The 230,686-nt window shown below is 45.1% G+C and carries 217 protein-coding genes, 11 tRNA genes and 2 pseudogenes (2 of these 230 running past the window's edge); 96 read left to right on the plus strand and 134 right to left on the minus strand.

The window, feature by feature from the left end:
- The 9 genes from CVU71_02055 to CVU71_02095 all read left to right on the plus strand — a co-directional run.
- Window positions 1–288, plus strand: partial view of a hypothetical protein gene (locus CVU71_02055; GenBank protein PKN20593.1) — the 3' portion only. Its footprint begins 141 nt before the window's first position; only the last 288 of its 429 coding nucleotides appear in the window; the start codon falls outside the window, past its left edge; the stop codon is at window positions 286–288.
- A gap of 25 nt (window positions 289–313) precedes the next feature.
- Window positions 314–1,189, plus strand: coding sequence for a 4-hydroxy-tetrahydrodipicolinate synthase (locus tag CVU71_02060; protein PKN20594.1), 876 nt, complete (start codon window positions 314–316; stop codon window positions 1,187–1,189).
- Window positions 1,190–1,226: 37 nt separating this feature from the next.
- Window positions 1,227–2,039, plus strand: a complete 813-nt coding sequence (locus CVU71_02065) for a 4-hydroxy-tetrahydrodipicolinate reductase (protein PKN20595.1) — start codon at window positions 1,227–1,229, stop codon at window positions 2,037–2,039.
- Between the two features lie 66 nt (window positions 2,040–2,105).
- Complete coding sequence (gene folK, locus CVU71_02070; protein PKN21042.1) at window positions 2,106–2,579, plus strand: 2-amino-4-hydroxy-6-hydroxymethyldihydropteridine diphosphokinase; 474 nt, start codon at window positions 2,106–2,108, stop codon at window positions 2,577–2,579.
- A gap of 14 nt (window positions 2,580–2,593) precedes the next feature.
- On the plus strand, window positions 2,594–2,851 hold the full coding sequence (locus tag CVU71_02075; GenBank protein PKN20596.1) for a hypothetical protein: 258 nt from the start codon (window positions 2,594–2,596) through the stop codon (window positions 2,849–2,851).
- A gap of 23 nt (window positions 2,852–2,874) precedes the next feature.
- Window positions 2,875–3,522: a fructose-6-phosphate aldolase gene (gene fsa / locus CVU71_02080; GenBank protein PKN20597.1), complete on the plus strand. Its 648-nt coding sequence runs from the start codon at window positions 2,875–2,877 to the stop codon at window positions 3,520–3,522.
- Between the two features lie 70 nt (window positions 3,523–3,592).
- A complete protein-coding gene (gene pgsA, locus CVU71_02085; GenBank protein ID PKN21043.1) occupies window positions 3,593–4,135 on the plus strand; it encodes a CDP-diacylglycerol--glycerol-3-phosphate 3-phosphatidyltransferase in 543 nt (180 codons plus the stop codon).
- A gap of 135 nt (window positions 4,136–4,270) precedes the next feature.
- A tRNA-Gly gene (locus CVU71_02090) sits at window positions 4,271–4,345 on the plus strand.
- Between the two features lie 9 nt (window positions 4,346–4,354).
- Window positions 4,355–4,430 (plus strand) — tRNA-Cys (locus tag CVU71_02095).
- 398 nt (window positions 4,431–4,828) lie between these two features.
- On the opposite strand, the gene CVU71_02100 is transcribed toward CVU71_02095, so the two are convergent.
- A complete protein-coding gene (locus CVU71_02100) occupies window positions 4,829–6,127 on the minus strand; it encodes a hypothetical protein (protein ID PKN20598.1) in 1,299 nt (432 codons plus the stop codon).
- Window positions 6,128–6,396: 269 nt separating this feature from the next.
- On the opposite strand from CVU71_02100, the gene CVU71_02105 reads away from it, so the two are divergent.
- From CVU71_02105 to CVU71_02140, 8 genes are all read left to right on the plus strand, one after another.
- Window positions 6,397–8,259: a hypothetical protein gene (locus CVU71_02105; protein ID PKN20599.1), complete on the plus strand. Its 1,863-nt coding sequence runs from the start codon at window positions 6,397–6,399 to the stop codon at window positions 8,257–8,259.
- Between the two features lie 2 nt (window positions 8,260–8,261).
- Window positions 8,262–8,801: a hypothetical protein gene (locus tag CVU71_02110; GenBank protein ID PKN20600.1), complete on the plus strand. Its 540-nt coding sequence runs from the start codon at window positions 8,262–8,264 to the stop codon at window positions 8,799–8,801.
- A 15-nt stretch (window positions 8,802–8,816) separates the two neighbouring features.
- Window positions 8,817–9,305, plus strand: coding sequence for a hypothetical protein (locus CVU71_02115; GenBank protein PKN20601.1), 489 nt, complete (start codon window positions 8,817–8,819; stop codon window positions 9,303–9,305).
- A gap of 7 nt (window positions 9,306–9,312) precedes the next feature.
- On the plus strand, window positions 9,313–10,938 hold the full coding sequence (locus tag CVU71_02120) for a type IV pilus secretin PilQ (protein PKN20602.1): 1,626 nt from the start codon (window positions 9,313–9,315) through the stop codon (window positions 10,936–10,938).
- 15 nt (window positions 10,939–10,953) lie between these two features.
- Window positions 10,954–12,492: a hypothetical protein gene (locus tag CVU71_02125; GenBank protein ID PKN20603.1), complete on the plus strand. Its 1,539-nt coding sequence runs from the start codon at window positions 10,954–10,956 to the stop codon at window positions 12,490–12,492.
- Between the two features lie 27 nt (window positions 12,493–12,519).
- Window positions 12,520–14,232, plus strand: coding sequence for a general secretion pathway protein GspE (locus CVU71_02130; protein PKN20604.1), 1,713 nt, complete (start codon window positions 12,520–12,522; stop codon window positions 14,230–14,232).
- 11 nt (window positions 14,233–14,243) lie between these two features.
- Window positions 14,244–15,464: a type II secretion system F family protein gene (locus tag CVU71_02135; protein PKN20605.1), complete on the plus strand. Its 1,221-nt coding sequence runs from the start codon at window positions 14,244–14,246 to the stop codon at window positions 15,462–15,464.
- A gap of 127 nt (window positions 15,465–15,591) precedes the next feature.
- Window positions 15,592–16,992, plus strand: coding sequence for a sigma-54-dependent Fis family transcriptional regulator (locus tag CVU71_02140; GenBank protein PKN20606.1), 1,401 nt, complete (start codon window positions 15,592–15,594; stop codon window positions 16,990–16,992).
- Window positions 16,993–17,090: 98 nt separating this feature from the next.
- Here the strand turns inward: CVU71_02140 and CVU71_02145 are convergent, their stop codons facing one another.
- Window positions 17,091–17,495 (minus strand): hypothetical protein, encoded by a 405-nt coding sequence (locus tag CVU71_02145; GenBank protein PKN20607.1) that lies wholly within the window; start codon window positions 17,493–17,495, stop codon window positions 17,091–17,093.
- A gap of 515 nt (window positions 17,496–18,010) precedes the next feature.
- Between CVU71_02145 and CVU71_02150 the strand changes: the two genes are divergently transcribed.
- Window positions 18,011–18,400, plus strand: a complete 390-nt coding sequence (locus CVU71_02150; GenBank protein PKN20608.1) for a prepilin-type cleavage/methylation domain-containing protein — start codon at window positions 18,011–18,013, stop codon at window positions 18,398–18,400.
- Window positions 18,401–18,492: 92 nt separating this feature from the next.
- Here CVU71_02150 and CVU71_02155 read toward each other — a convergent pair whose 3' ends face one another.
- Window positions 18,493–20,592, minus strand: coding sequence for a hypothetical protein (locus CVU71_02155; protein ID PKN20609.1), 2,100 nt, complete (start codon window positions 20,590–20,592; stop codon window positions 18,493–18,495).
- 259 nt (window positions 20,593–20,851) lie between these two features.
- Between CVU71_02155 and CVU71_02160 the strand changes: the two genes are divergently transcribed.
- Entirely contained in the window at window positions 20,852–21,988 is a 1,137-nt protein-coding gene (locus CVU71_02160) for a TetR family transcriptional regulator (protein PKN20610.1), read from the plus strand.
- Between the two features lie 214 nt (window positions 21,989–22,202).
- Here the strand turns inward: CVU71_02160 and CVU71_02165 are convergent, their stop codons facing one another.
- The 20 genes from CVU71_02165 to CVU71_02260 form a co-directional block, all read right to left on the minus strand.
- Window positions 22,203–23,177 (minus strand): glycosyltransferase family 1 protein, encoded by a 975-nt coding sequence (locus CVU71_02165; protein ID PKN21044.1) that lies wholly within the window; start codon window positions 23,175–23,177, stop codon window positions 22,203–22,205.
- 38 nt (window positions 23,178–23,215) lie between these two features.
- Window positions 23,216–24,082: a hypothetical protein gene (locus CVU71_02170; GenBank protein ID PKN20611.1), complete on the minus strand. Its 867-nt coding sequence runs from the start codon at window positions 24,080–24,082 to the stop codon at window positions 23,216–23,218.
- An 87-nt stretch (window positions 24,083–24,169) separates the two neighbouring features.
- Complete coding sequence (locus CVU71_02175; protein PKN20612.1) at window positions 24,170–25,156, minus strand: class I SAM-dependent methyltransferase; 987 nt, start codon at window positions 25,154–25,156, stop codon at window positions 24,170–24,172.
- Between the two features lie 10 nt (window positions 25,157–25,166).
- Window positions 25,167–26,411, minus strand: coding sequence for a hypothetical protein (locus CVU71_02180; GenBank protein PKN20613.1), 1,245 nt, complete (start codon window positions 26,409–26,411; stop codon window positions 25,167–25,169).
- Window positions 26,412–26,467: 56 nt separating this feature from the next.
- A complete protein-coding gene (locus tag CVU71_02185; GenBank protein ID PKN20614.1) occupies window positions 26,468–27,490 on the minus strand; it encodes a glycosyl transferase in 1,023 nt (340 codons plus the stop codon).
- Between the two features lie 87 nt (window positions 27,491–27,577).
- Window positions 27,578–28,345: a glycosyltransferase gene (locus tag CVU71_02190; GenBank protein ID PKN20615.1), complete on the minus strand. Its 768-nt coding sequence runs from the start codon at window positions 28,343–28,345 to the stop codon at window positions 27,578–27,580.
- Between the two features lie 45 nt (window positions 28,346–28,390).
- Window positions 28,391–29,353: a hypothetical protein gene (locus CVU71_02195; GenBank protein PKN20616.1), complete on the minus strand. Its 963-nt coding sequence runs from the start codon at window positions 29,351–29,353 to the stop codon at window positions 28,391–28,393.
- A gap of 21 nt (window positions 29,354–29,374) precedes the next feature.
- Window positions 29,375–30,493, minus strand: a complete 1,119-nt coding sequence (locus tag CVU71_02200; GenBank protein ID PKN20617.1) for a hypothetical protein — start codon at window positions 30,491–30,493, stop codon at window positions 29,375–29,377.
- Window positions 30,490–31,626: a hypothetical protein gene (locus tag CVU71_02205; protein PKN20618.1), complete on the minus strand. Its 1,137-nt coding sequence runs from the start codon at window positions 31,624–31,626 to the stop codon at window positions 30,490–30,492. Before CVU71_02205 ends, CVU71_02200 begins: the two co-directional genes overlap by 4 nt.
- Before the next feature lie 2 nt (window positions 31,627–31,628).
- On the minus strand, window positions 31,629–32,483 hold the full coding sequence (locus tag CVU71_02210; protein PKN20619.1) for a hypothetical protein: 855 nt from the start codon (window positions 32,481–32,483) through the stop codon (window positions 31,629–31,631).
- Entirely contained in the window at window positions 32,473–33,405 is a 933-nt protein-coding gene (locus CVU71_02215; GenBank protein ID PKN20620.1) for a hemolytic protein HlpA-like protein, read from the minus strand. Before CVU71_02215 ends, CVU71_02210 begins: the two co-directional genes overlap by 11 nt.
- 37 nt (window positions 33,406–33,442) lie before the next feature.
- The gene (locus CVU71_02220) at window positions 33,443–34,123 is read right to left on the minus strand and encodes a hypothetical protein (protein PKN20621.1); all 681 of its coding nucleotides are present in this window, start codon (window positions 34,121–34,123) and stop codon (window positions 33,443–33,445) included.
- Window positions 34,124–34,222: 99 nt separating this feature from the next.
- Entirely contained in the window at window positions 34,223–34,903 is a 681-nt protein-coding gene (locus CVU71_02225) for an FkbM family methyltransferase (protein PKN20622.1), read from the minus strand.
- Window positions 34,900–36,195: an ABC transporter ATP-binding protein gene (locus CVU71_02230; protein PKN20623.1), complete on the minus strand. Its 1,296-nt coding sequence runs from the start codon at window positions 36,193–36,195 to the stop codon at window positions 34,900–34,902. Before CVU71_02230 ends, CVU71_02225 begins: the two co-directional genes overlap by 4 nt.
- A 10-nt stretch (window positions 36,196–36,205) precedes the next feature.
- A complete protein-coding gene (locus CVU71_02235; GenBank protein PKN20624.1) occupies window positions 36,206–37,027 on the minus strand; it encodes a phosphate ABC transporter permease in 822 nt (273 codons plus the stop codon).
- A gap of 38 nt (window positions 37,028–37,065) precedes the next feature.
- Window positions 37,066–37,881 (minus strand): SAM-dependent methyltransferase, encoded by an 816-nt coding sequence (locus tag CVU71_02240; protein ID PKN20625.1) that lies wholly within the window; start codon window positions 37,879–37,881, stop codon window positions 37,066–37,068.
- 17 nt (window positions 37,882–37,898) lie between these two features.
- On the minus strand, window positions 37,899–39,062 hold the full coding sequence (locus tag CVU71_02245; GenBank protein PKN20626.1) for an aminotransferase DegT: 1,164 nt from the start codon (window positions 39,060–39,062) through the stop codon (window positions 37,899–37,901).
- Entirely contained in the window at window positions 39,059–39,484 is a 426-nt protein-coding gene (locus tag CVU71_02250; protein PKN20627.1) for a hypothetical protein, read from the minus strand. The genes CVU71_02245 and CVU71_02250 overlap by 4 nt, the downstream gene beginning before the upstream one ends.
- A gap of 164 nt (window positions 39,485–39,648) precedes the next feature.
- On the minus strand, window positions 39,649–40,200 hold the full coding sequence (locus CVU71_02255) for a transcriptional regulator (GenBank protein ID PKN20628.1): 552 nt from the start codon (window positions 40,198–40,200) through the stop codon (window positions 39,649–39,651).
- Between the two features lie 249 nt (window positions 40,201–40,449).
- Complete coding sequence (locus CVU71_02260; GenBank protein ID PKN20629.1) at window positions 40,450–41,337, minus strand: glycosyl transferase; 888 nt, start codon at window positions 41,335–41,337, stop codon at window positions 40,450–40,452.
- Between the two features lie 260 nt (window positions 41,338–41,597).
- On the opposite strand from CVU71_02260, the gene CVU71_02265 reads away from it, so the two are divergent.
- On the plus strand, window positions 41,598–42,947 hold the full coding sequence (locus CVU71_02265; GenBank protein PKN20630.1) for a nucleotide sugar dehydrogenase: 1,350 nt from the start codon (window positions 41,598–41,600) through the stop codon (window positions 42,945–42,947).
- Window positions 42,948–42,988: 41 nt separating this feature from the next.
- Here CVU71_02265 and CVU71_02270 read toward each other — a convergent pair whose 3' ends face one another.
- Genes CVU71_02270 through CVU71_02290 form a run of 5 tightly spaced genes read right to left on the minus strand, consistent with a single transcriptional unit; the run spans window position 42,989 to window position 47,852 of the window.
- A complete protein-coding gene (locus CVU71_02270; protein ID PKN20631.1) occupies window positions 42,989–45,139 on the minus strand; it encodes a hypothetical protein in 2,151 nt (716 codons plus the stop codon).
- Window positions 45,140–45,172: 33 nt separating this feature from the next.
- Complete coding sequence (locus CVU71_02275) at window positions 45,173–46,135, minus strand: hypothetical protein (GenBank protein ID PKN20632.1); 963 nt, start codon at window positions 46,133–46,135, stop codon at window positions 45,173–45,175.
- 13 nt (window positions 46,136–46,148) lie between these two features.
- A complete protein-coding gene (locus tag CVU71_02280) occupies window positions 46,149–46,751 on the minus strand; it encodes a hypothetical protein (GenBank protein ID PKN20633.1) in 603 nt (200 codons plus the stop codon).
- Complete coding sequence (locus CVU71_02285; protein PKN20634.1) at window positions 46,747–47,142, minus strand: hypothetical protein; 396 nt, start codon at window positions 47,140–47,142, stop codon at window positions 46,747–46,749. Before CVU71_02285 ends, CVU71_02280 begins: the two co-directional genes overlap by 5 nt.
- Entirely contained in the window at window positions 47,139–47,852 is a 714-nt protein-coding gene (locus CVU71_02290) for a hypothetical protein (protein ID PKN20635.1), read from the minus strand. The genes CVU71_02285 and CVU71_02290 overlap by 4 nt, the downstream gene beginning before the upstream one ends.
- Window positions 47,853–47,999: 147 nt before the next feature.
- Between CVU71_02290 and CVU71_02295 the strand changes: the two genes are divergently transcribed.
- From CVU71_02295 to CVU71_02360, 14 genes are all read left to right on the plus strand, one after another.
- Window positions 48,000–48,509, plus strand: a complete 510-nt coding sequence (locus CVU71_02295; protein PKN20636.1) for a type II secretion system protein — start codon at window positions 48,000–48,002, stop codon at window positions 48,507–48,509.
- Window positions 48,506–48,955, plus strand: coding sequence for a hypothetical protein (locus tag CVU71_02300; protein PKN20637.1), 450 nt, complete (start codon window positions 48,506–48,508; stop codon window positions 48,953–48,955). Before CVU71_02295 ends, CVU71_02300 begins: the two co-directional genes overlap by 4 nt.
- A 10-nt stretch (window positions 48,956–48,965) precedes the next feature.
- The gene (locus CVU71_02305) at window positions 48,966–49,466 is read left to right on the plus strand and encodes a hypothetical protein (protein PKN20638.1); all 501 of its coding nucleotides are present in this window, start codon (window positions 48,966–48,968) and stop codon (window positions 49,464–49,466) included.
- Window positions 49,467–49,468: 2 nt separating this feature from the next.
- Window positions 49,469–50,779, plus strand: coding sequence for a hypothetical protein (locus tag CVU71_02310; GenBank protein PKN20639.1), 1,311 nt, complete (start codon window positions 49,469–49,471; stop codon window positions 50,777–50,779).
- A 48-nt stretch (window positions 50,780–50,827) separates the two neighbouring features.
- Window positions 50,828–51,727, plus strand: coding sequence for a hypothetical protein (locus tag CVU71_02315; GenBank protein PKN20640.1), 900 nt, complete (start codon window positions 50,828–50,830; stop codon window positions 51,725–51,727).
- A 245-nt stretch (window positions 51,728–51,972) separates the two neighbouring features.
- The gene (locus tag CVU71_02320) at window positions 51,973–53,472 is read left to right on the plus strand and encodes a leucyl aminopeptidase (GenBank protein ID PKN20641.1); all 1,500 of its coding nucleotides are present in this window, start codon (window positions 51,973–51,975) and stop codon (window positions 53,470–53,472) included.
- 2 nt (window positions 53,473–53,474) lie between these two features.
- Window positions 53,475–54,464, plus strand: coding sequence for a peptide ABC transporter ATP-binding protein (locus CVU71_02325; protein ID PKN20642.1), 990 nt, complete (start codon window positions 53,475–53,477; stop codon window positions 54,462–54,464).
- Window positions 54,465–54,481: 17 nt separating this feature from the next.
- Window positions 54,482–55,447 carry a hypothetical protein gene (locus tag CVU71_02330; protein PKN20643.1) on the plus strand — a complete coding sequence of 322 codons (966 nt, stop codon included), beginning with the start codon at window positions 54,482–54,484 and terminating at the stop codon, window positions 55,445–55,447.
- A 5-nt stretch (window positions 55,448–55,452) separates the two neighbouring features.
- Window positions 55,453–56,073 (plus strand): alpha/beta hydrolase, encoded by a 621-nt coding sequence (locus CVU71_02335; protein PKN20644.1) that lies wholly within the window; start codon window positions 55,453–55,455, stop codon window positions 56,071–56,073.
- A 227-nt stretch (window positions 56,074–56,300) separates the two neighbouring features.
- A complete protein-coding gene (locus CVU71_02340; protein ID PKN20645.1) occupies window positions 56,301–56,501 on the plus strand; it encodes a cold-shock protein in 201 nt (66 codons plus the stop codon).
- A gap of 155 nt (window positions 56,502–56,656) precedes the next feature.
- Window positions 56,657–57,568: a tRNA (adenosine(37)-N6)-dimethylallyltransferase MiaA gene (locus CVU71_02345; protein PKN20646.1), complete on the plus strand. Its 912-nt coding sequence runs from the start codon at window positions 56,657–56,659 to the stop codon at window positions 57,566–57,568.
- On the plus strand, window positions 57,565–58,926 hold the full coding sequence (locus CVU71_02350) for a hypothetical protein (GenBank protein ID PKN20647.1): 1,362 nt from the start codon (window positions 57,565–57,567) through the stop codon (window positions 58,924–58,926). Before CVU71_02345 ends, CVU71_02350 begins: the two co-directional genes overlap by 4 nt.
- A gap of 71 nt (window positions 58,927–58,997) precedes the next feature.
- Window positions 58,998–60,107, plus strand: a complete 1,110-nt coding sequence (locus CVU71_02355; GenBank protein ID PKN20648.1) for a hypothetical protein — start codon at window positions 58,998–59,000, stop codon at window positions 60,105–60,107.
- The gene (locus CVU71_02360) at window positions 60,107–61,009 is read left to right on the plus strand and encodes a hypothetical protein (GenBank protein ID PKN20649.1); all 903 of its coding nucleotides are present in this window, start codon (window positions 60,107–60,109) and stop codon (window positions 61,007–61,009) included. The genes CVU71_02355 and CVU71_02360 overlap by 1 nt, the downstream gene beginning before the upstream one ends.
- Before the next feature lie 2 nt (window positions 61,010–61,011).
- Here CVU71_02360 and panB read toward each other — a convergent pair whose 3' ends face one another.
- Window positions 61,012–61,830: a 3-methyl-2-oxobutanoate hydroxymethyltransferase gene (gene panB, locus CVU71_02365; protein ID PKN20650.1), complete on the minus strand. Its 819-nt coding sequence runs from the start codon at window positions 61,828–61,830 to the stop codon at window positions 61,012–61,014.
- Window positions 61,814–62,719: a DUF2520 domain-containing protein gene (locus tag CVU71_02370; protein PKN20651.1), complete on the minus strand. Its 906-nt coding sequence runs from the start codon at window positions 62,717–62,719 to the stop codon at window positions 61,814–61,816. Before CVU71_02370 ends, panB begins: the two co-directional genes overlap by 17 nt.
- Window positions 62,720–62,941: 222 nt before the next feature.
- On the opposite strand from CVU71_02370, the gene CVU71_02375 reads away from it, so the two are divergent.
- From CVU71_02375 to CVU71_02410, 8 genes are all read left to right on the plus strand, one after another.
- A complete protein-coding gene (locus tag CVU71_02375) occupies window positions 62,942–63,586 on the plus strand; it encodes a hypothetical protein (GenBank protein ID PKN20652.1) in 645 nt (214 codons plus the stop codon).
- On the plus strand, window positions 63,586–64,965 hold the full coding sequence (gene tilS / locus CVU71_02380; protein ID PKN20653.1) for a tRNA lysidine(34) synthetase TilS: 1,380 nt from the start codon (window positions 63,586–63,588) through the stop codon (window positions 64,963–64,965). The genes CVU71_02375 and tilS overlap by 1 nt, the downstream gene beginning before the upstream one ends.
- Before the next feature lie 89 nt (window positions 64,966–65,054).
- Window positions 65,055–66,869, plus strand: coding sequence for a cell division protein FtsH (locus tag CVU71_02385; GenBank protein PKN20654.1), 1,815 nt, complete (start codon window positions 65,055–65,057; stop codon window positions 66,867–66,869).
- Window positions 66,870–67,006: 137 nt separating this feature from the next.
- Complete coding sequence (folP, locus tag CVU71_02390; protein PKN20655.1) at window positions 67,007–68,197, plus strand: dihydropteroate synthase; 1,191 nt, start codon at window positions 67,007–67,009, stop codon at window positions 68,195–68,197.
- A 9-nt stretch (window positions 68,198–68,206) separates the two neighbouring features.
- A complete protein-coding gene (gene acpS, locus CVU71_02395; protein PKN20656.1) occupies window positions 68,207–68,584 on the plus strand; it encodes a 4'-phosphopantetheinyl transferase in 378 nt (125 codons plus the stop codon).
- A gap of 30 nt (window positions 68,585–68,614) precedes the next feature.
- Window positions 68,615–69,100, plus strand: coding sequence for a tRNA (adenosine(37)-N6)-threonylcarbamoyltransferase complex ATPase subunit type 1 TsaE (locus tag CVU71_02400; GenBank protein PKN20657.1), 486 nt, complete (start codon window positions 68,615–68,617; stop codon window positions 69,098–69,100).
- 2 nt (window positions 69,101–69,102) lie between these two features.
- A complete protein-coding gene (locus CVU71_02405) occupies window positions 69,103–70,323 on the plus strand; it encodes an aspartate kinase (GenBank protein PKN20658.1) in 1,221 nt (406 codons plus the stop codon).
- A gap of 2 nt (window positions 70,324–70,325) precedes the next feature.
- Window positions 70,326–70,889, plus strand: a complete 564-nt coding sequence (locus tag CVU71_02410) for a hypothetical protein (protein PKN20659.1) — start codon at window positions 70,326–70,328, stop codon at window positions 70,887–70,889.
- A gap of 3 nt (window positions 70,890–70,892) precedes the next feature.
- On the opposite strand, the gene CVU71_02415 is transcribed toward CVU71_02410, so the two are convergent.
- A complete protein-coding gene (locus CVU71_02415) occupies window positions 70,893–71,516 on the minus strand; it encodes a lytic transglycosylase (GenBank protein PKN20660.1) in 624 nt (207 codons plus the stop codon).
- 212 nt (window positions 71,517–71,728) lie between these two features.
- Between CVU71_02415 and CVU71_02420 the strand changes: the two genes are divergently transcribed.
- Both CVU71_02420 and CVU71_02425 read left to right on the plus strand, forming a co-directional pair.
- Window positions 71,729–71,805 (plus strand) — tRNA-Pro (locus tag CVU71_02420).
- A 654-nt stretch (window positions 71,806–72,459) separates the two neighbouring features.
- Window positions 72,460–74,217, plus strand: a complete 1,758-nt coding sequence (locus CVU71_02425) for a sodium-independent anion transporter (protein PKN20661.1) — start codon at window positions 72,460–72,462, stop codon at window positions 74,215–74,217.
- An 88-nt stretch (window positions 74,218–74,305) separates the two neighbouring features.
- Here CVU71_02425 and CVU71_02430 read toward each other — a convergent pair whose 3' ends face one another.
- Window positions 74,306–75,901 (minus strand): hypothetical protein, encoded by a 1,596-nt coding sequence (locus tag CVU71_02430; GenBank protein PKN20662.1) that lies wholly within the window; start codon window positions 75,899–75,901, stop codon window positions 74,306–74,308.
- A gap of 41 nt (window positions 75,902–75,942) precedes the next feature.
- The gene (locus tag CVU71_02435; protein PKN20663.1) at window positions 75,943–76,389 is read right to left on the minus strand and encodes a hypothetical protein; all 447 of its coding nucleotides are present in this window, start codon (window positions 76,387–76,389) and stop codon (window positions 75,943–75,945) included.
- A gap of 530 nt (window positions 76,390–76,919) precedes the next feature.
- On the opposite strand from CVU71_02435, the gene CVU71_02440 reads away from it, so the two are divergent.
- The 12 genes from CVU71_02440 to CVU71_02495 all read left to right on the plus strand — a co-directional run bounded on the left by CVU71_02440 (window position 76,920) and on the right by CVU71_02495 (window position 89,589).
- Window positions 76,920–77,004, plus strand: a tRNA-Leu gene (locus CVU71_02440).
- Between the two features lie 43 nt (window positions 77,005–77,047).
- Window positions 77,048–78,370, plus strand: coding sequence for a trigger factor (gene tig / locus CVU71_02445; protein PKN20664.1), 1,323 nt, complete (start codon window positions 77,048–77,050; stop codon window positions 78,368–78,370).
- Entirely contained in the window at window positions 78,370–78,987 is a 618-nt protein-coding gene (gene clpP / locus CVU71_02450) for an ATP-dependent Clp endopeptidase, proteolytic subunit ClpP (protein PKN20665.1), read from the plus strand. Before tig ends, clpP begins: the two co-directional genes overlap by 1 nt.
- Window positions 78,988–79,019: 32 nt before the next feature.
- The gene (locus tag CVU71_02455; GenBank protein ID PKN21045.1) at window positions 79,020–80,243 is read left to right on the plus strand and encodes an ATP-dependent Clp protease ATP-binding subunit ClpX; all 1,224 of its coding nucleotides are present in this window, start codon (window positions 79,020–79,022) and stop codon (window positions 80,241–80,243) included.
- A 24-nt stretch (window positions 80,244–80,267) separates the two neighbouring features.
- Window positions 80,268–82,676, plus strand: coding sequence for an endopeptidase La (locus CVU71_02460; GenBank protein ID PKN20666.1), 2,409 nt, complete (start codon window positions 80,268–80,270; stop codon window positions 82,674–82,676).
- 75 nt (window positions 82,677–82,751) lie between these two features.
- Window positions 82,752–82,827: transfer RNA gene (locus CVU71_02465), tRNA-Val, on the plus strand.
- 27 nt (window positions 82,828–82,854) lie between these two features.
- A tRNA-Asp gene (locus CVU71_02470) sits at window positions 82,855–82,931 on the plus strand.
- Between the two features lie 135 nt (window positions 82,932–83,066).
- Window positions 83,067–83,939: a radical SAM protein gene (locus CVU71_02475; protein ID PKN20667.1), complete on the plus strand. Its 873-nt coding sequence runs from the start codon at window positions 83,067–83,069 to the stop codon at window positions 83,937–83,939.
- A 23-nt stretch (window positions 83,940–83,962) separates the two neighbouring features.
- Window positions 83,963–84,787, plus strand: coding sequence for an HlyC/CorC family transporter (locus tag CVU71_02480; GenBank protein PKN20668.1), 825 nt, complete (start codon window positions 83,963–83,965; stop codon window positions 84,785–84,787).
- Window positions 84,777–86,345 carry an apolipoprotein N-acyltransferase gene (lnt, locus tag CVU71_02485; GenBank protein PKN20669.1) on the plus strand — a complete coding sequence of 523 codons (1,569 nt, stop codon included), beginning with the start codon at window positions 84,777–84,779 and terminating at the stop codon, window positions 86,343–86,345. The genes CVU71_02480 and lnt overlap by 11 nt, the downstream gene beginning before the upstream one ends.
- Before the next feature lie 44 nt (window positions 86,346–86,389).
- Window positions 86,390–87,475, plus strand: a complete 1,086-nt coding sequence (locus tag CVU71_02490) for a peptide chain release factor 2 (protein ID PKN20670.1) — start codon at window positions 86,390–86,392, stop codon at window positions 87,473–87,475.
- Between the two features lie 161 nt (window positions 87,476–87,636).
- Complete coding sequence (locus CVU71_02495; GenBank protein PKN20671.1) at window positions 87,637–89,589, plus strand: lytic transglycosylase; 1,953 nt, start codon at window positions 87,637–87,639, stop codon at window positions 89,587–89,589.
- A 14-nt stretch (window positions 89,590–89,603) separates the two neighbouring features.
- On the opposite strand, the gene ybeY is transcribed toward CVU71_02495, so the two are convergent.
- The 8 genes from ybeY to CVU71_02535 all read right to left on the minus strand — a co-directional run bounded on the left by ybeY (window position 89,604) and on the right by CVU71_02535 (window position 99,274).
- Window positions 89,604–90,056 (minus strand): rRNA maturation RNase YbeY, encoded by a 453-nt coding sequence (gene ybeY / locus CVU71_02500; GenBank protein PKN20672.1) that lies wholly within the window; start codon window positions 90,054–90,056, stop codon window positions 89,604–89,606.
- Complete coding sequence (locus CVU71_02505; GenBank protein PKN20673.1) at window positions 90,037–92,334, minus strand: hypothetical protein; 2,298 nt, start codon at window positions 92,332–92,334, stop codon at window positions 90,037–90,039. Before CVU71_02505 ends, ybeY begins: the two co-directional genes overlap by 20 nt.
- Before the next feature lie 7 nt (window positions 92,335–92,341).
- Window positions 92,342–93,334, minus strand: coding sequence for a phosphate starvation-inducible protein PhoH (locus tag CVU71_02510; protein ID PKN20674.1), 993 nt, complete (start codon window positions 93,332–93,334; stop codon window positions 92,342–92,344).
- 129 nt (window positions 93,335–93,463) lie between these two features.
- A complete protein-coding gene (locus tag CVU71_02515; GenBank protein PKN20675.1) occupies window positions 93,464–94,705 on the minus strand; it encodes a diaminopimelate aminotransferase in 1,242 nt (413 codons plus the stop codon).
- A 14-nt stretch (window positions 94,706–94,719) separates the two neighbouring features.
- Window positions 94,720–96,162: a hypothetical protein gene (locus CVU71_02520; GenBank protein ID PKN20676.1), complete on the minus strand. Its 1,443-nt coding sequence runs from the start codon at window positions 96,160–96,162 to the stop codon at window positions 94,720–94,722.
- The gene (locus CVU71_02525; protein ID PKN20677.1) at window positions 96,140–97,666 is read right to left on the minus strand and encodes an insulinase family protein; all 1,527 of its coding nucleotides are present in this window, start codon (window positions 97,664–97,666) and stop codon (window positions 96,140–96,142) included. The genes CVU71_02520 and CVU71_02525 overlap by 23 nt, the downstream gene beginning before the upstream one ends.
- Window positions 97,650–97,883, minus strand: a complete 234-nt coding sequence (locus tag CVU71_02530; GenBank protein PKN20678.1) for a hypothetical protein — start codon at window positions 97,881–97,883, stop codon at window positions 97,650–97,652. The genes CVU71_02525 and CVU71_02530 overlap by 17 nt, the downstream gene beginning before the upstream one ends.
- 23 nt (window positions 97,884–97,906) lie before the next feature.
- Window positions 97,907–99,274 carry a radical SAM protein gene (locus tag CVU71_02535; protein PKN20679.1) on the minus strand — a complete coding sequence of 456 codons (1,368 nt, stop codon included), beginning with the start codon at window positions 99,272–99,274 and terminating at the stop codon, window positions 97,907–97,909.
- 158 nt (window positions 99,275–99,432) lie between these two features.
- Here CVU71_02535 and CVU71_02540 point away from each other — a divergent pair, with 158 nt between their 5' ends.
- The 6 genes from CVU71_02540 to CVU71_02565 all read left to right on the plus strand — a co-directional run bounded on the left by CVU71_02540 (window position 99,433) and on the right by CVU71_02565 (window position 106,682).
- Window positions 99,433–99,882, plus strand: coding sequence for a D-tyrosyl-tRNA(Tyr) deacylase (locus CVU71_02540; protein PKN20680.1), 450 nt, complete (start codon window positions 99,433–99,435; stop codon window positions 99,880–99,882).
- 8 nt (window positions 99,883–99,890) lie between these two features.
- Window positions 99,891–100,346: a hypothetical protein gene (locus CVU71_02545; protein ID PKN20681.1), complete on the plus strand. Its 456-nt coding sequence runs from the start codon at window positions 99,891–99,893 to the stop codon at window positions 100,344–100,346.
- A 26-nt stretch (window positions 100,347–100,372) separates the two neighbouring features.
- Complete coding sequence (locus CVU71_02550) at window positions 100,373–101,833, plus strand: IMP dehydrogenase (protein ID PKN20682.1); 1,461 nt, start codon at window positions 100,373–100,375, stop codon at window positions 101,831–101,833.
- A 6-nt stretch (window positions 101,834–101,839) separates the two neighbouring features.
- The gene (locus CVU71_02555) at window positions 101,840–105,310 is read left to right on the plus strand and encodes a DNA polymerase III subunit alpha (protein PKN20683.1); all 3,471 of its coding nucleotides are present in this window, start codon (window positions 101,840–101,842) and stop codon (window positions 105,308–105,310) included.
- Between the two features lie 171 nt (window positions 105,311–105,481).
- Window positions 105,482–106,201, plus strand: coding sequence for a hypothetical protein (locus CVU71_02560; GenBank protein PKN20684.1), 720 nt, complete (start codon window positions 105,482–105,484; stop codon window positions 106,199–106,201).
- A 70-nt stretch (window positions 106,202–106,271) separates the two neighbouring features.
- Window positions 106,272–106,682 carry a thioesterase gene (locus tag CVU71_02565; GenBank protein PKN20685.1) on the plus strand — a complete coding sequence of 137 codons (411 nt, stop codon included), beginning with the start codon at window positions 106,272–106,274 and terminating at the stop codon, window positions 106,680–106,682.
- A gap of 217 nt (window positions 106,683–106,899) precedes the next feature.
- Here CVU71_02565 and CVU71_02570 read toward each other — a convergent pair whose 3' ends face one another.
- The 14 genes and pseudogenes from CVU71_02570 to CVU71_02635 form a co-directional block, all read right to left on the minus strand.
- Window positions 106,900–107,859, minus strand: coding sequence for an integrase (locus CVU71_02570; protein ID PKN20686.1), 960 nt, complete (start codon window positions 107,857–107,859; stop codon window positions 106,900–106,902).
- Between the two features lie 50 nt (window positions 107,860–107,909).
- Entirely contained in the window at window positions 107,910–108,491 is a 582-nt protein-coding gene (locus CVU71_02575) for an indolepyruvate oxidoreductase subunit beta (protein ID PKN20687.1), read from the minus strand.
- Between the two features lie 17 nt (window positions 108,492–108,508).
- Window positions 108,509–110,260: an indolepyruvate ferredoxin oxidoreductase subunit alpha gene (gene iorA, locus CVU71_02580; GenBank protein ID PKN20688.1), complete on the minus strand. Its 1,752-nt coding sequence runs from the start codon at window positions 110,258–110,260 to the stop codon at window positions 108,509–108,511.
- Window positions 110,261–110,327: 67 nt separating this feature from the next.
- Window positions 110,328–111,008, minus strand: coding sequence for a hypothetical protein (locus CVU71_02585; GenBank protein ID PKN20689.1), 681 nt, complete (start codon window positions 111,006–111,008; stop codon window positions 110,328–110,330).
- Between the two features lies 1 nt (window position 111,009).
- Window positions 111,010–111,429, minus strand: coding sequence for a thioesterase (locus CVU71_02590; GenBank protein PKN20690.1), 420 nt, complete (start codon window positions 111,427–111,429; stop codon window positions 111,010–111,012).
- Window positions 111,419–112,645, minus strand: a complete 1,227-nt coding sequence (locus CVU71_02595; GenBank protein PKN20691.1) for a cofactor-independent phosphoglycerate mutase — start codon at window positions 112,643–112,645, stop codon at window positions 111,419–111,421. Before CVU71_02595 ends, CVU71_02590 begins: the two co-directional genes overlap by 11 nt.
- A gap of 22 nt (window positions 112,646–112,667) precedes the next feature.
- Entirely contained in the window at window positions 112,668–113,975 is a 1,308-nt protein-coding gene (locus CVU71_02600; protein PKN20692.1) for a homoserine dehydrogenase, read from the minus strand.
- A 138-nt stretch (window positions 113,976–114,113) separates the two neighbouring features.
- Window positions 114,114–115,031, minus strand: a complete 918-nt coding sequence (locus CVU71_02605; GenBank protein ID PKN20693.1) for a hypothetical protein — start codon at window positions 115,029–115,031, stop codon at window positions 114,114–114,116.
- Between the two features lie 100 nt (window positions 115,032–115,131).
- On the minus strand, window positions 115,132–116,196 hold the full coding sequence (locus tag CVU71_02610; protein PKN20694.1) for a hypothetical protein: 1,065 nt from the start codon (window positions 116,194–116,196) through the stop codon (window positions 115,132–115,134).
- Window positions 116,197–116,408: 212 nt separating this feature from the next.
- Window positions 116,409–116,597: a hypothetical protein gene (locus CVU71_02615; protein ID PKN20695.1), complete on the minus strand. Its 189-nt coding sequence runs from the start codon at window positions 116,595–116,597 to the stop codon at window positions 116,409–116,411.
- Window positions 116,576–116,767, minus strand: a pseudogene (locus CVU71_02620) (hypothetical protein). The gene CVU71_02615 and the pseudogene CVU71_02620 overlap by 22 nt, the downstream one beginning before the upstream one ends.
- 29 nt (window positions 116,768–116,796) lie before the next feature.
- On the minus strand, window positions 116,797–117,156 hold the full coding sequence (locus tag CVU71_02625) for a hypothetical protein (GenBank protein ID PKN20696.1): 360 nt from the start codon (window positions 117,154–117,156) through the stop codon (window positions 116,797–116,799).
- Window positions 117,157–117,178: 22 nt separating this feature from the next.
- Window positions 117,179–117,628 (minus strand): hypothetical protein, encoded by a 450-nt coding sequence (locus tag CVU71_02630; GenBank protein PKN20697.1) that lies wholly within the window; start codon window positions 117,626–117,628, stop codon window positions 117,179–117,181.
- A 67-nt stretch (window positions 117,629–117,695) separates the two neighbouring features.
- On the minus strand, window positions 117,696–117,977 hold the full coding sequence (locus CVU71_02635) for a hypothetical protein (GenBank protein PKN20698.1): 282 nt from the start codon (window positions 117,975–117,977) through the stop codon (window positions 117,696–117,698).
- Between the two features lie 158 nt (window positions 117,978–118,135).
- On the opposite strand from CVU71_02635, the gene CVU71_02640 reads away from it, so the two are divergent.
- Window positions 118,136–118,981, plus strand: coding sequence for a hypothetical protein (locus CVU71_02640; GenBank protein ID PKN20699.1), 846 nt, complete (start codon window positions 118,136–118,138; stop codon window positions 118,979–118,981).
- Window positions 118,982–119,042: 61 nt separating this feature from the next.
- Here the strand turns inward: CVU71_02640 and CVU71_02645 are convergent, their stop codons facing one another.
- Window positions 119,043–121,508, minus strand: a complete 2,466-nt coding sequence (locus tag CVU71_02645; protein PKN20700.1) for a DNA helicase RecG — start codon at window positions 121,506–121,508, stop codon at window positions 119,043–119,045.
- A gap of 171 nt (window positions 121,509–121,679) precedes the next feature.
- Between CVU71_02645 and CVU71_02650 the strand changes: the two genes are divergently transcribed.
- Genes CVU71_02650 through CVU71_02665 form a run of 4 tightly spaced genes read left to right on the plus strand, consistent with a single transcriptional unit; the run spans window position 121,680 to window position 126,213 of the window.
- The gene (locus tag CVU71_02650; GenBank protein ID PKN20701.1) at window positions 121,680–122,747 is read left to right on the plus strand and encodes a phosphoribosylformylglycinamidine cyclo-ligase; all 1,068 of its coding nucleotides are present in this window, start codon (window positions 121,680–121,682) and stop codon (window positions 122,745–122,747) included.
- Between the two features lie 10 nt (window positions 122,748–122,757).
- On the plus strand, window positions 122,758–123,420 hold the full coding sequence (locus tag CVU71_02655) for a phosphoribosylglycinamide formyltransferase (protein PKN20702.1): 663 nt from the start codon (window positions 122,758–122,760) through the stop codon (window positions 123,418–123,420).
- Between the two features lie 44 nt (window positions 123,421–123,464).
- Complete coding sequence (locus CVU71_02660; protein PKN20703.1) at window positions 123,465–124,907, plus strand: hypothetical protein; 1,443 nt, start codon at window positions 123,465–123,467, stop codon at window positions 124,905–124,907.
- 4 nt (window positions 124,908–124,911) lie between these two features.
- Complete coding sequence (locus tag CVU71_02665) at window positions 124,912–126,213, plus strand: diphosphate--fructose-6-phosphate 1-phosphotransferase (GenBank protein PKN20704.1); 1,302 nt, start codon at window positions 124,912–124,914, stop codon at window positions 126,211–126,213.
- Between the two features lie 148 nt (window positions 126,214–126,361).
- Here CVU71_02665 and CVU71_02670 read toward each other — a convergent pair whose 3' ends face one another.
- The 3 genes from CVU71_02670 to CVU71_02680 form a co-directional block, all read right to left on the minus strand.
- Window positions 126,362–126,745 carry a hypothetical protein gene (locus CVU71_02670; GenBank protein PKN20705.1) on the minus strand — a complete coding sequence of 128 codons (384 nt, stop codon included), beginning with the start codon at window positions 126,743–126,745 and terminating at the stop codon, window positions 126,362–126,364.
- Window positions 126,746–126,852: 107 nt separating this feature from the next.
- Window positions 126,853–128,886: a hypothetical protein gene (locus CVU71_02675; protein ID PKN20706.1), complete on the minus strand. Its 2,034-nt coding sequence runs from the start codon at window positions 128,884–128,886 to the stop codon at window positions 126,853–126,855.
- 140 nt (window positions 128,887–129,026) lie between these two features.
- A complete protein-coding gene (locus tag CVU71_02680) occupies window positions 129,027–129,551 on the minus strand; it encodes a hypothetical protein (protein PKN20707.1) in 525 nt (174 codons plus the stop codon).
- A 115-nt stretch (window positions 129,552–129,666) separates the two neighbouring features.
- Between CVU71_02680 and CVU71_02685 the strand changes: the two genes are divergently transcribed.
- Both CVU71_02685 and rpmB read left to right on the plus strand, forming a co-directional pair.
- Window positions 129,667–129,858 (plus strand): hypothetical protein, encoded by a 192-nt coding sequence (locus CVU71_02685; protein ID PKN20708.1) that lies wholly within the window; start codon window positions 129,667–129,669, stop codon window positions 129,856–129,858.
- A gap of 48 nt (window positions 129,859–129,906) precedes the next feature.
- A complete protein-coding gene (rpmB, locus tag CVU71_02690; protein PKN20709.1) occupies window positions 129,907–130,104 on the plus strand; it encodes a 50S ribosomal protein L28 in 198 nt (65 codons plus the stop codon).
- Here the strand turns inward: rpmB and CVU71_02695 are convergent.
- Window positions 130,101–130,889: a hypothetical protein gene (locus CVU71_02695; protein PKN20710.1), complete on the minus strand. Its 789-nt coding sequence runs from the start codon at window positions 130,887–130,889 to the stop codon at window positions 130,101–130,103. The genes rpmB and CVU71_02695 overlap by 4 nt on opposite strands.
- On the minus strand, window positions 130,883–131,116 hold the full coding sequence (locus tag CVU71_02700; protein ID PKN20711.1) for a hypothetical protein: 234 nt from the start codon (window positions 131,114–131,116) through the stop codon (window positions 130,883–130,885). Before CVU71_02700 ends, CVU71_02695 begins: the two co-directional genes overlap by 7 nt.
- Before the next feature lie 168 nt (window positions 131,117–131,284).
- Between CVU71_02700 and recJ the strand changes: the two genes are divergently transcribed.
- A complete protein-coding gene (gene recJ / locus CVU71_02705; protein PKN20712.1) occupies window positions 131,285–133,060 on the plus strand; it encodes a single-stranded-DNA-specific exonuclease RecJ in 1,776 nt (591 codons plus the stop codon).
- A gap of 10 nt (window positions 133,061–133,070) precedes the next feature.
- Window positions 133,071–133,457 carry a hypothetical protein gene (locus CVU71_02710; protein ID PKN20713.1) on the plus strand — a complete coding sequence of 129 codons (387 nt, stop codon included), beginning with the start codon at window positions 133,071–133,073 and terminating at the stop codon, window positions 133,455–133,457.
- Here the strand turns inward: CVU71_02710 and CVU71_02715 are convergent.
- From CVU71_02715 to gltA, 8 genes are all read right to left on the minus strand, one after another.
- The gene (locus tag CVU71_02715) at window positions 133,414–134,715 is read right to left on the minus strand and encodes an AMP-binding protein (protein ID PKN20714.1); all 1,302 of its coding nucleotides are present in this window, start codon (window positions 134,713–134,715) and stop codon (window positions 133,414–133,416) included. The genes CVU71_02710 and CVU71_02715 overlap by 44 nt on opposite strands.
- Entirely contained in the window at window positions 134,678–135,478 is an 801-nt protein-coding gene (locus CVU71_02720) for an ABC transporter ATP-binding protein (GenBank protein ID PKN20715.1), read from the minus strand. Before CVU71_02720 ends, CVU71_02715 begins: the two co-directional genes overlap by 38 nt.
- An 89-nt stretch (window positions 135,479–135,567) precedes the next feature.
- The gene (locus CVU71_02725) at window positions 135,568–136,638 is read right to left on the minus strand and encodes a branched-chain amino acid ABC transporter permease (GenBank protein ID PKN20716.1); all 1,071 of its coding nucleotides are present in this window, start codon (window positions 136,636–136,638) and stop codon (window positions 135,568–135,570) included.
- Window positions 136,639–136,644: 6 nt separating this feature from the next.
- The gene (locus CVU71_02730) at window positions 136,645–137,523 is read right to left on the minus strand and encodes a branched-chain amino acid ABC transporter permease (GenBank protein PKN20717.1); all 879 of its coding nucleotides are present in this window, start codon (window positions 137,521–137,523) and stop codon (window positions 136,645–136,647) included.
- An 11-nt stretch (window positions 137,524–137,534) separates the two neighbouring features.
- Window positions 137,535–139,463 carry a long-chain fatty acid--CoA ligase gene (locus tag CVU71_02735; protein ID PKN20718.1) on the minus strand — a complete coding sequence of 643 codons (1,929 nt, stop codon included), beginning with the start codon at window positions 139,461–139,463 and terminating at the stop codon, window positions 137,535–137,537.
- A gap of 15 nt (window positions 139,464–139,478) precedes the next feature.
- Entirely contained in the window at window positions 139,479–140,309 is an 831-nt protein-coding gene (locus tag CVU71_02740; GenBank protein PKN20719.1) for an ABC transporter ATP-binding protein, read from the minus strand.
- A gap of 81 nt (window positions 140,310–140,390) precedes the next feature.
- Complete coding sequence (locus tag CVU71_02745) at window positions 140,391–141,623, minus strand: hypothetical protein (protein PKN20720.1); 1,233 nt, start codon at window positions 141,621–141,623, stop codon at window positions 140,391–140,393.
- A 255-nt stretch (window positions 141,624–141,878) separates the two neighbouring features.
- Window positions 141,879–143,165, minus strand: a complete 1,287-nt coding sequence (gltA, locus tag CVU71_02750; GenBank protein PKN20721.1) for a citrate (Si)-synthase — start codon at window positions 143,163–143,165, stop codon at window positions 141,879–141,881.
- 517 nt (window positions 143,166–143,682) lie between these two features.
- Between gltA and CVU71_02755 the strand changes: the two genes are divergently transcribed.
- The 7 genes from CVU71_02755 (at window position 143,683) to CVU71_02785 (ending at window position 150,485) form a co-directional block, all read left to right on the plus strand.
- Window positions 143,683–144,333, plus strand: coding sequence for a hemolysin D (locus CVU71_02755; GenBank protein ID PKN20722.1), 651 nt, complete (start codon window positions 143,683–143,685; stop codon window positions 144,331–144,333).
- A 94-nt stretch (window positions 144,334–144,427) separates the two neighbouring features.
- A complete protein-coding gene (locus tag CVU71_02760; GenBank protein ID PKN20723.1) occupies window positions 144,428–146,137 on the plus strand; it encodes a hypothetical protein in 1,710 nt (569 codons plus the stop codon).
- Between the two features lie 96 nt (window positions 146,138–146,233).
- A tRNA-Met gene (locus CVU71_02765) sits at window positions 146,234–146,310 on the plus strand.
- Between the two features lie 217 nt (window positions 146,311–146,527).
- Complete coding sequence (locus CVU71_02770; GenBank protein ID PKN20724.1) at window positions 146,528–147,505, plus strand: hydrolase; 978 nt, start codon at window positions 146,528–146,530, stop codon at window positions 147,503–147,505.
- Between the two features lie 17 nt (window positions 147,506–147,522).
- Complete coding sequence (locus CVU71_02775; GenBank protein PKN20725.1) at window positions 147,523–148,356, plus strand: hypothetical protein; 834 nt, start codon at window positions 147,523–147,525, stop codon at window positions 148,354–148,356.
- A 4-nt stretch (window positions 148,357–148,360) separates the two neighbouring features.
- Complete coding sequence (locus CVU71_02780; GenBank protein PKN20726.1) at window positions 148,361–149,035, plus strand: hypothetical protein; 675 nt, start codon at window positions 148,361–148,363, stop codon at window positions 149,033–149,035.
- 112 nt (window positions 149,036–149,147) lie between these two features.
- On the plus strand, window positions 149,148–150,485 hold the full coding sequence (locus CVU71_02785) for a phosphomannomutase (protein ID PKN20727.1): 1,338 nt from the start codon (window positions 149,148–149,150) through the stop codon (window positions 150,483–150,485).
- Window positions 150,486–150,551: 66 nt separating this feature from the next.
- Here CVU71_02785 and CVU71_02790 read toward each other — a convergent pair whose 3' ends face one another.
- On the minus strand, window positions 150,552–151,112 hold the full coding sequence (locus CVU71_02790; protein PKN20728.1) for a hypothetical protein: 561 nt from the start codon (window positions 151,110–151,112) through the stop codon (window positions 150,552–150,554).
- A 126-nt stretch (window positions 151,113–151,238) separates the two neighbouring features.
- Here CVU71_02790 and CVU71_02795 point away from each other — a divergent pair, with 126 nt between their 5' ends.
- The gene (locus CVU71_02795) at window positions 151,239–152,063 is read left to right on the plus strand and encodes a hypothetical protein (protein PKN20729.1); all 825 of its coding nucleotides are present in this window, start codon (window positions 151,239–151,241) and stop codon (window positions 152,061–152,063) included.
- A 36-nt stretch (window positions 152,064–152,099) separates the two neighbouring features.
- Here CVU71_02795 and CVU71_02800 read toward each other — a convergent pair whose 3' ends face one another.
- The gene (locus CVU71_02800; GenBank protein PKN20730.1) at window positions 152,100–152,522 is read right to left on the minus strand and encodes a PaaI family thioesterase; all 423 of its coding nucleotides are present in this window, start codon (window positions 152,520–152,522) and stop codon (window positions 152,100–152,102) included.
- 343 nt (window positions 152,523–152,865) lie between these two features.
- On the opposite strand from CVU71_02800, the gene CVU71_02805 reads away from it, so the two are divergent.
- The 5 genes from CVU71_02805 (at window position 152,866) to CVU71_02825 (ending at window position 157,614) form a co-directional block, all read left to right on the plus strand.
- On the plus strand, window positions 152,866–154,149 hold the full coding sequence (locus tag CVU71_02805) for a hypothetical protein (GenBank protein PKN20731.1): 1,284 nt from the start codon (window positions 152,866–152,868) through the stop codon (window positions 154,147–154,149).
- Window positions 154,146–155,312 (plus strand): efflux RND transporter periplasmic adaptor subunit, encoded by a 1,167-nt coding sequence (locus CVU71_02810; protein PKN20732.1) that lies wholly within the window; start codon window positions 154,146–154,148, stop codon window positions 155,310–155,312. The genes CVU71_02805 and CVU71_02810 overlap by 4 nt, the downstream gene beginning before the upstream one ends.
- A gap of 5 nt (window positions 155,313–155,317) precedes the next feature.
- Window positions 155,318–156,007 carry a macrolide ABC transporter ATP-binding protein gene (locus CVU71_02815; protein ID PKN20733.1) on the plus strand — a complete coding sequence of 230 codons (690 nt, stop codon included), beginning with the start codon at window positions 155,318–155,320 and terminating at the stop codon, window positions 156,005–156,007.
- Window positions 156,004–157,233: a multidrug ABC transporter substrate-binding protein gene (locus CVU71_02820; GenBank protein PKN20734.1), complete on the plus strand. Its 1,230-nt coding sequence runs from the start codon at window positions 156,004–156,006 to the stop codon at window positions 157,231–157,233. The genes CVU71_02815 and CVU71_02820 overlap by 4 nt, the downstream gene beginning before the upstream one ends.
- Window positions 157,234–157,404: 171 nt before the next feature.
- Complete coding sequence (locus CVU71_02825; protein PKN21046.1) at window positions 157,405–157,614, plus strand: acetyl-CoA carboxylase biotin carboxyl carrier protein subunit; 210 nt, start codon at window positions 157,405–157,407, stop codon at window positions 157,612–157,614.
- A gap of 88 nt (window positions 157,615–157,702) precedes the next feature.
- Here CVU71_02825 and CVU71_02830 read toward each other — a convergent pair whose 3' ends face one another.
- Window positions 157,703–159,307, minus strand: a complete 1,605-nt coding sequence (locus tag CVU71_02830) for an ABC transporter ATP-binding protein (GenBank protein PKN20735.1) — start codon at window positions 159,305–159,307, stop codon at window positions 157,703–157,705.
- Window positions 159,308–159,612: 305 nt separating this feature from the next.
- Between CVU71_02830 and CVU71_02835 the strand changes: the two genes are divergently transcribed.
- The gene (locus CVU71_02835) at window positions 159,613–160,467 is read left to right on the plus strand and encodes a hypothetical protein (GenBank protein PKN20736.1); all 855 of its coding nucleotides are present in this window, start codon (window positions 159,613–159,615) and stop codon (window positions 160,465–160,467) included.
- Between the two features lie 101 nt (window positions 160,468–160,568).
- On the opposite strand, the gene CVU71_02840 is transcribed toward CVU71_02835, so the two are convergent.
- Window positions 160,569–161,069 carry a flavin reductase gene (locus tag CVU71_02840; protein ID PKN20737.1) on the minus strand — a complete coding sequence of 167 codons (501 nt, stop codon included), beginning with the start codon at window positions 161,067–161,069 and terminating at the stop codon, window positions 160,569–160,571.
- A gap of 163 nt (window positions 161,070–161,232) precedes the next feature.
- Complete coding sequence (locus tag CVU71_02845; GenBank protein PKN20738.1) at window positions 161,233–163,323, minus strand: tail-specific protease; 2,091 nt, start codon at window positions 163,321–163,323, stop codon at window positions 161,233–161,235.
- Between the two features lie 240 nt (window positions 163,324–163,563).
- Here CVU71_02845 and aroF point away from each other — a divergent pair, with 240 nt between their 5' ends.
- Complete coding sequence (gene aroF, locus CVU71_02850) at window positions 163,564–164,574, plus strand: 3-deoxy-7-phosphoheptulonate synthase (protein PKN20739.1); 1,011 nt, start codon at window positions 163,564–163,566, stop codon at window positions 164,572–164,574.
- A 23-nt stretch (window positions 164,575–164,597) separates the two neighbouring features.
- Here aroF and CVU71_02855 read toward each other — a convergent pair whose 3' ends face one another.
- Window positions 164,598–165,584 carry a hypothetical protein gene (locus CVU71_02855; protein PKN20740.1) on the minus strand — a complete coding sequence of 329 codons (987 nt, stop codon included), beginning with the start codon at window positions 165,582–165,584 and terminating at the stop codon, window positions 164,598–164,600.
- A gap of 337 nt (window positions 165,585–165,921) precedes the next feature.
- Between CVU71_02855 and CVU71_02860 the strand changes: the two are divergent.
- The 3 genes and pseudogenes from CVU71_02860 to CVU71_02870 all read left to right on the plus strand — a co-directional run bounded on the left by CVU71_02860 (window position 165,922) and on the right by CVU71_02870 (window position 167,654).
- Window positions 165,922–166,047, plus strand: a pseudogene (locus CVU71_02860) (CopG family transcriptional regulator).
- Window positions 166,048–166,121: 74 nt separating this feature from the next.
- A complete protein-coding gene (locus CVU71_02865; GenBank protein PKN20741.1) occupies window positions 166,122–166,625 on the plus strand; it encodes a hypothetical protein in 504 nt (167 codons plus the stop codon).
- An 84-nt stretch (window positions 166,626–166,709) separates the two neighbouring features.
- Window positions 166,710–167,654, plus strand: coding sequence for a peptidase S11 (locus CVU71_02870; GenBank protein PKN20742.1), 945 nt, complete (start codon window positions 166,710–166,712; stop codon window positions 167,652–167,654).
- Window positions 167,655–167,706: 52 nt separating this feature from the next.
- On the opposite strand, the gene CVU71_02875 is transcribed toward CVU71_02870, so the two are convergent.
- Genes CVU71_02875 through CVU71_02890 form a run of 4 tightly spaced genes read right to left on the minus strand, consistent with a single transcriptional unit; the run spans window position 167,707 to window position 172,996 of the window.
- Window positions 167,707–168,933, minus strand: a complete 1,227-nt coding sequence (locus CVU71_02875; protein ID PKN20743.1) for a macrolide export ATP-binding/permease MacB — start codon at window positions 168,931–168,933, stop codon at window positions 167,707–167,709.
- On the minus strand, window positions 168,885–169,553 hold the full coding sequence (locus tag CVU71_02880; GenBank protein ID PKN21047.1) for a macrolide ABC transporter ATP-binding protein: 669 nt from the start codon (window positions 169,551–169,553) through the stop codon (window positions 168,885–168,887). Before CVU71_02880 ends, CVU71_02875 begins: the two co-directional genes overlap by 49 nt.
- Window positions 169,554–169,561: 8 nt before the next feature.
- Complete coding sequence (locus tag CVU71_02885; GenBank protein ID PKN20744.1) at window positions 169,562–171,325, minus strand: hypothetical protein; 1,764 nt, start codon at window positions 171,323–171,325, stop codon at window positions 169,562–169,564.
- Window positions 171,326–171,334: 9 nt separating this feature from the next.
- On the minus strand, window positions 171,335–172,996 hold the full coding sequence (locus CVU71_02890; protein PKN20745.1) for a hypothetical protein: 1,662 nt from the start codon (window positions 172,994–172,996) through the stop codon (window positions 171,335–171,337).
- A gap of 404 nt (window positions 172,997–173,400) precedes the next feature.
- Here CVU71_02890 and CVU71_02895 point away from each other — a divergent pair, with 404 nt between their 5' ends.
- Both CVU71_02895 and CVU71_02900 read left to right on the plus strand, forming a co-directional pair.
- Window positions 173,401–173,844: a hypothetical protein gene (locus tag CVU71_02895; protein PKN20746.1), complete on the plus strand. Its 444-nt coding sequence runs from the start codon at window positions 173,401–173,403 to the stop codon at window positions 173,842–173,844.
- Between the two features lie 51 nt (window positions 173,845–173,895).
- A complete protein-coding gene (locus CVU71_02900) occupies window positions 173,896–176,127 on the plus strand; it encodes an adenylate/guanylate cyclase domain-containing protein (protein PKN21048.1) in 2,232 nt (743 codons plus the stop codon).
- A gap of 25 nt (window positions 176,128–176,152) precedes the next feature.
- Here CVU71_02900 and CVU71_02905 read toward each other — a convergent pair whose 3' ends face one another.
- The 5 genes from CVU71_02905 to CVU71_02925 all read right to left on the minus strand — a co-directional run bounded on the left by CVU71_02905 (window position 176,153) and on the right by CVU71_02925 (window position 180,859).
- Window positions 176,153–177,253, minus strand: a complete 1,101-nt coding sequence (locus CVU71_02905; GenBank protein ID PKN20747.1) for a hypothetical protein — start codon at window positions 177,251–177,253, stop codon at window positions 176,153–176,155.
- Between the two features lie 3 nt (window positions 177,254–177,256).
- Entirely contained in the window at window positions 177,257–178,171 is a 915-nt protein-coding gene (locus CVU71_02910) for a hypothetical protein (protein ID PKN20748.1), read from the minus strand.
- Between the two features lie 61 nt (window positions 178,172–178,232).
- Window positions 178,233–178,892, minus strand: coding sequence for a flagellar motor protein MotB (locus CVU71_02915; GenBank protein PKN20749.1), 660 nt, complete (start codon window positions 178,890–178,892; stop codon window positions 178,233–178,235).
- Between the two features lie 12 nt (window positions 178,893–178,904).
- A complete protein-coding gene (locus tag CVU71_02920; protein ID PKN20750.1) occupies window positions 178,905–179,681 on the minus strand; it encodes a chemotaxis protein MotA in 777 nt (258 codons plus the stop codon).
- Window positions 179,678–180,859: a hypothetical protein gene (locus CVU71_02925; protein ID PKN20751.1), complete on the minus strand. Its 1,182-nt coding sequence runs from the start codon at window positions 180,857–180,859 to the stop codon at window positions 179,678–179,680. The genes CVU71_02920 and CVU71_02925 overlap by 4 nt, the downstream gene beginning before the upstream one ends.
- A gap of 328 nt (window positions 180,860–181,187) precedes the next feature.
- Between CVU71_02925 and CVU71_02930 the strand changes: the two genes are divergently transcribed.
- Together CVU71_02930 and CVU71_02935 are read left to right on the plus strand one after the other, a co-directional pair.
- Complete coding sequence (locus tag CVU71_02930; protein PKN20752.1) at window positions 181,188–182,150, plus strand: hypothetical protein; 963 nt, start codon at window positions 181,188–181,190, stop codon at window positions 182,148–182,150.
- Window positions 182,151–182,517: 367 nt separating this feature from the next.
- Window positions 182,518–183,495: a hypothetical protein gene (locus tag CVU71_02935; GenBank protein ID PKN20753.1), complete on the plus strand. Its 978-nt coding sequence runs from the start codon at window positions 182,518–182,520 to the stop codon at window positions 183,493–183,495.
- Window positions 183,496–183,713: 218 nt separating this feature from the next.
- Here CVU71_02935 and CVU71_02940 read toward each other — a convergent pair.
- The 5 genes from CVU71_02940 to CVU71_02960 all read right to left on the minus strand — a co-directional run bounded on the left by CVU71_02940 (window position 183,714) and on the right by CVU71_02960 (window position 185,878).
- Window positions 183,714–183,789, minus strand: a tRNA-Lys gene (locus CVU71_02940).
- Window positions 183,790–183,804: 15 nt separating this feature from the next.
- Window positions 183,805–183,881, minus strand: a tRNA-Arg gene (locus CVU71_02945).
- A 20-nt stretch (window positions 183,882–183,901) separates the two neighbouring features.
- Window positions 183,902–183,978, minus strand: a tRNA-His gene (locus tag CVU71_02950).
- An 11-nt stretch (window positions 183,979–183,989) separates the two neighbouring features.
- A tRNA-Arg gene (locus CVU71_02955) sits at window positions 183,990–184,066 on the minus strand.
- Window positions 184,067–184,150: 84 nt separating this feature from the next.
- Entirely contained in the window at window positions 184,151–185,878 is a 1,728-nt protein-coding gene (locus CVU71_02960) for a hypothetical protein (protein ID PKN20754.1), read from the minus strand.
- A 174-nt stretch (window positions 185,879–186,052) separates the two neighbouring features.
- Here CVU71_02960 and dprA point away from each other — a divergent pair, with 174 nt between their 5' ends.
- The 3 genes from dprA (at window position 186,053) to CVU71_02975 (ending at window position 191,023) form a co-directional block, all read left to right on the plus strand.
- Window positions 186,053–187,192: a DNA-protecting protein DprA gene (gene dprA / locus CVU71_02965; GenBank protein ID PKN20755.1), complete on the plus strand. Its 1,140-nt coding sequence runs from the start codon at window positions 186,053–186,055 to the stop codon at window positions 187,190–187,192.
- A 181-nt stretch (window positions 187,193–187,373) separates the two neighbouring features.
- Window positions 187,374–189,704, plus strand: coding sequence for a type I DNA topoisomerase (locus CVU71_02970; GenBank protein PKN20756.1), 2,331 nt, complete (start codon window positions 187,374–187,376; stop codon window positions 189,702–189,704).
- Window positions 189,701–191,023, plus strand: coding sequence for a methylenetetrahydrofolate--tRNA-(uracil(54)-C(5))-methyltransferase (FADH(2)-oxidizing) TrmFO (locus tag CVU71_02975; protein PKN20757.1), 1,323 nt, complete (start codon window positions 189,701–189,703; stop codon window positions 191,021–191,023). Before CVU71_02970 ends, CVU71_02975 begins: the two co-directional genes overlap by 4 nt.
- Before the next feature lie 46 nt (window positions 191,024–191,069).
- Here CVU71_02975 and CVU71_02980 read toward each other — a convergent pair whose 3' ends face one another.
- The 45 genes from CVU71_02980 to CVU71_03200 all read right to left on the minus strand — a co-directional run.
- Entirely contained in the window at window positions 191,070–191,834 is a 765-nt protein-coding gene (locus CVU71_02980) for a lytic transglycosylase (GenBank protein PKN20758.1), read from the minus strand.
- 63 nt (window positions 191,835–191,897) lie between these two features.
- Entirely contained in the window at window positions 191,898–193,379 is a 1,482-nt protein-coding gene (locus CVU71_02985) for a hypothetical protein (GenBank protein ID PKN20759.1), read from the minus strand.
- Between the two features lie 97 nt (window positions 193,380–193,476).
- Window positions 193,477–193,692: a hypothetical protein gene (locus tag CVU71_02990; protein PKN20760.1), complete on the minus strand. Its 216-nt coding sequence runs from the start codon at window positions 193,690–193,692 to the stop codon at window positions 193,477–193,479.
- Between the two features lie 120 nt (window positions 193,693–193,812).
- On the minus strand, window positions 193,813–193,989 hold the full coding sequence (gene csrA / locus CVU71_02995) for a carbon storage regulator (GenBank protein PKN20761.1): 177 nt from the start codon (window positions 193,987–193,989) through the stop codon (window positions 193,813–193,815).
- 22 nt (window positions 193,990–194,011) lie between these two features.
- Entirely contained in the window at window positions 194,012–196,474 is a 2,463-nt protein-coding gene (locus CVU71_03000; GenBank protein PKN20762.1) for a hypothetical protein, read from the minus strand.
- 21 nt (window positions 196,475–196,495) lie between these two features.
- Window positions 196,496–198,166 (minus strand): flagellar hook-associated protein FlgK, encoded by a 1,671-nt coding sequence (flgK, locus tag CVU71_03005; GenBank protein PKN20763.1) that lies wholly within the window; start codon window positions 198,164–198,166, stop codon window positions 196,496–196,498.
- 3 nt (window positions 198,167–198,169) lie between these two features.
- A complete protein-coding gene (locus tag CVU71_03010; GenBank protein PKN20764.1) occupies window positions 198,170–198,721 on the minus strand; it encodes a hypothetical protein in 552 nt (183 codons plus the stop codon).
- Between the two features lie 155 nt (window positions 198,722–198,876).
- Window positions 198,877–199,185 (minus strand): flagellar biosynthesis anti-sigma factor FlgM, encoded by a 309-nt coding sequence (gene flgM, locus CVU71_03015; protein PKN20765.1) that lies wholly within the window; start codon window positions 199,183–199,185, stop codon window positions 198,877–198,879.
- Between the two features lie 52 nt (window positions 199,186–199,237).
- The gene (locus tag CVU71_03020) at window positions 199,238–199,585 is read right to left on the minus strand and encodes a hypothetical protein (GenBank protein ID PKN20766.1); all 348 of its coding nucleotides are present in this window, start codon (window positions 199,583–199,585) and stop codon (window positions 199,238–199,240) included.
- 19 nt (window positions 199,586–199,604) lie between these two features.
- A complete protein-coding gene (gene flgI / locus CVU71_03025; protein PKN20767.1) occupies window positions 199,605–200,828 on the minus strand; it encodes a flagellar biosynthesis protein FlgA in 1,224 nt (407 codons plus the stop codon).
- Between the two features lie 27 nt (window positions 200,829–200,855).
- A complete protein-coding gene (locus CVU71_03030; GenBank protein ID PKN20768.1) occupies window positions 200,856–201,557 on the minus strand; it encodes a flagellar biosynthesis protein FlgH in 702 nt (233 codons plus the stop codon).
- Between the two features lie 14 nt (window positions 201,558–201,571).
- Window positions 201,572–202,294, minus strand: a complete 723-nt coding sequence (gene flgA / locus CVU71_03035; protein PKN20769.1) for a flagella basal body P-ring formation protein FlgA — start codon at window positions 202,292–202,294, stop codon at window positions 201,572–201,574.
- A gap of 3 nt (window positions 202,295–202,297) precedes the next feature.
- A complete protein-coding gene (gene flgG, locus CVU71_03040) occupies window positions 202,298–203,083 on the minus strand; it encodes a flagellar basal-body rod protein FlgG (GenBank protein ID PKN20770.1) in 786 nt (261 codons plus the stop codon).
- Window positions 203,084–203,095: 12 nt separating this feature from the next.
- Complete coding sequence (gene flgF, locus CVU71_03045; protein ID PKN20771.1) at window positions 203,096–203,908, minus strand: flagellar basal-body rod protein FlgF; 813 nt, start codon at window positions 203,906–203,908, stop codon at window positions 203,096–203,098.
- 153 nt (window positions 203,909–204,061) lie between these two features.
- Entirely contained in the window at window positions 204,062–204,361 is a 300-nt protein-coding gene (locus tag CVU71_03050) for a flagellar biosynthesis protein FlhB (GenBank protein PKN20772.1), read from the minus strand.
- A gap of 9 nt (window positions 204,362–204,370) precedes the next feature.
- Window positions 204,371–205,534: a hypothetical protein gene (locus tag CVU71_03055; protein PKN20773.1), complete on the minus strand. Its 1,164-nt coding sequence runs from the start codon at window positions 205,532–205,534 to the stop codon at window positions 204,371–204,373.
- A complete protein-coding gene (locus CVU71_03060; GenBank protein ID PKN20774.1) occupies window positions 205,534–205,998 on the minus strand; it encodes a hypothetical protein in 465 nt (154 codons plus the stop codon). Before CVU71_03060 ends, CVU71_03055 begins: the two co-directional genes overlap by 1 nt.
- Before the next feature lies 1 nt (window position 205,999).
- On the minus strand, window positions 206,000–206,311 hold the full coding sequence (locus CVU71_03065) for a hypothetical protein (protein ID PKN20775.1): 312 nt from the start codon (window positions 206,309–206,311) through the stop codon (window positions 206,000–206,002).
- A 94-nt stretch (window positions 206,312–206,405) separates the two neighbouring features.
- Entirely contained in the window at window positions 206,406–207,191 is a 786-nt protein-coding gene (locus CVU71_03070; protein PKN20776.1) for a hypothetical protein, read from the minus strand.
- A 57-nt stretch (window positions 207,192–207,248) separates the two neighbouring features.
- Window positions 207,249–207,887: a hypothetical protein gene (locus CVU71_03075; GenBank protein ID PKN20777.1), complete on the minus strand. Its 639-nt coding sequence runs from the start codon at window positions 207,885–207,887 to the stop codon at window positions 207,249–207,251.
- 15 nt (window positions 207,888–207,902) lie between these two features.
- On the minus strand, window positions 207,903–208,664 hold the full coding sequence (locus tag CVU71_03080) for a FliA/WhiG family RNA polymerase sigma factor (protein PKN20778.1): 762 nt from the start codon (window positions 208,662–208,664) through the stop codon (window positions 207,903–207,905).
- A complete protein-coding gene (locus tag CVU71_03085; GenBank protein PKN20779.1) occupies window positions 208,606–209,541 on the minus strand; it encodes a flagellar synthesis regulator FleN in 936 nt (311 codons plus the stop codon). The genes CVU71_03080 and CVU71_03085 overlap by 59 nt, the downstream gene beginning before the upstream one ends.
- Window positions 209,542–209,568: 27 nt before the next feature.
- A complete protein-coding gene (flhF, locus tag CVU71_03090; GenBank protein PKN20780.1) occupies window positions 209,569–210,729 on the minus strand; it encodes a flagellar biosynthesis protein FlhF in 1,161 nt (386 codons plus the stop codon).
- Between the two features lie 4 nt (window positions 210,730–210,733).
- Window positions 210,734–212,815 (minus strand): flagellar biosynthesis protein FlhA, encoded by a 2,082-nt coding sequence (gene flhA, locus CVU71_03095; GenBank protein ID PKN20781.1) that lies wholly within the window; start codon window positions 212,813–212,815, stop codon window positions 210,734–210,736.
- A gap of 6 nt (window positions 212,816–212,821) precedes the next feature.
- Window positions 212,822–213,895 carry a flagellar biosynthesis protein FlhB gene (gene flhB / locus CVU71_03100; GenBank protein ID PKN20782.1) on the minus strand — a complete coding sequence of 358 codons (1,074 nt, stop codon included), beginning with the start codon at window positions 213,893–213,895 and terminating at the stop codon, window positions 212,822–212,824.
- 170 nt (window positions 213,896–214,065) lie between these two features.
- Window positions 214,066–214,845, minus strand: coding sequence for a flagellar biosynthetic protein FliR (gene fliR / locus CVU71_03105; GenBank protein ID PKN20783.1), 780 nt, complete (start codon window positions 214,843–214,845; stop codon window positions 214,066–214,068).
- A gap of 50 nt (window positions 214,846–214,895) precedes the next feature.
- Window positions 214,896–215,165: a flagellar biosynthetic protein FliQ gene (fliQ, locus tag CVU71_03110; GenBank protein ID PKN20784.1), complete on the minus strand. Its 270-nt coding sequence runs from the start codon at window positions 215,163–215,165 to the stop codon at window positions 214,896–214,898.
- A gap of 118 nt (window positions 215,166–215,283) precedes the next feature.
- Window positions 215,284–216,057: a flagellar biosynthetic protein FliP gene (gene fliP / locus CVU71_03115; GenBank protein PKN20785.1), complete on the minus strand. Its 774-nt coding sequence runs from the start codon at window positions 216,055–216,057 to the stop codon at window positions 215,284–215,286.
- Entirely contained in the window at window positions 216,054–216,455 is a 402-nt protein-coding gene (gene fliO, locus CVU71_03120) for a flagellar biosynthetic protein FliO (protein PKN20786.1), read from the minus strand. Before fliO ends, fliP begins: the two co-directional genes overlap by 4 nt.
- 11 nt (window positions 216,456–216,466) lie before the next feature.
- Window positions 216,467–216,895, minus strand: a complete 429-nt coding sequence (gene fliN, locus CVU71_03125; protein ID PKN21049.1) for a flagellar motor switch protein FliN — start codon at window positions 216,893–216,895, stop codon at window positions 216,467–216,469.
- A 13-nt stretch (window positions 216,896–216,908) separates the two neighbouring features.
- Window positions 216,909–217,910 carry a flagellar motor switch protein FliM gene (gene fliM / locus CVU71_03130; protein PKN20787.1) on the minus strand — a complete coding sequence of 334 codons (1,002 nt, stop codon included), beginning with the start codon at window positions 217,908–217,910 and terminating at the stop codon, window positions 216,909–216,911.
- A gap of 66 nt (window positions 217,911–217,976) precedes the next feature.
- Window positions 217,977–218,516 (minus strand): flagellar basal body protein FliL, encoded by a 540-nt coding sequence (locus tag CVU71_03135; GenBank protein PKN20788.1) that lies wholly within the window; start codon window positions 218,514–218,516, stop codon window positions 217,977–217,979.
- 232 nt (window positions 218,517–218,748) lie between these two features.
- Window positions 218,749–220,320 carry a hypothetical protein gene (locus tag CVU71_03140; protein PKN20789.1) on the minus strand — a complete coding sequence of 524 codons (1,572 nt, stop codon included), beginning with the start codon at window positions 220,318–220,320 and terminating at the stop codon, window positions 218,749–218,751.
- Between the two features lie 26 nt (window positions 220,321–220,346).
- Window positions 220,347–221,054 (minus strand): flagellar hook capping protein, encoded by a 708-nt coding sequence (locus tag CVU71_03145; protein ID PKN20790.1) that lies wholly within the window; start codon window positions 221,052–221,054, stop codon window positions 220,347–220,349.
- Window positions 221,021–222,847, minus strand: coding sequence for a hypothetical protein (locus tag CVU71_03150; GenBank protein ID PKN20791.1), 1,827 nt, complete (start codon window positions 222,845–222,847; stop codon window positions 221,021–221,023). The genes CVU71_03145 and CVU71_03150 overlap by 34 nt, the downstream gene beginning before the upstream one ends.
- 265 nt (window positions 222,848–223,112) lie before the next feature.
- Window positions 223,113–223,751, minus strand: a complete 639-nt coding sequence (locus tag CVU71_03155) for a hypothetical protein (protein PKN20792.1) — start codon at window positions 223,749–223,751, stop codon at window positions 223,113–223,115.
- Window positions 223,748–224,188, minus strand: a complete 441-nt coding sequence (gene fliJ, locus CVU71_03160; protein PKN20793.1) for a flagellar export protein FliJ — start codon at window positions 224,186–224,188, stop codon at window positions 223,748–223,750. The genes CVU71_03155 and fliJ overlap by 4 nt, the downstream gene beginning before the upstream one ends.
- A gap of 5 nt (window positions 224,189–224,193) precedes the next feature.
- Window positions 224,194–225,519, minus strand: a complete 1,326-nt coding sequence (gene fliI / locus CVU71_03165; GenBank protein ID PKN20794.1) for a flagellar protein export ATPase FliI — start codon at window positions 225,517–225,519, stop codon at window positions 224,194–224,196.
- A 19-nt stretch (window positions 225,520–225,538) separates the two neighbouring features.
- On the minus strand, window positions 225,539–226,228 hold the full coding sequence (locus CVU71_03170; GenBank protein ID PKN20795.1) for a hypothetical protein: 690 nt from the start codon (window positions 226,226–226,228) through the stop codon (window positions 225,539–225,541).
- Entirely contained in the window at window positions 226,206–227,198 is a 993-nt protein-coding gene (fliG, locus tag CVU71_03175; GenBank protein PKN20796.1) for a flagellar motor switch protein FliG, read from the minus strand. Before fliG ends, CVU71_03170 begins: the two co-directional genes overlap by 23 nt.
- A 38-nt stretch (window positions 227,199–227,236) precedes the next feature.
- Window positions 227,237–228,775, minus strand: coding sequence for a flagellar M-ring protein FliF (fliF, locus tag CVU71_03180; GenBank protein ID PKN20797.1), 1,539 nt, complete (start codon window positions 228,773–228,775; stop codon window positions 227,237–227,239).
- Between the two features lie 29 nt (window positions 228,776–228,804).
- On the minus strand, window positions 228,805–229,110 hold the full coding sequence (locus CVU71_03185) for a flagellar hook-basal body complex protein FliE (GenBank protein PKN21050.1): 306 nt from the start codon (window positions 229,108–229,110) through the stop codon (window positions 228,805–228,807).
- Window positions 229,111–229,149: 39 nt separating this feature from the next.
- Window positions 229,150–229,575: a flagellar basal body rod protein FlgC gene (flgC, locus tag CVU71_03190; protein ID PKN20798.1), complete on the minus strand. Its 426-nt coding sequence runs from the start codon at window positions 229,573–229,575 to the stop codon at window positions 229,150–229,152.
- The gene (gene flgB / locus CVU71_03195) at window positions 229,576–229,956 is read right to left on the minus strand and encodes a flagellar basal body rod protein FlgB (protein PKN20799.1); all 381 of its coding nucleotides are present in this window, start codon (window positions 229,954–229,956) and stop codon (window positions 229,576–229,578) included.
- Window positions 229,957–230,004: 48 nt separating this feature from the next.
- A protein-coding gene (locus tag CVU71_03200) for a sigma-54-dependent Fis family transcriptional regulator (protein ID PKN20800.1) crosses the window boundary here: on the minus strand, window positions 230,005–230,686 show its end. It continues 728 nt past the right edge of the window; the window shows 682 of its 1,410 coding nt (coding positions 729–1,410); the start codon falls outside the window, past its right edge; it ends in the stop codon at window positions 230,005–230,007.

Below are 230,686 nucleotides of genomic sequence, written 5' to 3' on the forward strand. Positions count from 1 at the left end.
TCAGTTGATGGCAACGCCATAGTGCTAGCCTGGCAACTTAAAAATCAGACGGTGATCAGCTACATTAACGTAGAAAAAAGTCAACTGGGCAGTGCGGGAAATGTTTGCAAGGATTGTCCACGCACATTCGAGAGGATTGGCCAGGTGCCGGTTAAAAAAGAAAACGATGAATACAGATTTGTCGATTCTGCAGTGGAAAAAGGAAGAATTTACAGTTATCGTTTAAAACTGTGTGACGAGGCCGGTGTCTGCCGGGAATCGCAAACGGTGGAAGTCGATTATAAATAAACAAATATCCAGGAGGCATTATTTTATGTTTAGAGGAGCCATTACCGCTCTGGTGACGCCATTTAAAAACGGTCAGGTGGATGAAAAAGCATTGAGGGAGCTCATTGAATTTCAGATTGCCGGCGGCATCGATGGTCTGGTGCCCTGTGGGACAACAGGGGAATCGCCGACTCTGACCCATGATGAACATGACCGGGTAATTGAAATCACAATTGACGCCGTAAAGAAAAGGGTGCCGGTGATAGCCGGTACGGGATCCAACAGTACGGCGGAAGCGCTGCGCCTGACGAAACACGCCTATGAAGCAGGCGCGGACGGCGCGCTGATTGCCTGTCCCTATTATAACAAACCGACACAGGAAGGGATCTTTCAGCATTTTCAATTGATTGCGCAAAATGTGCCCATTCCGATTGTCCCTTACAACATTCCGGGAAGAACCGGCGTGAATATGTCGCCGGAATTAATTGCCCGTCTGGCGAAACTGAGCAATATTGTAGGGATTAAGGAAGCGTCCGGTTCGCTGAAACAGATGAATGACGTGATTGATCTGTGCGATCCGGCATTTGATGTTTTATCCGGCGATGACGGAATGACGCTTCCGCTGATGGCTATAGGCGGGAAGGGCATTATTTCCGTTGCATCCAATATTGTTCCCGCCGATATGGCCGCCTTGATCGATGCGGTGGAGGCCGGCAATCTGGCCGGCGCAAGGTCATTGCATCAAAAAATGAGTCCTTTATTCGATGTTCTGTTTATAGAGGTTAACCCGACGCCCGTGAAAGCCGCTCTGTCGCTGATGGGGAAGATCGAATACGAATATCGACTGCCGCTGTGTAAAATGGCCCCGGCAAATTACGATAAACTCAAAAAGGTTATGGAAAATTACGGCTTGATCTCATGATCGGGTCAAAACAATTATGATCTAAGGAGCAGGCGTTATGGTTAAGGTAATCGTCACGGGTGCGGGTGGAAAAATGGGGGGCAGGATTATCAGCCTTATCTCAGCAATGGAGGATATCCAGGTTGTTGGTGCCATTGAAGTGACGGGTCATCCTATTATCGGAAGAGACGTTGGTCATTCTCTGGGATTAGGAAGAACCGGCGCGCTGGTCAGCGATAAACTGGCTGATTGCATTGCTCAGGCCGATGTGGTGATAGATTTTACCAATCATGAAGCGTCTCTGAATTATCTGAGCATTGCCAGCGAAAAAAATTGCAGCATCGTGATCGGTTCGACGGGCTTTACGCCTGAAGAGATGAAAATCGTCGGTCGGCTTTCCGAAAAAACACGCTGCGTGTTGTCTCCGAACATGAGCGTCGGCGTGAATGTAATGTTAAAAGTACTGGAGTATTGTTCAGGCATTCTCAGCGATGATTATGATGTTGAGATCATCGAAGCGCATCACCATTTAAAAAAAGACGCGCCCAGCGGTACGGCGATGCAAATGGCTCAGGTGATAGCAGATAAACTGGGACGAGACATCAAGAAGGATGCGGTTTATACGCGGCGGGGGATGATCGGAGAACGGACAAAGAAGGAAATCGGCATCCAGACGATTCGGGCCGGCGATATTGTCGGAGAACATACAGTGATGTTCGGTGGAATCGGAGAGAGACTGGAATTTACGCATCGCGCTCAAAGCCGGGACAACTTTGCCAAAGGTGCGATTCGAGCGGCGCAGTGGATCGTGAGTCAGCAAAATGGTCTGTATGACATGCAGGATGTTTTAGGTTTAAAAAACATCAAATGATCGGGTGACGTGTTGGAAGGCATTCTTGCCTATATAGGGATTGGTTCCAATTTAAGCAATCCTTTGATGCAATGTCAGGAATCCGTTAATAAGTTGTCTTGCGTTTCAGGCATTACTTTGGAAAGGATTTCATCTTTTTATAAAACTGAACCCGTTATTTCCGATTCAAGCATCGGTGAATATAGTAATGAACTGGAAAACCAGAACTGGTTCATCAATGCAGTGACGGAAATCCGAACAACGCTTTTGCCACGCGATCTTTTGAAGGCATTGCAGAACATTGAAAAAGCGATGGGGCGTGTTAGAACTTTTGCGGGAGCCCCTCGGATCATTGATCTTGATCTTCTTCTATACGGTCAGGAGATCATTCGCGAAGACGATTTGATTATTCCGCATCCGGAAATGCATAAAAGGCTTTTTGTATTGGAACCTTTGTGTGAGATAGCGTCATACTTTATTCATCCTGTTTTCGGCGTTTCGATGCGGGGATTGAAAGACAGATTGGACGATCAGAAAATTGTTGAGCTTTACGATAGATAAAAAAGAAGGTTATGATGATTAAAGTATTGGTTGTTTTAATATTGCTTTATATAGGTTATAAGATCGTCATGATGTTTCGACGGGTAAAATCTCAGGAAGTAAAAGGTTACCGGATGGAAGATACGCGTCCCAAGGGAGAAGATCTGGTACAGGACCCGTTTTGCAGAACTTATGTGCCAAAGAGTCAAGCGTATCTCAAAGAAATTGAAGGCCGGCAGCAATATTTTTGCAGCCGGGAATGTTGTGAGAAATACCTTTCAGAGAAAAAATAATATATTGGAGATATGGGGGGATTATGAAATTTTTCATCGATACGGCAAATATTGCGGAAATTAAGGAAGGACTGGCGCTGGGTATGGTAGATGGTGTTACGACGAATCCATCGCTGGTTGCCAAGGAAAAAAGAGACTTTGATTCCGTCGTTAAGGAAATTCTGGAAATTGTGGAAGGACCGGTCAGTCTGGAAGTGATCAGCCTGGAGGCGAAAGGTATGTTTACCGAAGGCAAAAAGCTGGCGCGTCTCGGAGAGCAGGTCGTCATTAAAATACCGATGACCACTGAAGGCCTCAAAGCCACTAAGATGTTTGCCGCCGAAGGGATCGACGTCAATCAGACGCTGATTTTTTCGCCGCTCCAAGCCTTAATGGCGGCCAAAGCCGGTGCGGCATATGTCAGTCCGTTTGTGGGACGATTGGATGATATTGCTCACGACGGTATGGAACTGACGCAACAGATTCTGGATATTTATGACAACTATGAATATGACACTGAAGTGATTGTGGCCAGTATCCGGCATCCCAAACACGTTCTGGATGCCGCTTTAATGGGTGCAGATATTGCCACGATTCCGTTTAAAGTCATCGCGCAACTGGCGCAGCATCCTCTCACGGATAAGGGTATTGCACTGTTTTTGGAAGACTGGAAGAAAGTGCCGAAAAAATAACGGGCATCCATTCGTTCACGGATATTTAACGTCGATAAATTGGCTGATCCGAATGAAAAAAAAGCGTGATATATTCAATTTGCCCAATACCATTACTCTGGCGCGTATCAGCGTTGTCCCTTTTTTATTTTTTCTGCTGATGTCACCCGGCGCCTTATGGTCTTTGGTGCTGGCGTGTTTATTTGTATTGGCCGCCATTACGGATTTTCTGGACGGGTTTATTGCGCGTAAATACAATATGATCACCACGATGGGTAAATTTCTTGATCCGCTGGCGGACAAATTGATCGTCAATTCAGCAATGATTCTTATGATACCCATCGGACGGATTGATGCATGGATTGTCGTTATTATTATAATGCGGGATCTGATCGTGGATGGAATCCGCAGTATCGCTTCTTCGGAAGGAATTTATATCCAGGCCAGTGTTCTTGGAAAGCAAAAAACGCTGGCTCAAATCATTGCTGTGACAGCTTTGATGATTCATTATCCTTTTTTGGGATTAGATGCGCATCTGGTCGGTACCATCATTCTTTATGTCGCCTTTTTGCTGACCCTTTATTCGGGTGTGGATTATTTCATCAAATTCTATCAAGAAGCCGGCAAACAATGATTTGCTTCAGAAATTATAAACTTTACTCGATGCGAACGGGAGCATCATAAAAAAAATAATTAATTGTCACTGTTTGTTCATTTTTTTATTGACAAGATGAGGCTATTTGTTATATCCATCCGCGTTCTTAAGTGAGCGGGCGTAACTCAGTGGTAGAGTGCTACCTTGCCAAGGTAGACGTCGACGGTTCAAATCCGTTCGCCCGCTCCATTTTTTTATGGCGGCATAGCCAAGTGGCTAAGGCAGCGGTCTGCAAAACCGTTATTCTCCGGTTCAAATCCGGATGCCGCCTCCATAATTATTCAGGAGTTTTCTTATTTAAGAATGACTCCTTTTTTTACGCCTGATTGAAACAATCGAATTATACATTTCGGCATGAATTGCAAAAATAAGCTTCTTAAGGATGACGTTCCGGACGCTCGCCTGCGGGGGACATAGAAAAAGGAACTTATGGTAATTGTTGTCTGCAGCGTGAAGACTTATATGTGATTTGGTACGAAACAGGCAATCGCTATGTTTATAATATGGGAGAAACCGGCAAAGACTGCGAACGCATCAGGTAACCTGAATAATGAAGGAACGAACATGGACGCAATGACTCGTCTACACGATACAGGATAACCTGATACGGACGGAGATATCGAAGAAATTACTAATCGAATGATAAAAATTTAAAAACATTAAAGAAAAATATTAATGCATCGTTTCCTTGTAAATTTTCCATGCACCGTTAATCTTTCTAAGTTCCATCCGTTTGTTTCCTTTGCTCTTAAGCAGGTTGGAACTGTAATATTGCGTGAAAGCAGCGGTGGCTTGATTATTACCGCCTGATATGATCAGATTATCAACACGGATATTTATTCTTTTACTGCGCTCCCGCACAACAATTTTATGATTGATCCATTGATTCAGATTCATGCCCTGAGCGCGGAAATTTGAAGCGTAGCAAGCGCGAAATCCGGGCATGTTGCCGGATTCCCAATTTTCAGCCCATTTGGAGATCAACTTTCGGATAGCTTCTTTAGAGGATGATTCCATGTCGGAACGGGTGGCGAGTGGAATATCAGCCTTTCGAGCCAATACCGATGGCGTCGCATCATCAATGATAAACCACTTATTATTGATTTTCTGCAGAGCAAGTTTGTTAAATGTTCCTTCAAAAGAATTATCTTTATTGATTCCGGTTATCTGATCAAAGAGAATGACCGCCTCATTGTTTTGCTGCAAAATGGAGATATCCTTTGATCCCAGCATAAAATGTTGTTTTACATTTTTTATATTTGAGATTCTGGCAGTAAGTTGTTCCCTTTTTTTACCTTTAATCTGATGTTCCTTCAAATAAAGACTGTCTATGGCGTTTATATTACCTTCGATATAGCCTTTTGTCCATGTTGCGAGGATTTTTTCCAGTTCAACCCTGGCAGAAAGTGTTTGATTTTGGGGAACCCATTGAATTGCCTCCGCAATGATAACCGGCGTTTTATTTAATTGGATGAATTTGGCAAGTGCATGAATATCTTTGTCGTTTAGGACGACACATCCGCTGGATTGAAATGGCACAATAGGTTTGGTTGTGCCATGAATCCATATATTTGTTCCATTCTTACCTGACTTTATATCTGTGACAGTGGGATAATCCAGCGGAAAGGCTAATGTACCGTATGTTTCGGGTGGACCTGGATTGTTAAGAATTTTTGTCGCAAAAAAAATCCCAATGGGTGTTTTGGAATCGCCGGATACCTGTTTGCTGCCCTGATTTTTGCCTGTAGAACAGTTGACTTCAAACACCTTGGAAATTATGCCGTTTTTATTAAAAACATAAAGTTTCTGATATTTCTTATCGACGGCAATCACATAACCGGAAGAAACGGTAATGATTGAATCCGGTATCTTTTCAAGGTTCTGGATATTAGCTGATAAAACGTTGGAAGGTGAAAATAAGAAAAATGATAAAATGGTGAAAAAACCAGAAAAGAAAACTTTGAATAGCATGAATAAGTTTACCTTAAATATATTTTTTGTGCTTTTCTTCTAGCAAAATATGGTCCGTCCTTCAAGGTTTTTAATTTGTGAATAGTGGAAATTTAAATAATTGTAATAATTGTAAAAGTATTGTATTATATAGCGATTTAAAAATTATATAAATTTAGCAGTAAAAGCAACAATTATTGGAGAAAATCATGCTCCATGGTGGTTGCGTTTGCTAAAAGATATATAAGTAACCAGTCGGATTAAAAATACTTGCTTTGGCGGGGGAATTCTTGGCAAACACAAAAGATATTAACTCCACGGAAAAATTGTTAAATGTCATTCGCGGCGCTAAACAGCCTTTTCCTGAAAAAATGGGTGGAGTGGAAGATCTTTCTCCCAAACAAAAAAACTCGGACAAAATATCCGTTAACTTTCCCAGATTATTCACGGGTAAGCAACGTTTTCAAGTGGGTGTTGATATCGGGCAGAATGCCATCAATTTTGCCAAAATGACGAAAACGTCTGAAGGCAGATCCCTGCTCGTTGATCAGAAGATTGTGGAATTTGACCACCAGACTGCCGAAAAATCCGGTGAATTTAGTAGCTTGCTGAAATCATCCCTCACGGCTTTTGCCGGTTCTCTGGAAGACTGTGATGTCTGGACGATGATGGACGCCACGGAAGTGAATGTTTCTCATCTCAAAATACCGAATGTTCCCAAAAAACAACTGGCAAATGTTATCTATTGGGCGGCAAAAAAAGAAAATCCAATCGATGAAAAAGAAGTGATTTTTGACTATGAAATACAAGGTAAAATAAATGATCAAGGCATTCCCAAATATTCCGTGATGGTTTATACCGCACCCAGATCTGAAGTTGAGAAAGTTAAAAACACTTTTTCATCTATCGGTATTCAGCTTGCAGGAATTACCATCGCTCCTTTTGCTATTCAAAATATGTTCAGAACAGAATGGATAACTGCAGGAGAAAGTGCATTTGCCAGTATTTTCATCGGTGATGAATTTTCAAGAATTGACATCTATCGTAAAAGTAATCTGGTGATGACTCGGGGTATTAAGACCGGCATCAGCAGTATGAAGGAAGCAATTGATGAATATCTGGCCGGAACAGCGGCAAATCAGAGAATTAACAAAGAGCATATTCAGGAAATATTGAAGGATCTTTCTGCTGATCCTCAAAAGTGGTTAAAAGATGAAGTCAGCATCAATTGGGCTGAAACCGGAATGATGGAAATGATGTCTCCCGCACTGGAGAGATTGATCCGTCAGATCGAAAGAACACTGGAATATTATACGGCATCTATCGGTTTTGAAAGGGTGGAGAAAGTTTACATTTCATCAGTCATGAATGTTTTTTATTATCCCCTGTTAAATTACATCAGCGAACATCTGGGTACAAAGAGTGAATTTTTTGATCCTTTTCAGGGAATGAATGCTTCCGCACCCGGCGCGTCCTTGTCCCGGGTCAAGAAGGCGTCGCTGGTTCCGGTGATCGGGTTGGCATTGTCGGGCGGCAGACACACGCCAAATATCATTTTCACCTATGTGCAGAAGAAACAGGAAATTACGAGAAAGATGGTCAATCGCGGCATATTTGCGACTTTCGCGGCCGCTTTGTCCATTTGTGTTATCATTATGGTCTTTCAGGCGAATGAAATAAGGCGCCTTGGTATTCAGAAGGGAAAATTGGAAAAAGAGCTGTCGCTATTCAATCCTGTTCTAACCAAAGATCAAATTGAAATACTTGCCAAAGACATGAAAGTACGGCATCAGCTTAACCAGCGGTATTCACAAAGATACAAGGGAATGGCCCTTATCAGCGAATTGTCGTATTTGACACCGGAGAATATTAGATTGACCAGTGTCCGTATAGACATTCCTGCTGCTGGAGTGCAGATACCAAAAACGGCAACAATTCCAAAAGATACAGCACAAAAGGGAAAGAATGAAGCTGTCAGCATCCAGGGAGTTGTTTTGGGACCTCGCAGTGCAATGGATGTTATTTTAGCGCAATACGTTATGAAACTGGAAAATTCTCCCATGCTGCGCGGAGTTTCTTTGCAAAAAAGCAGTGTTGCAAATTTCAGGAAAAATGAAGTTGTTCAGTTCGTGATCAACGCGAAAATAGGTTAGTGATGATTAAAAAGCTCATTCAGAAAATTCCATCCAGTAGTTTAAGCTATGCATTGCTTTGCGGCGGGATTATTCTACTTGTCGTTTTACTGGGAATTATTCCTTTGTATCGATACAATTACAATCGTTTGCAGGACATTAAAAGAGTCCAGGGCCAGATTAATGAGCAGAAGGAATTAGCGCAGGTCTATCAGTTTATACGCAAAGATGCGGAGAAAAAAGAAGTCCGTCATTTGCCGAACCCAGCTAAAACAAAATTATCCAGACAGGACGTGGATAGCTTTCAGGATTCTTTTCGGTCTGAAGCGGTAAAATCAGGCATGAATACTATTTCTCTGATGCCGGATATAAAAACCATGACCAGTGGCTCACAAAGCATCCTCTACACCGCGATTCTGAAAGGAGGGTTTACCAATTTCCGGCGACTGTTAATCGGATTGGGGGCCTTACCTTACATTGAGCAGATTGATGAAATTAATATCAACCAAGGCGCTGATTCCATTCAATATGAATTAAGAATATGGATTGCCCTGGCTAATTAGCCGGATGCGGAGCAGATGAAGAAATTAAACAAAAGACAAATCATTATTCTGGGGGTTGCCGCATTGCTTGTTTTATTTGCTTTTTATGAGCTGTTAATCGCGAGGCCTTCAGCAAAGAAAGTCAAGACAGAAGCCGCGCCTGCTGAAACGGCTTCTATTGCCGATACATTCAGAAGCGATTTAACGATCAGTAAAATAAGCGGCGTTGACGCTTACATTGCCCAAAGAGCAGAGACGGAGTGGGGCAGAAATCCATTTATGGAGGCAAACTCTTACCGCGAATTTGTGGGGAAAGAGACCGGTGGCGGTGTGGGAGCAAAAATTATATACTCCGGTTATGTGGAAGCCGGCCAGAAAAAAATGGCAATCATCAATGGTTGGGAATATGAGGCGGGAGAAGCACTCGATGTTGAGGGGTACTTGTTGAAAAAAGTGACGCCTTCCCGTGTACTAATTATCAATCGCACCACAGGTGGTGAAACATATATTCAGCTACAGGAATAAAAAAGACATGGAGGTTATTTCTTTGACCTTAAACAAAAGCTATATAAAAATTAAACACATAGTTATAATCCTTTTCGTGCTGATATGTTTTATCGGTTGTTCTGGAGATCGTGAAAGCGCCAAGAAAGATCCTTTTTTTGAAAAATGGAATACACTTGCAGAAACTTCCAAGGGACATTCTCCGGAAGACAAGACTAAAAAAATTGATGTTCTGACGTCCCGAGATAAAAAAAGACCAACATCCGCGGTAATGGGAGATTTGACGCGAAAATTGCCGACCAAGCCTATTAATCTTACCATGCGCCAGGCGGATCTCAAAGCCGTCTTACGGGCAATGGCCAAAGCTGTTAATTATAACATTCTGGTTAAAAATGACTTAAAAGGCGAAGTCAATGTCGATTTCCGTTCTGTTCCCTGGGATCAGGCTTTTACAGGATTATTAAAAACATACGGTTTATCTTATGTGTGGGAAGGCAGCATCATCCGGGTCATGACCATTGAAGATATTGAACATGAATTAAAACAAAAAGTTCAACTGCGCGATATTCAATGGGTGGAACCTTTGATGGATCCGGTAGTCATCAAAATTGATTATGCGGATCCTAACAAACTACAGAAGACTTTACAGGGTTTTTTGACCAAGGATAAAGACGGTAAAACAAACGGATCTGTTACGCTCGATGAACATAGTAATTCTCTGGTTATTTCGGCGAATGCAAGAGATCTGGAACGTATGATTCCGATAATTGAAAAGCTTGATAAATCAACCCCTCAGATATTGATAAAGGCCAATATTATAGAAACATCGAAATCTGTTGCCCGTGATTTAGGGATTAAGTGGGGCGGATATCATAGTGGGAATGCTGGTGGAAATAACAGTTTGATTGTAACAGGTGGCAAAGGCGTTCCCACAGGTGTTGTAGGAGGCAAAGGATTTGGAGCGAATTTCCCGGCGGGCAGCGCGGGAACTGCAATCTTGAATGCCACAACCGGTCCCCTCGGTACTTTAGGTTTGATGTTCGGAGTCATTGGAGGAAATTTACTGGAAGTAGAATTGCAGGCTTTACAGAAAGACAGCAAGATTAACATGGTTTCCAGCCCCTCCATAACAACACTGGACAACCAGAAAGCCTTTACGGAAAACGGGAAAAAGGTGCCTTTTGTAACATTAACACCGAGTGCGACTGCGGGCGGCATTCCTACTCAGTCGGTGTCCTTTCAGGATGCTGTTATGAGACTTGAAATAACCCCTCATGTTATTGACGGTAAAAACCTGAAAATGCAGATCAAGGTTTCAAAAGATGAACTTGATTTCAGTCATTCCGCTGAAATGTATGGCAACCCCATTATTAACAAAAAACTCACGGAAACATCTCTTATTGTCAAAGATGGAGAAACCATTGTTATTTCCGGTTTGACAAAAGAATCAAATGATGCTGGAAATGCCGGATTGCCTGGACTCAAAGATATTCCTGTTTTAGGTTGGGCCTTTAAAGCCGACAGCCGATCGCAGGACATGGAAGAAGTCCTGATTTTTATTACGCCGCATATTCTGAAGGTTGCCGGTGCTGATGACGAATTCCCTGCCGCTCTTGAAAAAAACAATGAGTCCGGGAAAGCCGACGGCAAATAAAGGAGATACCTGAAAATGGAATATTTTAATCTTCTTCATTTTAAGAAAGAACCTTTTTCCAACTCGCCGGAACCGGAATTTCTTTTTGAGGCTCCGCAATATAATGCCTGTCTGCAAATGCTTGAGTTGGCCGTTCGTTTGAGGCGCGGCTTGAATATTGTGATCGGCGATGTGGGCACCGGGAAAACAACACTGTGTCGGAAACTGATTCAGAATCTATCGGCACCTGCGCCGTCGGATTCACCGGAAATCGATACATTTCTTTTATTAGACCCGGCGGTGGAAAATACGTTTGTGTTTGTCAAAACGGTTGCCGGCATCCTGGGAATTTCGGATATTTCCACCGAAGACAGCGAATGGCATTTGAAAGAGAAAATAAAAAAATTCCTTTTTGATAAAGGCGTTGATGAACAAAGAATTATTGTTCTGATCATTGATGAAGGGCAAAAGATTCCTGATGATTGTCTGGAGATATTACGCGAATTTTTAAACTATGAGACCAATAGCTGTAAGCTGCTGCAAATTATTATTTTCGCCCAGCCGGAATTGGAAAATAACCTTGCGGCCAGAGCAAACTTACTTGACCGTGTCAATTATCTCAATCACCTCAAACCGATGAGTTTCCGTCAAATGGAAAAGATGATTGAATACCGGATTTCAGTTGCGCGTCAGGAGATGGTAAAAAATCCGCTTTTTACCTTTACCGGGATGCTTGCCATCTATTTAGCTACGTCCGGTTATCCGCGAAAAGTTGTTTCACTTTGTCATCATGTCCTGCTCAAGATGATTATTCGCGGGAAAAATAAAGCCAACTGGTTTCTGGTGGGAAGCTGTATAGGCAGGATGACCGGACGGAAGATTTACAAGCGTGTTACATGGGCTGTCCTGAGTATCTTGATTCTGGCGGCACTGACTGTTCTTAGTGTATTTTATCTGAATGAATCGACAACAAATAAATATAATAATCAGATTAAGCGGGCCTCGTCCGGAACACTTATCCCGAAACAACCTTTATTGACTGCAGAACCCGCACGGGTTGGAAATGCCGATTTTCAAGTGCAAACATCCGCTCACCTTCTCGGCACGATAACCGGAAATAAAGAAATAACCTTATGGCGGGTACTTGATAATATTTACGGAGATACCGGCCAGGATATCTTGCAAAAGTTTGTTTTGGCGAATCCACAGATAAATAATTTAAATAAAATATCGAAGGTCACTGAGATTCAAGTTCCCTTGCTGCCCGAAAAATCCCTGCCAGTAAAAAGAGGCACGATCATTGTTGCTCTGGAAAGCAGCAAAGACCTTGGGTCTATTTACTATTCATTTATCGACAGAAGAGACAAGGGCAACACGCCCTCGGCACTGTTGCTTTCTTTTTCAAATAAGCGGCTGGGCAGACAATTCGCTATTGCTCTGAACAGAAGCTTTACGAGTGTTGAAGAGGCTCAGGAGGCTATTCGTCGACTGCCGTCAGAATTTGCCAAGTCCGCCCAGATATTATCGCAATGGGATGATGATACGATTCTTTTTAACCGCAAGTTTGCCCAGTAACTGATTCAGCAACGGAACGGAGATTGGATGAAGATCAAGAAACGTTTAGGTGAAATGCTGGTTGAAAACGGTCTGATCAATGAAGATCGTTTGCAGCAGGCTTTAATTGAGCAAAAGAAAGTCGGTTTAAAACTTGGTCAATATCTCATACGGCAGGGAATTGTCAACGAACAGCAAATTATCGACTTATTGAGTCGACAACTTAACATAGCCAAATATCATCCCGATCAATATCCGCTGGACCTGGCACTGGCCCGTTACATGCCTATCGATATTGCGCAGAAGTATCAGGTAGCACCTTTGAAAAAAAAAGGAAGGCTTTTGACTATCGCCAGTGTCGACCCTCTGGATATCAATGCGCTGGATTATATAGAAGTCCTGACCAACTCGGAAGTTGAACCCGTGGTCTGTTCTGAAAGAGAACTGAATCAACTGATCAGTTCCATGTATGGCGAACAGTCCGGCCTCGGCAGCATCATGGAAAATATTGAAATCGATTCCCCGGAGGAAGGACAGGAGGAAGTTGCCGCCGAAAAAGAAGAAGTACATGTGGCATCCCTGCAGGATATGGCAGGTGAAGCGCCGGTAGTTCGTCTCGCTAATTCTATTTTCGCCCAGGCTATCCGGGACGGCGCCAGCGACGTGCATATCAGTCCACAGCAGAATACCGTTCAAATGCGTTTTCGCATTGACGGCAGGCTGATTGAAGTTCCTTCACCCCCTAAAACATTGTTTCTGCCTATCATTGCCCGTATGAAAATACTGGCCAATATGGACATTACCATGTCTCGCGTACCTCAGGACGGCCGGTTCACGCTGAAAATGAGCAATAAAGAAATCAATGTGAGGGTTTCCTCAATTCCCACCATATACGGAGAAAATATTGTTTTGCGCCTGTTGGACATGAGCGGGGGGATATATACGCTGGATCGCCTGGGCATGATTTCTTCGGACCGGGAAAAGATAGAATTAATGAGCGTGAAACCGTATGGATTAATTCTAAGCACCGGTCCGACCGGAAGCGGAAAAAGTACAAGCCTTTATGCGATTCTTAATTCAATTAACAAACCGGATATCAACATCATGACACTGGAGGATCCCGTAGAATACCGGGTTAATAATGTCCGTCAGATTCAGCTAAACAGAAAAGCAGGAATGACCTTTGCCAGTGGCTTGCGTTCTATTCTCCGTCAGGACCCTGATGTGATCATGGTTGGTGAAATCCGTGATTCGGAAACAGCCGCCATTGCCGTTCAGGCGGCCCAAACGGGACATCGTGTTTTGAGCACCGTGCACACCAATGATGCCGCCGGAGCCATCACCCGTTTCATTGATATGGGGATTGAACCGTTTTTAATTTCATCCGTTTTGCTGGTTTCATTTGCGCAGAGATTGCTGAGGACAGTATGTCCCTATTGTAAAGAAGAATATCACCCTCCCCAAAATGCATTAACTGCTCTGGGTATTACTGCAGAACAAGCAAAAAATGCCAATTTTCAAAGGGGCAGGGGCTGCTATCAGTGCAAAAACACAGGTTATAAAGGCAGAACGGGACTTTTTGAAGTTTTGGTGAACAACGATATGCTCCAGGATATGATCCTGAAGAGGTATTCAAATCAGGTCATCACGAAAGCTGCAGTGGAGGCCGGTACGTTGAGGACACTCAGAGAAGATGCCGCCGTAAAGGTCATGAATGGAATCACCACGCTGGAAGAGGCGGCTTCGGCTGTTATGAGTTGAGGTAAAAACATATGGCTAATTATATTTATTCGGCCATCAATGAAAATGGTAAAACCGTTTCTGACTCGATAGAAGCGGAAACAGAGGAAATGGTTCATGCCATATTATCTTCCCGTAACTTGATTCCAACCAGAATCGTTATGGAAGACAAGAACAAAAAAAATATTTCATCACTGATATCATTTAATTTCGGCGGATCCGTTAAAACAAAAGATTTAATCCTTTTTACAAAGCAGTTCCGTTCCATGATGCAGGCAGGTGTGCCCATTATCAGATTAATGCAGGTTCTGGAAAACCAGACTCAGGACAAAACCCTCAAAAATGTCGTAACGGAGATAGGGCGCGATATCAAGGATGGTTTAACGCTCAATGCGGCGATGAAGAAACATCCCTCCATATTTTCACCACTTTATCTGAACATGATTAGCGCGGGAGAAATCAGTGGTTCCGTCCCCGAAATCCTGGGGCGTCTGATTGATATTATCGAACATGAGGCAAAAATTAAATCGGATATTAAATCTGCACTGCAATATCCGATCACTGTCTTGATCGCTCTGGGCATTGCATTTTTTGTCCTTCTGACTTTCGTAATTCCCAAGTTTGCGACCATATTTGCCAACGCGAAAATTGCTCTGCCCCTGCCCACAAAAATTGCCGTGTTTCTTTATCAGGGGCTGGCCAATTACTGGTATATCCTGATTATTGGTTTGGTTAGTACCATCGTCGGCCTGCGGCTTTACATCAAAACCGAAGCCGGACGCTATGCGCTTGATGTTTTTCTGCTGAAAACACCACTTTTCGGCCCTCTTTTTCAGAAAGCGGCAATGTCCCGGTTTGCCAGTATATTCGCTATCATGCAGGCCAGCGGTGTTCCCGTAATGAAAACCATGGAGGTTGTATCCGAAACAATCGGCAATTCGGCAATTTCCCATGAATTTAAACTTGTCTGCGACCGCATACAGGAAGGGCAGGGTATTTCCGGACCGCTCCGGCAGGCAAAATATTTCACACCAATGCTCGTGGACATGGTGGCTATTGGAGAAGAATCCGGTAATATTGAAGAAATGATGCGGCAGGTGTCGATCCATTATGATGATGAAGTCAGCTATGCTGTGAAAGGCCTTTCCGATGCCATTGGTCCGATTTTAATCGTCGGTTTGGCTGCGGTGGTCGGTTTCTTTGCACTGGCCATCTTTATGCCCATGTGGGATCTGACGAAGATGGTAAAATAAAAAATATTTCTCCTTTATGTGTAGGACTTTATTGAACATACGCAAAGAAAACTCTCCTTTCGGTGATGCCGGAGAGATGAGATGATATGGGGGAGAATTTATATCTATCGTGACTCACAATATAATTTTGCAGATAAAAAAATATTTCACAGATAATTCTCCTATCCATGTAAGTCTTCTTGTCATGGTGCCCTCAATATTTACGGGAATTGCCATACTAACCTTTATCGTTGCTCATTATACAAGTAATGCCTCTATAGAGAAACTTCTCCTTATCGGGAGCGCAGTCATTGTCTTCACCGCAGTGTCAGCCATAATTGTCACGTTTGCTATTTTACGTCCTGTTCGAAAATTCATAAAGGCAGCTGAGGGATATCCTGTGTTTCCCAAAGCAGCTGAATCAGAATCGAGGGCTCGTAAACGTGATGATATAAGTCATTTTGACTATGTGTTTCGTGAAATAACGAACATTCTAAGCAAAGTCGATGCCCGGGAGAGATTTCCCGATATTGTTGGCCAGAGCCGCGGCATTAGAGGGGTCCTTGGCCAGGTTGTCAAGGTGGCCATGACTGATACGACCGTGCTCATTCTCGGTGAAAGCGGTGTAGGCAAAGAACTAATTGCAGATGCTATCTTCAAAGAGAGCAACAGGAGGGGGAAAGCTTTTATCAAGCTGAATTGCGTGGCCATTCCAACCGGACTTCTGGAAAGCGAACTTTTCGGGCATGAAAAGGGCGCCTTTACCGGGGCAGTTGTGCGGAAGACAGGAAAGTTCGAACTGGCGAACGGCGGCACGCTTTTTCTCGATGAAATTGGTGATATGCCTTTAGAAACGCAGGCAAAACTGCTCCGTGTACTCCAGGAAAGGGAATTTCAACGTGTCGGGGGGACTCAAACGATAAAAGTGGATGTACATTTTATCGCGGCCTCGAATAAAAATCTTCGTCGAATGGTGGATTCCGGAAGCTTCAGGGAGGATCTTTTCTATCGTTTAAACGTTTTTCCAATTTACATTCCTCCTCTGCGCGAGCGGTTTGAGGACATTCCTTTGCTGGTCCGGCACATACTGGATCATATGCCGGGTGTTCCTGAAATAACTGTTGAAGCGATGCGGGAACTGATGACTTGGCACTGGCCGGGAAATGTACGTGAACTGAAGAATGTGATCGAGCGTGCTGCTGTCATGGCCGAAAACGGTCAGATTAAATCTGTCGGTTTGACTGGCATGAAGCAAGCGCTTCCAGAACAGAAAAATCCTTTCCCATTTATTTCGTCCCTGCCGCCGGAAAAAGAATCAAAAGAGATCAGCGATTCGAACGAAGGTCCGCAGTTAGAAGAGGGGTTTAGTCTTGATGACCAGCTTGCGGCGCATGAAAAAAGGATGATTATTCATGCCCTGAATCAGGCTGGCGGCATACAGTCACGTGCCGCCTGTCTTCTAGGCATAAATCAACGGAGTCTTTGGCACCGCATAAAAAAATATGAAATCAATGTGACCGTCATTAAAAACCACAAGCAGGAAAGATAAGAAACCATATAATATTAAAATCTCAACACAGGTGGAAATATGCTCAGGTACCCTCAGGTATTTTGCGATTATATCGGTCGGTAATTATATTTATTGCGTTATTCATCAGGTGCGAGAGTAATGGTTTTCTCAAAAGGAGCGCCCTCTGCAGGCATTTCAAATGCACTTGATCCTGTTACCCTTGCCCTCACTCCCGTGTTGCCAATAGCGGTGTACTCGACGGTGAAATCACCGAATTTGGTGTATCCGGAACTCTCTTTGTTGAGTATTTCACAAAGGCTGGCCATGCCGGGTGGGCTTCCTTTTGATAGAATTTCCTTGGTGTAAGCCATGGCGATATTACTGCGTGCTGATCCCAGAGCGCTTTCAATGGCTTTGACTTTGGCGTATTCTATGAGAGATACGTACCGGGGAATTGCAAAGGCCATCAGAATTCCCAGAATAACTAAAACAGAGATAACCTCTATTAAGGTGAAACCCTGTTCAGATTTATTATGCTTCATATTGCGTTTTTCCACTTCATACAGGATATGATGTAGGTTAAAGATTTATCCTTAAGCATAGTATGTGCCATTTAAAGTAATATTATTTATTATATTGAACGGATTCTGAAGATGACTCAACTGTTGTTAATTAGAATGTGTTATTTTGCTTTTATCCGGAAGATATTTTTGTTGGCCCATTGACAAAAATATGTAGTTATCTACAAATTATGTTGGTTATCGACATTGAACATGTTAAACATAAAGGTATTAAGCTCATGGTATATAGTAAATATATTTAATATTAGCTAATTAACTGATGTGATGAATAATACATCTGTTAATCTTTAATTGGCATACTAGATGCTTGATTAAAACTGAAAACGAGAGTATAAAATTGTGAATAGGAAGCAAAAAAATGAGATGAGGGGTTATCTGATGGGTTAGTTGCGGAATGATTATTAAAGCGCCGGTAATCAATCAGTCATGTTACTTAACAGATGAAGAAAAAAAATAAACATGCAAAGGAGTAAAAAATGAAAATTTTGAAAAACAGTCAGAAGGGTTTCACGTTAATTGAGATAATAGCTGTTCTGGTTATTTTGGGTATATTGGCTGCCGTAGCGGTTCCCAAATACATCGATCTGCAGACTGATGCAAAAAAAGCGGGAACGAAGGCCGCTTTAGGTGCAGCCGCAAGTAATGTCACTATGCTCTACGCCAAAAAACTTCTGGACGGTACTGCCGGAACGGGTGTTGCTAATTTGGTTTCATCTCTGGGAGGTGCAGCCTATACAAATCTTGGCGGTGACTACACTGCATCTTATGCGGCGAGTGGTACAACAGGTGTGACAATTACCGTATCTGGTGTATCCCCTGTGGAAGTGGCAGGTACTACGACAAAAACAGTAACACTCACAAATTAAATATTAATACCATAATTCACTTGAATTATAATGAATTCAACAAGGGGGAATCCAAAGGATTCCCCCTTGTTGTTAAAATCGTTGTGGAAGGATCAATACGATAACGATTCGTCAGTTTCTCTGATAATCTTCCTGATGCTTTTGTATAACAATTTTTGATCAATTGTATGGGCATATCTAAAGGGACGACGAGCTATCAGGGATAGATATTTTTCAAGACCTTCGTCTGCAGTAATTTTCAGTAGGTTATACACAGATGTAATAAGCAAGCCTTGTTGTTGTGTTTTATCATAAAGTTCAATCAATGCACAAATGGTTGTGATATCGTCGGGGTGAAGTGCATTATATTTTCCCCAAAATTCTATTGCAAACCGATAATGGCCCTTGAGTAAATAGGCTTCGCCGAGAATGGCCAAAGGCGGACCAAAATTGGGATTAATTAATAAAGTCTTGCGGGCAGTTTCAATGGCTTCTTCTACTTTACCCATTTTTAAAAAAATAAATGCCATATTACTCAGATAATATTCATTGTCCGGTTTCAATGACAATGCTCTTTGCTCCATCATCAATGCTTCTTTGACCTTTCCTGTATTTACCAATGCTATGGCAAAAATGTTGGCGTTATCAGCTTCGATATGATCTTTTCGCGCTTCCAGCAACTTTTGATACTGAATGACACGATCCTCTTGCCCCAAATTAAGATAGCCCCTTGCTAGATTCATATGGTAATTTCTTGGTTCAGTGGCGAAGTTGATATAATTCTCCAATGCTAATGCCAAAGAAAATTGATCCATAGCCGCAAGCCAGTTACCCTGTGATGCAAGGTAAGATCCCAGCCACCCGTGAGGGCGGCTCAGATTAGGTGATTTATTGATCGTGTCCGACCATAACAGCAGAGGATCTGTAAAAAGGGTATTACGCACGAAAACAGTATGTCCCTGGGCGGCAAGAAGAAATGTAAAGACGGCGACCAACAGAAACTGAATTGCTTTCTTATAAGAAAAATAATCAATAACGTGTAAAATAATAATCGCAACAGGGATAAAGAAAAACATTGAGGGGATATAATTGCGGTGTTCATAAATTAATTCAAGCGGGATGAAAGACCCTTCAAGGGTATGATTAAGAAAATAAAAAAAGATGCAAAAGGCAATCAACGGCCTTTTACGAGACAGGAATCCCGCAAGGATCAAAAGCATGGCAATCAAGGCGATTGCGGGTAGTGTACTCCAGGGTGTAAGTAAAGATTTGGATAGTTCAACATCATGAAGCAGAGTCAGACGGGAACTTATCGGATAAAAAAGGAGCGTGATATAAAAAATAATAATACGAGGTTCGGTCAGAAGCCTTTCCGTCAGAGTAAATGGCCTGTAACTAAAGGCTGCGCCGCTCAAGATGGATGAGATGTCCAAATACCAGAGGCCGATTCCTGCGGCAATCAGGATCATTGGAGCAAATATCTTCAAATTATTAATAAGATTATTTCGCGTAACGCCCTGGATCATCAGCAGGTCATACATCCAGATGCTAACCGGGATCATAACAGCGTTTTCTTTTGTGCCCATAGCCAGGACGCTTAAAAATGTGCAGAGGAAGAAATAAATTAAACGATTTGAGTATAGGTTTGAGGTTCTTCCTTTCAAATAGAAATACATGGCCATGATATAAAACAACCCCACCATGCTGGCCATGCGCTGAACGATGTAGGTCACGGCGGTTACCTGCACAGGGCTCGTCGCCCAGAGGAGAACAGCCAGAAGAGATATACTGTATGATATTGGTCCGTATCGCTCTTGCAGTTTTGGAAGATTAAGGGTCCGGTAAATAAACAGGAATAAAAAAACAGATGTCAGGTAGTGAATAATGAAGTTTACGATATGATACCCGGTAACATTAAGCCCGTTGATGTAATAATTTAAGGCAAAACTAAAATAAGAAAAAGGCCTGTCTATCCTATCACCTTCTATGCCATAAAAGGATTTTGAAATATCAGACCAGTCAAGAGTCTTCAAAAAAATATTCTTATTTTCAACAATATTAGGTATGTCGTCGAATTGAAAAACACCCTGAAAACTGTTCGCGTAAATGACAATCAAAAACAAGAAAAAGGTGATAAAGGCAAAAGAGTATTTCCTTCTCTCGGGGCAATGCCACTGGATATTAAGATCGAAACCATTGTCTTTATTTATCATTTTCAACCCTGCAAACGCCGTTATTATGTTTCATCATTTATCAGATTCACTATATATTGTAAAAGGGAATAAGATCATAGGCGTTTAAAATGCAATTATCCGGATTTACTTTATTTTATAGAAATGTTAATCAGCCCTCAGGTAGCAGCAAGTTGCGGCGAATTAACTCTCGTCCTGCAATCGGCGCGATTAATCACTAGTTGCCGTAACGGATAGCACAGGCATATGTACAAGATATTTATGAAAATACTGAAGGTCTATGAAAGATAATTCTACTCGTCGACTGCGCATTCTGTTCATTTCCCGTGCATTTCCGCCTGTGATTGGTGGTATTGAAAAACAAAATGCCGAGATACACAGGCATCTCAGCAAAATAGCAAATGTCACACTGGTTGCCAATCGTTATGGCAAACGTTTTCTGCCGCTTTTTATACCATACGCCATTGCCTATGCTTTGTGGAAAGCAACCGAAAACGATGTAATCCTGTTTGGAGACGGTATGCTCTCAATTGTTGCCTGGGTTTTACGCTTGGTGAAGCCTCGACCATTGACCTGCTGCATTTTGCATGGTCTTGATCTTACTTTTCCCAATCCCATTTATCAGCACTGCTGGGTGCGGCGGTTTTTGCCAATGGTAGATGTCCTGTTGCCGGTTAGCCACCAAACAGCCGAGGAAGCCATCAAGCGCGGCCTTAGTAAAGAAAGATGCAGGGTGATTTCCAATGGTGTCAACCCTGATGACTTCACAAAAGAATATGACCCTAAAGACATCCAACGCCTTCTCGGCTGCGATGTGAGTAATCGACACATCATCCTTACTGTAGGACGCCTGATCGAAAGAAAAGGTGTTTGCTGGTTCGTGGAAAACGTTCTGACGGAATTGGACGAAGATATTGTGTATGTAATTGCCGGTGATGGACCGATGCGGAGAAAGATAGAGAAAAATATTCTCAAGAAAGGACTGGCCTCACGCGTCTTTCTGCTGGGACGGGTCAGCGATGCCGATCTTCGAACACTTTACGCCGCCGCTGATATTTTCATACAGCCGAATATCAGGGTAGAAGGTGATATGGAGGGATTTGGACTGGTAGTGCTTGAAGCCGGCGCCTCCGGATTGCCCGTTATTGCTTCGCGTCTTGAGGGACTGACTGATGCCGTTTCCGACGGAGATAATGGTCAATTGTTGACACCGGAGAACGCCGATGAATACGTGATCCGGATTAATAAATTAATACATGATCAAGATGCCCTGCATGCTGCAAGTCAGCGCGCTATGGATTATGTCAGGCAGCATTTTCAATGGCAGGCAATTGCTGACAGGTACCTGAAGACGTTTTGTCAATTCCTTTCGAAATCCTGCGGTCAAATGACCCATGAACGTTCGAACAGATCATGAATCAGCCAACATTTCATATGTACAGCGCAGGCTTCATGGTGAACCAGAACCGCCATGAGAAAGCCGGCCAGAAAATCATAAGAGTGCTGAATGAAACCAAATACAAAAAAACCGCACACACGTATGGTTGTTGCTTGACAGCAGAACAGACAATGTTGTCTCTATATTTCAATAGTTATCTGAAGCGTATGGAAAAGAAATACTATGTCCTTTTTTATTTTGATAATGCTTTCTCAAATAGTTCCTGATATTCCGCAACCATTCTATCCAGTGTAAACATTTGTTCAACTTTCGCCCGATTATAATCCCCCATTTCACGACGCAACCTGGGATTTTCGGCGAGATAATGAATTTTATCAGCGAAAGCTACAACATTACCCAGAGGGCACAAAAAACCTCCCTTTTCTTCATCGATCAATTCCGGCAACGAAGAACAATCAGTGGCAATGACAGGGAGTCCGCAAGACATGGCTTCAGCGGCTGCCAGGCCAAAACCCTCCCGGACAGTCGGAAATAGCAGGATATCGGCATCTCGATACACGGCTGGCATTTTATGATAGGGAACTGCACCCAGACATTGGAGTTGAGGGTGATCAGGCAATTTTCCGGAAGATCGTAAACCCGCCGTGTAAACAATGTTAATGTTTCGGTTAAGCTTCTTTACGATAGGCATAATCCATTGCATGCCTTTTCTTCGTGTGAGATTCCCGCAAAATAGTACATTCAGTCTGTTTGTCCGTTTCTGGCGCTGTTTTTCAGGAGTAAAAAGTGTGTGGTCAACGCCATTATAAATAACCTTGATGCTCTCCGATAATGTCATCTCTTTCTGCACCAAATTTGCCGTAAAATGACTGACCGCTGTAATGATATCAGCCCTGATTACGGCCAACTTTGTAAATAACTTCAAATCTGTTTGGTAGTGAATGTTCTGTAATGTGCTGCTGTAATCCTTCATAAATCTATCCAGAACATAATTGTGAAAAGTCAAAATCAGCGGGACATTTTTTTGTGCATGAAAGATTGCATAATCTGGAGTGCTATGAATCAAACTGGATCGATTAAGTCGTCCCAATGTGAGCAATGATGGAGGGAACAATGTTCTGTATGGGTTATATGGAATAACGGTATATCCCGGTATATGGCTTTCCAGCAGCTTGTGCACAACATAGGCTCCATTTCCGGAAGCCATGGGGCTTATGATATTACTATGTTCAGTCACTGTTATTCCTATGCAGTCGAAACATTATGTTTTTGCATGGCATGCAGACTTGCCGTAATAGGAACTAATGATTGATAACGGATTGCGCGTACAACCGCCCGTGCTGAAAGAGTCAGCAGTCTTCCGAAATAAAGAAACGGTGTTTCCCAGCGATGAGTGGCAAGTTTACTTGCCAGAAGAATATGCATCCGCGCCAGATGATATTCATAAAAATAACCACCCTGGCGGCTTGATCCTGTCCCTTCATGGCGCACGATTGCCTGGCGGACAAAAGCTGTTTTCCAACCGATCTGCTTCAGTCGCCAGCAGAGTGCGATGTCTTCACCATACATGAAAAAATCTTCGTCAAAAAGTCCATCCTTAATAATCTGTCGATCAACCAGCAGACAGCATCCGGAGAGAAACGGAAATGTGCCGATGATGTGGTGTGAAAAAAGAAGGCCGCTGAGACGTTGATACCAATGGCATGTGATTTGTTTGACTCCCGTGTCAATGACAGGAGCAGCGAGTGCTGTCCTATCCTGCTTATTCATGAATTTAAGAAGTTGCGGAAGCATGCCAGCAGTAGCCTCGGCATCGTTATTGATTAGAAGGTAGTATTGATGCGGCTGGTTTTTCTCCAACCAGCGTAATGCATTATTAACCCCGGCCGAATAGCCCAGATTCATCGGATTCACAATTTGATAAATCGTAAAAGGTATTTCACGTTGATTGAAGTTATGAAGAGCCTCTTGCAACTGAATGTTTGCCTGATGGTTGCCGGAATTATCGACTATCATGACCGAATCAAGGCCCTGGTTGATTAGAGATGTTAAACATGCAATTGTTTTGATGCTTCCATAATAATCAAGAATGATGGCGCAAACAGTGGACATTATTTATATCCTATTGTCAAAATTAATTAGTATGCAAACAGAAGTTGATTATGTTTTTATGAGGGAATCAGGCTCTTAAAATGATGCTTATTTGTCATTTTGCAGCATCAAAACGCATTCTTCTCCCGAATCATTGTCAAAAGCTTGAACCATCCTTGCTATTAGCAGAAAGAGCTTAGGACCAAAGGAGTAGAGAATTTGAATAAAGGGATTGGGATTGTTGGTTCCGTAGATGATTTTGAGACTGCCCTGTGCAAAATGATGTGCACCTGCCGTCGTGGTCCATGAGGTGGGATTTTCGAACCCTGCCAGTTGCGCAATATGACGCAAACTTTCCTGACCATAAAGAAAGATATGCCTGGGCGGTTCCAAGCCGCGCCAGTTTGATTTGAAAATCCGGTGTCCATAGCTGCGGACATTTGGAGTTACAGCAATTAAAGTTCCTTGTGGTGAAAGGAGACGTCGGCATTCCGCAAGCAGCTTCACAGGTTCATGCAAATGTTCAATGACGTGATTCATCACAATGGCATCATATGATGCATCCGGTAGTCGGATATTTTCAAGGGGACCGAGATGTATTTTGATTCCTTTTTCTCTGGCGGCAGCGGCACTAATCGGATCCACTTCCTGACCCTCGACAGACCAGCCAAGTGCTGCCAGTTGGGTGAGCCGAGCGCCATTTCCGCAGCCGACCTCAAGTAATTTCCCCGGTTTGATGTTTTCCAGATACATCCTGCGGAAGGCTCTCCGTTCCCGATGGATGGGTGTAAGGAATAGCAATAATTTCAGTATGCCGATAATGGTTGCTGCAATGAATCGTATGATGAAGTTTTCTTTGGGGGAAATCCCGTCATGAGTGTAATATGAAGTATAAGCTTTATGAATATCCGATTCCAAAGGCATTGGGTCAAGCCACATTATTCCACACTCTGCGTTTGAGCACTTTTTAAGATTCCAGAAACCGGAGGTGGAAAATAACCGGTCTTGAAGCCCCTGATAAGTTGAGACACCGGGAGATCCACAAATCTTGCAGTCCGGACAGGGAATGGTATGAATTCCGTCGTTATTGTGCATGTCTTTTCACTTACGATTCGCGCATAAAAAGATATTGATAGAACTTTTCAAAATAGGGTTCAAAACGGTAATGAGTTTGATAGCAAACAAGAGCATTGGATTTATATTCATCAAGCCTGCTGGATATTTCTTCAATCGCCTCAGGCATATCCCGAACGGAGACGGCAAGACCTATTTTGTTATTAGCAACGAACTCCTGTAATGGCTTAAAATCAGATGTTATGACAGGCAGGCCTGCTTTTAAGTATTCCCCTATTTTATTTGAGGAAAAAAGTATTTCTGTTAAATTTTCATCCAGAGACTCATAAAAGGCCAGACCAATATCGCCGGACGATAAAACTTCAGTCAAATTGTCGTAACGGATATACTCTTTTGAAAAGAACACCGGCAGTCCAAATGCACGTTTCATCATATCCTGAAAATAGCCTGTTTCCGTGGACATTTTATTCCAGGTATGCATTACCAGCGAACAATCCAGATGCGAACATGCTTGCATGGCATCAATAATTTCAGCGCATTGAAACCATGAGGTAAAATTTCCAGAATAAACAACAATGATATGATGATCTGGAATTAAGAATTTATCGCGGAAATACCTGCTTTTTTTCGATATCGGATCACCCATTGCCGCAACGGGAAGAATTTCGGTCTTCTCCAGTGCAAAATTATTGATTTTGCAAAATGATTCGGCCCTGGCGGGACTTGGTAAAACAGCGCATTTTAATGCTTGGATCGATCGATATTCAAGTTCTTTAAGAATTAATTTGTTTCCATATACAATACTAGTCGGGCTCCAGTCGTGAAGTTCCATACTGTAATAAATCAGTTTATCTTTATCCGTCACATCATGAAGGCAGATCAGGCTGTAGCAATCGACAGGGCATACGTAGTCATATTGATCGAAGTTTGTGACACTCTTCAACCAGCGCGAAAACCGATAAACCTCTGGAAAAGCGACCATTAAACCTGTGCGGAATGAGCATCGTTTCAGTAAAGGATAAATAAGGTTTGAGGTATTTCTCATAATAAACCGGTACATCCTGAAGAAGAAGCCAAAGCCTTTATCTTCGAATATAAAGGTACGTGTGCCTGAATCAGAAAAAATAATGGGACATTCATCAAACGAATTTTTGCCAATATAGACATCCACAGAGATGCCTTTTTCAGCAAACATGCGGATGCTGTTGACAATCATTGAAGAAATGCCGAGAGGGTAACGGCACAAAATGAAGGCCACATTTCTTGTATGAGTCATCTCATTGCATCCTATTTGATATCTCCGGTAAGGTTGGATTTCATATCCAAAACTGATCAGATGTCGATTGCTCGCGTTTGCTTCGTGCTAATTTGTTCACTGTTTATCCAATCATCAATCTCTGTCATTTTTCGAAAACTTTCATTCTTATACAACTTCAAATCATAAATATTCCTTTTGTGAAAATACATAAAGTTAGCAGGGAGAAAATGCCATGTGCGTCTCCTCATGGCTATTTGCAGGATTGTGAAGCAAAATGTCTTTGCGATGCCGATAGTATTTCTTCTGAGCATTAATGAAAGAATTTTTGATTTATCTCTATGCTTTCTGTAATCGGTATACGAATCGCAAAACCCCTGATTGCCAATTCTCGTGATCAGGTACTCGAGAGTCATTCTGCTTGGCGGAATCATGTGATAAATAACTGATTTTGATGTGTAAGCAAATTTAACTCCCAGGTTTTTTATTTTTATATTAAGACCCGTCTCTCCATCACCGATCCAGGTTCCGGCGGTATTTTCAGGATTAAAGCCGCCTGCCTGAAAAAACAGGTTCCGGCGGATGGCCTGGTGACAGCTGTATACAATATCATTTTTTGATATAATCAGTTCCTCCGGCTTGTCCTTTTCCGTCAGACTCAAATAGCCATTCCATAGGCAACGGCGGACCCAGGGAGGTGGCTCTTTTTCAAACAATGGAAGAATAAGACCCGTTGCGCAACCGACTTCAGGAAATAAGTCGAATATTTTCACCAATTCATCGAGCAGCGCCGGATCAGCTATCATATCATCATCGGTGAAATAGAGGATATCACCGATTGCCTGCTTTGCCGCGCTGTTTCTTGCGTAATGAACACCCTGGCGCTCCTCAAAAAAATATTTGACGGATGCGCGTGAATTGCCGACATAGCGTTCCACTATTTTCCGAGTATTATCGGTGGAATTATTATCCGCCACGATGATTTCGTATTTGTTTTGCGGATAGTTCAATTCGAGGAAGCTGTCCATTGTTACTGACAGCATATGCGCACGATTATAAGTCGGAATGATGATCGATAAGAAAGGTTGCATTATTTCCATCTGTATTTTGCTATTCAGATTATTCCCGCTGATGGTCCTGCGTCCTGATGCTTGGTTGAATTTCAAAGAATTAAGTCAAAATTTATATTACCAAATCCAGTGAAGCAATCTTCCGAATGTTATTAAATAAAAAATATGCAGCTTTTTTTCAGGAGGCAACATCTTACGGTATTTTTTAATTAATTGTTTAAATCGTTTTTTCCCCGAACCATCCTTTACATCCTCAAACGTTTTTGTCCCTTCAATATATCGATAATTACCGAATATTTTATCAACATAGATGGGTTTTAAATACATTGCCGCTCTGAGTAAATAATCTAAATCCAGTGTGTAATGTTCGCTTGTGTCATACATACCTATCATGCTGTGCAGTGATTTATGATAAAAATATGCTGATGGATTAACAGGGAAGGGAAATCTGGATTCATCGGCGGTCAACAGTTGCGTTAATTCAAGGTATGCAGGTTTGTTTGTGTAAAGGAATTTGTCATGATCCCCCCATACATTGCAGTTGCCCACAAGCAGTGAAGGTTCCGAGAGCTCTTTGATGATATCAAAAGCTTCCTGCAAAGCTCCTGGCTCGTAAAAATCGTCAACGTTGAGGATCCCGATAATGTCACCGCCGGCCATCAGGATTCCTTTATTCATGGCCTCGGACTGCCCATTATCCTTTTCCGATATCCATCTGATGTGCTCATGTCGCTCCGCGTAACGCATGATGATATCCAGCGTGCCGTCAGAAGATCCACCATCGATGATGATGTGTTCCAGGTCTAAAAGCTTTTGTTCAACAACGTTCAGAATACATGATTCGATAAAGCGTATTCCGTTGAAGACAGGGGTTATGATAGACATCTTTCTAATCATATTGATTGAAACTTACGATTGTTATAAACTTTTTTATTTGCGCAGCAGGAAGACATTATTGTCTCCAGTTTTTATTGCGTCAAATAATCGAGTAACGACATGCATTATCTTCATGGCATGGATTAATTCAACAATTTTGAGAAATAATTTATCTTTCAGGCTGCGTGTGTCTTTTGATGACCAGAACTTACTGGGTTCTCCTGCTGAAGGATAGAAAAGTAAACTGCCTATTTGATAATATAACCATTTGGAACTTGTTATTGTGCTGTAACGTTCCAGCCTGAAGCCGGCCATTTCAGCAAGCCGCTTCATGGATTCGTATGAAAAAAGTTGTAAATGATAGGGGACATGCCAATTTATCCATTTTTTCCCAAATATTCTGCTTCCCCAACCTTCGGGATTGGGAGTACAGATAACGACGGTGCCGTTTTTTTTTAGTATTCGGGCAATGGCTGTCATAGATTCCATTGGTTGTGAAAAATGTTCAACAACCTGATCAAGGGTTATATAATCAAAATATCCTGTTTCATAATTATCGGGATTAAAAAGGCCGGCATGAAATTTACATCCAAATTTGTCCGCGACCCGTTGAACATTTTCGTCTGTTTCAACGCCAAATACTTCACAGTCTCGTTCCTTATGATATCCAAGCGTTTCACCATAACCACAACCAATATCTAAAATGCGTACATTACGGGGGACCCATCGATAAGCAAAACTGTTCTCGCCGTCAAGCCATGCGTGAAATCCTTTTCCCCTCTCTAACGGCGATATATTATCAGCATTGAAAGTTACTCGCGGATAGTAGGTGTTGTAAAGTGATGATAATTTATTATTAGAGAAATTTGCATTGAGGTGCTTATGTCCGCATTCCATACAAGAATACAAATCAAACGAACCAGGACACCCATAACGATCGTCGGACAAATTTTGATAAAATACCGTCGCTTTCGAGGAGCAGACAGGACAGATTGAAAAGCTTATCTTATTCGTCATTATTCCGATAGGATTTTTGGTTTACATCTTCAAAAGTTTTTTTGCGGCATTGGCAACCGTTACTGGAGTTACCTTCTGTATACAGGCAAAATCGCCTTTGGGACATATCCAGTTACAATGAAAACAATCCATCATTTCTGTTAAAATAATATGTTTATCAGAATCCCCCCAGGGAAAGAATCGTTTATAATGTGCACCGGAAACAATCCCTATTGTGGGTATCCCAGACGCAATGGCAATATGCAAGCCTGATGTATCCATACCGATCAAAAGATCGCACGATGAGATGTTCTTCGCTAATTCCCTTAAAGTTGTTTTTCCGACGAGATTAACAATTCCGGCTTCCCCGCATACTTTTCTGATTTCTAATTCTGCTTGATCGGTAAAATCTTTATCCGCCGCACTGCCTAATAGAACGTAAATGACTTTACCTCCTATCAGTTTTGTTAAAGTAAAATAATTTTTGGGATTCCAGCATTTAAATGAGAAAGACGCTCCGGGGAATAGACCAATAATTTTTGCATCCTGTTCCTTTGCCCAAATCAGAAAATTATTGTCCGAAGCCGATAACCAGAGTTGAGGCTGCAATTCCGCGACTGATGATATCCGACATCCCAACAATCGAAGAAAATCCAAAGTAGTTATAAGTTCATGTTTCCAGGGATCATCGCCGGAAACGTCAAGGTAATCTGATAGGATTCTTTTCGGCTGTAGATCTTTAGGAAACCCATTTCGCGGCGCATTAACATTACAGCCTGTTATCCCATATATTTTTTTTGCCCTGAGATCCTGGGCAATCTTTAAGTAAGGCACATGCTGTGATTTGACAGGATATATAACTATGTCGAAAGTATGGTGAAATATATTGAATAATTGGTTTGATTTTCGAATAATCTGCTCGCCGATATGCAGGCGTCGGATTATTGGATTCTTTATTTTCCCCCACCATGTTAAATCATCAATTGAAATACAACTGTCAACGAAAGGACAGAGTTCAATTAAATTTACTATGTGCGGCTGGACAGCAAATGTAATATGAGCGGTTGGATATAAATTCCTGATGTGCTGAAGCGCACCGGTAAACAGGAGAACATCTCCGATGTTGTCCGGCCTGAGGATGAGAATCCTTTTTCTACTCATTTGATGCGGAGCGCCTTGTTAATAACCGTAATGTAGTTATCCCAAACTTGATTCTGCAAAGAAAGAAGCCTATCCTTTTCAATGCTACCATCATTGATACCATTTTCTGTTGCTTCTTCAAGCATATCAGCATTAACATCTTTAACATAATATGTTGGAAGACCGATTTGTGAAACCATCAAGAGTCGAGTATCCGTACAGACAGCTATGGAAGGTATTCCTATGCCAGCCAATGCAATTGATGCATGCATTCGGTTGCAAATGGCAAACGCAGATTCCGATAAAAGAGTTAGATATTCCCGTGGCGACTTTGGAAAATAGACTGGAAGTTCTGAATTAATCTTTTTAGTAAGAGCAAACTCTTTCTCATCATGGCATAGAAAAGCCATCTTATGCCTTTTGGATAGTCGGGCAATGACTGTTTTTACAGTGTCTTCCCATTTCCGGTCATCGATTTCCTGATCCCACGCATAATGACCGCCGCCACTCATATAATTAATAAGGATGTAGCCGGACTGCTTTACATTTAAAATATTTCCTTTTCCCACTAAGAACGCGCTGCATGGAATTAAGGGAACTTCATAGCTCAGGGTTTTACATAACCTTTGAGAAAGATGATCACGAACCGTGGTTAATCGACAATAGCCGAGTATCGCCTTCAGATATTTATCGTCTCCAGGGGTGTCAATTATTAAAGGTTGTCTTTCCCAGGGATAGCAGGAGCCCGCAGCAAGGTTAAGAATTGGAATACTTTCATGCAGCCGGCCAGCAATATCTTTCCATAAGGGTGTGGCCCATTCATTATGACTGCAATTAGGCCAGAAAACAGGCGCACCACACTGAACAATTAAATCACAGCTATCAAAGCTGCTAAAACCAATCTTAGGAGCCATGAATTCAATGAACCTTCTGGCTAATCCTTTTCCCGGAATCTTCGGAATATGCGTAAGAGCGTCACGAAGATGAATGGGGTGCCAAAAAGGGTAAACGGAGAATGGATTATGTTTATTAACCGGGACGAACTCGATTTCATCTCCTTTAAAGACCTCCCGCAGGATGCGGCAGATGCCTTCACGTATGAAGTCATCACCAATATTGGTATCCAGTGTTGTAATCAGCCCTATTCTTTTCATAGTCAGATATTGGAATCTTTGGTCAAGGCGTAGATGGCAAGGTAAGGTTTTCTTAATTTTTTATAATCGTGTGATTCTTCCATGAATGCATCGGATAGTTTATTGAAGAACCTACCCATGAAAAATGACCGCTTGCCGGCACCGATAAGAAAAGCCATTCTCTTCTTGATATTATGTGCCGAATAGAATCTTTCTCCGATGTATGTCTTTTTTGCAATATTTAAACCAGTTGGCATAATAATCTGATTGTACAAAGATTCTTCATCATAAAATCGCTGAAAAAATGTTTTAATTTGGGGTGTGCCTTTGACGGCATAAACATCTCCCTCGAGATATTCATTAAATCTTGTTTTAAAGTAAGGAACCGAAAAAGCGAAAACACCGGAAGGGTTCAGCAGGCAAGGCACTACCCTTGATGCAAGGATATCGCCGCCATTTTCCGGGTGGATATGTTCGAATACAGAACAGGAAAAAATATAGTCAAAGGTTCCCAGGCGATAAACAGCGTCAAGACAGGTTATGTCTGCATTGATAGTATGCAGTCTGTTAAGACCGAGAACCGATGACTTCTGGCGAAAGTCCTCGAGTTCCGGCTCGTAGGAATTCAGATATGTTACATCCCATAAATCGGAATAACCGCCAAGCGAGAGTGATAGAAGCTGGGGCGAACCGATATCCAGAATTCTCAGTCTTTCATTCCTTCGTTTTAGAACGCCGCTCATGTCAAGAATGGCCGGGATTTCCTTGGTTCTTGTGTAATCAATGGGAATGAGAAGGGTGTAGAGAAATTTACGAAAATAATTTTTTGTAAGCTTATTTGCCGTAGCAATCAATATATCATAAGAATTATTTTCCACTTTTCAATCCGCGTATCCTTTTGAATAATCTTCGCTTTAAATGACTTTCTGCCGGTATGATCGACATGAATTCATTAAGATATCTCTGGTCTGCCAAGCAGTCCCGCATCATATATTCAGGATGATTTAACGGGAATATCATGTTGCCTTTTTCCAATGTTGCATAGGGATTATTCTTATCTGCCACGGTATGGGTGCCGTCTTTGGCGAAGCCGATGTTTGATATCAGATTTACCGAAGGAATCACCGATAAACCATGATGGATCATCTTTGCGAATCCCCATTGATAATCCCAGGTATCAATTTTACCGGAATAGACCTCATCATAGAGATTCAACCGATATTCTGTTTCTTTCCCGTTCTGGCAAAATGCCGGATAAAGTTTTTCCCGCTTTATTTCCGGCCAAAGTTTCATGTCAACATCATAGTGCTGCCAGGCCCGCCGCCAGGAGGCCCATCCCCAGATAGGACCGTAATTTGAAAAAAAGTAACTGTGACCGAACCTGCGCCACTCTGTTAAAACATTTAAACCGCAAATCTGCATGATCCGGGTATCGTGCCGGTAGTATTCGAGCAATTCCCGGCAATAGCTAAAAAAAGATTGATCCGGAAGACAATCGTCTTCCAGTATGATACCTTCTTCCACATGTTCAAAAAACCAGTTGATGGCTGAACTGACGGCCTTCCTGCAGCCAAGATTCTTCTCTTGAAACAGCATCAAGAGCTCACACGGCCAGTCAACCTCATCAATGATCTTTCGTGTTTGTTTACATAATTCCGCATCAGTTGAACTGTCGCTGCGAGGGCCGTCAGCGGCGACAAAAAGCCGCGCCGGTTTTGCCAAGCGGATGGCGTTAAAGACACGCTGCGTGGTGGTTGGGCGATTGAATATGAGAAAGAGAACCGGTGTTTTTAGACTCATAAAAGTTCCGACAGTTGCGAAGTTTTAAGTGAATATATTATTTTTCACAATGTACATAGATTGTCTGGAAATTCCTGACTTCCATGTCAAGATTCTTGTCAAATTCTCTTGGTCTTACGGTCTTAAATCCGGTTTTTCTTAGAATGGCGTCGATATTATCTTCATCAAACATGTAGTGGTGGTGGCCGTCCATATATGCCATGTAATTTACGTAATCTATCTTTGAATGGTAATGATAAGCCGGCTCATAACGGCAAAACAGGGAAGGATCAAAATCAGCAGGGTTATGATACGCTTCAAGATACAACCTGGCGTTTGGTATTGCTGCGCTGAATATTCCTCCCGGTTTCAAAATTCGCAGACATTCATTGAGCAGGTTTATTAGATCGGGATATCTGAAGTGTTCAAGTAGATGGCTGGAATATATCATCTCAACGCAATTGTCAGGGAAGGGGAGGGGTTGTAACAAATCCAGAGTCAGGTCGCACTGGCCGTTCATATCTACGTATGTCCAACCGACAATACCTCTATTCTGATCCGCACCAAGTTCAAGCTTGACAGGATTGTTGCTTTCCATGAGTGCGTCTATTTTACGGCGGTTTTTTTCAGCAATCTTCGCATTATTTTTTGCCATCGCATGCCATTGAAGGAGAAGATGTATCAGCTCTCTCAGACGGGGCGGGAGTATATCACCGACAATATTCTTAAAGATTGACATAAAATGTCCTGTTGACCGTCTCAAAATATTGGCACCGCATCAGTTATGGCAGATTCTCTATAAGAAAGAAAATAATGGTACCGTTCATTGTGTGAAGAATTATCGCCTTTGATACAGGATATCGGAATAGGATTTATCGATATTCAATATAGCAATGGGTTTATAAAGATTTCCAATTGCTGCTTCAATATCTTCTGCTTTTCGTACCTCAATCAGCATGAAATCAATCCGATGGTTAACAAAATCGATGCCTTTAAGCACTTGCGCCTCATATCCCTCTACATCCAAAGAAAGAAGGTCGACATGTCCGATATGATGCTCGTTTAGTACTTGACTCAGTGTTTTCGCAGGGACACTGACAATATACGTTTCTTCACCCGTAATGAGATGCTGTTTACCGTTTTGGATGTGCTTTCGTTCATCCTCCGCACTGTTGAGCCCTCCCTTCACAAGGCTCATCAAGTTACAATAGTTCATTTCAATGGTTTTCTCTTTATAATCAGAAGCAACCAGGGCGCAATTATCCACGATGCACTTGGGCCGGTTCTGCAGACATTTATCGGCCAATGCAGGGATGGCCTCAATCAGCAGGCCGCGCCATCCTCTGTATTTCTCAAAATACAGTGTGTTGCTGTATGTTATGCCATCATTAGCGCCAACTTCAATAAAAACACCTTGTCGAAAATTGATGTAAGGCAACAGTTTTAAATCAAGCTGGTTCAGTGCATATGATTTTTTTATGAAATGGGACAGCAACGCCCTCAGGGAATCCTTAATCATGGAACGTCCACCCTAATTGTCCATTGCCCCATCAGCAGCAGAGGAGCTGAAGCTCCGAAGCCTTCTCTGCCTGTTCCATAAAAGTCACCCGCCTCAATGTCGAGGTAGCCGACGGCATTACGCGGCCAATCAGCTTCTTCTCCACTCACCGTAACACGTGCACCTATCTGGTAATGACCCATTGCAAGAGGAATCCTCTTAACAAGGCAATGGAATTGACCTTTAGGTGGCACCGTCTCAAAGGTTTGTCCGACATAAGAGCTGTATAATACCGAGAGAGTTTCCTTATCACGGATCGAAAATCCGATATCAGCATCTCTCAACTGTTCCGAAGCTGGGGACTGGTAGCCAAAAACAAGGACTATATCCATTCCACTGCGGGCGGCGACCAGCTTATTACCGTGCACATCCTCAATATGAAAACTTGTCAATCTGATTATGCCATTTCCTGATCGATCCTTCCTCGCAGCCAACGGAATCTCTTCTATCACAGACGGGATTACCACCTCGAGATAGTATTGAATAGCCTTTGCGGTATTGCCCTGCATTGCGATGCGGCCATTATCCATGAGTATGGCTTTTCCACACAGATTTTCGATAGCCGCCATATTATGGCTTACCAACAACACTGTTCGTCCTTCCTTTGTTACATCTCCCATCTTGCCTAGACATTTTTTCTGAAACTGAGCATCCCCTACCGCCAGCACTTCATCTACTACTAATATCTCCGGTTCCAAATGTGCGGCAACTGCAAAAGCCAGACGCACATACATGCCGCTGGAGTATCGTTTGACCGGTGTGTCCAGATATTTCTCTACCTCGGCAAAGGCGACTATTTCGTCAAACTTGCGTTTTATTTCCTGCCGCGTCATACCAAGAATAGTGCCATTAAGATAAATGTTTTCCCGTCCCGTCAATTCCGGATGAAAGCCTGTCCCAACTTCCAGCAGACTTGCTACACGGCCATTGATCGTCACCCGTCCGGATGAAGGTTCGGTAATACGGCTCAAGACCTTTAACAGCGTACTTTTTCCGGCGCCGTTGCGCCCGATGATTCCCACGGCTTCTCCGCGACGGACCTCAAAACTCACATCATTCAGCGCCCAGACTTCTTCCGTTGTATCGCCCTGGATGATGGGTTTCCCCTTTACCAGATCTTTTGTTTTATCCCATACAATTCTGGCATTCTGCATAAGGACGTCGCGCAGAGCTGTGTAACCTCCCTGTTGTGATTGGTGGCCGATGATATATTTTTTGCCGAGATTTTCAGCTTTGATAATGACGTCGCTCATAAATCCTTATTCATATAATATCTGCGAAAGTTTTTTCCATCTTGCGGAAGCGGGATATGCCAAGCCAGAGGAAGAAAATAATGATAGCAAGGCTGAGCAGAAAACCGGGGAGGTAAATGGAGCTCTCACCACCCAGAATACACCAGCGGAAACCATCGATCACCCCTACCATGGGATTGAGACTGTAAATCAATCGCCATTGTTCCGGAACGACATTACTGCTGAATCCCACGGGAGAAACATAAAGACCGAACTGCACCACAAACGGGATAATGTAACGGAAATCACGGTATTTTACATTAAGTGCCGTAATCCATAAACCGGGACCAAGACTGGCCAGCAAAGCCAGGATGATGAAGAAAGGCAACAGAAGCATTTGCCAGCCGGGCATGAATTGATAATAGATCATCATTCCGATCAGCATCACGAAACTGATGAAAAAATCTACTAAGGCGGGAATCATTGTCGCCGCGGGCATGATCAGCCTGGGAAAGTAAATTTTGCTGATCAGATTCGTGTTGTTGATCAGGCTGTTTGAAGATTCACTCAGTGCGTTTGAGAAAAGGGACCAGGGGAGCATGGCGGCAAAGACCATCAAGGCATATGGCGCATTGCCGTCACTGGGAAGTTTGGCGATCTTGCTGAAAATGACGGTGAAGATAACCATCGTCAGAAAAGGTCTGAGAATCGCCCAGAGTATTCCAATAATGGTTTGTTTATAGCGTACGGATAGATCGCGCCATGCAAGAATCAGAAAAAGTTCCCGGTAACACCATAGATCGCTCCAATAGTTTTTTTCCGTGCGGCCTGCTTCTATAATAATTTTGCTCATGAATTTAGGCAATTATTCCTGATGATAATGATCGTATCCTACCTGGCCTTCAGGCAGAAACACACGCTCCATGTGTCTATGCCGATCGGTTTAGCTGTTTGCCATTCTTCCGCAGCTTGAACCGTAAACCCTGAAAGAGTTGCCCACAAGTCAATCTCCGGTTTGAAAAAATAGCGCATAGTGTGGGTTTCCTTTAATTCAAAGACAGTTTGACTGGCAAGATTTCGCACCAGCATATTGTAATTTACATCCACACGATTTTCATTAGGGTGAAGAACCGGCTCGGCCAGGCGGGTTATTTCGATCTTTCCATCCGCCATCCGTTTGATTCTGACCTCGGGACGTTCGGTTAATACCGCCGGGCCGTACCAGACATCAAAGATAAAAATGCCGCCAGGTTTCAAGTGATGCCGGGCTGTGTCAAATGCCGCCGTTACGTCTTCGTTAGCCGTCTGGTAACTCATGACGTGAAAAAGCGAGATTACTGCATCATAATGTTCACGGAGGCGGACTTTGCGAATGTCGCCGGCACTGAAACTCAGACGGCCGTCCGCCATATTCCTTTTGATTGCTGAAGATTGTGATTGACCCAGCATTTCCGGGCTGCGTTCGATCCCGTGAATTTTATATCCCCGTTCAGCCAGTGAGCAGGCATGTTTACCCGTGCCGGAACCCAGTTCGAGTATGGATTGGGCTGCCGGATGAAATTTTTGGATCAGGCCCGAAACATATTCTGCCTCCGTTTCATAGTTTTTATCCCGATAAAGCAGATCATAATATCCGGCATAGTCGGCGAATACCTCTGTGTTGGATGGAATCTTGTCATTTGATGTATTGTCCCGGCTTTCAGTCATGGGTGCAGGTCCTGATTTCATTGTATTTCGTTCAAAACGGCTTTTACCGAGTCACACACTTCGTCGATTTGCGCTTCCGTCAGCGTCAGTCCCGATGGCAGGTAGAGTCCCTGACGGGAGATGCGTTCGGTGACGGGGTAGTGTTCATTCCGGAAAAATCCCATATCGTGAAAAACGGGCTGCTCGTGCATACCCAAAAAGAAGGGACGGGTTTCCACGCCTTTTCCCCTGAGCTGTTTTGCGAATCGCACGGCATCCACTCCCGTGGTTTCATCGAGAACAATGCCGTACATCCAGTAAACTTGTCTGGCCCATGCTTCTTCCACGGGCAATTGAAGGACGGGGATACTCTGAAGTCGTTCCGTATATGCTTTTCCCATTCTGCGTTTTGTTGCAACGATTTCATCGATGCGTTCCAATTGGCCAAGTCCGATGGCGGCCTGCAGGTTGGTTATGCGGAAGTTGTGGCCAAGTTCTGTGTGAAGAAAACGCTGTTCCGGACGGAAGCAGAGATTACGCAGGCCTCTTGCCTTTTCGGCATGGGCGATGTCATTAGTAAGAACCATGCCGCCTTCACCGGTAGTGATGAGTTTATTGGCGTAAAAACTGAAGACGCTGATATCTCCGAAACCTCCGCACTTTTTCCATCGGGGGTGCGCGGTATTTCTTCCTGTCAGATACTCGGCGCCATGAACTTCGGCCGCATCTTCGATAATCTTCAGATTGTACTTTTTGGCGAGCGCCAGAATCGGGTCCATGTTCACGGGGTGGCCATAGATGTGAACCGGCATAATGGCCTTGAGCTTGCCATCCCCCCTGTTTATTTCTGACTCAATCTTTTCCCGTACTTCTTCCACGTCCATGCACCAGGTGCGTGGATCACAATCTACAAGGACAGGAATGCCACCGTTATAGAGAATTGCCTGTGCGCAGGAGATAATCGTGAAAGAGGGCATGATGACCTTGTCGCCTTTCTGCAGGTTGATACACCCTATTGCCGCCTGGAGGGCAGCTGTGCCGTTGCTCATGGCGATGCCGTATTTCATGCCGCAGTAGTCGGCCCACTTCTGCTCGAATTCCTCAATGAAGTGGCCCGCGGAGGAAATCCATCCGGTGCGGAGACACTCGTTGACGTATTCGATTTCTTTTTCGCCGACCAGCGGTTCGCTTACCGGAATCATGTGCAACTTTCTTCCAGAAATTGCGTTTTATCGTTATCTCCTGCATAGGGACCCTGCTTGACTTCAATCATGGACGTTTCCTCCATCATCTCCAGTGAATGGCCGCCTCCGCAAAGCAGGATTATATCGCCTGTTTTAAGAAATTTCGCATCAATGAACTCATGGTTGGATGAAAAGAGGTTTACCTTGACTTTTCCCCGCTTGATGAAGAGAACCTCCTGTGTATAGAGAACCTGACGCACAAGGAGATTATGAACATGAGCGGAGATCTTGTGACCTGCAGGGCGCGTCATGGCGGCAACCTGCTGGGAAAAGTTGGCAGGCGTGAAGAAATGGATTCCCGGTTCATCGTATTCGGCGCGGATTATAAGGGCGATAGGCTCTATCCCGTGGGTGATGGTTTCAACATCCTTATCGTTCATAATTGGTTATCTCCATACTTTTTTGTTTCCGGAATACAATTTTCACAATTGTCGGATCATGATTTGATGCATTCCAGATTCAGCTCCGCCCCGTGAGTTACATTAGTGACTGAAACTCTTGGTGCAAACCGGTGCTTTGCTGTGTCCTTTATTGCGTGAAACCGTTACTTCTTGTCCTGCCGCTCCCACACCAGAAAGTACGGCCGGTTTTCCAGCGCAGGCATAAACGCCTTGAACTCTGTGCCGGTTAAGACTAGTGAGCGGATTTTGCGTTTGATATAGCGTTCAGTTTTTCTGCTTAAATCGTTCAGGTGATATTGGTCGATATTTCCCACCAGCACTAAATCTACAATTCCGGTATCCTTGCCTTCGGCATAATCATCGATGATGTAGGCTTTCTCCAGATCTCCCAATCTTGTGAGGATGCTTTCAATAACCTGATCCAGTCCCATGACTTTGCTGACCATGGATCTCAGCTCAGGAAAAAGAGGATGATCGTTATTTGCAGTGTATAAAACGTTTCGTCCTTCTTTTTCCGAGGTGAGGAGCTTTGTTTTTGTAAGTTGGTTCAATTCTTCCCGGACTGCGTTGGACGATACATGAAGATCCTTTGAAAGCTCCCTGAGATAGGCTTTTGTGCCGGGATTGAAAAAAAAACGCACAAGCAGACTGATTCTGGTTTTTGAGGATATGAGTCCGGCAAAAAGGTCGGTCATATATGCTCCATTCTGAGTAGTTATCCTACTCATAACACATGCAGAATAATTGTCAATCATTATTTGAGGGGGGAAGGTTTTCCGTAAGGCATGGTTTGCATTGATGAATACTGCGGATAAAATGCCTGGGTATTTCAAGATCGCTGTCCGATAGGTTTGGGGCCCGGCATCATCAGCAGATGAGTCTCAGAGGCAAAAGGAGCCTGTAAGTAATGCGCAGTTGGATCGTGGCGTTCAGGGGAGGTTGAATCAATCTTCTCTGCTTTCGCTTCTGTCGTAACGCAGCTGGGCGATCTGCTCCGATACGAGTCCCACCATGAAAATCACCACGGACATTGTGATGAGCATGGCCGATGTGGGGCCATAGCGGCCTTCCAGAAAAAGGATTTTGAACAGGCCATAGCCCACACCAGTGAGGAAAATGATTGCGCTCACCGGAAGGAAAACCCGCATGGGAGAAAAGAGGGTGGCGATCTTGAGGATAATCAGAAAAAAGCGAGAGCCATCCTGAAGCAGTTTTATCTTACTCTTGCCGATGCAGCGGTTTGTTGTGATGGGCACATATAAAAGACTGTAACCAGACCGGAGGACTCCCATCGTGATGGTCGTCGGATAGGAAAAAGTATTTGGCAAAAGCGAAAGAAAATGGCGGGCAATATTTGTTTTAACAGCCCGGAACCCCGAGGTCAGGTCCTGTATTTTTCTTTTGCAGATATAAGACGCGAAAAGATTGTAGAATCCGTTCGCCAGGTTTCGATGCATGTAAGACTTGGAATCGCCGGTGCGCGCCCCGACCACCATATCGTACTTGTCGATATTTTTAAGCAGTTCAGGGATATCTTCCGGATTATGCTGGCCGTCGCCATCCATCATGACGAGGATGCCTCCCATTGCCTGTCTGATGCCTGTCTTAACGGCTGCGCCGTTGCCGATATTGTACGGATGAGAGATTACCCGGGCGCCGGCATTTTTTGCACGAATGGCCGTTTCATCCTTTGAACCATCATTGATGACGAGGATTTCATAAGGGCGGTTCAATCGGTCCATCGTCAGCCGGACACGTCCGATGACATCAGCGATGATCGCCGCTTCATCATAAACCGGTATCAATATGGTAATATCCAGATCAGTATTCATTCAACATCCTCGGTATTTGCAAAAATATATATCTTTTATAATCGGCAATATCAAGTGTTATGGTTTGCAATGACCAAGAAAAATCACTCTGCCAGCCAAGTACGGCAAGGCAGAAAAACAAAATACTTAACTGAATATGGAAACTCTGATATATTATTTGATCGAAGATGATCTTGTAAAAATGGATTATTCCAAGACCTATCGATTATGCACTCATTCTTTTTGGATAGCATTTCATAAAAAGGCGGGAGAGGATAAACATGTCGCTGATTGAAAAAATTATCGCCAGGGAAGCCAACCTTGGCGTAATAGGGCTTGGTTATGTTGGATTGCCGATCGTTATTGCGTTCTGCAGGGCAGGCTTCCCGGTTACAGGTTTCGATATCGATCCTGTAAAAGTGGGGATGCTGCGGCAGGGGAAAAGCTATATCAAACATATAGACTTATCCTCAATAATGCCGGACAATGCTTCCGCCGGTTCAACACAAACTTCGGATCAAAAGCCGAAGATATCTTTTGCCGCAACTTCAGACTTCTCATTGCTCGCCAACATGGACTGCATTATAATATGCGTTCCAACACCGCTCGATAAGCATCGCGAGCCGGATATGTCTTTTGTATTCAATACGACGCGCTCCATCGCCGGTTACCTGCGGAAAGGACAGCTGATTGCTCTGGAATCGACCACTTACCCGGGAACAACTGACGAGGACATAAAAGCGATTCTGGAAGAAACAGGATTAAAAGCGGGCATCGATTTTCACCTCGCTTTCTCTCCGGAAAGAGAAGACCCGAACAATAAGAATTATTCAACCGGTAACATCCCGAAAGTTGTCGGCGGTTATACGGCGCAATGTCTTAATGTTGCCGTTGCGCTTTATAATACGATAGTCGTGCGAACCATTCCGGTTTCATCGACAAAGGTGGCTGAAGCGGCAAAGCTTCTGGAAAATATCTACAGGTCGGTCAACATCGCACTGGTAAATGAATTGAAGATAATCTTCGATAAGATGGGCATTGATATCTGGGAAGTAATTGAAGCAGCCAGTACAAAGCCTTTCGGATTTCAGGCTTTCTATCCGGGGCCTGGGCTGGGCGGACATTGTATTCCGATCGATCCGTTCTACCTGACGTGGAAAGTTCGTGAATTTGATTTTACCACCCGGTTTATAGAGCTGGCAGGTGAAATTAATACCAGTATGCCATACTATGTTGTGGATAAATCGACCGCGTACCTGAACAGCAAAGGAAAATCAATGCAGGGCTCCCATATCCTCATCCTGGGAATGGCCTATAAAAAAGATATTGATGATCAGAGAGAATCGGCTTCACTAAAGATCGCCCGTCTTTTGAGGGAAAAAGGCGCTGCAATAGAATACAGCGATATGCACGTTCCTCATTGCCGGGGACACCGCCATTATCCCGATATCGATATGAGTTCCGTTGAACTTACTGAAGACCGCTTGAAAAGCGCCGACGTGGTGCTTCTGCTGACCGATCATTCAGCCTTTGATTATGAATTTATTGAAAAGCATGCCCAATGTATCATCGACACCCGCAATGCCTTCGCTAAGCGGGGTATCCAGAGCAAGAAAATCCGGAAAGCGTGAGATCCTGTTGTTTCAATCATTTTACTTGAAACAGCAAAAGTTCAGCGATCCACAAGTTGCCAGGAACTATTTACACTCACATTACCATCACCATCGGCATCTATATTTCCAGCACTCATGTAAGAAACAGAAGACAATGCCGCTGCTGTCGAACAAGAGTTGTTTGTATAAATATTAACGACAGACGCATCATTGTATCTGACCTGAAAATCGTTGCCGCTCCGTATTCTGGAACAGCTTCCATAATTTCCGCCTCGTACATAGAAGCTGCTGCTTCTGGAATTGCGAACATAGTATCGGTTGGGTAATACTTTAAAGCTTGCCTGGCAGGTGCTGCTTCCGCTGGTGTTTGAGACGTTTAATGTGAACGTCCTCTCTCCGGCATTGGTTTGAACTGCCGTGGTGCAGGAGCCGCCGGCAGGATTTGGGCTTCCGCATGTGCCGCCGGGCGAAGATGTCCAACTTGCGGTTGCCGCACTGCCGGAAACATTCCATGTCAAAGCCGCTGTGCCGTTATATGGTACTATATTCTGACCGGCCGTAAGCGTACATGAGGGAGGACCGGGAGTTTGTGTTATAGTGAAACTCTGGTCGCCGATCGAAATGGTGCCGGTCCTGAGTGCACTGGTTGTGTTTTGGGTAATGCTGTAATTCACTGTGCCGCTGCCGGTTTTTTTGACATTATCATCTGTAACCGTTATCCAGGACTTATTACTATGTGCTTTCCATTGGCAGGATGAGAGCGCCGTTGTCACACTGACGGTGCCGGTGCCGGCGCTATATGTATGGGAAGCATTTGCCGGGGCGATGGAGATGGTGGGGAAATAAATTGAAAAGTTAGTGATCGAAATGGTTTGTGTAACCGTACCGCTGCCTTCGGTAAAGCCGAAAAGAATGTTATTCAGCATATTACTGTAAGTTTCCGACAACGTAACGGTCCGGTTTATTTTAGGCGGATAGCTTGCATTGGAATACGGCGTATAAATGTCCTGAAAATATACGTATTCGCCGGCAGTGCAGGCGGTGAAAGGGGAATTGTTGATTTCGCAATCGACCCAGACTTTTATTTGATAGGTATATGCGGTTGGATTTCTGAGAACCTCAAGGCGGACCCGGTGCCATCCGGTATCTTCCATCCAATTGTATGTGCCGCCGTTTGCGGATCTTGATCGTTCATAATAACCGCCCAGTCCTGATCCATAGCCGCTTAAAGAAGAATTGTATGGATTTGAGGTAGATCCATCACCTGCGCCATGATACGTGTCGTCCATAGACGCCTGAGGGTAAGAGCTCCCGGCGTTGGATCCGGAATAACACATAAAAGTCGATGCAGGATTCTTCCCCCAGAGCATCAAAGCAATATGGTTGCTTGTATTTCCGCCGCTGCCGCTGGTGTCATAGCTGCCTGCATTATCATACCGGCCGCTGGAACAAATGTCGCAGTATCCCGACTCACCGTTGGGGCAAGCGACGCAGTATGTGCTGTTATAACAGACGTTGCGGGTATTGCTTGGATACAAGTCAAATTCGACGGCAAACTTGGGAGGTTGCAGCCCCAGCTTGTCGGTTGTGTTGCCCGGTCCGGCATAACCCAGCAGGGATCCCATCGAGAAGCCGTTACTTGGAATACCGCCGCGGTCGGAAATCGTATTGTTGCCGGCGTTCATAACGGCAAAGGCAAATCCGTCGCCACCGGGCCCTAAAACACCATTGCTCATAACAGCGTCGCTCCGCGTGCTGGTATCCGCCAGCGTTTTAAATTCAAAATAAGCACGGAACCCGATTCCAAAGGGGCATACGCCGTCTGCACATGGATTGCACACGTTTGACGACGAACTGGAACCGGCATACCAGATAGCTCCCGACGTTTCACTTTCCGAGTTGATCAAGGTGATGGTTCCGCTTGCTGAATCAACGGAAATAGCCGTGTCGGTATTTTCAACCGGTGGAAATTCTTGTGCAGTAGTTGGATCAGTCAATGGCGTGGATGTGGATGTGTTCTGAGCATCCGTATCCGTTCCTTTTGATTTCCCGCTGACGCCAAAATTTTTCTTATCCTTTACGAGTGAACCCGATTGGTTATATTTATAAGTAGGTGAAGATGACGTCATGATTTTTTGCGCTGCGAGAGAAAATGCAGGTAAATAAAGACTAAATAATAAAGCAATTAAGATGGATAATATTTTATTCATAAATTTCTCCTGGTTGCCGGCCGCCAGAGTTCATTATTCGCCGAAAGTTCCATTTGAGGTAAAACCAATAACCCTGCCCACATAGACGGGATTGATGTCTTTCTCGATACTTTGCAGGATATTCCATTTATTAGTGCTGTTAATGGATTGCATGTTGGTTAGTTTTACTGTTGTATTTGATGTGTCGATAATGCGTAAATCATACTGGTAAGAATATGAATTTTTATTCTTTATAATGAATATTGCACCTTTTCGCGGCGGAAATAACTTTGCCGCGTCAAGATCCGTATATTTAAGAATTAAAGTGCTGCCTTCCGCGGAAGGCAGCGGCGGCACGACGGTGTAGTTGGCGCATCCTATATAAAATTCATCTCCTTCTAAAATATTTTCCGCAAATTCGGTCGATTCTACAGTGAATGTAAACGGTGTGCCGTCAGCGTCTGCGTCAGGTATGCCATCAGAGTTGGCATCAATAAAAGTAATGCCGGTATATGACGTGGAAGTATTCGTTGACCACGCGGGATCTCTATTTTCATCTCTAATAATCAGATAACCTTTGGAAGGAAAGGTCAGCTCTTTGTCCGTATCAGCATCCGCAGGCGGAACACCGCCCGGCAGATGGAGTTTAAGGGTAGTTGAAGTTGAACCGGATTTATCGGAAGACGTTACATAAAACCAGTACGGATTGCTCTTAATTTTTATTTTTCCATCGCTTCCGGGTATGCTGATTTGCATATTATGAAGAGCAACCAGCTTCGCATTTTTCTGCTCCGCGGCATTATACTCGCTTGCCGCAATCCTTATGCCCGATTCGGAAAGATAAAACGCCCGTGACGCCCGCTGGGCGACAACCTGATTAAACATGGCGGTGGACGTCAGCGCATAAATGGCGGCACCGATCGTGGCAATAGCGATCATGACGATGATGATCACTAACAGGGTTGCGCCCTTTTGTCTGCTTTTTCCATTGACGTATTTTATTTTTAAAGCGTTCATTTTTTATCTCGGGTTACTGGATATTCGGTGCAGTAATAATACCGCTTCCCCGGGGATTAATGCTGCTATGGAAATACAAAGGTGCGCTGTCGGGAAAATCCAAGGCAATCTGAATTTTTATGGTTGCCAGACTGTTCAGTCCATCTGTTGTGGTCCAGGTGCAACTGGCCGTTTCGTTTTGCTTGCAATAGCTGAGGAATGTTTTCCCGTCATTGCCGGCGTTTAAGCCGGCAATCAGAACCTGTGCGCCGGATACCAGGGGAACCGTATCAGTTGCTTCCAGGGTTAAATTTGTGCCGGTTCTTTTTATCCTGTATTGACATCCCTCATCCAATAAGCAAGATGGTGAATTTCTGGGTGTGGTGAAATCAATTTGATCGGCGGAAGCAAGGGATATGTTGGTAATATTAGTTAATTCTGTATTGAGGCGTGTCATGGCCAACTGTGCTTTTTGTGAAGTCTGATTGGCATTTTGGGCAAAAAAATAACCCTGCACACCGTAAACGATCACGTTGCTTAAAACAAAAGCAACGATGCCCAGAATCATCAGCACTGCTATCAATTCGATTATGGTGAATCCCGGATTTTCTCTTAATCGTTTCACTTCACACCTAATTGGTAAATATGCTCTGTAAAATTTGTTGTCCGTCGGTCAAAGTAACAATAAGGACATTTTTCGTGACACCGGTGAGCGAAAAGGTACAGGAGGTATTGGCGGCATCAACAATACTTTTTCCATCAATCTGCAGATTATCAACATGAGATTCCTTGAAAGCGCATAAATCGACTGGGGTTTCTTCCGTGGCGCCATCCAGGGCCTGCCGGTATGCATGGGTCAGCAGTTCCATCTGCTCAATCAGTCGATGCTGTTTTTTTACGAGACCGGTGGAAATGGGGCTGTTTGTATAGGCGGTCCTCATATAAGTGATAAAAAGTGTTGCAGATATGGACACAATAATTATGATCACAATGACTTCAATGAGCGTGAATCCCATACTTCGCTTCATGGTATGTATCCCGTCAATGGCGTTATTTTTACGGCAACACTGGGAGAAGTGGCATTGAAAGGCTGGATGTTGATCTCCATGACACTCGTCAAAGGTGTTTTGGTTGTGACGTCAGTAAATGCCGAATAAGGAATCCCTCGATTGTCAAAATATATTGTGAAAGGCGACGTAATCTTTATTTTTTTCATATCAAGATTTATTCTCCTGTCGGAATCAATAAAATTATCGTCTTCCGGCAGTCGTATGGCATCTGCGATGTTTGTTCCTTTGAAGAGCCAATAACGGCTTCCATTACAGCTTATTCCACATATAACGGGAACGCCGGGAGCAGTGGGATTAGAATTCATGGCCATGGTTTGAGCATATCGCAGATGGGATTTTAAAGCATCCGCACCGGTATAGACTTCCGCATTATAATTGACGGAACGGCTGACGGCAATGGCCGACAAAATGCCGATTATTATCAGAACGGCAATAATCTCTATTATCGTAAAACCATATTTGTCTTTTAATATTTTCTGCAATCTTATACTCATTTTCATTGCACAGGCCGTTTTGATAAAATTCTGCGTGGAGTTGATTAACGTAATGCATGATAAAACGGTCGGTGTTGTTATTATCAAAGCAATAAATAATACTGGAAGAATCATCACTTCTTCTATACAGGTGTTAGCCGTAAAAAGACTGTATGTGAAGTAATCATATTCCATATACAAAATGATTATCTTTTGCGACTGGAGTATAGCTTTTTGTTTAAAAATATCAAGTGATATTTCCAGAAAGATCTTTAGGAAAAATGCAGTCAATATGATAAAATATTAAAGAAATGATCGGCAAACAAACTTTACGGACGATGATTGGCGAGGTCAGATCTTTATGAGGAATTACTTTGTGAAAAACCCGTGGCGGTCAAAAATATAATGAGCAGAGCATATCTCAAAATCATTAAAAAACAGGATGGATTCACGATCATTGAAGTTATTGCTGTTTTTGTAATCATCGGCATTCTGGCGGCTCTCTCTCTCTCAAGAATCGCATCCACACAGAGTTATACCGCTTTATCGGAAGTGGATATCCTGAAAATGCACCTTCGCTATGCGCAGCTTCGCGCTCTTAGCGATGATAAAACCTGGGGCATATCTTTTGCCGGGAATACCTATACTCTTTTGCGGGATGGAAGCGCCGCGCCATATAATTTACCGAATGAGGCTTCACCAACCCACACATTGCCCAACGAAGTAACTGTTTCCGGAGCTACCGTCACCTTTGATGAATGGGGCAGTCCGGGTGTCAGCGATATTGCGATCACCGTCTCACCAGGCGGAGGAGTGGTCACCATCATTAAGAATACAGGATTTATTCCATGAAAACGCAGGCGAAAGAAAAATCAACCGGCTTCACACTTATTGAAGTGATTATTACGCTTGTGGTTGCCGCTATTGTCGGCACAATGATGTTCACAACTCTGGGGTCATCCCTGACGAAAAGTTCGGATCCCTTCTTCCGCATGCAGACGTCTTTGGGTCTCCAGCGGGTTATGGAAAACTTCGTGACAGCTAACGAAAAATACTATGCCGGTGATCTGCCCGGGCTCCGGGCCGCAATTGCCGGGGTGTCGCCGGTACCGGTTAACGGAAATGAAGGAGCAACGCTAACCAACAGTTTTGGCACATATACCATTGTGGAAAACCGCTTTATCAAGTTTGTTTCAAACATGGAAGAAACTGCAGGCGCCAGTGATCCGCAAAATCTGCTTAAGGTGACCATTAAAAACAGCAATAACGAAACACTGACGTACATCTTTGCCGGGTAAAGGCTTGACGATGAAATACATTTTTAGAACAGAAAAAGGGTTCAGTCTGCTGGAAATGATTATTGTCATGATGATGATTGGCATTATGGCAGCTCTGGCCGCTTTGGGGTATGTTCAGGTCGTCAAAGGGATGGTCTTTACAAAAATGAATGCGGCTACCACTCAAAAAGGACAAATCGCCATAACGAAGCTGGTCAAGGAATTCGCTAATATCAGCATTAGTTCAATCAGCGCTGCCAGTGGGACATCCATCACTTTTCAAACGGTGAAGAACGGCGCATCCAGCCCCAGCACGACGGTAACGGTTTCAGGAAGTACAATCACCTTCGGCGGAGATGTTTTAACAGACCAGGTGAGCGGATTTACGCTTAATTATTATGATAATTATGATAGTACAGCTCAAACCACCTGGCAATCTTCACGGCGCATCATCGAAATCGCGATCAGGTTAACGGGGGCGGACGGCGTCGTTTCAGAATTCACGGCGCGGGTAAAACCGAGGAATTTATAGATATGAACAAGATAAGAGATGAAAAAATGCGTCAAAAAGGAGCGGTCTTGATCACGCTGATTGTAGCCATGGTGATTACAACCCTGGCCGGAAGCGCCATGCTCTATTATTCCACAACTTCCACCTATGGAGAGTTATTTACCAACCGGCAGGAGCGGGCCTATTATGTTGCAGAGTCCGGCATCAACTATGCTCTTCAAAAATACCTTGCCAATAATGCCAATCTTTATCCCGAGTCCGCGCCCTTAACAGGCATTCTAAGCAATGGTGATCAATTTAAAGCCACGAGTGCTATCGTATCCAAAGGCAGTCCGGCTGCGGACTGGCTGGTGATTAAATCGACGGGAACCGCAGGATCAGGATGGCTGACAACCCGGCAACTTGTAACTAAGGAAATGAAAAAGATATTGGCAACTCCCCCCGGATTGCCGCCCGTAACAACCGATTCCTCCGGTGTTCCCATCGGTTTCGATACGAATACCAATTCTGTACTGGATCCAACCTGGACCGAGGTTCCTAATCCGAACACTCAAGAGATTACATTAACCTCCGGAGGTGATCTTCTCTTTAAAGGGACAGAAGCAACCATTAATCTGAATCCAACGACTGTTAATCTTTGTGAAGCATGGGCAAGCAATGGCAATCTTTCCAGTTATTTTTTACAGGTGAAGCTTAAGAATTCCTCTAACCCTCAACATTTTTTAGTAGGGCTTTCTTTCCGGGTGCGGGATGCTACCCTCAGCAGTGACAGCTACGGTTTCTCTTTCTTTCGGTATGACATCTCTAATAATTGCAACCGAGATTGGTGTAAGAACACCTACGGCGTCCAGAGAAATTTAAATGCAAACAGCAAAGTTTATGCCGTCCTTTGGAAAAGAGTATCAAATCAGTACACGATCCTTGCTTATGCCGAAATGGTTTCTTCCTATGGTGTTGTAAGTAATGGTGACATATTAGATTGGTCAGCTCTGTTAATTCGGGTGAATGAAAGATCTGATGGTAAGAATTATATCAAAGCATACGTTAAGGCGCCAACCGTTCCGGCGACCGGAACAATCGATTGGAGTCTTTCCAACTTTAAACCGGTTGTATGGACCACAACTTGCACCCTGACTTCATGCACGCCAGTGACCCCGTTTACAGAGGTTGTCGACAGTACTTTTCTGTCATCCGGTTTTTGCAACGGCGCCACCCAGAATCGCCCAGAAATTGGTGTGCATGGTTTCTATGATGCGCAATGTAATAATTGCCAATTTTTTGATGATTTCGGCGTAGCAGTTATGGGAACAAGCGGCGGAAGCAGCCAATATTGATTGGTGTTATATTCTTCTATTACGTCAACCAGGAAATGACAGGCCAGTATGATGGGTAACTATCATGTCACATACTCAAAGCTTTTGGATATCAGCGAAAAGTCCGATATCATCGCGGAGGTAAAAATTATCGCATCGCTGATTGCGCCTCGCTTTGACTTCAGGCATTTCGATGCGGCGTATCAGAATGTCGAGCGGTTATTTGACGGGACGTATGAAGGCTATCGCCAATGCAATACTCAGTATCACGATTTCGGTCATACATTAATGGTTTTGCTGGCGATGGCTCGCCTGATGCACGGCGCATCTTTGCAGGAGATCCATTTTTCAGAGAAGGACATCAATCTGGGTTTAATCAGCGCCCTGATGCATGATACCGGCTATATTCAATCCGCCGATGATTTTGTGGGTACAGGCGCAAAACATACACTCATTCACATCAGACGAAGCATTCAATTTGTTCAGCATCACTATAAAGACAATGATTATTTTGCCGGGGATATGAACAATTTCCGCGATATCTTAAACTGTACGGGTGTTCAAACAATGGTTGCCGATGTATCATTCAAATCGGATAATATCGCCCTGCTGGGTAAGATGCTGGGGACAGCGGATTTACTGGGCCAAATGGCAGACCGTTTTTACCTGGAAAAGCTGGTGCTCCTCTATAATGAATTTAAAGAAGGCGGCGTGCCGGGCTTTGACAGTGAAATTGATCTTTTCCGGAAAACCGTCAGCTTTTATAAATGGATAAAGGCACGATTTGAAAGTGAGTTTGGCAACGTCAGCCGGTTTATGATTTCTCACTTCAAAGAACGCTGGAATATCGACGGTAATGTCTATGAAGAATCGATTAATAACAACATCAACTATCTTAAATTTGTTCTCAAAAGCTCTCAGAAAGACATTTATCACTCCCTGCGCCGTAATGTGATTTCCTATCAATAAAGCGATGAACCCATAAGAATAAACATTTAGACAGTTTTGTCATTCCCGCGAATAACCGGATAACCTGAAGGTTACACGAGGTCACGAGTGCGGAATCCAGTTATTTAGGTATGTTGCGGATTCCCGCGGTTACGGGAATGGCGGGTAGCGGCCTATTCGCCTGGCATCATAATTGACTTTTCTTATTGATATGTTATGAGTAAAAATCCCCAAAGGGGAAAGGTTTATCGTAAAAGGAGGTTCGTGTGAATATTACGGTTAAAAAAGGAAATATTGCCGATTCAAAAACGCAGGCCATCATATTGGCTCTTTGTGAAGATGAAAAGAAGTTATCCGGTGATGCTGCACATATCGATCAAAAGAGCGGGGGAATGCTTAGCGATATTTTGAAGAGCGGTGATTTCAGCGCCAAAACGTCTCAAATATCAGTTATTTATACCAGAAACTCAATCTCGGCCAAAAGAATCGCTCTGGTCGGTCTTGGCAGGAAGAGTGAATTAACCCTGGAAAAAATTCGCAATGCTTTTGCCAGGGTTATGCAGAATCTGCGGGGGTTGAATGTTAAAGAAGCCGCGACGGTTATGGATTGGAATCTTCTGCACGGACATAAAGAAAAAATTATTGCCGCGGTGGCGGAAGGGGCCATTCTGGGTCAGTATCAATACACGCCATATAAGACTGTCGGCCGTGATGAACTCAAAGATATGCGGTTGCTGGAAATTGTGGCGGCATCGAGGGATTATTCAGTGGTCCTGGATGAAGTCAAAAAAACGAACATCATTACCAATGCGGTTTATTTCGCCCGTGATCTCATTTCGGCGCCGGCCAATGAGATGACGCCTTCGATTATGGCTGAACATGCCATGAAAATTGCAAAAAGAAAAAATGTCTCATGCCGTGTGCTGGATAAAGGGAAAATGAAAGTATTGGGGATGAATGCTCTGCTGGGTGTGGCGGCAGGCAGCCACCAACCGCCAAAACTCATCATATTGGAATACACCGGCGGAAAAAAAGGCGATGCGCCGATTGTTCTTGTCGGTAAAGGTCTGACTTTCGACAGCGGCGGTATTTCCATAAAGCCTGCGGAAAAAATGGATGAAATGAAAACAGACATGTCCGGCGGCGCAGCGGTTATGGCAACAATCATGGCAGTGGCCGATCTCAAATTACCAATCAACATTGTAGGCATTGTGCCGGCAACGGAAAACATGTCCGGCGGCGGCGCCTTGAAACCGGGAGATATCTTAAGATCGTACTCCGGTCAGACAATTGAAGTTTTAAACACGGACGCCGAGGGACGTTTGATTCTGGCAGATGCCCTGTTCTATGCATCCAAGTATAAACCGGCGGCTATTATTGACATTGCTACCCTGACCGGCGGATGTGTTGTGGCGCTGGGTGAAGATGTGATCGGTATGCTCGGAACTGATGATCAGATCAAAAAAGAACTCAATCAGGCGGCGAAGATGACCGGTGAACTGGTCTGGGAACTGCCCCTCTGGGACAGCTATTCCGAATTGATTAATAGCGATATCGCCGATTATAAAAACAGCGCCGGGCGTCTGGCAAGCCCGATCACGGCAGCGGCATTCCTTAGCAAATTTGTCGGAGGCTGTCCCTGGGTGCATCTGGATATAGCGGGGCCTGCCTGGACAAGCAAGGATAAAGCCTATATTCCCAAAGGCGCGTCGGGCGTGACAGTCCGACTGCTTTGTGAATATTTGCAGAATATTGTAAAAAAATAGCTATGAATTCTCTTCTGGAAATTAAGAATTTAAAGACGGTATTTTCAACGGGCAGAGGCATCATCAAGGCTGTTGACGGTGTTTCGCTGACTTTGAATGCCGGTGAAACGCTGGGTATTGTGGGAGAATCCGGATGCGGCAAAACCATGCTGGCGCTTTCCCTGATGAGGTTGATTCCGGTCAACGGCAAAATAGCCGGAGGCCATGTGTTTTTCGATGGTCAGGACTTGTTGTTATTATCCGAAGAGGCAATGCGGGACAAACGGGGCAGGGACATTGCCATGATCTTTCAGGAACCGATGACATCACTCAATCCTGTCTTGCGCGTAGGCGAACAGATTGCGGAGGCGATCCGTCTGCACCAGCATGTTTCGAATGCGGAAGCGCTTGCCCTGAGCGAAAAGCTCTTGGGGGAAGTCGGCATTTCCGAACCCGAAAGAAGGGTAAAAGATTATCCTCATCAACTCAGCGGGGGCATGCGTCAACGTGTCATGATTGCCATGGCCATGTCGTGTCACCCCAAATTACTGCTGGCGGATGAACCGACAACGGCTCTGGATGTGACCATCCAGGCCCAGATTCTGAATTTGATTTCCGATCTGAAGGAGAAGAATAATATGGCTGTTGTTCTGATCACGCACGATCTGGGGATAGTCGCCGAAGCGGCGCAAAAGGTGGCGGTCATGTATGCAGGCAGGATTGTGGAGACTGCGGATGTTGAAAGATTATTTGCGCGTCCGCTTCATCCTTACACACGCGGGTTGATGGAGTCACGCCCCTCCGCATGTTCAGCTACGGAGACTTCAGGCGAAGCCTATTTAAAGACTATACCGGGAACTGTTCCCAGTTTATATGATCTTCCTCCCGGCTGCCATTTTTCCCCACGCTGCAACCTGGTTGAGGACGTATGCCGCGTTTCTGAGCCGGAGTTGCTGGAAATTGAAGAAGGTCATTTTGCCTCCTGCTTCATTGCTCAAAGAATCATAAAATAAGGAGTCCCATTATTCGCATGGCGTCTGTCTTGATAGATATTCAAAAACTTGAAAAAAAATTTATCCTGGGCGGCGGATTTCTGCAAAGCAGCCCCAGGATTATCCGGGCGGTGGACGGTGTCGATCTGAAAATCTTTGAGGGAGAAACGCTGGGACTCGTCGGAGAGTCCGGATGCGGCAAATCAACGCTGGCGCGTTTGTTAATAAGACTGGAAGAGCCGGATGCCGGCGGCGCATACTTTAAAGATCAGAATATCTTTGCGCTTTCTTCAAAAGATTTAAAAGCCTACCGTCGCCGCGTACAAATGATTTTTCAGGATCCGTATTCTTCGCTCAACCCCAGAAAGTCGGCAATCAGTATCATTCAGGAACCGCTAACGATTCATCGGATTGCCGACCGTGAGCAAAACAGGGAGACAGCCCGCAAACTAATGACCAAAGTCGGTCTGAACGAGGAGCAGGCCAAACGTTATCCGCATGAATTCAGTGGCGGGCAAAGGCAGCGTATCGGCATTGCTCGATCTCTGGCGCTTCAGCCTGCGCTGGTTATTGCCGATGAACCAGTATCCGCACTTGATGCATCTATTCAGGCACAAATATTAAATCTGCTCAAAGATTTGAAAGAAGATTTCGGATTGACCTACTTGTTTATTTCCCATGATCTCAATGTCATTCGCCATGTCTCTGATCGGATTGCGGTGATGTATATGGGACGCATTGCCGAGCTGGCGAACACAAAGGATCTTTATGAAGCACCACTTCATCCTTATACGCGAATGCTGCTGGCGGCCATGCCATCCTGTGATCCGCAAAAGAAAAAAAGGGAAATGATGATTCGCGGAGAAGCGGGGGAGGCGGATGGCAAGGGGTGTAATTTCAAAAATCGTTGCGCCTATAAAATAGCTGTTTGTGAAGACGTGACACCGCAACTTCAGCCGAATCGTGAAAGCTTGTGTGCGTGTCATCGTGCAGGGGAAATTTAACAGTCATGAGTCAGGAAGAAAAAGTATTCTGGAAAAACGGCAAACTTACCGGTGAAGGATTATGGCGTAAGCAAACGGGTTCTGCCGGCGTGGTGATTTGTCATCCGCATCCCCTGATGGGCGGGTCCATGCACAACAATGTTGTGGAGGCAGTCCGGGATGCATTTTCGTCCGGCAACTATTCCACATTGCGATTTAACTTCCGAGGTGTTGGAGGGAGCACCGGCCGTTATGATGACGGCAGGGGAGAACAAGAGGATATTTTATCGGCCTGTGAATTTTTGAAAAATCAAGGCATCGAAAAAATAATTCTGGCCGGCTATTCTTTCGGGGCATGGGTTTGCTGCCGTCTGTTAAAAGATAAAACCCCTGATATTTCTTCGGTCATCCTGATATCTCCTCCGCAAAAATATTTTGAATTTGACTGGCGTGATCTGGATAATACCGTGGAATTAATTATATCGGGAGACAGTGATCAATTCTGTGACCTGAAAGAATTAACGATCAGCGCTGCAAATATTCATGCCGGATTAGCAATTCTGGAGAACACCGATCACTTTTATGCCGGTAAAGAAGAACAATTGGCTGAACATTTGAAACGATATATTTATGAAAAAAAAGCTTGATTTTATTAAAAATGGTGTTATTCTTCGAGCCAATGTGAGAACGAAAAGGCACAGGGCAATAGTATAGATGGTTTTTGTTAGGAAATTAGTAGTGCAGAAATTGTTTTACACAAAGAGTTATTAACCGCAGAGAATTCTTAAATCAAGAAAAAGAATTCGTGCGGTTTTTTAGTTTCTGAGGGGCTCTAACCTGAAGAAACAAATTTTTGAAAGGGGGACTTTTAGCATTGGCAGAAGGAAAAGTGAAGTGGTTTAACGAGAAGAAGGGGTTTGGTTTTATTGAAAACGATGAGGGCGGAGATGTATTTGTTCATTATAGTGCCATTTCCGGAACCGGATTTAAGACTCTTTATGAGGGTCAGAGAATTCGTTTCGACGTTGAACAGGGTAACAAAGGACCCAGCGCAACAAATGTTCAACCACTATAATCATTCCTATTAATTAACATTAAGCAAAATGCCCCGTTTCACGGGGCATTTTTTTTACGTATCATGAAACGGTCCACCGCCGGCGGACGCAGGTCGCTGTGTTTGATGAAGTCGTGATTTCCATTCCGCGCGGGAGGATTTGAGACGCAATAGTCATGAAAAAAAATCTGATTGTCATACTGGGGCCGACTGCATCCGGAAAAACATCGCTTGCGGTCAGACTGGCTGCGGATCTCAAAGGCGAAGTTATTTCGGCGGATTCGCGTCAGGTTTATCGGGGAATGGATATCGGGACGGGAAAAGATCTATCCGAATTTCAGATTAATGGCGGAGTCATTCCTTATCATTTAATTGACATTCTTGAGCCGGAGATGGAGTTCAATGTATTTGAGTTTCAGAAACAATTTTATGACATCTTCAATACCCTGCAGATGAAAGACATTCTGCCTGTCCTGGTCGGAGGTACCGGTCTCTATCTGGAATCCGTCTTGACTGATTATGCAATGCCTCAAGCACAGCAGGATGATTGTTTAAGAGAAGAGCTTGCCGACAAATCAGTAGGTGAGCTTCAAAACATGCTTCTGGCTATGAAACCTGATTTGCATAACAGAACGGATCTGGAAGACAGGGATCGTCTCATTCGAAAAATTGAAATTGAAAAAGCCAGAAATAATTCGTCAGGTAAAAAACGGCAAATACCCGTTATTCATGCGGGAATATTCGGAATCCACTGGGAGAGGGATGTGCTCCGCCGGAGAATTGCGGAAAGGCTCAGACAAAGGATGGATGAGGGAATGATTGAAGAGGTGTCCCGATTGCATGAACAGGGACTGTCCTGGGAGCGGCTGGACAGCTTCGGCCTGGAGTACCGCTATATCGCAAGGTATCTGAAAGATGAAATAGCCAAGGATGAGATGATTGCTAAACTTCGGATCGCTATCGGGCAGTTCGCTAAAAGACAAATGACGTGGTTTCGGCGTATGGAAAAAAAAGGTGTGCCCATTGAGTGGATTCCAGCAAATGACTATCCTGCCCTTCATCGCCGTGTCATGGAAATACTGTCATGAAAAAAGCTTCCTTACTGAACGATTATCTGAACCGATATGCCACGGGATTTCCATGGAAACTGATGGCCGGGAATCTCGACAACATCGAACAGGTTGTTGTTATTCCTGCTTATGCGGAAAGAGACCTGATTTTTGCCACATTGGCTTCTATCGCCGCCAACGACGATGCTGCTCTGGAAAAAACCCTGATCCTGTGTGTCATTAACAATAAGGCAGCCGCGGCAGACGCCGATAAAGAAAATAATACGCAGACCATCGCAGGGCTTACCGCCTTAATGAATAAACATCCGTTTGAACCGCTCATGCTTGCCGATGATTTCCGCACGTTATTACAAATGATAGCAGACCGGCCGTTAAGACTGGGTTTCATGGATGCTTCTTCCCCCGGTTTGGAAATCCCTTCTCATGTCGGCGGCGTGGGGATGGCCCGTAAAATCGGTATGGATATGGCTTTGCGTCTGCTTATGAGTCCCGGCGGCGGACCGCGCTTGATTTTGAGTCTGGATGCAGACACACTTGTAAAGTCTGACTATCTATCGTCGGTTCGAAATATTTTTGCCACCTGCAAGGCTCAAACAGGCATTGTTGCCTATGCGCATCAAATGCCTGCCGACAAAATGGGACAGATGGCGATTTGTTGCTATGAAATCTTCCTGCGTTACTGGGTATTAGGCCTGCACTATGCCGGATCACCCTATGCCTTTCATTCAATAGGTTCAACGATTGTGACAACGGCCGATAGTTATCTTGCTGTGCGGGGAATGAATCGCCGTGAAGCGGGAGAGGATTTTTATTTTTTAAATAAACTGGCCAAAATAGGTCCGATCCGTCAAATCGGGGAAACAGTGGTTTATCCATCCGCGCGTGTCTCGCAACGGGTTCCCTTTGGCACGGGAGCGGCAGTTGGAAAAACTGTTTCCGGCGAAGAACAAGAACACCGTCTTTATGATCCGAGGATATTCATTGTTCTGAAAGAATGGATCGATTTGATGGGAAAATCTTTTAACAGTCCAACGGATCAGATTATTAAACGCGCGCGGGATATCGATCAGGGATTGGAATCTTTTTTAATTGCCCGCGGTTTCCTGTCGGTCTGGCCGAAGATACGCGGAAACTTAAAGGATAAAAAAACCTATGAAAGGCAGTTTCACAACTGGTTTGATGGTTTTGAAACATTAAAGATGATCAACTATCTGACAAAAGAATATTATCCACGTATCGGCCTGTTGCCGGCAGTAAAGAAAATTCTGGAACTGCATAACAAAGGGTGTCCCGCCGATACGTTTGATGGTAACATTTCAGATCAGGAAAATCTCATGCGGGTTCTGCTTTATCTCAGAGAGCGTAAGGAAATCTGAACCTGCTGGAAAAAAAGGATAATCTTCTTGACTAGCCGGGATGATTTCGCATATAGCTCAAATCTCAGTTTATGGCGGTTGACGATATCGGGAGGACATTCATGATTGAAAATATTTTCAGAAATGGTTTGACTGTTTTAATGGTCATGATGATAGCTGTAACATTTGGCTGTGGCAAAAAAGAAGAACCCGCTCCTGTGTCTCCGGATCAAAACGCAAATAAAGCGCAGCCTGCACCGCCTGTCAGTCAGGATAATGCATTGATAACACCGTCCATGATAACTCCGCAGCAAGTTGATCCCAAGGATATCGCCGTCAGTGTTGACGGCGTCATGTTAAAAAAGGATGTCCTGGCCAGAAGCGTCAAGGCAAAATTGAATCTCTATAAAGATAAAATTCCCGCTGACAAGCAGAAAGAAGCTCAGGAGGGGATTAAAAAGCAGATGGTAGAAGAGTTTGTCATACGAACACTCTTAACCAACGAAGCCAACAGTAAAAAAATTACAGCATCGGATAAGGAGATTCAGTCGGCCTTAAATCAGATCAAGGCGAATCTTCCACCCGATAAAAAAATCGAAGATTTTCTCAAAGAGAACCATTATTCCCGTGAAGACATTGCCTTGGAGATAAAAATCAGAAAGCTGATTGAAATGGAAGCCGGCAGGAAGGCAAAACCGACAGAAAAAGAAATCAATAAATTCTACAAGGATAATAAGGGGAAATTTACGACGCAGGATACGGTTCACGCACGTCATATATTGATTACAATTGACGCTAAAGATGACGAAAAAATAAAATCTGAAAAAAAAGCAAAGATAGAAAATTTGCGTAAGCAGATTGTGGAAGGCGCGGATTTTGCCGAAATCGCTAAAAACAACTCCGATTGTCCCAGTAAAGAAAATGGCGGCGATCTGGGCGAAATTAAAAAAGGTCAGACAGTCAAACCCTTTGAAGATGCCGCTTTTTCGCAGGAGAAAGATGCGATTGGTCCCGTCGTGACCACGGAATTCGGCCATCACATCATTCAGGTTCTGGGGCGTAATCCGGGAAAGACCGTCAAATTGGATGAAGTTAGGCCTAGTATAGCTCAATTTCTTGAACAGCAAAAGCAGGCGCAGGCATTTTCTCAGATGACGGCCAGGTTGAAGAAAAACGCGGTTATCATTTATTACGAGAAATAATGAGAACTAGGAAAGCAGGTCAGATTCGCGAAGGTTTCTGGCTTTTGGGCACCGAAGAATCCTGCGTCTATTTACTGGCGGGAAAAAAATCATCCGCTCTGATCAGCGCCGGATTGAGCTATATTCTGCCGGATGTATTTCGCCAGATCACGTCTTTCGGTATTGCCGAGAAAAGAATAGAACATCTAATCATACTGCACGCTCATTTCGATCATGTCGGTGTAGTCCCTTTTCTTAAAAGAAAATACCCGGATTTAAAAATTTATGCTTCGTCACGGGGATGGGAAGTTCTGGAGAAACCGAAAGCGATTTCGGTGATCAATGAATTTACGCTCAAAGTCTGTCGCAGGGTGCGTGGCAATGCAGACATTCTGTCAACATTTGACTGGCAATGGCGCGAAGATGTGAGCGGAGAAAAATTGAAACAAAACAGTTGTATTGATCTGGGTGGCAGACAACTTGAAATTCATGAGACGCCGGGGCACTCTTCCTGTTCGATTTCCGTCTATGTCCCTGAATTAAGATCTTTATTGCCGTCAGACGCCGTGGCTATCCCGTATCGGGACGAGTATGTCATTGCCGCCGGATCAAGCTTCGAGGCCTATCAAAAAAGTCTTGATGAACTGGCCGGACTTGATGTGGAAATCTTGTGCGCGGATCACTATGGATACATTACCGGAGCAGAAGCGGCACAGTATATCGGGCAAAGTAAGACAGGCGCATATCAAATGTTTGATAAGTTACGTTTGACGCTCAGCACCGAGGGCAGCGTCGAAAGAGCGGCAGCCCTGTTGGTTGATCGTCATTTTAAGCAAAGACCGGATTACTTTGTTCATCCGGATATTCTTCTTGGAACTTATACGCAAATGTTAAAACAGTTTGCCCGTTCTCAAGAGGAGTAATTTTATTTAAAACTGTGTTCAGCGTCCGGGAAAGCGCTTGTTTTCACATCCTGGATGTAGTGCTTGACGGCGTTTTTTATTTCAAGATTTAAATTAACATATTTTTTGACAAACTTCGGCGTCATCCTGTCATACATTCCGAGCATGTCATTGACCACCAGCACCTGTCCGTCACAGTGAACACCGGCACCTATGCCGATAGTAGGAATGGACAGAGCGGCCGTGATTTCCGCCGCCAGTTTTTCCGGTACGCATTCCAATACCACTGAAAATGCGCCTGCTTCTTCCAGAATTATTGCGTCCTGCAGGATTGCATCAGCCGCATCTTCCTTTTTGCCCTGGACTTTATAACCACCCAACTGGTGGACGGATTGCGGTGTTAGCCCCAAATGGGCCATGACGGGAATCCCGGCATAGGTCATTTTGTGGACAATTTCAGCGTGCTCCCGGCCGCCTTCCAGTTTGACCGCTTGAGCATCGGCTTCTTTTAAGAAGCGTCCGGCATTGGCCAGCGCCGTCGCTGGAGATACCTGATATGATAAAAATGGCATATCCGCGACAATCATGGCTTTGCGTGAACCCCTGGCGACCGCCTGTGTATGATGCAGCATATCTTCCATGGTTACGGGAAGCGTTGAGTCGTAACCCAGCACTACCATACCCAGAGAATCACCCACCAGGATGATGTCAATGTCACTTTCATCCAGAATGGCAGCCATCCCGTAATCATAGGCTGTCAGCATCGTTATTTTTTCTCTCTGTGCTTTCATTTTTTTGATATCAAGAATAGTTTTGCGGTTGATCTTAGTTTGTGTGCTCATTATTTGCTCCTTTCAACAGCTTTATCATTATTTTTGCCTGACGCGGACTCAATGTTCCTTTTTGACGTGCGAGTTCGACCGCAACCATTCCCAGATTGGAGTACAATGATGAGAAGCCGGGAAGATTACGGGCCATAGCTTCGATATGTTTTTGAACGGTTCCTGAATCGCCGCGGGCAATCGGCCCGGTAAGCGCATTTGAACAACCTTGTTTTTCAATATTTTTTAAACTGCCGTAAACCAGCGGCAGGTAGGCTCTGCGGGCATCTTTTTCAGAAATACCTATGGATAAGTAAATGGATTCAACGATGCTCATTAATGAAACCAGATAATTCGATGCAATGCAGGCCGCTGCGTGATAAAGAGGTTTTTGTTCAGGTGTTATATAGATGGGAATCCCCCCGAGGTCGCGGACAATATCCGACGAATTTTTTTTTACGCCGGCAGCTGCCGTTACACCGAAATAGCTGCCGGGAATATTTGAGATTGCACTATCGATGGAAGAAAAACTTTGCAGCGGATGAATGCTGGCAACCAGTGCCCCGGCCCTTGCGGCGGGTGCAAGAAGGTCAAGTCCCCCCGCACCGCTCAGATGAAAAATCTTTTTACTCTTCACGGAGTAACCATCGACAATTTCCGCACAGACAGACGCGATAAGATCATCGGGGGTTGTAATCAGAATGCAATCGGCCAGACCCGCAGCCTGGGACGGGTATCGGCAGCAAACAGCACCTGTTATGTAGGATTGTGCTCTTTTTAAATGAGCAGAGGAGGGATCGGCAATAGCCTTAATAGCGTGGCCGGCTTTTTTTAAAAGAAATCCGATGGCCGTTCCGACCATTCCGGTTCCGATAATGGCAAACTCAAAAGATTGTTCTTTTCTCATCATTTCTCTCCAATGATAAAAAAAAAGGTCTCCCGCAGCGTAAGGAAGACCCGAATTCGACAGTTTTTGTTGGCTCCCGTCTCAGTCTGTAACAAGTGATCCAAGCGGTTGATTATTTTCTAACATACCGCACCGGTGCAGTCAAATGATATTTCTGCAAATCTTATCAACAAAGAACCTTGTTTTTGCACGGTCTCTCGGCTATACAAAGTAAAGGAAAATAATATGACAAAAGTGGATCTAATGATATTTGATTTTGACGGTACGATCGCGGATACGGGTGCAGACCTTGTGTCATCCATTAATCACACCCTGACGTCCATGCGGCTTGAGCCGAAACCAGCCGAAGAAATCATCAGTTTTGTGGGCGACGGTATGAAAATGTTGATTGAAAGATCGCTCGGAGAAAAAGCAACGGATCGCCTGGAAGAGGCGATGAACATTTTCAGCGGTTATTACGAAAAGCATATGATGGACAAGACTGTTCTTTGCCCGCAGATAGAAAATGTCTTGAAATATTTTAGCCATAAAATGAAGGTGATCCTGACCAATAAACGCCGCCATTTAACCATAGCCCTTGCCCGGGGACTTCATATTGATCGTTATTTCATGGAGATTGTGGGCGCCGATTCCACACCATTTCAGAAACCGGATAAGCGCGTGGTAGAATATCTCCTCGAAAAATATAACGTAGCACCACGGAAAGCCCTGATTATCGGGGATGGGGCCAATGATATCGCGGTGGCTAAAAATGCGGGGATATTATCCTGTGCCTATTTAAACGGGCTGGGGAACAGACAGAAACTTCTTACAATGGAAGCCGATTTTTATTGTGAGAGGCTCATGGAAATCAATTCTTTGTTTCAATAATGATTGAAAAAATTGAACAAACCATAAATAAATATCGACTGCTGGAAAATGGCGACCGCGTCGTTGTCGCCTTATCCGGAGGCGCCGATTCCTGCGCGCTGTTATTCAGCTTACTCGCTATTTCTGAAACATGTTGTCTGAAAATAATTGTCGCTCATTTCAATCATGGGTTGCGGCATGACCAATCGAATGAAGATGAGGTATTTTGTAAGAATCTGGCGCGCAGATCCGGCCTGCTCTTTGTGTCGGAAAAAATGCGCCAGCCTGCTATTCCCAGAGGCCTGTCACCTGAAGATTATTTTCGTCAGGAAAGGTATCACTTTTTGGATAAAGTTGCCGCGGACAACGGGGCGAATAAAATTGCCCTTGGTCATCATCTGGAAGATCAGGCGGAGACAGTATTGCTCAACTTTCTGCGCGGCAGTGGATTAGACGGACTCAAAGGTATGCTCCCGATGAGGGAAAACAGGTACATTCGTCCGCTGATGGAAGTATCGCGACAGGAAATTATCAATTTCCTGAAAGTTGCCGGGATTGCATATCGCGAGGACAGTTCCAATAACAGCGCTGTTTATTTGCGAAACCGTATCCGCGGAGAGCTGATACCCTTTCTTAAAGAAAGATATAATCCACAAATTGAACGCAATCTGGTGAGAATGGCGGAGATTATTCGCCGGGATGATGATTTCATGTGCGGCTACGTCAACGCAATCCTGGCATCGTCTTCTATTCAAAAAAAGAAGGATGAAATGTCATTTTCGGCACAATATTTCAGAACGCTCCATGTATCTTTGGGTTACAGACTCATCAAAGCTCTCCTGGAATATCTGGCACCTGCGGGCAAAGGTTTTTCATCTTCTCATATTCAATCGCTTGTCGATCTGGCCGCAGGCAGTTCGGCGGGAAAGTCAGTTTCATTGCCCTATGGTCTTCATGCTCTAAAAGAATATGACCGTATCTTCATCAGGTCCAGCAGGATCGAAAAAGTACGGGATTACGCATATCCCTTAACAATACCGGCGACAGTTGATTTAAAAGAAAGAGGTATTATCTTATCCCTGAAATGGGGGGCTGCTGATGAAATTGATTTTAATAGCAGTCAGAAAACGTATCTCGATGGGGATAAGATTAAAGAACCACTGATTATTCGAAATCGCAGACGCGGTGACTGGTTCGAACCTCTGGGAACAAAAGGAACTCAAAAAATAAAAAAACTGCTCATTGACCGGAAAATACCGAGATCTGAACGTGACAGGATTGCGCTGATTGCTGATCAGGAATCAGTGATCTGGATTGAAAACATGCACTTGAATGAAAGAATTAAAGTATCATCTGAAACAAAAAAAATTTTAATTCTCGAAATTCGATCCTCCTCATGAAGGAGTAAGCCTGTATAAGAAAATATTTGAGTTAAATTGGATATTATTATAAAGATCAGGAAACATACTTAATTTTAAGGAGAAAGATATTGAATCAGTTTCAAAAAAATATAGCACTTGTGCTGACGGTGCTTCTGGTTTTTTTGCTCGTCTGGCAGTTGTTTAATCAGCAGAAGTCGAGCGCCAAAGACATTAATTACACCGAAATGTTATCCCACCTGAATAATGGCGAGATCATGGAAGTAACCATACAGGGGGATGCCATAACAGGTAAACTGGCTACTGGAAATACTTTTAAAGCATATGCTCCTAAAGATGATGAACTGATTGGCATGTTCAGGGCAAAAAACGTTAAAATTACAGCAAAACCGCTGGAAGAAAATCCCTGGTATATGATTTTCATTTCATGGTTTCCCATGCTTCTACTCATCGGGGTGTGGATATTCTTTATGCGTCAGATGCAGTCGGGCGGCGGTAAAGCGATGTCTTTCGGCAAGAGCAGAGCACGCCTGATTACCGATAAATCCAAGAAGGTAACGTTTGCCGATGTGGCAGGTATCAATGAAGCAAAAGCTGAACTCGAAGAAGTGATCGACTTTTTAAAAGATCCCAAAAAATACACCAAACTCGGTGGCCGTATTCCCAAGGGATTATTGCTGGTGGGACCTCCCGGAACAGGTAAAACGCTTCTGGCACGCGCGATTGCCGGCGAGGCTGATGTTCCTTTTCTGAGTATCAGCGGTTCTGATTTTGTGGAAATGTTCGTCGGAGTCGGCGCGTCCCGCGTGCGGGATTTGTTCAGTCAGGCCAAAAAGAACGCACCCTGCATTATCTTTATCGATGAAATTGACGCCGTCGGGCGTCACCGCGGCGCGGGTTTAGGCGGCGGCCATGATGAAAGAGAACAAACCCTTAATCAATTGCTGGTGGAAATGGATGGATTTGAGTCCAATGAAGGCGTGATTCTGGTTTCCGCAACCAACCGTCCGGATGTTCTGGATCCGGCGCTTTTGCGGCCGGGACGTTTTGATCGTCAGGTGGTTGTCCCTCTACCGGATGTGAAAGGCCGGGAGAAAATATTTGAAGTGCACGCGCGCAAGGCGCCTGTTGCGGAAGATGTCGATTTTGCCATTCTGGCGCGGGGAACACCCGGCACGTCAGGCGCCGATATTGAGAATCTCGTCAATGAGGCGGTTTTAAATGCCGCCAGATTGAATAAAGACAAAGTCAACATGGTCGACTTTGAATTCGCGAAAGATAAGGTCCTGATGGGTGCCGAAAGAAGGACCATGGTTATCAGTGACATGGAGAAACGCAACACGGCCTACCATGAAGCCGGTCACACCCTAGTTGCCCGTTTGATTCCAGGAACAGATCCGATCCACAAGGTGACGATCATTCCGCGAGGCAGAGCCCTGGGATTGACGCAGCAATTGCCGATTGATGAGAAACACACCTATCCCAGTCAATACCTGGAAAATAATATTGCCATATTGCTGGGCGGCCGCGCCGCTGAAGAGATTGTACTGAAAGATTACACCACAGGTGCCGGCAACGATATCGAAAGAGCCACCAATCTTGCACGGAAAATGGTGTGTGAATGGGGGATGAGCCCGATCATGGGACCGCTGAGCTATGGCAAGAAGGAAGAGCAAATCTTTTTAGGTCGTGAATTTGCCACACACAAGGATTACAGCGAGGATACAGCAAAGCATATCGATGAGGAAGTTGTATCCATTGTGAAGCGCAACTACGATAAAGCATTGTCGCTTTTGAACGAGCATATTGAAATTCTGCACAAAATATCCAGCGAGCTTCTGGAAAAAGAGGTTCTCAATAGCACGGAAATCGATGAAATCATCGGCAGCGCACTGCCTGCTCAACCAGTCGAAACGAATCAATAGATGAGGGTCTGTCTATCCGGATTCTAATATAAACTTCGATGACCGGCAAAGAATGTTCTTACCGCACATTATTTGCCGGTCATTTATAATGCAAACGGTTTTACTTTTTTCATCATCGATCTTTTAAGGTTTCTCTTTTGAAGATAGTTAAAATTAATAATTCTAATGAAGCTGTTGAAATATTCCGGAAAATCGGCGTAGACCCCTATGGAATCAGCGCGATGGCGCCCAAAACCCAACATGTTAATATCCTCTTGAAAGCGCAATCCTGCAAAGTAGCCAATATTCTGAAGCAGGAAATGCTGGCGCTGAACGGTGATGCCGCAGTCGCGCGTGGCAGTGTTGCCTGTTCAATTGACACAACAGATGTGCTGCTCATGGGAACTCTCAAACAGGTGAGTGCCCTGAGTAAAAAAATAGAAAAGCAGCCTTTCGGATTGGATGCCATCGCAAAGGATATTCTGAATCTTCTGGGAAATATTGAACAAGATCGATATATTTTAAAAACATCGCGACGAAAAATAGTTTTGGGCGAGAAAACATTGATCATGGGAATATTAAATATCACCCCGGATTCTTTTTCCGACGGCAACATTTACTTAGATCCACAAAAGGCCATTGGGCGCGCTCTGCAAATGGCGGATGAAGGCGCTGATATTATCGATATTGGTGGAGAATCTACAAGACCTGGATCAAAATCAGTCACTTTGCGCCAGGAGATTACCAGAGTTGTTCCCATTATTGAATTTTTATCACGGAAACTGAAGATTCCCATTTCAGTGGATACGACAAAGTCGCAAGTAGCGCAAAAAGCATTGGAAGCCGGAGCAGAAATCATTAATGATATCAGTTCGCTCGGCGATAATAAAATGGCCTCCGTCATCCGGAAGGCCTCTGCTGCATTGATCTTGATGCATATGAGGGGCACACCTGCAAACATGCAAACCGGAAATCTGGTCTATGAAGATTTAATGCATGAAATTAATTGTTTTCTGGAAGATAGATGCCGCAAAGCCGTTGCGGCGGGGATTGGCAGAAACCAGCTGGTGGTTGATCCGGGAATCGGATTTGGAAAAACTTACGAGGATAACTGCCGGATAATAAAAAGTTTAAGCGAACTGAAAATATTGGGTCTGCCATTGTTGATCGGACCATCACGCAAAGCTTTTATCGGCAAGATCACAGGTGGTGCGCCTGCAGAAAGAACCGATGGGACAGCCGCTGCCGTTTCAGCGGCTATTATGAACGGCTGCAATATTGTCCGGGTTCATGATGTGGCTGTTATAAAAAAAGTTGCCGCAATGACGGATGCAATCGTTCAAGCTTAGAGAGAACCTATGATATACGGAATCGGCATCGATTTGGTGGAAAACGACCGCATAAAAAGAATTATTCAAAAATGGGGCAATAAATTTTTATCACGGGTCTTTTCCGACAGGGAAATAGCTTATTGCGAACGTCATACCCAGGCGTCCATTCATTATGGAGCACGTTTTGCCGTAAAAGAATCATTTCTGAAAGCCATTGGTACAGGCCTCGGACGTGGCGTGAAATTGATGGAAATAGAGGTCGTCAATGAAGAGAGCGGAAAGCCGGAAATAAATTTGTCCGGTGGTGCACGGGAATATTTTGTAAAAGCCGGGATCGAAAAAATACATCTGAGTATTACCCATACAAATAAATATGCATCCGCGATGGTTTTACTGGAAAAATAATGATTTCATGATAAATATACAGATAATTTTATGAAAGAAAATACCGCTCTTGTTGAAATAGAATCCGAAAGCTCCAGGCAGACATATGCAATTGGTTTTGCCGTAGGGGCAAAGGCCGGGGAAGGGGATATCTTTGCATTATCGGGTGAACTGGGTGCGGGAAAGACATGCTTTACAGGCGGATTGGCCCGTGGCCTGGGTGTAAGCGAAGATTATACTATTACCAGTCCGACCTTTACCCTGATTAATGAGTATCCGGGGCGATGCAGGCTTTACCATTTTGATGTTTATCGATTGAATCAGATTGGCGAACTGGATGATCTGGGTTATGATGAATATGTATCGGGAAAAGGCGTAGTTGCTATTGAATGGGCGGAAAAAATTGCCGATGCTTTACCGACTGGTGCTATAGTAATTAACTTTACTTACATTGATGAAAACAAAAGAGTTATAAGTATCAGCGGACCTCAAAAAAGAGTTAGGGAAATAGTAAAAGATATCAAGACGGAGGTTTAAATATGGGGTTGATTGTTCAAAAATTTGGTGGGACATCGGTAGCAAATATTGAGAAGATAAAAAATGTGGCGGCCAAGGCTATTCGAGAAAAGAACGCCGGCCATGATGTTGTGGTTGTGCTCTCCGCGATGGCGGGAGAAACCAACAGACTGATCGATCTGGCGCATAGTGCGACTGATTCTCCGGATGAAAGAGAGTACGACTCCTTGATCTCAACAGGGGAGCAAGTAACGATCACCTTGCTGGCTATCGTACTGAATTCGATGGGATATCGTTCTCGATCCTTTCTCGGATTTCAGGTTAAAATATTAACGGATAATTCCTATAAAAAGGCAAGGATATCGCTGATCGATACGGATGTTATCGAGAATGAAATAAAGAAAGGCACCATTGTTGTCGTGGCTGGTTTTCAGGGAGTTGATGAGGATAATAACATTACAACACTGGGCCGTGGCGGTTCAGATACGAGCGCGGTGGCTCTGGCTGCGGCGCTTAAAGCGGAACGATGTGATATTTTCACGGATGTCGACGGTGTTTACACAACCGACCCCAACATCTGCGCAAAAGCCAGAAGGCTGGATAAAATATCCTACGATGAAATGCTGGAAATGGCCATGACAGGAGCGAAGGTTTTGCAGCCCCGATCTGTAGAAATGGCTAAAAAATATGATGTGCCCGTTTATGTAAAATCAACCTTTTCTGACGAAGGCGGAACACTTGTAACCAAGGAGGATAAAGAAATGGAGAAAGAAGTACTGTCAGGGATCACATACGACCGTGATCAGGCAAAAATAACTGTAATTCATATTCCGGATAAACCGGGGATAGCTGCAAATTTATTTACGGCTTTATCCGAACGAAATATCAGTGTCGATATGATTATTCAAAACGCCAGTGCTGAAGGCTTTACCGATATCACATTCACCGTGTCGAAAAAGGAAATGAAAGAAGCGCAGAAGATTGTTGAAGCAACAGCTAAAGACATTGGCGCTAAAAGTGTGACAGTGGACGATGACGTTGCAAAGATATCAATCATCGGTGTAGGTATGGTGAGTCATTCCGGTGTCGCGGCTAAAATGTTTAAGACCATGTCGGATGAAGCCATCAATATCATGATGATCAGTACATCGGAAATAAAAATATCCTGCATCATCCAGAGGAAATATACGGAATTGGCCGTTATGGCGCTTCATGATGCGTTTAATCTGGAAAAGAAAAAGTAAGAATGATGATGTTTGCGCATCAGGTAAAGGGAATAATCGCGGTATCTCTTGTTTTAGCGTTTATTCCCTTTATTAATTTTTTAACGCAAAATCAGCTGGACTTAGAAAGTCCGGCGCTATCCACCTCCGATTGCAAAAGTCTTACGATTGAAATCGCCGCCGAAAATGGAGAGTCCGGCATCTTTTTTGTTAAACCGGAAACTTCAGTCAATCAAATGTTTTCACAACTTGGAATTAAAAGAATCATCGCCGAAGACATTAAACTGAAAAACGGAATGAAAGTACGCCTTCTGAATGAAGAAGATCATCGGGGCATGGTCATTGAGAGACTAGAAGCAGCTAAAAGACTGGCATTGAGAATGCCTCTGGATATTAATTCGGCAGACATTGATGAATTAATATTGGTTCCCGGTGTTGGAGAAGCATTATCTGCAAACATCATAACATGGCGGGAGAAAATCGGACGGTTTGAAAAGTTAGAACAACTGATGGATATAAATGGGATCAAGGAAAAGAAATTTTTAAAATTGAAGCAATATTTCTATATTGATGCGCTGTCCCCATAGAATTTATGTTTTACTGTATGAATCATACAAAGAAAGTACGCGCCTTATATAATTTTGTGTTTCACGGTAAGGCGGTACGCCGTAATTGTACTTAGCCACAGCTCCTTCGCCCGCATTATAAGCGGCAAGTGCGAGCGTCAAGTTTCCTCGGTAAAGATTCAAAAGGTAACGCAGATAACGAGCGCCGCCTTCGATGTTATTGCCGGGATGAAAAACATCATCAACTTTCAGGGCTGAAGCGGTCTGCGGCATCAATTGCATGAGTCCTTTTGCACCGGCGCGTGAAACGGCATGATGATTAAAATTGGATTCCGCTTTGATGACGGCTTTAATCAAGGCGACATCCAGATTAAATTTACTGGCTGCCTGGGCAATAATAGTGTCATATTGACGAATATTACTGACTTTGGGGAAAAGAATTCTTTTTTCTTTAAGAATCATTACGTATTTGGCGTTAGTATTGGAAGGTACGTTCGTCAGATGAATTACGCCATCGTTGTCCTCGTATTTATAAATATCGGCGAAAGCCGGAACAACATAGGACAGCAGCAGAACCACTAAAACCAAAAAGACTGATGGCAGTGTTCCAAATAATTTTAAAAATGTTATGTTTGTCTTAGAGATCATGGTTTTATCATACGTTAATGAGAAATATAATTCAAGCAGAAATATTCCTATCGTTCATGCCGGAGTTCCATTTCAAGCATGACATTCTGATACTTTATCGAATTTCGATGAAAAAATCTTTGATAACTCTCGTGGTGGACAGATTTTTTGTTTGTTCTTGACATGATTTCGCGATGGTGGTAATGACCTCAGCACTTTAAAAGACAGTATGTCGGGGCGTGGCGCAGTCTGGTAGCGTATCTGAATGGGGTTCAGAGGGCCGGTGGTTCAAATCCACTCGCCCCGACCAATGAAAATAAAATGGATTAGCAGGTAACTGCTAATCCATTTTTTATATCCACAAAATCGCAGCAATATGTAAAATATGTTTATCAGATTGGAGGTATTCCACTGGATGTTGAGGGATGGATAGGATATTTATATGGTATTACAACTGAATTGAACAATATACGGGACAACCGGTTTTTAAATTATCCGAAAACTATAACTCAAGATACCTGATGGTACAGAAAGATGGCGCAGAAAGAAGAGAGCTGCAATGCATTTTCATCCATAAGCTGTAGTCAGCTCATTTAACAACTGCTTTTCTGGCAGTTTAGCATTACCATTAATACCCACCGATGTTCCTCTAATTACCTCCAGTGAAATGGTGTAACTTCATTCACATCATACGGGCATTGCAGCACTCTTCACCTTTAATCTACTGCTGCTTGCTGTTAATGTCAAGTAGTGTATCGAATATGGATTTCTAAGGTGCTTCGGATAGTTTGGGCGTATTTCATAATTGTCTTCGGGAGCCACGCACAATGGTTTTTCTGTCAATTGTTATTTGGATTGATTTGTAATCAACGAGAATGTATAAGAAAATCATCCATATGGTTAAGAAGATAGCCATATTACAAATTAAATTCGAAAAGAACGTAAATTTCCAGCAATCCATCTCATGAGGTGCGGTTTGACGACTCCAAATATTCCTGCAGCTGATCCTTTTACACAACATGTCCGGCCTGGCGGCATATCTCGCCTATTTCCAATTATCTCAACACTGCGAAGTTATCAACGCGACTGGGTGTTACCCGATATTGCTGCAGGACTGGTGCTTACCGCCATTCTGGTTCCTGTCGGAATGGGCTATGCCGCAGCCTCGGGCTTACCTGCCATTTACGGCCTGTATGCCACAATCGCTCCGCTGATCGTGTATGCCATCTTTGGACCAAGCCGTATCCTGGTTCTGGGGCCGGACTCTGCACTGGCTGCAATCATTGCGGCAACGATTCTGCCGCTGGCTGCAGGTAATGCTGATAAGGCGGTGGCCTTGGCCTCCATGCTTGCTGTTTTATCGGGGGTGTTATGTATCCTGGCGGGTTTGGCAAAGTTCGGTTTTATAACCGATCTTCTATCGAGGCCTATTCGAGACGGTTATCTAAACGGAATTGCGCTGACGGTATTGATTGGCCAGTTGCCGAAGATCTTCGGCTTTTCCGTAAGTGGAAGTAATTTTATAAAAGAAGCAAACAATCTTGTGCAAGGTATTTTGAATAGACAAATCAACTGGACGGCTTGTGTCATTGGTTTGTCCTGTCTCATTGTGATTCTCGGATGCAAGCGGTTGGTCCCGAGAATTCCGGGTGTGTTGATTGCTGTAGCCGGTGCAACGATCTCTGTTTCTTTGCTGGATTTGTCCGCCAGAGCGGGAATTGCCGTATGCGGTCCGTTGCCGCAAGGTATGCCTCAATTCACAATTCCAACTGTTTCGCTTTCCGAGTTAAGCACCTTATGTGCTGCCGCCGTTGCCATCGCACTCGTGTCTTTTGCCGATACGAGCGCACTTTCACGAACGTTTGCTCACCGGACAGGCTCTGAGGTTGACAGCAATCAGGAAATCATTGCTCTCGGTGCAGCCAATGTTGCAGCCGGATTGTTTCAGGGATTTCCCGTAAGCAGCAGCGCGTCGCGAACGCCAGTAGCTGAAGCCGCCGGCGCTAAGACCCAACTTACCGGTGTGGTCGGGGCAGTGTCTATAGCGCTCTTATTGATATATACCCCGGGGCTTTTACAGAACCTGCCTCAGGCCGCGCTCGGCGCTATTGTAATTGCCGCCTGCATCAATCTGGTTGAAATTCGAAGTGTCCTGCGTCTTTATCAACTGCGGCGCGATGAGTTTGTGTTATCCTTTGTTTGTTTTTTCGGTGTGGTGATACTGGGCGTTATTCAGGGTATCTTTATTGCCGTCGGTCTGGCACTGCTCGCCTTCATTTGGCGTGCATGGCAGCCTTATGATGCCGTGCTCGGTCACGTGGATGGCCTGAAAAGCTATCACGATATTTCCCGTCATCCTGAAGCCAAACGCATTGAGGGACTAGTGCTTTTCCGTTGGGATGCGCCGCTGTTTTTTGCCAACGCCGAAATATTCCGCAATCAGGTGCTGCGCGCGATAGCCAACGCCCCGACACAGACTAAATGGGTTGTCGTTGCAGCTGAACCGATTACGGACGTGGATATTACGGCTGCCGATGTGCTGGCCGATCTCGATCAAACGTTACATCAGGCCGGTATGGATTTATTTTTTGCAGAGATGAAAGGACCGGTGAAAGACAGTTTAAAACGTTATGGTCTGTTCAACAGGCTGGGCATCGAGAATTTCTTTCCTACTATTGATCAAGCTGTTGAGCGTTATTTGATCGTGCACAAAATCGAATAATATGAGTTAAATAGCCTGATAATATTGTTGAATATTCTGAGGAATTGATCACTGCAGACTCAAATACTTTTCAGAAATTTCAAAATAGTCAGTTTTCGAGCTGAAACCCCTTTTTGTTAAAGAGATTAAGGCATATATCGGCCACATTTTTATCATAAATGATGCCCCTGTTTTCCTGTATCTCATTCAAGGCTTTTGCTATTCCAAGAGCCGGTCTGTATGGTCTGGGGGATGCCATAGCCTCGACGACGTCGGCAATCGCTATGATTCTCGACTCTATGAGGATCTGGTCCCCGGAGAGACCTCGAGGATAACCTGAGCCGTTCATTCTTTCGTGATGCTCATAGACGATTTCGGCGACAGGGTATTTATATTCTATGTTTTTTAATATTTCATAACCGGCACTCGCATGCTGCTTCAGGATGTTAAATTCGTGTGCGCTAATTTTCCCGGGCCGGCTGAGAAACTCTGCAGGTACATATATTTTCCCGATATCGTGAAGCAAACCTGCCGTCTGGATAGCCTTGGTGTGATCTTCACTAAAATTCATTTCTTTAGAAATTGCTACAGCAAGTTTTGTTACTCTTGCCTGGTGACCTGCGGTATAGGGGTCTCTCACTTCAACGGTCATGGAGAGTGCGCCGGTAGTTTCATCTAAAACTCGTCGTAATGTAATCTCAGCGGTAATATCGATAACGGTTCCCTGGTAATAAATGAAATTGCCCCTTTCATCATAAATTGCCCGAAGGTTCATAGAAACCCATATCTTGCTTTTATCTTTTTTATAAAATTGCGTCTCAAATCCTTTAACGTATCCGTTTGGTTTTAGAAGTTTTATGAGCTCCAGGCGCCGGGACGTATCTACATATAGATTTTTGATATTTGACGTTAAAGAAATATATTCTTCCGGTGATGCATAGCCCAGCAAACCAGCCAACGCTGCATTGGCCATGATGCACTTCCCATCTATGGTTGTCTGGAATATGCCCTCTATGGCTCCCTCAACAATACTCCGGTATTTTGTTTCGCTTTCTTTTATTCCCTCCTCATTGACCTTGCGCTCTACAATCTCAAATAGCAGATCATCATTGGTCTTGATCAGATCACGCGTTCTTTCCCGAACCTCTTTTTCGAGTTGATCATGGGATTCCTGTAACGCCCTTTCTGCATCCTTCTTTTCTGTTATGTCATTTCCAATGCAAATAATTTCAACCACTCGTCCTTTTTCATCAAGAACCGCCCTGTTCGTCCATAGGATCCAGACTCTGCTCCCGTCTTTCTTTATGTTTTGATTTTCGCTTCTCATGTGTTTTCCGGTATTTTGACAGATCGATTTAATAAAAGCGGTGAGATCACGACCCGATGATTCAACTTCCGGGACGATAGTTCCAATTACATTTTTCCTGATTATTTCTTTGCTTGCATATCTGAAATATTTCCGGGCAAACTTATTCATGAATAAAATATTTCCAGCAGTGTCAATGCGAAGAATAATGCTGTTTGCAAACTCAACAAGTTCACGGTATTCATTTTTGCTTTTCTTCAATATTTCGACCGAATGCTTATAATGAACTTCAGATTTTTTAATCCGTTGGATTGATTTGTGCATCTGTTCAATTTTATTTAGCAGTTGCTCTTTTGTCATGGCTCCATTCCAGGCTCTGATCATAGAATAAAGTAGCATAAAGTGATTGATTAAAAAACATGTTTTGTAGAAAAGGACAATCAGGCAAGAGAGCCGGGGGGAGTACTGATCGTAAGAGTAAAACGATTCGTCCCATCGTGGAGCAGAATGTAACGCAAATCATCAATGCAGTCATGAGCAAGTTTCAGGCCCACTGCTTCAAAAGTTGTCGATGCAAAGGATTCTTCCTTACCAGGCATAAAATGTTTTTCCAGTAACCCCTGTGGACCATGGTGTTCAATGATAATGAGAAGAGTTGCGTTTTCCTGTCGGTAAGTTATCATAATCCTTGAAGGGTGTTTTTCCTGTTTGACCATTTTTAGACAATATCCAAAAACTTCTTCTAGAGCCAGTGCGGTCTTGAGTATTTCAGCCTTTGCTAAACCGCACTGATTGCCGATATTTTCCGTTATCTTTTGTATTAAGGTCAGCATTCGGATGTCTGGCATTACGGTTACACTGATGATGTCTTTGGGGTGGTGGTACATAGGCTATCCTTTCCGCTTGGCGGCAAATAAAGCATATCACAGCTCGTTAATATTACAGTACCATAAATCTTCAATTTGCAAACAGTCGCCCTTGCGTTTTGCTTCTTATTTACGGCCACATGCGCCATATTCAATATCATCTGGTTGTTTGTGGTCAAGTAAAAGATGACATAGCCCCTGTTGTACGTGCAATATTTATCAGATTCTTCTAAGTATCCTGAGTGTTACTTTCTTCGAGATTCGCAAATTTACAAGGCACCTTGAAATAAAATTTGCGATAAACAAGAGGAACTATTCAGCAACTAGTTGAATATATATGATTAATGTTAGAAAGAAGGGGCAGATATTTATATATTTCAGCTGGAGAATAAAAGTAAATAGATTTTAAGCAAGGGTCATCTTTTTCTTGCATTAAAGGGAATTATCATTTACAGGAAAAGCGTAATTTGATTGATTTTGTTGCAGTGCGCCGATGTTAATCCGCGTTGACATTTTAAATATTGAATATAAGATTCCAAAATCATCAAAAGGCGAGAGTGGCGGAATTGGCAGACGCACTGGACTTAGGATCCAGCGGGTAAAACCTTAGGAGTTCAAGTCTCCTCTCTCGCACCAGAATGAATGAGCATTATAATTAAAATATAAGGAGAAAAAAGTAGTGAGCGAGCTTTCCGTAAAACTAGAAGATATCAGTCAGGTTAAGAAAAAGATGTCATTTGAAGTGCCTTGGGCTTTTGTGAAAGATGAGCTGGAAAATGTTTATCGTGATATTGGGAAAAAGGCTAAGATTAAGGGTTTCCGTCCGGGTAAAATTCCGCGTAAGGTGCTTGAAAATTATTTTAAGGCCGATGCGGAAGGGGAGGCTATTACCAATATCGTCAACAAATACTATTGGCAGGAACTTGATAACCTCGGAATAGTAACGCTTTCTCGTCCGGAAATCGAGCAGGATGGATTGAAGGAAAATACGGATTTTTCATTCAGCGCTTCGTTTGAGACAGAACCCGATTTTGAACCGCAAGGCTATCAGGGGTTGGAATTAGAGAAACTTAATATCACCATATCGGAAGAAGACCTGGATAAGCGTCTTCAGGAAGTCCGTAAGATGTTTGCCACCATGCAGGATGTCACAGAGGACCGTCAGGCAGTGATGGGAGATTTCGTATTAATTGATTTTTCGGGGAAATTGGATGGCCAGGCGCTTCCCGAACTCCAATCTGAAAATTTCATGCTGGAGCTGGGCTCAAAGAGATTTATTCCTGGGTTTGAAGAGCAGCTTGTTGGAATGAAAAATGGCGAGTCTAAGGATGTTAATGTAACTTTTCCGGAAGATTATCATGAGAAAAAAATGGCTGGAAAAGATGTTACGTTCAACGTGACATTAAAAGGGCTCAAAGAACAAAAATTACCTGAAATAGATGAAAACTTTATAAAAAATTTCGACAAGTACAATACTCTGGAAGACTTAAAGAATGATGTTAAAAAATCAATGGAGGATCAGTGTAAGCGCCAGAGCGACGCGGAGTTAAGAGATAAGATAACAGAAGCCATTGTAAAAGCCAATGAGTTTGAAGCGCCGCCGTCATTGGTAGAGCGCCAGATTTTCTATATGATAAGTGACACGCAAAAAAGAATGAAATCTGCCGGGATGGATGAAAAAAACGCAATGGAATTGAGCTTCCGTATGCATGACCAATTTAAACAGGATGCGGAAAAAACGGTCAAATCTTTTCTGCTTCTCAAAAAGATAGCCGAAAAAGAAGCCATTTCGGTGTCTGATAATGATCTTGACAATCATTTCAGGGAATTAGCTGAAATACATCATACGGATTATGAAGTCGTTAAAAGCGCTTATGATAACGAAGAGAGAATGAATTCTCTGAAATCGGAAATTATTCAGAAAAAGGTATTTGACTTTATTGAGCAGCGGGCCAATATTAAAGCAGTCGAGAAAATCGGAATGGCGCAGGAGGCTGTTTAATGAATTTAATACCCATGGTGGTAGAACAGGATGGGCGAGGTGAAAGAGCATTCGACATCTATTCCCGTCTTTTAAAGGACAGAATCATATTTCTGGGAACTGCCATTGATGATAACGTGGCAAATGTGGTCGTCGCACAAATGCTTTATCTGGAAGCCGAGGATCCGGATAAAGAAATATTTTTCTACCTGAATTCTCCCGGTGGCAGCGTCAGCTCGGGCATGGCGATATATGATACGATGCAGTATATTAAACCTCAGATTAACACGGTATGCATGGGGCAATCGGCCAGTATGGCGGCAATACTTCTGGCGGCCGGTGAGAAAGGGAAAAGGTTTGCATTGCCGCATTCGCGAATATTAATCCATCAGCCTTTAGGTGGATTTCAGGGGCAAGCTACGGATATTGACATTCAGGCCAGGGAAATTTTAAGATTAAAAGACGAATTAAATAAAATTCTTTCTGAGTTAACAGGTCAGCCACTGGAGAAAATCATGAATGATACGGAGCGTGATTACTTCATGACCAGTCAGCAGGCTAAAGAATATGGTTTGATTGACGAAATAGTAGTTAGAAAACCGGCAATAACCGGAGTGAATAAAGGAGAAGTTAAGTGATCAAAAGAAGTAAAGATAATCGAGGGCAAGGTATGCTATTTTGTTCATTTTGCGGGAAAATGCAAAGCGAAGTACGCAAGTTAGTTGCCGGCCCGACTGCTTATATTTGTGATGAATGTATTGAATTGTGCCGATGTATTGTTGAAGAAGAAGAGAAAACGGTAGAAAAAGGCCCCAAAAATGTTTTGCCTGAACCGAAAGAAATCAAGAAATTCCTTGATTCCTATGTTATTGGGCAGGAAAAAACAAAGAAAATTCTATCTGTTGCAGTTTATAATCATTATAAAAGACTGTTCTCCAATGTCAGTTCAACAGATGGTGTTGAAATTCAGAAAAGCAATGTCCTTTTGGTAGGTCCTACCGGATCGGGAAAAACGTTACTTGCCAAGACATTAGCAAAGTTTCTTAATGTTCCCTTTACGATAGCGGATGCTACAACCTTGACCGAGGCAGGTTATGTAGGTGAGGATGTTGAAAATATTATCCTGAGTCTGCTGCAAAATGCGGATTACGATGTCGCGCGGGCCTCAAAAGGAATTGTTTATATTGATGAAATAGATAAAATAGCAAAAAAATCAGGCAATCCATCCATTACCCGTGATGTCTCCGGAGAAGGTGTTCAGCAGGCCTTGTTGAAAATTATGGAAGGAACGATGGCCAATATTCCGCCGAAAGGTGGCCGCAAGCATCCGCAACAGGAATTCATTCAGGTAGATACGACTAATATACTATTTATTTGCGGGGGTGCATTCAACGATCTGGAAACAATTATTTCCAAACGTATTGGAACTAACACTATGGGGTTTGGCGCGGAAATCAAAAGCAAGAAAGAAAAAAGAATAGGCGAGCTGCTGGTGGATGTTCGTTCTGAAGATCTGCTCAAGTTCGGTCTTATTCCCGAATTTATCGGACGCCTTCCCGTCATTTCCACGCTTGATGATCTGGACGAATCCGCTCTTGTTCGTATTTTAATGGAACCTAAAGATTCTATCATCAAACAATATAAGAAATTGTTCGAATTAGAAAACGTCAATCTGAAATTCACCGACGGTGCACTGAGGTGCGTTGCCAAATTGTCCATGGAAAGAAAATCCGGAGCACGCGGTTTACGTTCCATTTTAGAAAACACAATGCTCGAAGTGATGTATGATATTCCGTCACAACGGGATATAAAAGAATGTGTGATCAGCGAAGAAGTTGTTCTCAATAAGGAAAAACCTATTTTGATATACGACACAAAATCTGAATCCGCATAACAAATAATTATTTAGGAAAAATGAATGACCGAAGAACAAAGTTATAATAATCAAAATAAAACAAACATCATTCCACTTTTGCCTCTCCGGGATGTCGTTGTCTTTCCGCATATGATTGTGCCCTTATTTGTAGGTCGTGAGAAGTCCATCGCTGCGTTGGAATCCGCCATGAAATATGAAAAAGGGATTTTCATGGTAGCCCAGAAAAACGCGAAAAAAGATGATCCTGCTGAAGAAGACATTTACCGGGTTGGAACGATCGGCATTATTATTCAATTGCTGCGGCTGCCTGATGGAACGGTAAAAGTGCTGGTTGAAGGTAAAACACGCGGTACTATCCAGGAATATCTTAAGAATGATGATTTCTTTCTTGTAAAAGTCGCTGATATTGAAGATGTTGATGATGATCCCAATGATGTCAGAAAACAGGCACTGATGCGCAGCATCAAAGAATCCTTCGAACTCTATTTGAAACTGAGCAAAAAAGTACATGTGGAAATGATGGGAACAATTGCGGCAATTGAAGACCCGTCCAAGCTTGCTGATGTGGTAGTTACACATCTGAATGTGAAGCTGGAAGATAAACAGAAGATCATGGAAATCTATAACATCAGTGAACGGCTGGAAGCTATTTATTCACTGATGCTCTCTGAGATAGAGATTCTGCAGGTTGAAGAAAAAATTAAGCGCCGCGTCAAAAAGCAGATGGAGAAAACTCAGAAGGATTACTATCTGAATGAGCAAATGCGCGCCATTCAGAAAGAAATGGGCGAGAAAGATGATTTCAAGAATGAAATAGCGGATCTTGAAAAGCGTCTCAAGCAAAAGAAACTCTCCGAAGAAGCCACAAAAAAAGTACGCCAGGAAATTAAAAAACTTCAAATGATGTCGCCCATGTCGGCGGAAGCTACCGTTGTTCGAAATTACATCGATTGGCTGTTGGATATGCCATGGTCGGAAGTCACGGAGAATAAGTACACTTTGAAAGAATCGGAAAATATTCTTGATGAAGACCATTATGGCTTGAAAAAGGTTAAGGAACGGATTATTGAATATCTGGCTGTTCAATCCCTGGTTAAAAAAAATAAGGGACCGATTCTTTGTCTGGTTGGACCTCCCGGTGTTGGGAAAACGTCAATCGCCAAATCAGTGGCCCGGGCAACAAATCGAAAGTTTGTTCGCATCTCTCTGGGTGGTGTCCGCGATGAAGCGGAAATCCGTGGTCATCGCAGAACCTATATTGGCGCCATGCCGGGGAAGATCATCCAGTCTCTGAAAAAAGCGGGTTCGAATAATCCCGTCTTCTGTTTGGATGAAGTAGATAAGCTCAGTTCCGATTTTAGAGGCGATCCCTCTTCAGCGCTGCTTGAGGTGCTTGACCCAGAACAGAATGTTGCATTCAATGATAATTATCTGGATGTTGATTATAATTTATCCGATATTATGTTCATCACGACAGCCAACGTACTGCAAACGATACCGGCCCCGTTACAGGACAGAATGGAAGTAATCCGTATTGCCGGTTATACCGAACAGGAAAAACTTCAAATTGCAACAAAATTCCTGCTGACAAAGGAAACGGAAGCTAATGGTCTGGTTGCCGATAATATTGAATTTACGAAAGGCGCCGTGCTGCGCATTATCCGGGAATATACCAGGGAAGCAGGGGTGCGCAATCTGGAGCGGGAGATCGCATCAGTCTGCCGTAAAGTGGCCAAAGAAATAGTCAGTAACGGCGCCAGGAAAAAAATTATCATCGGCTCTAAAAGCATCCAGAAGTATTTAGGCGTTCCAAAATTCCGGCATGGTGAAACAGAAGAGAAGAATCAGATTGGATTGACAACCGGATTAGCCTGGACGGAAGTCGGCGGCGAATTGCTGGCGATTGAAGCATCTATCATGGAAGGAACGGGCCGAATGGTCATGACAGGTAAACTGGGCGACGTTATGCAGGAATCGGTTCAGGCAGCTCTGACCTATATCCGTGCTAGAGCCGAAAAATTTGGTTTGCCGAAAAACTTTTACAAGAAAATAGATATTCACGTCCATGTACCTGAGGGAGCGATTCCCAAAGACGGCCCGTCCGCGGGAATTGCAATGGCTACGTCCATTGCATCAGCCCTTATGAAGAAGAAGGTCCGTGCAGATATGGCAATGACGGGTGAAATAACGTTAAGAGGAAGGGTGTTGCCTATAGGTGGATTAAAAGAAAAGATTCTTGCAGCCCACCGTGGGAATATAAAAATGGTCATTATTCCTAAAGACAATGAAAAGGACCTGACGGAAGTACCGCAAAACGTCCAGCACGCCCTGAAAATCGTTTTTGTCGATCACATTGACGAGGTGCTGGATATCGCATTTGTAAATGATGGCGATGTTTTTAACAATGCTGCAAAAACCGATATGCAGGTTAGCGCCCAGCCTGTGAATTAACGGAGATTTCTGATTTTATAGCTTGACAAGAAATCTCAATATTGCTAGAAGCCATGCAGCTTTTTTTGGGCATGTGGGCGGGTAGCTCAGTTGGAAGAGCGCCACGCTTACACCGTGGATGTCACAGGTTCGAGCCCTGTCCCGCCTACCAGAAAAAGAATATGAATAATGATTTTTTGGGGTCATAGTTAAGTTGGTTATAACGCCGGCCTGTCACGCCGGAGGGCAGGGGTTCAAGTCCCCTTGGCCCCGCCATAAAATCAAAGGGAGTCGGCTTATTGCGGCTCCCTTTTTTTGTGATACATTCTTTCGATAAGGGTGATTGACATAATCTGTTGAGCATGTTTAATAAGTATCTAAATTATTATCGAAAAAGAGGTTGCAGGAAAAGTGGATTATGAAGGAATGATCATACGCCCGCCCAGTGAGGCGCATAGTTTGCTTTTGCAGGTTACTGTAGGCTGTTCACACAACCGATGCACGTTCTGCGGCACATACCGGCAAAAGAAATTCAAGATAAAATCCATGGAACGGATAGAGAAGGATTTGCGGGAAGCCGGAAGTTACGGCCATATTGAAAAGCTTTTCTTGTGCGACGGAGACGCGCTAATTATACCTCAACCCAGACTGGAAGAAATTCTGTTCATGATAAAACGCTATCTTCCGAAACAGGAACGGATTGGCAGCTATGCTAATGCAAAAAGTATTTTGAGAAAATCGATTGATGATCTAAAAAAACTCAGCGAACTGGGTTTAAAAATTATTTATTTAGGCGTGGAAACGGGTAATGCCGAATTACTCAAGAATATTGACAAAGGTGCAACACGCGAACAAATGGTCGAAGCGGCAAAGCGCATCCATGAAGCAGGTATCGAGCTTTCGGCGACGGTAATTCTTGGTGTAGGCGGCATTGAAAAAAGCATCGAACATGCCATGGATACGGCGAGTCTTCTGACAGACATGGATCCGGATTATGTGGGTGCGTTGACGCTCATGCTCGTGCCCCAAACACCTCTTTACAATGATTACATGTCCGGACGATTTGTTCTCCCGGATAAAATTGGATTTATCCGGGAATTGCATTTGATGATTGCCCACTCTAATCTTACAGACTGCTATTTTACATCCAATCACGCATCCAACTATCTACCGATCAAAGCGCGTTTACCACGGCAGAAAGAAATAATATTAAAAATGATCGCTTCAGTTATTGATGAAAAAGATTTGAGCAGAATGCGGCCTGAGTATTTACGCGGACTATGATCTCGTGAGAAATTATAACGGACATGAAGAAAATTTCTAATGTATTTTTCTGGCACAAACAGGAACATATTCGCCGTGAAATATTTTCGATATTGGCCAAAGGTCAGAAAAGCGGCGTTTTGGATGATGCCTCCAGAAAGATGATCGAAAATATTCTGGATTTTACATCGATCCTGGTACGGGAGATTATGATTCCACGAACGGACATCGTTTCGATCAGTGCGGATGACACGCCGGAAGAAATTATCAGGGAACTTGCCAAAGCCTGTTATACACGAATTCCCGTACATCGGGGGTCGATTGATAATATCATCGGCATATTGAATGTTAAAGACCTGCTCAAATCCTGGTCGCAGAATATGACAACCGTAGATATTCTGTCCCATCTGACAAAGCCCTATTACATTCCGGAAACGAAAAATGCTCATTTATTGTTTTACGAGTTTAAAAACAATAAAAAACATATTGCTATTGTCATCGATGAATATGGCGGTACGTCCGGGCTTATCACCCTTGAGGATTTACTGGAAGAGATTGTCGGTGATATCCGGGATGAACATGAAGAAAATACCGATGGCGAAGACATTATCCAAACTGTTGAGGGGGCCATTATCGTTGACGGCCGCACAGAAATTGAAAAGATTGAGGAATACCTGAATATCAGCCTGGAAAGAGGCAGGTATGAAACGATCAGCGGTCTTATTTTAAATACGATTCGAAGAATCCCGCATCAGGGAGAAATATTTCAAATAGAAGGAATGAATATTACCATCGAAAATGCTGATGAGCGTACTATCAAAAAAGTAAAAATAAAAAAAATGGATGATGATAATTTAAATGAAAAATAAATACTCAAAAACCATACCGGATCCTTCAGACAAGAAACTCAATAGCCGGAGCATTTATTTTGCCTTACTCAGCGGCATTTTTCTTTTTTTATCATTTCCAAAATTCGGATTGGGATTCATAGCCTGGATTTCTTTTGTTCCTCTGTTTATTGCCCTGCGGGATGTCTCATCTTTGCGCAGAGCATTGTTTTTGGGATGGATTACAGGCCTTTCGGCATGTACTGGAATTCTTTACTGGATTGCATATGTCATTGTGAATTACGGCAATCTTCCCCTGTATCTGGGGGTGATGATCATGCTGTTGCTTGCCTGCTATCTAAGCATCTATTTTGCTTTATTTGCCGCAGGAATAGTATATTTACGAAAAAAGGTTCCTCTGTATCTTGTTGCACCGGTCTTATGGGTCTGTCTGGAATATGCAAAGTCAAAGTTGTTTACCGGATTCCCTTGGGAAAATCTGGGTTATTCACAGTTTAGTAATATATTTTTCATTCAGAGTGCAGATATTGCGGGTGTATTTGGAATTTCATTTCTGATTATTCTTTTAAATGTCGCATTTTTTGAAATCATTGCACAAAGAACAAAAAAGTCTTTCGTCCTTGCCACGATTGTGTTGTTTATATGGTCGGGTGTTTATGGATATGGTATCTTGAGGATAAATCAGATCAACAAAGCTTTAAAAGAGGTTCCTGAAATGGATGTATCCCTGATTCAGGGAAACATCGATCAATCGATCAAATGGAATACGAATTTTCAAAAAGAAACCATCAATATTTACGAGGAACTGTCTTTACGTCGTCCTGCGGCCAATGGGGGCTTGATGGTCTGGCCGGAAACAGCCGTGCCTTTTAACTTTCAGGATGAAAACGAATTGCAGCGTCAGGTAAAGGAGCTGCCGGTTAAAACAAAAAGCTGGTTCATCTTCGGTTCTATGAGCTATGCGACGGGAACCAATAATACCGATTATTTCAACAGTGCCTATTTGCTTTCTCCACAAGGCAAGATTAATGGTAGATATGACAAGGTACATCTCGTCCCTTACGGAGAATATGTGCCGCTAAGGACGTTGTTCCCCTTTATCAGCAGCCTTGCTGCGGGAATCGGTGATTTTGCCGAGGGAAAAGGTTTTTATCCTTTGGCCATGGGTGACAGAAAAATTGGTGTGATGATCTGTTACGAAGGCATTTTGCCGGAAGCAGCCAGAATGTATAAGAATGCTGCCGCCGAATTACTGGTAAATATTACCAATGATGCCTGGTTTGGAAAAACATCGGCCCCCTATCAACACCTGTCCATGTCTGTTTTCAGAGCAGTGGAAACACGGCTCTATCTTGTACGCGCCGCGAATACCGGCATCTCTGCAATAGTTGATCCGACCGGAAAGATTATTGCACAAACCGAAATATTTAAAAAAGACTCGATTCATGGTCGCGTTAAGTTTATTATGTTGCCGACTTTTTACGCGAGATATGGCGATTTACTGGTGGGGGTCAGTTTTATATGTCTGGCCGGTTTTTTCTTATGGAGTTTTAAGGGGAGGAAAAGAAATGTCAGTTGAAAACATGCAGGAAGTCATCAGCGATTTGAAAAGAAGAATTCAATATGTCGGAGAATGTCTTTGACGTCGACGAACTGGAATTAAAAGTTAAAGATCTGGAAATTTTATCCACGAAAAAAGATTTCTGGGATGATCAGGAGAAAGCCCGATCCATCCTGCAGAAAAAAACGAAATTATCCGACTCGCTTTCGCACTGGAAAAGATTTCAACGCCAGATAACGGATTCTGAAAACTTATGGATTATTGCCTCTGAAGAAAAAGACGAACAGGTTCTGAACGATCTCGCTTCTGAGCTGGAGCAGTTGTCTTCCGATGTTAAGCTAGAAGAACTCAAAATGATGCTCGCAAGCGAGCAGGACCCGATGAATGCAATTATATCGATTCATGCCGGTGCGGGCGGAACGGAAGCACAGGACTGGGCGGAAATGCTGCTTCGCATGTATCTGCGCTGGGCTGAAAAAAGAAATTACAAAACAAATATTATTGATTATTTGCCCGGGGATGAAGCCGGCGTCAAAAGCGTATCTTTCACACTGGAAGGCGAATATGCCTATGGTTATGCAAAGGCTGAAATCGGGATTCATCGACTGGTCCGTATTTCACCATTTGATGCGGGAGCCAGACGTCATACCTCCTTTGCTTCCGTATTTGTATATCCTGAAGTCGATGATGAAATAAAAATAGAGATCAATGAAGATGATCTGAGAATTGATACCTTCCGATCGGGAGGCAAAGGCGGACAGCATGTCAATAAAACGGATTCTGCTGTCAGAATTACCCATTTGCCGACAGGTATTGTCGTTCAGTGTCAGAATGAAAGATCTCAACATAAGAATAAAGCAATGGCCATGAAATATCTAAAATCCAGGCTCTATGAAAGAGAGCTCGAACAGAAGAATGAAAAGCTCGACGAAGAAAATAAACTGAAAAAAGATATCGCCTGGGGCAGTCAGATTCGTTCCTATGTTTTACATCCATACAAAATGGTTAAAGATCATCGGACGAATCTGGAAACCGGCAATACTCAGAAAGTACTGGACGGAGATATCGATGATTTTATCCAAGCTTACCTCATGTTTATCGGGAATCGGGGATCGAATCCACCCGGTATCGGCCAGATAAATAAATAATAATACATGAGATTATTATTATTGTTTTGGTTAATACATAAAATATGCTATAAATCGCAACAATATTATATTTGCTCGGGGAAGAAACAGAGTGGATTATTCTTCGCTCGGAGAAACAATGTGTTTAATGATGAAATCAAAAAAATCAGGAGACCTCGTACATGCTGAAATGTAAAAAATATATTCCATATATCTGCCTTATACTCTGCTTGAATGTTGCCATTTTACTGTTGACCGGCTTTCGGGTTCAAGCCGAGATTGATCATCTGAATGACATCCACATGAGTAACAAGATAGCAGCTAATAACCAAAATCTCATTTTGTCGCAAATGACGGTTAATTCTGACAAGGACAATCTATCGGATGATTCAAAAGAAGATTCAGCCGCTGAAGATGTTAAAGCAGGAGTTGAAGAAGAGCAGGATCTGATGGAAAATGCCCTTGAATTACTCGAAATGGCTGACAACTACTGGAAAAACGGTGATATCGAAAATACCTTAAATCAACTGGATAAAGCCTATGCTTTACTTCTGGACACGAATGGCGATGTGGAAATTGCCAGACAGAAGGATGATCTACGCCTCTTGATTTCCCGGCGTATCCTGGCAGTTTATTCATCTCAGCAGACGCGTACAAATGGTAAAGCCAGTGAGATCCCTCTTTCAATGAATGCCGATATTGAAAAAGAGATTCGTTCATTCCAGGGCCCGGAAAGGGAATTCTTTATATCTTCATATCATCGATCCGGAATGTACAAGGAAATTATTGTCGCTGAATTAAAAAAAGCAGGTGTGCCTGAAGAACTTTTCTGGCTGCCTCTGGTAGAGAGCGGTTTTAAAGTGAGCGCTTATTCCCGCGCCAGGGCTCTTGGTTTGTGGCAGTTTATCCCCTCAACAGGTTATAAATTCGGTTTGACACGTGATGAATGGGTAGACGAGCGCATGGATGTTTTAAAGTCCACTCATGCTGCCATTGCTTATTTAAAAGAACTTCACTCCATGTTTGGTGATTGGATGACTGTTCTGGCATCTTATAACTGCGGTGAGGGTAGGGTGTTGCGAGTTATATCCAGACAACATATAAATTATTTTGACCGTTTCTGGGATCTGTATTCTAAATTACCCAATGAAACGGCTCGTTATGTTCCGCGCTTTCTTGCAACGTTACACATTATTAAAAATCCCGGCAAGTATGGATTTGACTTAAAACCAACAGCAGATTCTTTGATAAATTATGAATCGGTCAAAATCAACAAAATGATGAAGCTGTCGGATTTAGCATCCAAAATGGAAGTGTCCGAAGACGTTATTAACATACTCAACGCTGAACTCAGATACAGAACAACGCCTAATCATGAATATACCATCAAAATTCCCAAAGACTCCATCCAGAAGTTTAATTTGGTTTATAACGATATTCCGGAAACGGAAAGGCCGATGTTCAGTTACAGAAGCAAAAGCAGTGGCAGCCGTTCCTCTTATATCAGACATCGCGTTCGGCCTGGTGAAACAGTGGCGTCTATAGCGAAAAGATACCGGGTGTCCTCTCAATCGATATTTCAGTCCAATCGCATCAATAAGCAGAAGAGATTGGCAAAAGGTAGAATTATTCGAATCCCGATTGACGGCGTAGAAACAGCAAGCGTAAAGCAAAAACCTGCCGGCAGTGGTAAAAATACTGCAGCTCGTAAAACGTCCGGTTCAACCCAGGCGCAAACATACAAAGTGAAAAAGGGCGATTCTCTGCTCAGTATCGCTAACAAATTTCATATCCCCGTGGCCAAACTCAAAAAAATGAATAATTTAAAAACAAATTCCATTCAGGCAGGACGGAAACTGAAAATATCACATGAGGATGTCAGTGATAATAGCGAAGGACAACAGATAAAGGACAATAATTTAGTAAAGTCCGCGGGAAAACAGAATGTTGTCGGTAAAACGTTGACGGATAAAGATGTCGCTCAGTTGGGTACCAACAAGCATATTGTTACCAAAGGCGAAAGCCTGTCCATTATTTCCAAAAAATACAAAATTGAAATGGCGAAATTAGTACAGATGAATAATCTGTCCGATAATAATTCAATTACACCGGGACAGGTTCTTATTGTTAAATAGAAGCACTGAACAAGCTAGACATCATCAGATTTTGTTAATAATTGAAAAAGTTCATTTTCTTTTCTTTTCATTTTAAGAGCATTAGCCTTAGACGTATTGACGTGGTTATAGCCTAAGAGATGCAAAAGCCCATGGATGATCAGGAACAGGATCTCTTCATCAAAGGTGAGATGGCCCTTCTTCGCATCCCGGCTTGCAGTGTCAACGGAAATAACGACATCCCCCAGCAGTTCAGGATTGATGCCGCCGAATTCACCTTCTTGAAGAGAAAAGGAAATAACATTGGTGGGTCGGTCTTTTGATAAGTATATCTTATTGATGATCTGAATAGCCGCGTCATCGACAAAAGTAATGCTGATTTCCTTATTCGCGCAATCCAACAGATTCATGAGTTTAGTCACTTCAGAGCGGATTTTCCGTTTATCGATTTTAATTTGCTTCTGTTGATTATCGATTTGTATTTTCATTGAACTCTTTTTTACTGTTGGTCTCTTTCGGGGTTGTTTCCGGATAATCGACACGATGATGGAAAATCCCTGTCAGAATTCGCGTGAATGTTTCCGCTATCGTATTAAGATTTCTCAACGTCAATTCACAGTCATCCAACTGCCCATCCGTGTAAATACGTTCAATCCTTTCACGCACCAGCGATCGAATTCTGGCTGGTGTTGGGTTAGAAAGTGTGCGTGAGGAAGCTTCAATGACATCACCCAGCATGACGAGCCCAGCTTCTTTGGTTTGCGGTTTAGGACCGGGATAACGAAAATCACTTTCTGTCAGTGAACGAATGGACTCATCTTTATTTTTTTTAGCCTTTTCATAAAAAAAGCTGACGAGGCTGTTGCCGTGATGTTCGCGAATAATGTCGATGATCGGCTGCCCCAGTTTGACCTGAGAAGCGAGTTCGCAACCTTCCTTGACATGGGAGATAATGATCAATGAACTCATTTTAGGCGAAAGTTTATCATGACGATTATCATGGCCGGGTTGATTCTCGATAAAATAATGAGGTTTGGCCAGTTTTCCGATATCATGGTAATAGGCGCTGACCTTAGCCAGCATTGCATTTGCGCCGATGGCTTCCGCCGCCGCTTCAACCAGCGAAGCGACAATGATGCTGTGATGATATGTACCGGGTGCTTCGATAATCATTCTCTGGAAAAGGGGTTGATTAAGATTGGCCAGTTCCAGAAGTTTGATGTAGGTGATAAATCCAAAGAGACTTTCAAAAATGGGCGTGATACCCGCAACCAGAATTCCGGTGATAATGCCGCCGAGAAAGCCCATGGCCAGTCGTATCAAAAGGTCCTTAATCAGCAGTTGGCCCGTGAGAAGCGTCAGGCAAAGAATAGCGGCCATATTGATGATACCGAGGAAAACACCAACCTTCAAAAAAGTGGAACGCTGACGGCTGTTGACGATATGATAGGAAGCGGCAACAGATCCCAAAAATGAATACAGCGGGAAAATAATTTTTTCATCGAAAAGAAGACTGATCAGAAACGATGTCAGGACGCTGATAATCAGGGCCATGTTGCGATTGACCAGTACCGCAATGATCATGGATCCGCAGGCAAAAGGTATTGCGAAATAGCAGGTATCAATCGGGATAGAAGGGAACGCTCTGTTCACGGCAACGGAAATGAAAATTCCCGCTCTGACGAATAATATTTGCAGAAAGGCAACAATGGCAAAAACAAGAAAATCAACATTAGAGCGGGCTGCTGCTTTCAACCAATTTCGGGTACGCCAGAAGTACAGAAGCAATGTAAGAAAAAGGATTGTGCAGAAAATTCCCAAGATGACCATCAGACTGGAAATTTTGTTATCCACTGCGGTTTTATGGAAGGAATCCAGTTTGGCCAGCTCCAGATATCCAATTTTTTCTCCCTCCCGGACAATCATCTCATTTTTTTGCACCTGGAAATATACCGGCTTCACTTCTTGCACAACAGACATTATTTTTTTATCTGTTGCTTCCTGATTAAAACTAAGATTGGGTTCAATGAGCTTTTTCAAAAACGAAAAAGAAAAACGTTTGAACTCCGGCCGGTCATTCTTGAATATGGAGTAAACTTTTTTAGACAAGACAGGATCTATATCTTTAATATTCAGAACGGATGATGCGTCCTTCAGATTTTCCTCCACCCGTGTAATCGTATTAATGATCGTGATGCCTTTTCCCCGCTCGTTATTTTTGAAAGCCTCTTGAGAAACAAGCGTGTTTTCATAAAAGGACGAAATGACTTTGATCAGTTTTAGTTGAAGATCATCGGAAAAATTATTTTCTTTGAGAAATGAAAATTCTTCCGCTGTTAATGAGACACCTAACGATTGTTCCAACAGGGCCTTCAGTTCACTGTTTTCCCGATTTCCTGCGGCAACCGCAAAAGATTTTTTAATTTTCGTCCTCAGGGTAATAGCTATTTCGGCATCGTAATCATATATCGGACGTACATTTACAGAAGATTCATTCTTTTTTTGCCGAGTGGAGTTGATATCTTCGACCAGAAAATCACGATCAGCCTTGATATTTTCCTGGGCGATCATGCCATGCCGATATTCGGGCTTTGAATCATAGAGTTTGGGCGCAAGGATGACGGATAGCGCGATGCTTAAGATAATGGCGATGGCCCAACGCTGAAAAATGATATTACTAAAAATTTTGAAAGATATTTTATTCTTTTCTTTCAATTTTCGAATGGTTGAAAATATTTTTTCCGATGTCGAATCAAGGAAATTCATATATTATTTACTTTTTACCCGATTTTTTTTCATTGTCCCAGAAAGCATAAGCGGAAATAACGTCAGCAACGAGGGGGTGTCGGACAACGTCCACCTGTGAAAAATGCACAATACGGATCGCCTCTATTTTTTTCAGGATTTTTTCAGCTTCGATTAAACCGGATGATTTTTCTGTCGGCAGATCAATTTGCGTGATGTCACCTGTCACAACAGCTTTTGAATTAAACCCCAGACGTGTTAAAAACATTTTCATTTGTTCAGACGTGGTGTTCTGGGCTTCATCTAAGATGATAAATGAATCATTGAGCGTCCGGCCGCGCATGAACGCCAGTGGTGCGACCTCGATCAATCCTTTATTAATCAGGGCGCTCGCTTTTTCCATATCCACCATGTCATAGAGCGCGTCATACAAAGGTCGTAAATACGGATTAACTTTTTCAGCCAGGTCACCCGGCAGAAAACCCAAACGCTCGCCTGCTTCAACGGCGGGTCGTGTAAGAATAATTCGCTGCACTTTCTTTTCCAGCAAGTGCGATACGGCCATCGCCATAGCCAGGTAGGTTTTACCGGTGCCGGCGGGGCCGATAGCCAGCACCATATCGGCTGTTCTCATGGAATCGATGTAATGACGCTGGGCAATACTTTTGGGTGTGATAATGCGCTTTTTGGATGATATAAATACCGTATCCAGAAAGACGCGAGATAAATCAAAATGGATATCTTCCGTTAGTATTCGATGAGCATAATCAATATCGGAAAAATGAATATGCCAGCCTTTCTCCATGATTGCATAAAGCTGTTTGATGAGAAGCGTAATCTTGAGTACGGCTGCTTCATCGCCTGTGATGGAAAGATGATTACCCCAGGGCTTAACTTTGACCGGTTCAAGCTTTTCGAGGAGCCTTAAATGCTTGTCATGTTCGCCGCAGAGATTCTTCAATAAATTCTGATCGGCGAAGGATACTTTCTCTACCCGAATGTTTTTGGTTGCTTTAATCAAAAATTATCAGCCTCTAATATATTACACTAACCCAATAATATTGTGATTCATTCCATGAGCACCAGGATAGAGCATCTTCCTCATATGAGGGCGTTTTCTATCATTATGATGCATTGAATGCAATAGAATTTACGCTTGTAAAAACAGGTGGGCAAAGACCTTTGCGTCGCCTAACATATTGTCAATTGAACAGTTTTCATCAGGCTGATGAGCATTCATATTGCTTTTTGACCAGACGGCAGCCGGATAGTTCATTTTGCGCAGATAGCCGGCAACCGTCCCGGCGCCAACACCGCCGGCAAAAGCATTCAGGTGATAAACTTTTCTAATGGCCTGTTGCAGGGCGACAACAACAGGAGCGTCGACTGCTGTGGGGTGCGCGGACTGAACATACTGTTCCCGTGATATCGTAATCGTGACCGAAAATTTCTTTTCCACTTTTCGAATGATCTTTTCGATTTCATTCAAAACATCGTCAAGATGATATTGCGGCAGGATGCGGCAATCCATATAGAAGACGTCTTCGCCGGGAATTGTGTTGATATTGCCCACATTGGCTTCTTTCTTCGTGGGTTCAAACGTGCAGCTGGGGGGATCAAAAAGAGGATCAACTGCATCAAAAATATTCCGCAGCTTTGTTAATTTCGTAACAAGATAAGATGCGGCAGAAAAGGCATTATTTCCCAGTTGCGGTTTGCTGCCGTGGCACTGAAGACCTCTGGTTTTAAAGCCCAGCCAGAGGATGCTTTTTTCCGCAATCTCAATGAGCGAACCTTCGGGATTACCTGAGTCGGGAACCACGATTAAATCATTTTTGCCGAATATTTCATCAGGTAAATCAAGGACATGGTAAAGTCCTTTGCCGCCGGATGTTTCTTCGTCCGCCACAAAGAAAAGATTGATGGATGATGAAGGGATTATCCCCTCATCCAGGAGTGCTTTTGCGGCAAAAATCGACGCCACCATATCCTGCTGATTGTCTTCGGTGCCGCGGCCATAAATATGATTGTCTTTGACATAAGCTGTGTAAGGATCGGCGCTCCAAAGCTTAAGTTCACCAGGTGGAACAATATCAAGATGCGTGATAATCCAGATGCGGCTTGATTTATTATTTCCTTCTATGGATGTAAAGAAATTCGGGCGTAAACCGCCGGATACGCTGTCATCCGGTGCATCGTAATGATGAAAATTGGTAAAACCGAATGCTTCAAGTCGATTTTTTAACATCCGTGCCTTCATCATTTCGCCGTCACCACCATTGACGGGACCGACAGCAGGAACCGCTGTTAAAGATTTTTGCAGTTCGATCATGTCGTCGCGGTAAGAGTCGATTCTGCGGGAGATTTTTTCAAAGGATTTTTCATCAATCATGGTTAAGCCTCATGCTATTGCTGTGGTGAGATAAATACAGGTTGTTCCCATTTTTCAGGTAATGGGCCGAATTGGTCCGTATCGCCGACAATAAGTGTCAACCTTCTTTTTTCATTCAGATACTGTGCCGCGACGCGCTTCAAATCATTGCGTGTTACAGCATCGATTCTTTTTCGATAACTGCTCAGATAATCATCGGGTAATTTGTCGTATGTCAGCGTCATTTGCTGAACAGCAATCTGACCGGGTTGCTCAAAAGAAAAAATGAAACTATTAAGAATCGATTTTTTTGCCCAGTCCAGTTCAGCCTGAGAGATGGAACCGGCCGCAACGTCCTGCAGAATGGAATTCACCAATTGAAGAGCACGAAAAGTAGAATCCGTTTTGGTAAAAGCATATGTCCCGAAAACGCCGTAATTGGCACGCGCCCGGTAAAAACTGCCGGCGCTGTATGCCAAGCCTTCATTATTACGCACAGCTGTGAATATACGCGAAGGAAAGCCACCGCTGCCGATAATAAAATCAAGAACCGAGAAGGCATAGAAATCCGGATTAGTTTTACTGACGGTGAATTCCCCGCTGACCACGGTTGATTGCGGAAGGTTCTTACGGACGAAGAAAACACCATGGCCGGCCTGTTTTGGCGGCGGCGCGACCTCAAGGGCTTGTCGTGAATTATTCCATTGGTCAAAATGCTGCCGGATTTTATTTATGGCTTCTTGTTTTGAAATATCACCGGAGATCGAAAGCACCATATTAGCAGGGAAAAAATATTTCCGGTGAAAAGCGATCAAATCATTACGGGTGATCTTCATGAGAGAGGTTGTTGTTGCGTAACGGCCGCGAGCATCGTTCGGGTAGAGCAAACGGTTAAATTCGCGAAAAGCCATTTTTTGTGGATTATCCGTAATCCTTCGCAGCTCTTCATTTTTAAGCGAGATCGCTAATTTTAATTTATCTTCTTCAAAAGCCGGCTCTTTGAGCATCTGCGAAAGCAGATCGAGACCGATATCAAGATCATCCTTGAAAAAGGAAAAATTAACCGAGGCTGAATCAAGCGACATGGAAACGGAGGGCGATGAGGCCAGTAAATCAAAACGTTCATCAATTTCGGTACTGCTCAATTTGGACGTGCCGCCTGTTCTCATCATGTAAGCGGTCAGCTCCGCTACGCCTTCCTTACCCTGTGGATCGTACATGGATCCGGTCCGGACCAAAGCGGATATGGAAACCAGGGGCAATTCTCTGTCCTGAAGGTAAAACAGAATGATGCCGTTTTCCAACATAATCTTCTCGGCCCGCGGTAATTGAAATTCCAGACGCGGATATTTCAGCTTCTCCGGAGGAATGAATGTATCCACCGCAAAGGCCCATGAAGGAATCATTCCGTACAACAGGGAAATCAACAGTCCGTTCAGAATATATGAATAAAGCTTATTTTTCATTTTTACCTGCATTTTTATTTGTAATGATCTTTTTGTTCAGCACCGCGATAGTCCGGTTATCGGCCACAAGATATTTTGATGCCGCTTTCTGAATATCAACCGCCGTTACTTTGTCAATCTGTGAAATGTAATTGGAAAAGTATCGGTAATCCCCCAGCAGTAATTCATAATAAGATAGAGTGGAAGCCAGTTCGGAATTGGAATCCAGATTTCTGATATAATCCATTTTTAATTGTTTTTTAGCCTTGGTCATTTCCAGGTCTGATACGCGGTGGTTCTTTATGTTTTCCAGTTCCGCCAAAATAGCCGTCTGGAGTTCTTCATTTGTATGAGGAAAGCGAGGACGGGCGATTATTACAAACAGATTGGGATATCTTGTGGCGGGCATTCCGTTCTGCACACTGATGCTGTCCGCGATTTGCATTTGCAGCACCAATCTGGAATAGAGACGGCTTGTTCGGCCTTTGCTTAATATTGTTTCCAGTACATCAAAGGCGTAATCTTCGGCTGCGGGCGCGGTCGGTTTGTGATAACCGATGATCATCGATGGACTGGCATCAAACAATACTTCCACTTTTCGCTCTCCGGTTTGCGGAGGTTCAGCCGGAATATCAGCGGGTTTATATTTAGATTTCGGAATTCGTCCAAAGTATTGATCAATGAGCTTTAGAATCTTTTGAGGATCAATGTCTCCGACCACGGCAATAACGATGTTTTCCGGTGAAAGATATTGATGATGAATATGCCGTATGGCCGCCTGACTCATATAGGCCAAGTCCTGAGGTTCTCCTAAAATAGGCACGCCATAGGGATGAACCGCATAAGCCTTGTGCATAAATGATTCATAAAGTTTACCATCCGGTTTGGATTCAACGCTCTGTCTTCTTTCTTCCATAATTACATCGCGTTCCGTGTAGAATTCACGAAAAACGGGATTGAGCAGACGATCGGCCTCAATGCGCGCCCAGAGTTCAATTTTATTGGAGGGCAGACTGACAAAGTAAGTTGTGACATCCTGGCCGGTAGCTGCGTTCATCCCTAAACCGCCGTTTTCCGTGTAAAGGCGGTCAATTTCATTTGGAACGTAATACCGGCGATGCTCATCCTGCAATTGTTTCAAACGAGCGGAAAGCTGCTCAATGAGTTTCCGATTGGAATTGCTTTGTTTCAATCTTTCATTGTCCAATGCCTGACCGGTCTTTTCGATCTTTATCAGCAGTCTCTTTTCCGCTGCGTAATTTTTTGTGCCAATGGTTGTCGTGCCCTTAAACATCATGTGTTCCAGAAAGTGTGCGGCCCCGCTCTGTCCTTTTACTTTATCGACAGCCCCGATACGATGTCTGATGTAGAGAGAAACCGTCGGGCTGAATTTGCGCTCCAGCATCAAAATGGTCAGGCCATTATTCAGCTTGGCTTTGATGACCTTATTTTCCAGGTCCATCGCACGCACAGGGCCTGTCCAGTAAAAAAAGATCATCAAGGTCAGCAACAAACAAAATCTATTCCGTATCAACATGATTTATCCTGTCAGGAGTTTTTTTTGGAAAAAGACGGAAAAAAGCATAAAGGGTACCGGCAATACAAAACAAAATGACAAAAGACGCCGAAAATAATGTCATTACAAATTCGAGGGGATTGGACATTTCAAATGAACTGATCATGATATCGATACCGAACACTAAAAAAAACAGTGAGAGCAAAAGAATTATGATGTTTTTAATTCGCGTTGGCATTCTTTTCATTACCCTTTTTAAACTTACCGCAACATTTTCAGTTTTGCTTTGAGTTTGCTGTAAACCTCATAACTGAAATCTTCATTACGGCAGCTCAATAGTGAGTTGTTATGATATAGCGGTTCATGCTGAATGTCAAATGGTGACGCCAGGATTGCTTCATTCCACATTTTTGTACCGGGAATCGGCGAATATTCGGCAAGCACCGGTTTTGCGCTGCACTCTAAGACAAAATTAATACTGTTCAAAACATCCTCTTTTTTTTGACCAGGAGTGCCACACAGTAGATAAATTCCGATATCAGCCGTTTTGTATCCGGCGTTTTTCAGATGAATGACCGCTTTCTTCAGTTCTTCATTTTGTACTTTTCCACCCGTTTCTTTCTGTATTCGAAAATCAGCAGTTTCGAAACCAAAGCGAATCGTCTTAAAACCGGAATCATAGAGAAGATGACTTAATTGTTCGTCGATCTGCCTTAAATGAAGCCCGTTCGGGCAATGAAAACGGCAGGACAATTTTCGGCTTTTAACTTCCTGAAGCAATGGAATAATCATACGTTCGGGATCAACCAGCAGCGCGTCATCGTAAAAACTGAAATCCGTCACGCCAAAATTCCTTTGCCAGTATGAAATTTCATTTGCCACGTGAGCAGGATCACGCCGTAAATATTCTTTATAAAATAAATGGGACGAACAATAACTGCACCGGTAGGGGCAGCCAAGCGATGTAATTATCGGAACCTGATCGATATGGTTTAACAGGTCAAATGCCGGGTAGGGAAGGGCATCCAGATCATCAACATCCGGTTCAAAGATGATGTCTTCACCGAAAAGTTTTTGGAAGATTTCCATGATCTGCTTTTCGCCGCGGCCGCTTATCACATAATCAGCGCCGGAACAGGATATAGCGTGATCAGGGCAAAGAGAGGCATATTTACCGCCCAGAATAACGGGTACGCCGGGAAGCATATCTTTGATTATTTTAATGGCATCAAAAACACCCGGGTACCAGTATGTCATCATAGATGTTACAAGGACGACATCTGTGTCTGAATAATGACTGAGTTCCGTGCGAAAAACATCGGGATCAATTCCATAACGGCAATAACTGCGTGGCAGCAATTTAAGACAGTCCGGTTTGTCAATAACCTGCCGGAAGAACCTGCCGTGACCGTAAGCATGGCGTTTGGGCGTTTTGCCACTTTTTTGCTGCATGAGTGGATTATGGGAATCGAGGCAATCGATATAGGAAATCCGATGGTTATTAGTTCGCAGAAGGCTGCCCAGATATAAAAGCCCCAGAGGCTTTAACCAGAAATCATATGCCGCAAAATCGTAAATCCAAGGATTGATCAGCAGAATGTTTTTACTCATGGATGCGCCTTTTAGCATACAAGTCAGCTAATTACAAAATCTATCGTAATGCCGGCTATGTCCATTAAATCATCCGGCAACCAAGAAGAATACTCGTTTCATATTTTATTCCAGAAAGAACTTGAAGACTAAGACAATTGTTGCTAACATGCCCAAACTTTTAAACGGGATTCTTCATGCGTGCAGTTATTCAGAGAGTTGACCAAGCTCGTGTCAGAATAAATTCTCAATTATTTTCCTCCATTAATCAAGGGGTATTGGTATTGCTGGGGGTAGAAAAAAACGATACGGAGAAAGACGCGGATTATATTCTGGAAAAAACGGTCAATTTACGCGTTTTTGAAGATGAGCAGGGTAAAATGAATCTCTCCCTTCTTGATATTTCAGGTGAAATGCTGGTAGTATCACAATTTACTCTGCTGGGAGACTGCATCAAGGGACGCAGGCCTTCATTTATACGCGCTGAAGAACCGTGCAATGCTAATCAATTGTATGAATATTTTGTTCATCAGGCTGCTCCCAAAGTCAAGAAACTGGCAACCGGCAAGTTTCAGGAAATGATGAAAATTGAATTAACCAATAATGGTCCGGTAACAATATTACTCGACAGTAGAAAAACATTTTAACCATAAACATGGAATCAAGTGATATAAAAATAGACAAAGACGGCATCTGGTATTACCGAGGTGCTCATATGTTCCGCAAGGATATTTTGTGCATTTTCTTTAATAATCTGAATGTGGACGAATGCGGCAAATATTTTATCAATCTTAACGATGAAATTTATTACCTGGATGTTGAAGATACTGCATTTGTTGTTACTGCCGTCTTTAAAACAAAAGACCCATGCAGTGCTGAGGAACAAATAGACGTCCTTTTAAGTGATGACTGCAGGGAAATACTGGATTTGAATACAGTGGCCGTGGGAAGAGACAATGTCTTGTATTGCAGTGTTAAAGAAGGGAAATTCACTGCCCGCTTTACAAGAAAAAGCTACTACCAACTTGCGGAATTTATCGAACAGGATGATATGGATAAGGCTTTTTATCTGTTTTTAAATGGTAGAAAATATTTTATTAATAACCAATAGCTTAATTTATCGTAACGGAGGGTATTATGCTAGACGATGTAGTAAAAGAATCCTTAACTTTTGACGATCTGCTTTTAGTACCCGCAGCGTCAGATGTGCTGCCGCGCGATGTTAATACGGCAACGCTTCTGACCAAAACTATTCCTCTGAATATTCCGATTGTGTCGGCGGCGATGGATACGGTAACGGAATCGCGCACCGCCATCTGCATGGCTCAGGAAGGCGGCATCGGTTTTATCCATCGTAATATGAGCATTGAACGACAGGCTATCGAGGTGGACCGGGTCAAAAAATCGGAAAGCGGTATGGTTGTGGATCCGATCACCATTGAACCTGAACGTAAAGTCAGTGATGCACTGGCTTTGATGCATCAGTATTCCATTTCCGGCGTGCCGGTTGTTAAAAATGAAAAACTGGTTGGTATTTTAACCAATCGTGATTTGCGTTTCGAGGAAAATCTGAACCAACCGGTGGAAAATGTCATGACCAGAGAAAACCTGGTTACTGTAACATCAAGCATTTCGCTTGAGGAGTCAAAAAAACTTCTTCACAAACACCGGATTGAAAAACTCCTGGTCGTCGATGATGAATATCGTTTGAAAGGCTTGATCACCATCAAGGATATCGAGAAAATAAGACGCTATCCGAATGCCTGCAAAGACTCCCTCGGGCGATTGCGGGTTGGAGCGGCTGTGGGCATCATCGACCGTGAACAACGTATTGAAGCATTATTGGCGGCTGGTGTAGACGTGATTGCGATTGATACCTCCCACGGGCATTCATCTGGTGTGATCGATGCTATTAAATCAACAAAGGCCAATTTCCCCAAATGTCAGTTGATAGCGGGAAATGTAGCGACATCGGAAGGCGCCAAAGCGCTTATCGATGCTGGTGTCGATGCGGTTAAAGTCGGCGTCGGTCCCGGCTCCATTTGCACAACCAGAATCGTTGCCGGTGTGGGGGTCGCACAAATGTCCGCCATCCGCGATGCGTTTAAAATTGCTTCCAAGAATGGTATACCGGTAATAGCCGACGGCGGAATCAAATATTCCGGCGATATTGTTAAAGCCCTGGGCTGTGGCGCAAATGCCATTATGATCGGTGGTTTATTTGCCGGAACAGAAGAAAGCCCCGGTGAAACAATTTTATTCCAGGGTCGCAGCTACAAGGTCTATCGTGGCATGGGATCGCTCGAAGCCATGAAAATGGGCAGCCGGGATCGTTATTACCAGGATGATATCGAAGCTCCGTCCAAAACCGTTCCGGAAGGGATCGAGGGCAGGGTGCCATTCCGAGGATCCTTGTCCGCCAGTATCGTCCAGCTTATCGGCGGTTTGAAAGCAGGCATGGGGTATGTCGGATGTAAAACCATTCCAGAACTCATTGAAAAATCACGTTTTGTGCGCATCACTTCAGCCGGATTGAGGGAAAGTCATGTTCATGATGTCATCATCACCAAGGAAGCGCCCAATTACTGGATCGATTAGCTAAAAATGAAACACTCAAATTTCGTCCATCTGCACGTTCATACGCAATACAGTCTTCTCGACGGTATGATCCGTCTGGATGATCTCTTTAAAAAGGCTAAAGAGTACGCAATGCCAGCTATGGCTATTACCGACCATGGCAACATGTTCGGCGCGATTGATTTCTATAAACAGGCCTATGCCAATGGTATCAAACCTATTATCGGTTGCGAACTCTACGTCGCGCCGCGGAGCCGTTTTGATAAAACGACATCATCCATCGGCGAAGCAACGCGTCACTTAGTCGTCCTCGTTAAGAACATGCAGGGTTATAAAAATCTGATGAAGCTGACCTCTGCCGCGCATATCGAAGGTTTTTATTACCGCCCCCGCGTAGATAAAGAATTACTTAAACAATGTTCCGCAGGCCTGATTGCCTCAAGTGCCTGTCTGCACGGAGAAATAGCATCCCATATCGTCCGGGGCAATATGGACGAAGCCAGGAAATCCGCCCTTGAATATCGGGAAATTTTCGGTGAAGACAATTTCTTCCTGGAAATTATGGAAAACGGTATTTCCGATCAGAAAATCGCTAATCAGGGTTTAATTGAACTGAGCAGAGAACTGTCCATTCCGCTTATCGCCACTAATGACTGTCATTATTTGAATGCCGACCATGCCGAGGCACACAATATCCTTTTGTGCATCCAGACAGGGAAAACAATTGAAGACAATGACCGAATGTCAATGACATCTGATCAATTTTATGTCAAATCCCCGGAGGAGATGCAGACACTTTTTGCCGCTACGCCGGAGGCGATAACAAACACAGTGAGAATCGCTGAACGCTGTAATCTGAATTTTGAATTTGGTAAGTTTTATCTGCCGAAATTCGAAGTTAAAAACCCCGAGGAAACGCTTGAAGAATATCTGGACCGTAAATCATTAGAAGGGCTGGAAAAACTTCTGCCGATTATCATGAAGTATCAAAAAGAGGACAAGGACGCTGTCCGCGAGAAATATTTCAAGCGTTTGCGTTTAGAGTTGGAAATCATCAAGAAAATGGGATTTGCCGGCTATTTCCTGATCGTTTCGGATTTTATCAAACACGCCAAGCATAATGACGTTCCCGTCGGGCCAGGACGCGGTTCAGCCGCAGGCAGTCTGGTAGCTTATGCCATTCGCATTACCGACATTGATCCCCTTCGCTATGGCCTCTTTTTTGAACGATTTCTGAATCCGGACCGCATCAGCATGCCCGATATTGATATTGATTTCTGTCAGGAACGCCGTGGGGAAATTATCAAATATGTTACGGAAAAATATGGCAAAGATAAAGTTACGCAAATCTGTACCTTTGGAAAAATGATGGCTAAAGGCGTGATTCGGGATGTAGGGCGCGCCATGAATATTCCCTATGGCGAAGTTGACCGTATTGCGAAACTTGTTCCTTCCGGTGTCTTAAATATTAAGCTGGAAGAAGCTTTTAAGATGGAGCCTCGTTTTGCAGAAGAGCAGAAAAAGAATCCACAGATTGCCAAACTGATGTCATTGTCTCTTATTCTTGAAGGGCTTAATCGTCATTCATCAATTCATGCTGCCGGTGTTGTGATCTCAGATGTACCCTTGGTCGAAAGGGTACCGCTATTTTCACCGAAAGACGATATCGTCTCCCAATATTCCATGAAGGATATTGAAGCAGTCGGCATGACCAAATTTGACTTTCTGGGCCTCAAAACCCTGACCGTGATCAGAAATGCCATAAATTTCATCAAGGAATCACATGGAATAGATATTGACATTAATGATTTACCTCTTGATGATAAAGAAACATATAAGCTCTTGATGAAGGGTGATACAGACGGTGTCTTCCAATTAGAAAGTTCCGGCATGAAGGACATTATGGTCAACATGAAACCGGATTGCATTGAAGACGTCATGGCGTTACTCGCTATTTATCGTCCCGGCCCAATGAAAATGGTTCCTGAATTTATCGCACGAAAGCAGGGAAAAACAAAAATTGTCTATGATCTTCCCCAACTGGAACCGATTCTGAAAGAGACATATGGGATCATCCTGTATCAGGAACAGGTCATGCAGATTGCCAATGTGATAGGCGGTTACACAATGGCGCAGGCCGATACGTTGCGCAAAATGATGGGGAAAAAACAGGTTTCGGCCATGGAAAAGGAGAAACCAAAGTTTCTCGAAGGCGCGAAAAAACAAAAGATTAATGAAAACAAAGCTAAAACCATCTGGGAGCAGATGGAGACTTTTGCTGAATACGGTTTTAACAAATCGCACAGTGCCGCTTATTCCATTATCACATATCAGACGGCTTATCTGAAAGCTCATTATCCGGTTGCTTTTATGGCGGCGCTATTGACCAGTGAAAAAGACAATCGTGACAAGATTATCAAGCACATGACCAACTGCAAAGAAATGGGAATTAATATTCTGCCCCCAGATATTAACGAATCGCAAAAAGATTTCAGTGTATCCGGAGACAATATCCGTTTCGGACTGGCCGCTGTAAAAAATGTCGGTGAATCGGCGATTGAATCGATCATCGCCATGGGTAAAGAGTCGAAATTTATCTCTTTCATGGATTTTTTAAGCCGTGTTGATTTACGTAAAGTCAATAAAAGAGTCATTGAAAGCCTGATTAAATGCGGTGCTTTTGACAGCCTGGGCTATTACCGTCGCCAACTCATGGAGTGTTGTGAGGAAGCAATGGAAGAGGCACAACGTAAACAAAAAGAATTACTAAGTAATCAGGCAAGTTTCTTCGAGACATTGGACAACGCCGGATCTTCCCTGGAAAATGGCGCGGTCTCTTATCGTATACCCGATATTCCCGAATGGGATCACAAAGAGTTATTATCTATCGAAAAAGAAACTTTGGGATTTTATATTACCGGCCATCCTTTACATGGGTATGCAGAGAAATTAAAATTCATTACCAATGTTAATGCCAGTTCAATTGGTTCTAAACAGGACAAAGACACCATAACCATCGCTGGCGTGATCAGTACACTTACTGAGAGGCTGACCAGAAAAAAAGATATCATGTGTAATATCATTCTGGAAGATTTGCAGGGTTCAGTCAGTATAATCTTCTGGGCAGATGTTTATAAGAAATTTTACGAGTTACTCCATGCAGATGAGCCAGTTGTTATTTCAGGGACTATCGATGTCGGTGATGAATCACTTAAGATAATTGCTCAAGATGTTATTTCCCTGGCTAAAGCTCTGGAGAATCCCTATAAACAGGTTCGTTTTATAATCGATGCCGATAAAGTGCCTCCGGAAAACATAAAATCTCTTCATGACACGGTAAAGAAATACAGTGGAAAATACGATGCTTACATTCATATTCTTAATGGAAAAAGTGAAACAATAGTGAGGCTCGGAGAAGAGAATAGAATCGATATCTGTGACCGTCTGCAACGTGAAGCGGACGTAATTCTGGGGAATGGATCTACGGTTTATTGTTAAATGGCTATAAGACGAGCCCCCTTAATTCCTTCTTTTTTTAAGTTCAGTTTAGTGAGGTATTTTATGAAAGCGTAAAATTCACTTGAACGTTTAACCTTTATTAGTTTATCCCATTTTTTGAAATAAGAGAGTCCATAATTTTTCTTATTGTCCTGTTGATAAATATTTAATATGAAATATGAAGAAAGAATATATAGATCTTTAATTAATAAAGATAATTTAATATCACATAATATAAAAATTGCTGAAAGCGACCTGTTGATAAGTTCGGATAAAAACTTGTCCGATGCAGCATTAAGATCTTTGATCCAACATCGTCACACATTAGAAATTTACATAAAAAATAATCCTGAATTCCTTACATCACTTTTGCCTCTTCCCGATGATAATTTAGCTCCACCGATTATCAGGGATATGATAATTAAATCAGGAATATGCAAGGTAGGCCCCATGGCCTCGGTTGCCGGTGCCGTATCCGAATTTGTTGGATACGATCTTCTAAAACAGACAAACAACCTCATTGTTGAAAACGGCGGTGATATCTTTCTCCAGTCTCAAAAGAAGCTGACAGTTGCTGTTTTTGCTGGAGAATCTACATTAAGTTATAAAGTCAATATAGTTGTAAAGCCTGAAGATACTCCTCTAGGAATTTGCACATCGTCAGCTACTGTTGGGCCATCTCTTAGTTTTGGAAAGGCAGATGCTGTCTGTGTAATTTCCAAATCTGCAACACTCGCCGATGCGGCAGCATCGGCCATCGGCAATCGTGTAAAAAGTAACAAAGATATCAAAATCGCCTTGGACTATGGAATAAAAATACCCGGTGTTAAGGGAATAATAATCATCTTCGGCAACGACATGGGTGTAATAGGGGAGGTGGAGTTTTTATGACAAATACAGATGGATTACCTTGGAAAAGGACGGCATTGTTTTTTTAAACAAATAATGGAGAATATTAAACATGGCATTAGAGTATACTGAAATAATAAAAGAACGCAGTCCATTTATTAAACTTCTAGGTGTGGAGGTATTGAAACTGGAAAATGGAAACTGTCAATTATCTTTGAAAATAAAAGAGAATTTTCTTAATGTCCATAAAAATGTCCACGGTGGCGTTATTTATTCGATGGCCGACATCAGTATGGGTGTCGCTGTCTATTCCACAATAAAAAAAGATGAAGAAGCTGCAACTATTGAAATCAAAATAAATTATTTAAAACCGTCAAAAGGCAAAAAACTTTTATGTGACGCAAATATTATCCAAAAAGGGAAAAATATTGCCGTACTGGAAGCGGAAATAAAAGAAGATGAAAAGATCGTTGCCAAGGCAATTGGAACTTTTTCAATTTTTAAACAAAAAGTGATTAAATAATTATCAATAAAACATTTAAGGAAGAAAGCAGGAGGGAATATCCAAAACAAAAATTGAAACAAGCTCAAATCATATCAAGTAGACATAACATATCTTATAAGACTCAATGTGATAATATTATGGCTCCGGAGAATTGAATGTGAAAACAAATAAATTGTACATTATATAATAATATCAATATAATACATCGTTATCCATATTAAGAATTTAATCTTTTTTAAATTCCATCTTCCGCGAGTTGTTCAATTATCTTTATTTGTTTATCCGTAAGTTTCTTAGGAACCTCTACATTAATTTTTATATATTGATCGCCTTTAAGTCCACCTTTGAGTCCGGGAACTCCAAAACCTTTCATTCTGATTTTGGTATTGTTTTGCGTGCCGGGAGCAATCTTCAATCTTTTTGATGTGCCATCCAATGTCGGAACATCTATAGTAGTACCCAACGCAGCCTGAGTAAATTTTATTGTCTTTTCGATATAAAGATCATTGCCATCTCTGGCGAAGATCGGATGGGGCATTACATTAATATTTAGATACAAATCACCATTTGGACCACCATTGTAGCCTGTCAATCCTTTTCCGGGCAGTCTCAGTTTCTTACCGGTGCTTATTCCGGAAGGTATTTTCACACTGATATCTTCAATACGATTTTCCATTTGCAGTGAGATCTTTTTATCAGCACCAAAAACAGATTCTTCTAATGATATCGATAGATTGTATTCTGCATCCTGTCCTTTTTGCGGCATATTTGCATCCTGTCGGCCACCGCCGCCCATACCACCGAATATACTGGCGAAGGGATCGTCATAATCTTGCTGCGGGCCGCCTCTTCTGCCGCCTGTGCGAAAAGTTGTTCTCCCTGCCCCTCTTCCGCCTCCAAAACCAAAGCTACGCAATATTTCATCCAGGTCAAAATTGCGAAAAATGTCTTCCTGTGAATACTGTTGACGAAACTGATCAGTAGAACCAAATTGATCATATTGTTCACGCTTTTTCTCATCACTCAAAACAGCGTAAGCTTCGCTTATCTTTTTAAATTTTTCTTCAGCTGCCGCTTTATTATTAGGATTTTTATCGGGATGCCATTTAACGGCCAGTTTACGATATGCCTTTTTTATCTCATCGGCGGATGCCTTTTTATCGACGCCCAAAACCTGATAGTAGTCTTCTGCCATAATCTTTAAATATCCTTTTTAATTGTAATAATTATTATTATGGCCGTAATTTAAGCAGTAATTCCCATTTGGAAAGCGTCTAAATTCAATTTGACCAATTTTTGCGGAAAGGATTTCTTAATAACACTTTCCCAAACGGATTTTTCTACTTTCAATAAATTGGATACGGCACCCAGTAAAACAACATTGGCTGCTTTAATGTTGCCTGCTTTTAGCGCCAGATCTGCGGCATTAAATGCGATTACTTTAGGATAATGTTTCTCTAAAAATCCTATTACGTCGCTTGGATAGCTTGCATCACCCATATTAACAGAAGGGGGATAGATTTCTTCAGTGTTGACGATAATTGATGCGTCCTTACTCAAAAATTTCAGATAACGCAACGCTTCCATTTTTTCGAAAGAAACAAGAATTTCGCCACTTCCAGCTTCTGCTAATGGCGAATAGACCTTATAACCATAACGTACGTCGCTGTTCACGCAACCACCTCGTTGCGCCATGCCGTGGACTTCGCTTTTTTTAACATCAAAACCAGCTTCCATCATGGCCATACACATGATATCACTGGCTCTTAAAATTCCCTGACCGCCTACGCCGGCAAATAATATACTGTGAACTTTTGAATCTTTCATTGAGGCTTCCCTTTTCCTTAACTGATCGCGCTGAATTTACAGACCTGAGCGCATAAACCGCAACCATTACAAAACGTTTCATCAATTACCGCGATGCCTTTGCGTTTGGATCCTTCTTTGGTGGCGCCTTCTTTCCATGAAATCGGCGGACAATTTAACCCAAGGCATGATTTGCAGCCTTCACATTTGTCCGCATCAATTTTCATCGGTGGAACAGGCTTAATATTTGCCCGTTTAAAAAGGACACAAGGACTTTGTGAAATAATAACAGACGGACCATTACTGGCTAGCTCATCCTTAATCGCGTTTTGAGTTTCTTTTATATTATTTGGGTTAACAACCTTTATATTTTCTATACCTAGAGCAGATACTAAAACATTTAGATTAACTTTTTTAGCTTCTTTTCCCATCAATGTATAGCCTGTACCAGGATGCTCCTGCATGCCGGTCATTGCTGTTGTGCTGTTATCCAGAATGATAATAAGCGCATCACTATTATTGTAGGCCATGTTCAAAAGAGAAGTAATGCCGGAATGCAGGAATGTGGAATCGCCAATTACGCCTACTACCTTACCCTTCCCTTTCTCTTTCAAGGCTTTACTCATGCCGTGGGCCATGCCGATACTTGCGCCCATACAGATGCATGAATGCAACCCTTCCAGGGGTTTTAAATAAGATAGTGTATAACAACCTATATCGCCGTGGACATAAGCTTTTGATTTCTTAAGCGCATAAAAAAGACCCCGATGCGGACAACCGGGGCAAAGATTTGGCGGACGATGGGCTAAAATTTCTTTATAGGGAGAAACGGATCCCTGCATATCTGAATTAATTGCGTTTTTTATGATACCGGGATCAAATTCATTAGTATAGGGAAAAATGTCCTTGCCGATTACCTGGATTCCCAAGGCCTTAATCTGTTCTTCCAGGAAAGGATCAAGTTCTTCGATTACATAGATTTTTTTAACTTTGGAGGCGAAATCACGGATCATGTTTACCGGCAGCGGATGAACCATACCCAATTTCAGATAAGAGAAATTCGGGAAGACTTCTTTGGCATAGTTATAAGGCATGCCGGCAGTGATAATACCGATTTCCGGATCATTGATTTCCACTTTATTTTCCGAAAATGTCTCCACAAATTCCCTGAGTGCCAACTGTCGTTTTTCCACTGCCACCCGCCTTGTTCGGGCATTAATAGGAACCATAACGTATTTTTCCGCATGATGGGTAAGTTTCAGTATGTCTTCCGGTTCCTGAGGTTCTGCGAGTGTGACCACGGATTTGGAATGAGAAACTCTTGTGGTCGTTCGAAAAAAGACCGGAGTATCGAATTGCCGGCTGATTTGGAAAGCTAACTTCATATAATCTTTAGCTTCCTGTGGATCTGCCGGTTCCAGCATGGGAATTTTAGCAAACTTGGCGTAATTGCGGTTATCCTGCTCATTTTGTGAACTGTGCATGGACGGATCATCGGCACTGATGATGACCAATGCGCCTTCAATACCCGTATAACTGACGGTAAAAATCGGGTCGGCGGCCACATTAACACCGACGTGTTTCATAACGGCCAGCGAGCGGACTCCACCCAAAGCTGCGCCGATGGCTACTTCGACTGCTACTTTTTCATTAGGCGCCCATTCGGCATAAACGCCGTCATATTTTGCAAACTCTTCCATGATCTCTGTGCTGGGAGTACCGGGGTAGGCTGCCGCAAATCGCACGCCTGCTTCATAGACACCACGGGCAATGGCTTCATTTCCTGACATTAATACTTTTTTCAAATGGTTGTGCCTCCGTATCGTTGCCGTTCATTTGGCAAATAACTGTAAAAAATCAACTTAGTGTAGATATTTTTCGCTTGATAAAAATAACTGCTGCCGGCTCAGTTGTTTTCTCCAATGCTTTTTTATAATATTCAAGAGCTTTTTGTTTATTATTCATTTCTTCATAAGTACGCGCAATGTTGCGTAATCCGATCATTTCAAATCCGATGTTGTATGTGTTTTGTGCCTGTTCAAAATATTTCAGGGCATTCTTATAATCATTCTTGACTTCGTATGAATATCCGAGAGACGTTAAAGCCAGAAATTTAACACCTGTTTTATCAGACCCTGCCATCTCGACGAATTTGTCATAGGAGTTGATCGCTTTGTCAATTTCACCATTATTGTAATAAATATTCCCGAGATGATAATGAGCCATCCGGCCACTCCAGCTGTGAGGATATTTTTCAATTAATTCTTTAAATATCTTTATATTTTCATTGACAGTTTCTTTATTGTCACCGTGTTTCATGATATTTTCTTGGACTTTGGCGTATAGTTTCAGCGCGGAATTTGTATAATAGCTCCAGTAAAAGTAAATTCCAACAGCAATAACCATGGCACAGGCCAGCGCTGTACCGGCGACCATTACTCGGGCTTTATTTTCAGAAACATAATCACCTACTTTTTCGAATGTAGTTTGAAATGCATCAGGACTTTTAAGTTCTTTTTTCGATAACTTGGCGGCCATATTATTCCCCTTTATTGATGTTATATTTGTCAGTTAATTCCAGAAGTAATTGAGGTATTCTACGTATTTTGCCTTCATTATTGGTACAGGCGTGGATTGTGTATCCTTCCACGAGAAGCTTTTCCTTACTTTCATCCCATATTCCGGAATTAAACTTAATGCTAGCCCTTTTAATGTAATCAAACTTCGTTTCAACAATTACCAGATCATCATATTTTGCCGGCGCGAGATAATGACAGGACACTTTCGTTAAAGGAAGATTAAGTCCCAGCTTTTCCAATTCCGTATAGGCCACGCCGAGTTGCCGCATCAGTTCATTACGCCCCAGTTCAAACCAGCGAATATAATTTGTATGATAAACAATACCCATGGCGTCCGTATCGGCATAAATCACGCGGACTTTTGTAAAATTACTTTCCAAGAAAAGTACTCCAGTCCCTAATGAATTTGTCCATCAGCAGATAGCCGGGAGACACCAGAATACCGCTTTTCTTTGCATTATCTTCTGTAAAGGAGCGTCCCGAGACCTGATTCTCTTCCTGACGCGACGATATGACGGCAAACGGACTCGGATCGCCGACATGGGTTTTCAGATCAAGCGGCGTCGGGTGGTCACTTAAAACCAGAATTCGGTATTCACCAAGCTTACCTATGTTATTCAAAATCGGCCCGACTATTTTTTCATCGAAAAATTCGATGGCCTGAATCTTACCTTCAGCGTTGCCTTCATGTCCCATTTCGTCGGGGGCTTCCAGATGGAGAAAAACGAAATCCATAAACTTCAGCGCGTCCAGCGCCATGTTGGCCTTACCTTCATAGTTGGTGTCAATATAGCCGGTAGCTCCTTCCACGGGTAATGGTTTCAATCCGGCATTGATGCCCAGACCATTAAGAAGATCGACAGCCGAAATCATGCCGCCTTTGAAATTATGTTTCTTGGTCAGCGGAATAATCTGCGGTTTTCTTCCCTGTCCCCACAGCCAGATGGAATTAGCCTGCTTTTTCCCATCTGCCAGACGCCTGGCGTTGACAGGGTGATCTTTTAAAATTTCCACCGCTTTTTGCATCAGGCTATTCACTTCTTCAGAGAAATCTCCGGAAGGAAGATACTGGGCAATTCCTTTCCCGGGGATATCATGGGGTGGTTCAGTATGGGGAGAGCCTTCTGCATTACGCCATACCAGCAAATGACGGTAACCCACACCCGGATAAAACTGCAACTGCGATGAACCTATTTTCTTGTTGATATCCTGGATGACTTCTCTGGCTTCAGCAGAAGAGATATGCCCTGCGGTAAAGTCATCCATGAAGGCTTGGTCTGTACCGGGGGCGCCGATGGTTACCAGATTACATCGATAGGCAATATCGTTGGGGCCAAGATGGATTCCCATGCTGGCTGCCTCCAATGGACCTCGACCCGTATACGTTTCTTCCGGATTGTAACCCAGTACGCTCAAATTGGCCACATCGGATCCCGGAACCATTCCCTGAGGGATTGTGTCAACCAGCCCCAGAGTGCCCTGAGAGGCAATCTGATCCAGAAATGGAGTCAGGGCGCATTGCAGGGGAGTCTTTCCACCAAGTTTTTGACTTGGGTAATCGGCCATGCCGTCGCCCAGTAATACAACATATTTCATAAGTTTCCCTGCTTAATGTAAATTACAACTCATCCTCAATGCGAATAAGAATGGTTTTATCCCTCACAATATCGAGCTTATCTATTTTCTTCAAAGCCCGGCGCACATTCTTTTCTTTTGCTTTATACGTGGTCATGACAACCGGTACGGCGCCCTCTTCTTGTCTGGCTTTCTGGATAACCGTTGCCAGACTGATATTATTTTCTCCGAGTATGCCGGATATCTTTGATAATACACCTGGTTGATCCAATGCTGAAAAGCGAAAATAATATTTTGTTTCGATATCATCCATTGGTATCAACTTGATATCCTTCATGCCTGTTTCATTAATGGACCTCAGCGGCACCCGTCCCGAAATGCCTTTCAAAACATTGCGTGCGGCATCAAGAATGTCGCTGAAAACCGCACTGGCTGTGGGCATCATGCCTGCACCCTGACCAAACAGAAATACCGGTCCGGAGGCATCTCCTACCAGGTGAAAAGCATTATAATTGCGATTGACATTCGCCAGCAGATGACTGGAGGAAATCATTGTCGGGTGGACTCTTGCTTCCACCGCATCCCCTTTCAGCATTCCGATGGCCAGCAGTTTGATCCGGTACCCCAATTCTTTGGCGAAAGCGATATCTTCACCGCTGATTTTTGTGATGCCTTCCAGATAAATATCCTTGAGGTTGACTTTTTTACCATAAGCCAGAGAAAGGAGGATGGCCATCTTATGCGAGGTGTCGATACCTTCTATGTCAAAAGTCGGGTCGGCCTCTGCAAAACCCAGTTGTTGTGCTTCTTTCAATACGACATCAAAAGGTTTTCCTTCGTCAGTCATCTTGGTCAAAATAAAATTACAGGTACCATTCATGATGCCGACAATGGAATTTATGTGATTGGCAACGAGCGCTTCTTTTAGCGTTTTAATGATGGGTATCGTACCGCCTACGCTGGCTTCAAAACCAACATCCACTCCTTTTTTTTGAGCGGCTGGAAATATTTCATTGCCGAATGTTGCGAGCATGGCTTTGTTGGCTGTGACGACTTGTTTACCTTTCTTAATAGCCTCCAGAACAAAAGTTCTTGCGGGTTCATAACCGCCCATTAGTTCAATGACAATGGATATTTCCGGATCATTAAGAATCTCCCGTGCATCGGTTGTCAGCAGATTTTTTGGGATTTTTACGGCGCGCGGTGACGTAATATTAATATCGGCAACCTTTTTTAAAACAATTTTCGCTCCGAGTCTTTTGGTAATCAGCTCTTCGTTTTGTTTTAGTAGTTTAACAACACCACTGCCGATGTTGCCCCAGCCAATCAAACCGATATAAATATTTTTCATCATGACACCTCAATTCGTTTCCATAAAGCAATGCATGCCGCTTACCGGCACAATTTATCAAAAATGATTCCTATAACAAATCTCGTTGTTTTGTCAAACAGATAAGAGATGGGAGGGAATAATTAATTATAAATGATCTCAACTGATTAACTGCTTGTATAAAGCATCATGCAAAGGAGTGGGAACCCCCGTTTCTTTACCTGCCCGGCAAAGGAACGCCGTCAGTGTATCAATTTCAGTCCGATTGCCTTTTTCCCTGTCCAGCTGCATCGATGTTTTTGAATTCTGGCCGAAACGACCAACCATCTCCATTGTTTTGTCCACTACATCCTCAGACAGCGGGATATTGCGTGCTCTCGCCACTGCGGCAACTTCTTTCATCAGGCCGCTCGCCTTTATTCGCAGTTCAGCATCCGTCCAAATCTCCCCATATGTTTTCCCGGTCGCCGAAGTCAGAGACGCCAGAGGACACATCAGCAGAAATTTTGTCCACAAGACTTCAGAAATTTTATCTGTTAATGTTGCATTAATTTTTGCCTGCAATAAAATACCCAGAATATAAGAGTATTTTTTAGCGGATTCCTGATCATCCGTACCGAATGTCAACTTACAGGCGCCGTCTTCCTGATGAACAACACCCGGCTTTTCGATATGCGAAATAATATAGCAGCTGCCGCTTATGACATCCGCGTGAGGCAGAACAACTCGCAGCCTTTCGGCGCTGTCGACACCATTTTGCAGCGGGATGACGACCGTTCTGTTTGTGATATTGTTCCTGAATAACTGCGCGGATGATTCAAGAGCGTAACTCTTGACGCAAAAAAACACGATATCAAATGGACCGGCGATATGCGGCTGATCCGTGGCAATATTCGGCCATGCAACATAGTCACATTCCTGAGTTAACAGCTGCAATCCCTTTTGCTGAATGGCACTGAGATGTTCACCGCGGGCTATAAAAATAATTTCATGCTTTTCCGAACCTGCATACGCTCTGGCCAGCTTTCCGCCAAAATATCCCCCTACCCCTCCGATACCGACTATGGCTATTCTCATTGATCCTTGTACCCCTTATAAAATATTTTATTATACCTGATAGGTTATTTGCGAGAATTTGAGCAACCTTGCGTCAACGACAGGTATGATAATAACCAGATCAGAAGCTCAACTTGAGCCCCAGGGAGAATATCATCGAGTAAAAGTCCGCACCGGCTGCGTCACCTTCATTCGTTTCGGAAACTCCGGTCTCATAATTGGTATTGGTGGAAGATCCCTTGCCCTCGAAGAACTTCTGATAGTCAAATCGGGTAAAAATGGATAGATGTTCCGTCAGATTGCAGTCTATCCCCATGTTTACGCCCACCATATGGACATTCGAGAAGGATTCCTCAAATATCAGGGTGCGCAGGTGGTGGTCGTCGCGGTCACGACCCTTGGCCCACAGACTTCCGATTACCTCTGCGGAGAGAGTCCACCGGTTAATGCCGATGCTGCCACCAATACCGGCATAAGGTGTCCCCCACCACTGCGTATAGGAGATGACGGACTTACCGCTCTCAAACTGACCAACAGTGTCGCGTATGCTGCCGCCCGCCGCGGGTACGTTGTGGGCGGCGTCCTCCGATGTATAGATGTAAGATCCCCCGTAAGCTGTCCAGTCCAGATTGACCCACCGGTAACCAACAATCATATCCAGGGAGGCGTTCCTGATCTGCCATGGTTTCGCGGTATCGGGTTGATTCTTGAAGGATGTCATGGTGAAAGCGGCCCGGGTATCAATCATGTAGGCCCGGTTTAGCTTCGTGTCGGGAGAGTGCGACCAGTGGGTCCAATCGTCAAAGCCGTTGGTCGCCAGCCAATCATAGTCATCCATGGTGTTGCCTGAGGTAACCGGCATCCAGCCGCCGATACTGAGCTTCAACCGTTCGATGGGACGCACGGCAAGATTGAGACCCACCAGGTATGCATTGTCGATTGACCAAAAGAGTTCACTTAACTTAGCGCCGTTGGAAGCGTTGTAAACCACTTCACGACTTTGGCCCTTCAGATAGCCGCCGTAGATTTCCGCCGAGAAGCGTTCACTGAAAGCCGTGGTTGTTGCTGTCGTCCGACGATCGACACTCTGGGCCGAGGCTACCGACCCTGACGTCCAGGCAAGTAAAAATACAGAGATTCCCAGACATGCCCGCATCCATCTATATAGGCAATAATCCTTCATCATGATACACACTTTCCTTTAGATCTCCGGAGGAGAACTTTTCGACAATCTTTATTTTTTTAAAGATTTTCACTTTCGTGAAGGGAGTATACGAAAAAAAGATATTATGCGTCAATCAAATGTTAATTACTTTTTGAATGGCACCTTTTCAGCAATAATCGAAATCGGGTCAGACAATATAATATGCAGCCAGAAGTGCGCATCAGCAATAAAGGCTAACGTTTCAGGTTTTCAATGACTGTCGCCACCCCAAGACCGCCGCCGCAGCAGGAACCATAGACCCCGTAACGTCCTCCCCTGCGGATGAGTTCCCGCATGGTGAACATGCAGATTCTGCTGCCGGATGCACCGTTGGGGTGGCCATACGCAATCGCCCCGCCATTGGGGTTCCATTGGGGTTCCATTTGCTTTCCAGGTCAACCGTCTCTCCTGTTTGCTTTTCGATTTCCTTGATCACGGCCAGATTCTGAACAGCAAAGGCCTCATTGCATTCCAATACGTCCATATCGGCAAGTTTCAGGCCTGCCCTTTTGATGGCCTGCGGCATGGCATAGCCGGGTGCGATACCCATCATGCGGGGGTGGCAGCCGAAATCCGCACCGCTTAACCATTTTGCCTTGGATCGAATCCCAGTTCTTCGGCCTTCTCACGGGTCATCATTAGAACAAACGCACTGCCGTCGTTCCGCCCCGAAGCGTTTCCGGCGGTGACGGTGCCACCCTCTTTGAAAGCGGGTTTCAAAGCACTCAGCGCTTCCGGTGAAGTCAGGCGTGGATGTTCGTCTTCTTGAAATACAATCGGCGATTTTTTCCCCTGAGGAATATTAACGGGAATAATTTCATCTTTAAAGTATCCGGCATCAATGGCGCGTCTGGCAAGGACCTGGCTTCTGAAAGCGAATTTGTCTGATTCGATGCGGGGGATTTTGTACATTTCCTGGAGCGTCTCCGCCGTGATGCCCATGTTGGTATCTCCTTCTTCGGGATCAGGGGATAACGACGGCACAAAGGCCACCGGAGCTATAAACCTGTAAGGCTGTGAACTTGTCGAAAATCTTGACCGTGCACTGGCTCCAGAATTCCATAGCGCCTGCAATAATGATATCCGCCTGACCGCATAATATTTTCCAGGCTGCGTGATTAATGGAATCGATTCCCGAACCACACTGCATTTCCACAAAACTGGCCGACGTTTCATAGGGCAATCCGGCATAAAGCGAAGCCCACCTTGCTGGATTGATCGCACGGGAACAGTGCCAGCCCGCACCGAGAAGCACGGAATCCACCTGCGCTTTTTCATGGATCTTTGTTTTTTCAATCAATCCCTTGATGCCGATACCGCCCAGTTCTTCGGCTGTAATATCACGCAGGGCGCCGCCCATTTTCCCTAAAGCGGTGCGCACACCATCAACAAATACGACTTCTCTTTTGCTCATTTTCTGATTTGTCTCCTGTATTAATTGCCTACCGATACGGCCACACCCGTTTTTTCAATGATTTTCATTAATTTGTTAATCTGTTTTTCAGCGGGCGTTTTTCGCCGGTAACGGCATACTGCCTGGCGTCCCCGGTCGAAACACCCCAGCGTTCAAAAAGGGGGATCAGTGCTTCATCATTGAATAGGGATGGATATCCGATGCCGGTCTTGATGACTTCCGCCGCTTTGGAATACACTTCATCGGGTGTTCCGTCATGCATTCTCAAGACAATGCTTGGTGGGCGCTTAAAAAAACGATGGGGAAAATTCATGGACCCGGCGGCGCTGCCGAACTCCTCGATATCCATCCGAACACACTGACGTTCCGCATCAAGAAATTGGGAATCAGGAAACGCCGTTAACAGCGTGTTTTATATCCCTTGACAAGCAAAGACCGTCTCCCTATGCTTCTTGCAACAGGAAGCATATTCTGATCAAAGATAGCGGTCGAATTGGAGAAGAGCAAATGTATCGAAGGCAGACAGTGTGGTTGATCGGCATGTTGATATTGCTGGCAGGGGTTTCCGTGGCAATGGCAGGAACCATATCCGATGAAGCGCGGCGTTTCATGGCGCGGGGAAATGCCGCAGTCGAGATGGCGAAGTCGCCAGGCGATTATGTTCTCGCCATTAGTGAATTTAAGCAGGCAGCAAAATTGGCGCCGGATTGGCCGGATATTTATTATAGTTTGGGAACCGCGCAGTCAAAAATCGAGGATTATACCTCCGCCATAAAGAGCTTTCAGCGCTATCTTGAGCTGGCGCCGCAATCGTCGAAGACCGCACAGGTGCAGGATGAGATCTACAAACTGGAATACCGGCGCGATCGCGTTAATGTGGTTGCTCTGCTTGTTGGTACCTGGACCGCTTCCAATGGGCACACGTTTAAACTCACGCTGGATGGTTCGCGCATGCTATTGACGCGCGATGGGCAGCAGGGTGAGGACATTCTCCATCTGAAATCAATGGGCACCACCTACACCGGTCAGATGACGGATGCGCCGTCATTGGTTTTCCACGGGATGCTGGTCGGCGACAGAATGGCCGGTGAATACTTGCAGGCCAGGGGGAAGAGTTCGGGACACTGTGATCTGCCGGAGCGCAAAGGCCTTTTCGAGGGCACGGTCAATGCTGCTGCCGGACAGATGCGCATCGTTTACAACCGCGTGACTTTCGAATACAAAATGGAGTTCCGGTCACTGTTTTCAGCGGAACTGGATTGCCGGCAGACCGACCGGAAGGAGACGCCGGGTTACGTGCTTGAACTGAAGCGTGGTCCGCAGACACCTTCACAATCCGATAAGCAGAACTGAATGAAAACAGGTTGAGCCACGACAGGTTTCGTTTATTCAACATTTAGATTTGACTATTTCTTTATCCTGTCTTAGCCAGATCCAGCTTCCCCTGCCACCTGGTAATCAGCGCTTCTTTCAGGATGGCATGTTCGGGTTTGCTGAGCAGTGGATCATGGGCAGCCAGAGCAAATGCATCTTCCTTGGCCTCGTTGAGAATACGGGCATCACGGATGATGCTGGCAATGCGGAAATCAGGAAGACCTGATTGTCGTGTTCCCAGAAAATCTCCCGGGCCGCGAATGGCCAGATCTTCTTCTGCAAGCGCAAAACCATCCGTAGTCTTTTCCATAACCTTCAATCTTTTGCGGGCATCCGCCGATACTTTATAGTCGGCAAGCAGGATACAGCTTGAAGGAATATCGCGCCGCCCTACCCGCCCGCGGAGCTGATGCAGCTGCGACAAACCGAAGCGCTCCGCGTGTTCAATAACCATCAATGACGCGCGCGGCACATCGATGCCGACTTCGATCACGGTCGTAGCAACCAGAATGGAAATTTTATTGTCCAGAAACTCGCTCATGACCGCGTCTTTTTCTTTATCCTTCATTTTACCGTGAATCAGCCCGACCTTGTTGTCGGGGAAAATATCCTTCTGCAGATGCTCGGCCATTTTCGTCGCATCTTTTAAATCCAGATTTTCCGATTGCGCAACCAGCGGATACACGATGAAGGCCTGATGGCCTTTAGCCAGCTCCTTGCGGATGGTTTCATAAACGACCGGCCTCTTGCTTTCCCCCATTAAAACCGTGCGCACCGGTTTTTTACCCGGGGGCATTTCATCGATGACTGAAACATCCAGATCCCCGTAGACGGTCATGGCAAGTGTTCTGGGTATCGGTGTGGCCGTCATGACCAGAACGTCGGCAGTAATGCCTTTGTTGCGCAGCGTCGCCCGCTGCATGACACCGAAGCGGTGCTGCTCGTCGATGACAACCAGTCCCAGTTTCCTGAAGTCGACATCCTCCTGGATCAGGGCGTGCGTGCCAATGATCATATGGGCCTTGCCCGATTTAATCTGTTCCAGAATATCGCTGCGAACGGCATTAGTCATGCTGCCGGTGAGCAAAACGACGCGAATGCCGATGGGTTCAGCCCATGCGGACAGCGTTGTAAAATGCTGTTTGGCTAATATTTCCGTAGGCGCCATCAGCGCTGTCTGATAACCGTTTTCACAAACCGTTATCATGGCCGACACAGCCACCAGTGTTTTTCCGCTTCCCACATCGCCCTGCAGGAGGCGGTTCATGGCATTTGCCGCCTTTAAGTCCTTTTCAATTTCAGCAATCACCCTTGCTTGAGCGCCGGTTAAGGCAAAGGGCAGCGACGCATGAAATTTTCGCGGCAGTTTCCCGTCAACGGCAAATGAAATGCCCTTATCCAGAATACGGCCGGATTTTTTAATGGCCATCCCCAGTTGAAAAAAGAAGAACTCGTCATAAATGAGACGCCGGTGCGCTTCGGAGCGGGCCTCGATTAAATGTTCCAGGTTTTCGTCGTTTCCGGGGAAATGAACGGTCAAAAGCGCCTCACGGATGTTTTGCAGATTTCGTTTGCGGCAGATTTCCATCGGGATAGGCGATGCGACATAACGAGAATAACTTTCCAGAGCGGAATACATGACTTTACGGATGTACTTCTGGTGCAGGCCTTCCGTCTCCGAATACACAGGCACGATGCGTTTAAAATTCAGCAGATTCTCTTCGTCTTCATCATCCAGAATTTCATAGTCAGGATGAATCATCGATTTACCTCCATAGCCGGGGGTTACATTGCCCGTAAAAATTACCCGGGTTCCCTTCTTAAAAGTTCCGGTAAGATATGACATCTGTCCTTTAAACCATTTGGCGGTCAACGTGGCGGTATTATCTGTAACGGTGACTTCCAGAATCCTTCTTTTACCGTAGTAACGAAACTCCGTAAGCACGACCGTTGCCATGATGGTCTGGATCTTCCCGGTTTCCAGCTTGTTGATTTTGCGGATTTCCCGGCGGTCTTCATAAGTGCGCGGCAAAAAATAAAGTAAATCTTCGACGGTATTAATTCCTTTGGCGGCAAATCGGAGGGCCATTTTCGGTCCCACGCCTTTCAGAAACTGCACCGGCAGCGCCAGTTTCTCTCCGGACGCTTTCATATCCTTAATGCGTTCGCTGATCTGCTCTTCCTGATGAGGAGAAAAAGGTTTGCTGGCGTCAAAGTGATCAGCGGCATTCTTTAATCTTTCAAGAATCAGCGCCGCTTCCGAAATTTTTGCTTTTTTAGCGGTCATGTCCTGATCGTCGTAATCCGAAAAAATATGCATCATATTTCCGAGCGGCGGTTCAAAACTGTTTTTAGCGGCGGTCGGGATAGCTGAGATCTGCAAGGCAATCAAAGCAACCAGCGATTTCCCTAAATCTTTAATGTGGGGAATATTTTTAAAGTCATCCTTAGCTGCAAAGTTCAGAGGCTGCTCGATTTTCTGCAGATTTTTTTTAAAGGACTCCATTCAGCCTCCGATGCATTTTTGTTAAAATGAATAAATTTCCGGATATTGTTGGCATTTTTTAACAAATAAATTATGTTTGCGCAAGTCAATGATTGACACAAACGCTGATTTACGTTAGATCATCACCATTCAATCTTCTCTTGAAGAACTAATGTTTATTGATGGAGTCATATGGTCACGAAATCCGTAAAACCCGCAAAATCTACCTATAAAGACGCCGGTGTCAACATTGATACCGCTAATGCTTTTGTCGAGCGCATCAAACCCCTGATTAAAATGACAGCCCGCAAAGAAGTGGTTTCCGGCATCGGTGGTTTCGGAGGGTTGTTCCGTTTTGATACCGCCAAAATGAAAAATCCTATTCTCGTCTCTTCAACGGACGGCGTGGGAACAAAGCTCAAAATTGCTCACCTGATGGATAAACACGACACGATCGGCATTGATCTGGTGGCCATGTCGGTCAATGACGTTATCGTTCAGGGGGCGGAGCCCCTGTTCTTTCTGGATTATCTGGCTACGGGCAAAATCGAGCTGGAAAAAAGCGTGCAGATTGTGGACGGAATTGTTCAGGGCTGCAAACAGGCCGGCTGCACGCTGCTGGGTGGAGAAACGGCGGAAATGCCGGGTTTTTATCAGGGAGGCGACTACGACCTGGCCGGATTCTGCGTAGGCGTGGTGGAATCGGATAAAATGATTGACGGCTCGACCATCAGCATTAACGACCGGGTGATCGGTATCGCGTCCAGCGGTCTGCACAGCAATGGCTTTTCACTGGCCCGCAAGGTGCTGTTGGAAAAAGGCAAACTGTCCATGAACGATTCCGTACCCGGACTTTCCAGAACGGTCGGGTTGGAACTTCTGGAACCGACGCGAATTTACGTCAAATCCCTTTTGAATATATTTAAAAACTTCAGCATCAAAGGGTTGGTTCATATTACCGGCGGCGGCTTCTACGACAACATTCCGCGCATCATACCCGATGTCAGCCGCTGCGTCATTACCAGCGACAGCTGGGAAATTCCGCCGATTTTTTCCGTTATTCAGGATATCGGCCATGTGGATGATAAAGAGATGTTCCGGGTTTTCAATATGGGCATCGGGATGATGATGATCGTATCGGAAAAAGATTCCCGGGAAATTCTCGACCGTCTGAAAGTATTGGGGGAAAAAGCTTACCTGATCGGCGTGATTGAGAAAAAAGAGAAGGATCAGGCTTCGGTATGCTTCACGGAAATTTAACGGCAGGGCTATGGCTGAACTCTTAAAATTGGGCGTTTTGATTTCCGGCAGCGGCTCAAATCTTCAGTCCATCATCGACCATATTGAAAAAGGAACACTACCCGCTCAGATTAAAATCGTCGTGAGCAACAATCCGCAGGCATATGGCCTGACCAGGGCAAAAAAGCACGGCATCCCCTGCGTGATTTTAAACCATCAGGATTATTCGAGCCGGGAAGAATTTGACAATGAACTGATCCGCATCCTGAAAGAGGCAGGCGTCGATTTAATCGTGCTGGCCGGGTTCATGCGGATTCTCACCGGATCTTTTTTACGGGCCTTTGATCAGAAAATTATTAATATTCACCCTGCCCTGCTGCCCGCTTTTCCCGGCACGCATGTCCAGCAAAAAGCGATCGATTACGGCGTGAAATTTTCCGGTTGCACCGTTCATTTTGTGGATGAAGGGGTGGATACCGGCCCCATTATTATTCAGTCGGTTGTACCGGTATACCCGGACGATACCGCGGAGACGCTGGCAGCCAGAATATTGAAGGAAGAACACAAAATTTATCCTCAGGCCATCCGTTATTTCGCGAAAAATCAAATTATCAAAAACGGCCGTCACGTAGAAATCAGGAACATCATCAACTGTGACGAAGCCGCAATGCATAATCCGTCGCTGGACCATTAACCGGTCCCTTTTTATTGACATGTTCCGGAGGATAGTATTCTTTGATGTATGATCTGATTGTCATCGGTGATGATCTTGCTTCACATATAGCTGCTGCCTATGCCAGCCAGAAGGGCATCAATACCCTGCTGGTTTCCGAGAGCGGGCAAGGCGGGTTGCAGCTGATCGACGATTTTGTTTTCAATATCGATCCGGCGCCGATGACCGGCCTTGGGCCGGATCAACAGGGCCTGTCCATACTGGGTGAGATGGGCATTGCGATTCCGGATCATCATGCGGATTCCATTAATCCCGCTTTTCAAATTATTCTTCCCGATCATCGAATCGACTTTTACAACAACCTGAGCAGCCTTACGGCTGAACTGGCCCGGGAATTTCCCGATTGGGATACGGACATCACCGACTTTTACAATATGCTGTCGGACGCTTCATCCATATTTCAAAACTGGACAGCCGAACATCAACAGATCCAGCCGCAGACTTTAAAAGAATATTTTTCCTATCTGAAATTGTTTCCCGATATTATCAAATATAAATATGGCGCGGTTAAATTTGATAAAGTTCTGTCGCAGGATCCCTCTCTGGAAAAAGTGTGGGAGGCGCAACAGGCGCTGCTTTCCGGAAACATCGATGATTTGCTTTCCTTCACCTCTGCTTTTCAATACAGCGCGCCGGTGCGCGGCGTCTCTTATTTTCCTCAGGGAAAACAATTTTTATTCAATGCGCTAGTTGAAAAGCTGGAATCAAACAAAGGTTTGTATCTGAGCAGCCATCACATAAACTCCGTCATCAGAAATAAAAACATTGATATGGAGCTGAAAGCTCCGGACGGCACAATATCCAAAGTCTCCGGTCTGGATTTGATTATCAGCACGAAGTCGGACAAACTGCCCTTGCTTCGGGGCACGCATAAATACATGAACCTTTCCGACTGGCTTCGTCCGGCAAAAGTAGTTTATTATCCCTTTACAATATTTCTGGGCGTTGCCGCGAAATGCCTTCCGGAACAGCTTGCCCGGCATATTGCCGTGGTCACGGATGTTCATAAAGATATTTATGATGACAACCTTATCATTCTGGAAACGAGTCCGCCGGAAAACGACAAGAGTCTCACGGCGGCCAGGACATCGCTTACCGCCACGGTTTACCTTCCCGATATTGAAGATAACTGGACACGGGACGCGCTCCTCCGTGAGAGCAATTCCATTTTAGACAGGCTGGAAGGATTGCTGCCCTTTCTGAAAGACAACATTGAATTATCCGATATTGATAAATCCATCGATATTTCTTTAGACTACCGGAAAATCCTCACGCCAAAATACAAGGTGCGCAATGCTTTTTTTACTTCCTTTGCCACCAAAACCAATAAAACACGTTTTAACAATATTTTTCTGACAGGTTCGTCCTTAATGACGGATGCCGGCTTTGAAGCGGAAATAATTTCCGGCAAATATTCCGCGCTGCAGATCATCAATAAAAGGAAGTGATTTCATGACGCTTGAGTTTGCCATCGCCAATCTCGGCCATTGCCAAATTGATTCTCCCCTGAATATCAGCAATTTCACATCCGACGATGACCGGATTTTATTTCACACCCATCTTGTCAACCATGCCCAAACGCTGGATTCCACGGGACAGCCCATGTCTGTGGAACCGGCAGGTCCCAGAAAAAAGATCTTTTTTAACCCCGTACAAACAAGGGCCGCCATTGTTACGTGCGGTGGTCTCTGTCCCGGCATTAATGACGTAATCCGTTCCCTGACCATGACGCTTTCCTACCGTTACGACGTGAATGACATTATGGGAATTAAATACGGATTGCGCGGGTTGAACCCGTCATACGGGGACAAACCGGTTCAACTGACGCCGGACTTTGTTAAAGACATCACCCATACCGGCGGCAGCATCCTTTCCTCTTCCCGCGGTCCGCAGGATCCGAAGATTATGGTGGATTATCTGGAAAGTTTGAAAGTCAACATCCTTTTTTGCATCGGGGGCGACGGCACCATGCGGGCGGCGGAAAAACTGAATATGGAAATCACCGCCAGAAACGCAAAGATCTCTGTTATCGGTATTCCCAAAACCATTGACAATGATCTGAACCTGATAGAAAAATCCTTCGGCTTCGACACGGCTATTGAAAAAACGGTGGAGGCCATCCGCAGCGCTCATGTGGAAGCCAAGGGCGCCTTTAACGGCATCGGCCTGGTAAAAATCATGGGACGTTTATCAGGCTATATCACGGCAACCGCGGCGCTGGCCCAGGGTGACGTTAACTTTGTCCTCATTCCCGAAGTGCCCTTTGATTTGGATGGTGAAAAAGGATTTCTGAAAGCTCTGGAAAAAAGAATTAGAACAAGGGGGCATGCCGTCATTCTGGCGGCGGAAGGCGCGGGACAGGAATTAATGAAAAATAATTCCCCTGAGCGGAAGACCGACGCTTCGGGCAACATCCACCTCAATGACATCGGCCTGTTTCTGAAACAGGCTATCGATCGGCATTTTCATGAAATCAATCTGGAAATCAATTTAAAATATATAGAACCCAGCTACCTGATTCGGTCGGTTCCGGCCAACGCTTCGGACAGCATTTATTGCAGCTCTCTGGGGCAATACTCCGTGCACGCGGCCATGGCGGGAAAGACCGGCCTGCTGGTGGCGCTCAGAAACAACGAATATGTCCACCTGCCCCTTGCCGCCGCCATTTCCGGAAGACGAATCGATCCGCAAGGCAATGTCTGGCTCCGGGTTCTGGAAACAACCGGGCAGCCGCCGGAAATGAGAAAAGCGTAACACGTAGTGTAGAGGCCGGCGCATGCCGGTGCTGAAGGTGCGGCGCGAAGCACGGCAAATTCAATTGGATAATCGTTCTGGAGAGAGAGTCCTGTTTTTGCGTATAAATCACGCTGGAGCATTAAATTCAGCGGGCTTCAAGACCATCCTAGCGCCCTGTCCAACCTGACGTGACTTTCCTGCCAACGCCGCCCTGGACCTCGAACCAATCATCAGTAGGAAAACTCATTACATAAATCAGTTTGAATGATTGAGGTTTAAGGCTCTTTTCATTATTTTCATTTCCCGGAATTGGAATAGTCATGTACATTTTTCGGCCTTTTCTTAACCTTCCGTTTTCACCTTCCCAATTTTCAAGGATTAAAGGACAGGAACCATTGGCGTTGCATAGATTATTGATAACGTCCGCCGTCTGGAGTATCTCTTTTTTTCCACCAAAATAGAATTCGACAAAGCCATGCCCTATAAAAAAGTACAAGACTAGAAGAATAGAACTGATCATCAAAGTGTTCACCACGGTTTTCTTTTTCATAGTATCCTTCTCCATGTTTAAGGAACAGAACGGTCGTGAGCACAGCGGGGTTCACCGCTAATGCGCCTGGTTGTGGATAATCATAAGGTCTTCAGACAGCAGGCCGCTCAGGATTTCGGTTTGACCGCTATCATGATCATTCTCCGGGAGGTTTCTTCAAAAGGCGTCAACTCCTCGCCGTACACCTGTTCGAGGCGTAACCCGGCCAGCTGCATGAGCAATCTGTACTGGGCTATGGAATACATGCGTACGCCGGATTTGACCTCGCATTCTCCGTCTGGGCCGGTAACCGTCAGATGCGTTATCAGCCGCTCCGTCACCTCATCCCAAAGCACACTACTCTGCTTGCCGGTTTCAGCTTCCTGCCTGCGTACAAGATTGCCCAGAATGCCTTTGCGGTTTGGCGCTTCAATCAGCAGCCGGCCGCCGGGACGCAGGGCATCCGCGAAATGCAAAAGCACCTGAAAATCGTCTTCTATGCCGAAATAGCCGAAGCTGTTGAACCAGCTTACTATGGCGTCAAAGGTGTTTTTGTCGGAAAGGCAGCGCATGTCGCCGATGCGAAGCTCAGCGGAAATTTTGGCCTCTGCGAACCGCTCACCGGCACGGGCGATGAACCTGGGATTCAGATCCACGCCGGTTACGATGGCGCCTTGCCTGGCCAGATGCAACCCGATACGGGAATCGCCGCAGGGGCAATCCAGCACACGCTCTCCGGCCGAAAGTCCAAGCGCACGCCAGATGACGTCCGCATCCCGTTGCGACTCGGCTTCCGGCTTAAGCCAGCATTCGTCCGGCACATGGGCGAACCAGTCATCCTGACTTTCGAGGGATGCATCGCCCGGGCTCATCTCGAATAGTTCGTTTTGCGCCTCGATCTCCAGTTCCCGCAGGATGGCCCAGTCCGCATCAACCACAGCCTGCTCCTGATGATAGAGACAAACATAGGCCGGACTGGTGAGCAGGTCCACGGTACGCGGCACATGACCCTTGGAAAACGCACCGATGAAATTGCCATAGCGTGCAGACGGGAGGCGCGCGGCCAGGGCAATAGCTGGAATAGCCTGGATGGCCCCTTCCTGAGTGGATATGAGGGTTTTCATGCACATGGCGTGGGTTGGCCGGTACTCTTTCCCGGCATTAACAGCAAAGGCCTCGACATCCACATAGCTGTCCACGGCCCATTGGACCTGGGTATGGCCCACGGATTCCCGGATCAGATCCTGCGGGAACGCCCCGCCCATGGGGCGTGCACCGGACTCGATAAGCACCGGTCCTTGATCGGTGAGCATGATTTCGGTGTGGGCCGGACCGATCCGGATGCCCAGGGCATCCACCACCTGGAAAGCGTAGCCGATCATCGCACGGCTTTTCTGATCCAGAGTGCGCACAAGTTGGGTCCGGTCATACAGGGGCGCGCCGCCTGGCGTGGGAATCTTTTCATATGCCCACAGATCGGACAGGATATGCCTGCCATCCCGGGACACGGTGTTGACCGCAAATTCGCGCCCCTTTGCGCATTGTTGGACAAGCACCAGGGCATTTTGATCCCCGAACTGGGTAAATGTGCCCAGAAGTGCTGTAAAGGCTTCCCTGAGTTCGAAGGCAGAGCGGCAGAAACGCACCCCTTCGGTGGCGGCGCTGCGAAGCGGCTTGACCACAACCGGCCAGGAATCCAAGCCTGCGGCAAATGCAAGCGCCTCATCAATGCTGGCAGTGGCCAGTGAAGCCAGGAACGGCAGACCGGCTTTAGCCAGGGTGTCGTGCATGGCCAGCTTGTCGCGCCGGATATGGCTTGTGTCGGAATCGTTGCCGGGCAACCCCAGGCGCAGGGCCAGCAGGTCAGCCATTTCAACGCCCATCTCGCAGCCGGGCATGACGCAGCAAGGGGCTATGGCAGCCAGGCTGGCAATCAGTTCGTCGATGTCGTTCCAGCCCTGAAACATGGCGTCGTAATCGTGGCGCATCTGATCGAGCGCCCCGGTCACGTAAACCTCCAGCCCCGGTGAGTTTTTTTCCAGCCCGGACGAGACATGAACAGGCCGTAGTCCTTTTTCTCTTATGGCTTTTGGATAGAACTGGCCGGTCGAATAGCCATCGACGACAAGGGCAACGCTAAAGGGCGCAATGTTTTGATCCATGATGATACTCCTATTTTTCAAGATCCTGCGGGCTCACGTGATTGCAGAGACAGCCGTTCCAATGCGGCGACACACTCCGAATCCCACTTTGTGCCGGCTGTTGTTCACCGGGAGCGTGAGCGATCCGGTGGAGCGACGGGTTATGCGCCCATTTCTTTATTATTCTTTCTTACAGAAACCACCAAATCATTTGGCAAAGGCCAAAGTACAATTTCTATAAAAGGAGCAATAGAATCAAAAAAGCTCTCATATCTTTTAGCAAAATCTCGCCAATAATCTTCATTCATATAAATAGTTTCATACTCATTCATATAAACAGATAAAATCAGTTGATAGTTGAGATCGTAACCCTTTTTGGCTTTTTCTATTTTCTCCCTTATTCTATCTAAAATCCGACTTTCATAGGTATCTGTGTTTTGTTGATTTTCTAGTATATATTCAGATTTATCGCTCATATGCTTATCTGGAACGCTTCTCTCATTAAGATACTCTGATGTAAGTTCAATTCCAAACTCTTCACCTGTTAATTCATCTTTGACAATTCTATCTGGTTTTTCTCTTTCATTAATGACTATGAAATGTCTTCCATGCTTCAATTTTTTATAAGAATCGATAAATCCTTTAATTTCAAAATTTTCACAATCCTTTTTATTTGGCCAATTCATAATAATTCACCGCATAACAATTAAATATACTTGGTGGGTATTTTCCGAAATTTGTTGGAATCTTACCCTATTTAACAAGAAATGCAAATTCAAACTCACCATGATATCAAGGATAATGAAATTCGGGTACATGGCATTTCATGGTAATAAGGACAAAGAGAACTTCGTAATTTATAGTAATTTGGCTAATGTTTTTATTATAAGAAATGAATTCAATTGTAGGGAACAGTCGCGACTGTTCCCTACAAACATTTTGAGTATCATGCAAAATAGTTTCGCGATATTGCAAAAAATGCTTGCAAAATAACCTATTATAGCTTAGTAACGACGCACATTTTCAAGAAGGAGTTTTATTATGTCTCGTATTTGTGAAGTATGTGGAAAAAAGCCGGCGGTCGGCAATAATGTCAGTCACGCCAATAACAAGAGCAAGACCGTTTGGCGTCCGAATCTCCAGAAGTTACGCTGTGTTGATGAAAAAACGGGAGCCGTGAAAAGAGTTAAAGCGTGTACGCGTTGCATCCGTTCCGGTTTTGTTAAAAAAGCAAGCTAATCCGTTGGAAGCCAACCGATTTTTCTGATGGCCGCGGCAGTCTGTTGAAGAAAATCTTCATTTTCAATGGAATCAAGGGCATCCTGAAACAAGGTTTGAATCGCATCAGCAAATATTGCATTATCATTTTTGAGGCCGAATTTGCCCGTAAAAAGACGAATTCGGCCTTCGATATTCATGATCTTGTCCATTCTTTCTTTGGTAAGATATAGTGCCGCATTTTTCAGCACGTCCTGAACGGCACTTTTTTCAATACCGTAAAGCCAGCCAATTTCTCCGCAAAATTCATTTCCTCTTCTGTCCAGCGTAAAATGAATCGCCTCTTCCAAAAGATCAATCGACCGGTCGGCGTGAATGCGCGACAAAATCACCAGGTCATAAATCATCTCAATGATTAAATGGGAACGGTATGCCGCTTCGTTATAGGAAATGTCGCGGTCAATGATTTTATGTAATTCCATGATGGAACCGATAAGATGCTTTCCTTTCAGGTATGTATAGCCCGCGGAATGAGGATCAAATCCTTCCTGACAGGTCAGCGAAATGTTCCCGTAATGCGCCAGATCGTCCACCAGCAGATGAAACATGATATACGCGGTTCGTTTATGATCCGGAGGAACTTCGATCAAACGGTTAATGGAATGCGTTTGATTGGAATTGATGTCGGGATGGATGGTCAGCAAGTCGGGGGCAATGTTATAAATGTAGATGTCCGGATCGCTGTTTTTGATGTCGGAAGCGTCCATGATTTGCTGCAATAAATAGGTATGGGTTAACATCAACATAAAGACACCTGATGACGGCAGGACGGTATTTCTTCCATCAAAAAACGGCCTTTGAGATCGTCCAGAATACCTTCCATCTCCTCAAGAAAATCCGGCATGATTAATACTTGAATAATGGCTTCTTTAGGATCGATTGTGGAGACAGTGGCCAACCCTTCGTATCCTTCGATAATAAACTGGACAAGGGTGATATCGCTTGTCTTTAATTTAAACCATTTCGTAATCATATCTTATGTGCGGACTACCATTTATTTTTTTAAAGATCAAGAAACTAAGACTGCGCAGTTATTACCGTCAAAGGATAAACACCGCGATTTAACAGTGAAATGTATAAATAAATTCAAATTATTATTCAGGATAACCAATGAAGGCTTGACATAAGATCTGTCACTGATATGATAGCCGCAAAATTACAATTCAAAGAAGAAAACATGCTCGAAGAAGGACACCTGCCGGTAACACAATGGAAGCTTAAAGATTCCGGCAATAATAATATAGTAGAATCGCTGGCGAAGGAATTTGGCATCCCCCGGATCATTTCTCAATTGATATTAAACCGGCATGTTGACAGCCTGGAAGATGCTTACCAATATCTTCATCCTTCACTCAATGATCTGCACAGCCCTTTTCTGATGCAGGACATGAAGAAAGGCGTGACCAGACTGATCAACGCCATTTATGCCGGCGAAGAAATTGTTATCTACGGCGACTACGATGCTGACGGCATCACCTCGGTCGTTATTCTTTATAAATTTATCAAAGAACTGACCTCGCATGTATCCTATTATATTCCGGACAGGGTGCTGGAAGGTTACGGCCTGAAAAATCCGGTCATCGACCAATTCAAAAGCAAAAACGTCAAACTGATTATTACGGTGGATTGCGGTGTTTCCGATGTCGAACAAATCGCTTACGCGAAGTCCATCGGCATCGACACGATTGTGCTGGACCATCATGAAATATCCGATCAGCTTCCAGTAGCGGTCGCCTGCATAAATCCGAACCGATCCGATTGCTTATTTCCCTTTAAACATCTGGCCGGCGTCGGGATTGCCTTCTATTTTCTCATCGCTCTGCGGGGGACTTTGCGTAAAGAAGGCTTCTGGAAAGATGGAAAATATCCCAACCTGAAAGAATATCTGGACGTTGTAGCCTTGGGAACAATCGGCGATATCGCTCCGCTCGCCCGCGAAAACCGGATATTTGCTAAAATTGGTTTGGAACTGGTCACTGAAGGCAAACGCCCCGGTATCAAGGCCCTCAAAGAAGTCAGTGGTATTGATGGGCAGATCATCGATTCCTTTAAGGCCTCTTTCTGCCTGATACCCCGTATTAATGCGGCAGGAAGAATTGCTTCTCCGCTGGATGCGGTTGAACTGCTCCTGGCGGAGAATATGGCTGAGGCCCGTCCGCTTGCCGAGAAGCTTGATTTGCATAACCGGCGGCGCCAGGCCATGGAAAAAGATATCCTCAAAGACATTCTCGGACAGTTGGGAACAAACCCCGATCTGGAAAATATGAACGCTTTGGTTTTTTCTTCCGAAAAATGGCATCCCGGCGTCGTGGGCATTGTGGCCTCACGCCTGGTGGATCTATACAGCCGTCCGACTTTTGTCATCAGCATTAAAAACGGCGTAGGTAAAGGGTCCGGCCGCAGCGTTTCTGATTTTAATATTCATAAGGGCTTGCAGCAGTGCGCGCCGCTGTTGTTGTCTTTCGGCGGCCACTATCGGGCAGCGGGAATTTCCATTAAAGAGGATGATATTGACGAATTTGCCTGCATGCTGGATGAAATTATCCGGAATACCGTTCAAGCCTCGGAAATGGTTTCTCATACTTTTATTGACGCGGAATGCGATCTTCAGGATATCAACATCGATCTGATCAGTCAGATGACAAAACTTGCGCCCTTCGGCTGTGAGAATCCCGAACCGATCCTTTGCGCCCGCAACATCAAGGCATTGTCACCTGTCATTGTCGGCAACAACCACCTTAAAATGCGCCTGACGTCAAACGGAGCATCATTGAATGCCATCTGGTTCGGCATGGGCAAACATCTGGGCGCCATTAACGGAGCAAATCTGGATGTTGTATTTTCCCCTCAGATTAATTACTGGAACGGTTCATCCGATGTTCAGCTGAAAATTAAGGACGCTGCCGTTCTGTCTTAAAGGATCCGGCATGGATAAAGCGAAAAATGCAGCCCTGTTGAGCGCTCTTCTTTTTCCCGGATGGGGACAGTTTTACCTGAAACAATATAAAAGAGGATTGGTTTTCATCGTGCCCGTAATGGCAGGCCTTCTGGCTCTGGTCTGGTCGATTGCTCAGGTTGCCGTTACGATCATTAAAGCTGCGCCTTTAAAAAAAGGAACCCTTCGACTGGCAGACATCATCCAGGTAACGGATGACGCTCTGAAGGCCGTCAACATTTTTTATTTTATCATGATACTGATTCTGATCGGCGCCTTCTGGATTATTTCGATTATTGACGCGTATCACATCGGCAAAAAAATGATGTCGGCCCCTACCACTGCCTCTGGTCAAGAATCAACTTCTGATCAGGCGTAATCAAGCCTGCTTCCACATATTGAATCTCATCAATTTTGACCGTGCAAATTTCCTTAAAGATCTTCTTAAAGTTATTATCCCAGATGGCCGAACCTGTTTCTTGATTTACCTTCTCTAGACGTAGCGTTAAAACATCCTCGTGACCTTTGCGGCTGACAATTGCCTGCAATGGCAGATTGTTGAATTTGGCTGAAATCATTTTGAGTTGACTCGGGGCGATAAACAACCCGCGGACTTTCACGGCATCCCCTACCCTGCCCGCAATACCGGCAAGCCGGTAGGCCGTTCGGCCGCAGGAGCATTTTTCGGTGATCAATCGCGATAAATCGCCTGTGCCGAAACGCAGCAGAAAGAAAATATCAATGAGGCGGGTTACGACGACTTCGCCTAATTCACCCGGCGCTACATTCTTTCCGGTTGTTGGATCGACAATTTCCACGATCGTTTCCTCGCAGATGTGCCAGCCGGATTTCCGTGAGCATTCATAAGCCACATCGCCTACCTCGGTTGCCCCATACATCTGATAGGTATCAATGCCGTATTCTTTTTCAAAGGCCTGTCGCAATGAAGGCAGCAGCGGCTCGGCGGCAAAGCAGGCTTTTTTTACCCGGAAATCTTTTTTGAAATTAAAACCCAGCTCCCGGGCTTTTGTGATGATGGACATCAGGAAGCTCGGTGTGCCGACGTAGGCAGTCACTTTCAAATCCTTGATCAGTTGGACCTGAACCTGCGATGAGGATGTGCCGGAAGGAACAACCGTCGCCCCGACTTTGCGCAATCCGTTGTGAAACGTCAGTCCGGCAGCGACAAGATGATAGGAAAAGGCATTAAGGGCAACGTCTTTGGGCCCGATACCCGCCGCGAAAAATGCTCTCGCCCACAGATAGTCCGTTTCGGAAAGATGCGGTTCATAAACCGGTCCCGGTGAGGTAAAAATGCGGTCGATGGATATTGAAGGATTTTCCAGTCCCGCATAAGGCGGATGCTTCATCTCCATTTCCACCAGTTTTTCCCGAGATGTGACCGGTAAACTTTCCAGATCTTCCCGTGTTTTAATTTTTGCGGGATTGATTTTGTGCCTGTCGAGTATTTTTTTTAATGCGGTTGACTTTTTATATCCCAGTTTCAGCATGGCGGACAGCGCCTGATCCTGTGTTGCCTTGCGCTCTTTTATTGAGGAATTTTCTCTGACGTCGAAATATTTTTTCATAAGTCCCCCTTTACAGCCAGCGTTTGCGGCGGCGGTAGGCTTTAACATCCTTGTAGGATTTGGCAATGCCCGATGCCGCCATTCCCAGGTAAAATTCTTTAACGTCCGGATTGTCTGAAAGTTCTTTGGACGTTCCTTCCATGACGATCTTGCCATTTTCCATCACATAGCCGTAATGAGCGACCTGCAGCGCCATATTGGCGTTTTGTTCGACTAACACAATGGTTGTGGCGTGTTCTTCGTTGATCTTTTTGATGATGTGGAAGATCTCCTGAACGACCAGCGGCGCCAGTCCCAGCGACGGCTCATCCAGCATCAGCAGTTGCGGATGAGCCATTAACGCCCGGCCGATCACCAGCATCTGCAACTCTCCGCCGCTGCAATAACCGGCCAGCGCTTTTTTTCTTTTCACCAGCGCCGGGAAATAATGATAGACCATTTCCAGATCCTGCTTATAGGGCTTGCCCGGTCTTGTTGCCGTACCCACGCGCAGATTTTCTTCAATGGTCAGATATTTAAAAGGCTGGCGGCCTTCCAGCACCTGAATGATACCCTGGCGGGTAATAAATTCCGGCGCCTGGTTTTGAATGTTCACGCCGTTGCAAATGATATCGCCATCCGTCACTTCGCCGTTTTCCGGTTTCAGCAAACCGGAAATCGCCTTGAGCGTGGTGGTCTTCCCTGCGCCGTTGCTGCCCAGAAGCGACACAATATGCCCCCGTTCCACCGTCAGCGACACGCCTTTCAGCACCTGAATGACGTTGGAATAAACGACGGAAATGTTATTGAGTTGTAAAAGAATGTCTCCCATATGTTATCCTACCTAACCCCGCTATGCGGGATAAGTGCGTTAACGAAATTATTTTCTCCAATCATTTGCGGAAAATAATTTCTAACTTACTAATACGAAAACGGCCAGAGCCGGAAATTTGAACGCACAATCCGCCACAATTCAGCGAGCCCCTTCGGTTCCAGCAGAATGAACAGGACAATGGCCAGACCGAAAACAAACTCACGAAGCGGCGCCATATTCAACCCCATGCTGGTGATCACACCAACGTTCATCAGCGACCCCGTCGCGAATCGCAAAACCTCATTCAGAATGGTAATGAAGGTCGCGCCGAAAATTGCGCCGGGAATGTTGCCCATGCCGCCGATAATAACCATGGCGATAAACTCCACCGAAAGCCCCAGATTGAATGGTTCGGTGGTAATGCTGACCATGTAATAAGCCCAGAGGGCGCCGGCAAATCCGGCATAGAACGAGCTGATGGCAAACGACAGCAGTTTATACTTGAAAATGGGAATTCCCATTCCTTCCGCAGCGCGGTCATTGTCGCGGATGGCAATAAACGCCCGTCCGTACTTGCTGCGCATGATATTAACGGCAAACCAGGTCATCGAAACGAGGCAAACGAAAATCAAAAAGAAAAAAGCTTTATCGCCTGCAATATCCCAACCCAGAATACTGGGGCCGGGCAATGTAATGCCCATGGTTCCCTTGGTGAGGCTTTCCCACTGAATCAGCACATATTCAATAATGATTTGCCCGGCGAGCGTCGCAATCGTCAAATAAAGCCCTTTCAGCCGGCCGGATGGAATACCGAAGATCATACCGATCATGGCGGTAACCAGACCGGCTGCGGGAATGGACAGGTAAAACGGCACATCCAGACGCGTCGCCAGGATCGCCGCGGCATAAGCGCCAACGCCGAAGAACGCCCCATGCCCCAGAGAGATCTGCCCGGTGTAGCCAACGAGGATATTGAGGCCTATCGCGGCAATCGCCAGAATGCCGATGGTGTTTAAAATGTAAAGCAGATAAGAGCTTAAAAATAATGGCGCGAGTCCGAAAAGCAGAATCAGAAAGCCGCCCATGCAGCACCTGCCGAACCAGGTTTCGAAGATGGATAATTCCTCGGCGTAATTTTCGCGATAGTTACCGCAGGGATGAAAAGATAATTTTTTCATAAATATTTAAACTCTTTCAATCTCCACCAGACCGAACAGGCCATAGGGTTTAACCATCAAAATGAAGACCAGGACAATGTAAGGCACAACATCGCGAAGCGACGGCGAGAGGTAACCACCGGTAAAGGTCTCCAGAAGGCCGATAATGATCCCTCCGATGATCGCGCCGCCGATGCTGTCCAACCCGCCTAAAATGACCACCGGAAATACCTTCAGTCCGATGGCGCTTAAATCATGAACATTGACGCCGTTGATGATGCCCAGGACAATTCCGCTCATGCATGCCACCATGGCCGCAATGGCCCAGGATAGCGCAAAGACGCGCCGGACATGAACGCCCAGCGACAAAGCGGCCTTTTGATTATCGGCCACGGACCGCATAAAAATCCCCTGTGATGATTTTTTAAAAAACAATCCGAAGAGAATCAGAAAAATAACGCTGATGACCAGTGTGGCTGAATAAACCGGGGCGATGTAAATGGAACCTAAATGCAGTTCCAGTTCCGGAGGCAGAAATTCAGGATAGGTTTGCAGATTGCCGCCCCAGATCAGCAGGATGAGGCCTTTGAACATGGCGGACAGTCCCACGGTAAGCATAATGACAAAAATCAGTTTTTCACCGATAAGCGGCCTCAGAAAGAATTTTTCAATCAGGACGCCCAGGATAAAGCAGCCGGCCAGCGTAATTAAGAATGAAGCCGCAATCGGGAGTTTTCCCCAGGTAACAAGCGATAGAAAAAAGAAAGCGCCCAGCGCCAGCAACTCACCATGAGCAAAATTAAGAACGCTCGACGCTTTGAAGATCATGACAAATCCCATGGCGGATATGCCGTAAAGGAGTCCGACACAAACCCCGTTGACCAATAACTGTAGAAAAAATTCCATATTCTGATTCCTTAATCCACGCCGATAATGTTGATCGTCGTTTCGATTTCGCCGATCCGTCCGTCCCGATACCGGATTTTCCCCGTCACCGGAACATTCTTTATTCCGCCGTACATGGCCTCGATAATCTTGATATACAGTCCATAGACGAAACGCCGGCGCACCTTTCCGGTGCGTGTCAGTTCATCATCGTCTGCGTCCAGTAGTTTATAAAGCAAAACGAACTTTTTGATTTTCATCACGTCGGGCAACTGTTCATTCACCTGTCGGACTTCCTTTAAAATCAGCTCTTCCACGGCCTTTTGCTGCGATAAATCCATATACGTCGTATACGGGATCATCCTTTCTTCCGCCCAGTTGCCGACATTGCCCAGATCGATGTTGATCATGGCGGAAATATAGGGTCTTGCTTCGCCGAAGGTGACCGCTTCCTTGATATAAGGACTGAACTTGAGACGGGTTTCTATAAAATCCGGAGAGAAAGCCTCACCGCTTTTATTGCGGATGATGTCTTCTTTTCTGCCGATAATCAACAAGTGGCCGTCTTCATCAATGTAACCCGCGTCACCGGTTTTGAGCCAACCGTTTTCAAACGCTTCTTCCGTTGATTTGTAATCGTTATAATAGCCGGAAAAATTGGCTTCCGATTTCACCAGCACTTCCTGATCATCGGCCAGTTTCACTTCCGTGAGCGGCAGGGGCCTACCGACGGTTTCCAGTTTGACTTCGTCATCGGGCTGAATCTGAAAAATACCGCCGGATTCCGTGAGGCCATAGCACTGTTTTAAATTCAGGCCGATTGCGCGAAAAAAGCCAATCACGTCCGGGCTGATCGGATGGCCGCCGGTGAAGGCGCTGTGAAAATGCGAACAGCCCAGGCGGTCGAGCAAAGGATTATAAACAGCCACCGTTAGAAAGCGATACAGGAGTTTCGATGTCCAGGAAATATTTTGCTTGTGTAATTTTTTTTCAACAACCGATCGACCGACGCTTTCCCCAAAATAAAACAGCTTTCTTTTAATCCAACTGGCATCCGATATCTTGACGCGGATGCGAGAGGCCATATCCTCCCAGAACCGCGAAGACGTTATGAGCATGGAAGGGCCAATGTCTCTGAAATCGTCCAGCACCGTTTCAGCCGTCTCCGGAAAGTTCATGGTCATCGCAGTGCCGAGGGCCACGCCCATCCCCCACATCTGATCGACGATCCACGCCGGCGGCGACATGGAGATCCAGTTTTCTTCCGGTTGAATGTTCGTGGCTTCCACCCACTGCGTCGCCATCGTTGTCAGATTGCGGTGGGACAGCATGGCCATTTTCGGGACACCGGTGGTGCCCGATGTCTGGATCATCACCGCAATATCCTGCGCCCGTCCTTTGCCGATTTCCTCTTCAACATAACCCGGATGACCGGCCATGAATTTTTCACCGATCTCCAGCAGACCGGCATAGCTGATCAGCCAGGGATCATTTTCATAAGCCGTCATGCCGGTGGGATCAATATAAACAACTTTTTGCACGTTAGGCAGTTTATCTTTTACTTCGATAAGTTTATCGACCTGCTCCTGATCCTGTACCACCACCAGAGGAGAATGAATGCGCCCGATGGAAAAAGCCAGTTCATCGGCAATGGATGACGTGAATAAATTGAGGGAGGTCGCACCCAGAGCATGCGTAGCCAGTTCGGTAAACAGCCATTCGGGGGCATTGTTGACAATCATGCAGAGATTTTCGCCCCGTTTCATGTTCAGGGCGGCAAAACCCGCGGCGGTTTTCTTGACGTAGTTGAAGTAATCATTCCAGGTATATCTTTGCCAGATACCGTAAGCCTTTTCACGGATCGCCGTTTTCGCGTCACCGTAATGAGCGGCATTTTGAGCCAGCAGCTGCGGCAGTGTTAAATTCCGCAAATTGCGGCTATTTGATTTGTCCTTATCCAACTCTTCAAGCCCTTATCATTCTAGTGCCTGCGCATCTCCCAGATACGCTTTTATCACTTCGGGATTGGCGCTGATTTCTTCCGGATTGCCTTCGCCCAGTTTTTCACCGAAATTCAAAACCATGATCCGCTGGGAAATACTCATGACGATGGACATATCATGTTCAACGAGAATCATCGTGAGTCCCCATCTGCCGTTTAGTTCCAGCAGAAATCTGACCATGTCCTCTTTTTCTTCCAGATTCATGCCCGCGAAAGGTTCATCCAGAATCAGCAAACGGGGTTCGAGAGCCAGTGCCCTGCCCAGTTCTACTCTTTTCATCATGCCGTAAGGCAGAGAACCAACGGTTTGTTTGCGAATGGATTGCATTTCGAGAAAATCAATTATCTCTTCCAGAATCTGACGATGCCTTATTTCTTCTCTCCGGACTTGCGGTGAAAAAAGGCATGAGCGTAAAAAACTGTAATGGCAATGGATATGACGCGCCAACGTCATATTGGCCAGGACGGTCATGCCGGGAAACAACTCGATGTTTTGGAAAGTTCTGCCGATACCGACGCCGACCAGCTGGTGCGTATGCAGATGCGTAATGTCCTGGCCGTTGAAAATAATCTGCCCCTGCTGCGGATGATAGAATCCGGTAACGCAATTGAGCAGACTGGTTTTGCCTGCGCCGTTAGGCCCTATGACCGCCATCAGTTCGCCGGTATGGACAGTCAGATCCACATCTTTAACCGCCACAACACCGCCAAAACTTAAACGTAAGTTCCGGATCTCCAATTCGGCTTTTTTGTCTTCTTGGGGCCGGTTGATCATGATGGAAGGCCGGCTGCGGAATGCTTTCATGAATCCCTCTGTGCAGACAAAAACACTGCGCTCAAATACCCCGGGGATGCCGGATCATCCGGCCCCCCGGGTTTAATTTCATTATTTATTGATCAGTTTAATCTTATCTTTCCCGGGAATATAAAAATTCGTCAGGGGTGTATAAGTTCCGTCTTCTTTTACTTTCACCATGCGCGCGGTAAATGACGCCTCATGATTGTCTTTGCTAAATGACACCGCCGGGACCAGGCCGCCAAAATCCTCTTTCTTCATGGATTCCAGTGCGGCATTGATCGTGGCCGGGTTGATGACTTTGGACTTTTCGCTGGCGCGGATGAAGGCTCTCTCCATTATCATCCCGACTACGACGCCTTCCCAGTAAGCCGCATCAAACGAATCCACTGTTTTGTATCGTTTCCACAGATCTCTCATAATGTCCATTCCCTTGGATTTATCCGATGGCAAACCGCCCGGAAACTGCATCACCAGACGGTCGCGGATCAGACCCTTGCCCATTTTGAAGAAGTCCGGATCGGTGGATGTCCAGGTTCCGAGAAAGACAGGATTGTATTTGATACGATCGGCACTCTTAAAAGCGGTAATGATGGCCGAAGGCAGCATCTGAATGAAAATGTACTCCGCGCCGGCTTTCTGCAGACGCAAAAGTTCCGTATTGAGATCAACCGTACGCGGCGGAAATTCTTCAATAGCAACCAGACGAATTCCCAACTGCTTCGCATATTCCCTGCTGGGAGCATGAATCGAACGTCCATAAGCATTGTTGTAGGTTAACAGGCCGACCTTGGGGGCTTCCTTGCCTTTATGAATGGCCTTGATGTATTCCAGAACGGCATGACAGTCCAGTTTGTAGCTCCCGAAGGGCAGATACATATAATGAACCGGTTTTTCGAGAATTTCCCAGCTGGTCGAATAGTTAATCGTCGGTACTTTGTACTCCTGAATGATGGGTTTTGCGGCAAGTCCCTCGCCTGCACCCCAGGTGGCGATCATATCCACTTTATCCTGCATGACAAATTTGCGAACGGCCGCCTGAGCTTCCGGCACTTTATAAGCAGTGTCAATGGTAATCATTTCGATTTTCTGGCCGGCAACGCCGCCCTTTGTTTCATTGACATAACGGAAATAGTCGCGCTGGCCTTTTTCATGAAATTTCCCCCAGCTTGACGCCGGACCGGTCAGGTTGATTGCCGCACCGACCTTGATCGGTTTTTTGTCGGCGGCAGCGGTGCCAACGGTCATTAACACAAAAACTGAAATTGCCAGCAATATTCTGATCCATCTCTTCATTTTTTTCATTCCCCCTTTATTTTTCATCACCTTTTCCCGGCAAAAAAAAACCGTGGGCAAATTCTCATCTGCCCACGGTTCATTCCCTTTTGCGATCGGTCATGATACTTTCAGGCAGACCTTGAAGCCGCTAAAGCTAAAAAAGTAAAAGTAAAAGCTGACTGCCTGGGTAAATAAATATTGTTTTAACATACCTTGAAACACCTCATATGCCGCGTGTATAGGCAAATGACTGATAAAAGTCAAGAAAAAAGTTATATTTCGAAAGATGAGTATCCCGTTCTAGCGTTCTTCCATCGGAACATAATGCCTTAAATTACTTCCGGTGTAGATTTGTCTCGGACGGCCGAGTTTTAACGGAATGGAATCGTGCATCTCCTTCCACTGCGCGATCATACCCGGCAATCTCCCGATGGCAAACATGACGGTGAACATATTCGTCGGAATACCGATCATCCGGTAGAGAATACCGCTGTAAAAATCCACGTTGGGATAGAGTTTCCGCTCGATAAAAAAGTCGTCCTTCAAAACCGCTTCTTCTAGCTCCATGGCGATGTCGACAAGGGGATCATCATAGTTATATTTTTTAAAAATCTTTTCACAATACTGTTTCAGAATCTTGGCGCGCGGATCATAATTCTTGTAAACACGATGTCCAAAACCGAAAAGCCTGAACTTACTGTCTTTACTCTTGGCCGAGTCGATGCATTGCTGGATGGTCACATTGTCTTTCTTGATGTTTTCCAGCATCTCGATGACTTTTTGATTTGCGCCACCGTGCAATGGACCCCAGAGCGCGCAGATCCCCGCGCAGATTGAGGCGTAAAGGTTGGACATGCTGCTGCCGACCAGCCTTACAGCGGATGTGGAGCAATTCTGTTCATGATCGGCATGCAGAATCAATAATGTGGAAAGCGCTTTTTCAACATCCGGGTCCGGCGTATAAGGATTCACCGGAGAGTCGAACATCATGTAAAGAAAATTCGCCGCATATTTCAAATCGCGTTTTGGATAAACATGCGGGTGGCCGATACTGTGTTTGTAGGAATAGGCGGCAATTGTGCGGATTCTGGAGATCAGGGACGCAGCCATCAGATCGAAGGTGTCCGCCTGAAAATCTTCCGTAAAGTAATCCGTATAATAAACGGACATGGAGTTGACCATTGTTGCCAGAATCGCCATGGGATGGGCGGTCGGCGGAAACCCGTCAAAGAATCTCAGCATCTCTTCATGAATCATCGAATTCTGTGTCAGGTGCTGAGAAAAAAGCTGCTGCTGAGACTGATCGGGAAGATCGCCGTAAATCAGCAGATAGGCCACTTCGGAAAAACTGGCCTTTTCGGCAAGTTCCTCGATAGGGATGCCGCGATATCTCAAGATACCCTTGTCGCCGTCGATAAATGTGATGGAAGACATGCAGGACCCCGTGTTTTGATAGCCGAGATCCAGTGTAATCAAACCGGTTTCCTGACGCAGCCTGGAGATGTCAACGCCCTTCTCCCCTTCCGTGCCCTCTACAACTTCCATTTCATGAGTTACGCCTTGATAGGTTAACTTTGCTTTTTTCATTTTTAATAGTCTCCTGACATAAAATCCATTCATTAATATCCACCGTCTGCATTACACGTCATTTCGTTGAAATAAGTGTGATAATGAGATTTCACTTCTCCGTGATAGCCAGTGGATTGGTTTATAGAATCAACTTATTTCGTAATATATACATTAAAGGGAAAAAGTCTGTCAATATCTTATAATGGATCACCGTGGAAAGATGGTTTCTGTATGTAACAAACGGGCAAATGCCGGGATTTAAAGAAACAATCGCTTATTGGATATTATTCAAATAGTCAGGCATGAGCGATGGTTATCGACACTCGCCTTGAGAAAATAATCAAATCGGGAGGAAATCAGTGATCTCCCTCTTGAATGAGAAAGCGATCAGTATAATGAGCGAATTGAATGGCCCAAACCGATTAAAAAAGGGAAACGGCCGGTTCCGGCGAGTCCGCCTGATCTTGTCTTGAGGAATTGATTGACAAACAGGACCGGCCCGCATACTCTACGATTACAGAAAGAGGTAAATGTTATGGTTGCCGCTCAGGATGCTTCATATCATTATTTAGAAGAATTATTGAACAGCATTACCCATGGCGCCGGCGCTTTGTTAAGCGTTGCCGCTTTGATTTTGCTGATTGTTTATTCCAGTATTCACGGCACCGCCAGCCACGTCGTGAGTTTTACGATTTTCGGCGTTACGCTGATTTTGTTATATTCGGCATCCACTTTATATCACAGCATCCGGAAGCCGCAGGCAAAAAACATCCTTAAAATCATTGATCATTCCTGTATCTATCTTTTAATAGCCGGCACTTACACCCCTTTCCTGATGGTTACACTGCGTGGCGTTCTGGGATGGTCGATGTTCGCCGCGATCTGGTTGATGGCAGTTGCCGGTGTGCTTTTCAAAATATTCTTTGTGCATCGCTTTAAAATCATCTCTACAGCCGCCTATCTCCTCATGGGCTGGATTATCATTTTTGTCATTAAGCCGTTGATTGATTCGCTTCCGCCGGGAGGCATTATTCTGCTTTTGGCAGGCGGACTATCCTATTCTCTGGGTGTCATTTTTTATGCCTGGGAAAAGCTGCCTTTCAATCACGCGATCTGGCATCTGTTTGTCCTCGCCGGCAGTATCTGTCACTTTTTCTCCATCATTTTTTACGTCCTTCCTCTGTAATTGTTAAGGAATAAAAACAGCCTTGAATTATCATTTTTTAAATGCTAGAAGCAGGCTTGTTTCAATAATAACAAGCTGAAACGGGGAGATCAATATGAAAAAAACTATTTCGGTTATTCTGTGTCTGGCAGCTCTCCTGTTGGTTGTTGCAACAGTCTGGGCCAAGGATAAATATACAGTAACGGTTTTGCCGTTTTCACTGCACAGTGCAGAAAACATTGAATATGTCCGTCAGGGAATCGGCGACATGCTGACAAGCCGGATCGCAGTTCCTGATAAAATTGAAGTGACAAGCAAAGACGTTGTTCAGAATATCGTGAGCAAAACAGGAGCAAAGGAACTGAAACCTGCCGATGTTCAAAAAATCGGCCAGCAATTAAAAGCCGATTATGTCGTCTGGGGCAGTATTACAAAAATCGGCAGCAGTATCAGTATTGACGGAAAACTTATCGATATTACGGGCGGAAAATCGGATGTCGGCATTTTCTCCCAATCACAAACCCTTGATGAAGTCATTCCGAAAATCAATAATTTTTCACAACGGATCGTCCAGCACATTCTTGGAACAACACCCCAGGCGGAGCCGGCGCCATCCGTCGCACCCGCGGCGGTTCGACCTCCCGTTCCCGGAGCATCGCGTGAAGCGCAAATCATTGCGGGAATGAAGGCTGGCAGCAAAAAGGGCACCCTGACCTCCATGATCAATCCGGAATACATCAACACAGCCGATCCCATCAACCGGCGAGGCTTCTGGATGAGTCAGCAGTTCAAAACGGAATTTAAAGGGATGGACGTAGGCGACGTCAACCGCGACGGATTGAACGAAGTCGTCGTTATTGACAGCCACAATGTGTATATATACCAGAAGACCAAGGATAATTTAAAATTACTCAAGCAAATAAAGGGAAAATCGTACCATAATTACATATCCGTGGATATAGCAGACATCAACAAGGACGGCACTCCGGAAATTATTGTCACATCCTTAATGGAGAAAACACTCAATTCTTTCGTCCTGCAATACCAGGACGGCGACTATAAGATGATTGCTTCAGGCATCGAGTATTTTATGCGTATGATCGATACCCCGTCGGGCATTCCGATCCTTCTGGGACAGACTTTTGGCACGGGAGAGAAGATCTTTGATACGCCGATTTATGAAATGGTATGGAAGAACGGGACCTATGATGCCGGCGATAGAATGAAAATACCTCAGGGCTTATCCATTTATGGTTTGACAATGGATACAATTGGTTCGGGGACCAGTGAAAAAATTATTGCCCTGGATGAACTGGACTACTTATTAGTTATTACACCAACCAATAAATCGTTGAGCCGGCTTTTAACTTTTGGTTTTACTCCCGAAGAATTGATCTGGAGAAGCGATGATGTTTATGGCGGCAGCAATAACTATATCTCCAACTTTGACAAGGATAGATCCACCAGCAGCGAGTCCGTTCAGAAAGATAACGCATTTGCCAATTTGCGTATTCTGTCGTTCGATACCAACAAAGACGGCAGGAAGGAACTGATTATTGTTAAAAACCTGTCGTCTTCAGGCCGAATTTTTAAAAACTTGAAACTTTTCACATCCAGTGAAATATACAATCTGGAGTGGGATGGCCTCGGAATGATGGAAAACTGGCGTACAAAAAAAATTAATGGCTATGTCGCCGACTACTGTTTCAAAGATATCAACAACAACGGTAAACCTTCCATTGTCCTGGCCCTGGTCCAATCCGTCGGAGGGACGCTCAGTGAACGAAGTGTCATCGTTGTTTATGAATTGGCGATGCCTCAATAGTTATTGACAAACGCTCTACTCTTAGATATAGCGTCCGGGCGACTTCGTAAGCACATGCTTGCCAATATCGCCTGAAAGCCAGACAAATTGATCAGAGGCGGTGTAGCTCAGCTGGTCAGAGCATACGGCTCATATCCGTAGTGTCCCCTGTTCAAATCAGGGCACCGCCACCATTTCACAATTCAGCAGTTCCTGAACAGTACAAAAAACCGCTAGAAATAGCGGTTTTTTGTCATTTACCGGATAGGGAGGCGCCTCAGGATACAGGCTGTGAGCCGATGATTGTCTTTAACTTGACCGTTTGACATTTTATTCATTGCAGAATATAGGATAAGCTGTATTTATTTAACAACAAACAAACGCTTAGCGGAGCTTTTCACAAAGAATCACATGACTCCCATATCCAATAATTATAATGCAACTTTTCTGCCCAGATCTTTCCTGAAAAACGGGCATCTTCAGTCAATTCTGGCTTCGGCGAGCTTGCTGATTCCTCCCCATCGTCCCCTTTTGGATCATTCCCGGGAATTGATTATCGACACGACGGAAGGATCGAAATTGCTGGCTTATTATTCGCGTCATCCCCGTTCTAAAGGACTATTCATTATTCTGCATGGCTGGGAAGGTTCTTCATCTTCAGCCTATGTCCTGGCCACCGGGTCATACTTTTTTAACAAGGGCTTCTCCGTTTGCCGTCTGAATTTAAGAGATCACGGCGACTCGCATCATCTCAATGAAGGTCTTTTCCACGGCGCTCTGCTCCAGGAAACGTTTGATGCCGTCGACACTCTTGCAAAACATTCACAGGGTTTACCCGTCTACCTGATGGGCTTTTCTCTGGGCGCAAACTTCTCTCTTCGCATCGCGATGAAACATTCTCAAACACCCATTGAAAATTTAAAACATGTCTTCGCCGTCAGCCCCCCTCTGGACCCTTATAAAACAACACTGGCTATCGATAACGGTCTTCCCTTCTATCGTCGATACTTTATGAAAAAGTGGAGGCGTTCGTTAAAAAAGAAGCAACAGCTTTTTCCGCAAAAATATAACTTTACCCAAATGCTGCGCGCTGAAACATGTCTGGAGCTAACCGATGACATTATGGTGTATTTTCCGCAGTTCCCTTCATATCGTGATTATTTCAGGTTATACACATTGAGCAACCAGTCATTTCAGAATCTCAACATACCGGTCAGAATAATCATCGCAACGGATGATCCGGTCATCCCTCTGGATGATTATCAATCCCTCAGTGACAACCATTTTCTGACAATATCCCGGCAGCCCTTTGGGGGGCACTGCGGTTTTATTAACTTGTTTCCCTACAGCCGCTGGTATAATGAAACCATTTCAGAAATATTAAAATGATTTTTTAATGGATTGTAATGGACATAAAATTGCTTAGACAAAAAGACGAATTCCCTCGTCACGTTTTTTCTCAATTGGAAAAAGAGTCACTTGACTATCGGGAAAAACACCTCTCGATTGTCCAGTCCAATTCCGCGGGGGGCAATCACCTGGAAGCGGGCGTTGTCGTGCTGCTGCGCTATGATAATTCAGAATATGGTTTTCAGTTGATTAAACGTTCGGAAACTGTTGCTCAGGCAGGTGACATCAGTTGTCCGGGCGGTATGCTGGAGAGCTCAACCGATGAAATGCTGAGCCACATTCTTTTAAAAACGGGCGTCGTCCGTACAATCGATAACCGGATGCTGCATGAGCTTCAGAAGAAAGACGAACAAACAGCCTCTCTCGTCCGGCTCTTTCTCATGAACGCGCTTCGGGAAGCCTGGGAAGAAATCGGTCTGAGCCCGCTCAACGTGGAGTTTCTGGGCGCCCTTCCCTCTTATTCGCTGGCATACTTTTCCCGGACTATTTTCCCCGTGGTTTGCCTGGTGAAGGAACCTTTCGATTATCATTTGAGTGATGAGGTTGAAAAAGTGCTGGAAATCCCCCTGAGTTACTTTTTTCAGAGTTCATCGTATGCCACATTGGAGGTAGAATCCGCTCTCGGAAGCGCCGATCCCCGCTATAACATGAAATTCCCCTGCCTGGTGATCCCTGACGGCAATGGGCATGAAGACATCCTCTGGGGCGCCACCTTTTATATCGTCACTAATTTTTTAAAAACCATTTCCGGCAATATGCTGCCGCCCATATCTCCTTCACGTATTGTTAGAAAATCCCTATCTCCTCATTACGCATCGGGACATCGCTGAGAGCATGAGCCATTTACGCATCAATCATACGGCAATTGACACGGTTATCTTTGATTTTGACGGCACTCTGGCCAAACTAAATATTGATTTTGATCTGATGCGCCGATCTGTTGGTGAACTTGTAACCCTATACGGCATTGACCATCATATTCTGCAACACAGGCATGTTCTGGAAATCATCGGTGAGGCAGGTGCGTTATTGCGGAAAAACTCGCACCGGAAGTCTGAATCTTTTACCGGCAATGCCTTCCGGATCATTGAAGGTATTGAAGTGGATGCCGCCCAACGAGGAGAATTATTCGATGGAACAAAAGAACTGCTGAGCGTTCTCCGGGAACATTCAATCCGCTCAGGCATCATCACCAGAAACTGCGCAAAAGCGGTTCGTACCGTATTTCCGGATATTTTATCTTATTGCCCGGTCGTCATTTGTCGTGATGATGTAGAACATGTCAAGCCGCACCCCGAACAACTGAACCTCGCTCTGTCCAAACTGGGCAGCAGCGCCGGGACTTCGATGATGATCGGCGATCATCCGCTGGATATCGAAACCGGCCAGAATGCCGGAACGCTTTGTGCGGGTGTCCTGACCGGACATTTTCAAAAAGACGATTTTATCAGGGCCGGGGCGAATCTCGTGCTGGCGCAAGCCGTGGACATTCTGAAACTATTAAGTTAGCTGCGGTTCCGGCAATCATCTTTAATTGACATATTCTGTTAAGTTATATAGAAAATTGCACGGTTTGCGGCTTTGATCCTGTGCTGAATATTTTTAATCTGAGGAGAATTATATGAATCCACATGTCTTTCGTGAATATGATGTCCGGGGTATTGTTGACATAGATTTAAATGAGGAATTTATTGTGAACCTGGGACGGTCTATCGGCGCTTACGCGCTTCAGAATAAAATTAAAACGATGACCATAGGACGCGATTGCCGTTTGAGTTCCGATGATTACCACCGGTATTTAATTCAAGGCCTGAATGCCTCAGGGATCGACACGATTGATATCGGTCTTTGCGCCACGCCCATGCTCTATTTCTCCATCCGTCATTGCAACGCGGAAGGCGGCGTGATGATCACCGGCAGCCACAATCCTCCGGAGTTTAACGGCTTCAAAATCTGCATCGGATATGATTCCATACACGGCCTGGAAATTCAGGAATTAAGAAAAATAATGGAATCCCAAAGCTATTCTGCAGGCAATGGAACTTCGCGGTCCGAAGATATTACCGATGCCTACCAGAACTATCTTTTTGATCACGTCAAGATTTCCAAAAAGCTGAAACTCGTTCTGGATGCCGGCAACGGCGTCGGAGGAAAGTTTGCCTTGCCTGTTCTGGAAAGGATGGGGTGTGATGTCACCTGTCTCTATTGTGATCCGGATGGCCGATTTCCCAATCATTTCCCAGATCCCACCGTTGAAGATAATTTAAGAGACTTGATCCGGCTGGTAGACCGGGAACAGGCTGATTTAGGAATAGCTTTCGACGGAGACGCCGACCGCATCGGCGTAATCAGCGATACCGGTGAAATCATCTGGGGGGACAAACTGCTGCTGTTGTTCGCCCGTTACATTTTAAAAGAGCATCCGCAAGCCACCATCATTGGTGAGGTCAAATGCTCCCAGGTGTTGTATGACGGCATTAAGCAATATTCGGGAAAACCAATCATGTGGAAAGCCGGCCATTCACTCATCAAAGCCAAGATGAAAGAAGAAAAGGCGCTGCTGGGGGGAGAAATGAGCGGTCATTTGTTCTTTGCCGACCGTTATTTCGGATATGATGACGCCATTTACGCCGCCGTGAGATTGCTGGAAATCCTTTCCCGCACCAATCAAAAGCTCAGCGAACTGCTTTCGGATGTGCCCAAAACATTTGCCACTCCCGAAATACGGGTGGACTGCGATGATGACAAAAAAGCGGCGGTTGTAGAAAAAATAAAACACCACTACCGGAATACGCCGGGTATCATTGATATTGACGGCATTCGCATTCCGTTTCAAGACGGTTGGGCACTCGTACGCTGTTCCAACACGCAACCGGTCATTGTGCTGCGTTTTGAAGCGTCATCCGCTGACGGTTTACAAAAAATACGAAGTGAAGTGGAAAGCCTTCTGGCTTGCTGATAAGGGCTGAATCAATCATCTCGCAGTAAACGGCGGCTCACGGATGGCCGCCTTGCGGCAGCCGGATTAAAGTTTATGGATGATTTCATCGAGTTGCCGCAAAGCATCATCAATCGAACCGGTGTTTAAAACATAGGCATCGGCCAGGGCAATGCAAACAGCAACACCATACTCAATTTCCCGCTGATCGCGATTATCAAAATGATCCGCGGAATCATCCTCCCGGCCTCTTTGTTTTACACGATTCAATCTCAAATTCCTCGGGGCGACAACGGCCACGAGCGTGCAGGGTGTTTTGCTTCGAATGAGTTCAATCTCCGGCCATGACCGAATGCCCTCCAGAAAAACCAGATCAGCTTTTTGACGCAGGGCTTCTGCAACAGCCAGGCGGGTAACACCCAGTCCGTCAGAGCCTCTCATTTCCGTGGATACCTTTGCCGAGGTTTCCGCATCACCCATGCAGGCCCGCTTACGAATTTCCGCCCGGACAAAATCCCCCGTAGAAAAATAAGGGTATTGATGAGCCCGGGCATACTGATCCGCTATATTTTTTCCGGCTGCGGGCATTCCCGTAACAACAATGATTTTCATAGTCCTCCTGACAACTTTTTTCTGCATCATAGACATTTTTTTTGATAAAACAAGTCCAATAAGTCAACTTACATAAATAACGGACATTGTTCATGATGTGTTTTTTATTGAATATTTTTCAATAGTATGCAAAATCACCACAACCATCTTTAATAGCAATGCATGGTTCAACATGAATTCGGCTGCGAGCAAATAATGCATGATATTTTAAAAGAATCGAAGCTTCACCGCGGCCTGATGCGGAAATCGTCAATGGGAACAGTGATTATGAAAATTGCGCATCGTTTTTCAGTCATTCTTTTGATCTGCTTTTTATTATTTGGATGCGGCGATAAGACGGCAGGTATTGAAGGCAGGATTATCGATGGAAAAGGAAAGCCCTTGTCCGGCGTTTTCATTATTTTCAAGCAGGTTAAACCTGCTCAGGGATATGAACATTTCGAAACCAGGACAAGCGCAGACGGCGGTTTTTATATAACCGGCATTGCACCATCTTCCGATTATGTCATGACTCTCCTTTCCGACAAATGGAGCACCCGCTTCAGCAGGAACATTAAGACGCTGAAGGCTGGAGAAAAGCTTTCTTTAAACACTCCCATTCAAATTCGTTTTAAGCAAATGAAAGACGGAACCGTGATCGATACCAAAACCGGCATTCAATGGTCGATCTATCCGGCTTCCGATATCACGGCAGCCAATGTCAAAAGCATGGTAAAAGGCCTCCAAGAAGCCGGTTTCACGGATTGGCGTCTTCCGTCAAGAAAAGACCTGACAGACCTTATGGAAAATCCGGCCCTGGCTAAAAAAACATGCTGTGTCTGGGTTGCGGAAGTCAATTCTGAAACGGCTGAATGGCATCCATATGGGGAAGAGGATAATGAATTATGGGCATCCAGAAAAGAAGCACCCGAAAATAGAATTGTTATCTTAAGAGGCATGACGCCGTCACCGGTTGCACCCCCTGTTCCACCGGTTGTCAAACCGTGATTGATGGCTCGTCATCAATCAATTTGCCCCGCTTTTTTACTTTTTCTTCAGAATCATAAAGGTTGCCGATACGCGGCAGATGTTTTCTCCCGATTGATCTCTCACCAGGCAGTCGCCGATAATCAGGCTCTTTCCCTTTTTAAATACAGTTGCTTCGGCAATAAGATGGCCCTTTGATACACCTGCCAGAAAATTGCTTTTGAGCTCAATTGTGGTCAGGCCTTCATCCAACGACAATTGAGACATCATCGCGTGAGCAATCGTCTCGTCCGCAAACGCGACGATCAGACCACCCTGCATGATTTTTGCGCCTTGCAGGTATTCGGGACGAACCGGCATTTGCATGCGCGCCAGACCATTTTTAATCTCAAGAACCGTTACGCCGAAAAAGTCCAGATATGGATTTACGCCCTGCTGGCCATCACATACTTTTTTTAAATAATGATTGTAATCAAAAATGATTCTTACCCCCTGGTTATTGATTTATAATCGTTTATTTTTCCCTGCGTCAAGAGAAAACATCATCAGAGATTGGCTATTAATTATCCACCTGGTTACTGTTTGCGGGTAAATATTATCCGTTTGCCGTGACTTTATCACTGTGATTTCCGGATCTTTATACTTTACTCTGTAATAACGATCTATTACGATTGCAAAACGATCTGGCATGAAGATTGATATTTATCTATTTAAAATGCTATAAGAAAAGTTAATTTTGCATATATGCAGCAGTCAACTTGGTATTTAAGCAATTTAAAACATGTGGTAAACAACTTTGGAAAGGCATCTGATCAACAGTCTTATGCTAATGAATAAAAAAATATTTTTCCTCATTCTATTGATTTTAGCTCACGGACAGAGTCTCCGGGCTGCAGATTCGATTCAGAAAGGCGATGTCCTTACGCTTCAATACTGCCTGGACACCGCCCTGAAAAATCATCCCGCTCTCAATGCCGCCACCAGCACAATCAGGCAATACGAAAGCAAGATCGGTCAGGCCAGAGCCGGGTATTATCCGCAGATCAATCTCCAGTCCGGTTATACACGCAGTGGTACAACAGCCACATCCCTGAAGAGCGATCCGTATAACTACTATTCCAACGCCATTGGACTCAACCAGACACTTTTTGATTTCGGAAAAACATGGACTCAGGTGGATATTGCCAGCCTGAATAAAGAATCAGCCAAAGCGGATTATCAGGATGTCACCGCCGCCATCATCTATGGTGTGAAGGAATCCTATTACTCCTTTCTCAAATTAAAAATGAGCGAAACTGTCGCCCTGGAAACGGTAAATCAGTTTCAGGAACATTATGATGTCGCTAAAACATTTTTCGAAACCGGAAAAAGTTCAAAAATCGACGTGACCAGCGCCGAGGTCAACCTCAGCAACGCCCGCATTCAATTGATTTCCGCTCAGAACGCCATGCGCATTGCGCGGGTAAACCTGAACAAAGCCATGGGCGTAATATCTTCCCCTGAATACAATGTTGAGGAGACATTTCCTCTTGAGAAGAGGAATATTTCTTTTGATTCCGCCCTTGCCCAAGCCTATGAAAACCGGCCGGACATTCTTTCCACCAGTTTAAAAAAAGATGCGCTGGAAAAGAGTATTGATCTCAATAAAAAAGGATATCTGCCCGTCCTTTCCGGCAGCGCCGCTTACGGTTACGCGGGAGATGATAACTCCATGGATAAATCATGGAATGTCGGCGTTGCCCTGACCTTCCCTCTTTTCACAGGACTATCCACCAGGTATGCCGTCGATGAAGCAAGAGCCAATCTGGACATTGCCAGGGCTAATGAGGAGTCGCTCAGGCAGAAAATCTATCTGGAGGTGCAATCAGCCTGGTTGAACCGCAGGGAAGCTTTTGAACGCATTGAAGCGGGCAGAATCATCGTACGTCAGGCCGAGGAAACACTTGAACTCGCCCGGGGACGGTATGCAACCGGCGTGGGCAGTTCTATCGAAATCACCGATGCCATGATCAAACTTAACAATGCTAAAATGACGTATATTACCGCCTTATCCGACTTCAGCATTGCTGAAGCCAATCTGGAAAAAGCCATCGGAGCGAAAAAATGAAAAAAATAGTTGTTGCGATTGCCATCCTGATAATGATCATTTCCGGCTTGTTTTTCTTCATTAAAAAAAGTGATAATATGCCGCAATACGTAACACAGACTGCAGACCGTGGCGATATCCGTGCGACCGTTTCCGCAACGGGAACCGTCAATGCCGTTACCACCGTCCTGGTCGGCACACAGGTATCCGGCACGATTAAACAGCTTTTCGTTGATTATAACTCAACCGTCAAAAAAGGACAGTTACTGGCTCAAATTGATCCATCCTCGTTTGAAGCGCAGGTATCCCAGGCTTCCGCTAATTTATCATTGTCCCGGGCTAACCTGGAAAAATCAAAAATTGCCGTGCGCGATACCATCACGACTTTTGAAAGAAACAAAATTCTTTTCGCGAAAAATTTTATTTCTAAAAGTGATCTGGATACCTCCGAAACTAATTATCTTTCGGCGCTGGCCCAGGTTAAGGCATCCGAGGCGCAGGTTCAACAGGCCCGGGCCGCTTTAAATTTAGCCAATACCAATCTCCGCTACACACAAATTCTTTCACCGGTCAACGGTACGGTCATTTCACGAAGCATCGATGTGGGACAAACCGTGGCAGCCAGCTTTCAGACGCCCACCTTGTTCAACATTGCGCAGGATTTGACGAAAATGCAGATTGAAACCAGTGTTGATGAAGCCGATATCGGCAGCATCAGAACAAATCAGCCGGTAACTTTTACCGTGGACGCTTATCCCGATGTAACATTTAGAGGAAATGTCTCTGTCATTCGCAACGCACCGACCACCGTCTCCAACGTGGTAACCTACACGGTAATCGTTCAAGTGGATAACCAGGAGTTGAAGCTCAAACCCGGCATGACGGCAAACGTGTCGATTATTATCAACGATAAAAAAGGTGTCTTACGCGTTCCCAATGCAGCGCTGAGAGTTAAGATATCTGACAGGGAGCTTACCGCCAGGACACCCAAAGGCGCCGGGGTCTGGATACTGGATAATAAGAAACCCAAACGCGTTCCGCTGACTATTGGCATCAGAGACAACCGGTTTACGGAAGTTCTATCAGGAAATGTAACCGAAGGCTCCGCGATTATTGTGGAAGTAAAAGACAACAGCAAAACAGCGAATGCACAAACCGTCCGGCCTCCCGGTCCGAGGTTTTAAGTAAAATGGCATTGATCGAAACCGAGCAATTGGAGAAGAAATACGACGTTGGCGACAGTATCGTTCATGCGCTGGATAAAGTGTCCCTTCAGATTTCCGCGGGAGAATTCGTCTCGGTGATGGGACCTTCCGGCTCCGGAAAATCCACATTTATGAATGTTATCGGCTGTCTCGATGAGCCGACCGCCGGACGGTATCTTCTTGATGGCATTGACGTCAGTCAAATGGGCCGCGATGCGCTCGCGGAAATTCGCAATGAAAAAATCGGTTTTGTTTTTCAGGGTTTCAATCTTCTTTCCCGCACGTCCGCACTGGAAAATGTTGAAGTGCCTCTGCTCTACAGCAAAAACATCCCGAAAAACCGCAAAGATAAAGCCAGGGAAGCGCTTAAACTCCTGGGACTGGAAGAACGGCAGCATCACCATCCGAATCAACTCTCCGGCGGACAACAGCAGCGAGTGGCCATCGCACGCGCTCTGGTCAATAACGCGCCTCTTTTACTGGCCGATGAGCCTACAGGCAATCTGGATACTAAAACCAGTATTGAAATCATGGAACTGTTCGTCCGGCTCAATCAAGAAAAAAAAATTACCATTGTTCTGGTTACGCATGAACCGGACATCTCTGCTTTCAGTAAGCGAATCGTTCGATTTCTTGATGGGAAGATTGTCAGCGATAAGGAAAACAAGCCATGATCAATATTCCCTCCACCGTCAAAATATCGCTGCGAGCCCTGCGCGTCAACAAGATGCGCTCAGCGTTAACCATGCTGGGCATCATTATCGGTGTTGCCGCCGTCATCACGATGCTGGCGGTCGGTAAAGGAGCCAGTAATAAAATATCCGAACAGATCGCTACAGTCGGCAGCAATCTGATTATTGTCCTTCCCGGATCGACAACCACCGGCGGCATTCGTCTGGGCAGCGGCGCCATCCAGAATTTAACACGCGCCGACGCTGATGCCATCAAAAACGAATGCTCCGCGGTATTGACTACCGCTCCTGTCTTAAACGGCGGCGCACAGATTGTTTACGGCAATCAAAACTGGGCAACGGTTGTCTACGGAACGGATGAAAATATGGTCGTGGTGCGCGACTGGACACTGGCAGCGGGAAGAAATTTTAATGATCAGGAAGTGCGCAGCGCCGCCAAAGTCTGCGTTCTGGGTCAAACCGTGGTGGACAATCTCTTTGGCAATGATGATCCGGTCAATAAAGCCATCCGCATCAAGAAAGTGCCTTTCACGGTTATCGGCGTTCTGGAATCGAAAGGCCAGTCCATGATAGGACAGGATCAGGACGATGTTATTTATGTGCCGGTAACCGCCGCGCAGCGAAACCTTTTTGGCAGAACGTTTCCGGGAACCGTGCGGTCCATCATGGTGAAGGCAAAAAGCGCTGAGGATCTGAACAGAGCCGAAACGCAGATCAAGGAACTCTTACGTCAAAGACATCGTCTCAGTCCGAATCAGGAAGACGATTTTACCGTCCGCAACCTCACGCAAATGATGCAGATGGCGGAGCAGGCCTCCCAGGTCATGGCATTGCTGCTGGCGGCCATAGCCGGAGTATCACTTCTGGTGGGCGGCATCGGCATCATGAATATCATGCTGGTATCCGTCACCGAAAGAACGCGTGAAATCGGTATCCGCATGGCGGTCGGCGCCAAATCCTGGGACATTCGCACACAGTTTATTATTGAGGCTCTTATTCTGTCGCTCATCGGCGGCCTGATCGGCGTTTTGCTGGGGATCTTCGCAGCGGAACTGCTGTCTTTTTTTGCCGGATGGACCATACTCATCTCTACTTATTCCATTGTGTTGTCTTTTGGTTTTTCGGGACTCGTCGGTATTTTTTTCGGTTTCTATCCCGCTTACAAAGCATCCCTGATGAATCCCATCGACGCCCTCCGTCATGAATAATAAGCGAATTCCTTCCCCCCTCGATTCTTTGGATAATTATATTGACCTATCCTTGCATTTACGGTAAATATCTTCATCGATTTATCAGTCTCAATCATGATTCAGTCTGATAATTTCATTAAGGATATTAAAATAAAATAACTATAAAGGGAGGCACGAAAAACGATGAGTATGGAAATTAAAGCCCCCATGCCGGGGAAAATTGCAAGCATTACGGTAAGTGTCGGCAGTCAGGTACAGGAAGAAGAAGAAGTGATCATCATGGACGCGATGAAAATGGAAATTCCCGTTTACGCGCCGGGCGCGGGAACCATTAAGGAGATCATGGTAAAGGCCGGTGATTCCGTTAATGAAGGCCAGGTGCTGGCTATCCTCGAATAACATAAATCCGTTTGACCGGAAATGAACCCGTTGAATTTATGCTTCAGGCGTAACTCAACGGGTTTTTTATGATCCTGTTGCCGCTTCATCACACCGCTTCCGCAACATCGTCGTCTTCTTCAAGTTCCTCTTCGTAACCCGGATTGCGTTCAATGGCTTCACCTTCCAGGATTTCGATGATCCTGTTGGCAACAGTCGAAACAAATTCCTGATCACGCGAAGCAAACAAAACCACCTCGGAAAACGCGATAAGCCCGTCGTTTAAGGCGGTGATCGATTCCAGATCCAAGTGGTTTGTCGGTTCATCCAGGATAAGAACATTGGCCCCGGTCAGCATCATGCGGGAGAGCATGCAGCGAACCCGTTCACCGCCGGAGAGAACGACGATATTTTTCATGGCCTCTTCTCCGGAAAACAGCATTCTGCCCAAAAAACCGCGGGCGAAGGCGTCCCCATCCGAAGGAGGTGAATACTGGCTCAGCCATTCGATCAGCGTCATCTCTCTTTCAAAGAACCCGCTATTCTCCTGAGGAAAATAAGCATTAGTGATGGTTACACCCCAGCGGTAACTGCCGCTGTCCGGTTCCATCTCACCTGCCAGAATCTGAAAAAGGGTTGTGCGCGCCAAAGCGTTGTCTCCGACAAAAGCGATTTTGTCGCCTTTGCGCACATTCAGATCAAAATTATCCAGGACTTTAACGCCGTCAATTATCTTGGTTAAGCCGGTAATGGACAGGATGATGTCACCACAGGCACGCTCGGGTTTGAATACCACATAAGGATATTTTCGGGATGACGTCGGCATATCCTCCAGCGTCAATTTATCAAGCAGCTTCTTGCGCGAGGTGGCCTGCTTGGACTTGGAGGCATTGGCACTGAACCGCTGGATGAAAGCTTTCAGTTCATCAGCTTTTTCGGACAGTTTGCGGTTATCGGCCTGCTTCTGCTTTAAGTGCAACTGGCTGGCGCGGTACCAGAAATCATAATTGCCCACATAAATCTGAATCCGCCCGAAATCGATATCAGCGGTATGCGTGCAGACCTGATTCAGAAAGTGACGGTCATGGGATACCACAATGACCGTATTGGGAAACCGGTACAGGAACTCTTCCAGCCATTTAATGGATTTCCGGCCGAGATTATTGGTCGGTTCGTCCAGAAGCAGTATATCGGGATTGCCGAAAAGAGCCTGAGCCAGAAGCACGCGGACCTTCTCGCCCGCCTCTAAATCCTTCATCTTTTTTGTCCGGAGATCTTCGGATATGCCCAGTCCGTTCAAAAGCACGGCGGCTTCGGATTCCGCTTCATAACCGTTCATTTCAGCGAATTCCGCTTCCAGTTCGGCCGAACGCACACCGTCCTCTTCCGTAAATTCCGGTTTGGCGTAAATGGCCTCGCGCTTCATCATGACTTTGTATAAACGCTTGTGCCCCATGATCACCGTATTGAAAACGATTTCATCGTCGAAGGCAAACTGATCCTGCCGCAGAACGGCGATTCGTTCCCGGCGGCCGACGATAATTTCTCCCTTATCCGCCTCCAGCTCACCGGCCAGAATTTTCAGGAAGGTGGACTTCCCCGACCCGTTGGCGCCGATCAACCCGTAACAGTTGCCCGGGGTAAACTTAATATTCACATCTTTGAATAGTATTCTCTTCCCATAGGCAAGAGTGACATTTTCTGCTGCAATCATGCTTGTTTAATGCTCCTCGTATGAAATAAAAAAACCACAGGGCATGGTGACCCCTGTGGTTCACTGACGGAAGGCTTAGTATCACCTATTTTACAATGTAGCAACACATTATTACCGGAACCTTACCCTCGTAAGCAAGTCTTCTTCAGGCAGGCAGCAGGCGACCTTTATTTCATTGAAATTATTATCGATTAAAAAGCATTCTTTACTCTTTACGGCATTTATGGCTTATAGTGCACTGAACATAGTCATAAATATTTATGCTGATTATTCGGCGCATAAAATAAGAATAACCTATCAGGAGAATGGCAATGGAAAACAAGGTCATCTGGGCGACCCTCGAAAAGATTAAAGATTTGCCGACATTACCCAGCGTTTATTTCAAACTCAATCAACTTCTCAAAGACAAACAGGCATCGATTGAAAGAGTAGCCCATATTATCGAACTGGATCCGGCCATGTCATCCAGAATTTTGCGCCTGGTCAACTCCGCATTTTATGGCGTTCGGCAGGAAAGCAACTCTATTGCTCATGCTGTCATGATTCTGGGTTTCAATGCCGTGAAAAATGCCGTAGTCTCCGTCGCCATCCTCGACACATTCAGTTATAAGGATCGATACGAGAACTTTGACATTACCGAGTTCTGGCGTCATGCGGTCAGCGTTGCCGTTCTCAGTAAACAACTGGCGGAACGAAGCCGTCTGGTGGCTCCGGAGGATGCCTTTATAGCCGGTCTTTTGCACGACATCGGCAAAATCATCATGACAAAGTATTTTAAAGAAGATTTCGGAAAAGTCTGGAAGATCATGCAGGAAACAAAATGCAGTTATGCCGATGCCGAGCAGCAAGCAGCATCCATCGATCATGTGCAGATCGGGGCATACCTTGTCAGAAAATGGCAACTTCCCGAACCCATCATTCAAGCCATTGCCGGTCATCATTATTACATGTCGTCATCGGAATCCACCGGCATGATTGAGTCCCTCATGCTGGCTGATGCTCTGGCCAATTCCGGATATCAAATCAATCCGGACAATTATGTTTTTGAGGGTCATATCGAAAAAGTGCTCAAACCACTTATGCAAAAGAGCGATAGCTGGCTGCCTCAGGCCATTACTGAAATTGACATGGCCAATGAATTCTTTTTAGAAGGTAAATAGTCGCCATGCTTTCAGGGTCCGAAAAAACCCGCCTGTTCCACAAGCGTGGTTGGACAAGGGATATTTAGCGGAGGAAATTAATCTGTCCCTGATCTTCTCACCTATTCTGTTTCGTAACAGGCCAGTATTTCACCAAAGTAAAGGGTGTGATAATCTTTTTGCGGATAAAGGGACTGATCATAACCTTGATCCAGGTTAGCCGGATTCATGGCGGACTTGTAAACTATTTTGCATTCAAAATGAATTCCGGCAACTTTGATAATCGGTGACGCGACCTTCCGTCCTTCTGCCGTTTCCAGGCTGCACATCTTGAACTTATCGACATCCCGGCCGGATTTCGTTCCGCAAAAAGCAATGGCTTTGCTCATATCACTTGAAGGTATCGTTACCGTAAAGTCTGAAGCCTTTTCCATAATACCAAAGGTGTAGCGTGAATCGCGCACCGCCACCATTATGACCGGTTTTTGCCAGATAAATCCGAAAGTAGCCCAGCCGATGGTCATGGTGTTTTGTACATCCGTGGCTTTGACGGTCAGGAACGCTCCTTTCCTGATTTTATTCATGGCCTCTTCAGCAATGCTCATATACTTTAAGTCTTTCATGAAAAGCCCTCCTCTGTTATTGAAATCTGAAAGTAAATACCGCTCCGGTTTTTTTAAATATCTTCATTCTGCGGACACCCTGACTGCCTGATTACGGCATGCTCTCAGGGCATTCGATTTCCCGACAATGCGCGGAACGTGACATGTAACCGGCCGCTTCAGTTCAGGACTTTGCCGCCCCCAGCGTTACCATATCGAACAGGATGTTGACGCTCTCGTTCACGAAAGGCGCATACTGCTCGCGTATTTTCTGCTTTTGTTCGGAACGCGTTTCCGTCTCTTTTCCGATACCTTCTTTTTTCATCGACTTGCTGAAATCGTCAAGCTGAATGATGCCCTTCTTGTCGGCGGCTTCTTTGTTGTCTTTAATGATTTTGGCAAACTTTGCGTCTTTCGCAATCCGTCCCTGGGACCTCGGCGCAAGCTTGGCGATCAATCGCTTATCAACAGGCTTCCATTGCGTCGCATCTTTTCCCCGTGTGCCGAGAAATGGCACGATCGACTGAGCCGGCAGCGGATAGTCCAGCGCCGCTTCACCGATTTCTTCAAGTACGAACCAGCCAGGCAGCCTGATGTCCGCCGCCACACCGGTCTTCTGCGTCGATTTACCGCCCGGCAGGAAGTACAGCCCCGTGGTGACCTTCATGGCACCCAGATCCCAGGGCAGCGGCATTAAAGCCTGCACGGAACCCTTGCCATAGGTATGATCCGACCCGACAATCACCGCGCGATCATAGTCTTTCAGGGCTCCCGCTACGATCTCGCTGGCTGACGCGCTCATTCGGCTGGTTAGAACCACCAGGGGACCCATGTAGAGCGCCTTGGGGTTTTCTGCAGGAGCCGCAACGATACTGCGCTTATCGTATTCCTTCACCGGCGCCGTCGAACCATTGGCGAGAATCATCACTTGTCCCCGGCTGTCCTTGACGGCAACGATTCCGCCCCTGCCGATAAAAAGACCGGCAAGACGCACTGCTTCTTCGAGCAACCCGCCGCCATTGCGCGACAAGTTCAGCACAATGCCATCCACCTGCTGACGTTTAGCCTCGGTGAGAAGTCTTTTGACGTCTTCATAACTTGATTTGCCGCCCTTCTCGTCTCCGTAAAATGAAGGAAGATCGATTACACCGAAGCGGTATTGTTTGCCGTTAACTTTCCTGATCTCGTAGGTCATCTTCGCTTCCTGTTCCGTCACGTCGATCTTGTCGCGCATGATGGTAACATCAAAGCGCTCCTTGCGCTGCGTCTGCCGTAAAATCGTCAGGGTGACCCTTGTGCCTTTCTTGCCGCGTATCATACTGACCACGTCGCGCAGATCCATATCGATGACGTCAACCGGCTTTTCCCCCTCCTGAGCCACGGCAATAATTTTGTCTTTCGGTTTCAAAAGACCCGTTTTTTCGGCGCCGCCGCCGGGAACCAATTCTTCAATAACGGTGAAGCCGGTTTCGCTGCTCAGCATGGCCCCGATTCCCTCCAGGGAAAGCTTCATCTGAATCTGCAGGTCCTCGAGGTTTTTGGGTGACAGGTAGCTTGTGTGCGGGTCCAATGCCCCGGCAAAGGCCTCGGCGGCTGTCGAAATGAGTTTGGAAGGATTTTGTTCGATCACCCGCTTCGTCTGCAACTCATAGCGGTGTATGTGTCTTTTTTTTGCTGTTTCCAGATCAATGCCGGCCAGCAGGGAATTCTCCATTTGGAATTGCACGATCTTTTTCAGGGACTCCTGCTTGTCCGTCCTCGTCTTCAGATAGGGGCGTTTGTCCACATTGATGTTCAGTTCCACCCTCTTGTCAGACCGGAAGGCCGGTCCCAGTATATCTTTGACGATAGCTTCGTTCTCCCGTGCCCGCACAACAAGCAGGTTGTATACTTGTTGAAGCGAAGCACAGTTGCCTTTTTCCGCGCTCAGGAAAACATCCAGCAGAAGCGGTTTAAGCGTCTCCAAATCCGATTCGTACAGCAGTGTTTTCGAGGGATCAAGGTGCTTGATCATTTGGTCGACAGCGTGCATCCTTATTTCGGTGGTGGTGCTTTTCATCGCATAATGTTTGGCATGAAATGCTTCCATCAGGATGGGAAGGTGTTTACAGGCAAGGTCATTTGCCGCCGCAGTAAATGGAAGCAGAAGAACCATGATCAGCATCAGCTTAAGCAGGAAACGGAACCTGCCCGTCGTAATGAAGGCTACGGCATGGTATGGTTGTTGGTCGCGGAATGTATTTTCAGAGTTTCTTTTCACTCTTATGTTGCACATATTCAGTCTCCTTATTCTTTTCCGTTGCACCCAAAATGGCAGTTTATCTTTATTACTGTATGAAAAATCATTCTGTTGCGACGATAGAAGGCCTGCGGATTTCTGTCAAGGAAAAAAGGGCCACCCGTCTTCCCCGGCATTCCGGATAATGTTAAGATTGATTTGCAGCATTTTTTGTGAAATTATATTAAAAATGTTCAGGATAAGGCAAAGTACAGCCATTACAGGAGAAATAAAGCCATGTTGATCGTCATGCATCGCAATGCCACCCAAAAGCAAATAAATGCCGTCTTAACGGCGGTTGAAAAGATGGGGCTGACGGCGTCGTCTATTCCCGGAACGGAAAGAACGGCCATTGGCGTCCTGGGCAATAAAGGATATGTGGATGATGTTTCCATCCGCGACCTCGCCGGCGTCAAGGAAGTGATTCATGTCTCCAAACCGTACAAGATGGTGTCCCGGGACTTTCACCCCCGGCCGACGGTAATCAAGATCGACGGCGTGGAAATCGGCGAAGGGAGAAGTCCCGTAATCATCGCCGGCCCATGTGCCGTGGAAAGTAGAGATCAGATTATCCGGACGGCAAAAGCCGTTAAAGCCGCCGGCGCCCAATTTCTCCGCGGCGGCGCATTCAAACCCCGGACCGGCCCCTATACATTTCAGGGCCTGGGCGAGGAAGGACTGAAACTTTTAGCCCTGGCAAAACAGGAGACCGGCCTTCCGATCGTTTCAGAGGTCATGAGCGTGGAAAACGTGGAACTCGTGGCCGGCTATATAGATGTCCTTCAGGTGGGCGCCCGGAATATGCAGAATTTCGATCTCCTCCGGGAAGTTGGCCGAATCCGGAAACCGGTGCTTCTCAAACGCGGCCTCAGCGCTACGATTGAAGAATTTCTGGCGGCTGCCGAGTATATCTTGGCTGAAGGAAATTCCCAGGTCATTCTCTGCGAACGGGGCATCCGAACCTACGAAACGGCCACGCGCAATACCCTGGATCTCTCGGTCATTCCCATTATTAAAGAGCTTTCCCATCTCCCGATCATTGTTGATCCGTCACACGCCACCGGAAAGCGCAGCCTGGTGCCGCCCATGGCAAAAGCAGCCCTGGTGGCAGGATCCCACGGCATTATGATAGAGGTTCACCCCGAACCGGAAAAGGCGCTCTCCGACGGCCCCCAGTCCTTAACGATTCCCGGCTTTGAAAAGCTTATGGATGAGATCAGGCAGATCAAAGCTTTTCTCGGGTACTGACTATTCTGATGCCGTTTTGGCGCTTAAAACAAATACTCCAGTTTGATCATCAGGCTCATTTGTTCCGACCACACCTTGACACCGTTAATCCAGGTCTGGTCGGCTCTTTCCATATCATCGATCCATTGATGGGAACCTTCGGTCTGAATCCGGAGGTACTCCGCCTCCACACCCACGTTAATGTTTTCAGTCAGACCGGCCTGGAAGCCAAGAGATGCATGCCAGGCGCTGCCACTTGTATTTTCGAAGGTCAGGCGGGTTCCCCGACGCTGTAAATGATGGTCTTTATTTTCCCCGCTGACATAAGCCCAGTCCAACCGGCCCGATATTTTCAATCTGCGCGATGTCTTCAGGTGCCTTCCCAAATCATAATCCGTTCTTATCCCCAGGAAAAACTGCCAATAGTCCTGACTGAACCGAATGGCATCGCCCGGGTAAGGCTCCGGAGGCTTGCCTGCTCCCAACGGATTTTCGTCGTCCGGATACAGATAGACCTGAAAGCCGTCATGAGCCATAAATTCGAGGCGCTGCCAGCGAATCCCGACCACAGGTCGTGGGTCAAGCCAGACGGGCAGCCCAATCCAGTCCGCCACCTTCAGATCCACATCGCCCCGGACCATGTAACTTGGTTCCATGCGACATTCCGCTTCCGAGTAGATCGTCTTGAGATCCGTTCTCGTATTGTTAGTCCAGTCTGAATCCTTAAAGGCACCTTCTGATTCCCTGGATACACTTCTCAACACTTCCAGCCCCGCCGAAAAGCGGGAAAAACGACGCCGGAATTCTCCTCCGGCCCACCAGGTGTTCATGGGAAACTCCAGACGACTCAAAGGCGCCTGTCGGGGCGGATCGGGATTGCCGAATTCATAGGAGGTATGGCTTCTGAAGTAGCGTTTAACATGCAGTTCAGCGGACCATGGCTTGTCCGGCGCAGATGGTTTTTCACCTGTCACAGACGCAATCGCCGGCAATCCCGACAGCACCAGCATCAGGGCTGTCAGGTATGCCATGCGATGTATCCAGAAAATGCTTCTCATTACTTTTCTACTGCAAAGATTATTCATTTGGACCCTCTGAAATAATTCATGCTTCATTAAATCGCAGGAGGAGTTGGGGTAACCCGACCGTCTTTATTATAATCGGCTTCACCGTTCAGCCGTTTTAACAGAACCATCTTTCATGTCAATGAAATATTGGTTTTAACCTGCTGTCCGGATAACCCAAACGGCCTGCTCCGGTATTTATTCCCTCATGGCGTCTCTGCATATTATATATAGTATATATTAAATATATTTAATATTTGTTATTGACATTATATCACGGATACTGTATATATAAACCATGACCATGGAAAAAGCGAAAATATTAATCACTCTGGAAGATACACTTTTGACGCATATCGACGATTACCGCTTTGATAATCGCATCAACTCCCGTTCTGAAGCTATCCGCCGGCTCATCGAATCAGGCCTGGAAACATCGGGAACAGCAAATGCCAACATCCATAAAAAGAACGCGCCTAAATTATCCGCGAAAGGAAAAGGGAAATGAATAATGCTCAAAAGACAATAGGCATAATCGTCAGTATTGTTTTTCTCATCATGCTGCTGTACCCTCCTTTTATTGTCATCAGCGAACCGCATGGACAGCCGGGGGTTGCCTATGACTTCCTCTTCGGTAACCCTGACCATCGCAACATCAATACTTTCCTGTTGCTGACACAAATGTTCGGGATATTGATTATTGGAGCAATATCCTTCTTTATAGCGAATAGAGTGGGAGACAGAAATAATTTAACGGGAGGCCTGTGGGAACAAACGGGTGAAAACGGCCATCCCTTCTTCAGCGGCCCGCTTAGCTCTTTCAGTAAGATTTATATCGTGCCGAATATCTACAAAGATGAAAAGAGTGACCCGGACTATTTCTTTTATCTGGGGGGTAACGAAAAAAAAGCGATGCCGAAGCCGAATACCGGACAACAACTTGTCGGTAAAAATAATCTTTCTGATGAAGCCTATCGGCATTGTAAACCGGCAAGCATGGAGGAGTGAATTCTTGCAGCTGCAAGCCATGCTCATGATTTCGCAGCATAGGGCATGAGATATTCTGACGGCATAATCACTGACTGGAGGTAATTGAAAATCGCTATTTCATATTTTAGCAAAAATTGTACGGCGCGTCGATCTGTTCTGAAATCGGGAATCCTTCTTTATACAGCCACGCTGTTGATCCTTTGTTTCGCAGGATTATCAGATGCGTCTGTATCCCCGGCTGCTCATAGAAATTATGCAAAAATAAAAAACGTCCGTCCTCCCCGCAATCTCGTTCTCCGTTCCGCCTCGGCCTTGGTGGAGGATCAGAGAACAGGGGAATGTCTGGTTCAGAAACAGGCGGACGTCATCCTGCCTATTGCGTCCATCACGAAACTCATGACCGCCATGGTTGTGTTGGATGCCAAAATGAACCTTAAAGAATCGATCACTATCGCATCCGAAGATGTGGATACCCTGCGTCACAGTCGTTCCCGTCTGCCTGTTCATAGCAGTCTCACCCGTGGAAATGCCCTGCTATTGGCTTTGATGGCTTCAGAAAACAGGGCCGCTCATGCTCTGGGACGGACATATCCCGGCGGTCTCGCCGCTTTTGTTGCAGCCATGAATACCAAGGCTCGTGTCCTGGGGCTTACCGATACACATTTTGATGATCCAACCGGTATTTCCAATGGCAATACTTCTTCCGCCCGCGATCTGGCCAGGATGGTGGATGCAGCATACCAGTACAGTCTGATTCGGAAATTCACGACCAGTGAAGAAATCTCGATCCGTTTGGGCCATCGCAAATTGAAATTTCACAATACCAATGTCCTGCTCCGGAATCCCCGGTGGCAGATTGGCCTCTCCAAGACGGGTTTTATCGATGAATCGGGCCGATGCCTTGTCATGCAGTTTAAAGTGGCTAAACGTCCCGTCTTGATTGTACTGCTCGATGCTCCGGGTAAATCGGCACGTTATGATGATGCCAGACGCATTAAACAGTGGATGGAAGGTTCACAACAGGTGCGAAAAAAACATAGAGCCTGATCAGTATCAGGTCGAAACAATTTTTCAGGAGTGGAGTTATTTTCTGTCTTTTTTACGAGCGTAAAGCCTTGATGGGATCCAGCCTTGCCGCAGTGCGGGCCGGATAGAAACCGCAGAATACACCGACCAGCGTTGATACGCCGAAACCCAGAACGATCGAAGAGTAGGACATCACAAACTGCCACTTGGACAGGAAGGCGAATAGAAAAGCGATGCCGATTCCCAGAATGATCCCGATAATCCCCCCCACCAGGCAGAGAATAACCGATTCGATAAGAAACTGGCTTTGGATGTCGCCCTGCTGCGCTCCCAGGGCGCGTCTCAGACCAATTTCGCTTTTGCGTTCGGTGACTGAGATGAGCATGACGTTCATCACGCCAATACCGCCGACAATCAATGCAATGCTGCCGATCGCGCCTAAAAGAAGAGAAAACATCTGCATTTGTTTTTTCATTCTCTCGATCAGTTCCTCCGCCGATGTAATTTCCACCTGCGTGCCTCTTGCTTTTTTCTGAAAATAGTCCTGAATATCGGTCTTGATCTGTCCCGCGGGAATATTGGGCTCTGTTCTGGCCATAATGGTATTGATATCTGAGTTCTGGAACGACCGGACGGCCGTGGACAGGGGAACCAGCATGCCCCGGTTGATTCCGTAAGGACGAAGCCCCCCTTCCGCCGACTGTTTGAGGATTCCGATAACGGTATAGGCCCGGTCGTTGGACATGATCCGGCCGCCCAGAATCTGCGACATGCCGTTTTGCCTCAGAAAATCGGCCAGTTCGGAACCGATGACGCAGCAATAACGGTTCTGATCGAGCTCCAAAATGATTCTTCCCTCGCGGATCTGAAGTTTGTTGATTGAAAAAAAAGAACGGGTAACGCCCATCTGCTCCAGGTTGGTTTTGGCCCGCCCGCGATAATATTCAGTTCCGCTGATCACATAGGGCGCAACTTCGATGATATGCTTTTTTTCCAAAGGCAGTTTCATCAGGATCTCTATGTTGAACTCCGAAGGCGAGCCGCCTTCGCTGAAGCCTTTTCTGATGGTGATAATGTCAACACCCATATCCTTGAATTGCCGGATGGACTCCTGCTGGACAATCGTGCCGATGGATACCATGGCAATGACCGATCCAATTCCAATGACAATGCCAATCAAAGCAAGAAGGCTTCGCTGCTTGGAACTCCACAGGCTCCTGAACGCTTCGTAAAAATTAATTTTTAATAGATTCATGTTGAGTAAATCATCCCGTCGATAATTTTTACGGACCGTCCGCATTGCGAAGCAAGCTCCGGGTTATGGGTAATAATGACGATGGTAATGCCTTCGTCGCGGTTGAGCCGCTGGAAGAGTTCCATAATCTCCTCGCCTGTTTTTACATCGAGGGCGCCCGTCGGTTCATCGGCCAGAATGATCGACGGCGATCCCACCAGGGCGCGTGCAATGGCTACGCGTTGCTGCTGCCCGCCGGACATTTCACTGGGGCGATGGCCGGCCCGTTGCTGGATGTCCACCTTGGTCAGGAATTCCATGCTCTTTTGCCTGATCTCATTCATGCTGATACCGCGATAGGTCAGAGGAACCCCCACATTTTCCAGGGCTGTCAGCTTGGGCAGAAGGTGATATTGCTGAAAAACAAACCCGATCTTCCGGTTTCTCAGGGTTGATAAAACCCGGTCGTCGTCATAAACAACCTTTGCTCCTTCTACATGGTAAGTTCCGGAATCAGGTTTTTCCAAAAGTCCCAGCATGTGCATCAGAGTGGATTTGCCGCTTCCCGACGGTCCGATAATGGCCAAAAGTTCTCCCCGCTCCACGGAAAGATTAATCCCCTTGAGGACATTCACTTCCGTTGGACCAATGCGATAGGATTTGCGTATATCCACAATATCCAGCATCAGGGAGTTCATTGATAGGTTACCTCATCACCGGCTGCAAGTCCGCTTGTGATCTCGACGGCATCCATGGAGGTAATCCCTGTCTCCACCTTCACTTTTTTCCCCTTATTTGTCGCTTTATCCCGGATGGTAACGAAACGGTTCGGTCCCTCTACGATTACGGCCGGAATCGGAATCATCAGAGCATTTGGCTTGTTAACCATCATGATTTCCATATTGGCCGACATGCCCAGACGAAGTTTCTCTTTCAGGACTGCAGGTAGGCTTTCCATGGTGACGGACACCTCGAAATTGGCTGTTTTTTTCCCATCATTGCTTTTAACAGCCTGGGATGAGATATGGGCAACCCGTCCCTTGATTGAGTCGCCAAAAGCGTCAACCGTAATCCGGACATCCTGGCCTACTTTTATTTTCAACACTTCCAGTTCATCCACGCCTGCTGTCATGGACAGACCTTCCGTATTGCCTATGGAAAGCAGAATGTCGCCCTGCGAGAATGTTACACCCAACTCGACGGTTTTCCCTTTCTGCTGTTTATCACCGGCCAGATCGGGAAGCAGAATAGTCCCGGAAACCGGCGCAATAATATCGGAATGACGAAGTTGGATTTCGAGATCCTGCAATTTTTGACGGGTATTCTGCAGTTTGAGATCAGCAATGTGCCTGTTTTGACCTTCCCCCTTTTGGCGGACAACCTCCATATCCCGGAGCGATGCTTCATAATCCATTTTTGCGGTTGTAAACTGCTGTTTGGCGCTGGCATATTCCGTAGCCGGAACAATGTCTTTTTTGAACAGGCGTTCCGTTTCCTGAAGGGTTTTCTGATAGCCGTCCAGACTCAACTTCGAACGTGTAACACTCTGCTGGGCCTTGGACATTTCGTTGCTGTTCTTCCAGTTATCCAACTCTTTGACTTTTTCCGCCGCTTCGATATAAGCCGTTTTTGCATCCCGGTACTTCACCGCTGTTTCGTTCTTGTCCAATCTGAGCAAAATTTGCCCTTTCGTAACCGCCTGCCCGTATTCGAATAATTTTTCCTTCACCATACCGCTGGCGGGACTGGTGATGTTGACAACCTGAATCGGTTTGAGGACGCCCTTCAGCGTAATGCTGTCCGTGAGGGGGCCGGGAACAACCGTATAAATCTTTGCTGTCTCACCTTTCCCGCCTTCGCCTGTCATCTTACCGGACGAAAGGTGGGTTTGTTTCCATGTAAACAATCCAATAGACAAAAATAGAACAATGACAAATCCCGTAGCCGCCACACGGATGATCTGCACTTTGCGCAGAGCTGACTTGAGGGTTTCGTTGGTTTCCTCCATTTCCAGATAGGACTTCTGGAGTTCATTATGCTTTTCCTTCAGTTCCCGGGTAAGACGCTCTTCCGATTCCTGGAGCCTTTCAACTTCTGTTTTATCTGTGAAGACGACCACTACGGCGACATTTTTCTTTACGCCGTTTTCTTTTTGAGAAAGAAAGGAGGTGGTCACTTCCAGACTGAGAACCTGCCCCCCTTTATGCCATGGAACAATTTTATTGTGAATCGTGTCGGCGTCATAGACAGCATTGAGAATCGTCTGATTAAACGGGTCGTTTTCCTCACTTCCCAGAAAGACTTCGCCAAATGGTTTCTCGATTACGTCCTGATGATTCAGGCCGAGAATGTCTTCCGCAGCCTGATTAAAGGTCAGGATTTTGCCGTCAAGTCCGATCGTCATGACGCCGTCGCCCATGCTTTCGAGGATATTGCGGAATATGATGTCAGTTGCCATTTTTTGCTCTCACGGTTTGGAGGATTGTGTTTCTTTATTGACCGGGGTCTGCCGGATCTTATCATCTTCTCTGCGAACGTCAATTTTCCATGTGGACAGGGTCGTCCCAAGCGTTTCATCAAGGTTGGTCAGTGAATTCAGATAGGCGGTTCTGGCCGTTAATTCACTGTTCTGGGCATTCTGTAGGTCTCTTTGAAAACTGACAAATTGAAAGTTTGTCGTCCGGCCCGCGTTGAGTTTCTCTTTTTCAATTTGCAATTTCTTTTCAGCCAGTTCACGCGCCAGTGTCGCGCTTTTTAGCTGACGGTAGCTGGAATCAACATTGCGCAGAGCGTTCTGTACTTCGATTTCGATATCGAGTTTCTTTTTTTCAAAGGCCATGTTGGCCTTTTCCAAATCTTTCTTTATCGTCAGATAATTTTTTATATCCGCTGTCATGTAATAAACGATGGGAATTGTCAAATCCAGACCGACATACCAGTCTCTTTCATTCGCACTGCTAAACGCCCGCCTGATTGACGAATCTTGGGAATCAAAGGTTGTCGCGGAGGCCCCGTCACTTGTGGAGGCTTTGAAATCCAGTTGCCAGAGCATATTACGCCTGGCCGTTGCCAGTTTTAACTTCAGTGATTCAATGCTCTTTGTGTCCTGTTGATAGTCTGTGCGGAACTGAAAGGCCAGCGCGAGCGCCTCCTCCAGAACAGGAGGGGATACCAATTCCTGGTTTTCATCAACCGCTTCAAACGTGGTATTTTTGTTAATGTACAGAGCCTGGATTAAAACCAGGCGGGCGTTATCCAGGCTGTTTTTTGCGTTGATCAGGGATGTTTCCTGCGAGGCGATATCGGCCTGAGCCTGAACGATTTCCGTACCCGCCATCCGACCGGCTTCAATCATATCCTTATTGTATTCATACAGAGCCTTCGCCCGGACCAGACTCATTTCAGCAATGATCAGAGATCGTTCCGCGTCTTTGTAAGCACGGAAAGCCGTAATGGCCGTTCTGATCGTTTGCGAAATGGTGTTTCTCAAAGATAAGATATTGTTTTCTTCCGTGATCCGCGCAATTCTGACGTTTAAAGCGGCGTTATCCAGACCGCCTCCTTTAAGGAGCGGTTGTGTAAGCATGGCAGTCCAATCGGAACGATAATTGTTTATACCCTGGTCCATGTCGGAACGTTCGCCATGGTTGTTCCAGACAAAATCGATCTTGCCGCCGGTAGGAATGGCCAGTGTAGCCGTGAAATTACCGTCACCGGTCAAATAATCCCTTCGGACTGAGTTGATCATGCCGGGCGACGTAAAACTTGATCCTCGTCTGACGGAAAGAGCCAGGGAGGGGTCGGAGGGCAGATAGTATTTTCTTTCCGCTTCCTGCAGGTCGACCCGCTGGAGATAGCGGTCAAGATACGCGCTGCGCAGAGTAACGTTATTGGTCAGGGCAACAAACACGGCATCCGCCAATGTCATTTTCCGGACATCATTTCTCTGATTATAGGCCGGATTTTGACAAAATCCGGGTCGTACGGAGATAAGTAAAGACAAGGCGATCAGTAAAATTATGCTCAAAAAACGGATGCGTGGTTTCTCGGAGATGATGGTGAAAGATGATCCCCTCAATCTACGATAACAGGAGGATTGTGAAAGTAATGCGCAGAGAATCATCTCCATCTCTTTTTTACGGGTTATTTATTGTGTGCTCATTCAACATCAATATTCGCGCGATACTATGCCAGAGTAGGGTCAATTGTCAATGATGTATTCAACGGCACAGTTCTTCTTTACTTATTTATTTGCTGCTAAGCATGCCGGAAATGGACGGGTTGACCGCCCTTCTATCGGTCGGATGCTCCCGATATTCCCCTCAAACAGATTAATACAGACAATCGCGAAAATCAGCAACATATCGTAATTTAATGTTTTTTAAATATGCTTCCCGATATGCTTCTTTCGCACCTGATCTTCTCCCCGCATCATTTTTTTCCCATTACAAGATTATTATGGTATATTCATGTGCGGTTGATGCATGCTGTTTGTGCTTCTGAACCATATTTTTGTACCTTAACTTATGGCCTATGAAACCTGAAGATAAAAACATGGAATACCTTACCCTTCAGAAAGAAAACCTGCATTTGAAGCAAAGCATCGCCGCCCTGCGCGATCAAATGGAAAAAATGGAGATTGCCCGGGAAGAGGCCGTACAGAATACCCTGCATTCCGTACAGGGCGAAATCACCCAGCTTCGGACAACCATTGCCGCAATGCGTGAAGAACTGGAAAAAACCTGTTACGAAAAAGACTGTCTCTTTCAGCAGGAAACTGCAACCGCAAATGATAGAAGCAAACAGCTGCATGATACAATCGTAGCCCTGCGCGCCGAACTGGAGCACCGGGAAGGAAAGTATCAGGAAGACCTTCAGGCAATTACCAGAAATTATCGTGACGAAGTTATTCAGTTGCATCAGACGATCAACGCATTGAGAGAGAATCTGGAACAAAAGAAAAACAAGAATCCGTAAGGGCCGCACAAAATGAAAAAAAACAATCAGAATAACCACACTGCAAAGCGCATGAGTTTGAAGAAAATGCAGTTGCTGCTCGATATTTCCCGGAAAGTATCGACGCTGGAAACACTAGATGAAATACTGGCGGAACTGATCAAGATTACCACGTCCGAGTTGGGCGCAGACCGGGGAACAATTTTTCTGAATGATCCGGAAACGGGAGAATTATATTCCCGGGTTGCACAGGGAAATATTCAACGGGAAATCAGAGTACTGAACAACAGCGGCATCGCGGGAGCCGTTTTTCATTCCGGAAAAAGCCTGATTATCAACGATGCATACAGTGATAAACGATTTAACCAATCCGTGGATGAAAAGACAGGCTATATTACAAAATCAATTCTCTGTGTTCCCATCAGAGCCGCCAAAAATGAAATTATCGGGGCTGCCCAGGTCTTAAACAAGAAAGAAGGTCATTTCACGGAAGATGACGTGATGCTCCTCGAAGCGATAGCCACGCAGGCGGCCATTGCCCTCCAAAGCACCATATTCACGGAGCGAATGAAAAAATTCCGCACGAAAGAGATGGAATTTTTCGACGTGGTCGCCGAAGCAACTTCGGAAATCAACCTGGGCGTTCTCCTTCGCAAGGTCATGTCCGAGGCAATGCGGATGATGGATGCCGAACGTTCCACCCTGTTTCTTAATGATGAAAAAACAAATGAACTATATTCAAGGATTGGCGAAGGCTTAGGAACCATAGAAATTCGCTTTCCTAATAACGTAGGCATTGCCGGAACGGTTTTTCAATCCGGTGAAGCCATTAATATCCCCCATGCCTATGCCGACCTGAGATTCAACCCGTCTTTCGACAAGAAAACGGGGTTTTTCACCCGTTCCATCCTCTGTACTCCCGTCACCAATAAATCCGGCAAGATTATCGGCGTTACACAGGTTTTGAATAAAATGGGCGGTCCCTTTACTAAAGAGGATGAGATGCGTCTGAAAGCTTTTACCGCTCAGGTTGCCATTGCCCTGGAAAATGCCAAGCTCTTTGATGATGTGCAAAACATGAAGAATTACAATGAAGGCATGCTGGAAAGCATGTCCAACGGCGTGATCACCTTAAATGAGGAAGGGAAAATCATCACGTGCAATACGGCCGGCATGAGAATCATGAAGGTGTCTCCATCGGAAATACTCAACCGCAGGGCTGAAGAATTTTTCAGCGGCGTCAATGCCTGGCTGCTGGAAAAAACCGAGAAAGTCGGCAAGACGCAGGAACAGGATGTCATTGTGGATGCCGACCTGATGTTCGGAGGGTCAAAACTTTCCGTCAACCTGACAATTCTTCCGCTCCTCAGCGTCACGAAAAAGAAACTTGGAACGATGATTGTCATTGAAGACATTTCGAGTGAGAAACGCATGAAGTCGACTATGTCCAGGTATATCGACCCGGCCCTCACCGATCAGATCATGGATTGCACGGAGGACTTCATGGGAGGTAAGAACATAACAGCCACCATTCTGTTTTCCGATATCCGCGGTTTTACCACATTGACTGAAGAACTGGGCGCGCAGGGCACCGTCGCCCTCCTCAATGAATATTTTACATTGATGGTGGACTGCATCCAGAAACAGGGCGGTATTCTGGATAAGTTTATTGGCGATGCGATAATGGCCGCCTTTGGCATACCCTTGTCGCATGACGACGACGAGGACCGCGCGGTCCGTGCCGCAATTAACATGGTAACGGCTCTCCACGAGTGGAATAAGGTGCGGATCGGCGACGGCAAAAAGCCTGTGCGGATAGGAATAGGTTTAAATACCGACTCAATTGTTTCCGGAAACATCGGTTCCCCCAAGCGTACGGATTATACGGTCATCGGCGATGGCGTCAATCTGGCTTCGCGCCTGGAGTCCGCCTGCAAGCAATATCATGCTTCTATTCTGATTTCCGACAATACTTACCGCAGGCTCAAAGGCACGTACCGCGTCCGGAAGGTCGACCGGGTGGTGGTCAAAGGTAAAACGGAGCCGGTGAGTATTTACGAAGTGCTTGACCACCACACGGAAGAAACTTTCCCCAACCTCATGGATGTGATCAATAATTTCTCGCATGGCCTGATTTGTTATCAAAAAGGGCAATGGAACAAGGCTATCGAGGCATTCCAGAGCACATTGTCTTTAAACAGCAATGACAAACTCTGCTCCATGTATATAGACAGATGCGAGGTTATGAAAAATAATCCACCGACCGGTGAATGGGACGGTGTTTGGGTCATGACATCGAAATAATGGAATTCCATATCATCAGAAACCATCAATGGCTGGTCTGTCGTTCATTGAAAAGCGGATCGGCGAACCATTGTTCCATAAACGCACGCTTATCATCACACCTGGGATTCTTCCAGCAGGATGCATAAATGATGTCCGGCATACCCGCCCGGCTGATCCGTATTTCATAAGGCTTATTTTCTCTGACAACATGGATGTAGGTGACAAAACTCTCGGCAAAATCCTCCCAGAGATCGGCTCCCGCATGAATTGTCGGATAATTTGTTCTGGTGTTCAGCGTTTCGTAAATTCTGGTTATCTGGTTTTCTGTTAATGCAGAATAGTCGAATGCATATGGTTTGATCGATTTTCTTTCCGGAAATACTTCGTCAAAAACGCTTTTTATTTCATGATCGCTTTTGTACCAGGACAACTTTGAAAAAGGTCCGATCATAATTTCTTTTTTTGTCCAGGATGAGTGGGCAGAGCTTACCATACCCAGAGAATGGCCTATCTCATGGAGCATGATATAGACAATGGCACTCTGCGCGTTGTTGTTTTCCAGTGATTCAATCGTAACATCCAACTTAACCTGTTCGGCCGTACCGGGTTTAAATATGCTTCTTTCCTTCCAGGTCGCCCAGTCATTCGCTTTTCTTTTGAGCAGAACGTCCCGATCAAGCACAATAAATGTATACCTCTCCATGCCGCTTTCATCCATAACCGATTCAACGTAGCCGCTGCCGCCGAGGTTTTTGACGGCAAAAATACCGATGATTTTGTTTTTAGCGAGCATCATCACGGACATCGGTAAACTGTCTTCCACTTGTTTTATGGCTGCTGAAAATTCCGGCGGCAGTTCCGCGGGAACAGGAATTTCCCTGAAACCTTCCAACTGATTATCCAGAATAAGCTTTTCAATCAGGTCATCCGGCGCTTTGGCCAGTCTCTCTGATAAAGGTTGTTTCTGCCATGCGCTGCCCCAGTATTGAATTGTTCTGACTTTATGCTTTAAGGATTTTTCCTTGATATCTTCCTTGCAGGATGGGGCGGAGACACAAATGAGAAAATAGATCTGACAGATAATAAAGACCATCGACACGATGAGCAGACCCGGATTGTTTCTATTCTTTATTGGATTCATCATTTCTTATTCGACGCAGCGAAGGCCGGACGCGCGCCTGAGTTTGTTCCTGAAGTTGGTGCTGTCGTCGGCAATAATGGCGTCCAGATAGGTCATTTGACGAACAACAGATTCACTGTAGAGGTCCTGGGCAATGCCGTACCGGGCATTGAAATGTTCTTTCATCCGTCCCGACACCCGGCCGAGTGTGACGTCCAGCCTGTTCTTTGTTGACGCGTAAAATCCGGAAGTTTTCAAGATGATGTCAAAGGCTTTGTCATAGCCTCCAATCCCCGCTTCGCGGAATTCATAATAAAGGAAAAGCAGCTTCTCGAGGTATGCCCTGTCCGCCATCTGACCAAGAAGATCAGCAGTCGCCAGTATTTCTGCGGCGATTCTCTCTTTTTCGGAATCGAAAACAAGGCTTTCCCAGGGGCGTCCGAGATCGGTGCCGAGGATTATTCGCGATATACGGGCGGCAGTTCTGGAACTTAGCCCGAAAGCGTCGGCTTCCAACAGTGTAAAAACCGCGGATCGGTTCACATGCGTTTTTGTGTACTGGCCTCCTGTGCCGCTGGTATCTCCTGTCTTTCGGATATAACCTGTATCATGGAGCAGGGCTGCGATGAGAACCTCTTCGGCGATTTTAGGCCCCAGTTTAAGTCCGGAGACCTCGCAGCCGTCAAGCAGCCGTGATGTAGCGGCAAAGACCGCTGCAATGTGAGCGAAATTATGGTATTCGACGGCACAGGCTAAATAACCGGGAAAACGGCCATCATAAAGGCGCTTCGTGAGCAGGAATACTTTATGGATGCGATTGAAGTCCGCATTCCCGTACGAGACCCGATAGAGCCGTTTTGCTTCCCCGAGGATAGTACGCGGTTTATTGGGATCAACCAGGATGGATATTTGGATTTCTTTCTTGGGAACGGTAGCTGCCATATTATTTTCTGCACGCCATATCAGGATCTATGTAAGAAATTTATGGTCCATGCCATCGCTTTCATTGATGGACCAGAATGACGACACGTCTGTTCTGGGCCTGATTTCCCGGAATGGATTGTCCCTGCGAATCCGTATTAGGCATAAGCGGTTTATTGTCGGCATACCCGATGATCTGCACCTTTTCTTTTGGAATCCCATTGGCAATGAACAGACGGGCGACAGCACCCGCGCGTGCGGATGACAACTCCCAGTTTGACGGAAACTGCAGCGACTGGATGGGCAAATTATCGGTGTGTCCCTCAATGGTGATGCGATATTTGATATTTGTCAGGGATCCGGCAATTTTCTTCAGGATCGCATAGGAGCTTTCATTGAGGTCAGCCGTCCCCAACGGAAAAAGAACCCCTTCCTTGAGCCCCAGCGCAACGGCATTGGCCCTTGTTTCAAAGGATGCAATGTTCTGATCGGCAACGACAATTTTCTCCAACTCCTGCCAAATGGTCTGAAGGTCCTTCTCTTTCGCCTGAGCAACGCTTTGCTGGACTCCCATGGCTTTTTTCATGGAGTCCGCCACTTCTTTGTATTGTTCAACATCGACACTGGACACGGCGGCAATCAGAATAAAAAAACAGAAAAGCTGCGTGACCATATCGCCAAAGGTCATCTGCCAATCGTCGCTTTCCTGAACGTTCTTCCGAAAAGGCATTTTTCTTTGCATGCGCCACCCTCGTTATTTACGCTTCTTAATGGAGGCCCACCGTCGGGGGGGAAGATAGGCTTTGAGTTTGTCCATGACGATGGGCGCCGGGGTTTTGTCTTTCATGAACAGGACGCCGTCTCTGATCACAGACATCAGAATAATGCGCTCTTCGATTCTTTTTTCAACCTTTACGGCAATCGGCAGAAACAACATATACGCCAACAGAATCCCGTATAATGTTGCGGTCAGGGCCACGGCCATGGCCGGCCCGACCAGTTTGATGTTTACGCTCATGGTCTGCATCATGCTGATCAATCCGATAAGCGTTCCAATCAGACCGAAAGCGGGAGAAAGCTTTGCCATGGTGCGGAAGATGCCTGCCGAAGACATTTCCTGATCGTAGGTCTGCTCAATCCGCGTATCGAGAATTTCGCGAATTTCCTCGCGGGAATATCCGTCGATGAGCATCTGCATCGCATCCTGCAGAAAGATATTCTCAATCCCGGTCAATTGTTTCTCGATATGAATCTTCCCTTTTAAGGCAAACTCGTTGGCCAGATAGACCAGTTCATGAATATAATTGCCGATCGGAAGTTCTTCCCGTTTCAGTGCGCTGAAAAAGACACTGAACACCCTCATGACCTCCTTCATTGGATAGCAGATGAAGGTTGCCGCAATGGTGCCGCCCAGAACAATCGCAATGCCGGGTAAATTCAGGAAAACCGTTACGCTGGTTGTCGCATGGTAGGTCGCAAATGTCAGGATTCCGATACCGAACAAGATGCCCAGGACAGTCGCAATATTCATGTAGTAACCCCTTTCAGAGCTTTTATCGTAAGAATCAATTCCCGCTCAATGTCTCCCGCTTCGATCTCATCCACCGTCTGACCATTGGCAATCTGTTCTTTTACAACTTCTACCATCTTCTTGGAAAGGTTGGCATAAATTTTTGACCGGGCTTCATCCCCTGCAATCGATACGAGGATGCAGACTTTGTAAGGGCCAAGTTTTGAAATGGCATCCTGAAGGGTTGTATTATCCACGAACACGACATCGTTGATGTCCTGGAGGTCTTCGATATTCAAAGTGCGGCGCTTCAATTTCTTGAAGAACATTGTGCCCACTTTGCCGGACCATTCGGAAGCCGCCTGCTGGTGAATAAAAAAAATATTCTCGGGAATTTCACCGGCGCCGATCTTCTTGTAGATTATTTCAGGCGTGCTATCGACCATCCTGGCAAAATCATTGATGTCGATAAACTCATGGCCGGTCGTCTCAACCGAAATCGTATTCTTGAATTCCGTATAAAACCGCTCGGCCGCTTTGAGGAACGTCTTGGGGTCGGAGGGCATCAGATAACGCTGCATGCTGTCTTCTTTACCCCGGCAATAGAAGTTGTCCGGCGCGGCATTCTTATCAATAATCTGGATGATGTTGACACTTTTCATCTTGTTGAGAAAAGTATCAACTTCCAGTTGCGAGAGGCCGAGAATCTCTTTAACTTTTGCCAGTACTGCATTATACGGTATTCCCATGCCCGCAGGTGTTTTTTCGCCGTGCGTCGACATCATGAATTCAATGATATTGCAGGTGCCAAGGAAAGCATTTGCCGCCGTTTGAGCGGAAATTTTCTGCGTGGTCGTCCTGAGCCGTTCGATAAGCACTTTGGTGATCGCTTGCACAATTTTCGGGCTGTCCAGAAGCACGTTGTTCAGAGTATCTTCACTGATAATGATCAGTTCGCAGAATTCTTCAACGATGGCACTGGCATTGCGGGGTTCGCCGCTGATGATCCCCATCTCTCCGAAGATTCCGCCGGCCTTGATATTCGCCAGAGTCACCCGTTTCCCATCAATCATTTTCTGAATGGTAACGGAACCGCTTTTAACCAGATAAGCAGTATTGGCTTTCTGGCCTTCTCTGAAAATGATCTGTCCCTTATGAAAGGGTTTTATGTTGTATTGATTATTATTGCTGGCGCTCAAGGTATCTCCCCGATTGATAGAAATTAATCGCTAACAGCTTCCTTTGTGCGGGTGGAGTATAAAAAACGAGGTCATATATGTCAATGAAAAACTTATCAATATGTTAGATTTTAACATCTGCTTTTTATCTGATGGGTTGTTGTGTATTCATGATTGGAGGTTAATGTTTTCAGCCAATCCAGAGGGTCGCTGCTTTCGGAGAGAATTACAGACCCGCCTTTGATCGTTTTCAATGTTTCCGTAGAATCGTGTTGACACATTTATTTTCGCCCCATATACTCCCGTCAGACAATGTCTTCTCAATTAATGAAACAATGGAGGTAAAAGTATGAAGCGGCTTATGCTGATGATGGTTCTGGCAACTCTGATGATGGTCACCTCTTATCAGGCTTACGCCAGCGATTGGATAGCCTGTGCGGGTGAAAATGAATATTGCATGGTTCCCGGAACAAAGATGGTGCGGTACGGAGCCGGCGACCGATGGGTACTGAAAAGGGCGACCGATCGAATTTATTGCGGGAATAATGTGTTTGGTGATCCTGCCCGCGGTGTGTCAAAAGCCTGCTATTATCAGGACACGCAACATTCCGATAAAGGATGGCGTCCTCCATCAGGATATAAAGGCGGTCATCAGGATCAATGGGTGCACTGCGCCAACGAAGGAGGATTTTGCAAGTTTAATGGCCAGAAGGATATCCGATATGGCGCCGGGGACAGGTGGAACTACCAATCGGCGAGGAACAGCATTGCCTGCAGTAACGATGTGTTTGGTGATCCTGCAGTAGGCGTGGGAAAAGCCTGTTATTATCAGGAGTCCCGACAACCGGACAAAGGATGGCGTCCTCCATCAGGACGTAACGACGGTCACCAGTATCAATGGGTGCACTGCGCCAACGAAGGAGGATTTTGCAGATTTAACGGCCAGAAGGATATCCGATATGGCGCCGGGGACAGGTGGAACTACCAATCGGCGAGGAACAGCATTGCCTGCAGTAACGATGTGTTTGGCGATCCCGCAGTAGGTGTGGGAAAAGCCTGCTATTATCAGGAGGCTCGACAACCGGACAAAGGATGGCATCCTTCATCAGGATATGACAACGGTCGTCAGGATCGCTGGGTACGCTGCGCCAACGAAGGAGGATATTGCAAATTTTACGGCCAAAGGGATATCCGATACGGCTCCGGAGACAGGTGGAACCATCAATCCGCAAGGAACGGTATTGGCTGCAGTAATAATGTGTTTGGCGATCCCGCGCCCGGTGTAGGAAAAGCTTGTTATATCAGGGAATAATTCCTTTCTAAATAAAAGACGGCTTCATTGGACGCTGTACGTTGAGGATGTCGCCCTTTGGACAAAAAAAAGGGGCTACGGAAGTAGCCCCTTAATATTTGGTGAGCCCTGTCGGGGTCGAACCGACAACCTACTGATTAAGAGTTGTTTGGGCTACTTTCTATCATATTGATAATGTTAATCAAGATACTCTGAAGTATCTGCTTATTACAGATTCATTGATGTTAGCCCATTTATTTCTTGATTTCACCAAAATAAATCCTCATAATTAATGTCCAATATGCTGATCATTTTTAAAAGTACACGACAGTAGCAAAGAGTGTTGCTGCCATATAATCTAGCGAACATCTGAACCATAGGAGAGATTTTGGAAATCCCTGAATTCATTATGCGGGTTCACTCATATTGCGAAATTGCCCTCAGTTACGTTTCTTGGAACAACATCAAGACGTTTCTCAACTCCCATTTTTTTACAGCTGTAAGTGGCTCACTGGCCGGTGCTTTTGCCGGTGCGTATATTGCTCAACGGATCGCTAAAAGAAACAAGAACCGAGATGAGTTACTCCTAGAAATCCGAAACACTAATTCAGCAATCTCACTGTCTTTAAATATATGCAATTCTCTAATCAAGACAAAGAAGCAAAATATAAAGCCTCTCAAGGATGAATTCAGCAAGTCTAAGGCAGAAATAAACGAAGTCATGCAAAAAATTCAAACTGGCGAGATTGAGAGGAATTCGTTGTCACATAAATTTACCTTCAAATATAATCTGCAATTTCTGCCGGTGCCATGGCTACCGACCGATGCACTTCAGAACCAAATATTTGAAAAGATTTCAATTGGCAATCGACCATTTAGTGCCTTCATTTCGCTCTTGGAGTCCACAAGATTGCTTCAAGAATCGATCAAGAATAGAAATCAGCTCATCGAACAATATAAAGTGAACTCAGAACCAGAGAATCCAGAGTTCTACAAACGTTATTTTGGACTTCCGTATGGTACGGGGCATGTTGACCTTGTCTATCTGAACTTAATAGATAACCTGTATAGTTATTGCGATGACGCTATCTTCTTCAGCCATCTTCTTTGTACTGACCTCATCAAATCTGGAGAAGCGCTTTCTACAAAATTCAAGCAGAAATTCGGAAATAAGGCTCCATCGATAACTACAGTTGACTTCACGAAATCGATAGTTGATGGCTTAATTCCGAGTAATGAAGTTTATATAAACTGGTTAAATTGTTTCGTCGAGTCAAATAACCTTCACAAATCCACAACTCGTTTTAAGAAATGCCTGGATCATTTGCTCAGGACTAATCGCTTTCCACGAAAAAGTAACAAATAAATATGCAAATAACATACTGATGTAATGTTATAAAATGTCATTATCGAATTGACAACCTACTGACATATTTTTAGGACGTCCATTCATATTATGTTATAAACAAATAATATTCCTAACTAATTTGTTATTTCATTTTCATGAGTTGAGAGTAGTAAACAGATAATAAACAGATAAACAGACAAAAAGGGGTTACGCAGTTCACGTAACCCCTTAATATTTGGTGAGCCCTGTCGGGGTCGAACCGACAACCTACTGATTAAGAGTCAGTTGCTCTACCAGCTGAGCTAAGGGCCCTTGTGCTTTCTATTCTGGTACGCCCGGTAGGATTCGAACCTACGACCAACAGATTCGAAGTCTGCGACTCTATCCAGCTGAGCTACGGGCGCGTAGTTTCAAATCCCAAAAATGGGGTGAGTGAAGGGGTTCGAACCCTCGACCTCCGGGGCCACAACCCGGCACTCTAACCAGCTGAGCTACACCCACCATTTTCGTCTTGGTGCGCCTGGAGGGATTCGAACTCTCGGCCAACGGATTAGAAGTCCGTTGCTCTATCCAGCTGAGCTACAGGCGCATAATTAATCCTGCACCAGAAAAGAAGTAGCCTAATATCCCCTCTTCCTTTTTTTGTCAAGATCAAATGCTTGGCAATTTCACATTATCTAACATAACCGGCAATGCCGTCAAAACGGTACCCCTTTCGTTCTCCGGTTGCAGCTTTCGCATTTGTCGAATAATAATGCCTGCCTGTTGACGGATTAAACCAGCGATACAATTCCCGGGTGTTTGTCATTCGGGATGTCGCAATGTTGCCGATCGTGCCTTCATAAACATAGCCGTCCAGTTTTTTTCCTCCACCGGACCGGTCATAATGATAATAATGATCCCTTTTGACAGGATTATACCAGCGATAAAAGTTTGTTGTCCCGGGTGTTTGCGGCATGAAAAGCCTGAAAGCAATACCCTCTTTCAAATAACCGTTTTGGATCAGCCTTTTGGATTCCGCTTGAGGATCTATGGTAAACAAATAATCTTTGTCTTTTGAATATAAATAAACGTCAATGATTTTTGGTCCGGAATCAGACATTATATCTACATATATTTCCGCTTTTTCTTCGCCCGCATTGGATTTAAATATAATTTTATCTCCGTAATAGCCCGGAGTAAGATTGGACGTATCAACCTTAACATTGATATAATCAATTTCCGTCATGGTCGTTCCGGAATTGGGAAATACGGTAATCCAGCCCCTCGGGCCGCGCATAATATCTTTACCGAACACTTTGATGCCTTCCAGTTCCAAACTGCCTTCCCGGATTACAATTGTGACTACATGCGGGCCTTCCGCCAGTCCTTCGGCTATCACTAATTCTTTCTTTTCCCACTGACCGGATAACACGTCCGGCAGATTCAGCAATATTTCATCAAGATAGATGGAACAATTTCCATCCTCCGTATGAGATTGCAGAAACACGCTGATTCCGGTCCCATTAAATCGATATTTTATGGAGCTTGCCGCCCCTTTACTTAATGGGTAGCCATTTTTTTCCGTCCATTTTCCAATCAATTCCATCGAATCTTTCAGGTGTTCGGGAATAATGTACTTACCCGGTTCCGGCAGCACTTCATTATGAAAAGACAGATATCTTTCTTTTTGTAATTCTCCGGGAATCTGAGCAACATTTGCCTGCGGCTGGGCGACAGACCATCTCAACATTTCCCTGCCTTTATTGATTAATTCTATTCTTTTAGAGATTATTTTACCCGGTAATTGCGTACCTAAATCCAAACGTTGCGGATTTAAACTGATGGAAGGAATTTCCTGCAAGGCATGAATTCGAAAATCCACAAAGATCGTCCTTTGACCACCCGCTGAGGTTATCTTAATTGCCTTTCGATACTCACCGGCCTTTAAGTCTTTATTGCAGATGAGTTCTCTGCCCGCCGCCTCCAGTTTCATGCTGGTTTGATAACCGGGAATTCTTTTTTTATCGCCCGGAATATTCTCCGCGCGTTCGGCAATTTTTAATTCCAGACTGAGATTAGCCGGTTCGCCCGATACGGAACCTCTGAGCGTTTTACCCGTAACACCATCCCAGCCTTCCGGACAGGATGTTGACCAGGACATCGTTCCCGGTGAAATATTTTTTAAATTGAATTCTCCAAAGACGGTTTCACCCGGTTTTACGGATCCCAGATCAATTTCCCGTGGCGTTACGGTCAGGACAGGACGCGATTCCTCTTTACTAACACTCGGCGGGATTACGGTGCCGGATGTCCGATGCTGATTGATGTTGTAATCTGATCCGGACAGCAAAGAAGGATGAAAGATTTCCAAGTTAAACACAACAAAAAATGAAATAAAACAAATTAATACCTTCTGCATAAACTCCTCTTGCTCATGTTATATCCTGAGTTCATTAACTCAAAGATCAATTTTACGCAATAATTTTAAAATACTTGACAGATACGATACAGAAGAGGTAGCTTTTCTTCCAATTTTTCAAGACACCCTGTAAAACCGATCTTGAAATTACATATCCTGTCAAAATATTACTCTATGAATGAACATATCAAATACTGGATAGCGTTAAGGTCTATTAACGGAATCGGGAATGCATCAGTTCAATCGCTGCTGGATCGTTTCCTGTCTCCCGCCGCCGTTTTTTCGGCATCCATTCAGGCTCTTTCAGCTATCCCGGGAATAAGTAAAGAGAACGCGGCAGCCATTGTTTCGTTCAATGACTGGGATAAAATCCTTCGACAAATGGATGCGCTTGATAAAACGGGTGTCAAAATAATCACCTGTCTTGATGATTTCTATCCGATAAATCTGCTTAATATTTATGATCGCCCCGTCTTTCTTTATGTTCTGGGCAATCTTGAAAAAGATGATATTCCTGTTGCTATCGTCGGCTCCCGTCGTGCCAGCGCCTATGGCAGATACACAACGGATCGGATCAGCAGAGAGCTTGCACTCAAGGGGATTACCATTGTCAGCGGCATGGCCAGAGGCATCGACTCCTGCGCTCATCGCGGCGCACTAGCCGCCAAGGGACGCACAATTGCCGTTCTGGGCAGCGGTCTGGATGTCATTTATCCTCCCGAAAACAAAAATTTATTTACTGATATTGCTCAAAACGGCGCAGTAGTTTCGGAATTTCCGCCGGGAACTCAACCCCTTCCCTATCATTTCCCGGCGCGCAATCGCATCATTAGTGGTTTGTCCTATGGCGTCGTGGTTGTTGAAGCAGGAGAAAAAAGCGGTTCGTTGATTACCGCCAGATTAGCGATGGAACAAGGGCGCGAAGTTTTCGCGATTCCCGGCACGATTGATTCCGCTTCTTCGCGCGGCACGAACAGTCTGATTAAACAAGGGGCGAAACTCATCGATAGCATTGATGACATTCTGGAAGATATCCTTCCGCAGATCGAACGATCATCCCTGCAGATAAAACCGCAAAAGCAACAGATAGTACCCGCTTGTATTCCTCGCGCAAACGCCGAAAGAAACGCAGATTCTCTCAGCCTCATTGATCAGACCATTCTGAAAACGCTGTCCCGGGAAAAGACACATGCCGACGATATTATTTCCGGCACAGGGCTTCCCCCCGCTGATGTATCAAGCGCGCTTATTATGTTGGAATTAAGAGGGATTATCTTACAGCACACGGGTCAATACTATTCGTTGAAGCAATAAGGCAACAGGGTGCCCTTTCACCGTCGGGGACACATAATATATTTAAATCACTGGATTCCCGCTTTCTTGATATCGACAAAGAGCGGCCTTATTTGACTTTTTAAAAGATCGGCAAAGAATAAAAAGCTTTACAAAAGCATTTTGACCATCTATATGGTGCGCCGAAATGTAAGGAGTGGCTATGGCTAATTCATTAATCGTTGTGGAATCTCCAACAAAAGTTAAAACGATAAAAAAATTCATGGGCAAGGATTTTAATGTGGTCGCTTCAATGGGACACATCAAAGACCTGCCGAAAAGCACCCTGGGCATCGATCTGACCAAAGACTTCGAGCCCACCTATAATGTTATTGACGCCAAAAAGAAAACAATTGATGAACTGAAAAAAGCGGCCAAAACTGCTGAAAACATCTACCTGGCCCCCGACCCAGACCGTGAAGGGGAAGCCATCGCCTGGCATATTTCCGATATCATCGGCGCGAAAAAAAATAAAAATATCTATCGGGTGCTTTTCAACGATCTCACAAAAAAAACCGTAATCGATGCAATCAGCCATCCGCTGCAACTGGACTTTGATAAGTACGAGGCGCAGCAGACGCGCCGCATTCTGGACCGTCTCGTTGGCTATCAGATCAGCCCCGTTCTCTGGGACAAGGTGAAACGGGGATTGAGCGCAGGCCGCGTTCAGTCCGTCGCGGTTCGCATCATCTGCGACCGTGAAGATGAAATTGATAAATTTGTGCCTGAAGAATACTGGAATCTCGTAGCCCAGTTTGAAGGCAGCCATCCGCCTCCCTTCGATGCCAAGCTTCTTAAGATTGATGGTAAAAAAGCTAAAGTAGTAAATGGTGAGCAAGCCAATCAATTGGCCGCTGACATTCAGAAGGCTTCTTTCATTGTCGAGAAGCTGGATAAAAAAGAACTTAAACGCTCGGCCCTGCCCCCATTCACCACCAGTAAATTGCAGCAGGAAGCCTCCCGCTGGCTGAGATTTTCGGCCAAAAAAACCATGAGCGTCGCTCAGAAACTTTATGAAGGCATCGAATTGGGAAAAGAAGGTTCCGTAGGTCTGATCACCTATATGCGAACGGACTCCTACCGGATCGCCGATGAAGCTCTTGCCGCCGTGCGGGACTACATCAAGGATAATTATTCATCGGATTACCTGCCGCCCAAACCTCATGTTTACAAAAACACCCAAAAGGCGCAGGACGCGCATGAAGCCATTCGTCCGTCAAGCATGGCCTATAAGCCGCAGGATATTAAAGAATATCTCTCCGCCGAGCAATTCAAGCTCTATCAGCTTATCTGGAACCGTTTTGTGGCAAGCCAGATGAATCCGGCAATCTTTGATCAGACCACCATTGACATTTCCGGCGCCAACTGCATTTTCCGCGCTCAGGGACAAGTCCTGAAGTTCCCCGGATTCACGATCGTCTATACCGAAGGCAAGGATGAAAAAGAGGAAGAAAACGGCACGGACAAACTTTTGCCTGATGTTAAAGAAAAAGAAAAGATCAACCTGATCAAACTCGACACGCAGCAGAAATTCACCCAGCCTCCGCCTCGTTTTTCAGAAGCATCGCTGGTGCGCGAGCTGGAGGAAAAAGGCATCGGCCGTCCCAGCACATACGCCACGATTCTTTCGACGATCCAGGACCGCGAATATGTGCGTCTGGAAAAGGGCAAATTCTTCCCGACGGAACTGGGCAAGGTCGTCACCGAGCTTTTGGTCAAAAGTTTCCCCACCGTTTTAGACCTGGCATTTACGGCCGATATGGAAAACAAACTCGATGCTATTGAAAGCGGCACCGACAAACGAGTCAAGACGCTCCAGGATTTCTATAAGCTTTTTTCTGGAGAATTGGATAAAGCAAAAAGCGAAATGCGCAACGTCAAGCGGGAAGAAACACCGACCGATCTGGTTTGCGAAAAATGCAGTTCACCGATGGTGATCAAATGGGGTAAGAACGGTCGTTTCCTGTGCTGTTCCAAGTACCCGGAATGCAAAAATACCATGAATTTCACTCATGACGAAAATGGCAAGGTAAAGCACGTGGCGGCTCAAACAACCGATATCAAATGTAATAAATGCGGCAAAAGCATGACCGTCAAAGAAGGGCGTTTCGGACAGTTTCTGGCTTGTTCCGGCTATCCGGACTGCAAGAACACCATGAACGCAGCCAGGAATGAAAACGGCGAAATCGTTGCACAGGAAGCGCCCTCAACCGAAGAAGTCTGCGAATTGTGCAGCAAACCGATGGCTGTTAAGCGCGGCCGCTACGGCCAGTTCCTCGGATGTACGGGTTACCCTGAATGCAAGAATATCAAAAAAATGAGCAAAGACGGTAAGGTCACGCCCCAGGAAGCAGTTCTTTCGGATGAAGTCTGTGAGCATTGCGGCAAGCCAATGGCGATCAAAAGGGGCCGCTACGGCCAGTTTCTGGGCTGCACGGGTTATCCTGAATGCAAGAATATCAAGAAAATACCAAAAAATAAATCAACTGAATGAAGTCTGCTCAAATCAATATTATCGGCGGCGGACTCGCAGGCTGTGAAGCGGCTTGGCAGCTTCTAAGGCGCGGGCATGCTGTTCATCTCTTTGAAATGAAGCCGCAGAAATATTCTCCCGCACATAAGATGAAACATCTTGCTGAACTGGTTTGCAGCAACTCTCTTAAATCCAATGATCCCAACAGCGCTCCCGGTTTGCTCAAAGAAGAAATGCGCAGGCTCAACTCTCTGATATTGTCTGTGGCCGATCAAACAGCCGTTGCCGCAGGCTCCGCGCTGGCCGTGGATCGCGCGGAATTTTCCCTCAAGGTGGAAGAAAGTTTATTACAGCAGAATAATTTTGAGCTGAGCCGGGCTGAAATAACCCGGATCCCTGCTGAAGCATTAACCATCATCGCCACAGGACCTCTGACTTCCGACCTGCTGGCTCAATCAATTCATCAAATACTTGGCGGTTCCTATCTTTATTTTTATGACGCTATTGCACCCATTGTAGATGCCGGTTCCATCAACATGGAAAAAGTTTACTGGGCATCGCGTTACGACAAAGGCACACCGGACTATCTCAACTGTCCTCTTTCCGAGGAGGAATATAAACGTTTTCGGCAGGAACTGCTGGCCGGAGAAAAAGTTGCCGCAAAATCCTTCGAAGACGTCAAGCACTTTGAAGGTTGCCTGCCTATTGAAGTCATGGCTGCGCGCGGGGAGGATACGCTGGCTTTCGGTCCGATGAAGCCGGTGGGATTAATCAATCCGCACACGGGAACCCGGCCTTACGCCGTGGTTCAATTACGCCGAGAAAATGCCTCCGGAACACTTTTCAATCTGGTTGGATTTCAGACCAAGCTTACCTGGTCTTCACAGGAACGCATCTTCCGTATGATCCCCGGACTGGAAAATGCGCAATTTGCCCGCATGGGCAGTATTCATCGTAACACTTACATTCACTCCCCCTCCCTGCTGCAACCCACATTACAACTCAAGCATCATCCGGATATTTTCTTCGCCGGGCAGATTACCGGTGTGGAAGGTTATATGGAATCGACAGCCATGGGACTTATGGCAGGATTGAGCGCAGCATCTTACCTTGAAGGAAAATCGTTTCAGCCCCCTCCGGCGGAAACAGCAATCGGCGCGCTGCTGAGTTATATTACTTCTCCGGAATCAGCGGATAATTTCCAGCCCATGAATATCAATTTCGGCATTCTCAGTCCTCTTGCGGCAAGAAAAATGAAAAAGAGGGAAAAACATATTTTATATTCGAAGCGAGCTTTGGATATTTTAAGTGATTGGATGCAGAATAAGGTATTTCGTTGATTTCCGTGTTAACTTAATCCTGAAAGAATTATTACAGCAGACGTCATCAAGCTTTTGCACTTTTATAATAAGAGTTGACCTTTTCGATGTAACCAATTGTTTCCGCAGGCAGTTTGTCCGGTTTCTTCTCTACGTTTCCCATACCCCAGTTATAAGCCGCCAATGCCAGATCGACCTGTCCATCATATCGGGTCAGAAGCATTTTCAAATAACGGGTGCCGCCCATAACATTTTCCCGGGGATCGTAAGCGTTTTGTACGCCCAGTTCTCTGGCTGTCTCGGGCATAAGCTGCATCAAACCCATCGCACCGCGAGGCGACGTAGCGGAAGCATTAAAGTTACTTTCTGTTTTAATGACGGAACGAATCAAATCGGCATCAACATCGAATTTTTGGGCCGCCTGATCAACAATTTGGTTAATATGCGGATCATGACCGGAAAGATTATTTTTTGGCGTTTGCTGATTATTTTTTGACGTATCGGAACGATGATGAGAAATTCTGGCCCCGTAATCCTGCATAACTTTGGAAGCCAGAGCATTTGATTCCAGCGAATTATTGAATACGGTATTGTACAAACGTGCATTCATCTGGATTTGCAGGGCCTTGGTAAAAAGTATCAGTTGGTCTTTACTTAACGTGGTCATTGCAGATGAATCAAGGGATATATTGTCTTTATTTCCTATTAACTCACTTAGATAATTATTGAATTTACTGACACTTTTGTCTGCCGAAGGCGTAGAATTTGTTTTTCCGTTGCCTTGCTGATTCAATAATTTTGATAAAGCGGCAACATCGCGCGATATAACCATATTATCTCCTTCAACCTGACAGAAATAATTCAATTTATATGCCAAATTTACTATTATTAATTTTTACAGGATTTTTACGTAGGCGTCAACGACATCAGGATCAAACTGTGTCTTCTTGTTGCGGATTAATTCTTCAATAGCTTCTTCTTTTGAGAGTGCAGGTCGATAGGGACGATTATTGGTCATCGCATCAAATGAATCGACGACTGCTAAAATCCTTGCCAGAAAAGGAATACCAGCGCCTTTTAATCCAAGGGGATAGCCTTTCCCGTCCCACCGTTCATGATGGCAGAGAATGATCATTCTTTCTTTCTCCAGCAAGATAATTGATTTTAAAATGTTCTCGCCGATAGTTGAATGATTCTTAATAACCATATATTCTTCATCAGTCAGTTTGCTTGTCTTTAACAAAATACTGTCCGGAACGGCAATCTTTCCGACATCATGCAACACACCGGCAATCTTAATACTTTCCAGGTCTTTCATCGGACAATTCATACTCGCTGCCAGACGGATAGCTTCATCTGTCACCCGCTGTGAATGTTCCTCCGTATAGTGATCCCGCGCCTGAATGGAAGATATTAATGATTTTAAGGTATCCATGATATTAAAAAAGATACTTTCATAAAGAATTTTATTTTCCAGATTCAACGATGCTCGTTTGGTCAGACTCAAGATATGATGAAGATCTTTTTTACTGAAAACTTCTCTGTTTTTCTTCTTACGAATGCTCAGGATACCGAGAATATTATTGCGAATCATTAACGGAGCGCAAATAAGCGAGGGCGACACTTCCGGGTGGTCATTTGAATTAATCAGAACCGCTTCCTTGCGCTCAATGACCTCGTTATAAACCATCTTCAGTGCCGGACTCTTGGTATAATTCTGATCGACCCCTTCTGTATTGCCTTTTACTACTTTATCGTGAAATTCGTTATCCTGCTCATCAAAAAGCATAATGGAACAGACTTCACCATCGACCAGTTTTAAGGCCAGTTCAGCTATTTTTTGAAAAATGGCATCATTATCCATGGGGGATCCTTCTATGGAATCGTAGATATACCCCTGTTTGGATAATTCATCTTTTTGATCACTATATTTGTTTTGTTCCAGAACATTCTCTGAAGACTCGCCATGCGACATCTCTTTTTGCCGTAAATGGATGTCAACTTTGTAGAGCAGTTCATCAATATCGAAAGGTTTTGTCAGAAAATCAACGGCACCCTTCTTAATGGCGTTAACCGTCAGATCGGTAGTCGGATTTCCGGTAATCATAATCACCGTAGCTGCGGGATTGCGATCTCTAATCAAACGAAGCAGTTCCATACCGCTCATTCCCGGCATCATAATATCGCTGATTACCAGATCGAAATCGTCTTCGTCGAATATGCGCAAGGCTTCCTTGCCATTCTCAGCTTCCGATATCTGATATTGAGAGGATTGACTTAATGTTTCGACAATGAGATTTCGGGTAGGCAAATAGTCATCGACAACCAGTATTTTTTTCTGTCCCTGCCTCTCTTCTGGTTGAACTTTTCTGACCATTAAAGGTGCTCCACCTCTGGATATTATATCTATTGAAATATTCAGGTTGATTTATTGTTTGTTCTTAATGAAAGGACTTCCGGATAATTAGCATGCTTTAAATGCTTTTATCCTTCAGGATCACATCGCGAAGATTATAGCTTATCTTTTCCAATTCTTCCGATTTATTAGCTTCCTTTACGGACAAAGATACGATATCCCGATATTGCCCATCTGCACTGTTTTCTTTGGGCGGATCGGATGAAATCCGAACTTTGCTTTGCCGGGTATATGCGTTAAGTACACTATTAACTTGATAAGCTGTAACAGTCATTTTTACCCTCTATAAAAGTCCTTCTGTTAACCGTACATCGGCATTAGAGGATAAAACTTTAGGCAAATATTCACGTATACAAGTTAAATGCTTGTTATTTATAAGTTATATTTTTTAAAATTATTTACTATCTTTACTATTTTGATCAGTTTCGTGCATTTCCTGCCGATGCACCGGCAGCTCTCGGGGCGCTTCCACTCCGACACGGACATATTTCCCTTTCACATCCAAAATGGTTACTTTTATATCATCGCCAATAGTAATTGACTCGCCTTGTTTTCTCGTTAAAATCAGCATTTTTCTCCTGAATATCAATCAACTATAAGTAGTTCATTATCGTCATTTCACCAATTTTGGAAGCCATACTATACGACGCCTGCATTGCAATTTGTTTCATCTGAAATTCCGTGATCAGTTCTGTCAAATCAGCATTTTCCACATCAGCCAGACGGTTGGTTATCTGTAGATCAAGTGATTTATGGTTACTGCTGGCTAATTCCAGTGAACTTCTTTTCGCACCCGAAAGAGTTTCAGCCTGGAGAACTTGCGTTTGCAAATTCTGTAATTGTTCGTTTTGAGCGCTGACTAAGTCTGTATCGTGAGAACTCAAGGCATCTTTTAACGCATAGAGGGCGGCTATAAGGTCTACCCCTCCATTTTCGGCAGTAAAGGCCGAAGAACCAGTGATATTATAAGCAAGGCTGTTGCCCTTGCCGATTTGAACGGATATACTGTCATTATTGCCGCGATAGAAGCCGGCAGCATAAGCGTTCACAGTAAACACATCATTGGCCTTAAGATCAAGGGTGCCTGGCGTAAATGTCGCGGTGACTCCATCTCCCAGCTCAATCGTTTTGGCTTGGGTTGCGTTAAATGTACCTAAAGCCAAAGTACCGCCTGAAGGATTAGTAATCGTAAGTGTCAGCGCCAGATTGCTTGCTCCGGTCATATTATCCGTGACTGTTATTTTTCCAGCCGTATCGATAGTGGCTGTTACAGCGCCACTGAAAGTCGCTTCAATCTTGTCCAGTAAATCCTGCACGGTGCCTGTGGCAGCATTGGTTATTATATAAGTATCCGTCGGCAGCCCTCCCACTGGGTTGCCGTCGTGATCCGTACCTGTAATGGCAATAGCAGTCCCATCCTTGACAATGGCCCCATCTATTTCATGCCAAATGGTCGAAGCTGTAATGGGTAATGACCCTGCCGTTTTAGCCACTGCGGCCTTGACTTCCTGAGCAGGAAAATTCGACTCTGAATTCCAGGTTTTACCCCCATCCTGAGATACTTGATATGTTGTCGTAGCTAATGGACCATCCGCACTAATCTTTACAGCGTACGTCTTGTTTTGCGTGCCTGTATAAGTTCCAGCAGATGTGACTGTGCCGTTAAAAGTATTGGTAGAGGACGCAGAAGCATTGTCAAAACCGGTAGCAATCGTGCTGACCGTAAATGAATCATTGGCAGCAAGATTATGACTTCCGGCGGTAAAGGTCATTTTTATTCCATCACCTAAATTTATTTGTGAGGAAAGACCTGTTTGAGTTGAACCCCAGGTTATGCCGCCATCGGCAGATATTTGATACGTTGCCGCCGCCAATGGTCCGCCGGAAATAATTCTTAAAGCATATGTTTTATTGTCTGTTCCCGTATACGTGCCACTTGATGTGACCGTCCCGTCAAAAGCGTTAACCGGTATTGTGATTGTGTTTTCAATACCGGCAGCAGTTGCATTCACTGAAAATCTATCACCAACGGCAATCATTGTTGCCCCTTCCGTAAAGGTCAGGTTCGCTCCATCGGTGCCTAAAGCTGTGGTGCCGTCACTGGCAACTATTTGATCCGTGGTCCAGCTTGCGCCATTGTCAGTGGAATAACGATACCTGATACTACCTGAAGCCACGGTGTCCGCAGTGGTAATATCTACAAGATATGTTTTGTCTGTTGTTGCCGTATAGGTGCCACTGGATGTAACCGCGCCATCAAAAGTATTAGCTGGCAACATGGTTGCATTGGCAATATTGGCCGCAGCCGTATTCACTGAAAATCTATCGCCGACGGCAATCATTACTGCCCCTTCCGTAAAGGTCAGGTTCGCTCCATCGGCGCCTAAAGCGGTCGTGCCGTCACTGGCAACTATTTGATCCGTGGTCCAGCTTGCGCCATTGTCAGTAGAATAACGATACCTGATACTACCGGAAGCCACGGTGCCGGCAGCGGTAATATCCACAAGATATGTTTTGTCTGTTGCTCCAGTATAAATACCGCCCGACGTGACCGTTCCGTCAAAATCATTTACTGGTGCCGCGGTAGGGACTCCATAACTTCCTACAGAAGCCGCCGAAAATGGCGCAATATCAGTCCTTGATCCGCCAAACAGATAACTATCACCGTTTTTGACATTCATCAAAGATACGGCTTCATCGATTAACGCGGAAACCGTTGCCGCCGAAATATCCATCGTTTCCGCGGACCCGGTGCTGGCTTCAGAAATCGCAATAGATGCAGCATCTCCTGCCAATTTCTTAATGGAAGACAGAGCAGTTTCCGCCACAGACAGTGAAATGTCAGCATCTGTTATATTGGTTTGATATTGTTGAATGGCATTGATTAGTGTCCGGTAATTAAGAATATCGTTTGTTCCGATGGGATCATCCGATGGACGGTTAATCATTTTTTGCGTGGATAATTTTTCCATCAACTTGCCATAATCACTCTGAATAGTGAACATACTATTCGTGATCATATTAAATTTAATAGATTCCGTTACTCTGTTGATCATGCAAATTACCTCTTTTTGCCACTAGCGTCCCAGATTAATTAATATGTCCATCAACTCGTTGACCGTTGAAGTCATTCTACCCGCAGCGCCGTAGGCCATTTGGTATTTGATCAAATTCATCATTTCTTCATCCAGAGACACACCGGAGAGTTGGTCCCTCTGATCAGTTTGCTGATTGAGAATGGCTGTCATGCTTGTAAGAGATTGCGACGCATTATCAACATCCTGTCCCACACTTGCAATAAAGGCGTTAAAGTAACCGTCAATATTCGTTGTATTGCCGCTTTTCGTCAGTTTGAATGTAATGGTTTCACCATTGCTCCAGGTGCCCGTAAGGTTTAATCTGATGTCAGCTTGAGCATCGTTATTCAAATCCAGCGTCACCATTCTATCATCAGCTGTCAATATGGCCATTGATGAATATCCGCCATTGCTTACGGTCCAATCTGACGCTGTTGAAGTCAGTCCCCGTGTCAATGTTATAGTAGTTGAATCTTTATAAGTCTGGCCGATGTTGGTAATCTGTCCGGTTACCGTATGAGATGATGCGCCCATCTCGATTGAGGCATACATCTTATCGCTTTGGATAGCGGTTATAGCGGTGGCGTTGTCACCGTCGGCATTAACTGTTGCCGAGGCGGCAATTTTTCTTGTATCAGCAACTATTTGAGCGCTTACCTGCATATATTTTGCTTGTGCAGTTGATATAAAAAATGATTCTCCCGGATTGCCGTCCTGATCATAGCCGGATATATGCATTTCATTGACTTTATTGATAATACTCGAAGCTGTTTGATTAAGTTGATCCAGATAAGATGGAATAGTATTGTCTCTAACTTCCAACAAACCGGCAAGTTTTCCTCCCGTAATTTGATCGTTGATCGACTCAGACGGATCTTCTTTAAAAACAATATCATACAAATTATTATTTCCCGTATTTCTCTTTACCTGCAATTCCCAACTCTTAAAACCTTCAACCAGTGCTTTTCCGTTAGTCGGGAGGGAGATGTATAATGACCCATCACTCTTTTCCATATAATTGATATCAATCATACCACTGATCTTCTTTAACAGTTCTGCTCTTTTATCCCTGATTGAGGAGGCGCTTGTTCCCGCGCTTTCAGCGCTGACGATACTCTTATTGTATTCAGCTATTAGCTGTAAGTCACTGTTCAGGATGGATACTGTATCCGCGATACTATCATTCGCCGCGATCTGAACATTTTCAATATCTTCTGCCCGTTGATTAAATATGTAAGCCAGATTTTGTCCTGTTGAGACAACTGTATCTCTTTTGGATATGCTGGAGGGTTCAACGGATAGATTACCCCAGGCATTGAGAAATTCACTCAATGCATCGTTAATTCCGCCGCCGTTATTTTCATTCAGGATACCCTCAATGCTGCTCAGCGAATCCTGTTGAGCGGTATAGTTTTCCACTGAAGATTGCTGCGCGATAATTTGAGATTCAAGAAAGCGATCGTATATTCTTTCAACATCGGCAATGCGAACACCAATTTGTTCCTGTGCGGATGAAGCATCCTTTGTTCCGACTGATTCAAACATCGGACGAAGTCTGGAATAACCGGGCGTATTAACATTGGCAATATTAGCGCCGGTCACATTAATTGCCGTCAGATTGCTCAACAGAGCTTCTTTTGCCGTATATAGAACTCGACTAATGTCCGCCATGATCTAGCCCTCCGTCCTCAGAAATCTGCCATTGTTGCTGATTTCATCAATCTTACCCGTGCCGAGATATACACCGGACCGGTCAATCAGAGAGGAGATAAAGTCAAGTGATCCATTAATATTATTAATGGATGTATCTAATAAATATTTATTTTCATCATTCATTCTATTGATATCCCGCGCAATGCTCAAGAGATCGCTTTTAAGATTTTCAATGTCCTGCCTTTGTTCAATTACAGCATAATTAGCCAATGACATTAATTTAATTTCACTATCGTCTATATCGAGATTACGGGCGATTTTCTTTAAGACATTGGTGCGAACCTCTTCCAAAATCCTTGATTTGAGGATGATGTTTTCCTTTACGGCATTGTTTTCATTGATTATGGCTAGTGCTGCTGATTTCATGAGCATCTCTTTTTCGCAAATTAAATAATCTCTTAACTCGCGATAAATCGACAACTCTTTTCTTAAAACATCAATCAACGATGTGAACAACCCCTCGCCAGCCGAGTCTTCCAGACAGTTAGCCACAGTGTTATATTGTGATAACATTATAATATCCTTATTTAATATTAGTTGGCACAATGGACGTGTATCCGTTGGAACAGATGACAGACAAGATATAATTGCTTAATTGCTTGTCCGCCGGGAGGAAGATCTTAATTAAGATGATGATATTTTACAGGAATGATCATTTGCCTGATTTTCTACGCAAATAGATCAACAATTGATTCTCCCACCATCTTATTGGCAATCTGCTCTCCGCTCACGTTGTATGTGCCGTTATCTACCTGCGCCTTAATTTCCCGCACTTTTTCTTCGCGCACGTCAGGTACCTTGGACACTTCAACCTTTGCTTGCTGAATATCTTTTGCCATGGTGGACAGATCAACTGTTTCTTCCGGTTTCACTGCTGCAGAGCCAGCCTGCTTATCAACTGCTGCTGTAACATTTTCATTGCGTTGATATTGCTGGATCACCTGAGCATTTACATCTTTAATATCCGAAACATTCATGAAACCTCTCCTTAGTTGTTGTCTTATGCACCATATCGGCAAAATTGAGATATTACTTTAATTTGTTTTTTACCTCCTTTAACATTTCCCCGGTGTTTGTTTTTGTAAGCTGCTCGTATAGAACTCTCTGCAATCCCAAACCATCACCTTTCGCTGAAATATTCTCAGCAAGTTTTTGATCGATAATCATTGTATAAGTACCCTTACCATAATTGTTCAGCCCGTTTTTATTCTCGGGAATTGTCTTACGCATGGTTTTCAGCAACTGATAGGTAAAAATCGATTCAAAATCAGCGCAGGCTTTTTTCAATTTTTTCAGTTCTTCCTCACTGTACCTTGCGGAGGTAACCTTTTCAGTCGTTTGCGGTTGAACAGTCGTATTGTTGATTGGAGATGTCATTTCGTTCCACCTTCACGGATTAAATAATTTTGATATCGGCTTGAAGGGCTCCGGCCGCCTTAATCGACTGCAGAATGGTAATCAGATCGCGAGGTGAAACACCAATCGCATTCAAAGCCCTGACCACATCAAAAATAGTTACAGTTTGCGGGACAAGCATTAATTGTCTTTTCTCTTCCGCAATTCCCACTGTTGTTTGTGTTGTCACAACCGTTTGTCCTCCCGGTGCAATCGTTGTTCCCGGGGAAGCAGGAACTGGAGGACGACCGGCCTGGGCACGAACTGCGTCAGCGCGGTCGGCAAGAGCTCTACCACCCGCACGCGGCGCGGGGGCAAACGGTAACGGTTGGGAGACCTTCATGTCCTCTTTGATCTGGATGCTCAAATTGCCGTGAGCAACCGCAACGGTGGAAATGCGCACATTTTCACCCATAACGACTGTGCCTGTTTTCTCATTGAGGATGACTACGGCAGGCGCATCAACCGGAACATCCAGCGACTCAATATAATAGACCATTTCAGATAAAGATCCGGCAAAAGAAGCATTGGCTTTCACGCTGACGGAAAAAGCATCCAGCTGCTTTGCTTCGACAAAATCTAATGCTTTATTAATAGCGGATGTCATGCGGGTCGCCGTGGTAAAATCCGGTTGCTGCAAATTGATCATTAAAACCCGTTTTGCATCAAAATCGTAAGCGAGTTCTTTTTCCACGGTCGCGCCGCTGGCGATTCTCCCTACCCTTGTGTGATTTTTAACTACGCTGCCAGCCGCACCGCCGGCAGAATATCCGCCCAGTGATATCGCTCCCTGGGCAACAGCATAAACCTCGCCGTCGGCGCCTCGCAATGGTGTCATTAACAGCGTTCCGCCCTGAAGACTTTTCGCCGACCCGACGGAGGAAACCATCACATCAATCTTTGAACCATTTTTGACAAATGGAGGTAATGTCGCAGTTACCATGACTGCGGCAATATTAACGGCTTTCAGGGCGGCGGTTTTGTCTTTCATCGAAATCCCCTGACGGTTCATGATACTGGCCAGTGATGCGGCGGTGTATAGATTTTTTGCCAGGTCGTCACCGGTTCCGGCCAATCCCACAATTACGCCGTAACCGATCAGTTGGTTCTCACGCACGCCGCCGATGGTCGATATATCCTTGATCCGTGCGGCAAACGCAACACTCGTCCAGACACAAATGATAATCATTGCAAGGAGGCTGATGCTTAACTGTTGTCTTTTCATATTGTTCTCCGAATATCGTTTTCCCTTTTAGAAAGGCCAGACCCAATCCACAAGACGAGTCATCCACCCCGGTCTCATTTTGTCATTGATGACGCCTTCACCGGTGTAGACAATGCGGGCGTCTGATATGTATTGCGAAGCAATGGTATTTTCAGGGGTGATATCCTCAGGTCTGATGATACCGCCGATGATCAGGTACTGATCCTCCGCATTGATCGTTACCTGACGTCTGCCTTCGATCAGCAGATTGCCATTATCCAAGACACGAATCACCCTGGCACTGATTTTAGCAATCAAAGTGTTGTTGCGGCTCGTATCGCCTGATCCTTTTAAAGCGTTTGCGGTTGTTCCACCCAGGCCTATTTTGCCTCCCATGCTGGCGTTGTTGCCGATAATTGCATTTTCAATACCTAAAAAAGATGTGATCGAAGCATCAGTCGAGGTATCACGGCTGGTAGCAGTAGAGGCCTTGTTTCCGCCTGAAGCCGCTTCCGCAACGATGATCGTGACGATATCATTGACGTATCTTGCCTTTTTATCGGTAAATATCATGTTTTTGTCACTTTCACCGCGCCAGATGGAGCCAGGGGCCGGAGCCGGCTGTCTGATCTGCTGAATCGGTGTTTCCATAACGTCTGGACGAACAACTTCTTTCGGCGGCACACATCCGGTTATTAAAAACACGACAGTGGCGACCGACAAAATTAATATTGAATATTGTTTTTTCATATATACCTCTAACCCTAAAAATCGATCTGAACCTTAGCCTGACCAACCACTCGGGCGTGAATAACTTTATTGGAACTGAGATTGCGCACTTTCACCAGCGCATCTTCAGCGCCGTCTTCTTCCGCCACACCATTCATCATCATTTTCATTACGCCATTATCCAGAATCACTTGCACCATTTTCCCTTTTCTCACCGGCATGGCGCTTTTGAGCATACTGCGTGTAATTTGCATATTAGGACGAACACTCACAACAATGGTTTTCCCGATGGCTTCATCCAATGACGCTAAGGCATTCATGGGAATGTTTTTCACCCATTTTTTTTGCACAGTCACATCATTGTCCGACAGGATGGCGTCTCTGGAGATGTTATTGCGGCTGATCACAAATTCACGCAATACTTCTATTCTGACACGAACAGGCACTTCTTTGAAAAAGATATTATTAACGAAAATGCGAACATTGAAAGATGTATCGCCAATGTATTCTTCTCTGGATCTGCTTTCAATGCGCAATGTCACCTTACCGTTGACATTCTCTACATTTGGAAGACCGGAAAGAAGCTCAATGCGAACGTTTTCGGCTGGCCAGAGCATATTATTATCAATGTGCTGACGGATTTCATGCATCAATATTTTTTCATCGACCTGCTTGCAGAAAGCGGATGTCGGACCGATAAGAGCCAGAAAGCAAATCATCAAAGTGCAAGCCAGAATTTTTCCGTTCAGTCTAATCATCACTTACGACCTCTTGAGGCTGTTGATTATCCCCAGCATACTGTCGGCGGTCTGAATCGCCTTGGAGTTGATTTCATAAGCACGCTGTCCGACAATCATCCGCACCATTTCATCAACCACGTTGACGTTGGACATTTCCAGAAAACTCTGTGAAACGGTTCCTATCCCGTTTTCTCCGGGATTGCCCGTAATCGCATCGCCGGAGGCCACCGATTTGGCAAAGAGATTTCTGCCGACACTGCTAAGCCCGGCGGGATTAACAAACGTCGCCAATTCCAGCCTGCCTGTGGCCAGCGGGTTGCCTTCTTTATCCGCAGCCGTCCAGGTACCGCCGGTATCCATCGTAAAAGAAACCGTTGCGGTCGGGACGGTGATGTTCGGAAGCAGTTTCAGACCTTCAGAATTTACAACCGCACCGTCTTTATCCAGCTTGAAGTTGCCGGCTCGCGTATAATAAGTAGTCCCGTTATCATCAATCTGGAAAAAACCATCTTTTTCAATAGCCCAATCAAATTGATTACCCGTTTGCTGATGGTCACCCTCTGTAAAGAGTTTCTGAGTGGACATGGGCTTGACGCCCATGCCGACTTCAAGGCCGGTGGGCAACTGACTGCCCTGAGTGGTTTCTGATCCGGACTTGCTGTAGATTTGATACATGAGATCCTGAAAATCAGCCCGGGCTTTCTTAAAGCCCACCGTACTAACATTGGCCAGGTTGTTGGCAACAACATCCTGCTCGATTTGCTGGGCCACCATTCCGGTTGCCGCTGTCCATAATGATCGGATCATTATTCTCTCCTTTTAAATCAATTTTCCTATTCTGCTGGTGGAAATCTTGTCTAAATCCTGCAATGTCAAAATCATCTTCTGGTATGTTTCAAAAGTCCGCTGAATTTCCATCATATCCGTCATTTCCCGAATGGCATTGACGTTGGATAATTCAACGTATCCGGATGATACTCTGTATTCTTTGGCATTCTGCAGACCTGCCTTGTTATTATCGATAAAACCGCCATTCGTCGAACGAGTCAAAAACTGAGGGTTCTCAAAAGAGGATATTTTTAATTTCCCGGCCAGCGCTTCATCTGCATAAATGGAACCTTGCTGATCAATGTCAATTTTGCTGCCATTAATAATAATTTTTCCGGACTCTCCCAAAACATACTCGCCGGACTGCGTTACCAGTTCATTATTTTTATTGAGAACAAAACTGCCGTTGCGCGTATAAGTCTCACCCTGATTAGTCTCAATCGTAAAGAACCCATCGCCTTCAATAGCGATATCCAGAACATTTCCGGTAACCCTCAATGTGCCTTGCGAGAAATCCATCTTTGAAACGGTGGCTCCCAGTTCAACCAGAGCTCCCTGTTGAACTTCTTTACCTTTCATGGAGAAATACATATGCTCTGCTTTGAATCCGGACGTGGAAGCGTTGGCAATATTATTTGTCACATAATCCAGCTGCGAAAGTTTTCTTGCGCCGGCTCTGGCAATGTCCGTTACATTATAAAGCATCCTGGTTCTCCCTCTTTTCTGACTCATTAAAGCAAGCGATGTGCCATATAATATCCATGCCTGTTTTAGATGTTTTTTCAGATCAGCGTTTCCATGCATGTATTCATTTTTACTAATATATTAGAATTATTTTTAACATCGTGACCATTAAAACAGAATGCTTCGATTAACCAGCATGAGATGAACAACATCGGTAATCAGGCAATTTTTTACCGCAGGGAATTTTTTTCCGGGACAGGTTAAATGACGATTTTACGGCTGTTTATTGGTACGTTCATTTTCGTTGAGGGAATAAACAAAGGCCAGAATTTCCGCGACGGCCCGGTAGAGTTCAACCGGAATTTCCGAACCGACTTTGAGTTTGCTCAACACCTGGATCAGATCGGGATCATTTTTTATCGGAATACCCTGCTCCCGGGCTACTTCGATTATTTTCTCAGCAATCGTCCCTTTGCCGCTGGCCGTTATGGCAGGCGCATTTCTCTTCTCTGAGTCATACTGAATGGCCGCGGCCATCTTGGTGAGCTGTTTTTTTTCTTTGCTGTCTTTCATATTTTGTCTTTAAGCAAAATGATTAACCAAATCCAGCGAACCCAATAATTGCTGTTCGATAAATTCAGTTTTTCTAAGCTTCAGTTCGGATGCCTTTAAACAATCGATCTGGTCGATTCCGTAACCAATATCACCCAGCGCCTTTTTCAGCTGGTCGGCCGATGCGGCAAGCAGTAATTTTACCTCTTCACTTTCACATTTAATGAGGCAACGAATACGGCCTTCACGCACAGATGCGTTAATATTAATTTCCCCCAGGTAATCCAGATTCAGAAAGATCACAACGTTGCAGGCTGAATATTTTTTGGCGCCGGCTGCGTGTTTATCATCGGGGGTTATGAAAATATCCGCCTGACGCAAAGTCTCTCCCGCAGCGACAGGAATTTGGAGATATAGTCCGGATTCATTTTGCTGGAAAACGACATTGACCGCCTGCCTGGCTTCAATCGTTTTAAGAGCCTCCGAGGTAAAGGAAGAGAGATTCATCAATTTTGCCGCAATCTGCGTATCAAGTTTCGTGATATCCTTGAGCGTTTCCGTTAACGCTGCCGATAAATTTAACAAAGAAGCCTTTAAATTCTCCACAAGTATAGGCGTTTTGCCGTCCTTTGAAGAAAGCGAAGCAATCCTGCTCAAATCATTTTCCAGAAAAAGGCCGAACTGAGAAATAAAATCCTTTACAAACAACGGATTTATTTTGGTCTGCGATGAAAAAATAATATTGTTAAAAAGCTTCATCAAGGCGTCAATTTTGGGGGGGGACATCACCTGCGATAAATTAACCGATTTAAGGTTGGCGGAAAATTCGTCAACTTTATTCAGGAGCATGATCAACGAGTCAGGATTAACATGCCATTGCAGCAATCTTTCATTCACTTTGGCGTCAGTACTTTGTTTCTGTGTATCGATAACATTTAAAATAATCTGCGGCTGAACGCTCTGGACTTTAACCTGAAGTTTTTCTCCCACATTTAAAGAAATATCGCTTTTGGCCACAATGGGACCACCATCTTTCATCGCCATGAGATATTGATTGGCCGATTGCTTTTCAATAACGCTGACGGTCAGAGTCTCTCCCGGCACCAGATTGGGTAAGGGATGGTTATTTCTTGCGGTTTCAGCAGTTTTATTTATAGTGATAGGTGTGTTTGAATTAACAGGAAGGACAGCCATCAGGCATTCTCATTTTTGACCCTGTAAAGATCGACAATTAATCCGACTTCCGGTTCGGTGAAACCGGTGGCTTCGGCTACATTTGCTTCCGAACAGCCTTTCCTGATCATTTGAATAACCTGTTCATACTTGTCCTGAGGAACGTAAGCGGCCCGCTTCCCTGCGGCATCGGCTTCAACGCTCTCTGATTTCGCCAGCAACGTTTTAACTCTTTGTTCTTTGAGGTCCAGCTCCAGTGCGATTTCTTTGAGCGCCAGACGGCTCTGCTCCAGAGCCCGGAGAAAGTTTTCAGATGCCGCCTGTGATTCGGCTGTAATTGTTTTGAGTTCCCTCATCATCGCTTCATGAGATTTCATCAGAGGCTTTTTCAGATTGACATTCACACGCCACAGAAGGACGATAATCGACACCAGCAAAGCCAGGTCAATGAATAATTGCAGGAATAAGGGTTTTGATATTTCCATTTTATACTTTGATGTTAATGAGACTGCCCTCTTCCGACGATTCATCATTTTCGTCTCTCAGAGGTTCTGCGTGACGAGGAGCATGCTGGCCTGCGCCTTTTTGCTTGTCCTCTTTTTCCTGTCTTCTCCTGATTTTTGCCTTTTCCGCTTCTTCAAATTGCCTGATCTTCTCTTGTGCCAAACGATCTTCTTCCGACAATTTCAGCTGAAAATACCTCTGCTGCATATCGGCGTGCTGCTGCTGGATCTGCTGAATTTTCTCCGTGGACGATGTTTGCAATATGGATTGTTGAACATCTATAGCTCTTACCATTTATTGTCCTCCCCGCTTCAGTTAAAACATATTGAAATCGGGACTTCTTTTTCATAACATCGTCAAAAAAACAGAATTACTTAAATATCCTCTCTCAACCGGCGGAAACGCGATAGGGCATGGTTATGGAAATCGTGTTGCTGTCTTCTTTCGTTGAAAATTGAATCCCCGCAGAATATTGTTTCAACATTACAAGCGCCATCAGGAATCCTTTTTCCATTTTTACATCCGCTATGTCCAAATTGTCACCTTGAAAGTATTGAGCAATAAAATTGCTGACATCTTCCGGCACAGCATCACCGGAATACTTTATCAATATCAAAATATTTTCATGATTATGATGAGTTGTCAGAGATAATTCTTTAATTTCACTCTTTAAAGCCCGGGTCATGGCGAAACGGATTAACCGCCAGAAAGCCAGAGATAATTCCGCAGTATTCCCTTTGATATCAAGACAATCGCTGTCAAATTGCATATTTTTTGTTATTTCATGCTTAAATTCCAGATAAAAATTCGCAAAACGCATTTCCGCCGCCAGCAACTGAGAAATATTAATGCGATCCTTTCCTTTAGCCGCCAGAGCGTAAAATTTCCCGGACGCATCACGGAACATTTCAAAAAAAGACTCGGATTCCTTGTTGACGGAACGAATATCGTTTTTAATACGCTGCAATTCATCTTGCAGACCGGCTGCGGTTTCGGGGTACTGTTCGTTAATTTTTCTTACGGTGTCATCAATACGCCTCTGCAGCAATTTTGAACGCCCCATGATTCCATTTAACGGATTGGCAAAATTATGCAGCACTCCCGGCATAAGTTCATGAATAAATGTGGATGTAAAATCAGCTTCCAATGCTTTATACGTTTCGCTTTTTTCCATTCTTTTCTCCGGTTTTTATACTACGCATCAGATATGAAAGAAGTCAATTGATAATGATTACATAATAAAATAATTCATAAAATATACATTTTTCACGGAACCCTTGCCCAGTATTTTCTCCAGTTCCGACGTCAATTCTTTTTTCATTTTCTTACGTTCTTCCACAGATCTCAGGGCGACAACGCTTCTGCTTTGGGCTGCTTTGTAAATTATATCACGAACACTTGTGTTATTTTCCAATTGATCCAAATTAATTTTACCGTCAACGTCAAAAGCCACGTCACACATGAGAACGTAATTATTGCCTTTTGAATCCTTCAGGTCGATCATGAAATCTTTAAGATAAACGATCCTCCATGCTTCGGAGGCAACGGCGGCGAGGTTAACGGCATTCTGATTTAAATTGGTTTTGTCCAGTAATTGTTGTTCGGTCGCCTGGTAGTTTTTTTTACCGGTTGCCGGCGTTTGATGGACGGGGGAAACGGTATCCATCAAATAAAAGATCAGAACCCCGACGACGATCAGAACAATCAGGATAATCGGCCCAAAAATTATCAGCAGTTTATTGAATGCCCACTTTCCACCGCTTCCGCCTGTGTCTTCAATTTCATGGTCAGGGGCATTCTGCTGATCAACGGACATCTCAATTTCTATGCCGGGAAGATCTTCCAATATATCTAATTTTGCCTTTTTCATCGAATGAACCTTTTTCTACCTGGCAAACTTAATGGTGCTGCGCAAGCGTAAAACGGCCTGGGCATGGAGCTGGCAGACGCGCGATTCCGTTAATTCCATCACCCGGCCCGCTTCTTTCATGGTCAGTTCTTCATAATAGTAAAGCGATAAAACGAGTTTTTCTCTGGGGGGCAATTGATCAATGGCCTGCTTCAACTTGTCTTTAAATTCCATGTCCACCAGCATGGTCAGAGGATTGCCTTCATTAATGCCGGCTAAAACATCTTCACGACCGTATTTCTCAAGATAATCCGGCGGCAGATCTTCCGTTGATATCATGGAAACACATCTGGCTTCATCAAGCAGTATAAAATATTCGTCCAGAGAAATACCTAACTGTGCCGCAATCTCCGTTTCGTCAGGCATTCTTCCCAGTGTTTTTTTAAGCGCATTCATGGCGCTTTCAATTTTATTATCCTTGCTTCTGGTCGCCCGGGGAACCCAGTCTTTCGCCCTCAACTCATCGAGCACCGCCCCACGGATGCGAAAACTTGCATAGGTTTCAAATTGAACATTTCTGGTTTTGTCATATTTTTCAAGCGCGGACATCAACCCCATAATTCCGACATTGATAAGATCTTCTTTATCCGCTGCGTCGATCGGCAATTTAGCTGCCAGTCTTCCAACAATATTCTTCACCAGCGGCGCATATCGCATAATAAGGTCATTACGCTGCTGCTTATGCGCGATTTTTGTCAATGATGCTTTCCCAGAAGAATTTAATGCTCCCGTTTTCATACTCTTCCAAATTCTCCGCGGAGATTTTTTCGGATATTTTTGCCAGACACCGCGCGGCCGGACATTGGGGATACAGTTCAGCCACCAGTGTTTGTTTCCTGACGGATTCTCTAACTTTGTCATCTAATACGATATGGCCTAAATATTCAATAGTTAAATTCAGAAAATGATCCGTCGCGTTACTGAGCCTTGTATAAATTTCCTTGGCTTCGGCTGCGTTATGAACCATATTAACAATCATTCGGAATCGTCTTTTGGCGTGTCGCTGATAAAGTACTTTAATCAGAGCATAGGCATCGGTCATCGCGGTCGGTTCAGGTGTGGTCACAACGATTATTTCTTTAGCCGCCATATTGAAATACATGACATTTGAGGAAATGCCGGCGCCCGTATCAATCAGCATGAAATCCAAAGAGTCGTTGAGGGTGTTTAATTCATCTATCAGAGTCAGTTTCTGTCCGCGGGAAAGATCCGTCATTTCTGGAATTCCGGAGGCGGAAGGCAATATTTTTATTCCTCTGGGACCCTTGATAATGGCTTCCGTCAGTGTTTTTTCGCCGTTTAACACATGATAAAGATTGTATGGAGAATTGATCCCAAGAACAACATCAATGTTAGCCAATCCCGCATCAGCGTCCAGGATCAGCGTCCTTTTTTTGTGCCCCGCGAGCAGATAGGCCAGGTTGGCTGTTATGTTGGTTTTTCCCACGCCGCCTTTGCCGCTGGTCACTGATATAACACGGGTGTCATGGCGACGCGTTGCATAAGCGCCCGGTTTGACGGGGGCTCCTTCCCGATTATCCGGATGTATTTCTTTCTTCTTTATTTCCCGAAGGGTTGCTGCCTGATCCACGGTCATAACACTCCTTACTTCCATTTACATAATGTTTTATCCACATACCGCTCAATGCGCGGCGCATCTTAGCATTAAATCCGCCATCCTGGCCGGCGTGACTTCCTCAATATCCTGGGGGACATTCTGCCCGCAGGTGAGATAAGTAACCGGCTTTTTCGTGCTGGAAAGAACATCATAAAGCCTGCCGAATCTTCTGGATTCATCAATTTTAGTGACAATCAGATGATCAATCCGGAATCTGGAATACCCCGTGACAATGTTGTCAAGGTGATCTTCACTGCCTGTGGCGTTAATCAGTAAATTCTTTTCAATCCGTTGATCGGAAATCGTTTCTTCTATCTTGTTAAGATATCCGTCATCCGGTCGCGCGCGGCCCGGCGTATCCACGAGAATAATGTCCTTGTCGGCAAGAACCCGCAAAGCCTTTTCAAACGTCTCGCGTGTAGAAGCCTTCTCCATCCGCAGACCCATTATTTTGGCGTAGGTTTCCAATTGTTCAGCGGCGGCAATGCGATAATTATCTGTAGTTATCAGGCCGACATTCATTTTTTTCATAATCGAATACCGTGCGGCCAGTTTTGCCAGCGTTGTCGTCTTTCCCACACCCGTGGGGCCAATAAACATCTTAATACGCGTTTCTGCCCCTGTTTCGGGAAGAGCGGGCAAAGAACCAATAATATGCTTTTCCGCTAATTTCAGGGCGTCCGCTTCACTCGATTGTGCAGGCCAGGACGCCGCCTGATTCATCGCTTCCACGATACGGCAGGAACTGGATTGCGAAAAGCCGTTGCCCAGCAAATGCAGATACACCTTCCGGTTCAGATCCTGGGGAGCCTTGCCCTTTCTCATTCCCAGAATATCAAAGAATGAATTCATCGTTTCCTTCATCTCGGCCAGCTCCGAGTTGAGGGAGTTTTGTTCATGCAAGTTTTTGATGGATTCTCTGATTTCCTTAAGCTCGGCGCGGAAAAAAGCAAAGACATCCTCATGAGGATTCAGGTCGCGAACTTCGGAGGCATCAGCTTTTCCGATCGGAGTTTTATGGGGAACCTGTATATTTTCATCACGTGCCGCCATGACTTCAAATGCCTCTTTTCTTCCGCTTCCGATCTTCCTCGCGGATAAAATAACGGCATCCGGCCCCAGATCATTTTTGATCTTCGTCATGGCTTCGCTCATGGATGCTACTTCGTATCGTTTCACTTGCATAGGATCACTCGACCATTCCCAGAGATTTAATATTGGCTTCACGGGCTATTTCATTGTGCGCCAGAAACACCAGATTGGGATAAAATTTTTCCAGAATCTTACGAAAATGAATTCGTGTATTGGGTGAACATAAAACAATCGGCTGCAGGCCGCTCGCTGCAAATGCACTGATCATTTTTTGCAGATTACTGACTATCTTTTTGACGAGATTAGGATCAGGAGAGACAAACGACTCGTGTTCCGTATGTTGAATGGAACGGCTGATCTTGTCTTCAATGTCGGGGGACATGATCATGACCGTGATATTGCCCTCTCTGTCCTGATACTGCTTGGTAATCGCCCGCCCCAAAGCCTGCCTCACATAGCCGGTAAGAATATCCGCATTTTTTGTCATGGCAATATACTCACCCATCGTTTCAATAATCGTTAACAAATCGCGGATGGAAATTCGTTCACGCAGGAGACGCTGCAAAACACGGAGAAGGAGATTGATCGGAATAACTTTGGGAACGATCTCCTTGACAACGCGCGGATACAGCTGTTCCAGATTATCGACCAGAGATTGAACTTCCTGGCGTCCCATCAACTCATCGGCGTAAGTTTTGGTCAGTTCCGTCAGATGGGTGGTCATGACTGTGGCCGGATCAACCACGACATAACCTTTGGCCATGATGGCATCTTTATCTCTATCTGAAACCCACATCGCGGGCAGACCAAAAGCCGGCTCCTTGGTGGGAATTCCCTTGATCTTCATGTTTTTTTCATCGGTAGAAATGACCAAATGATGCCCCATCATTACGGAGCCGTGAGCAACTTCGATGCCTTTGAGCAACACAGTATATTCATCCGGCTTTAATTTCAGATTATCCCGGATATGAATCGCCGGCATAATGAAACCCATTTCATTGGCCAGTTGACGGCGAAGGGCCTTAATCCTCTGCAACAATTCCCCACCCTGCGACGCATCAACCATCGGAATCAGCGCATACCCTACTTCGAGGCCCATGGCATCAAGCGGCGCAATGGCATCCACCGGTTCCGCAGCCTCCGGTGCTTCCATTTCTTTTGTTTCTTCTTCAAGCTTTTTCGCGGCGATGCTTTTCACTACCCGATAAGCGACAAACGCGATAATCGCGGCAACGATTAAAAATGATATTTTAGGCATGCCTGGAATCAGCGCAAAAACAAATAAGAGGATGGCTGCCGTAGCAATAGCTCTCGGCTGAGTGAATACCTGAGCTTTCACTTCATCCCCCAGTTCAGTGGCTGTTGCCGTTCTGGTCACCAGAATACCAGCTGCTGTGGATACGATCAAAGCGGGCACTTGCGTCACCAGACCGTCACCAACCGTCAGCAACGTATAATTTCGCGCGGCATCCACCACCGGCATGCCCATTTGCAACACGCCGATAATCAAACCGCCGATGATATTCACAAAAACAATCAGAATACCCGCGACCGCATCGCCGCGGACAAATTTACTTGCGCCGTCCATGGCGCCGTAAAAGTTTGCTTCCTGCTCAATCTCAATACGTCTGCGCCTTGCGTCGGTATCCGAAATTAAACCTGCATTCAAGTCCGCGTCGATACTCATTTGCTTGCCGGGCATTGCGTCTAGAGTAAAACGCGCCGATACTTCGGCTACCCGGGTTGCGCCCTTGGTAATGACCACAAAATTGATGAGCACTAAAACCATGAAAACGATTAAACCAACGACATAATTTCCGCCGACCACAAAGGTTCCAAACGCCTGAATGACCTGACCGGCTGCGCTTGTGCCTTCAGAGCCATGCAGGAGAATCAAGCGCGTTGAGGCAACATTGAGAGAAAGACGCAACAGGGTTACAATTAACAAGACTGATGGAAATACTGAAAACTGCAATGGTTTTAAAACATACATGGACATCAGAAGAATAATAATGGAAAGCGCCAAGCTCAGCGATAAAAGAATATCGAGTAAAAAAGTGGGGATCGGAATAATCATCACCATGAGAATGGCGACAACAGCCATCGCGATCATGGCGGAATTCGATGTCGCCGAATCCATGAATGTACTTCTACCGGTTATCCCTTGTGCGTCAGCCATTGTTTATTATCCAAATATCTTTATTTTCTTTTGTTCGTAAACAAATGCCAGAACTTCCGCGACCGCCTTGTAAAGATCTTCCGGCACAGCATTGTTCACTTTAACAATCTTATACAATACCTGTGCCAGAGGCTTATTTTCAATGATGAGAACATCATTTTCCTGCGCAATATTTCGAATCTTCTCCGCAATAAAATCCGCTCCTTTCGCCACGACAATCGGCGCCTGCATATCTGCCGGATTATATTGAATAGCAACCGCCAGATGGGTCGGGTTGGTAATAACCACGTCCGCCTTAGGCACTTCGGCCATCATCCGTTTCTGCGCCATTTCTCTCTGAATCCGGCGGATTCTGGCTTTTATCATCGGATCGCCTTCCGTATTCTTGTATTCATCCTTGATTTCCTGTTTGGTCATGCGAATGCTCTTTTCAAATTCCCAGCGTTGATAGGCGTAGTCGAGTATCGCCAGAAAGACCAGAACAACTGTCATGTAAAGTAGTATTTTAAAGCAGATGCCGCCTATATAACTGAACATACCCCAGGCAGACTGATCCGCCAGCGGCATCAAATGATCGAATTCATTTCGAATAATAATGTAGGCCACCCCGCCGATAATACTGATCTTCAGGATGCCCTTGAAAAGCTCCGCTATGGAACGGATTGAAAACAGCCTCTTGAATCCTTTGGCGGGGCTGATTTTGTCAAATTTTGGTTGAAGGGATTCCGAAGAAAACATAAAACCGATTTGCAGAACATTTCCCAGAATGGCGGCAATCAGAACTGCGATTAAAAGGGGAAATAGTATTCCAAACCCTTTAAATATATAGCTGGTCATGATTGCCGTCACACTATCCTGCGTCAGATTGACCTGTCCGGCTTCACGAAACCCGACCGTCATGATATCCATCGTCTTTAAAACAAGGGTGGAACCGCCAAAGTAAAAAAACAGGAGACCGGCGACCAGGATACTGACTGAAATCACTTCCTGGGAACGGGCTACCTGGCCTTTCTCACGACTTTCTTCGCGCCGCTTACCTGTGGCTTGCTCGGTTCGTTCCTGATCATCATTTTCGGCCATTGCGACTCCAACAATTAAATCCCGTTAATGCGGGACGAGTATTCATTCTCTACAGCTTGCTGTCATTCATTTCATGCCTCGACAGCTTGCCGAGAGTTGGTTGCTTGACAGATGCGTCAATATTTCGTTATGCATTACCTGTTTGTCCAACCCGCATATCCCGGCAACCCTCACATCAAACGCATCATCGTAACAATTTTACCTTCCAGGCTGATGAAAATAGCCTGTGTTATGTGAACGAAGAGAGGCGCCGTGATGCCTAAAAAAATGAGACCAAGGGAGATCTGTAAAGGAAAACCGACGATGAAAATATTCATCTGCGGTACGGTGCGCGCCATAACACCTAACCCCACATTGGTAAAGATCATTACCGCCATAATCGGAGCGGATATTTTCAGGGCGATCACGAATATATCTCTGGACGTATCAAAAATAAACTGCATGAGCTGACCCGAAAAATGAAAGCTCAGGGGAGCAAGTAAAGCGTAACTCTGAATAATAGCCTGAAAAAACAAATGATGGGCATTGACGGTGAGAAACACCAGCATGGCAATCAGATACTGCAATTCGGTGATGACGGACGACATTTGGGAGGTCATGGGATCAATCACATTGGCGACCGAAAAACCCATTTGAAAACCGATGATGTCGCCCGCCATTCTAATGCCTGCAAAAACCAGTCTGGCGACAAAACCGATCGTCACACCGATCAGCACTTCTCCAATCATGCGAAAGATCAGCTCTATAAAATGTAATTGATTGATCGATGGGATCTGAGAGGCCACCAGAGGAAAGATGATCAGAGAAACAATAATGGACAGGGCGGCTTTGACTTTAGCCGGAACGGTTGCTTCAGAAATCACCGGTATGGTGACAATAATGGCGCTGACCCGGAGTAACACCAAAACAAAAGCATTGAAATGCTCTGCGGACAGGAAAGGCAAACTCATTTAAATGTTCTCCATCTTCATCGCTGATCATTATGTCCGGCAAATCTTCCTCACTTGATATACAAAGGAATATTGATAAATAAATTCTGCGTATAAGTGATCATCATCCCCATCATCCAGGGAAGCGCCGCGATCAGCGTTATCAAAACGGCCACAATCTTGGGCACGAAGACCAGCGTCATTTCCTGAATCTGAGTGACGGCTTGAAACAAACTAATCAAAACGCCAACCACCAATCCGACAATCAACATGGGCGCTGCAACCAGCAGCGTAATCTTGATCGTTTCCGCCATTAATCCGATAATAGTATCAGGCGTCATTTTCTTTTTCCTTATCTAAGCCGTTGTTCAATAATAACTGTAACATTTTAATATCATAACCGGCATCAGGGGCCGTAACGAAATGGATGGAAATGGAACCGTTATTTCTTAACGGCTCCTAATGAAAGCTTTGCACCAAAGAGCCGACAATCAAATGCCAGCCATCTACCAGCACGAACAACAGCAGCTTGAACGGGAGACTTACCATAATGGGCGGCAGCATCATCATGCCCATGGACAGCAAGACGCTTGCCACCACCATATCCAGGATTAAAAAAGGCAAATAAATCATAAAGCCTATCTGAAACGCCGTTTTCAATTCGCTGATTACAAATGCCGGGATCAAAGTGGTAAGCGTTACATCTTCAGGTTTGGAAGGCCGCGGCTCCTTGGCAATTTTAATAAATAACGCCAGATCTTTTTCCCGCACCTGTTTCAGCATAAATTCTTTGACCGGAACAACAGCCCTGGTCATCGCCACTTCTCCGGAAATCTGATCCGCATAATATGGTTTGAGCGCTTCGGTGTTGACGCGATTGATTACGGGAGACATGATGAAGAAAGTTAAAAACAACGACAAACCGACGATGACCTGATTGGGCGGCATCTGTTGCGTACCCAACGCCGTCCGGATAAGCGATAAAACAATGATGATCCGCGTAAAAGACGTGACCAAAAGCAGGATGGCCGGCGCCAGGGACAGGATTGTTAATAAAATCACCAGTTGAATCAGTGATTGTACTTTCTCCGGTTCGGTTGTTCCCCCGTTTAATGTTAAATTGACATTAGGCAGTGCAAAGGGTTGAGCAGCGGAAGCAAGCAGCGGCACAAGCATGGAAAAAATCACCAGCCCCAATGTTAAACCCGTTATAGTCAGCAGTGTTTTTTTCATTTTGCGGACTTACCCGTTTTTTTCCCGGCGGATAAATTGGCCATGGAGAGCAATCTTGCAATTTTTTCTCCGCTGAAAGGACTGGCCGGCGGTTGACTTCGCTGCGACTTGATTTTCGCGATGGCCAGCGGATCATCGATACGGGCAAGGGGCGTCATCTGCTGACCGGTAATCCCCACAACAATTATCTGGTCCAAAACTTCGACCAGAACAATGCTGGATTTAGGACCCAGGTACCGTGATGATAAGACATTAATCAGAGCTTGATTGTCGACGGACGGCGCCTGGCGCTGCATGAAATTTCTGATGAAATACATGACACCGATTAGAAGCCCCAGGACAATCGCCAGAGCAAAAATCATTTTCAGAAATGAAGACAGAAGTGAAATATTGTCCATGGAAGACTCTCTTATCCTAATTTATTGACACGTTCAGCCGGAGAAACAATATCCGTCAGACGCACACCGAATTTTTCATTCACCACAACCACTTCGCCACGGGCAATCAACCGCTGATTAACATAAATATCCATCGGTTCACCAGCCAGTTTGGAAAGTTCCAGAACAGAACCCTGCCCGAGCTGAAGAAGCTCGCTGATGAGCATTTTGCTTCTTCCGAGCTCCGCAGTCAGGGTCAGCGGAATATCCATTATGAAGTCCAGATTGAAATTGGTCTTCCCTTCCGGCTTTGTTCTCTGCAATTCTTCGAAATGGACATTGGATATTTCTGTTTTAGGTCCGGCGGGGTGAGCAGATTGTTCCATCTCATCCTTGACATCGTCCCAGCTGATATTGTCATCCGCCGGAGCCGGTTCTTTTGCAGAACCTACGCCCTTCATCAATTCATCAATTTCATTCTGTTCCATATTCTACATCCTCTTTTCCCGTAATGACCTGTGAAACCTGCACGGCTTGATTACCTTTAAATATCCCCGGAAACCCCTTGTATTTGATAATTCCCTCAATAAAAACATCCAGTGGATCGGATGCATAATGATCCAGTTGGATAACATCACCTTTCTTCAGGTTGATAATATCCTTCCCCAGAATCGATACACGTCCCAGCTCCACCATGATATCAACATAGGATTTCATCAGACCGCCTTTAAAGCGGTTGGACCATGTCTTGTCCACTTCCAGTTGTTCGCTTTGAAAACCGGCTGAAAGCTTTTCCTTAATCGGTTCAAGCATCGAATAAGGAATGCAGATGGATATGACGCCCGAAGTGTACTCCACTTCCAGTTCAAAATTCATCACCACCACCACATCGGTGGGGGGAACTATCTGGGCAAACTGAGGATTAATCTCCGCCCGTTGGTAGGTAATATTCAGATCAATCAATGGTTTCCAGCATTTTTCAAGATCCGAAAGTGCGTTCAACACAATTTTTTTAATCAGATTATTTTCAATCGCCGTGAATTCACGCCCCTCAATCTTAAAAGATTCCGTACCGGTGCCGCCGAAAATAATATCCACCAGCGTGAATATTATTTTAGACTCCACGACAAAAATCGCATTGCCCCTCATGGGGTCCATTCGGAAAAGATGGAGGCTGGTGGGCACAGGCAGCGTCTTCAAAAATTCACCGAATTTTATCATATCAGCTGAAACGGCTGTAACTGAAATAACCTTGCGCAAAATGGAAGATAAAGTGGCCCGGAAAGTCCGGGCATACTTTTCATTGGTCATTTCCAAAGTCGGCATGCGACCCCGGATAATTCTGTCCTGACTGGTCAGATCGTAGGGAATAATCCCGCCAGGCTCGTGATACTGCTCCGCTTCCGTCTCGATTTCACCGCCGGAAATCCCTCGAAGCAGGGCATCAACTTCTTCTTGCGAAAGGATGTTAGTCATGAAACCTCATCTTCATTGCTGTCATTAAGTCCAGATGAAACCGGTATGACGCTGGAATCATCTGACTTACTGAATGACAAATTCCGTAAAATATACTTTAAGCACTTTACCGTTTTTGACATTCATGTTCATCCGCATGGCTATTTCATCGCGCAGACGCTGCTTGCCATATGGATCAATCATTTCCTTGTAAGTTTTCGAAGATAATAAATCCAGAATGGTGTCCCTCAGTTTAGGCGTCAGGAGTTTCATTTCTTCGAGCATTATTTTATCCGATAACTCCAACTGCATGACCACCTTCAAATATCGTTCCCCTTCATTATCGATTAAATTAACGATAAAGGGATCCATCGGCCAGAAGACGCTGACTTGAGGTTTTTCCTGGGCGACGGTTTTTTTTTCGCCCGTCACCGCCTTGGCTTTGAAGAAAAAGAAATAGGCCGCACCGCCGCCGCCGGCCAATAAAACAACTACAACTGCGATAATGATGATCAGTTTTAACTTCGATCCTTTTTGCTCAGGTTGCGATTCCGAATTTTCATCATTTTCTTCTTCATCTGTGACATTTTTTTTCGTCTTTTCCGCAGCAGCCATACCTCTCTCCATTAAATTAGATTTTTACGTAACCGGTTAATTAGCAAAGAGCATACCATCTCTAGCGCCCTTACGCCTATTAGCTGTTTATGTTATAATACAGAGACTTACAATGAAGGTAAATATGAAATTGGACTTCCGAATTAATTTTTTTTGACAGAAAGTCAAATATTTGACGAAGGCAAATAAAATGAGCGGGGCACGTTCCTCAGAACATGCCCCGCTCATTGCATATTACGGGTTACTATCTTTTCAGATTCATCAACTCCTGCATAATGGTATCCTGAGTGGTCACCACGCGTGCGCTGGCTTGATAAGCTTTTTGTGACGTAATCATTTTAATGAATTCTGTGGCGATATCCGTATTGGACATTTCCAGTGTGTTGGGTGTAAGGGCTCCCATTCCGGATGTACCCGGCGTATTTTGAATGGGGGAACCGGAGGTAACGGTTTCACCAAACAGATTCGATCCCAATTTATTCAAGCCCCACGGATTGGTAAATTTAGATAAGACCAGCTGAGCGAGTTCAGTTGTCTGCCCATTGGTGAAAAAAGCGCTGATGATGCCGTCCTGACCGATAGACAATGTCTTTAACTGACCGGAAGCATAACCATCGGCCGTGACGGCACGGATAACTGATGCCGAGGAATACTGCGTAATTTCCAGAGCGTCATCACCGAGCATATCCCAATTCACGTCGCCGTTCACACCAATTGTCGCATTACCGTCAAGTGCAATAGCGGATAAGTCAATCGTAATATCGCGTTTTCCTACCGATTGCGTATTAACGATTGCAAAAGTCAGTGAACCGGGATTAGAATCAAAAGTGGCTGACGTACCAGAAAAAGTAATGTCTGCATTATCCGATCCGTCCAAGCTAATCTTAACTGTCTGCTCACCTCCTGTTATTGATGAAGTTATCGTCGCATAGGGATAATCGGTAAGTGCTCCTAGAGTCCAGGCAGAACCGGCAGTAGCTGCACGTGACACAACTACGCTTGCCGAATGATGGACCATTCCCGGACGGTCAAGACTGTAGTTTGTGCCAACCTCGCTAACCAAGGCTGCGGTTCCTGTGGGTGCTGCAGGCAGCGTTCCCGTGTATGTCGCATACAATTTTCCATTGCTATCAAAGATTAATCCCTGTGCAATATCCAGGACCGCTCCATTTCCGTCAAGCGAAGCTTCAAGTCCCCAATACCCACCAACCGTCGATGTGTATCCTGTTCGGGTAAAAGTTGTATTTAAAGTATGGCTGGCGCCCAGTGAATCGTAAACCGTTTGCGTTGTATTATATTGACCATTTCTGGCTGTCGCCGCATTTAAATTGGCTCCCAGTGAGATGGTTGCGGTTGCAGTGGGTTCGGATTGTGCACCCAGCAGATTGATATCTCCGAGTGCGCCGGGTACACCGTTGGTTATAATTTTCCCCTGAACTTTATAATTATTGACGTCCACCAGCATGTTGGAGGAATTCAGGTGAAACGCACCGGCGCGCGTGTAATAGGTCGCGCCTTCATCATCATTAACCATGAAGAAACCGTCTCCGTCAATCGCCACGTCGGTGGCGTTTCCTGTGGACTCGAATGACCCGGAACCAAACTGTGTCTGAACTTCCGTAACGGCAACACCGCGTCCAACCTGCATGCTTCCGCCGGCGCCTCCGGAAATACTCTGACTTAAAACATCGGCGAAATACGTCGTGCCGGATTTAAAACCAACCGTGTTTACATTGGCCAGATTGTTGGCAATGACATCCAGTTCCTTGGAACTGGCGTTCAAACCTGAAATTCCCGCCCATAGCGCGCTACCCATAATATCTTCCTCCTCTATCCTGAATATTAAATTGTTGTTTTATTAATCGTTGCAACATCCGAAAATGCCACTTGCTGTCCGTTGATCGTCAAGTAGGATTTCCCGTCTTTAAAAGAGACTCCCGTTATCTGGCCGGAAATCATTTTATTGACCGTCACCTCGGCGCCGCTGCGATCTACGGCACTGACTTCATACGTATAATTTCCCGGGCTCTGGCTGCCGGAATTCCAGATTGTGCTTTGGAGCCCTGTTTTTTGTGAACCTATCTTCACGGAATCCACCAATGCGCCATTGCTGTTGTATATCTTGACGGTGCCGCTTTGAATATCGGAAGGCAGCTGGTAAGTTATTTTTGTCGAAGAACCGCTGACCGTAATGACGTTTCCAGCAGCCGTCGCTTCACTGCCGATGAGATTGGCCATTTGTGCATTGCTGAAACTGCCGAGGTAGGTCGGCAAAGTACTCATGACATCATTGAGATTCTGCAGCTGCTCCAGAGAAGAAAATTGCGCGAGTTGAGCCACAAAGGCCGTACCATCCATGGGATTGAGAGGATCCTGATTTTGCAGCTGGGCAATCATCATTTTCATGAATGAATCCTTGCCCAGTGTATTTTTTGACGTGCTTTTCGCACTGGTTGCGGTTGCCGTTGCGGCGTTTATTGCATTTGTTACGGTTGTGGTCATTATCTTACTCCTTCCTAAGCAAATATACTGATGTTTCCCGAACGCCATGTGGCCTGATTCACCGGCGTGGCAATGGGCGTCACGGTTGTCCGGTCTGTCCGGGTATTTGGATTATATGTTTCTCCTGCTTCATTATGCTGTTTGGTTGACTGCTCCTGATGAAATGCCTGCTGATTGAAGCCTTGCTGATACTGCTCGCGACGATCCTGCATCATTACATCACAACGTTCTATGGTCAGCCCCTGACTTTGCAAAGACCCTTTCAGTGAATCGAGATTTCCGGAAAGTATTTTCTGGACATCCTGATTGTCAGCAGTCAACATAACCTTGACTGCGCCGTTTCGAACCATAACATCCATCTCCAGGGTTCCGAGAGAAGGAGGAGCCAGGGTGATTTTTATCCGGCCCCCCTCACTGGCCAGACTTTCATTAAACGCAGCCGCCACACGATTAATAATCTGAGCGGGTGAAATATCACTCGTCGCAGTTTTCTCCGCACTGACGCCGGACAAATTCAATGAGTTTAGAGAACTCATGTCGATATTTTTTTCGGTTGAAGCCGTTTTGCTTCTAAACTCCGTTTTAAATTTATCGATTACACCGGTGGATTCAGGCATTGCAGCAGTTACTTTACCGGTATTTTTTTGCGTTTCATTAACGACTGCGGATGCCTGTTTTTCGGCAAGAGAGGCTTCCGCTCGAATGGAGAGTTTTTTCCTGACATCCTCTCCTGTCTGATTTTGAATATTTTGAGGGATCGGATTCTCCTCTTCTGTTTTCATGTTATCAGAAATGTTCAGAAGGTTTTTATTTTCCTGAACCGCTGCAGCACCGGGGTTTACTTTAGCGCTCTCATTCTCTCCGGGCGCCTTTCCCGCTGCAGATATTATTTCTTCCGGATTTTTAAATTTTATTGTTTTATCGTTTTTTTCGCTAACCGCCTTTTTATGCACATCCGCATACTCATTTTGATTATTTTCGCGCTTATCCGTATCGAATGTTTTGCCTGGCTGGTCTTCCCGTAACAGTTGACGACCGGCGTCGCTATTGGTTTGAGGTAATGAATTTTCCTGGATGACTTTTGGTATGGGTGCTTTATCCGGTCTTTCGACCGATACACTCTCTTCTGCTGTTTCATGAACAGACATTGCGCCTGTCTGTATTTCTTTCAATGAAACCGATTGACCCTGGAGCGGAGTCTCGTCTGACTTACTCTTCGTCTTCAATTCACCGGTCATATCCGGCTGTATTGTTTTCGCGTCAGCAGTCAATGCTGCTGCTTTTGAGATTAGAATTCCTTTTTCGTTTTCAACCATAGCCAGTGTTGTCTGATCCGGATTGCCGTCAATCTCTTCTTTTAAAATACCGGTTATTCCTCCTGCCGCAAGCCACGCAGTAATTGATTCTTCAGAAATATCATTTTCGGCTGCAACAGGTTCTTCCATTTTCCCGAAATTAGCCAATAAGGCCAAACCCGATATAATTTCACCTGAAGATGCCTCATCCTCCTTCAGTAGTTTTTCCAATGCTGCGGACAGCTCCTGATTTGCCATTAACTCCGTTTGGCTTCCCTGGCTGTCCGGTTGCATCAGGGCAGCCAATTTCTGCTGCAGAACCTGCAAAAAAACGTTCCCGTCTTCAGCGCTATTACCTAAGGCATCTGCTTTATCCTCTTTGGCCGCCGACTTATCCAAACCGGCTTTCTTGACCATTTGCAGCAGCTTGCCAATATTAATTTCCGGTTTCACGTCAGCAGTTGTTCCAACAGAAATATCCATACTGTCCTCACGTCTATTTTTATACTCATGAGAGCAAGAGATATGCCAGCGCATGGACTCCATTTTTTGCTTATATTTACAAGTAGTTATAAATTTATGTTTTTAGATTTGGCTGTTGATCGGGAAAAATGTTCCTATTGCACAGGGCAAAGAATGTAGGGGAAGAAGGTTCAACACCTGAAGGTGGCATGCGGTTCACGGTTCACGGTTCAGGGTTCAACGGTTAAAAGAAATTATGGATTTCTACGAAATTCCATAAAAAAAGGCCAAGCAACCTATAGTGCCTGGCCTCTGCCGCATACCACCGTCAGGTGGTGAACCTTCTTTTTTACAACCCGCCGCTGCGTGTGATTTCTTTCGTAATTTCCACAGCCTTTTGCGGACTGATATAAGCCCATAGCGCTCCGGCCTTGTCTTTTTTCATATTCATCGTGATTCCCGCGGCTGTTTTTGTATCGAGTTTCTCCATCATGGGGCCTGCTTTGGCCGGCGGTGTAGCATCATAAACTTTGGCCATTTCCTTGTATCGTTTGACATCTTCTTCCCGGGCAGAGTCCAGCTGAGTCGCAAGTTTTTCCTCCTGAGCTTTCAGGATGGCCATTTTTTCCGTGATATCCTTGCGCATCGCAATCAATCTTTGTTCATCTGCCCGTAAAGCGTTTTCCCTGTTATCGAGTTCACTCTTTTTTGCGGCCAGCGCCTGGGCTAAATCTCTTTGCTGAAACAAGATGTCTTCCATGGCATCTTTTACCACCGGTGGATTAGTCAATACGGTTGCTGCTTTCTTATTCACCGAAGGATTGGATGAGCCCTTTTCCGAAGCCGTTTTGGATTGTGCCAGCGCCGAACTTGTCATGGTGGTATCCGTTGATATATTGAACATTTGCAAAACACCAAAATACGATACCACCTTGATGAGAATCAAAACCGCAATAAATATCTGAGCAACAATTATGATCTTTTTCATGTATCTCTCCTGCCAAATTTCAGCACGGACATTTCGTCCGATATTTTTTGTTCCAATTCGTTAAGATTTTTTCGATATTCTTCGGCATGCTTGTCTTTCAAGTTTTCCATGACCTTTCTGTTTTTTACCGCTTCCATTAATTCCTGTCTTTTCTTCTCCACTTTTTCTTCGGCCTGATGAATAATATTTTTTCTTTCTTTTTCTTTTAACCGGATATTCTCAATATAAGTGACCAGCGCCGTAATATCTTCAACCCGGATCATCGCATTCTGCATGCTTCGTAAATCGTTCATTAATTCATTTCGTTCAACGATCAATGCTTTTAATGCCGCCTCCTGCTCCGCCAGGTAACGCTTCAGGTCTGAAAACTCATTGAGGATTTTTTCCTCTATATTCAGCCGGTATTCAAGAACAGACTGCAGTTTAAATTTAAACATATTCTTTATTCTTTAAACAACTCCAGCAACTGCTTTTTCGCCTGCACAAAATCAATCTTCTCATCAATATTCTGACGTAAATATGCATTGACTTTTTCCACCATCCGGATGGCGTAATCGATGCCCGGATTTGATCCGCTGACATAAGCGCCGATGTTGATGATGTCTTCCGCCTTTTTATGCGTGGCAATGATATTCATCAGATCGTTGGCTTTTGTTTTCTGGTCGGCATCCACAATATCAATCATGACGCGGCTGATGCTTTGCAGGACATCAATTGCCGGATAATGGTTCTTATTGGCCAGAGCGCGCGAAAGCGATATATGACCGTCAAGAATGGAACGCGCCGCATCCGATATCGGCTCATTGAAATCATCGCCCTCGACTAAAATAGTGTAGAGACCGGTGATGCTGCCTACCCCTTCAACGATGCCGGATCTCTCCAGAAGTTTCGGCAACAGGCTGAAGACGGAGGGCGTATAACCTTTTGTTGTCGGGGGTTCGCCCACGGAAAGACCGACTTCTCTTTGCGCCATGGCAAAACGGGTCAGCGAATCGACCATCAAGAGGACATCGTTCCCCTGATCGCGGAAATATTCCGAAACTGCCGTGGCCACATACGCTGCTCTCATACGAATAAGGGGATGCATATCCGATGCCGCGACGACAACAACGGACCGTGCCAGACCTTCCTCGCCCAGATTTTTTTCCAGAAACTCCCGAACTTCCCTGCCCCGCTCTCCAATCAAGCCGATGACATTGACGTCGGCTTTGGTATTGCGCGCGATCATACCCATCAGAACGCTCTTGCCAACACCCGATCCGGCGAATATCCCCATTCTCTGTCCCTTCCCGCAGGTGAAGAGGCCGTTTAACGCCCTGATTCCCAAATCCATGGGGTCTTTTATCCGTCCCCGATCCAGGGGGTTGATGGGTTCCGCGTAGATAGGGTATTCGTCTTCGAAATGGATGGGCCCTTTGTTGTCGATGGGATTTCCCAGCCCGTTAATCACCCGGCCCAAGAGTCCCTTTCCCACACCGATGCCGGCCTTGTGGCTCATGGACAGGATTTTACATCCGGGCCCCAGGCCCTGAATACTTTCCAGCGGCATTAAAAGCACCCGGCCGTTTTTAAAACCGACAACTTCAGCTTCAACCGGTTTGTCACTGTTTAACGGTATGATACCGCAGACTTCACCAATGGATGCGGCAGGTCCATTGCCCTGCACCATCAAACCGATGATTTCACTCACCTTGCCGTTTACCCGAATCGGATTTATCCTGTTTAAAATATTTTCATACCTGGAGAGATCGATGACCGGTTCGTTCATCATTTTTTACCTGAAACGATTATTTTATGTGCAGCAAGGCTGTCTTGATTTCCTTCAGTTGATTTTCCAGACGTGCATCAACTTCGCCAAACATGGTTTCCACAACAGCGCCGCCTCTTTTGACGGAGGAATCTTCTTCAAATACCATATTGCGAATCCCTTCGAAGGACTGAAGAAAATCTTTTTTCACTTCCATCATATAACGGAAATCCTGCGGGTTGAGGTGGATTTTCATACCATCCGTCTCCGCAATATTTTTCAGCGCCCCCTTCAGAACTTCCAGAATGATTTCCTTGCGAGTCGAGACTTCCTGTTGAAGGATTTTTTCGGCAATGGCTATGGCCAGTTTGACCATTTGCTCTTCGCCTTTTTGCAGGATATCTTTTTTGATTTGCGGAATTGTCTTCGTTGCCGTCGTCAGAACGTCCAACTTCGCCGCAACATTTTTATCCTGAGATTTTAAACCTTCCGCATATCCTTTTCCATACGCATCCTGCTGGAGCTTCTTGATATGGCTTTCCGTGACCTGAACCATCTTTTCCTCAGGCGCCTGCTCTTTATGCAGTCCTGAACCTGCAGGGGGTTTCCCTTTTTGATTGCCGGTTGCTGAAGTATTTTTCACAGCACCGGAAAGAGGAACAGCTTTGCCGGAATTGACGATTTCATCAGCCTTGATCACGTTCCGCTTATACGAATCCATCCTTTTCATCACCACGCAGAATGACAATCCTGCCTTCCGATTCTAGTTTTTTCGTTGTTTCGACAATTTTCCGCTGACTGGTTTCAACTTCCGAAATCCGGATCGGGGGCATGAGCGAAATCTCTTCACGAAGCATTTCGGCTCCGCGTTTGGACATGTTTTTGAATATCTTTTCGCGCTGACCTTCATCAACCATTTTCAGTGCGCGGGACAGGTCTTCGGCACTGACATCTTTCATCAATTCCTGTAATGATTTGTCGTCGAGTTTCAAAACATCTTCAAAGCTGAACATGAAGTTACGGATTTGCGAGGCCAATTCCGGATCGGAATCCTCCAGAGATGTCATAATGGCATTTTCCGTCGAACGGTTCATCCGGTTTAATATATCGGCAATGACCTGCACGCCGCCCATTTGCATATCCGATGAATTTCCGATGATCAGTTCTTTTTCCAGCGTTTTGGCTACTTCGTCGATAAACTCGCGGGGAACACTCTTGAGGGTCGCCATACGTTTGGTAATTTCATACTGAATAGCCGGTGAAAAATGTTCCAGAACTTCCGCAGCCTTTTCCGGCTTTAAATGCACTAAAATTAGCGCGATGGTTTGGGGATGTTCCGTCCGGGTAAATTCCGCCATGACCTTGGGATCAATCTCATGAAGCTTTTCAATAATTGGATTATCAAAAGAAGAACTGTCGACCTCGCCGATAATGGTCTGTGCGTCTTTTTCACCCAATGCTTTGATCATCAGATTTTTCGATGCACCGTCGCGGACGCTGATCATTCCGCCTTGTTCCTTGGCCATGGTGCAGAATTCCTTTGCAACCGCACTAACGGTTTCCGCTGGAATGTTGGATACTCTTCCCATTTGCTTGCCTAAACGGCGAATTTCGGACGGCCGTAAATTTTTCATCACACTGGCCGCCAGATCTTCATCCAAGGATAAAAGCAATATGGCTGCTTTTTCTTCTCCTGTCATTTTTTCCTCAATAAATTGTGATTACGTCGTCCGTAGAATTATTTTATCCAGTTTCGCAGAATGTCTGCAAATTGTTTGGCATCGGCCCGCGCCATTTCTTTGGTCATTTCGGCTTCCGTCATGATCTGGTCACTCCCGGTTGGGTGCATAATCTCTGCCGCCTGGCGCGCATATTCAGCCGCCGCTCCTCCGGCCGGAAGAGGCGCTTGGGCCATGGGGCGGACCGGAGCACCGCTCATCACACTCTTGAGTAACGGACGAAGAACAAACAAGACAATGAAAGCTATCAGTCCAAAAATACCGATATATTTCAAGACCGGAGAGAAAGTTTCAATATTTTCCTTTAATGTGGCAGATTCCGATTCTTCAGCTTCGACTCTCCTGAAAGGCATATTGGTCACAACGACCTGATCTCCGCGTTGTGTGTTAATACCGGCTGACTTGCGCACAAGGTCTTCCAAAGATTCAATTTCATTTTTGGTGAGCGCCTGATAAACCTCTTCATTTTTTTCATTTTTCTTGTATTTACCGTCCACCAGAACGGCGATCGAAAGCTTTTTGGTTTCGCCCACCGGCATTACTGTTTTGCTGACAACTTTATTGATTTCATAATTGATGATTTCGTCGAGTTTTTCCTTTTTCGGATTATCGGAAACAGCTCCCGCAGTTGTCACTGCGTTTTCCTTTTCCGAGTTCCTTTGGGTGCTGCGAACAACCTGCGCTTCGGGGTTATAGCTTTCCTCCGTTTTCTCCATAATGCGAAAATCGAGCTCTGCCGTCACCCGGACAGCGGCTTTTCCCTGTCCTACAACATTTTCCAGCATGCTTTGGATGCGCGCCGCCAAGTCTTTTTCCATATTCCGCTGATAATCGCTTTGCTGTGCAGTCAGTTTGGAAAGTTTGTTGTCGTTTTGTTTAACGGAAAGGATGGCACCACGCGAATCAACGACCATCACGTCTTCCGGATTCATCCCTTCGATAGAACTGGCCACCAGGTGAACAATGCCGTCAATTTGCGCCGGGCGAAGGCCTTTGCCCGATTTCAGCCGTAACGTGACCGAGGCGGTCGGTTTTTTTTGTTGTTCTGTAAAAATAGAATCTTTGGGAAGAGCAATATGCACACGACTGGATTGAATTTCATCCAGCCCGTTAATTGTCCGGGATAACTCGCCCTGCAAGGCGCGACGGTAATTGAGCTGTTGTTCGAATTCCGTCGCCCCCAGTGTTTTATTGTCGAATATTTCAAAGCCGACGCCGCCACCCTGCGGCAGTCCCGCAGCAGCAAGCTCCAGACGCAATTCCGACACTTTTTCTGCCGGCACTGAAATAGCGCCGCCCGATGAAGATACTTTATAGGGAATTTTCTTTTCGCTCAGCTTGCTGACGATATGTCCGGCGTCTTCGCTGGACAGATTTGAAAAGAGCACTCGGTATTCTATCTGCGTCGTCAGATAAACCAGTAATACAATGCTGGCTGCCGTAACCAGCAAAACCATGATAATGGATATTTTTTTACCCGAGCTTAACGCGTCGAAACCGCTCCAGAACTTTGATAATGATTGAAAAATTGAATCCATAATGTCATCCCGTTAATTAAAAGGGTAACTTAAACCTGCATCCGCATGACTTCCTGATAGGCGTCAAGAATCTTGTTGCGAACCTGCATCATGACCTGGAAAGAAATTCCGGCTTTTTCCAACGCGATCATTGCGTCATGTATGGACCCTGCATCCTCCAGTTGCACGTTGGCAATGGCTTTATCCGCATCATTTTGCAGGTTATTGATATCCTGAATGGCATCTTTCAGGACCGCACCGAATGACGTGCCTTCCGTCGATTTGTCGCTTTCGGCTTTTTTCGGTTCAATGCCTCCAAGCGGTCTGAGCGGGTCGACGCTGCTGCGAATAAACATATCTTCTGTCATAACTTTGACTCCATCCAATACTTAATATTATTTACCGATATCCATGGCTTTCATCGCCATGTTCTTTGTTGCGTCAATAACCGTCGCATTGGCTTCATAAGCGCGGGCGGCGGTGATCATTTCCGTCATTTCCACCATCAGACTGACATTGGGCAGCGTCACAAAACCATCTTTATTCGCATCGGGATGCGCGGGGTCATAAATGGTTTTTAATCCTTCCCTGTCTTCTGTAATCTTATCCACTTTTACTGCGTTTAGAGCTTTTTTTAAATTCGAATCAAAGTCTTTTTCCAACGGATCTGCAGCAAACGACATAATCTTTCTTTTATAAGGGCCGCCTTCCGGCGTACTGGTGCTCATCACGTTAGCAATGTTGCTGGATACCACATCCATTTTTTTCCGCTGCGCGGAAAGTCCACTGCCTGCAATTTTAAATGCTGTAAAATCTTCCATTTACTTCGCCTCCGTCAACACGTTTTTAATGCCTCTGAATTTACGCGCCAGAAGTTCTGCAGTAAAATTGTACATTAAATTATTTTCTGCAAGGTTGGCCATCTCGTGATCAAGATCAACCTTATCGTCAGAAGTTACCTGTTTGAAATCATTTTTGGAAATTTCGTCCCGGGTGTTAGGAAAATGTTTCTCATGGGTTTGATTCAGTTTGATCCTGACATCCATGGCATTTTTAAGGTCTTCTTTAAAAACCAGGTCGGTCGGCTTGTAATCCGGAGTATCCAAGTTTGCGATATTAGAAGCAATGTGCTTATTGCGATCCGAACGGTAACCCAACAGGGTACCCAGCATATTAAAGGTTTTTCCGAATAATGGCTCCATGTCCTAATCCTTCCAGCTATTTAATAAGCAAATCGCATACCAGACTGATCAGTCATCAGTGTTAACATCTTTTATTCCATATTCATTTAATTTATTGCGCATCGTACGGACACTAATGCCCAATATTTTTGACGCTTTTGTTTTATTCCAGTTTACTTTATTTAATGTGTCAAATATCATGTTTTTTTCCATTTCATACAAAGTACTGCTTTTATCATCGTCAATATTCTGACTAAGCTTCTCTTCATGCTCTTGCGGTATCGCTTGTCGATTTGTCGTCCCTCCATCTTTTTCTAAAAACAGATTGGACGGCATGATCTGATCGTTTTGACAAATTAAGACGGCCCTCTCGATAACATTTTCCAGTTCCCGGACATTGCCCGGCCAGGAATAAGCCATAAGCGATGATTTGGCCTCAGCGGTCAAGATCGGTTCTTTCTTTTCATTGACTTCACTGTATTTTTTTATGAAATGTTCCGCAAGGATAATAATGTCGCCGTTTCTTTCTCTGAGCGGCGGCACAATCACCGGAATCACGTTTAATCGATAATACAGGTCACTGCGAAACGTCTTCTGCAGAATACGGTTTTGCAGATCGGCATTGGTAGTGGCAATGATCCGCACATCAACCGCTACCGGCATTTTGCCGCCCAGCCGGTCAACTTCCGATTCTTGAATAACTCTGAGCAGTTTTGCCTGTAGCTGAATATCCATTTCCGATATTTCATCC

The organism is Deltaproteobacteria bacterium HGW-Deltaproteobacteria-6 (assembly GCA_002840435.1).
Lineage (GTDB): Bacteria > Desulfobacterota > Syntrophia > Syntrophales > Smithellaceae > UBA8904.

Bases quoted from the DNA above. Each gene is read 5' to 3' on its own strand.
- CVU71_02060 (PKN20594.1), top strand. From the start codon at position 314: ATGTTTAGAGGAGCCATTACCGCTCTGGTGACGCCATTTAAAAACGGT.
- CVU71_02065 (PKN20595.1), top strand. From the start codon at position 1,227: ATGGTTAAGGTAATCGTCACGGGTGCGGGTGGAAAAATGGGGGGCAGG.
- folK (PKN21042.1), top strand. From the start codon at position 2,106: ATGCAATGTCAGGAATCCGTTAATAAGTTGTCTTGCGTTTCAGGCATT.
- CVU71_02075 (PKN20596.1), top strand. From the start codon at position 2,594: ATGATTAAAGTATTGGTTGTTTTAATATTGCTTTATATAGGTTATAAG.
- fsa (PKN20597.1), top strand. From the start codon at position 2,875: ATGAAATTTTTCATCGATACGGCAAATATTGCGGAAATTAAGGAAGGA.
- CVU71_02100 (PKN20598.1), bottom strand. From the start codon at position 6,127: ATGCTATTCAAAGTTTTCTTTTCTGGTTTTTTCACCATTTTATCATTT.
- CVU71_02110 (PKN20600.1), top strand. From the start codon at position 8,262: ATGATTAAAAAGCTCATTCAGAAAATTCCATCCAGTAGTTTAAGCTAT.
- CVU71_02115 (PKN20601.1), top strand. From the start codon at position 8,817: ATGAAGAAATTAAACAAAAGACAAATCATTATTCTGGGGGTTGCCGCA.
- CVU71_02120 (PKN20602.1), top strand. From the start codon at position 9,313: ATGGAGGTTATTTCTTTGACCTTAAACAAAAGCTATATAAAAATTAAA.
- CVU71_02125 (PKN20603.1), top strand. From the start codon at position 10,954: ATGGAATATTTTAATCTTCTTCATTTTAAGAAAGAACCTTTTTCCAAC.
- CVU71_02130 (PKN20604.1), top strand. From the start codon at position 12,520: ATGAAGATCAAGAAACGTTTAGGTGAAATGCTGGTTGAAAACGGTCTG.
- CVU71_02135 (PKN20605.1), top strand. From the start codon at position 14,244: ATGGCTAATTATATTTATTCGGCCATCAATGAAAATGGTAAAACCGTT.
- CVU71_02145 (PKN20607.1), bottom strand. From the start codon at position 17,495: ATGAAGCATAATAAATCTGAACAGGGTTTCACCTTAATAGAGGTTATC.
- CVU71_02150 (PKN20608.1), top strand. From the start codon at position 18,011: ATGAAAATTTTGAAAAACAGTCAGAAGGGTTTCACGTTAATTGAGATA.
- CVU71_02155 (PKN20609.1), bottom strand. From the start codon at position 20,592: ATGATAAATAAAGACAATGGTTTCGATCTTAATATCCAGTGGCATTGC.
- CVU71_02160 (PKN20610.1), top strand. From the start codon at position 20,852: ATGAAAGATAATTCTACTCGTCGACTGCGCATTCTGTTCATTTCCCGT.
- CVU71_02165 (PKN21044.1), bottom strand. From the start codon at position 23,177: ATGGCTTCCGGAAATGGAGCCTATGTTGTGCACAAGCTGCTGGAAAGC.
- CVU71_02170 (PKN20611.1), bottom strand. From the start codon at position 24,082: ATGTCCACTGTTTGCGCCATCATTCTTGATTATTATGGAAGCATCAAA.
- CVU71_02175 (PKN20612.1), bottom strand. From the start codon at position 25,156: ATGCACAATAACGACGGAATTCATACCATTCCCTGTCCGGACTGCAAG.
- CVU71_02180 (PKN20613.1), bottom strand. From the start codon at position 26,411: ATGACTCATACAAGAAATGTGGCCTTCATTTTGTGCCGTTACCCTCTC.
- CVU71_02185 (PKN20614.1), bottom strand. From the start codon at position 27,490: ATGGAAATAATGCAACCTTTCTTATCGATCATCATTCCGACTTATAAT.
- CVU71_02190 (PKN20615.1), bottom strand. From the start codon at position 28,345: ATGTCTATCATAACCCCTGTCTTCAACGGAATACGCTTTATCGAATCA.
- CVU71_02195 (PKN20616.1), bottom strand. From the start codon at position 29,353: ATGACGAATAAGATAAGCTTTTCAATCTGTCCTGTCTGCTCCTCGAAA.
- CVU71_02200 (PKN20617.1), bottom strand. From the start codon at position 30,493: ATGAGTAGAAAAAGGATTCTCATCCTCAGGCCGGACAACATCGGAGAT.
- CVU71_02205 (PKN20618.1), bottom strand. From the start codon at position 31,626: ATGAAAAGAATAGGGCTGATTACAACACTGGATACCAATATTGGTGAT.
- CVU71_02215 (PKN20620.1), bottom strand. From the start codon at position 33,405: ATGAGTCTAAAAACACCGGTTCTCTTTCTCATATTCAATCGCCCAACC.
- CVU71_02220 (PKN20621.1), bottom strand. From the start codon at position 34,123: ATGTCAATCTTTAAGAATATTGTCGGTGATATACTCCCGCCCCGTCTG.
- CVU71_02225 (PKN20622.1), bottom strand. From the start codon at position 34,903: ATGATTAAGGATTCCCTGAGGGCGTTGCTGTCCCATTTCATAAAAAAA.
- CVU71_02230 (PKN20623.1), bottom strand. From the start codon at position 36,195: ATGAGCGACGTCATTATCAAAGCTGAAAATCTCGGCAAAAAATATATC.
- CVU71_02235 (PKN20624.1), bottom strand. From the start codon at position 37,027: ATGAGCAAAATTATTATAGAAGCAGGCCGCACGGAAAAAAACTATTGG.
- CVU71_02240 (PKN20625.1), bottom strand. From the start codon at position 37,881: ATGACTGAAAGCCGGGACAATACATCAAATGACAAGATTCCATCCAAC.
- CVU71_02245 (PKN20626.1), bottom strand. From the start codon at position 39,062: ATGATTCCGGTAAGCGAACCGCTGGTCGGCGAAAAAGAAATCGAATAC.
- CVU71_02250 (PKN20627.1), bottom strand. From the start codon at position 39,484: ATGAACGATAAGGATGTTGAAACCATCACCCACGGGATAGAGCCTATC.
- CVU71_02255 (PKN20628.1), bottom strand. From the start codon at position 40,200: ATGACCGACCTTTTTGCCGGACTCATATCCTCAAAAACCAGAATCAGT.
- CVU71_02260 (PKN20629.1), bottom strand. From the start codon at position 41,337: ATGAATACTGATCTGGATATTACCATATTGATACCGGTTTATGATGAA.
- CVU71_02265 (PKN20630.1), top strand. From the start codon at position 41,598: ATGTCGCTGATTGAAAAAATTATCGCCAGGGAAGCCAACCTTGGCGTA.
- CVU71_02270 (PKN20631.1), bottom strand. From the start codon at position 45,139: ATGAATAAAATATTATCCATCTTAATTGCTTTATTATTTAGTCTTTAT.
- CVU71_02275 (PKN20632.1), bottom strand. From the start codon at position 46,135: ATGAACGCTTTAAAAATAAAATACGTCAATGGAAAAAGCAGACAAAAG.
- CVU71_02285 (PKN20634.1), bottom strand. From the start codon at position 47,142: ATGAAGCGAAGTATGGGATTCACGCTCATTGAAGTCATTGTGATCATA.
- CVU71_02290 (PKN20635.1), bottom strand. From the start codon at position 47,852: ATGGAATATGATTACTTCACATACAGTCTTTTTACGGCTAACACCTGT.
- CVU71_02300 (PKN20637.1), top strand. From the start codon at position 48,506: ATGAAAACGCAGGCGAAAGAAAAATCAACCGGCTTCACACTTATTGAA.
- CVU71_02305 (PKN20638.1), top strand. From the start codon at position 48,966: ATGAAATACATTTTTAGAACAGAAAAAGGGTTCAGTCTGCTGGAAATG.
- CVU71_02310 (PKN20639.1), top strand. From the start codon at position 49,469: ATGAACAAGATAAGAGATGAAAAAATGCGTCAAAAAGGAGCGGTCTTG.
- CVU71_02315 (PKN20640.1), top strand. From the start codon at position 50,828: ATGATGGGTAACTATCATGTCACATACTCAAAGCTTTTGGATATCAGC.
- CVU71_02325 (PKN20642.1), top strand. From the start codon at position 53,475: ATGAATTCTCTTCTGGAAATTAAGAATTTAAAGACGGTATTTTCAACG.
- CVU71_02330 (PKN20643.1), top strand. From the start codon at position 54,482: ATGGCGTCTGTCTTGATAGATATTCAAAAACTTGAAAAAAAATTTATC.
- CVU71_02335 (PKN20644.1), top strand. From the start codon at position 55,453: ATGAGTCAGGAAGAAAAAGTATTCTGGAAAAACGGCAAACTTACCGGT.
- CVU71_02345 (PKN20646.1), top strand. From the start codon at position 56,657: ATGAAAAAAAATCTGATTGTCATACTGGGGCCGACTGCATCCGGAAAA.
- CVU71_02350 (PKN20647.1), top strand. From the start codon at position 57,565: ATGAAAAAAGCTTCCTTACTGAACGATTATCTGAACCGATATGCCACG.
- CVU71_02355 (PKN20648.1), top strand. From the start codon at position 58,998: ATGGCGGTTGACGATATCGGGAGGACATTCATGATTGAAAATATTTTC.
- CVU71_02360 (PKN20649.1), top strand. From the start codon at position 60,107: ATGAGAACTAGGAAAGCAGGTCAGATTCGCGAAGGTTTCTGGCTTTTG.
- panB (PKN20650.1), bottom strand. From the start codon at position 61,830: ATGAGCACACAAACTAAGATCAACCGCAAAACTATTCTTGATATCAAA.
- CVU71_02370 (PKN20651.1), bottom strand. From the start codon at position 62,719: ATGATGAGAAAAGAACAATCTTTTGAGTTTGCCATTATCGGAACCGGA.
- CVU71_02375 (PKN20652.1), top strand. From the start codon at position 62,942: ATGACAAAAGTGGATCTAATGATATTTGATTTTGACGGTACGATCGCG.
- tilS (PKN20653.1), top strand. From the start codon at position 63,586: ATGATTGAAAAAATTGAACAAACCATAAATAAATATCGACTGCTGGAA.
- acpS (PKN20656.1), top strand. From the start codon at position 68,207: ATGATATACGGAATCGGCATCGATTTGGTGGAAAACGACCGCATAAAA.
- CVU71_02400 (PKN20657.1), top strand. From the start codon at position 68,615: ATGAAAGAAAATACCGCTCTTGTTGAAATAGAATCCGAAAGCTCCAGG.
- CVU71_02405 (PKN20658.1), top strand. From the start codon at position 69,103: ATGGGGTTGATTGTTCAAAAATTTGGTGGGACATCGGTAGCAAATATT.
- CVU71_02410 (PKN20659.1), top strand. From the start codon at position 70,326: ATGATGATGTTTGCGCATCAGGTAAAGGGAATAATCGCGGTATCTCTT.
- CVU71_02415 (PKN20660.1), bottom strand. From the start codon at position 71,516: ATGATCTCTAAGACAAACATAACATTTTTAAAATTATTTGGAACACTG.
- CVU71_02425 (PKN20661.1), top strand. From the start codon at position 72,460: ATGAGGTGCGGTTTGACGACTCCAAATATTCCTGCAGCTGATCCTTTT.
- CVU71_02430 (PKN20662.1), bottom strand. From the start codon at position 75,901: ATGCTACTTTATTCTATGATCAGAGCCTGGAATGGAGCCATGACAAAA.
- CVU71_02435 (PKN20663.1), bottom strand. From the start codon at position 76,389: ATGTACCACCACCCCAAAGACATCATCAGTGTAACCGTAATGCCAGAC.
- clpP (PKN20665.1), top strand. From the start codon at position 78,370: ATGAATTTAATACCCATGGTGGTAGAACAGGATGGGCGAGGTGAAAGA.
- CVU71_02455 (PKN21045.1), top strand. From the start codon at position 79,020: ATGCTATTTTGTTCATTTTGCGGGAAAATGCAAAGCGAAGTACGCAAG.
- CVU71_02460 (PKN20666.1), top strand. From the start codon at position 80,268: ATGACCGAAGAACAAAGTTATAATAATCAAAATAAAACAAACATCATT.
- CVU71_02480 (PKN20668.1), top strand. From the start codon at position 83,963: ATGAAGAAAATTTCTAATGTATTTTTCTGGCACAAACAGGAACATATT.
- lnt (PKN20669.1), top strand. From the start codon at position 84,777: ATGAAAAATAAATACTCAAAAACCATACCGGATCCTTCAGACAAGAAA.
- CVU71_02490 (PKN20670.1), top strand. From the start codon at position 86,390: ATGTCGGAGAATGTCTTTGACGTCGACGAACTGGAATTAAAAGTTAAA.
- CVU71_02495 (PKN20671.1), top strand. From the start codon at position 87,637: ATGCTGAAATGTAAAAAATATATTCCATATATCTGCCTTATACTCTGC.
- ybeY (PKN20672.1), bottom strand. From the start codon at position 90,056: ATGAAAATACAAATCGATAATCAACAGAAGCAAATTAAAATCGATAAA.
- CVU71_02505 (PKN20673.1), bottom strand. From the start codon at position 92,334: ATGAATTTCCTTGATTCGACATCGGAAAAAATATTTTCAACCATTCGA.
- CVU71_02515 (PKN20675.1), bottom strand. From the start codon at position 94,705: ATGATTGATGAAAAATCCTTTGAAAAAATCTCCCGCAGAATCGACTCT.
- CVU71_02520 (PKN20676.1), bottom strand. From the start codon at position 96,162: ATGCAGGTAAAAATGAAAAATAAGCTTTATTCATATATTCTGAACGGA.
- CVU71_02525 (PKN20677.1), bottom strand. From the start codon at position 97,666: ATGTTGATACGGAATAGATTTTGTTTGTTGCTGACCTTGATGATCTTT.
- CVU71_02530 (PKN20678.1), bottom strand. From the start codon at position 97,883: ATGCCAACGCGAATTAAAAACATCATAATTCTTTTGCTCTCACTGTTT.
- CVU71_02535 (PKN20679.1), bottom strand. From the start codon at position 99,274: ATGCTAAAAGGCGCATCCATGAGTAAAAACATTCTGCTGATCAATCCT.
- CVU71_02540 (PKN20680.1), top strand. From the start codon at position 99,433: ATGCGTGCAGTTATTCAGAGAGTTGACCAAGCTCGTGTCAGAATAAAT.
- CVU71_02545 (PKN20681.1), top strand. From the start codon at position 99,891: ATGGAATCAAGTGATATAAAAATAGACAAAGACGGCATCTGGTATTAC.
- CVU71_02550 (PKN20682.1), top strand. From the start codon at position 100,373: ATGCTAGACGATGTAGTAAAAGAATCCTTAACTTTTGACGATCTGCTT.
- CVU71_02555 (PKN20683.1), top strand. From the start codon at position 101,840: ATGAAACACTCAAATTTCGTCCATCTGCACGTTCATACGCAATACAGT.
- CVU71_02560 (PKN20684.1), top strand. From the start codon at position 105,482: ATGAAATATGAAGAAAGAATATATAGATCTTTAATTAATAAAGATAAT.
- CVU71_02565 (PKN20685.1), top strand. From the start codon at position 106,272: ATGGCATTAGAGTATACTGAAATAATAAAAGAACGCAGTCCATTTATT.
- CVU71_02570 (PKN20686.1), bottom strand. From the start codon at position 107,859: ATGGCAGAAGACTACTATCAGGTTTTGGGCGTCGATAAAAAGGCATCC.
- CVU71_02575 (PKN20687.1), bottom strand. From the start codon at position 108,491: ATGAAAGATTCAAAAGTTCACAGTATATTATTTGCCGGCGTAGGCGGT.
- iorA (PKN20688.1), bottom strand. From the start codon at position 110,260: ATGTCAGGAAATGAAGCCATTGCCCGTGGTGTCTATGAAGCAGGCGTG.
- CVU71_02585 (PKN20689.1), bottom strand. From the start codon at position 111,008: ATGGCCGCCAAGTTATCGAAAAAAGAACTTAAAAGTCCTGATGCATTT.
- CVU71_02595 (PKN20691.1), bottom strand. From the start codon at position 112,645: ATGAAATATGTTGTATTACTGGGCGACGGCATGGCCGATTACCCAAGT.
- CVU71_02600 (PKN20692.1), bottom strand. From the start codon at position 113,975: ATGAAAAATATTTATATCGGTTTGATTGGCTGGGGCAACATCGGCAGT.
- CVU71_02605 (PKN20693.1), bottom strand. From the start codon at position 115,031: ATGAGAATAGCCATAGTCGGTATCGGAGGGGTAGGGGGATATTTTGGC.
- CVU71_02610 (PKN20694.1), bottom strand. From the start codon at position 116,196: ATGATGAAGGATTATTGCCTATATAGATGGATGCGGGCATGTCTGGGA.
- CVU71_02615 (PKN20695.1), bottom strand. From the start codon at position 116,597: ATGGAACCCCAATGGAACCCCAATGGCGGGGCGATTGCGTATGGCCAC.
- CVU71_02625 (PKN20696.1), bottom strand. From the start codon at position 117,156: ATGGGCATCACGGCGGAGACGCTCCAGGAAATGTACAAAATCCCCCGC.
- CVU71_02630 (PKN20697.1), bottom strand. From the start codon at position 117,628: ATGAGCAAAAGAGAAGTCGTATTTGTTGATGGTGTGCGCACCGCTTTA.
- CVU71_02635 (PKN20698.1), bottom strand. From the start codon at position 117,977: ATGGATATCGAGGAGTTCGGCAGCGCCGCCGGGTCCATGAATTTTCCC.
- CVU71_02640 (PKN20699.1), top strand. From the start codon at position 118,136: ATGTATCGAAGGCAGACAGTGTGGTTGATCGGCATGTTGATATTGCTG.
- CVU71_02645 (PKN20700.1), bottom strand. From the start codon at position 121,508: ATGGAGTCCTTTAAAAAAAATCTGCAGAAAATCGAGCAGCCTCTGAAC.
- CVU71_02650 (PKN20701.1), top strand. From the start codon at position 121,680: ATGGTCACGAAATCCGTAAAACCCGCAAAATCTACCTATAAAGACGCC.
- CVU71_02655 (PKN20702.1), top strand. From the start codon at position 122,758: ATGGCTGAACTCTTAAAATTGGGCGTTTTGATTTCCGGCAGCGGCTCA.
- CVU71_02660 (PKN20703.1), top strand. From the start codon at position 123,465: ATGTATGATCTGATTGTCATCGGTGATGATCTTGCTTCACATATAGCT.
- CVU71_02665 (PKN20704.1), top strand. From the start codon at position 124,912: ATGACGCTTGAGTTTGCCATCGCCAATCTCGGCCATTGCCAAATTGAT.
- CVU71_02670 (PKN20705.1), bottom strand. From the start codon at position 126,745: ATGAAAAAGAAAACCGTGGTGAACACTTTGATGATCAGTTCTATTCTT.
- CVU71_02675 (PKN20706.1), bottom strand. From the start codon at position 128,886: ATGGATCAAAACATTGCGCCCTTTAGCGTTGCCCTTGTCGTCGATGGC.
- CVU71_02680 (PKN20707.1), bottom strand. From the start codon at position 129,551: ATGAATTGGCCAAATAAAAAGGATTGTGAAAATTTTGAAATTAAAGGA.
- CVU71_02685 (PKN20708.1), top strand. From the start codon at position 129,667: ATGAAATTCGGGTACATGGCATTTCATGGTAATAAGGACAAAGAGAAC.
- rpmB (PKN20709.1), top strand. From the start codon at position 129,907: ATGTCTCGTATTTGTGAAGTATGTGGAAAAAAGCCGGCGGTCGGCAAT.
- CVU71_02695 (PKN20710.1), bottom strand. From the start codon at position 130,889: ATGTTGATGTTAACCCATACCTATTTATTGCAGCAAATCATGGACGCT.
- CVU71_02700 (PKN20711.1), bottom strand. From the start codon at position 131,116: ATGATTACGAAATGGTTTAAATTAAAGACAAGCGATATCACCCTTGTC.
- recJ (PKN20712.1), top strand. From the start codon at position 131,285: ATGATAGCCGCAAAATTACAATTCAAAGAAGAAAACATGCTCGAAGAA.
- CVU71_02710 (PKN20713.1), top strand. From the start codon at position 133,071: ATGGATAAAGCGAAAAATGCAGCCCTGTTGAGCGCTCTTCTTTTTCCC.
- CVU71_02715 (PKN20714.1), bottom strand. From the start codon at position 134,715: ATGTTAAAGCCTACCGCCGCCGCAAACGCTGGCTGTAAAGGGGGACTT.
- CVU71_02720 (PKN20715.1), bottom strand. From the start codon at position 135,478: ATGGGAGACATTCTTTTACAACTCAATAACATTTCCGTCGTTTATTCC.
- CVU71_02725 (PKN20716.1), bottom strand. From the start codon at position 136,638: ATGAAAAAATTATCTTTTCATCCCTGCGGTAACTATCGCGAAAATTAC.
- CVU71_02730 (PKN20717.1), bottom strand. From the start codon at position 137,523: ATGGAATTTTTTCTACAGTTATTGGTCAACGGGGTTTGTGTCGGACTC.
- CVU71_02740 (PKN20719.1), bottom strand. From the start codon at position 140,309: ATGAAAGCATTCCGCAGCCGGCCTTCCATCATGATCAACCGGCCCCAA.
- CVU71_02745 (PKN20720.1), bottom strand. From the start codon at position 141,623: ATGAAAAATAAAGGGGGAATGAAAAAAATGAAGAGATGGATCAGAATA.
- gltA (PKN20721.1), bottom strand. From the start codon at position 143,165: ATGAAAAAAGCAAAGTTAACCTATCAAGGCGTAACTCATGAAATGGAA.
- CVU71_02755 (PKN20722.1), top strand. From the start codon at position 143,683: ATGGTTGCCGCTCAGGATGCTTCATATCATTATTTAGAAGAATTATTG.
- CVU71_02760 (PKN20723.1), top strand. From the start codon at position 144,428: ATGAAAAAAACTATTTCGGTTATTCTGTGTCTGGCAGCTCTCCTGTTG.
- CVU71_02770 (PKN20724.1), top strand. From the start codon at position 146,528: ATGACTCCCATATCCAATAATTATAATGCAACTTTTCTGCCCAGATCT.
- CVU71_02775 (PKN20725.1), top strand. From the start codon at position 147,523: ATGGACATAAAATTGCTTAGACAAAAAGACGAATTCCCTCGTCACGTT.
- CVU71_02780 (PKN20726.1), top strand. From the start codon at position 148,361: ATGAGCCATTTACGCATCAATCATACGGCAATTGACACGGTTATCTTT.
- CVU71_02785 (PKN20727.1), top strand. From the start codon at position 149,148: ATGAATCCACATGTCTTTCGTGAATATGATGTCCGGGGTATTGTTGAC.
- CVU71_02790 (PKN20728.1), bottom strand. From the start codon at position 151,112: ATGTCTATGATGCAGAAAAAAGTTGTCAGGAGGACTATGAAAATCATT.
- CVU71_02795 (PKN20729.1), top strand. From the start codon at position 151,239: ATGGTTCAACATGAATTCGGCTGCGAGCAAATAATGCATGATATTTTA.
- CVU71_02805 (PKN20731.1), top strand. From the start codon at position 152,866: ATGCTAATGAATAAAAAAATATTTTTCCTCATTCTATTGATTTTAGCT.
- CVU71_02810 (PKN20732.1), top strand. From the start codon at position 154,146: ATGAAAAAAATAGTTGTTGCGATTGCCATCCTGATAATGATCATTTCC.
- CVU71_02815 (PKN20733.1), top strand. From the start codon at position 155,318: ATGGCATTGATCGAAACCGAGCAATTGGAGAAGAAATACGACGTTGGC.
- CVU71_02820 (PKN20734.1), top strand. From the start codon at position 156,004: ATGATCAATATTCCCTCCACCGTCAAAATATCGCTGCGAGCCCTGCGC.
- CVU71_02825 (PKN21046.1), top strand. From the start codon at position 157,405: ATGGAAATTAAAGCCCCCATGCCGGGGAAAATTGCAAGCATTACGGTA.
- CVU71_02830 (PKN20735.1), bottom strand. From the start codon at position 159,307: ATGATTGCAGCAGAAAATGTCACTCTTGCCTATGGGAAGAGAATACTA.
- CVU71_02835 (PKN20736.1), top strand. From the start codon at position 159,613: ATGGCAATGGAAAACAAGGTCATCTGGGCGACCCTCGAAAAGATTAAA.
- CVU71_02840 (PKN20737.1), bottom strand. From the start codon at position 161,069: ATGAAAGACTTAAAGTATATGAGCATTGCTGAAGAGGCCATGAATAAA.
- CVU71_02845 (PKN20738.1), bottom strand. From the start codon at position 163,323: ATGTGCAACATAAGAGTGAAAAGAAACTCTGAAAATACATTCCGCGAC.
- aroF (PKN20739.1), top strand. From the start codon at position 163,564: ATGTTGATCGTCATGCATCGCAATGCCACCCAAAAGCAAATAAATGCC.
- CVU71_02855 (PKN20740.1), bottom strand. From the start codon at position 165,584: ATGGCATACCTGACAGCCCTGATGCTGGTGCTGTCGGGATTGCCGGCG.
- CVU71_02865 (PKN20741.1), top strand. From the start codon at position 166,122: ATGAATAATGCTCAAAAGACAATAGGCATAATCGTCAGTATTGTTTTT.
- CVU71_02875 (PKN20743.1), bottom strand. From the start codon at position 168,933: ATGCGGACGGTCCGTAAAAATTATCGACGGGATGATTTACTCAACATG.
- CVU71_02880 (PKN21047.1), bottom strand. From the start codon at position 169,553: ATGCTGGATATTGTGGATATACGCAAATCCTATCGCATTGGTCCAACG.
- CVU71_02885 (PKN20744.1), bottom strand. From the start codon at position 171,325: ATGGCAACTGACATCATATTCCGCAATATCCTCGAAAGCATGGGCGAC.
- CVU71_02890 (PKN20745.1), bottom strand. From the start codon at position 172,996: ATGGAGATGATTCTCTGCGCATTACTTTCACAATCCTCCTGTTATCGT.
- CVU71_02895 (PKN20746.1), top strand. From the start codon at position 173,401: ATGAAACCTGAAGATAAAAACATGGAATACCTTACCCTTCAGAAAGAA.
- CVU71_02900 (PKN21048.1), top strand. From the start codon at position 173,896: ATGAGTTTGAAGAAAATGCAGTTGCTGCTCGATATTTCCCGGAAAGTA.
- CVU71_02905 (PKN20747.1), bottom strand. From the start codon at position 177,253: ATGATGAATCCAATAAAGAATAGAAACAATCCGGGTCTGCTCATCGTG.
- CVU71_02910 (PKN20748.1), bottom strand. From the start codon at position 178,171: ATGGCAGCTACCGTTCCCAAGAAAGAAATCCAAATATCCATCCTGGTT.
- CVU71_02915 (PKN20749.1), bottom strand. From the start codon at position 178,892: ATGCAAAGAAAAATGCCTTTTCGGAAGAACGTTCAGGAAAGCGACGAT.
- CVU71_02920 (PKN20750.1), bottom strand. From the start codon at position 179,681: ATGAATATTGCGACTGTCCTGGGCATCTTGTTCGGTATCGGAATCCTG.
- CVU71_02930 (PKN20752.1), top strand. From the start codon at position 181,188: ATGAAGCGGCTTATGCTGATGATGGTTCTGGCAACTCTGATGATGGTC.
- CVU71_02960 (PKN20754.1), bottom strand. From the start codon at position 185,878: ATGCAGAAGGTATTAATTTGTTTTATTTCATTTTTTGTTGTGTTTAAC.
- dprA (PKN20755.1), top strand. From the start codon at position 186,053: ATGAATGAACATATCAAATACTGGATAGCGTTAAGGTCTATTAACGGA.
- CVU71_02970 (PKN20756.1), top strand. From the start codon at position 187,374: ATGGCTAATTCATTAATCGTTGTGGAATCTCCAACAAAAGTTAAAACG.
- CVU71_02975 (PKN20757.1), top strand. From the start codon at position 189,701: ATGAAGTCTGCTCAAATCAATATTATCGGCGGCGGACTCGCAGGCTGT.
- CVU71_02980 (PKN20758.1), bottom strand. From the start codon at position 191,834: ATGGTTATATCGCGCGATGTTGCCGCTTTATCAAAATTATTGAATCAG.
- CVU71_02985 (PKN20759.1), bottom strand. From the start codon at position 193,379: ATGGTCAGAAAAGTTCAACCAGAAGAGAGGCAGGGACAGAAAAAAATA.
- CVU71_02990 (PKN20760.1), bottom strand. From the start codon at position 193,692: ATGACTGTTACAGCTTATCAAGTTAATAGTGTACTTAACGCATATACC.
- csrA (PKN20761.1), bottom strand. From the start codon at position 193,989: ATGCTGATTTTAACGAGAAAACAAGGCGAGTCAATTACTATTGGCGAT.
- CVU71_03000 (PKN20762.1), bottom strand. From the start codon at position 196,474: ATGATCAACAGAGTAACGGAATCTATTAAATTTAATATGATCACGAAT.
- flgK (PKN20763.1), bottom strand. From the start codon at position 198,166: ATGGCGGACATTAGTCGAGTTCTATATACGGCAAAAGAAGCTCTGTTG.
- CVU71_03010 (PKN20764.1), bottom strand. From the start codon at position 198,721: ATGTTATCACAATATAACACTGTGGCTAACTGTCTGGAAGACTCGGCT.
- flgM (PKN20765.1), bottom strand. From the start codon at position 199,185: ATGAATGTTTCGGATATTAAAGATGTAAATGCTCAGGTGATCCAGCAA.
- CVU71_03020 (PKN20766.1), bottom strand. From the start codon at position 199,585: ATGACATCTCCAATCAACAATACGACTGTTCAACCGCAAACGACTGAA.
- flgI (PKN20767.1), bottom strand. From the start codon at position 200,828: ATGAAAAGACAACAGTTAAGCATCAGCCTCCTTGCAATGATTATCATT.
- CVU71_03030 (PKN20768.1), bottom strand. From the start codon at position 201,557: ATGAAAAAACAATATTCAATATTAATTTTGTCGGTCGCCACTGTCGTG.
- flgA (PKN20769.1), bottom strand. From the start codon at position 202,294: ATGATTAGACTGAACGGAAAAATTCTGGCTTGCACTTTGATGATTTGC.
- flgG (PKN20770.1), bottom strand. From the start codon at position 203,083: ATGATCCGATCATTATGGACAGCGGCAACCGGAATGGTGGCCCAGCAA.
- flgF (PKN20771.1), bottom strand. From the start codon at position 203,908: ATGCATGGAAACGCTGATCTGAAAAAACATCTAAAACAGGCATGGATA.
- CVU71_03050 (PKN20772.1), bottom strand. From the start codon at position 204,361: ATGAAAGACAGCAAAGAAAAAAAACAGCTCACCAAGATGGCCGCGGCC.
- CVU71_03055 (PKN20773.1), bottom strand. From the start codon at position 205,534: ATGGCTGTCCTTCCTGTTAATTCAAACACACCTATCACTATAAATAAA.
- CVU71_03060 (PKN20774.1), bottom strand. From the start codon at position 205,998: ATGGAAATATCAAAACCCTTATTCCTGCAATTATTCATTGACCTGGCT.
- CVU71_03065 (PKN20775.1), bottom strand. From the start codon at position 206,311: ATGGTAAGAGCTATAGATGTTCAACAATCCATATTGCAAACATCGTCC.
- CVU71_03070 (PKN20776.1), bottom strand. From the start codon at position 207,191: ATGGAAAAAAGCGAAACGTATAAAGCATTGGAAGCTGATTTTACATCC.
- CVU71_03075 (PKN20777.1), bottom strand. From the start codon at position 207,887: ATGAAAAAGGCAAAATTAGATATATTGGAAGATCTTCCCGGCATAGAA.
- CVU71_03080 (PKN20778.1), bottom strand. From the start codon at position 208,664: ATGAAAACGGGAGCATTAAATTCTTCTGGGAAAGCATCATTGACAAAA.
- CVU71_03085 (PKN20779.1), bottom strand. From the start codon at position 209,541: ATGGAAGTAAGGAGTGTTATGACCGTGGATCAGGCAGCAACCCTTCGG.
- flhF (PKN20780.1), bottom strand. From the start codon at position 210,729: ATGCAAGTGAAACGATACGAAGTAGCATCCATGAGCGAAGCCATGACG.
- flhA (PKN20781.1), bottom strand. From the start codon at position 212,815: ATGGCTGACGCACAAGGGATAACCGGTAGAAGTACATTCATGGATTCG.
- flhB (PKN20782.1), bottom strand. From the start codon at position 213,895: ATGGCCGAAAATGATGATCAGGAACGAACCGAGCAAGCCACAGGTAAG.
- fliR (PKN20783.1), bottom strand. From the start codon at position 214,845: ATGAGTTTGCCTTTCCTGTCCGCAGAGCATTTCAATGCTTTTGTTTTG.
- fliQ (PKN20784.1), bottom strand. From the start codon at position 215,165: ATGACGCCTGATACTATTATCGGATTAATGGCGGAAACGATCAAGATT.
- fliP (PKN20785.1), bottom strand. From the start codon at position 216,057: ATGAAAAAAACACTGCTGACTATAACGGGTTTAACATTGGGGCTGGTG.
- fliO (PKN20786.1), bottom strand. From the start codon at position 216,455: ATGGACAATATTTCACTTCTGTCTTCATTTCTGAAAATGATTTTTGCT.
- fliN (PKN21049.1), bottom strand. From the start codon at position 216,895: ATGAAGGGCGTAGGTTCTGCAAAAGAACCGGCTCCGGCGGATGACAAT.
- fliM (PKN20787.1), bottom strand. From the start codon at position 217,910: ATGACTAACATCCTTTCGCAAGAAGAAGTTGATGCCCTGCTTCGAGGG.
- CVU71_03135 (PKN20788.1), bottom strand. From the start codon at position 218,516: ATGGAGAGAGGTATGGCTGCTGCGGAAAAGACGAAAAAAAATGTCACA.
- CVU71_03140 (PKN20789.1), bottom strand. From the start codon at position 220,320: ATGGGTAGCGCGCTATGGGCGGGAATTTCAGGTTTGAACGCCAGTTCC.
- CVU71_03145 (PKN20790.1), bottom strand. From the start codon at position 221,054: ATGGCGTTCGGGAAACATCAGTATATTTGCTTAGGAAGGAGTAAGATA.
- CVU71_03150 (PKN20791.1), bottom strand. From the start codon at position 222,847: ATGGAGTCCATGCGCTGGCATATCTCTTGCTCTCATGAGTATAAAAAT.
- CVU71_03155 (PKN20792.1), bottom strand. From the start codon at position 223,751: ATGAAAAAGATCATAATTGTTGCTCAGATATTTATTGCGGTTTTGATT.
- fliJ (PKN20793.1), bottom strand. From the start codon at position 224,188: ATGTTTAAATTTAAACTGCAGTCTGTTCTTGAATACCGGCTGAATATA.
- fliI (PKN20794.1), bottom strand. From the start codon at position 225,519: ATGAACGAACCGGTCATCGATCTCTCCAGGTATGAAAATATTTTAAAC.
- CVU71_03170 (PKN20795.1), bottom strand. From the start codon at position 226,228: ATGAAAAGGATGGATTCGTATAAGCGGAACGTGATCAAGGCTGATGAA.
- fliG (PKN20796.1), bottom strand. From the start codon at position 227,198: ATGACAGGAGAAGAAAAAGCAGCCATATTGCTTTTATCCTTGGATGAA.
- fliF (PKN20797.1), bottom strand. From the start codon at position 228,775: ATGGATTCAATTTTTCAATCATTATCAAAGTTCTGGAGCGGTTTCGAC.
- CVU71_03185 (PKN21050.1), bottom strand. From the start codon at position 229,110: ATGTTTATTCGCAGCAGCGTCGACCCGCTCAGACCGCTTGGAGGCATT.
- flgC (PKN20798.1), bottom strand. From the start codon at position 229,575: ATGGAAGATTTTACAGCATTTAAAATTGCAGGCAGTGGACTTTCCGCG.
- flgB (PKN20799.1), bottom strand. From the start codon at position 229,956: ATGGAGCCATTATTCGGAAAAACCTTTAATATGCTGGGTACCCTGTTG.